Annotated in this window: 154 protein-coding genes, 4 tRNA genes and 2 pseudogenes (1 of these 160 cut by a window edge); 86 read left to right on the top strand and 74 right to left on the bottom strand. The window is 63.4% G+C overall.

Annotated elements, in window-relative coordinates; all coding sequences use genetic code 11:
- Positions 1–109: 109 nt before the first annotated feature.
- The 3 genes from GRI47_RS10710 to GRI47_RS10700 all read right to left on the bottom strand — a co-directional run bounded on the left by GRI47_RS10710 (position 110) and on the right by GRI47_RS10700 (position 2067).
- Complete coding sequence (locus GRI47_RS10710) at positions 110–577, bottom strand: hotdog fold thioesterase (protein WP_237452676.1); 468 nt, start codon at positions 575–577, stop codon at positions 110–112.
- Positions 578–600: 23 nt separating this feature from the next.
- Positions 601–1506 (bottom strand): alpha/beta fold hydrolase, encoded by a 906-nt coding sequence (locus GRI47_RS10705; protein WP_160661209.1) that lies wholly within the window; start codon positions 1504–1506, stop codon positions 601–603.
- Positions 1507–1992: 486 nt separating this feature from the next.
- Positions 1993–2067: transfer RNA gene (locus tag GRI47_RS10700), tRNA-Gly, on the bottom strand.
- 225 nt (positions 2068–2292) lie between these two features.
- Between GRI47_RS10700 and GRI47_RS10695 the strand changes: the two genes are divergently transcribed.
- Positions 2293–3207 (top strand): tetratricopeptide repeat protein, encoded by a 915-nt coding sequence (locus GRI47_RS10695; protein ID WP_160661425.1) that lies wholly within the window; start codon positions 2293–2295, stop codon positions 3205–3207.
- Between the two features lie 10 nt (positions 3208–3217).
- A complete protein-coding gene (locus GRI47_RS10690; RefSeq protein ID WP_160661208.1) occupies positions 3218–3823 on the top strand; it encodes an LON peptidase substrate-binding domain-containing protein in 606 nt (201 codons plus the stop codon).
- A gap of 200 nt (positions 3824–4023) precedes the next feature.
- Here GRI47_RS10690 and GRI47_RS10685 read toward each other — a convergent pair whose 3' ends face one another.
- The 6 genes from GRI47_RS10685 to GRI47_RS10660 form a co-directional block, all read right to left on the bottom strand.
- Entirely contained in the window at positions 4024–4659 is a 636-nt protein-coding gene (locus GRI47_RS10685; protein ID WP_160661207.1) for a MarC family protein, read from the bottom strand.
- A gap of 1 nt (position 4660) precedes the next feature.
- Positions 4661–5455, bottom strand: coding sequence for a hypothetical protein (locus GRI47_RS10680; RefSeq protein ID WP_160661206.1), 795 nt, complete (start codon positions 5453–5455; stop codon positions 4661–4663).
- Between the two features lie 4 nt (positions 5456–5459).
- Entirely contained in the window at positions 5460–6353 is an 894-nt protein-coding gene (gene folD, locus GRI47_RS10675) for a bifunctional methylenetetrahydrofolate dehydrogenase/methenyltetrahydrofolate cyclohydrolase FolD (protein WP_160661205.1), read from the bottom strand.
- Complete coding sequence (locus GRI47_RS10670; RefSeq protein WP_160661204.1) at positions 6353–6646, bottom strand: YggT family protein; 294 nt, start codon at positions 6644–6646, stop codon at positions 6353–6355. Before GRI47_RS10670 ends, folD begins: the two co-directional genes overlap by 1 nt.
- 85 nt (positions 6647–6731) lie before the next feature.
- Positions 6732–7676, bottom strand: coding sequence for an acetylglutamate kinase (argB, locus tag GRI47_RS10665; RefSeq protein WP_160661203.1), 945 nt, complete (start codon positions 7674–7676; stop codon positions 6732–6734).
- 73 nt (positions 7677–7749) lie between these two features.
- The gene (locus tag GRI47_RS10660; RefSeq protein ID WP_160661202.1) at positions 7750–8052 is read right to left on the bottom strand and encodes a hypothetical protein; all 303 of its coding nucleotides are present in this window, start codon (positions 8050–8052) and stop codon (positions 7750–7752) included.
- Between the two features lie 125 nt (positions 8053–8177).
- On the opposite strand from GRI47_RS10660, the gene GRI47_RS10655 reads away from it, so the two are divergent.
- Positions 8178–8816, top strand: a complete 639-nt coding sequence (locus GRI47_RS10655; protein WP_160661201.1) for a hypothetical protein — start codon at positions 8178–8180, stop codon at positions 8814–8816.
- Positions 8817–8879: 63 nt separating this feature from the next.
- On the opposite strand, the gene GRI47_RS10650 is transcribed toward GRI47_RS10655, so the two are convergent.
- The 4 genes from GRI47_RS10650 to GRI47_RS10635 all read right to left on the bottom strand — a co-directional run bounded on the left by GRI47_RS10650 (position 8880) and on the right by GRI47_RS10635 (position 12328).
- Positions 8880–9179, bottom strand: a complete 300-nt coding sequence (locus GRI47_RS10650) for a DUF1294 domain-containing protein (protein ID WP_160661200.1) — start codon at positions 9177–9179, stop codon at positions 8880–8882.
- Between the two features lie 174 nt (positions 9180–9353).
- Entirely contained in the window at positions 9354–10241 is an 888-nt protein-coding gene (locus GRI47_RS10645) for a NaeI family type II restriction endonuclease (protein WP_160661199.1), read from the bottom strand.
- A 2-nt stretch (positions 10242–10243) separates the two neighbouring features.
- The gene (locus GRI47_RS10640; protein ID WP_160661198.1) at positions 10244–11197 is read right to left on the bottom strand and encodes a DNA cytosine methyltransferase; all 954 of its coding nucleotides are present in this window, start codon (positions 11195–11197) and stop codon (positions 10244–10246) included.
- A gap of 75 nt (positions 11198–11272) precedes the next feature.
- Positions 11273–12328, bottom strand: a complete 1056-nt coding sequence (locus tag GRI47_RS10635) for a ribonucleotide-diphosphate reductase subunit beta (protein ID WP_160661197.1) — start codon at positions 12326–12328, stop codon at positions 11273–11275.
- Positions 12329–12506: 178 nt separating this feature from the next.
- Here GRI47_RS10635 and GRI47_RS10630 point away from each other — a divergent pair, with 178 nt between their 5' ends.
- Both GRI47_RS10630 and GRI47_RS10625 read left to right on the top strand, forming a co-directional pair.
- Positions 12507–12830 (top strand): hypothetical protein, encoded by a 324-nt coding sequence (locus GRI47_RS10630; protein WP_160661196.1) that lies wholly within the window; start codon positions 12507–12509, stop codon positions 12828–12830.
- A 241-nt stretch (positions 12831–13071) separates the two neighbouring features.
- Positions 13072–13308 carry a DUF2171 domain-containing protein gene (locus tag GRI47_RS10625; RefSeq protein WP_160661195.1) on the top strand — a complete coding sequence of 79 codons (237 nt, stop codon included), beginning with the start codon at positions 13072–13074 and terminating at the stop codon, positions 13306–13308.
- A 560-nt stretch (positions 13309–13868) separates the two neighbouring features.
- Here the strand turns inward: GRI47_RS10625 and GRI47_RS10620 are convergent.
- Positions 13869–14207 carry a hypothetical protein gene (locus GRI47_RS10620; RefSeq protein WP_160661194.1) on the bottom strand — a complete coding sequence of 113 codons (339 nt, stop codon included), beginning with the start codon at positions 14205–14207 and terminating at the stop codon, positions 13869–13871.
- 205 nt (positions 14208–14412) lie between these two features.
- On the opposite strand from GRI47_RS10620, the gene GRI47_RS10615 reads away from it, so the two are divergent.
- From GRI47_RS10615 to GRI47_RS10600, 4 genes are read left to right on the top strand one after another with little or no spacing between them, the layout of a single operon-like run.
- Positions 14413–17748 carry a response regulator gene (locus tag GRI47_RS10615; RefSeq protein WP_160661424.1) on the top strand — a complete coding sequence of 1112 codons (3336 nt, stop codon included), beginning with the start codon at positions 14413–14415 and terminating at the stop codon, positions 17746–17748.
- Complete coding sequence (locus GRI47_RS10610) at positions 17748–18602, top strand: CheR family methyltransferase (protein WP_237452675.1); 855 nt, start codon at positions 17748–17750, stop codon at positions 18600–18602. Before GRI47_RS10615 ends, GRI47_RS10610 begins: the two co-directional genes overlap by 1 nt.
- Positions 18599–19162, top strand: a complete 564-nt coding sequence (locus GRI47_RS10605) for a chemotaxis protein CheB (RefSeq protein WP_419956989.1) — start codon at positions 18599–18601, stop codon at positions 19160–19162. The genes GRI47_RS10610 and GRI47_RS10605 overlap by 4 nt, the downstream gene beginning before the upstream one ends.
- The gene (locus GRI47_RS10600) at positions 19159–20292 is read left to right on the top strand and encodes a hybrid sensor histidine kinase/response regulator (RefSeq protein ID WP_160661192.1); all 1134 of its coding nucleotides are present in this window, start codon (positions 19159–19161) and stop codon (positions 20290–20292) included. Before GRI47_RS10605 ends, GRI47_RS10600 begins: the two co-directional genes overlap by 4 nt.
- Positions 20293–20342: 50 nt before the next feature.
- Here the strand turns inward: GRI47_RS10600 and GRI47_RS10595 are convergent, their stop codons facing one another.
- The 3 genes from GRI47_RS10595 to GRI47_RS10585 are packed head-to-tail and all read right to left on the bottom strand — an operon-like array spanning position 20343 to position 23697.
- The gene (locus GRI47_RS10595; RefSeq protein WP_237452674.1) at positions 20343–22163 is read right to left on the bottom strand and encodes an IlvD/Edd family dehydratase; all 1821 of its coding nucleotides are present in this window, start codon (positions 22161–22163) and stop codon (positions 20343–20345) included.
- Entirely contained in the window at positions 22160–22807 is a 648-nt protein-coding gene (locus GRI47_RS10590; protein ID WP_160661191.1) for a 2-dehydro-3-deoxy-6-phosphogalactonate aldolase, read from the bottom strand. The genes GRI47_RS10595 and GRI47_RS10590 overlap by 4 nt, the downstream gene beginning before the upstream one ends.
- Positions 22804–23697 (bottom strand): 2-dehydro-3-deoxygalactonokinase, encoded by an 894-nt coding sequence (locus GRI47_RS10585; protein WP_160661190.1) that lies wholly within the window; start codon positions 23695–23697, stop codon positions 22804–22806. The genes GRI47_RS10590 and GRI47_RS10585 overlap by 4 nt, the downstream gene beginning before the upstream one ends.
- A 126-nt stretch (positions 23698–23823) precedes the next feature.
- Between GRI47_RS10585 and GRI47_RS10580 the strand changes: the two genes are divergently transcribed.
- The 5 genes from GRI47_RS10580 (at position 23824) to GRI47_RS10560 (ending at position 29812) form a co-directional block, all read left to right on the top strand.
- Complete coding sequence (locus GRI47_RS10580; protein WP_160661189.1) at positions 23824–25437, top strand: sodium/sugar symporter; 1614 nt, start codon at positions 23824–23826, stop codon at positions 25435–25437.
- Positions 25438–25445: 8 nt separating this feature from the next.
- The gene (locus tag GRI47_RS10575; RefSeq protein ID WP_337190676.1) at positions 25446–26375 is read left to right on the top strand and encodes a Gfo/Idh/MocA family protein; all 930 of its coding nucleotides are present in this window, start codon (positions 25446–25448) and stop codon (positions 26373–26375) included.
- 70 nt (positions 26376–26445) lie between these two features.
- On the top strand, positions 26446–27333 hold the full coding sequence (locus tag GRI47_RS10570; RefSeq protein ID WP_160661187.1) for an SMP-30/gluconolactonase/LRE family protein: 888 nt from the start codon (positions 26446–26448) through the stop codon (positions 27331–27333).
- A complete protein-coding gene (locus tag GRI47_RS10565) occupies positions 27330–28301 on the top strand; it encodes a formylglycine-generating enzyme family protein (RefSeq protein ID WP_419956988.1) in 972 nt (323 codons plus the stop codon). The genes GRI47_RS10570 and GRI47_RS10565 overlap by 4 nt, the downstream gene beginning before the upstream one ends.
- A gap of 38 nt (positions 28302–28339) precedes the next feature.
- Positions 28340–29812 carry a sialate O-acetylesterase gene (locus tag GRI47_RS10560; protein WP_237452776.1) on the top strand — a complete coding sequence of 491 codons (1473 nt, stop codon included), beginning with the start codon at positions 28340–28342 and terminating at the stop codon, positions 29810–29812.
- Between the two features lie 239 nt (positions 29813–30051).
- Here GRI47_RS10560 and GRI47_RS10555 read toward each other — a convergent pair whose 3' ends face one another.
- Positions 30052–32751, bottom strand: coding sequence for a TonB-dependent receptor (locus GRI47_RS10555; protein ID WP_160661185.1), 2700 nt, complete (start codon positions 32749–32751; stop codon positions 30052–30054).
- A 308-nt stretch (positions 32752–33059) separates the two neighbouring features.
- On the opposite strand from GRI47_RS10555, the gene GRI47_RS10550 reads away from it, so the two are divergent.
- Genes GRI47_RS10550 through GRI47_RS10535 form a run of 4 tightly spaced genes read left to right on the top strand, consistent with a single transcriptional unit; the run spans position 33060 to position 39862 of the window.
- On the top strand, positions 33060–35138 hold the full coding sequence (locus tag GRI47_RS10550; protein ID WP_160661184.1) for a glycoside hydrolase family 97 protein: 2079 nt from the start codon (positions 33060–33062) through the stop codon (positions 35136–35138).
- A 35-nt stretch (positions 35139–35173) separates the two neighbouring features.
- Complete coding sequence (locus tag GRI47_RS10545; RefSeq protein ID WP_160661183.1) at positions 35174–37183, top strand: glycoside hydrolase family 97 protein; 2010 nt, start codon at positions 35174–35176, stop codon at positions 37181–37183.
- A 27-nt stretch (positions 37184–37210) separates the two neighbouring features.
- On the top strand, positions 37211–38716 hold the full coding sequence (locus tag GRI47_RS10540) for a sulfatase family protein (protein WP_160661182.1): 1506 nt from the start codon (positions 37211–37213) through the stop codon (positions 38714–38716).
- Between the two features lie 42 nt (positions 38717–38758).
- Positions 38759–39862 (top strand): aldose epimerase family protein, encoded by a 1104-nt coding sequence (locus GRI47_RS10535; protein ID WP_160661181.1) that lies wholly within the window; start codon positions 38759–38761, stop codon positions 39860–39862.
- A gap of 22 nt (positions 39863–39884) precedes the next feature.
- On the opposite strand, the gene GRI47_RS10530 is transcribed toward GRI47_RS10535, so the two are convergent.
- Positions 39885–40604, bottom strand: a complete 720-nt coding sequence (locus GRI47_RS10530) for a FadR/GntR family transcriptional regulator (RefSeq protein ID WP_160661180.1) — start codon at positions 40602–40604, stop codon at positions 39885–39887.
- 567 nt (positions 40605–41171) lie between these two features.
- Between GRI47_RS10530 and GRI47_RS10525 the strand changes: the two genes are divergently transcribed.
- Complete coding sequence (locus GRI47_RS10525) at positions 41172–43364, top strand: glycosyl hydrolase family 28-related protein (RefSeq protein WP_160661179.1); 2193 nt, start codon at positions 41172–41174, stop codon at positions 43362–43364.
- A gap of 454 nt (positions 43365–43818) precedes the next feature.
- On the opposite strand, the gene GRI47_RS10520 is transcribed toward GRI47_RS10525, so the two are convergent.
- Together GRI47_RS10520 and GRI47_RS10515 are read right to left on the bottom strand one after the other, a co-directional pair.
- A tRNA-Leu gene (locus GRI47_RS10520) sits at positions 43819–43905 on the bottom strand.
- 150 nt (positions 43906–44055) lie between these two features.
- The gene (locus GRI47_RS10515; RefSeq protein ID WP_160661178.1) at positions 44056–45009 is read right to left on the bottom strand and encodes a zinc-ribbon domain-containing protein; all 954 of its coding nucleotides are present in this window, start codon (positions 45007–45009) and stop codon (positions 44056–44058) included.
- Positions 45010–45196: 187 nt separating this feature from the next.
- On the opposite strand from GRI47_RS10515, the gene ftsE reads away from it, so the two are divergent.
- The 4 genes from ftsE to GRI47_RS10495 all read left to right on the top strand — a co-directional run bounded on the left by ftsE (position 45197) and on the right by GRI47_RS10495 (position 48148).
- Positions 45197–45952 carry a cell division ATP-binding protein FtsE gene (ftsE, locus tag GRI47_RS10510; protein ID WP_160661420.1) on the top strand — a complete coding sequence of 252 codons (756 nt, stop codon included), beginning with the start codon at positions 45197–45199 and terminating at the stop codon, positions 45950–45952.
- 152 nt (positions 45953–46104) lie between these two features.
- Positions 46105–46932, top strand: a complete 828-nt coding sequence (locus GRI47_RS10505; RefSeq protein ID WP_237452673.1) for a cell division protein FtsX — start codon at positions 46105–46107, stop codon at positions 46930–46932.
- Positions 46929–47459: an ElyC/SanA/YdcF family protein gene (locus GRI47_RS10500; RefSeq protein WP_160661177.1), complete on the top strand. Its 531-nt coding sequence runs from the start codon at positions 46929–46931 to the stop codon at positions 47457–47459. The genes GRI47_RS10505 and GRI47_RS10500 overlap by 4 nt, the downstream gene beginning before the upstream one ends.
- Positions 47456–48148, top strand: a complete 693-nt coding sequence (locus GRI47_RS10495) for a lysophospholipid acyltransferase family protein (protein WP_160661176.1) — start codon at positions 47456–47458, stop codon at positions 48146–48148. The genes GRI47_RS10500 and GRI47_RS10495 overlap by 4 nt, the downstream gene beginning before the upstream one ends.
- Here the strand turns inward: GRI47_RS10495 and GRI47_RS10490 are convergent.
- Positions 48145–49260 (bottom strand): pyridoxal phosphate-dependent aminotransferase, encoded by a 1116-nt coding sequence (locus tag GRI47_RS10490; RefSeq protein ID WP_237452672.1) that lies wholly within the window; start codon positions 49258–49260, stop codon positions 48145–48147. The genes GRI47_RS10495 and GRI47_RS10490 overlap by 4 nt on opposite strands.
- A 78-nt stretch (positions 49261–49338) precedes the next feature.
- Here GRI47_RS10490 and metX point away from each other — a divergent pair, with 78 nt between their 5' ends.
- Positions 49339–50427: a homoserine O-acetyltransferase MetX gene (gene metX, locus GRI47_RS10485; protein ID WP_160661175.1), complete on the top strand. Its 1089-nt coding sequence runs from the start codon at positions 49339–49341 to the stop codon at positions 50425–50427.
- Positions 50424–51005: a methionine biosynthesis protein MetW gene (gene metW / locus GRI47_RS10480; protein WP_160661174.1), complete on the top strand. Its 582-nt coding sequence runs from the start codon at positions 50424–50426 to the stop codon at positions 51003–51005. Before metX ends, metW begins: the two co-directional genes overlap by 4 nt.
- Positions 51006–51011: 6 nt before the next feature.
- Here metW and GRI47_RS10475 read toward each other — a convergent pair whose 3' ends face one another.
- The 5 genes from GRI47_RS10475 to GRI47_RS10455 are packed head-to-tail and all read right to left on the bottom strand — an operon-like array spanning position 51012 to position 54373.
- A complete protein-coding gene (locus tag GRI47_RS10475; RefSeq protein WP_202387235.1) occupies positions 51012–51629 on the bottom strand; it encodes a hypothetical protein in 618 nt (205 codons plus the stop codon).
- A 17-nt stretch (positions 51630–51646) separates the two neighbouring features.
- A complete protein-coding gene (gene fghA, locus GRI47_RS10470; RefSeq protein WP_160661173.1) occupies positions 51647–52483 on the bottom strand; it encodes an S-formylglutathione hydrolase in 837 nt (278 codons plus the stop codon).
- Positions 52484–52488: 5 nt separating this feature from the next.
- Positions 52489–52884, bottom strand: coding sequence for a VOC family protein (locus GRI47_RS10465; protein ID WP_160661172.1), 396 nt, complete (start codon positions 52882–52884; stop codon positions 52489–52491).
- A 26-nt stretch (positions 52885–52910) separates the two neighbouring features.
- Positions 52911–53264: a cupin domain-containing protein gene (locus GRI47_RS10460; protein WP_160661171.1), complete on the bottom strand. Its 354-nt coding sequence runs from the start codon at positions 53262–53264 to the stop codon at positions 52911–52913.
- Positions 53264–54373, bottom strand: a complete 1110-nt coding sequence (locus GRI47_RS10455; RefSeq protein WP_160661170.1) for an S-(hydroxymethyl)glutathione dehydrogenase/class III alcohol dehydrogenase — start codon at positions 54371–54373, stop codon at positions 53264–53266. The genes GRI47_RS10460 and GRI47_RS10455 overlap by 1 nt, the downstream gene beginning before the upstream one ends.
- 121 nt (positions 54374–54494) lie before the next feature.
- Here GRI47_RS10455 and GRI47_RS10450 point away from each other — a divergent pair, with 121 nt between their 5' ends.
- From GRI47_RS10450 to GRI47_RS10430, 5 genes are all read left to right on the top strand, one after another.
- Complete coding sequence (locus GRI47_RS10450) at positions 54495–54884, top strand: hypothetical protein (RefSeq protein ID WP_160661169.1); 390 nt, start codon at positions 54495–54497, stop codon at positions 54882–54884.
- Positions 54885–54956: 72 nt separating this feature from the next.
- On the top strand, positions 54957–55445 hold the full coding sequence (locus GRI47_RS10445; protein ID WP_160661168.1) for a hypothetical protein: 489 nt from the start codon (positions 54957–54959) through the stop codon (positions 55443–55445).
- Between the two features lie 71 nt (positions 55446–55516).
- The gene (locus GRI47_RS10440; protein ID WP_160661167.1) at positions 55517–56188 is read left to right on the top strand and encodes a glutathione S-transferase family protein; all 672 of its coding nucleotides are present in this window, start codon (positions 55517–55519) and stop codon (positions 56186–56188) included.
- 180 nt (positions 56189–56368) lie between these two features.
- Positions 56369–56767 carry a peptide-methionine (R)-S-oxide reductase MsrB gene (gene msrB, locus GRI47_RS10435; RefSeq protein WP_160661166.1) on the top strand — a complete coding sequence of 133 codons (399 nt, stop codon included), beginning with the start codon at positions 56369–56371 and terminating at the stop codon, positions 56765–56767.
- Positions 56768–56862: 95 nt separating this feature from the next.
- Positions 56863–59064 carry a PBP1A family penicillin-binding protein gene (locus GRI47_RS10430; protein ID WP_419956987.1) on the top strand — a complete coding sequence of 734 codons (2202 nt, stop codon included), beginning with the start codon at positions 56863–56865 and terminating at the stop codon, positions 59062–59064.
- 94 nt (positions 59065–59158) lie between these two features.
- On the opposite strand, the gene GRI47_RS10425 is transcribed toward GRI47_RS10430, so the two are convergent.
- The 3 genes from GRI47_RS10425 to hflK all read right to left on the bottom strand — a co-directional run bounded on the left by GRI47_RS10425 (position 59159) and on the right by hflK (position 62987).
- Positions 59159–60682 carry a Do family serine endopeptidase gene (locus tag GRI47_RS10425; RefSeq protein WP_160661415.1) on the bottom strand — a complete coding sequence of 508 codons (1524 nt, stop codon included), beginning with the start codon at positions 60680–60682 and terminating at the stop codon, positions 59159–59161.
- A 237-nt stretch (positions 60683–60919) separates the two neighbouring features.
- Positions 60920–61771: a protease modulator HflC gene (hflC, locus tag GRI47_RS10420; RefSeq protein WP_160661165.1), complete on the bottom strand. Its 852-nt coding sequence runs from the start codon at positions 61769–61771 to the stop codon at positions 60920–60922.
- Position 61772: 1 nt separating this feature from the next.
- Positions 61773–62987 (bottom strand): protease modulator HflK, encoded by a 1215-nt coding sequence (gene hflK, locus GRI47_RS10415; protein ID WP_237452671.1) that lies wholly within the window; start codon positions 62985–62987, stop codon positions 61773–61775.
- A gap of 156 nt (positions 62988–63143) precedes the next feature.
- Between hflK and GRI47_RS10410 the strand changes: the two genes are divergently transcribed.
- Genes GRI47_RS10410 through GRI47_RS10395 form a run of 4 tightly spaced genes read left to right on the top strand, consistent with a single transcriptional unit; the run spans position 63144 to position 68871 of the window.
- Positions 63144–64118: an Mrp/NBP35 family ATP-binding protein gene (locus tag GRI47_RS10410; protein WP_160661163.1), complete on the top strand. Its 975-nt coding sequence runs from the start codon at positions 63144–63146 to the stop codon at positions 64116–64118.
- On the top strand, positions 64097–66400 hold the full coding sequence (locus GRI47_RS10405; protein WP_160661162.1) for a molybdopterin cofactor-binding domain-containing protein: 2304 nt from the start codon (positions 64097–64099) through the stop codon (positions 66398–66400). Before GRI47_RS10410 ends, GRI47_RS10405 begins: the two co-directional genes overlap by 22 nt.
- A 9-nt stretch (positions 66401–66409) precedes the next feature.
- Complete coding sequence (gene hemH, locus GRI47_RS10400; RefSeq protein ID WP_160661161.1) at positions 66410–67438, top strand: ferrochelatase; 1029 nt, start codon at positions 66410–66412, stop codon at positions 67436–67438.
- A 38-nt stretch (positions 67439–67476) separates the two neighbouring features.
- A complete protein-coding gene (locus GRI47_RS10395) occupies positions 67477–68871 on the top strand; it encodes a cytochrome P450 (RefSeq protein WP_160661160.1) in 1395 nt (464 codons plus the stop codon).
- A 254-nt stretch (positions 68872–69125) separates the two neighbouring features.
- Here the strand turns inward: GRI47_RS10395 and GRI47_RS10390 are convergent, their stop codons facing one another.
- On the bottom strand, positions 69126–69284 hold the full coding sequence (locus tag GRI47_RS10390; protein ID WP_202387233.1) for a DUF1674 domain-containing protein: 159 nt from the start codon (positions 69282–69284) through the stop codon (positions 69126–69128).
- Between the two features lie 114 nt (positions 69285–69398).
- On the opposite strand from GRI47_RS10390, the gene GRI47_RS10385 reads away from it, so the two are divergent.
- Positions 69399–70640: an RsmB/NOP family class I SAM-dependent RNA methyltransferase gene (locus tag GRI47_RS10385; protein WP_160661158.1), complete on the top strand. Its 1242-nt coding sequence runs from the start codon at positions 69399–69401 to the stop codon at positions 70638–70640.
- Between the two features lie 2 nt (positions 70641–70642).
- Here GRI47_RS10385 and msrA read toward each other — a convergent pair whose 3' ends face one another.
- The gene (msrA, locus tag GRI47_RS10380; RefSeq protein WP_160661157.1) at positions 70643–71182 is read right to left on the bottom strand and encodes a peptide-methionine (S)-S-oxide reductase MsrA; all 540 of its coding nucleotides are present in this window, start codon (positions 71180–71182) and stop codon (positions 70643–70645) included.
- A 101-nt stretch (positions 71183–71283) separates the two neighbouring features.
- Between msrA and GRI47_RS10375 the strand changes: the two genes are divergently transcribed.
- The 5 genes from GRI47_RS10375 (at position 71284) to GRI47_RS10355 (ending at position 74464) form a co-directional block, all read left to right on the top strand.
- The gene (locus GRI47_RS10375; RefSeq protein ID WP_160661156.1) at positions 71284–72141 is read left to right on the top strand and encodes a class I SAM-dependent methyltransferase; all 858 of its coding nucleotides are present in this window, start codon (positions 71284–71286) and stop codon (positions 72139–72141) included.
- A 72-nt stretch (positions 72142–72213) separates the two neighbouring features.
- Positions 72214–72978 (top strand): SIMPL domain-containing protein, encoded by a 765-nt coding sequence (locus tag GRI47_RS10370; protein ID WP_160661155.1) that lies wholly within the window; start codon positions 72214–72216, stop codon positions 72976–72978.
- 10 nt (positions 72979–72988) lie between these two features.
- On the top strand, positions 72989–73864 hold the full coding sequence (aguB, locus tag GRI47_RS10365; protein ID WP_160661154.1) for an N-carbamoylputrescine amidase: 876 nt from the start codon (positions 72989–72991) through the stop codon (positions 73862–73864).
- A gap of 35 nt (positions 73865–73899) precedes the next feature.
- Positions 73900–74433 carry a 2-amino-4-hydroxy-6-hydroxymethyldihydropteridine diphosphokinase gene (gene folK, locus GRI47_RS10360; protein ID WP_337190687.1) on the top strand — a complete coding sequence of 178 codons (534 nt, stop codon included), beginning with the start codon at positions 73900–73902 and terminating at the stop codon, positions 74431–74433.
- Positions 74389–74464 (top strand) — tRNA-Lys (locus GRI47_RS10355). Before folK ends, GRI47_RS10355 begins: the two co-directional genes overlap by 45 nt.
- 326 nt (positions 74465–74790) lie before the next feature.
- Here the strand turns inward: GRI47_RS10355 and GRI47_RS10350 are convergent.
- The 5 genes from GRI47_RS10350 to GRI47_RS10330 all read right to left on the bottom strand — a co-directional run bounded on the left by GRI47_RS10350 (position 74791) and on the right by GRI47_RS10330 (position 78641).
- Positions 74791–75789, bottom strand: a complete 999-nt coding sequence (locus tag GRI47_RS10350; protein WP_160661153.1) for an AAA family ATPase — start codon at positions 75787–75789, stop codon at positions 74791–74793.
- Entirely contained in the window at positions 75789–76475 is a 687-nt protein-coding gene (locus GRI47_RS10345) for a hypothetical protein (RefSeq protein ID WP_160661152.1), read from the bottom strand. The genes GRI47_RS10350 and GRI47_RS10345 overlap by 1 nt, the downstream gene beginning before the upstream one ends.
- A gap of 152 nt (positions 76476–76627) precedes the next feature.
- Positions 76628–77362 (bottom strand): hypothetical protein, encoded by a 735-nt coding sequence (locus GRI47_RS10340; RefSeq protein WP_160661151.1) that lies wholly within the window; start codon positions 77360–77362, stop codon positions 76628–76630.
- A 36-nt stretch (positions 77363–77398) separates the two neighbouring features.
- Positions 77399–78271: a 3'-5' exonuclease gene (locus GRI47_RS10335; RefSeq protein ID WP_160661150.1), complete on the bottom strand. Its 873-nt coding sequence runs from the start codon at positions 78269–78271 to the stop codon at positions 77399–77401.
- A complete protein-coding gene (locus tag GRI47_RS10330; RefSeq protein ID WP_160661149.1) occupies positions 78264–78641 on the bottom strand; it encodes a hypothetical protein in 378 nt (125 codons plus the stop codon). Before GRI47_RS10330 ends, GRI47_RS10335 begins: the two co-directional genes overlap by 8 nt.
- A 138-nt stretch (positions 78642–78779) precedes the next feature.
- Here GRI47_RS10330 and GRI47_RS10325 point away from each other — a divergent pair, with 138 nt between their 5' ends.
- Positions 78780–79055 (top strand): ArsR/SmtB family transcription factor, encoded by a 276-nt coding sequence (locus GRI47_RS10325; protein WP_160661148.1) that lies wholly within the window; start codon positions 78780–78782, stop codon positions 79053–79055.
- 345 nt (positions 79056–79400) lie between these two features.
- Here GRI47_RS10325 and GRI47_RS10320 read toward each other — a convergent pair whose 3' ends face one another.
- Both GRI47_RS10320 and GRI47_RS10315 read right to left on the bottom strand, forming a co-directional pair.
- The gene (locus GRI47_RS10320) at positions 79401–79961 is read right to left on the bottom strand and encodes a hypothetical protein (RefSeq protein WP_160661147.1); all 561 of its coding nucleotides are present in this window, start codon (positions 79959–79961) and stop codon (positions 79401–79403) included.
- A gap of 189 nt (positions 79962–80150) precedes the next feature.
- Entirely contained in the window at positions 80151–82631 is a 2481-nt protein-coding gene (locus GRI47_RS10315; protein WP_160661146.1) for an N-6 DNA methylase, read from the bottom strand.
- 434 nt (positions 82632–83065) lie between these two features.
- On the opposite strand from GRI47_RS10315, the gene GRI47_RS10310 reads away from it, so the two are divergent.
- Genes GRI47_RS10310 through GRI47_RS10300 form a run of 3 tightly spaced genes read left to right on the top strand, consistent with a single transcriptional unit; the run spans position 83066 to position 85619 of the window.
- A complete protein-coding gene (locus GRI47_RS10310; RefSeq protein ID WP_160661145.1) occupies positions 83066–83812 on the top strand; it encodes a hypothetical protein in 747 nt (248 codons plus the stop codon).
- Between the two features lie 2 nt (positions 83813–83814).
- Positions 83815–85014, top strand: coding sequence for a M48 family metallopeptidase (locus GRI47_RS10305; protein ID WP_298840351.1), 1200 nt, complete (start codon positions 83815–83817; stop codon positions 85012–85014).
- Positions 85011–85619: a hypothetical protein gene (locus GRI47_RS10300; RefSeq protein ID WP_160661143.1), complete on the top strand. Its 609-nt coding sequence runs from the start codon at positions 85011–85013 to the stop codon at positions 85617–85619. Before GRI47_RS10305 ends, GRI47_RS10300 begins: the two co-directional genes overlap by 4 nt.
- Before the next feature lie 184 nt (positions 85620–85803).
- Here GRI47_RS10300 and GRI47_RS10295 read toward each other — a convergent pair whose 3' ends face one another.
- From GRI47_RS10295 to GRI47_RS10285, 3 genes are all read right to left on the bottom strand, one after another.
- Positions 85804–86532, bottom strand: a complete 729-nt coding sequence (locus GRI47_RS10295) for a hypothetical protein (RefSeq protein ID WP_160661142.1) — start codon at positions 86530–86532, stop codon at positions 85804–85806.
- Positions 86529–86819, bottom strand: a complete 291-nt coding sequence (locus GRI47_RS15015) for an excalibur calcium-binding domain-containing protein (protein WP_237452774.1) — start codon at positions 86817–86819, stop codon at positions 86529–86531. The genes GRI47_RS10295 and GRI47_RS15015 overlap by 4 nt, the downstream gene beginning before the upstream one ends.
- Positions 86820–86893: 74 nt before the next feature.
- Positions 86894–87307, bottom strand: a complete 414-nt coding sequence (locus tag GRI47_RS10285; protein ID WP_202387444.1) for a hypothetical protein — start codon at positions 87305–87307, stop codon at positions 86894–86896.
- A gap of 139 nt (positions 87308–87446) precedes the next feature.
- Between GRI47_RS10285 and GRI47_RS10280 the strand changes: the two genes are divergently transcribed.
- Positions 87447–88013: a hypothetical protein gene (locus GRI47_RS10280; RefSeq protein WP_160661140.1), complete on the top strand. Its 567-nt coding sequence runs from the start codon at positions 87447–87449 to the stop codon at positions 88011–88013.
- Here GRI47_RS10280 and GRI47_RS10275 read toward each other — a convergent pair.
- Complete coding sequence (locus tag GRI47_RS10275; protein ID WP_160661139.1) at positions 87989–88471, bottom strand: ribonuclease H family protein; 483 nt, start codon at positions 88469–88471, stop codon at positions 87989–87991. The genes GRI47_RS10280 and GRI47_RS10275 overlap by 25 nt on opposite strands.
- A 376-nt stretch (positions 88472–88847) precedes the next feature.
- Here GRI47_RS10275 and GRI47_RS10270 point away from each other — a divergent pair, with 376 nt between their 5' ends.
- On the top strand, positions 88848–89546 hold the full coding sequence (locus tag GRI47_RS10270) for an alpha/beta fold hydrolase (protein ID WP_160661138.1): 699 nt from the start codon (positions 88848–88850) through the stop codon (positions 89544–89546).
- 161 nt (positions 89547–89707) lie between these two features.
- Here the strand turns inward: GRI47_RS10270 and GRI47_RS10265 are convergent, their stop codons facing one another.
- Complete coding sequence (locus GRI47_RS10265; protein ID WP_160661137.1) at positions 89708–90769, bottom strand: SDR family oxidoreductase; 1062 nt, start codon at positions 90767–90769, stop codon at positions 89708–89710.
- Positions 90770–90866: 97 nt separating this feature from the next.
- Here GRI47_RS10265 and GRI47_RS10260 point away from each other — a divergent pair, with 97 nt between their 5' ends.
- The gene (locus tag GRI47_RS10260; protein WP_160661136.1) at positions 90867–91247 is read left to right on the top strand and encodes a winged helix-turn-helix transcriptional regulator; all 381 of its coding nucleotides are present in this window, start codon (positions 90867–90869) and stop codon (positions 91245–91247) included.
- A 535-nt stretch (positions 91248–91782) separates the two neighbouring features.
- A complete protein-coding gene (locus GRI47_RS10255; protein WP_160661135.1) occupies positions 91783–94380 on the top strand; it encodes a TonB-dependent receptor in 2598 nt (865 codons plus the stop codon).
- Positions 94381–94511: 131 nt separating this feature from the next.
- Here the strand turns inward: GRI47_RS10255 and GRI47_RS10250 are convergent, their stop codons facing one another.
- On the bottom strand, positions 94512–95450 hold the full coding sequence (locus GRI47_RS10250) for a LysR family transcriptional regulator (protein ID WP_160661412.1): 939 nt from the start codon (positions 95448–95450) through the stop codon (positions 94512–94514).
- 100 nt (positions 95451–95550) lie between these two features.
- Between GRI47_RS10250 and GRI47_RS10245 the strand changes: the two genes are divergently transcribed.
- From GRI47_RS10245 to pcaF, 11 genes are read left to right on the top strand one after another with little or no spacing between them, the layout of a single operon-like run.
- Positions 95551–96717: a muconate/chloromuconate family cycloisomerase gene (locus GRI47_RS10245; RefSeq protein ID WP_160661134.1), complete on the top strand. Its 1167-nt coding sequence runs from the start codon at positions 95551–95553 to the stop codon at positions 96715–96717.
- A complete protein-coding gene (gene catC / locus GRI47_RS10240) occupies positions 96717–97007 on the top strand; it encodes a muconolactone Delta-isomerase (RefSeq protein WP_160661133.1) in 291 nt (96 codons plus the stop codon). The genes GRI47_RS10245 and catC overlap by 1 nt, the downstream gene beginning before the upstream one ends.
- A 20-nt stretch (positions 97008–97027) precedes the next feature.
- On the top strand, positions 97028–97921 hold the full coding sequence (locus tag GRI47_RS10235) for a dioxygenase family protein (RefSeq protein ID WP_160661132.1): 894 nt from the start codon (positions 97028–97030) through the stop codon (positions 97919–97921).
- A 19-nt stretch (positions 97922–97940) separates the two neighbouring features.
- Positions 97941–99329, top strand: coding sequence for a Rieske 2Fe-2S domain-containing protein (locus GRI47_RS10230; RefSeq protein WP_160661131.1), 1389 nt, complete (start codon positions 97941–97943; stop codon positions 99327–99329).
- On the top strand, positions 99326–99847 hold the full coding sequence (gene benB, locus GRI47_RS10225) for a benzoate 1,2-dioxygenase small subunit (protein WP_160661130.1): 522 nt from the start codon (positions 99326–99328) through the stop codon (positions 99845–99847). Before GRI47_RS10230 ends, benB begins: the two co-directional genes overlap by 4 nt.
- A 31-nt stretch (positions 99848–99878) precedes the next feature.
- A complete protein-coding gene (gene benC / locus GRI47_RS10220; RefSeq protein ID WP_160661129.1) occupies positions 99879–100901 on the top strand; it encodes a benzoate 1,2-dioxygenase electron transfer component BenC in 1023 nt (340 codons plus the stop codon).
- The gene (gene benD, locus GRI47_RS10215) at positions 100898–101668 is read left to right on the top strand and encodes a benzoate diol dehydrogenase BenD (protein WP_160661128.1); all 771 of its coding nucleotides are present in this window, start codon (positions 100898–100900) and stop codon (positions 101666–101668) included. The genes benC and benD overlap by 4 nt, the downstream gene beginning before the upstream one ends.
- 12 nt (positions 101669–101680) lie before the next feature.
- On the top strand, positions 101681–102394 hold the full coding sequence (locus tag GRI47_RS10210) for a CoA transferase subunit A (protein WP_160661127.1): 714 nt from the start codon (positions 101681–101683) through the stop codon (positions 102392–102394).
- Positions 102391–103044 (top strand): 3-oxoacid CoA-transferase subunit B, encoded by a 654-nt coding sequence (locus tag GRI47_RS10205; protein WP_160661126.1) that lies wholly within the window; start codon positions 102391–102393, stop codon positions 103042–103044. The genes GRI47_RS10210 and GRI47_RS10205 overlap by 4 nt, the downstream gene beginning before the upstream one ends.
- Positions 103044–103835, top strand: a complete 792-nt coding sequence (pcaD, locus tag GRI47_RS10200; RefSeq protein WP_160661125.1) for a 3-oxoadipate enol-lactonase — start codon at positions 103044–103046, stop codon at positions 103833–103835. The genes GRI47_RS10205 and pcaD overlap by 1 nt, the downstream gene beginning before the upstream one ends.
- Positions 103828–105030, top strand: a complete 1203-nt coding sequence (gene pcaF / locus GRI47_RS10195) for a 3-oxoadipyl-CoA thiolase (protein ID WP_160661124.1) — start codon at positions 103828–103830, stop codon at positions 105028–105030. The genes pcaD and pcaF overlap by 8 nt, the downstream gene beginning before the upstream one ends.
- A 53-nt stretch (positions 105031–105083) precedes the next feature.
- On the opposite strand, the gene GRI47_RS10190 is transcribed toward pcaF, so the two are convergent.
- From GRI47_RS10190 to GRI47_RS10180, 3 genes are all read right to left on the bottom strand, one after another.
- Entirely contained in the window at positions 105084–106292 is a 1209-nt protein-coding gene (locus GRI47_RS10190; protein ID WP_160661123.1) for a benzoate/H(+) symporter BenE family transporter, read from the bottom strand.
- 3 nt (positions 106293–106295) lie between these two features.
- A complete protein-coding gene (locus tag GRI47_RS10185) occupies positions 106296–107633 on the bottom strand; it encodes an MFS transporter (protein ID WP_237452669.1) in 1338 nt (445 codons plus the stop codon).
- A gap of 627 nt (positions 107634–108260) precedes the next feature.
- On the bottom strand, positions 108261–108689 hold the full coding sequence (locus GRI47_RS10180; protein WP_160661121.1) for a hypothetical protein: 429 nt from the start codon (positions 108687–108689) through the stop codon (positions 108261–108263).
- Between the two features lie 29 nt (positions 108690–108718).
- Here GRI47_RS10180 and GRI47_RS10175 point away from each other — a divergent pair, with 29 nt between their 5' ends.
- Positions 108719–109390 (top strand): ATP-binding protein, encoded by a 672-nt coding sequence (locus GRI47_RS10175; protein ID WP_337190686.1) that lies wholly within the window; start codon positions 108719–108721, stop codon positions 109388–109390.
- A 1-nt stretch (position 109391) separates the two neighbouring features.
- A complete protein-coding gene (locus GRI47_RS10170) occupies positions 109392–111275 on the top strand; it encodes a hypothetical protein (protein WP_160661119.1) in 1884 nt (627 codons plus the stop codon).
- 476 nt (positions 111276–111751) lie between these two features.
- Here the strand turns inward: GRI47_RS10170 and GRI47_RS10165 are convergent, their stop codons facing one another.
- The 3 genes from GRI47_RS10165 to GRI47_RS10155 form a co-directional block, all read right to left on the bottom strand.
- Positions 111752–112849 (bottom strand): ComEC/Rec2 family competence protein, encoded by a 1098-nt coding sequence (locus GRI47_RS10165; RefSeq protein ID WP_160661118.1) that lies wholly within the window; start codon positions 112847–112849, stop codon positions 111752–111754.
- A gap of 32 nt (positions 112850–112881) precedes the next feature.
- Positions 112882–113994 carry a S8 family serine peptidase gene (locus GRI47_RS10160; protein WP_160661117.1) on the bottom strand — a complete coding sequence of 371 codons (1113 nt, stop codon included), beginning with the start codon at positions 113992–113994 and terminating at the stop codon, positions 112882–112884.
- Positions 113995–114397: 403 nt separating this feature from the next.
- Positions 114398–114562: a hypothetical protein gene (locus GRI47_RS10155; protein WP_160661116.1), complete on the bottom strand. Its 165-nt coding sequence runs from the start codon at positions 114560–114562 to the stop codon at positions 114398–114400.
- A gap of 153 nt (positions 114563–114715) precedes the next feature.
- Here GRI47_RS10155 and GRI47_RS10150 point away from each other — a divergent pair, with 153 nt between their 5' ends.
- Positions 114716–114898, top strand: coding sequence for a hypothetical protein (locus GRI47_RS10150; protein WP_160661115.1), 183 nt, complete (start codon positions 114716–114718; stop codon positions 114896–114898).
- A 226-nt stretch (positions 114899–115124) separates the two neighbouring features.
- On the opposite strand, the gene GRI47_RS10145 is transcribed toward GRI47_RS10150, so the two are convergent.
- Together GRI47_RS10145 and GRI47_RS10140 are read right to left on the bottom strand one after the other, a co-directional pair.
- A protein-coding gene (locus tag GRI47_RS10145) for an IS3 family transposase (RefSeq protein WP_151884740.1) occupies positions 115125–116476 on the bottom strand; the annotation gives its coding sequence in 2 pieces (ribosomal slippage) (positions 115125–116138 and positions 116141–116476; 1350 coding nt in all).
- Between the two features lie 52 nt (positions 116477–116528).
- The gene (locus tag GRI47_RS10140; protein ID WP_160661114.1) at positions 116529–117395 is read right to left on the bottom strand and encodes a radical SAM protein; all 867 of its coding nucleotides are present in this window, start codon (positions 117393–117395) and stop codon (positions 116529–116531) included.
- Between the two features lie 195 nt (positions 117396–117590).
- Here GRI47_RS10140 and GRI47_RS15275 point away from each other — a divergent pair, with 195 nt between their 5' ends.
- Together GRI47_RS15275 and GRI47_RS10130 are read left to right on the top strand one after the other, a co-directional pair.
- Positions 117591–119705 carry an outer membrane beta-barrel protein gene (locus GRI47_RS15275; protein ID WP_160661113.1) on the top strand — a complete coding sequence of 705 codons (2115 nt, stop codon included), beginning with the start codon at positions 117591–117593 and terminating at the stop codon, positions 119703–119705.
- 121 nt (positions 119706–119826) lie between these two features.
- Positions 119827–120172 (top strand): annotated as a pseudogene (locus GRI47_RS10130) (transposase); the annotation flags it as partial.
- Positions 120173–120212: 40 nt separating this feature from the next.
- On the opposite strand, the pseudogene GRI47_RS10125 reads toward GRI47_RS10130, so the two are convergent.
- From GRI47_RS10125 to GRI47_RS10105, 5 genes and pseudogenes are all read right to left on the bottom strand, one after another.
- Positions 120213–120649, bottom strand: a pseudogene (locus GRI47_RS10125) (DDE-type integrase/transposase/recombinase); the annotation flags it as partial.
- 79 nt (positions 120650–120728) lie between these two features.
- Positions 120729–120938 (bottom strand): helix-turn-helix transcriptional regulator, encoded by a 210-nt coding sequence (locus tag GRI47_RS10120; protein ID WP_160661112.1) that lies wholly within the window; start codon positions 120936–120938, stop codon positions 120729–120731.
- Positions 120939–121046: 108 nt separating this feature from the next.
- Positions 121047–121694 carry a hypothetical protein gene (locus GRI47_RS10115; RefSeq protein ID WP_160661111.1) on the bottom strand — a complete coding sequence of 216 codons (648 nt, stop codon included), beginning with the start codon at positions 121692–121694 and terminating at the stop codon, positions 121047–121049.
- A 54-nt stretch (positions 121695–121748) separates the two neighbouring features.
- Complete coding sequence (locus tag GRI47_RS10110) at positions 121749–122912, bottom strand: tyrosine-type recombinase/integrase (RefSeq protein WP_160661110.1); 1164 nt, start codon at positions 122910–122912, stop codon at positions 121749–121751.
- Between the two features lie 221 nt (positions 122913–123133).
- Positions 123134–124246 (bottom strand): Fic family protein, encoded by a 1113-nt coding sequence (locus GRI47_RS10105; RefSeq protein ID WP_160661109.1) that lies wholly within the window; start codon positions 124244–124246, stop codon positions 123134–123136.
- 487 nt (positions 124247–124733) lie between these two features.
- Here GRI47_RS10105 and GRI47_RS10100 point away from each other — a divergent pair, with 487 nt between their 5' ends.
- Positions 124734–125324: a TIGR04282 family arsenosugar biosynthesis glycosyltransferase gene (locus GRI47_RS10100; protein ID WP_160661108.1), complete on the top strand. Its 591-nt coding sequence runs from the start codon at positions 124734–124736 to the stop codon at positions 125322–125324.
- Positions 125321–126043 carry a glycosyltransferase gene (locus tag GRI47_RS10095; protein ID WP_160661107.1) on the top strand — a complete coding sequence of 241 codons (723 nt, stop codon included), beginning with the start codon at positions 125321–125323 and terminating at the stop codon, positions 126041–126043. The genes GRI47_RS10100 and GRI47_RS10095 overlap by 4 nt, the downstream gene beginning before the upstream one ends.
- 3 nt (positions 126044–126046) lie before the next feature.
- Here the strand turns inward: GRI47_RS10095 and GRI47_RS10090 are convergent, their stop codons facing one another.
- Entirely contained in the window at positions 126047–127063 is a 1017-nt protein-coding gene (locus GRI47_RS10090) for an SDR family oxidoreductase (RefSeq protein WP_160661106.1), read from the bottom strand.
- The gene (locus GRI47_RS10085) at positions 127057–128115 is read right to left on the bottom strand and encodes a methyltransferase domain-containing protein (protein WP_160661105.1); all 1059 of its coding nucleotides are present in this window, start codon (positions 128113–128115) and stop codon (positions 127057–127059) included. The genes GRI47_RS10090 and GRI47_RS10085 overlap by 7 nt, the downstream gene beginning before the upstream one ends.
- 70 nt (positions 128116–128185) lie before the next feature.
- Here GRI47_RS10085 and GRI47_RS10080 point away from each other — a divergent pair, with 70 nt between their 5' ends.
- From GRI47_RS10080 to GRI47_RS10070, 3 genes are read left to right on the top strand one after another with little or no spacing between them, the layout of a single operon-like run.
- A complete protein-coding gene (locus tag GRI47_RS10080) occupies positions 128186–129604 on the top strand; it encodes a dihydrolipoyl dehydrogenase family protein (protein ID WP_160661104.1) in 1419 nt (472 codons plus the stop codon).
- Complete coding sequence (locus GRI47_RS10075; protein ID WP_160661103.1) at positions 129601–130593, top strand: radical SAM protein; 993 nt, start codon at positions 129601–129603, stop codon at positions 130591–130593. The genes GRI47_RS10080 and GRI47_RS10075 overlap by 4 nt, the downstream gene beginning before the upstream one ends.
- 55 nt (positions 130594–130648) lie before the next feature.
- Complete coding sequence (locus GRI47_RS10070) at positions 130649–131164, top strand: DUF421 domain-containing protein (RefSeq protein WP_160661102.1); 516 nt, start codon at positions 130649–130651, stop codon at positions 131162–131164.
- A 9-nt stretch (positions 131165–131173) separates the two neighbouring features.
- Here the strand turns inward: GRI47_RS10070 and GRI47_RS10065 are convergent, their stop codons facing one another.
- Positions 131174–131872, bottom strand: a complete 699-nt coding sequence (locus GRI47_RS10065) for a queuosine precursor transporter (protein ID WP_160661101.1) — start codon at positions 131870–131872, stop codon at positions 131174–131176.
- Between the two features lie 140 nt (positions 131873–132012).
- Here GRI47_RS10065 and GRI47_RS10060 point away from each other — a divergent pair, with 140 nt between their 5' ends.
- The 4 genes from GRI47_RS10060 to GRI47_RS10045 all read left to right on the top strand — a co-directional run bounded on the left by GRI47_RS10060 (position 132013) and on the right by GRI47_RS10045 (position 138875).
- Complete coding sequence (locus GRI47_RS10060; protein WP_160661100.1) at positions 132013–133335, top strand: NupC/NupG family nucleoside CNT transporter; 1323 nt, start codon at positions 132013–132015, stop codon at positions 133333–133335.
- 10 nt (positions 133336–133345) lie between these two features.
- Positions 133346–134275 carry an isopenicillin N synthase family dioxygenase gene (locus tag GRI47_RS10055; protein ID WP_160661099.1) on the top strand — a complete coding sequence of 310 codons (930 nt, stop codon included), beginning with the start codon at positions 133346–133348 and terminating at the stop codon, positions 134273–134275.
- Positions 134276–134549: 274 nt separating this feature from the next.
- Entirely contained in the window at positions 134550–137990 is a 3441-nt protein-coding gene (locus tag GRI47_RS10050) for a TonB-dependent receptor (protein WP_160661098.1), read from the top strand.
- Positions 137991–138107: 117 nt separating this feature from the next.
- Positions 138108–138875, top strand: a complete 768-nt coding sequence (locus GRI47_RS10045; RefSeq protein ID WP_160661097.1) for a hypothetical protein — start codon at positions 138108–138110, stop codon at positions 138873–138875.
- Here the strand turns inward: GRI47_RS10045 and GRI47_RS10040 are convergent.
- The 5 genes from GRI47_RS10040 to GRI47_RS10020 form a co-directional block, all read right to left on the bottom strand.
- On the bottom strand, positions 138872–141457 hold the full coding sequence (locus tag GRI47_RS10040; protein WP_160661096.1) for an HWE histidine kinase domain-containing protein: 2586 nt from the start codon (positions 141455–141457) through the stop codon (positions 138872–138874). The genes GRI47_RS10045 and GRI47_RS10040 overlap by 4 nt on opposite strands.
- The gene (locus tag GRI47_RS10035; RefSeq protein WP_160661095.1) at positions 141454–141969 is read right to left on the bottom strand and encodes a biliverdin-producing heme oxygenase; all 516 of its coding nucleotides are present in this window, start codon (positions 141967–141969) and stop codon (positions 141454–141456) included. Before GRI47_RS10035 ends, GRI47_RS10040 begins: the two co-directional genes overlap by 4 nt.
- A gap of 225 nt (positions 141970–142194) precedes the next feature.
- Positions 142195–142494, bottom strand: coding sequence for a polyhydroxyalkanoic acid system family protein (locus tag GRI47_RS10030; RefSeq protein WP_160661094.1), 300 nt, complete (start codon positions 142492–142494; stop codon positions 142195–142197).
- Entirely contained in the window at positions 142494–143252 is a 759-nt protein-coding gene (locus GRI47_RS10025; RefSeq protein WP_160661093.1) for an MFS transporter, read from the bottom strand. Before GRI47_RS10025 ends, GRI47_RS10030 begins: the two co-directional genes overlap by 1 nt.
- 10 nt (positions 143253–143262) lie before the next feature.
- Positions 143263–144498: a toxic anion resistance protein gene (locus GRI47_RS10020; RefSeq protein WP_419956997.1), complete on the bottom strand. Its 1236-nt coding sequence runs from the start codon at positions 144496–144498 to the stop codon at positions 143263–143265.
- Positions 144499–144669: 171 nt separating this feature from the next.
- On the opposite strand from GRI47_RS10020, the gene GRI47_RS10015 reads away from it, so the two are divergent.
- Entirely contained in the window at positions 144670–146247 is a 1578-nt protein-coding gene (locus tag GRI47_RS10015) for a DUF389 domain-containing protein (RefSeq protein WP_160661092.1), read from the top strand.
- Positions 146248–146256: 9 nt separating this feature from the next.
- On the opposite strand, the gene GRI47_RS10010 is transcribed toward GRI47_RS10015, so the two are convergent.
- The gene (locus GRI47_RS10010; RefSeq protein WP_160661091.1) at positions 146257–148017 is read right to left on the bottom strand and encodes a fatty acyl-AMP ligase; all 1761 of its coding nucleotides are present in this window, start codon (positions 148015–148017) and stop codon (positions 146257–146259) included.
- 129 nt (positions 148018–148146) lie between these two features.
- On the opposite strand from GRI47_RS10010, the gene GRI47_RS10005 reads away from it, so the two are divergent.
- From GRI47_RS10005 to GRI47_RS09990, 4 genes are all read left to right on the top strand, one after another.
- Entirely contained in the window at positions 148147–148776 is a 630-nt protein-coding gene (locus tag GRI47_RS10005; protein ID WP_160661090.1) for a regulatory protein RecX, read from the top strand.
- Complete coding sequence (locus tag GRI47_RS10000) at positions 148773–149285, top strand: DUF192 domain-containing protein (protein WP_160661089.1); 513 nt, start codon at positions 148773–148775, stop codon at positions 149283–149285. The genes GRI47_RS10005 and GRI47_RS10000 overlap by 4 nt, the downstream gene beginning before the upstream one ends.
- A 143-nt stretch (positions 149286–149428) precedes the next feature.
- Complete coding sequence (locus tag GRI47_RS09995; protein ID WP_160661088.1) at positions 149429–149824, top strand: NADH:ubiquinone oxidoreductase subunit NDUFA12; 396 nt, start codon at positions 149429–149431, stop codon at positions 149822–149824.
- 3 nt (positions 149825–149827) lie between these two features.
- Positions 149828–150403, top strand: coding sequence for a DUF2155 domain-containing protein (locus GRI47_RS09990; RefSeq protein WP_202387231.1), 576 nt, complete (start codon positions 149828–149830; stop codon positions 150401–150403).
- Here GRI47_RS09990 and aat read toward each other — a convergent pair.
- Positions 150286–151047: a leucyl/phenylalanyl-tRNA--protein transferase gene (gene aat / locus GRI47_RS09985; RefSeq protein WP_202387230.1), complete on the bottom strand. Its 762-nt coding sequence runs from the start codon at positions 151045–151047 to the stop codon at positions 150286–150288. The genes GRI47_RS09990 and aat overlap by 118 nt on opposite strands.
- Before the next feature lie 107 nt (positions 151048–151154).
- Between aat and GRI47_RS09980 the strand changes: the two genes are divergently transcribed.
- Positions 151155–151230, top strand: a tRNA-Trp gene (locus tag GRI47_RS09980).
- A gap of 292 nt (positions 151231–151522) precedes the next feature.
- On the top strand, positions 151523–153643 hold the full coding sequence (locus tag GRI47_RS09975) for an alpha/beta hydrolase family protein (protein ID WP_160661087.1): 2121 nt from the start codon (positions 151523–151525) through the stop codon (positions 153641–153643).
- Between the two features lie 18 nt (positions 153644–153661).
- Here GRI47_RS09975 and GRI47_RS15270 read toward each other — a convergent pair whose 3' ends face one another.
- The 6 genes from GRI47_RS15270 to GRI47_RS09945 all read right to left on the bottom strand — a co-directional run bounded on the left by GRI47_RS15270 (position 153662) and on the right by GRI47_RS09945 (position 160606).
- Positions 153662–154903: an O-antigen ligase family protein gene (locus tag GRI47_RS15270; RefSeq protein ID WP_160661086.1), complete on the bottom strand. Its 1242-nt coding sequence runs from the start codon at positions 154901–154903 to the stop codon at positions 153662–153664.
- Positions 154904–154909: 6 nt separating this feature from the next.
- On the bottom strand, positions 154910–155725 hold the full coding sequence (locus GRI47_RS09965; protein ID WP_160661085.1) for a family 16 glycosylhydrolase: 816 nt from the start codon (positions 155723–155725) through the stop codon (positions 154910–154912).
- A 59-nt stretch (positions 155726–155784) separates the two neighbouring features.
- On the bottom strand, positions 155785–156807 hold the full coding sequence (locus GRI47_RS09960) for a glycosyltransferase family 4 protein (RefSeq protein WP_160661084.1): 1023 nt from the start codon (positions 156805–156807) through the stop codon (positions 155785–155787).
- Between the two features lie 185 nt (positions 156808–156992).
- The gene (gene galU / locus GRI47_RS09955; RefSeq protein ID WP_160661083.1) at positions 156993–157874 is read right to left on the bottom strand and encodes a UTP--glucose-1-phosphate uridylyltransferase GalU; all 882 of its coding nucleotides are present in this window, start codon (positions 157872–157874) and stop codon (positions 156993–156995) included.
- Between the two features lie 31 nt (positions 157875–157905).
- The gene (locus GRI47_RS09950; RefSeq protein WP_160661082.1) at positions 157906–159534 is read right to left on the bottom strand and encodes an alpha-D-glucose phosphate-specific phosphoglucomutase; all 1629 of its coding nucleotides are present in this window, start codon (positions 159532–159534) and stop codon (positions 157906–157908) included.
- Positions 159535–159589: 55 nt separating this feature from the next.
- A complete protein-coding gene (locus GRI47_RS09945; protein ID WP_160661081.1) occupies positions 159590–160606 on the bottom strand; it encodes a nucleotidyltransferase family protein in 1017 nt (338 codons plus the stop codon).
- A gap of 417 nt (positions 160607–161023) precedes the next feature.
- Here GRI47_RS09945 and GRI47_RS09940 point away from each other — a divergent pair, with 417 nt between their 5' ends.
- The 6 genes from GRI47_RS09940 to GRI47_RS09915 all read left to right on the top strand — a co-directional run.
- Positions 161024–161167 carry a hypothetical protein gene (locus GRI47_RS09940; RefSeq protein WP_160661080.1) on the top strand — a complete coding sequence of 48 codons (144 nt, stop codon included), beginning with the start codon at positions 161024–161026 and terminating at the stop codon, positions 161165–161167.
- A gap of 100 nt (positions 161168–161267) precedes the next feature.
- Positions 161268–161552 carry a PqqD family protein gene (locus GRI47_RS09935; protein ID WP_160661079.1) on the top strand — a complete coding sequence of 95 codons (285 nt, stop codon included), beginning with the start codon at positions 161268–161270 and terminating at the stop codon, positions 161550–161552.
- On the top strand, positions 161536–161964 hold the full coding sequence (locus GRI47_RS09930; RefSeq protein ID WP_160661078.1) for a lasso peptide biosynthesis B2 protein: 429 nt from the start codon (positions 161536–161538) through the stop codon (positions 161962–161964). The genes GRI47_RS09935 and GRI47_RS09930 overlap by 17 nt, the downstream gene beginning before the upstream one ends.
- 17 nt (positions 161965–161981) lie before the next feature.
- Complete coding sequence (locus GRI47_RS09925) at positions 161982–163763, top strand: asparagine synthase-related protein (RefSeq protein ID WP_160661077.1); 1782 nt, start codon at positions 161982–161984, stop codon at positions 163761–163763.
- Between the two features lie 29 nt (positions 163764–163792).
- On the top strand, positions 163793–164683 hold the full coding sequence (locus GRI47_RS09920; protein WP_160661076.1) for a serine kinase: 891 nt from the start codon (positions 163793–163795) through the stop codon (positions 164681–164683).
- Positions 164680–165824: the 5' portion of an ABC transporter ATP-binding protein gene (locus GRI47_RS09915; protein WP_160661075.1), read on the top strand. Its footprint extends 625 nt past the window's final position; 1145 of the gene's 1770 nt are visible here — the first part of the coding sequence; it begins with the start codon at positions 164680–164682; the stop codon falls past the right edge of the window. The genes GRI47_RS09920 and GRI47_RS09915 overlap by 4 nt, the downstream gene beginning before the upstream one ends.

The raw sequence follows: 165824 nt of genomic DNA, 5'->3' as shown, positions 1-165824 counted from the left end.
CTGAACCGCCAACGTTTTGCCGCAGGAGCGATCTCGAAGGCTGACCTCAACCGGGCCCTGCGAGAACAGCAGCAGGCCTCAGCAGACCTCGTCCGGGCAAAAGGCGCCCTTACGCTGGCGTGGATCGCGCTGCAGAAGTCGCTGGGCCTTGGGTGGCAAGAGCCTGTTCGAGATCAATAGTCCCGCCGCGATGATCAAGTGATCCGGTTGACGAGAAGTAGGCGCCCCTGCCGCTGGCGACCAACTTGCCGTCGGGCTCGATAACCCGGGTTTCCGCCACCGAAATCTGTCGCCCGATCTTCACGATCTGTCCGTGAGCAGTGAGAGGTCCTGAGGTTGCAGGACGGTGGTAATCGACATGCAGATCGGCCGTCGCTCTCGCCGCGACGCCCCCGGCAAGCAGAGTATAAAGCCCGGTGAGGTCGACCAGTGAAGCCAGGATCCCTCCATGCGCCGACCCAATCATAGGGTTCGACACGATCTCTTCGCGCCATGGCATGGTGATCGCGATTCCCTGGTCGGAGCATGTTGCAATCTCCAGCCCAAGCCATCGATGAAACGGCGCGATATTCAGCATTTCCTGCAAGCGCTCTCGATCGATCATAGCTCCCTCGTCCCCTGTGGCTGAGCCGTATCGGATGAGTGATGGCGCCGTAGGAAATCGACGATAGCGGCGGAAAAGGCATCGTTCGCATCGCCCACGACCATGTGCGTGGCATCGGCAATATCGGTGTATTCTGCATGGGGGGCGAGTTGTCGCAGATGCAATACGGCCTCTTCGGAAACAAGATCGCTAGAGGCGCCTCGGATGAGGTGAAGCGGAAGCGTGAGATTCGCCGCAGCTTGGCTGAGCATTGCCGATTGACGTTCTTGGCTGTCTGGGTCGCCTTGTCTGGCTGACATTATATTACGGATAAACGCAGGGTCCCAGTGCCAATAGAAGCGCCCATCCGGCTTCTGCCGCAGATAGCTTTTCAGACCATCGCTCGCGCCCCGCCTGGGACGATGCGGCATGTAGCGAGCGATCACGTCGGCCGCCTCCTCTGGTGAGGCGAAGCCGCTATCGACATGCTCTTCCATGAAACCAACCACGCGCATTACACCGCTGGGCGCCATGCGCGGGGCAATGTCGACCAATGTGAGTGAAGCAAAGCTACCTGGAGCAAGCTCCCCTGCGGCAATCAGTCCAGCGAGCCCGCCCAGTGAAGCGCCGACCAGCGCTGGCTTCTGGTCCAGGCGCGACGCTGCAGCGACCAGATCCGCCGCGAAGTCGCGCATTTCATAAGCTCCGCATGGCGACCAATCGCTGTCTCCGTGACCGCGCATGTCGAAGGCGATTGCGCGAAAGCCGGCTTGAGCCAGCTCGCTGACCACCCTTCTCCACGCGCGCCGTGTCTGCCCGCCGCCGTGCGCAAGAAGGACGGGTATGGCGTAGGCATCCCCCTCAGCCTCGGCTGTAAGAGAAATCGCGCCTGCGCCCTCAATCGTAAAGGTTTCTCTCGCCATCTCTGGATGGTAGGAAAGGCGCGCTAAATAGTAAACCGATTTAGTTTGTGGCTCTCGGCTCCGTGTTGGCTGTCCTGCAGGGGCGTTTCAACGACGGCAAAAGTCTATGCCAAGAGGGGTTTCTCCAGACCATTCTCTAATGCACCGGCTTGCGATTCGGTCAGCAGTCGCTGTCCGCATAATCCGCTCAAAGATATAAAAGCTGCCTTTCCGCTTCCGGCCCAAATTCCGCCGCTTCAAATTACAAGCGAATTGGGCAATCAGATTGGACACCTTCACTGATCGCACTCCAAGCTGGACACACGCCAAACCAATCCTTGCACCTTGGAATCGGGAGGTTCAGTGTGTCGCAATGCAAACGCCAGAGTGCGCCACGAAACTCCGATTTGTGCTTCCCCCGCGCTTCCCCGGAGCAACCGACAGAGCGGGGAAGCAGAATTCGCCAACTTGCGATCCGCTTAAGCGGTTCAATTTTCTAAAGAAAAATGGAGCGGGCGAGGCGATTCGAACGCCCGACCCCAACCTTGGCAAGGTTGTGCTCTACCCCTGAGCTACGCCCGCTCACTGACGTTCCCGGTGTAGGCCAGCTGGCCATGGCACCGTGGGGAGGCGCGCGATTAGCAGCGGGTTTCGCACCGTGCAAGGCAAAAATGCGGGATCGCGCCCGCGAAGCGACCCAGCCCTTGTCCTGCCCCGCCTCGCCCTTCAAAAGGGGTGCGCCGCGCCCCACATAAGGGCCCGATATAGCGAAGAAACGCACAGGAAAGGAAGATCGCAGTGGCGAGCATGGGTCTCAATCTCGACGAACAGAAGGCGGTGGATCGCTTCCGCAGCGATGTCGTCGAACCGTCGATGACGAAGCTCGTCGTGCTCGATTTCTGGGCCGAATGGTGCGGGCCGTGCAAGGCGCTGACGCCGGTCCTCGAAAAGGTCGCGGCCGATTATGCCGACAAGGGCGTGGTCCTCGCCAAGGTCAATGTCGACGAGGAACAGTTCATCGCGAGCCAGTTCCAGGTCCGGTCGATCCCCACCGTTTATGCGATGTTCCAGGGCCAGCCGGTCGCCGATCTGACCAATGCGCGCAGCGAATCGCAATTGAAGCAGATGCTCGACCAGCTTTTGAGCCAGCTTCCCGTCGAACCGGGCGCGGCTGGCGAGCAATCCGACCGGCAGGCCGATATCGCGCAATTCGTCGCGATGGGCGAACAGGTGCTGGCCGATGGCGATGCCGAGCGGGCGGCGGGCATCTTCATGCAGGTGGTCGATATAGCGCCCGACGAGGGCGCGGCGCAGGCCGGGCTGGTGCGCGCGCTGGTCGAAGCGGGGCGGGTCGAGGAGGCACAGGCCGCGCTCGCCGCCGCGCGCAGCAATCCCGCGCTGGCCGACGATCCGCAACTGGATGCGGCGCAAAGCGCGCTCGATCTCGCCGCCAATGCGCCGGACGAGGGCGAGCTGGCGGCGCTGAAGTCAAAGGCCGAGGGCGGTGCGATGGAAGACCGGCTAGCCTATGCCGAAGCGGCCTTCGCGGGCGGCAAGCGGGGCGAGGCGGCGGACGAACTGCTCGCCATGATCGAGGCCGACAACCAGTGGAACGAGGGCGCCGCGCGCGCCAAGCTCCTGCAGATCTTCGAAGCGGTCGGGCTCGAGGACCCTTGGGTCGTCACCACGCGGCGGCGCCTGTCGCGCATCCTGTTCGGATAGGCGGCACGGCTTGAGGCTTTCCATCTTCCCCCTGCCGGGCGCGATCCTGTTTCCCGGCCTGCAATTGCCGCTCCACATCTTCGAGCCGCGCTATCGCGCGATGGCGAGCGATGCGCTGGCGCGCGACCGGCGGATCGCGATGATCCAGCCGAGGCGGGGCGGGGATGATTCGCCGCTTTACGACGTCGGTTGCATCGGCCGGATCGGCGAGGTCGAGGCGATGGATGACGGGCGCTATAACATCGTCCTCGAAGGCGAATCGCGCTTCCGGGTTCTCCGCGAACTGGATGTCACCACCGCCTTCCGCCAGGTCGAAGCCGAGGCGATTGCGGATGACGAGGAGGAGGTCCTCTCCAGCGTCGAGCGCGCCGGGTTCGAGTTCGAGGCGCGCCGCTTCGCCGATATGCAGGGCTACAGCGTGGACTGGGATTCGGTCGATCGGCTGGACGACCAGTCGCTGATCAACGGCGTATCCCAGATCGCCCCCTTCGATGTCGCGGCCAAACAGGCCCTGCTCGAAGCCGACAGCCTGGGCGAACGGTGCGAATTGCTGATCCAGCTGATGCAGTTCTTCGCCCTGCGCGATGGCGGGGACGATCGCGTGACCCTGCAATAGGTTTTCGGGCGGTCGTGAAGGCGCGAGCGTGGGATTGATGAGCGCTCACAGAGGCGCAGAGGCACGGAGAGAGTGGGAGTAAGCTCCTGCGGCGCGGCCGCATTCCCACGGAAGCGTCGGCACCCGAACAGAGCGAGAAATTGAAGAGCGGCCTCGCCGCCATCGCAACAGTTCTGCGCCTCTGTGCCTCTGTGAGCGCCTTATATCCCGAAAGACCCCCTGAGACCGTCGATCACATATTGCGCCGCCAGCGCCGCCAGCAGCACGCCCAAGAGCCGCGTCACCACCGCTTCCACCCGGTCGCCGAACAGCCGCATCAGCGGGCCAGCCGCGACGAGCGCCAGCGCGGTCAGCACCAGCACGCTCGCCAGCGCGCCGAGCACGACAAGCGATGCTTCCCACCCGTCCGCTTCCTGCATCAGCAGCATGATCGCCGCGATCGCGCCCGGCCCGGCCAGCATCGGCATGGCCATGGGGAAGACCGACACGTCCTCGACCTCGGGCGTGTTGGCGTGCTGGGCGGCGATCTTCTCGGCCCGCTCCTCGCGCCGCTGGGTGCGTTTTTCGAACACCATTTCCCACGCGATCCAGAACAGCATTAGCCCGCCCGCGATGCGGAAGCTGTCGAGCTCGATATGGAGCGCCGCCAAGAGATCGACGCCGAACAGCGCGAAGACCAGCAGGATAGCCGCCGCGATGGCACAGGCGCGCAGGGCCATGTTGCGGCGCTGCGCCGCGTTCGCGCCCTTGGTCAGTCCGGCATAGATCGGTGCGCAGCCGGGCGGATCGATGACCACAAACAGGGTCACGAAGGCGGAGAGGAAGAGTTCGGCCATGTCAGCTCTCACGCTCGAAGCGGCCATCGGCGGTGACGGCGAACCGTACGGCCTCCTGCCATGTCCCGTTCTGCCAGTAATGCGCCACGAACAGGCGGCGTCCGTCGGTGAAATGCACCCAGCGCCACACCAAAGTTCCGTCCTGCGAAGCGCCGCCATCGGTCCGCGTGCCCTCCTCATAGATCGGCAGGGGGAGTGGCGGGGGCGGGGCGGACGCTGCCGGGCAATCCGCAACCTCGCCAGAAATCATCGGGATCGCGCGCACGACGATGAGATTGTCGCCCGTGCCGGTTGCGGGCGCTTCCGTCCGACTCTCGTTCTCGCGCGCAGTCAGCACGGCATCCGGCGCGCCGAGATCGTAGACATATTTGTAATCGTAATCGCGCTGGCGTTCCCACGCGGTGACGTAATAGCCCCATTGCCCGTCAGGATCGGCGTATTTGCCCTGCGAGATCGCGATCTGCCCGTCACAGCTCGACCAGACGGCGAGCGGCGTCCATTGCTTCGGCACGGCGGGATCGGCACGGCGCGCGAGCCAGGCGGCGGCATCGACCGGGCCGTTCGCGCCGTGGATCACCGCCCCATCGGCGGCATAGTCGCGGAAGGCGGTCCACTGGCCGTCCTCGCGGGCGGCGCGGGAAAAACCAATGTCGGTCGCCACCACGCTGCCCGGATTGGCGGTGGTCCTAACTTCGCGCTCGAACCGTTCGGTATAGCGGGGCACGCGCGGGCCTGCCGCACAGGCACCCAGCGCGAGGCATCCGGCGATCAGAGCGAGCTTGGCCGCGGCACGCACCGGGTCAGAGACCTTCGGGCGCGTCGAGCCCGGCATGGGCGTAGGCCGCGACGAGCGTGTTGCGAAGCAGGACGGCGATCGTCATCGGGCCGACGCCGCCGGGGACGGGCGTGATGGCGGAGGCGATCTCGCTCGCCGGGCCGTAATCGACATCGCCGACCAGGCGCCCTCGCTCTTCGCCATCTGCTGGCGGCAAGCGGTTGATGCCGACATCGATCACGGTCGCACCGGGCTTCAGCCAGTCGGCCTTGATCATTTCGGCGCGGCCCACGGCGGCGACGACGATATCCGCGCGGCGCACCACGCTCGGCAGGTCCTTCGTCCGGCTATGCGCGATGGTGACGGTGGCGTTCGCGTCCAGGAGCAATTGCGCCATCGGCTTGCCCACGATGTTGGAGCGCCCGATGACGACCGCCTCCAGCCCCGAAAGGTCGCCCAGACGGTCCGCCAGCAGCATCATGCAGCCAAGCGGCGTGCAGGGGACGAAGCCGGTCTGCCCCACCGCCAGCCGTCCGGCATTGGCGACGTGGAAGCCGTCCACGTCCTTGTCCGGGTCGATTGCGGCGATCACCGCCTGATCGTCCAGATGGTCGGGCAGGGGAAGCTGGACGAGGATGCCGTCGACCGCATCGTCCGCATTCAGCCGCTCGACCAGCGCCAAAAGATCCTCTTGCGAAGTGTCCGCCGGCAGGTGGTGTTCGAACCCGTTCATATTGGCGGCCGCCACGGCCTTGCCCTTGCTGCGGACGTAGACCTGGCTCGCGGGATCCTCGCCCACCAGCACCACGGCGAGCCCGGCCTTGCGACCCGCCGCCCCCTCGAAGTCGGACGCCCATCCGCCGACCCGCGTGCGCAAGCCTTCGGCAAACGCCTTCCCGTCGATCCGGTCCGCCGCCATCAGACGCTCTTGATCACGCCGTCCAGCACCAGCAGGACGATGTTGAGCGCGATGATGAGGACCAGCGGCGAGAAGTCGATCGCCCCCGTGCTCGGCAGGATGTTGCGGATCGGGCGCAGCAACGGGTCGAGCAGGCGATTGATCGCCATGTAGAAGCTCGACAGGAACTCGTTGGAGCTGTTGACCACGTTGAAGGCGAACAGCAGCCCGATGATGAACTGGATGATGATCAGCATCACCAGCACATTGGTGAGCATCGCGACGATTTCGTAGATGGTGTAGAGCGCTTGCATACCGGTCCCGTCCGTTGGGTTTCGTGCGGTGTCCTGGGCCCCGCTTACAGGCCCGCTTACAGGCGACGGGCCATGGAGGGAAGGCCTAGCGGGCCGCTTCGGGCGCTGTGGTCCGGTCCGCCCGGCCCCCTGTGCGTATCAACGTTCCCGCACCCTGTTCGGTGAAGAATTCGAGCAGCATGGCATGGGCCACCCGCCCATCCAGCACCACCGCCGCATCGCATCCCCCTTCGACCGCGTGGACGCAGGTTTCGAGCTTGGGGATCATGCCCCCGCCGATCGTCCCGTCTTCGCGCAGGCGCGCAATGTCGGTGGGATCGAGATCGGTCAGCAATTCGCCCTGCTTGTCCAGCACGCCGGCGACATCGGTGAGCAGGAACAGCCGCGCCGCGCCCAGCGCCGCCGCCAATGCGCCCGCCATCGTATCGGCGTTGATGTTGTAGGTGTGCCCGTCCACCCCGCTTCCGATCGGGGCGACGATCGGGATCATGCCCGCCGCGATCGCGGTGTCGATGACGGCGGTATCGACATGGGTCGGCTCGCCCACGAAGCCCAGATCGAGCGCCTGTTCGATATTGCTGTCCGGGTCCTTGGCAGTGCGCTCCAGCTTGGTCGCGGTGACGAGATTGCCGTCCTTGCCCGACAGGCCGATCGCCTTGCCGCCGGCCTGCGCGATCCAGCCGACCAATTGCTTGTTGATCGCGCCCGACAGGACCATCTCGGCGATCTCGGCCGTGGCCTTGTCGGTCACGCGCAAACCATCGACGAAGGTGCTTTCGACGCCCAGTTTCTTCAGCATCGCGCCGATCTGCGGGCCGCCGCCATGGACCACCACCGGATTGATGCCGACCGCCTTTAGCAGCACCACGTCGCTGGCGAATTCGCGCGCCGCCTGTTCGTCGCCCATGGCGTGGCCGCCATATTTCACCACGAAGGTGCGCCCGGCATAGCGCTGGAAATAGGGCAGCGCCTCGATCAGCGTGGCCGCTTTCGTGTGCAGGGTGGTGGGATCGGGACTTGAACCGCTCATGGCAAAACGCCTGCCTTCGGGTGGGAGGAAGGCAGGCGCTTAGCGTGCGATCGCGCGTGCGGAAAGAGCGCGTTTATTGCGCGGGCGCTTCGGTCAGGTCGTCCGAACCCGTCTGCGTCTCGGTCTGGTTCTCGAGCGCCCGGACATCCTCGGCAGTTGCGCCGCGCACCTGCTCCAGCCCTTCTGCGGTGTCCGAGGTCAGGTCCGTGTTCAGCCGCTCTTCCTGCGTGGTGATCGCGTTGTCGGGGATCGTCTCGATCTCCTCGTCGCCATCGGCATTCAGGAAGAAGATGATCGACGCGACTGCCAGAAGGACGATCATGCCGACCCAGAACCAGCGGCTGGACGGTTTGGTATCGGGAACGGGATCGGACATGATGAAAAGCTCTCCTGTGTAGTCGTTTGCAGGAATAATGGTCGGGCGGGGCGGGCGTTCCGAATTGCGGGTTTCGCTCTCGTTCCGCTGGCCCTCGCGCTCGGGCGGCTCTAGGCTTCGAGCGTATGAACCGAGCCGCCCTTATCCTCGCCCTGATCCCCCTGTCGGCCTGTGCCGCTATCCCGGACGCGTCGACCCTGCCGCCCCTCCCGGCGGAGCAGCAGGCGTTCTGGGACGCGCTGGAGAGCCATTGCGGGAAGGCCTATGCCGGATCGCTCGCCAGCGAGGACGCGCGCGATGCGGCGTTTCGCGGCAAGGCGATGCGCGCCCATTGGGCCGACTGTTCGCCCAGCCGCATCGCCATCGCCTTCCATGTCGAGGATGCGGAGGAGGCAGGGGGATGGGACCGCAGCCGCACCTGGCTGGTCAGCCGCACCGCCGAGGGCTTGCGGCTGAAGCACGATCACCGCCATCGTGACGGGAGCATTGACGCGGTCACCCAGTATGGCGGCGACACATTGGGCGCGGGAACGGCGCGCGCGCAGGATTTTCCGGTCGATGCCTATTCGATCGCAATGTTCGAGCGCGAGGGGCTCGACCAGTCGCTCACCAATGTCTGGCGCGTCGAGGTCGATCCGGCGCGCAAGCCCGATGCGCGCTTCGCCTACCAGCTCACCCGCCGCAACGATCCGACCCGGCTGTTCCGCGTGGCGTTCGATCTGACCCGCCCCGTCCCCGCGCCGCCGCCCGCCTGGGGCTGGTGAGGCCGCGCGGTCGCGCGATAATATCGTAATTTCCGCGCGCCGCGCATCTGCCTTCAAGGGCACTCAAGGCAAGAAAAAGACCGCCAGCCCCGCCAGCATTGCAATGTGGAGGATCGCGATCGTGTGTAGGCGGCTGGAAAAAGGCTCCTTGCGGGTCTTGTGGCGGAACATTTGCCGGGCGAGGTAAGCACCCGGCGTCCCTCCCAGTAAGGCGATCTGGAGGAGGTGGAATTCCGAAATTCGACGGTGGCCTGTCCGCGCCGCGCTCTTGTCGATGGCGAAAGCCAGGACGGCGGCGGCGTTTGCGCCGATCAGCCATACTGCCAGCACCGCAAATGGGGAGAGATCGGCGAAGAGACTCATGCGGTTTCGTCTAAAGTCCATGAGGTGGGACCAGTAAGGCCGCAAGCTGCGCGTGCTGACACGGGGCGGAGAATGCCTCGGCGACACGCTGGTCGCAGTAGGCCTAGCGGAGGAATGGCAGGGCTATCGGCGGGAGTGGTGTTGAACTTGGTTTCGACAAAATTCTTCTACCGTCTAATCTATATGATTAGCAGATCGAAGGAGTGCAGCCTCCTCAGCGTTTTTCGGAGAAACGGATACGAACTCGCGAGATCCAAATTTCAGCCCTAATCTGCGCATCAAACTGCGATCGTTCTCGGAATAAAGAATTGCGATCCCCTTTGGCGCTAAGATATCTCGCGCGCCACTGTTGCGTCGGATGCGCTTCATGAAATCATCCTGAGCTGCGATAGCCTGAATTTGAACTCGAGATATTGGAATTCCCTGAAAGCGCTCGAATAGGGTGGCGATCCGTTGCGTCCCTCCGCCCTGCATGATCGCTGCACGGTCAGCATCATCGGTAAGAGCCCAGAAATTAGCCGTGTATTCGAAATCCTTGGCCATCCACCAGATGTTTCGGCGCCCAGCTGCGGAAAGTCCTGTTTTCGCGTCTCGATTCGAACCGGCTCGCAAATATTGCGATCGAGCTCTTACCAATCCAAAATCGCATCGGGCGGCGGCTTCATCTACTTTGATCAAAACGCACAATTGGTTGAAAGCCTCTGGCGGGATCATCCAACCACCACCTTTGGCTGAAGTGGTCGTTTTCACATCTACCTCTTCGCCACCGATCAGCAGATCGAGACGGACACCCTTCGGAACTCCAAGCCAATCACGAAGGATGATTTCGAATTTCGTCCCGAGATATGTCTTTTCCGTTTTCTCTAAATCGGAGAAAAAGAACCTCCCCGTACGAGCGGTGTCGATTACTTCATCTATCGCGGCACGGAAAAAACCACGCAGTTTTTCGGAAAAGGCCTCCCAGCCGCCGACAGCGTCAATGAGATCGGTTTCGAGTTTTTTCAGGTCGGCATGATCGAGATGCGCCAATGCTAGCGGAATACGATCGGTTTCGCCGGACAACCTCACGCGGCAGCCAAGGAAATTGCTTTTTTGGCTTGCAGCGCAACGGCAAGGTTCCGGGCAACGGCTTTCGCAACCGGGGGCGGGAACGCATTGCCGATCTGGCGATAGCGGGTGGTCTTTGTCCCATGAAATTGCCAAGTATCGGGAAAGCCCTGCAAACGGGCAGTCATTCTAAGCGTCAATCTAGGCATGCCGACGAAGTCAGGTGGAGGCGCCTCGTTCGCAAGGCTTTTACCCTCCACGCCCAAGGTCGCCCAAGCGCGTCTGGCGCGAGTGGGGCCGAGATCGGGCCCGCCATGCTTTTTAGACCCTCCGACAAGCGTCGGAGCGATGTCGTCAGCGCGCGCCGCCCACTTCTTTGCACCGCGCCATCCATTCTCCTCCATAAGATCGCGAAGACATTGCCCAACTGTAGGAGGATTGTGCGGATCGACTTCTGGCCAGTCGAAGTTTCCGACCAATTCCTTCTTTAAAGCCACAATTACGACGCGAGGTCGTAATTGCGGTACACCAAAGTCGGAAGCATTGAGCAGGCGCCAATCCGCATGATACCCAAGCTTAGATAGTTGCCGCCTCAAATGGCCTCGATAATCATCGAACACTGCCGAGAGAAAGCCTCGAACGTTCTCGATCATCACCGCTTTTGGACGAATTTCATCAATCAACCTCAAGGCAGCAGGAAAGAGATTCCGTTCGTCCAGCTCCCCTAATTGCTTGCCAGCCACGGAGAATGGGGGGCACGGCAAGCCAGCGGTAAGAAGATCGACACCAGCGAATGGTCGCCCGTCGAATTCGCCCATATCGGCCGAGCGCACATCCCACTGCGGACGGTTCAACCTCAAGGTTTCAGCAAAATCAGGCTCGATCTCAACAAGCGCCGCGTGCTTGAATCCGGCTTGCTCGAGACCGAGCGCTTGACCCCCGGCACCGGCGCAAAACTCTATCGAATGCATTGCGAAAACTCCTTCGCAGCATCGCTATGTTCTCAATCCGTTCCGGTCAAGCAGACCGATCCGATAAGGATCATTTCACTCCGCCGCCTCGACAGCATCCCCGAACAGCCCCGGACCCTGATCGTCCGCGTCCGCTTCCTCGTTGGCCGGTTTCGCCTTGTTGCGCTTGTCGAAGCTCGACCAGACGTCCTGCCAGTTCCCCTTGGTCGCGCCCTTGGAATATTCGGTCGCACGGGTTTCGAAGAAATTGGCGTGCTCCACGCCGTTCAGCAGCGGGGCGAGCCAGGGGAGGGGGTGGTCTTCAACCATGTAGATCGGTTGCAGGCCCAGCTGGCCCAGGCGCCAGTCCGCGATGTAGCGGATATATTTCTTGATCTCCTTGGCCGTCATCCCCGTCACCGGGCCTTGTTCGAAGGCGAGGTCGATGAAGGCGTCCTCGAGGCGGACCGTCTTCTGGCACATGTCCATGATGTCTTCCTTCACCGCCTTGGTCAGGCAGTCCCGCTCGGCGCAGAAGGCGTGGAACAGGCGGATGATCCCTTCGCAGTGCAGCGATTCGTCGCGCACGGACCAGCTGACGATCTGGCCCATGCCCTTCATCTTGTTGAAGCGCGGGAAGTTCATCAGCATGGCGAAGCTGGCGAACAATTGCAGCCCTTCGGTGAATCCGCCGAACATCGCCAGCGTGCGGGCGATATCCTCGTCATTGTCGACGCCGAATTCCTGAAGATAGTCGTGCTTGTCCTTCATCTCCTCGTATTCGAGGAACATGCCGTATTCGCTTTCCGGCATCCCGATCGTGTCGAGGAGGTGCGAATAGGCGGCGATATGCACCGTCTCCATGTTGGAGAAGGCGGCGAGCATCATCTTGACCTCGGTCGGCTTGAACACGCGGCCGTATTTCTCGTGGTAGCAATCCTGCACCTCGACATCGGCCTGGGTGAAGAAGCGGAAGATCTGCGTGAGCAGATTGCGCTCGTGATCGGTGAGGTTCTGCGCCCAGTCGCGGCAATCCTCGCCCAGCGGCACTTCCTCCGGCATCCAGTGGATCTGCTGCTGGCGCTTCCAGAAATCGTAAGCCCAGGGATATTCGAACGGCTTGTAGGTCTTGCGGGCTTCGAGCAACGACATCTTGTGTCTCCGGGCTTTCGTGTGAACCGGAACATATAGAGCATCCGGCCGCATTTTCGAACCCGCTATCTGGCGATTCGGCGGGGATAAAGCGGGGAGAATTCACGACGAAAGGGGTTGCATCGCGCGGAACGCTGTGGGTGGCGCAGGCGTTGGGAGGGCGAAAGGAATTTTTCCGATGAGCACCTATGATGGACAATACGAACCCAGGGACAGCCGCGACGTGACCCTGTCGAGCGATAGCGCGCCAGGCGAGCCCGACCGCACCGGCCACCGCGAAGGCGCAACGCGCCAGCAGGAGCAGCAGGCCGATTCGAATGATGGTGAGGCGCAGGTCGCCTACGGCAACAGCAAGGATCGCGAAGGCCAGATGGAACAGGACATCGCGACCGACGGGGCCAAAAACGGCACCAAGGGCGACGACAGTGTCGTGGGTGAAACCTCCGCCGACCCGGCAGCGCGTGCGAAGGCCGACGGCAATCGTCCGCTCTCCGGCGACTGAGCGCCGAACCAGTTTGGGGTAGGACGGGTTCGGCCCGTTCCCCTTTGCGGGCCAGCCCGCACCCCGACGCCCCGCCGACCCCGGCGGGGCGTTTTTCGTGGCCGGACGGTGCTGGCGAGGGCTCATGCTCCACGATTGGCTGCGCCTTCACCGACCCGTTGCTGAGCGGCGACGAACCGAGGAACAAGCCGCGCGAGCACCCGTTGGTCAGATATAAGCAACTTATACCAAAGGGTAATTTATGTTCGAGAAGATCCGCATCAAGGAACACATGGAAATCGCCGATTCGAACGGCCAGCATGTCGGAACGGTCGACGATGTCGAAGGCGACAATATCAAGCTGACCAAGTCGGACAGTGCCGACAGCATCCACCATCTGATCCCTGTCGACGCCGTCGAAAAGATCGACGACAATCGGATTTATCTCAAGGAAGGTGCACGCATTCCGGCCGGGCTTGGGAATAAGGCCAACGCCTGAACGTCCATACGATCGAATTAGCAAAAGCCCCACCGGTCTCGGGATTGGTGGGGCTTTTGCGTTCGGGTGGTAGCCGGTCGAGAATTTCAATTGATACGATCGGTTGGCCTCGACCGGAGAAATGGACGTGCTCACCAGCCGTTATGGCAATTTCCCCATATGCCATGGCGTAAGTCCGATCCCTTCGACAGGAAGCCATCTGCCCACATGCTCCGCGACCGGGGGTGACTGTGGGACTGAACCCAACACAGTGTTAATTGAAGTTGGCGCTGTAACGATTTGTGGGCCGTAAGCCATCTGAGAAGTGATGCCTTTCTCCCCAGATTCACTTTTTATCCTTCTTGACGCCTGAAAGTATTACGAGGGCACAACCCAAAAAGACGACGGCAAGGGATATGCTGATTATTATCCAGGGAGCCATTGGTATCCTTCATCGAAGTTTGACGCATCATTGCGGCGTTTTTCGTGCCAGTTTCATAGCTACCCCCTAGCGTCAACCTATTGGCCATTCTCTGCCTCAATCATAGATCGATGGGTGATGCTCTAAGCAACTCTCAGCTTCATAAGCCAACCGTCGCAAAACCACCTTTGAAACGGTCATGCAGGGCCCACCCGAGCAGCACCGGAAGCGGATATTGCCGGAGGCTTGCGGCGGCGACCGGTTTCAGGTTCGCCTGGAGAAAGTCGGAACGACCCAAGTTGGGGCGCGAAGCTGACGTTCGACAGGTAACTCGTTGCGTCATGACCGTCTCCACCTCCACCGGCATTTTTGAAAACGCTTCAATTCCCTCCCAAATCGGCGGGAAGCCTTTGCCTATCTCCAAATGCGGTTTGCGGCGCGTTCTCGCCGCCTTTGATGAATTTTTGTAATTGTCCCCGAATGTTGCGGCTGCTTTCAAGCCGATACGAAGCGAAAATGTTTGCCTGCGGTTTGCGCGCTTCTTTAAGAGGCGCGCACGATCATAAGGTTTGGAACTCTTGCAAGATTCTCACCCCAACGGGAAACTCCGCGACAAAACGGTCTGGTGGTCCATCCTCGGCCTGTTTGCGGGTATCGGCTTCTTCCTGATCAGCGCGATCGTTTCGTATTCGAACGTTCTCGGAATGCGCGAGAACGAAGACCGGATCCGCAATACGCATGAGGTGCTGACCGCGCTCGACGAGCTTATGATAGCCGCGCTCGATGTCGAGACCGGAACGAGGGGCTATGTCCTGACCGGAGACGTCCAGTATCTCGAGCCCTACCGGACCGGAAGCGCGGATACGCGTGACGTTCTGGCGAAGCTGGAACCCCTCACGCACGGCAACGCAGTGCAGGCCGCGAACCTCGACCGGCTCCGGACTTTGATCGAGGAGAAAATCCGCTTCTCCCGGCTGGCCGTCGAGACCCGCCGGGACCGGGGTATCGAACCGGCGATCGCGCTGACCGACAGCGATCGGGGCAAGATGGCGATGGACGCGATCCGCCAGCAAATGGCGCAGATGAACCGCGAGGAGACGGTCGAGCGCGAGCAGCGCATCGCCGAGCTGGCCGCATCGTCCAATGCGGCGATCCTCAGCGCGTTGATTACCAGCCTCATCGGGATCGCGCTGACCATTGCCATTTTCATCCTGCTCGCGCGCAGCAACCGTCTGCGCGAACGTCAGCGATGGCTGCAGACCGCGCAGGTGGACCTCGGCAAAGCCATGCGCGGCGAATTGACAGTGCCGCAGATCGGAGCCGCTGTTCTCGCGTTCTTCTCCGAGAGGATCGGCGCGACGGCGGGGGCGATCTTCAAGGGCGAAAGCGGCACGTTCAATCGTGTGGCCGTTCTTGGCGTGCCCGATATCTCCTCGGTGCCCGAGGCGTTCGGCATCGGCGAAGGTTTACTCGGCCGGGTGGCGGCGGAGGGGCAGCAGATCGTGCTGTCCGACATTCCCCATGGCTATCTCAAGATCGGTTCGGCCTTCGGCAGCGATATGCCGCGCCATCTCGTGGTCTCCCCGGCCTTCAACGAGGGGGCGGTCAATGCGGTCATCGAACTCGGATTCTTCGATGCCGTCGACGATCGCGTGCACGATCTTTTCGGCGCCGTTGCCGATTCGATCGGGGTCGCTCTGCGCTCGGCCCGTTTCCGCGAGCGGCTTCAGGAAGCGCTGGAAGAAACGCAGCGGCAGGCGGGTGAACTCCAGGCGCAGAGCGAGGAACTGCGCGTCTCCAACGAGGAGCTGGAAGAGCAGGGCAATGCGCTGAAGGAATCGCAGGCACGGCTGGAACTGCAACAGGTCGAACTGGAGCAGACCAACACGCAGCTGGAAGAGCAGGCGCAGACGTTGGAGGGTCAGCGCGACGAGCTTTCCCGCGCCGCTGCCGCCCTGCAATTGAAGGCCCGCGAGCTGGAACAGGCCAGCCAGTACAAGTCCGATTTCCTCGCCAATATGAGCCATGAATTGCGCACGCCGCTCAATTCGCTGCTGATCCTTTCCAAGCTTCTGGGCGACAATGCCGACGGCAATCTGTCTGCCGACCAGATCAAGTTCGCCCGCACGATCGAATCCTCCGGCAACGATCTCCTGACCCTCATCAACGACATACTCGACCTGTCGAAGATCGAGGCGGGCCATGTCGAGATCGAGGCCGCCCCGGTGCCGACCGAGCGGCTCGCTTCGGACCTGCGCAAGACGTTCGAGCCGCTGGCGCAGCAGCGCGGGCTGGATCTGGAGATCGCGCTGGCCGCCGGTGCGCCGCGTTCGATCGAGACCGATCGCCAGCGGCTGGAACAGGTGCTCAAGAACCTGTTGTCCAACGCCATCAAGTTCACCGAAAAAGGCGGGGTCACGCTGTCGATCTCCGGCAAGGGAGATGACACGGTCGCGTTCGCGGTTGCGGATACCGGCATCGGTATTGCCGCGGAACAGCGCGACGCGATCTTCGACGCCTTCCGCCAGGCCGACGGCACCATCAGCCGCAAGTTCGGCGGCACCGGCCTCGGCCTCTCGATCTCGCGCGAGCTCGTCCGTCTGCTTGGGGGCACGATCCGGCTCGAGAGCGAGGAAGGCAAGGGCAGCACATTCGTGGTGGAGGTGCCGGCGACCTACGATCCCGCCATGGTTGCTCCGCGCAAATCGGCATCGACGGACGAGAGCTCTGAGGCGGGTGCCCCACAAATTTTGGCGGCCGCGTCCCGGACAACACGCCCGGTCACAGGCGCTGCGAATACCGCGCCCAAGCAGACGGCTGTCGACGATGACCGGGAGGCGTTGTCCGGCGACAAGCGCGTCCTGCTCGTGATCGAGGACGACAGCAGCTTTGCCGGCATCGTCTGCGATCTGTCACGCGAAATGGGCTTCGAATGCCTCGTCGCCGGCACCGCGCAGGAAGCGATCGATCTGGCCCGCGAATACCGGCCCAGCGCGATCGTGCTCGACATCGGCCTGCCCGATCAGTCGGGCCTGACCGTGCTCGACCGGCTCAAGCACGAGGACGGCACGCGGCACATTCCTATCCACGTCATTTCCGGATCGGACCAGGCCCAGACCGCGCTGGCCTTGGGGGCGATCGGCTTCCTCGAAAAACCTGCCCCGCGCGAACAGCTGGCCGAGGTGCTGGCCTCGCTGCAGGAGAAGCTGGCATCGCGCGTCCGGCGCGTGCTGATCGTCGAGGACGACGCGGTTCAGCGCGAGGCGGTCAGCCAGTTGCTCGGTTCGCAGGACGTGGAGACGGTCGGGGTCGGCACGGCTGCGGAATGCCTCGAGGAACTGCGCGGCGGCCGGTACGATTGCATGGTCCTCGACCTGGCATTGCCGGATGCGACGGGCTTCGCCCTGCTCGAAACGCTGAGCGAGGACGGCGATGGCCCGCTGCCCCCGGTCATCGTCTACACTGGCCGCGACCTGTCGGCTGACGAGGAACAGCGCCTGCGCCGCTATTCCAGCTCGATCATCATCAAAGGTGCAAAGTCGCCCGAGCGCCTGCTGGACGAGGTCTCGCTGTTCCTGCACCAGGTGGTCTCCGATCTGCCTGCCGAACAGCGCGAGATGATCGAGAAGGCACGCCACCGCGATGCGGCGCTCGAAGGCCGCCGTATTCTCATCGTCGAGGATGACGTGCGCAACGTCTATTCGCTGACCAGCGTGCTCGAACCCCGCGGCGCACTGACGCGGATCGCGCGCAACGGGCAGGAGGCGATCGATGCGCTCGACGAGGCGGCGGGCGATCCGGGCAAGACCATCGACCTAGTGCTGATGGATGTGATGATGCCGGTGATGGACGGCCTGACCGCGGCCCGTGCGATCCGCGCCGACGAGCGCTGGAAGAAACTGCCCATCGTCATGCTCACCGCAAAGGCCATGCCCGACGACCAGCAGAAATGCATCGACGCAGGGGCCAATGATTACATGTCCAAGCCGATCGACGTGGACAAGCTCCTGTCGCTGGTCCGGGTATGGATGCCCCGCTGATGAGCGCCGAAGCGATGAGCGCCAAAACCGCGAGCGAGAGCATCGAGGATATCGAGATCGAACTGCTGCTGGACGCAGTCTATCGGTACTACCACTACGATTTCCGCCATTATGCCCGCGCGTCGATCAAGCGGCGGCTTTTGCAGGCGCGAAAGCAGTGGGGATATGCCAGCGTGTCCGACATTCAGTCCGCCGTGCTGCGTGACGAAACCATCCTGCCGCGGCTGCTGAACTTCCTCACCGTGCAGGTGAGCGAGATGTTCCGCGATCCTTCCTATTTCCGGGCCCTGCGCGAAAAGGTCGTGCCGCACCTCAGGACGTATCCCTCGCTAAAGGTCTGGGTCGCGGGATGCAGTAACGGCGAAGAGCTCTATTCGCTGTCGATCCTCTTCGCCGAGGAGGGATTGTCAGACCGCACCATGTTCTATGCGACCGATATCAACCCGGCGGCGCTTCGCGCGGCGCAGTCGGGGATATACCCGCTGGACCGGGTGCGCCTGTTCACCGAGAACCACCGCTTGTCCGGTGGACATGGCTCGTTGTCTGAGCATTATACCGCCGACTACGACAGGGCCGTGTTCGACAGAACCCTGCGCGAGCGGACCGTCTTTTCCGACCACAGCCTGGTGACCGACGCCGCGTTCGGTGAGATGCACCTTATTTCGTGCCGCAACGTGCTCATCTATTTCGACCGCGACCTGCAGGATCGGGTCGTCGGACTGTTCGGCGAATCGCTCGCGCGGGGCGGGTTCCTCGGCATCGGGTCGAAGGAAAGCCTGCGCTTCTCGGCCCATGCCGACATGTTCTCGGAATTCGTCCGCGAAGAGAAGATCTATCGGAGGAATGCGCGATGATGCGGGCGGTCGTCATCGGGGCCTCGGCAGGCGGCGTGCAGGCCCTGTCGCAAGTCCTGCCGTCTCTGCCGGTGGACTTCCCGCTCCCCGTTCTGGTGGTCGTCCACATCCCGCCCCGGCGCGACAACGCGCTGGTCGATCTGTTCGCCGGGAAATGCCGCATCCCGGTCAAGGAGGCGGAGGACAAGGAGCCGCTGGAGCCCGGCACGATCTATTTCGCACCGCCCGATTATCACCTGCTCGTCGAGGCGGGCGGCACGCTTGCCCTGTCTTCGGACGAGCCGGTCAATCACTCGCGCCCGGCGATCGACGTGCTGTTCGAAAGCGCGGCGGATGCCTTCGGCACCGGGTTGGCCGGGATCGTGCTGACCGGCGCGAACAGCGATGGTGCCGAGGGCCTGCGCGCCATATGCGCGGCGGGCGGGCAAGCTATCGTCCAGGACCCGGCATCCGCGGAAGTCGCGACGATGCCCCGAGCCGCGCTGGCCGCGTGCCCGAACTCGCAAACGGTGCGAGTTGAGAATATCCGACAGGCGCTGGAGGCCATGATCGCAAGATGACCGACACCGCCAAATTCCTGCTGGTCGACGATCTCGAGGAAAATCTCCTCGCTCTCGAAGCCCTGCTCGCGCGCGACGGCCTCGAACTTCACATGGCGCGCAGCGGCGAGGATGCGCTCGAGCTGATGCTGTCCAACGAGTATGCACTGGCGCTGCTCGACGTGCAGATGCCCGGCATGGACGGCTTCGAACTGGCCGAGTTCATGCGCGCGAACGAGCGATCGCGGCATATTCCGATCATCTTCCTGACGGCGGGCAGCGGCAATGCCGTCCGCCGCTTCCGTGGCTACGAAGCGGGCGCGGTCGACTTCATCCAGAAGCCGATCGAGGCCGACGTCCTGCGTTCCAAGGCGAACGTGTTCCTGGATCTGTACCTCCAGCGGCAGCAGATCATCGCCCAGCGGGACGAGCTCGCATCTCTGACAGTCGCGTTGCAGGCCGCGGATCAGCAGAAGAACCGGTTCCTGGCAGTGCTTGCCCACGAGCTGCGCAATCCGCTGGCGGTTCTTGCGGCCGGGCTCAACATCCTGGAACGCCGGACCGATCAGAAAGCGATCGACACCAGCCGCAAGTCGATGCGGCAGCACCTCAGTTACATGACACGGCTCGTCGACGATCTACTCGACATAAACCGTATCGAACGGGGCAAGATTTCGCTGCGCCGCGAGAACGTGCTTCTGTCCGATATCCTTCCCTCCGCCCTGGAGATCGCCGCACCGGCGATAGAAGGAGCAGGGCACACGCTCGCGGTCGATTTGCCTGAGCAGGCTATCGTGCTGGACGTTGATCCGGCGCGGTTCGTTCAGATGGTTGGCAATATCGTGGGCAATGCGGCGCGATACACGCCCCATGGTGGGCAAATCAGGGTTTCGGCGAGCCGTAGCGCCGATAAGGCCAGCATCGTCGTATCGGACAATGGGGTCGGTATCCCAGCCGATCAGCAGGCGCGCGTCTTCGAAATGTTCGAGCAGTCGGACGCAGGATTGGGCGTGGTCGGAGACGGGCTGGGGATCGGGCTGGCTCTGGTCAAGCAACTCGTCGAACTGCATGGCGGGACGATCCAACTGGTGAGCAGCACGCCGGGCGAAGGCAGCACTTTCGAAATCCAGCTCCCGGCCCGGGACGGTTAGCGCGCTATCGGGAACGTCCTTTGTAAAGCGTTCTCGCGGCCTGCCTATCGCTAATGGCTATCGCGGGGCAGGCCTCGATCGGTATCGATGCGCTGGAATGTCTCACTGCCTTCGAGGATGGCGCCGCTCGCCAAGCCGCCGATCGAATGGCGCTGGATTTCCTGCCACGGCGTCTGGGACCTGGGCACATGCGCATCGATGCTCCGCCGCATTTCGGTGCGGCGGCTCTCGATTTCGGCTTCGTCCAGCAGAAGGTCGACACGTCGATTGCGCAGGTCCACGCGCAGGCGATCATATGTGCGGATTATCGCGAGGTTGCCTCCAGCCGCTGCCTCGGGCGTCACATTCAGGATAGAGGGCGAACCGCTGGTGCCCGATTGCCGTCCATCGCCGAGGCAGGGCAATTCGCGGATGCCCGCCTTCAGCAGATATTCGGGCGGACGCATGTTGACCACTTCGGCGGCGCCCGGATACCCGATCGGCCCGCACCAGCGCATGACCAGAATATCGGACTCCGTCACCTCCAGTCCGGGGTCGTCGATCCGAGCATGGTAGTCCTCCGGGCCCTCGAACACGATCGCGCGACCCTCGAAAGCATCGGGATCGTCGGGGTCCGACAGAAAGCGCTTTCTGAACGTCTGGGAAATGACGCTGGTCTTGAGGATTCCGGAGTCGAACAGATTGCCTGAGAGAACGACGAATCCCGATTTTTCCATCAAAGGGTCGTCGATCGCTCGGATCACGTCAGGAAGCAGGGTGGTCTTCCCGCGATAATTCGTATCGATCGTTTTACCGGTAACGGTGATAGGGCTTCCGTCGATCAGGCCTGCATCGAGCAATTGCCCCAAAACGGCCGGAACGCCCCCGGCCTCGTAGAAATCTTCGCCCAGATAGCGACCGGCGGGTTGCATGTTGACCAGCAGGGGCACGTCCAGCCCGGCCGTGTGCCAGTCGTCTATGCTGAGATCGACACCCATATGTCGCGCGATCGCGGCGATGTGGATCGGCGCATTGGTCGATCCCCCGATCGCCGAGTTGACGACGATGGCGTTGAGAAAAGCCGCGCGAGTCAGGATCTTCGACGGCCTGAGATCCTCGCGGACCAGGTCCACCGCCCGCTTTCCGGTCCGGTATGCCATCTCCTGGCGCTGGCGATACGGAGCCGGGATGGCTGCCGATCCGGGAAGCTGCATGCCGAGAGCTTCGGCCAGCGAGTTCATGGTGGTGGCGGTGCCCATGGTGTTGCAATAGCCGGTGGAAGGAGCCGATGCCGCGACGAGGTCGAAGAACTGCGCATCGTCAATCTCACCGGCGGCCAGCTTCTGGCGTGCTTCCCAGATGATCGTGCCAGAGCCGATCAAGCGGTTGCCGCTCCGCCCGTTGAGCATGGGCCCCACCGACAGGGCTATCGCCGGTATGTCGACCGTCGCCGCCGCCATCAACAGGGCAGGGGTGGTCTTGTCGCAACCTATCGTCAGCACGACCCCATCGAGAGGATAGCCGTACAGCAATTCCACCAGTCCCAGATAAGCGAGGTTGCGATCGAGGCCCGCCGTGGGCCGCTTGCCCGTCTCCTGGATCGGATGAACCGGAAATTCGATCGCAATCCCACCGGCGTCGCGGATGCCTTCGCGGATGCGATCGGCCAGAACCAGGTGGTGACGATTGCACGGGCTCAGGTCCGATCCGGTCTGAGCGATACCGATGATCGGGCGACCGGACTGAAGTTCCTCGCGGGACAGGCCGAAATTGAGATATCGCTCCAGGTAAAGCGCCGTCATTCCGGGATCGTCCGAATTGTCGAACCACGCGCGTGATCGCAACGGTCGATCCCGATCGTCCTGCATTCCGGCCGTATCTCTCCCGCTCATTCTGTTCCCTCTCCGGCCTTCAGCTCTTTCCATGCGGCGACGAGATCGGCGGCGCGGGGCCCGACGTCTTGCCGGCCGTCGCCCTTCCGATACAGGGCGCTGCCGACCCCGATCCCCTCGGCTCCGCTGGACAGCCAATCGCGCAGGGAGTTCCGGTCGGTTCCGCCCACCGCCCAGATCCCCGTCCCATCCGGCAATACGTCGCGAAGGGCGCGGAGATGGTTCGGGCCAAGCGTTCCGGCCGGAAACAATTTGATCCGCCTCGCCCCGGCAGCGATCGCGGTGAAAGCTTCGGTCGGCGTCTGGCACCCCGGAATCACCTCGAGCCCCAGCGACAGCGCTTCCGAGATCACCCGCTGATCGGTGTTCGGGGTCACGATCAGCCGCCCTCCCGCCGAAGCGACTTCACGCACATCGGCAACGGATGTGACCGTGCCGGCGCCGCAAAGCGCGCTTTCGCCGAACCGGTCCACGAGGCGCCGGATCGAGGCGAGCGGCCGGGGCGAGTTCAGCGGCACTTCGATAATGGAGATACCGGCCTCGACCAGCGCCGCGGCGACATCTTCGATTTCGTCTTCGCGGATACCCCGGAGGATGGCGACGATCGGTGCGGCGCCATCGGCAATCAGATCGTCCAGCGTCATGCCGGAATCCGTTCGATGAAGCCTGCAAGCCTGTCGAGGCCCGCCATGACGCAGGCCTGTCCGTCCATTGCGCGCGAGCGGATCCCGGCCTGAGCCGCCGCCGCTTGATAGAGCGTCACCAGGTCCTCGTCGCCGATCAGTGTTATCTCGTCGACCAACCCGGTCAACCGCACGGCTTCGGCCATTTCCGCGGCCAGCAGAATCCCGGACAGATAACCTCGCGCCCACTCCCGGCTGCGATCGCCGACGAGCTGCGCGGTGCGGACGGAAAAAAGGCTGGCCAGCGGATTCGTGCCGCCTTCGCCGAGGCCGCAGGTGAACCCGTCCTGCCCGTCGCCCGCATTCTCCTCGCGATCGATCAGAAGGCTCGACCGGGTGGTCAGGTTGGCGAAGAGTTCGCCGGTCAGGAAGGTCTGGAAGCGTATGATCTCAGCATCGCGGACGATGGCCCATTTTGAGTGCGTTCCGGGGAGGACAAGGCAGTGCGTGCCGGAGGCCAGCGACGGATCCAGTTCCAGCGCGCCGAATATCTGCGCTTCTTCGCCGCGCATCACGTCCGGCTGATCGGCAAAGTTCTGGCAGGAAAGGCCGGCGGCGATCCATGTCGGATATTCGCTCGACGGCACAGAACTTAGCCCGCGTGACCATGCGCCGACATCCGCCGGGCAGGCGATGTAAGGGGTCGGGTGCAGACTGGATTGGGACCCCGCCATTCCGCAGAGCAAGACGCCCTCGGAAAGGCTTTCCGCCCATGGGGAGAGCACTTGGGCCAATGTTTCGGCCGGTGACGACGTCAGGCGAGCGATGCCGGGGCCGGTCAGGCGGTCCTGCTCGCCACGACGAATCCGGAGCAGGCGCAGGTGCGTGCTGCCCCAGTCACCCTTGATCATCTCACCACTCCCATTGCCAGCCACCGAGCTTGGCATATCGAGTCTTTTATTAATATGATAAATATGCTTCAAGCGATTTCTGGCTGATCACAACGATCGAATGATTGTGTATGGCAGGGAGGAAAAATGAACCTGGCAACGCTCGATATTGCTGTTATCGGGGCCTACGGGATCTTCATCTTCGGCTTGGCCCAATGGGTCAGCAGCCGGAAGACCGAAGCCGGCCCCCGCAATTCGTCCGATTATTTCCTGGCCTCGAGAAGTCTGCCCTGGTGGGCGATCGGCGCTTCGCTGATCGCCGCGAATATCTCGGCAGAGCAGATCGTCGGGATGTCAGGGTCCGGTTATGCCATGGGCCTCGCGATCGCATCGTACGAATGGATGGCGGCGGCGACGCTGCTGATCGTCGGCAAGTGGTTCCTGCCTATCTTCCTTCGCAACGACATCGTCACGATGCCGCAGTTTCTCGACCGGCGGTATGGCCCGAGTCTGCGCACCCTGATGGCGGTGTTCTGGCTGGCCCTGTACGTATTCGTGAATCTCACATCGATCATCTGGCTCGGATCGATCGTCATCAACAAGGTGGCGGGGCTGCCCCAGGATGCCGCATTGGCTCTCCTTGGCGCCTTTGCGCTCCTCTACCAGTTGCGCGGGGGTCTGAAGGCCGTCGCGCTCACCGATATCGTACAGGTGACGCTGTTGATTATGGGCGGGCTGGTTATTTCCTATCTGACCCTCGGAGAGATCGGCCAAGGCCAGGGCGTCGTCGCGGGCTGGAACCGGTTGATGGGCGAGGCGCCAGGCCATTTTCACATGATCCTGTCCCCCGACAATCCTTTCTATGCCGACCTGCCGGGATTGTCGGTACTGGTCGGCGGAATGTGGATCGCCAACCTCTCCTACTGGGGTTTCAACCAGTACATCATCCAGCGCGCACTGGCCGCGAAATCGCTCGATGAGGCGCAAAAGGGCATCCTCTTCGCTGCGTTTCTGAAACTGTTGATGCCCTTGATCATCGTCGTGCCGGGCATCGCGGCGGTCATCCTCGCGCCCGATCTGGCGAAGCCGGACGAGGCCTATCCGTCCATGATGCGCCTTCTCCCCACCGGTCTGCTCGGCCTGGTGTTTGCCGCCCTGATCGCGGCGATCATTGCCAGCACCGCCTCGAAGATCAATTCGGTGGCGACGATCTTCACGCTCGACATCTATGCGAAATTCCGCGGTATCGCTCCCGCCGGACTGGAGCAGGCCGACGCTGCGTCGGCGTCGTCTGCGGTCCAGGAAAAGCAGCTGGTGCTGGTGGGCCGTCTCGCAGCGACGGCGGCAATCCTGCTCGCTGTCCTGACGGCGCGACCGCTGCTCGGCTCCAGCGATCAGGCGTTCCAGTTCATCCAGGAGTTCACCGGGTTCTTCACCCCGGGGATTACCGTGATCTTCCTCCTCGGCCTGTTCTGGAAGCGCGCCAACGAGGCGGGGGCGATCGGCGCCGCGATCATCTCGGTGGTCGGATCGTACCTCTTCAAGGTGCTCACCCCTGCATTGCCGTTCATGGATAGGATGGCGATCGTGTTCGGTCTCGCTTTGGCAGGGGCGGTCGTCATCTCCCTCGCGATGCAGGGCAGGGGCGCGCGCGACACGATACGGACCGACGATGTCGGCTATCGGACCGGCGCGATCTTCAATACGGGTGCGACGGCGGTCATCCTGATCCTGATCGCCCTTTATGCGACATTCTGGTGACCGCTGACGTGTCCAAGCCCATCCGCCTCGCTCTCGTCGGCATCGGCAAGATTGCCCGATCCCAGCACCTGCCGGCGATCGACCGGGTGGGGCGGCTCGACCTGACGGCGATGGTCAGCACCGGTGCGGTAGACGACGATGTCCGCTTCGAAACTCTGTCCGATCTCGTTGCCAGCGGGCTTGCGATCGATGCGGTGTCGTTCGCGACCCCGCCTGTGGGCCGCTTCGAACTGGCGGTCGAGGCGCTTGCGGCAGGCTGGCACGTCATGCTCGAAAAACCCCCGACGGCGACGGTCAGCGAGCTGGAGGAGCTGCGCCGCGTCGCGGGCGAGAAAGGGCGGACGGTTTTCGCTGCGTGGCACTCCCACGAAGCGGCGGGCGTCGGTGCCGCACGACAATGGCTCGCGGATCGCCGCATTCTGGGAGGAGAAGTTTTCTGGCACGAGAATGTCCGGGATTTCCACCCCGGCCAGGAATGGATTTTCGCTCCGGGCGGCCTCGGTGTGTTCGATCCGGCCATCAATGCCCTGTCGATCCTGACCGAAATACTTCCATGCTCGCTCTTCGTCGAGGAAGCCTCGCTCGTCTTTCCCGCCAATCGCCATGCGCCGATCCGGTCGCGGGGCGCTTTCGCGACATCGCAGGCAGAGGCACGGATCGCGTTCGACCTGGATTTCGAATCCGCCGGCGAGGCACAATGGGACATAGCGATCCGGACAGACCGCGGCGTGCTCGAATTGCGGAACGGCGGAGCCGATCTCTACATCGAGGGCGTGAAGCAAGCCGTTGCGCGGACCTCCGAGTACGAAGCACTGTACGAACGATTCGTCGGATTGGTGGAAAGAGGTGAAAGCGACGTCGACGGCCGCCCCCTGCAACTCGTGGCTGACATCTTTCTCACGGGTGGGCGAGAGACGTGCGAGCCCTTCGCATTCTAGCCGGACGATGGGCAAATGAGTGATCGAATGCGCCCGGCTCGGAATATCTTGGCTGAAAGGTTATTCTGACATGTCACCGTCCAGCCGAATCGGTTTCGCGCCGCTCGCCACGATCGATGTCGGGAACACCCTGGGCGAGGGCGTTGTGTGGCAGGCGCAGGGCAGTGCCTTTCTATGGACCGACATCGAGGGCCGGTCGCTTCACCGGCTCGAATGGCCGGGATTGCGCCACAGCCGGTTCGACTTGCCCTATCGCCTCTGCTCGTTCGCCATCACGCGCGACGAAACCGAGATCGTGGCCGCTTTCGAGATGGGGATCGCCTATTACGATTTCGCCGATGGTTCGATCGATTGGCTGGCTCGCCCCGAGCTGCCCGTCGGTGTGCGGTTCAACGACGGTCGCTGCGACCGAACTGGATGCTTCGTCGTGGGAACCATGGTGGAGGAGCCAGATGCGATCGCGCCGTCGGCGAGCGGCACGCTGGCGCGGCTCGAACCGTCCGGCACGCTGACCACCCTGCTCAGCGGTATTTCGATTTCGAACGCGCTGTGCTGGTCGCCGGACGGTACGAAGATGTATCATGCGGACAGCCCGACCGGGCAGCTCCGAGCGTATGACTATCCTTCGGTGAAGCCGACCGGTGTGGGGTTGTCGCGATACGATGGAGGCATGGTTCCGGATGGCGCGTGCGTGGATGCGGAAGGGCGGATCTGGGTGGCGGCCTGGGGTGGCAGTGCCGTAATCGTCCATTCCCCTGACGGAGCCATTCTGGACCGGATACCGGTTCCTGCTCGCCAGCCCACCTGCGTCGCGTTCGGGGGGTGGGATCTGGACATTCTTGCCGTCACCTCCGCGACACAGGGCATCGCCCCGCAGGACCGGCAAAAGGACGGGGCGCTGCACCTGTTCAGAGTCGAGGCACGGGGCATCCTCGAGGTTACGGCGGACTATCGATGAAATCAGTCATGCGAAGATCGCGACTGGACGGTATGGTGGAAATTCCGGGCGGGGAGTTTCTGATGGGCTCGGACCGCTTCTATCCGGAAGAAGCCCCCGCCCGGACGGTCAGGGTACGACCTTTTCTGCTCGACCCCGAGCCGGTCACCAACGCCCGGTTCGCCCGGTTCGTGGAAGCCACCGGCCATGTAACCGAAGCAGAACGGTCACCGGATCCCCGGCGCTATCCCGATATGGATCCCGCCATGGCCTATCCGGGCTCGCTGGTGTTCTTCCCGACCGCTGGACCGGTCCCGACCAATCGGGTGGATCTCTGGTGGCATTTCCAGGCGGGCGCGCAGTGGCGCCATCCTCTGGGGCCCGGAAGCGACCTGTCCGGGCTGGACGGCCATCCGGTCGTCCATGTCTCTTTCGGCGATGCGGCCGCTTATGCCCGCTGGGCCGGGAAACGCCTGCCGACCGAGGCCGAGTGGGAGTGCGCCGCGCGCGGGGGGCTGAGCGATCAGGACTATGCCTGGGGGAGCGACCTCGCGCCCGGCGGCAGGATGCTGGCGAATTTCTGGCAGGGCAGCTTTCCATTCCGCAACGACCTGCTCGACGGATGGGAAAGGACGTCGCCCGTCGGCACGTTTCCCGCCAACCCCTTCGGCGCCTTCGACATGATAGGCAATGTGTGGGAATGGACGGCCGACTGGTGGGCGGTGGCATCCGGCGATCGGCCTACCGCCCCTGCCTGCTGCATTCCCGAAAATCCCCGGGGGGGAACTTTGCGTGGCAGTTTCGACGCTGCGATGCCCGGCGTGAAGATCGGGCGCAGGGTTCTCAAGGGCGGCTCGCATCTGTGTGCCGAGAACTATTGCCGCCGCTACCGTCCCGCCGCGCGCCATCCGGAGATGGTGGACACATCGACCAGCCATATCGGCTTCCGCTGCGCGGCCGATCTGCCGAACGAAAGATCGAAAAGATGAGATATTGGGATGCGCTTCTCGGATCGGCAGCCTTGGCGATGATCGCCGCGCCCGCCGCAGCCGACCAGCCGATGGTGCTCTTGCGCGGCCTGTCGGACGACGCCGTCTTCCAGCGCGGGAAAGCGATCGAGATCGGCGGGCAGACGGTTGCCGGCTCGGAGGTAACGGTCGATCTGGCCGGTGTCGCGAGGCGCACACGTACCAATGCGGATGGCACCTGGAACGTCACCTTACCCGCCCGGGAAGCTGCGACCGGCCTCGATCTCACGGTGTCCTCGAACGGCACGAGCACGGTGCTTCGGAGCATTTCGGTAGGAGACGTCATCCTGTGTTCGGGCCAGTCGAACATGGAATTCCCAATGGCCAAGACGGCGTTGATCGACCGGGAGCGCGATCTCGAGATCGATCATTCGCTGCGGCTGCTCAATGTGCCGAGGGCAAGTGCTCGAGTGCCTCTAAGCCAGTTCGAGAAACCGCCGGTCTGGAAGAAGACGCACGGCAACTCGGCTGATTTTTCGGCTGTCTGCATGCTTGCGGGTCGCGAGATTGCCCGGACCCGCAAGGTGACCGTGGGCCTGATCGCCGCGTCCTATGGCGGCACTCCGATCGAGGCGTGGATGTCGCGCGACGAACTCGATCGGGCGGGGGGCATGGACGAGGAAGTGGCCGTATTGGACCTCTACCGGCGTGACCCCGCCGCGGCCGGTACTGCCCACAACGCGCGACTGGACGAATTGTGGCAGAATGTTCCGGCCATTAACGGAAAGCCCGGCAGAAGCCGTGTCGGATACGCAAATCTCTACAACGCCATGCTGGCTCCCTTGGCGACGATGCCCTTGGCGGGGGCGATCTGGTATCAGGGGGAAGCCAATGCGGGCGCGCGTGACGGCCGGGAAGACTATGCCGGGAAACTGGCGACGCTGATCGCCGGGTTGCGAACGCGTCACGGTGCCGGGCTCCCGGTGGTCGTCGTGCAGATTGCCCCTTTCGGAGCGCTGTCTCCCGCCCCGCGCGAAGATGCCTCGGCCGAGATCCGCGAGGCTCAGCGACTGGTTTCCGAAGCCGACCCGTTGGCCGAGCTAGTCGTGACCACCGACGTCGGGGAACGGTTCGACATCCACCCGCCCTTGAAGAAGCCGGTCGGAGAGCGGGCGGCTGCGGCGCTCGACCGTATCGCTGGGATTGCGGGAGCGCCCGCCGGTTCGCCTCGGGCCGTCGGCGCGCGCCGGGTCGGGAAAACCGTCCAGGTGACGGTGGCCGGAGGGACCGGCGATCTTTTCACCGCAGGCGGCACGCGTCCCGCCCCCATCGCCCTCTGCAGGACGGATCGGGACATCGCTTGTATTTCCGCAGATGCGAGTTTGCAGGACGGTGTGATATCCGTCGCGGTACCCGACGATTTCCAGCCGGATAAAGTGCGCTATTGCTGGGCGTCCGCTCCGATATGCAACGTCTTCGACCGGGCGCAGCTTCCATTGGGACCGTTCGAGCTGCCCGTGGCTCGGGAGTGATCGAAAGCCTCGGCAGGGAATCGACTGGCCTGCCTCACTGAAAATCTCCGATCGGTGTTCGGCATGGCGCACGACTTGCGCGCGCAGTTGCCGCGCTTGGCGCGGAGCGAGCGGGCCTGATACGGGTTCGAGCCTTGCTCAGCCGCCGTTCGTAAAGGCGCGCTCTACCGTCCGGTTGGAAACGGAAAAACCGGCGGCGCGCCAATGCGGCGCGCCACCGGCCCTGTATCTCCTGTCGCTCAGAACCGGAGGTCGACACCGGCGAAATACGAGCGTCCGGACTGCTGGCTCCAGGCAGTGTAATTGCGATAGACGTAATATGCGGTGTCTGCGGTGTTGGTCAGGTTGGTGGCCTGAAACTGCAGCGTGAAATGCTTGTTGAGGCGGTAGGAGGCGGAGGCGTCCAGATAGGTCCGCCCGAAACTCACGATCGGCGCATTCAGCGAACTGACCGAGCGGACGCGATCGCTCGCGTATCTGCCCGCAAAGCGAACCGCCAGGCCGCCCTTCTCGTAGAACAGGATCGCGGACCCGGTCCACGGAGTGAAGCCCTGCACGCCCGGATTGCGATTATAGGCATCGTAGACGAACTGGCCCGTCGCATCGACGTCGTTGAGGATGCCGTAACCCGGATCGATCGTCGTCCAGTTACGCGATCCGTTGGCGATCAGGCCGAACCCATCGAGGGGCGAGGGAAGGAAGTCGAAGTCGAACCGGACCTGCGCTTCGAGCCCGTAGAAGGAACCCTTGCGCGTGTTGACCGGCTTGGAGATCTGGTAATCGATACCGGCGATCACCTCGTCCACCACCTGGTCGGTCACGAAGCCGTCGACGCTCTTGTAATAGCCGCTGAGGCTGACGGACGTTCCTTTGTGAGGATACCATTCCAGCGCGACATCGACCTGATCGGAGACGATCGGATTCAGGCCGGGATTGCCGGCATTGCCCCGCAAGGGAAACTGGTTCTCGTCCCCTCCGAGCAGGTTGCGCGAGAGGCGCAGATCGAGGAATTCCGGGCGCGAGATCGCTCGGCCGATACCCAGGCGCCCGAGCAGGGACGGGCTGAAATCGTATCGGACATTCAGGCTGGGGAGGAGGTAAGTGTAGCTGTTGGTCTCGGTCGCCGGGATCAGTCCGTTGACCGTGATCGTGCGCACTCCGTCCACAATGGTCGAGCCGATATTGCCGGTAAAGCCGCTCGCCGTCAGCTTCGTGTTAACGAGACGCGCTCCGACCGAACCCTCTACCCGACCCGTCTCGAAATCCGCTTTGACGAAGCCGGCCCAGGTGTCCTCCCGATTGTCGATCGAGGAGGCCAGCAGGATCGCGTCTGTGACCGGCAGGGTATCGACCACCGGCATGAGGCCGTTGAGGGCATTGCGATCCGCCACCGCGAAGGGTGAGATATAGGTCCCGGTCGAATTGGGGACATCGAACCTCAAATAGGGTTGATCGAGGAACAGGGTCGCAGGCAGGCGCCCGATGGCCAGGTTGGGGAACAGAGAGGCGTTGCGGATGCTGTTGTCGAAATAGGGGGTCGTCAGCGCCTCGATGCTACGCCTGGTGAAGGCGCCGCCGAGCGAAAGCTTGGTCAATGCGCCGCTGAATTCCCTGTCGATCCAAAGCCGCGTGCCATAGACCTTGTCGTCGACGTCGCGCTGTTGCCGGAAATACTGGAACGCGCCGTAATTGCTTGGCTGGGTCAGATCCTTGTTGAAGTTGTCGAAAGCGATCGACTCCTCGCCGAGGGTCAGGAAAGTGTTGTTCCCCGTAACCTGCAGGACAGGGCGAACGATCTGCTGATCGTTCGTGGTTCGCGAATAATAGGTGTCGCTGCCGATCGTCCAGGCGCCGAGTTCCTGCGTGGCTTTCAGACCCACCAGCTTGGCGCGGCTCGTCACGTAGATGTCGTCGTAACGGGACAGGATCTGGAGATTGGTCAGCTGGGCCGACTGGAGATTGTCGCCCGAAAACGTGGCGTTGGAATAGCGTGCGGGAATATTGAGGTTGTTGACCTGCAGGATATCCTTGAAATTCTTGTTTCGAAATTCGCTCGCAAGGCCGTCGAGCTTGATGTGAAGGCCAGACGCGTTTTCGTATTCCAGCACGCCCATGACCGCCGAGCGTTTGTTCGTTTCGCCTTCGTTGGACGACCAGATCCCATTGGGGAGAACGGTCTGCGTTCCTGCGACGGTCGCCTGCGTGAAGCCGACCATGAAGGTGCCGGCGGTCACCGTGGGGTCCGACAGCTGATTGTAGCCCAGCGCGATGCCCAGTTGCCCCGCGCCGACGTCGAATTTCTGCTGGCCCTGGATGCTGATCTTGCCGCCGACCTCGTCCACGCCCAATGTGTAGTTCTTGCGAAACGGAGTGAAGAGGGCGCGCGTGCTGACGAGCATGCCCGGCTTGGCCGAGAGCGGCGAAGGCGTCTCGAGAACGACGCTGCCCGCGATCCCACCTTCGGTCAGGTCCGCGGAGGTCGACTTGTAGACGCCGGCGGTCTTGAACAATTCGGAAGGGTACATCACGAAGAAGACGCTGCGGTCGCCGTTGCGTCCGCTCAGAACCCTGCCGTCCACCGTCGAAACGGTCAGGAGTTGGGGAAGCCCGCGCAGCGAGATGTTTTCGACCGTGCCGCGAAATCGGGTGCCCACGATACCGGGCGTGAACTCGAGAGCCTCGGCAATGTCGGTGGTGACCAGCGAGCCGACATCGGCGACCGGCAGGAAGTCCGCGACCGCTCCCGTCTCCCGCTTCTGTTCGAGCGCGCTATCGAGGTCGGCACGAAGACCCGACACGATGATGACATTCTCTTCCTCTTCGGGCTGCTGGGCAGGACGAACGGTGGGATCCGGCGTCGCGCTGGCATTCTGCGTCGTGCTTGGCGCCGGGCTTGGCGTCGCGGCCTGTGCGAAGACAGGTGTCGCGGCGAAAGCCATCGGTAGCGCAAGTGCCGATCCAGCGAGCAGGCGCCCCAGGCACGCAGGCCGCCCCCGCATAAACGCGCGTTCCTTCATCATTCCCTCCCATTGCGGCCGGCCAGTGACGTTACCAGGCATGGTTCGCCTGATGGGGCCCGCTCGATTGTGACAAATCCCGCATAGCGGGCTTCGCTTGGGCTTATATATCTTACAAATAAAACTTCACAAGTGCATTTTTCAGGGGTATCGCCATCAGTAGAAGGGCTCGATTAAGGAGTCCCCGCATATATTATATTATAGAATGGCCGGTTGAGAGGGTTGTTGAAATGCTCCAGTTTTGCGCGGGAACACGCTCGGGCACGCCGTCGAAGCTGCGACTACGGGGGCGCGGAATCGGACTGGCGGCAATCGGCGTTCTGGCCTTCGGCGCGAACTCGGCGGCAGCGCAGGACAGCGCATGTGCGAAATCGCCCGATTCCCGGATCCAGGTTTGCGTCAGCGTCGCTGGCGGGCGGGCGCAATATACGGTGGAGCGCGACGGGAAGACGGTCGTCGCGCCATCGAATCTGGGAATGAGCTTCGAAGGCGAGGCAATTCCGCGGTTCGAGGCCATGTCCGACATCGCCCGCAAAGAGGAGCGTACTTCGTGGGAGCAGCCATGGGGCGAAGCGCGGGTCGTCGCGAACGACTACTCCCAATTGGCCGTGGTCTTGCGCGGCGATACGCCGCTCACGCGCGAAACCGGGCTCACCATCCGGGTCTTCGACGACGGACTGGGGCTGCGCTACGAATTTGCGGATATCCCTGCCGGTCGCGAAGTCTCGGTGGTCGGAGATCTGACCGAATTCCGCCTGGGCAGCGGCAAATGGGAGGCATGGTGGTATCCCGCGCTGCAACCCGATCGCGACGAGTACCTCTATTCGCGCACGGACGCGCGCCGGATCACCCTGGCGGAGACCCCGCTGACCATGCGGCGCGAAGACGGTTTGCACGCGTCGATCCATGAAGCGGCGCTCATCGACTTTCCCAGCATGCTGCTGAGCGGTGACGGGAGCGGATCCTTGCGATCGTGGCTGACCCCTCTGCCGGACGGTATTTCCGCAAGGATATCGGGCCCGTTCGAGACTCCATGGCGGACGATCCTGCTCGGCGACAGCGCGGGCGCGCTCGCCGACAGTCGCCTGACCCTGAACCTCAACGAGCCCAACAGGCTTGGGGACGTGTCCTGGGTGGAGCCGGGCAAATATGTCGGGATCTGGTGGGAGATGCATCTGGACAAGTCGACCTGGGCGAGTGGGCCCAGGCATGGCGCCACATCGGCAAACGCGAAACGCTACATCGACTTCGCGCACGCCAATGGCTTCGATGGCGTCCTCGTCGAAGGATGGAACGAAGGCTGGGACGGCGACTGGATCCAGAACGGCAACAAGTTCAGCTTCACGCAGCCCTATCCCGATTTCGATATCGGCGAGGTTACCCGGTACGGCCTCGGCAAGGGAGTTCGCCTGATCGGCCATAACGAGACCGGCGGGGGCATTACCAATTACGAGCGCCAGCTCGATGATGCGCTGGACTTCTACGCCCGCCTCGGGGTCAGGCAGATCAAGACGGGCTATGTCCGGCGCAGCGGCGATGTCGACGATTTCGAGGGCCCTGGGCATTGGTTTGCCGACCAGTTCATGGTTCGGCACCATCAGCGCGTGGCCGAAGCCGCGGCGAAACGTCAGATCGCCATCAATGCGCATGAACCGGTCAAGGATACGGGATTGCGGAGGACCTGGCCCAATCTCATTTCGCGGGAAGGCGCGCGCGGACAGGAATTCAACGCCTGGGGCCGGCCGACGAACCCTCCCGAACATCGTTCCATCCTGCCCTTCACGCGTCTGCTGGCCGGTCCGATGGACTTCACTCCGGGCATCTTCGATATCGAGCGTGGCGGAGTGCCTCTGGATCACCGCGTGCAGTCGACCCTGGCGGCGCAGCTTGCCTTGTATGTCGTCTTCTACAGCCCGATCCAGATGGCGGCGGATCTTCCGGAAAACTATGCACGCCGCCCCGATGCCTTTCAGTTCATCCGCGACGTTCCCACGGATTGGGAGCGGTCGCGAACCCTTCAGGGCGAGATCGGCGATTTCGCCGTCGTCGCGAGGCAGGAGAGGGGTTCTGCCGACTGGTTCCTTGGCGGCGTGACCGACGAGAACGCCCGATCCCTGATCCAGCCGCTCGATTTCCTCGAGGCGGGGCGCCAATACGAAGCGCAGATCTATCGGGATGGAGACGATGCGGACTATCGAACCATGCCCCTCGCTTTGGAAATCTCGAACATGACCGTCACGAAGGACACCGTCCTCGGCTTGCGACTGGCTCCGGGCGGCGGAGTGGCAATCAGGTTCCGCGCTCTGTGAGCCCCCGTTTTGCAGATTGTCTTGAAAGGCCTCAAATGATCCTTCCCATTGCCCGTCGGGGCGCCTCCGGCCGCACGACACGATCCAGCCGCTTTCCGGTCCGCACGATCGGCCTCTTCCTGGCCGCGTTAACGGGACTGACCACGGCTGCGGAGGCGCATGAAACGCAGGAGATTTCCTCGCCTGACGGGCGCATCGTCGTCTCGGTCGCATTGCAGGACGGCGACCTCCTGCCACGCTATTCGATCCGCCAGGACGGTCACGAAATCATGCGACCGTCGGCAGCCGGTTTCCCGCTGGCGGGATCGCCGCAGGGCTGGAGCGAGGCATCCGCAAACCTCACGAAAGGGCGGGATCGCTACGACCTCCCCGCTGCCAAGGTGAGGAGCGTGGACGAGGCGTACAATCAGCTGGAACTCGCGGCCGGTCGGGACGGTGCGGGCAATCGGGTGAAGCTGTACGTCAGAGTCTATGACACCGGAGTGGCCATCCGCGGCATCGTCGAGGCAGAAAGCGGCAATCTGGCGCAGTCGCTGCAGGAGGTGACCGAATTCATGCTCCCGCGCGAGGCCGAATGTCATGGGTCGAACCTGGGCCGTTTCCACACCGCGCACGAGGCCGAGTTCGACCCGGTCCGACCCGACCAGATCCGCCAGCTCAATCTCTTCGATGCCCCCTTCGTGTGCGCGGCTCCCGACGGAACGGGCGCTTTCGCGATCGCGGAGGCCGATGTGCATGATTATCCGCTGATGATGCTCGGCGGGGTCCGAACCGGGGATTCCGGGCTTGCGGTCATGCTCGCCGATCCGCCTGGGGGGCTTCCCAAACCCGTTCGGGGCAATCGGATGGAGACGCCGTGGCGTGTCGTCATGATCGCAGACAATCGCGGCAAGCTGATCGAGAACACGCTCATTACCAGCCTCAACCGTCCGGCGGAGGGCGATTTCGCCTGGGTCAAGCCCGGCAAGTATGCGTGGGACTGGTGGAACGGCCAGACGGTGAGGTCGGTCGAGAATCCCGGCATGAACATGGCCACGATCAAGGCCTTCATCGATTTTGCCGGTGCCAACGGCTTCGAATATATGATGATAGACGATGGCTGGTACCTCAACAGCGGGGCCGGCGGCCGGGTTCTTCCGGGAGCCGACAACCTCACTCCGATCGCCGCCATCGAGATACCAGAGCTGGTCGCATACGCGCGCCAGCAGAATGTCGATCTGATCCTGTGGGTCCATTCCGACATGATCAGGACCAATATGGAGCAGGCGCTGGCACTGTACGCATCGTGGGGGATCAAGGGCATCAAGGTCGATTTCATGGATCGCGACGATGCGGAGATGGTGGAATTCTACAACCGGATCGCCGAAGCCACCGCGCGGCACCGCATCCTGCTCAACATGCACGGCGCCTACCACCCGACCGGACTGATCCGCACATATCCCAACTACATCACGCAAGAGGGCGTCCTAGGTGCGGAGTACAACCGCTGGTCGGTGCGCATCAATGCCCGGCACAATGTGTCGCTGGCATACACCCGGATGCTCACGGGCCCGATGGACTATACTCCGGGGGCATTTCGCAACGTCCCGGACAGCGAATTCAGGATGACCTCGAAGGGGCCGATGGTGCGCTTCACCCGAGGGCAGACTTTGGCCATGTACGTGGTCTACGACAGCCCGTTGCAATCGGTTGCGGACAGCCCCGAAGCCTATGCCGACAAGCCATCGGGTCTCGATTTCATCCGGCTCGTACCGACAGCCTGGGACGAGACCCGCTTTCTGGCGGGCGAGATCGACGAATACGTCGTGATCGCACGGCGCAAGGGACGGGACTGGTATGTCGGAGCGATGACCGATGGCAAGCAACGGACCCTGACCATCCCGCTGACCTTCCTGGACAAGGGCCGGTACGCATCGACCATATGGCAGGACGGCTCGGACATGACTTCGGTTGATACCAAAACCGGCACCGCCGACCGGCAGCAATCCCTGCAGCTGGAGCTGGCACCCTCCGGCGGTGCGGTGGCCGTCCTGCGCGCGCAATGAGCGATTTCAAGTGAACTGGAGTTTGTGATGGACCGACGAACAGCGCGACGCGCGTTTCTGAAGGGATGCACCGCATCGCTTGCATTGGCCGCGGTGGCCGCGTGCAGTCCGGTCGTCGGTGTTGCCGGGGCAGGGACGGGCGGCCTTTCTCCTCTCTCACGCGAGCGGCCGAACATCGTGGTCATCGTCAGCGACGATCACGGTACCGATGCTCTGGGTGCTTACGGCAACACATACGTCCAGACCCCTAATCTCGACGCACTCGCGCGGGACGGGACGAGGTTCACCAGCGCATTTTCGACGGTTTCGAGTTGCAGTCCCAGTCGGGCGGCGATCCTGTCCGGCAAGTTCGTACACGCCAACGGAATGTACGGGCTGAGCCACCTGCCCTACAATTTCTCGTCCTTCCCCGAGATCACCTCGTTTCCGAAGATCCTGTCGGAGTCCGGATATCGTACGGCGCTGATGGGTAAATTCCATGTCGCTCCGCGAACGGTCTATCATTTCGACCGGGAACTGGCGACCGAAGACGAAGTCGAGGCCGGCCTGGGTCGCAGCCCGGTGGAAATGGCCGAGGGTACGCGGGCCTTCATCAACGAGAAGGACGAGCGGCCCTTCCTGCTCTACTTCGCCCCCACGGATCCGCACCGCCTCGGACCGTATACCCTCGGCGAATCCAACCACTTCGGTGCCAAACCCGGCGGCTATCCGGGCGTGACACCGATCGAATACGATCCGCAGAAGGTGACGGTGCCGAGCTTCCTGCCGGATCTGCCGGAAACGCGGCAGGAACTGGCCTGGTATTATCAGGCGGTGAGCCGGATGGACCAGGGCATCGGGCGCCTGATCGCCGAGCTCAAGGCTGCCGGCAAATACGACAATACGCTGATCCTGTATCTGTCGGACAACGGCGTCGCGATGCCGGGGGCGAAGACCAATCTGTATGATCCGGGCATCCGTTTGCCGTTCATCGTCAAGGCTCCCGGCGCGCGACCGGGCGAACCTGCCCGGTCCGATGCACTGGTGAGCTGGGTGGACATTGCTCCGACCGTGATCGACTATGCCGGAATGGATGCGACGCCTTACGGTTTCCAGGGGGCGTCCATTCGTCCCGTCATGGAAGGCGCGGTGGAGCTGCCAGGCCGCGATGCCGTGTTCGGCAGCCATGTCCTGCACGAAATCCATATGTTCTATCCGATGCGGATGATCCGGACGCATCGCTACAAGCTGATCCAGAACTTCGCCTGGCGTCAGCCCTACCCGACCGCGCTCGATCTTGTGCAGTCGAGTACGTGGCAGGCGGCTCTGCGCGACGGGGTGCCGCTGGGGAAAAGGACGATCGCACAATACACGAACCGGCCGGAGTTCGAGCTCTATGACCTTCAGGCCGACCCGGACGAAGTCCGCAATTTGGCCGACGATCCCGCCTATTCCGGTATCCGCCGCGATCTCGTCTCGCGCCTCCATGACTTCATGCGCGAGACCAAGGACCCGTTCGTCATCGAGCTGGGGCCGATCCAATCCGGTTCCTGATCGTCCGTGGTTTCGAGCGATGGTCCGGCGGTCGGCGACGCCATGAGAGGTGACGTCGAGCGGACGGTTTTCGGCCGGTTTGAAAACGGCACGGAGATAGAAAAGTTCGTCCTTTCGGACGGAACCGGGCGGTCGGCGAGCGTGCTGACCTATGGTGCCCGGTTGCATTCGCTCGTGGTCCCAGACCGGGCCGGAGCGCTGGCGAATGTGGTCGGGGGTTACGCCTCGCTCGCCGAATACGAATGCGATCCTCATTACATGGGGGCGACGATCGGCCGGTTCGCCAACCGCCTGCGCGATGGCCGGTTCGAGATCGACGGTGCCGTGCATCGCGCTGCCCCGAACGAAGGGTCCAAGACACTGCATGGCGGCCCGCACGGCTTCGATCGCGCGGTCTGGCGGTTCGTCAGGGCATCGGCTTCACCACATCCGACAGTCGTGCTCGCCCATACGAGCCCGGACGGCGACCAGGGTTTTCCGGGCGAAGTCTGCGTCGAAGTCGCATTCGCGCTTCGGCAAGGGGGCAGGCTCTCGATCGAATATGCCGCGACGACGAACGCTTCGACAATCGTCAACCTGACCCATCACGCCTACTGGAACCTGCACGACGCGGACACGTCCAGCGACGCGTCCGACCACCGGATCATGATTCCCTCCGACCGGTATGTCCCGGTGGACGAAGATATGCTCCCGACAGGTGAGCGGCTCAGCGTCGAGGGCAGCCCGTTCGACTTCCGAACGAAGCGGTGCATCGGTGACGATATCGACGATCCGAACGACAGACAGATCGCGATCGCTCATGGGTATGATCATTCCTGGCTGATCGGGGAGGGCGCGAGAGGTCTCCGCAACGTCGCTCTTCTCGAAAGTTCGCGGACCGGGCGCCGGCTGGAGGTCTGGTCCGACCAGTCGGCCATTCACCTGTATTCGGGCAATTTCCTGGGGGAGGCCGGGGCCGGCAGAAAACCGATGGCGAGCCGCTCGCTGATCGCGCTCGAGGCGCAGAACGTGCCGGATGCGCCGAACCTGCCATGGGCCGAGGATTGCATCCTGCGTCCGGGTGAAACCTATCGCAGCACCATCATCTACCAGCTCGGCGTCGCCCCGGATAATGCCGATTGCGCGGATGCTTCATCCGCGCGATAGCTGACGCGTCGCCGCGACGTGCTCAGGCCGAGTCCGCTTCGAGCCGATCGATAAGCGACAACACGTCGTCGAGAAGGTTGCGCATCATCGTCACTGCCCGATCCGGATCGCCCGCGGCGATAGCCGACAATACGCGCTCGTGATCTTCGATACTGGCCGTACGGCCCGCAACGCGATTGGTGAAGCGGATCGATGTCCGTAGCGCTGTTTCCACGACGTCGCGGAACTGAACGAAGAAGGGATTCCCGCTCGCATTGAGGATGGCGACATGGAATTCGATATCCGATTCCAATGCATCGTCTTCATTCTGCTCGGCTGCTCGCATCCGTTCGAGACCGTTTGCGATCGCGGCGACCTGAACGGGCCGCGCGCGCTGCGCGGCGAGCTTGGCGGCCTGCGGCTCGACCGCGACGCGCAGTTCGTTGAATTGTCGGAGCAGCTGCACGGAGAACTTGCGTTCCAGAAGCCAGCGCAGAACATCCGGATCGAACAGGTTCCAGTCGTCCGGGGGTCGGACGAACGTACCGCGCTTGGGTCGGGCGCTGACCAGACCCTTTGCCGCAAGCATCTTCAGCGCTTCACGCGTGACCGATCGGCTGACGCCATATTTGACGGCGAGATCCGCCTCGGTCGGGAACGGCTGTTCTTCGAACTCCCCCACCACGACCTGTCTGCCAACTTCGTTGAGGAGGCCCAGGGTGAGATTCCCCTCGCGGGCGAAATCGTCGATTTTCTTCACCATAGCCCGGCTCCCGCAGCGCGGGCGAGATGCGGCTCGGGCCCGGAGCACGATAGCCACGCCGCTTCGCCGTTCGGGACAAGGCGAAGGATACGCACAGCCATCGTCGTTAATTGTCGTAGCAATTTCATCTCCCAGCCACCGGATAGCGATCTGTACGTCGGCGACCGCCTTGCGACAGGAGATAGGACGAGTTGCAAAAATTCTGAACCACTAAACTTGACCATGCGCCGAATAATATGAGTTATACGATCAAAATGGTAAGTGGCTCGGGTTACGAAGGCCGCTGCCGAAGCGAGGATTTTTGACCGGGCCGTGCTGGGTCCGGGGTTCTGGGAGAGCGTCGTAGTGACATCCATCCGTACTATCGCCCACGCGCGACTTGACGGCGCAATGCGCCACAATGGCCGTCGCGCGAATATCGACGCGGTTTCTGGAACCGACGCACGACGAGGCTTGAGGTTGTCGGAGGCAGATCCTCGACAGGCCCGACCGTTGAAACCGGTTCACTGGATGCGTTCGTTCGCACTCCTGACACTGGCTGTCCTGTCGGCAGGTGCTGCGCCGTCCTTGGCCGAGTCGCCTCATGCCGACACTGCGCAAACGCCCGGGGACAGCAATCCCGGCGACGTGTTCCGACTGCCGCCCCTGGCGTTTCACGCCAATGGAGGGAAGGTGTACGATCTCGTGCGCGATTTCGGCGCCGTTCCCGATGACGGAAAGGACGATACGGCGGCTTTCCGGGCCGCCTATGATCTGGTGGTGCAGGAAATGGAGGATGGCCCATTCCTTCCGCCGTTCCCGAACGACGGAAACAAGGCGAGCCCTTCGCTGGAACGCGAAAGCGTGATCGTCTACATTCCGAACGGCACCTACGATATCCGGGATACCGCGATCTATTCCGCCAAGGGGGCCCGCGTCTGGGACTACGGCGAGGGCGGCCAGCGCATCGTCAACGAACTCCCGCTCGACCAGGTGCCACCCGGCGCTCAGGAAACGATCGCTCGCCTTCGCCTGATCGGCGAAAGCCGCGACAAGACGATCATCCGCCTCGCCGACAAGGCGAAGGGTTTCGGCGATGCCGCGTCGCCCAAGCCGGTCGTCTCCTTCGGCAAGCACACGATCAACAACAGCGTGGCCTACAACGAAATTCGCAACCTCACCATCGACAGCGGACGAGGCAATCCGGGAGCGATCGGGCTGCGCTTCGGCGGCGCGAACAGCGCTGGCGTCCACAATGTCCGCGTCCGCTCCACCGACGGTGCGGGCGCCATCGGCATCGCCTTCGACATCAATCCGGCCATCCCGCTTGTGACCGACGTCACCGTCGACGGGTTCGATATCGGGGTATGGGCCAAGCAGCGGCTCAACCTCCCTCATCAGGTCGTGCTCGACAGGGTGACGCTCACCAACCAGAAAAAGGCGGGAATGGTCGTGGACGGGCCTGTCGCAACCATCAACCGTCTGCTTGTCCAGAACGCTCCGCTTCCCTTGCGGATCAGGGACGGGAGTTCGCACGTCGTTCTGCTGAACTCGCTCCTGCAAGGGGTGCCGAGCCGATCGATTCCTGCCGTCGACCTGGTCGATGGCTTCATCCTGGCGCGAAATGTCCGCTCTACCGGGATGGGCGCGCTTGTCGCATCCGCTGGGCGGATCCTGGCGGCAGGCGATCATGCGGACGAGTTCGTATCCTCGGGCGATGCGTCGATCCGGGGCCAATCGGGACCTGCGCACACGCTGAATCTTGCAGCGCCAGACCCATCGGCCCGTCCCGGCGATCTTTCCGCCTTTCCGGATCTCGTGAAAGACTGGGCGGCACCTGAAGACTACGATCCGCTTGCCGGCACGCCGGGGCATGATTCCACCGAAGCGGTGCGAAGCGCCTTCGCATCGGGAAAGCCGGTCGTCTATTTTCCGAAGACGTCGTATTATGTCACGTCCACGATCGACGTGCCGGCGTCTGTCCGGAACATCCAGTTCCTCTATTCGCGGTTCGTCAGCGACAGCAACGATCGCAAACGCTCATACCTCCGCATCGCCGAGCGTAGCGATAATCCGCTGGTGATCGAGGACTATCAGGGAGCTTACAATGCGTGGCGTCTGGTCGAACAGGCCGCCTGGCGACCGGTCGTCTTGCAGCACGTCACCGGGCCGATAAATTCCTACGCCAATCTCCTGACGACCGGTCCGTCGGTGCCGCTTTTCTTCAACAGTGTGACCGGCCTCGGGAAAGAGGCCGACCTGCTGGACAATGTCACGCTTTATGGCCGCGCCTTGAACACGGAGTCGAAGGAAGCCATCAACTGGACGGTTCCTCCAGGCTCGCAAGTGTGGGTACTGGGTTTCAAGACCGAAGGGACCGTGCCCGGGTTTCGGATTGAGGAGGGCGGCACGCTCGAAGTGCTGGGGGGAGTAGCCAATCAGTTTGGCCATCATTCCTCGCCGCCGCGTCTGACTTACGGCGATTGTCCTCAGGGTGATCGGAACATCGCCTGTTTCGGCCTCGTCCAGAACATGGGCGGCCGGGTCTCCATGTCGTTCGCCTCGACCCGAACCGGATTGGCCGCGACTGGCGAGCCCGAACTGATCCCGATCATCATCGAGGATGCCGCGAACGATGTCGCCATCGGGCGCGAAGATCTGCCTGTCAGACCGGCCCCGCGCGTGGGAGCGATGGACATCTTCCGCGATTTTCGGGTGCCTCTGTGGTCCAGCGAACCGCCGGGACCCTCGAGCCCGGACCAGCCTGCCGATGGCGACTGACGGGGAATGACGCGGTCCTTGGATCAAGGCGCGTGAACACCCGGTAAGAGCAACCGGCGATCCGCCTCGCCGCGATGACGTCGCCGCATCGAAGATCATCCTGTCGGGCATCTCGACATCGCGGCTGCGCGATGCCCAGCCGTGGAACTCGCCCGTGCCCTTCTGCACACCTTGCAGGAGGCTACGCGGATCGTCGATCCACAGACAGTCCTCGCTGCAACTCGATCGCGGGCCCTCGCGCAATACCCCGAACGCAGTTAAGAAGTTCGGACAGATCGTCCGTGAGCGCATCGTATCGGGCGATAGCCATGCGCGCCAGCGGATCGCGCGTGCGTTCATCAAGCAGGTCCTTGTCGGACCAAGCATCATCATCGAAGGCGAAACCGAAGCACTGGCCCATGGCGCTGCCATGGTTGCACGATCGAATGGGACGGTGCCCATCTTTGACCAAGAGTGGTGCGGTCGAGAAGACTCGAACTTCCACGGGCTTTCGCCCACAACGACCTCAACGTTGCGCGTCTACCAATTCCGCCACGACCGCACATGACCGTGGGGGCGATCCAGGAGGCCCCCGCGTCGGTAGGAGCGCGCCACTAGCAGCGGTACAAGGGGGCCGCAAGCGTTTTGGCGTGCCGATCGCGATCGGCGTCAGCGAAAGCTTCGAGACCATCGCCAGGACGGTCCGAGCCGCTCAGCGCGGGGCCCAGCCCACTTCGGCGATGACGGCGGATTTCGGCACGTCCGTGGTCGCTTCGTTGATCGTCATCGATTCGCCGGGCGCCAGCGAGGCTTTCGGCGGAGTGACTTCCCAACTGAACACCACCCGTTCGCGCCCGTCGCGCAGCACGATCAGGATCGGCGGCACGTTGCGCGTCTCGCGGGCGGTGTTGGTGACGATGATGCGCGCGCCGAAATATTCGGTCCCGTCGGGCAGGGTGCGCCGCTCCTGTTCCTCGACCGGGAATTCCAGCTCCAGATCGGGCTCCGCTACCGCGAAGAGCGGACGGTCCACCGGCATCCAGGACGGAAGGCCGAACGTGTTCGCCGCCACCACCGTGCCCAGCGCCAGCACCGCGAAGATACCCGCCGCCCAGGTCCACAATTTCACGTAATTGCGGCGCGGGCGGAAGGGCGGACTGTAATCGAACTGGCTGACCGTGTCGTCGTAAACGGCGGGGCGCGGCGGCGCGTTCGGCAATTCGCCATAGGGCGGATCGCCTTCGTCGAAACTGGGGCCCGTGGCATAGCGATCTGAGGACAGATCGCGATCGGCATTATCTACGCGGACGTCTTCTTGGACGTCTTCGCGAACGCTATCGCCCTCACGAACGCTATCGTCGGGCTGCGCTTCAGACCCCGCCGCAGGGTGATCGCCCGATGTCGAAGAGCGTGCGGCTGGCGTCGGAGCCGCAGGTCTGGGCGACGGCGTTGGAGATGGCGCGCGAGGCGATGCGGGAGGCGGGGCATCGCCGATGTAAGGCCGCGCTTCCGCCTGGGTCGCGCCTGTTTCGGGCGGGGCTAGGTCCGGACCGTCCTGAAACCAGCTATGCTTGCATTTCGCGCATCGGACCGTGCGTCCCTCCACGCCAATCGCGCTGTCGGGTACGACATAGCGCGTGGCGCAGGCGGGGCATGCAATAATCATGATCGAACAGTCCTAGACCCGTGCGCAAACCGCAACAAGTGTGCCACCGTGAACAGTGGGCCGATGCGGCCTTTTTTCCACACCGATGCGCCGCTATAGCGCGAGGCGGGATGATACGGACGGGCGACTTGGGCGGCACGGGCGGTGTGACGGTGCGATCGATCGGCAGGGGCCGGTCGATGGCCCGATGGTCGATATCGTGACCAGCCCCCTTCCCAAGGGCGAGAACGAGGTCGCGCGCTTCGACAATGTCGGCCTGCGCTACGGCACCGATCGCGAGGTGCTGAGCGATCTGTCCTTCACGCTGTTTCCCGGTCGCTTCTATTTCCTCACCGGGGCGAGCGGGGCGGGCAAGACCTCGCTGCTGAAACTGCTCTACCTCGCCCAGCGCCCCTCGCGCGGGGCGATCCGCATGTTCGGGCGCGACGTCATCACGCAGCCGCGCGCGCAATTGCCTTCGTTCCGGCGGCGTCTGGGTGTGGTGTTCCAGGATTTCCGTCTGATCGAGCACCTCTCCGCTTACGACAATATCGCGATGCCTTTGCGCGTGTCGGGCGTGCGCGAGGAGGATCTGGCGCAGCCTGTCGCGGATATGCTCGACTGGGTCGGCCTCGGCCATCGTGCCGATGCGCGGCCCGCGACGCTGTCGGGCGGCGAGCAGCAGCGCGTCGCGATCGCGCGGGCCGTGATCGGGCGGCCCGACCTGCTGGTGGCGGACGAGCCGACCGGGAACGTAGACCCGGAAATGGCGCTTAAGCTGATCCGCCTGTTCGAAGCACTGAATCGCCTCGGGACGACGGTGGTGGTCGCGACCCACGATGTGCAGCTGCTGAAGAAGGTCCCCGATTCGCTGATCATGCGGCTCGACAAGGGGCATCTGTCCGATCCGACCGGCGCGCTGCGCTTTCCGCCCCGGCGCGAATTATCGGGGGAGGGCGGATGAAGCGGCCGTCCTTCCTGCCCGATGGCCCACCTCCATTCAGGCCCCCTTCCACCATCCCCGTCGCTGCCGCGCGCGCGTTAGAGCGGGGACGGGCGGCGTTTCGCGGACGGGCTGCGTCGCATATCCTTCCTCGTGCTAGGCTCGGCGGGCCGATGCCCTGGGTGATCGCGATCATGGTCGCGCTGACCGTGCTGGCGGCGGGCGGGGCGATCGCCATGGCCAATCTCGCCGCGCAGGCGCGCAGCGACCTGTCGGGCGGCGTCACCATCCAGATCGTCGAAGCCGATCCGGTTCTGCGCGATGCACAGGCGCGCCGCACGCTGGCCGCACTCGACACCCTCGACATCGTCCAGGCCCGGCGGCTCGTGCCCGAGGCGGAGCTCGAAGCGCTGATCGAACCCTGGCTGGGCGGCGGCGTGCGCAGCGAAGCGGTGCCCCTGCCCGCACTGATCGACGTCAATCTGGCAGGCACCGCCGATGCGCGTGCGCTTGCCGAGCTGCGCGCCGCGCTGGGCCCCGTGGCACCCGATGCGCGGGTCGATGCGCAGGCCCAGTGGCTCGGCCCGGTATTCGACGCGATTTCGGCGCTGCGCTGGCTGGCGCTCGGCCTGATCGCGCTGCTCGCCTTCACCAGCGCGGCGGCGGTGTGGCTTGCGGCCAGAAACGCGCTCAACGCCAATCGCGGGACGATCGAGGTGGTGCATCTCTTGGGCGGGACCGACGGCCAGATCGCGCGGATCTTCCAGCGGTCTGCAGTGATCGACGCGGGCCTTGGCGGCGCGGTCGGCCTGGTTCTGGGCGCGGTCGGGCTGAGCGTGCTCGGCGCGCAATTCGCCGCGCTCGAATCCGGCATGGTGGCAGGCGGAGGCCTCGATTTCGGCGATTGGCTGCTGCTCGCGCTGGTCCCGGTGGCGGGGGCGGCGATTGCCTTGCTCACCGCGCGAATGACGGTAATGGCATCGCTGGGAAAAATGCCGTGATCCTTCGCTTCGCCGCCTTCGTCGTTCTCGTCTACGCTCTCGGCTTCATCGGTTTCGCGGTGACGCTGCCGCAGCCGCTCACGCATATGAGAACCGATGCGGTCATCGTGCCGACAGGCGCCAGCGGGCGCATTCCGCGCGGGCTCGAGGTGCTGCGCGATGGCGATGCGGAGCGGATGCTGGTGTCCGGCGTCGATCCCGAGGTCAAACCGGGCGAATTCGCCGCCCAGTTCGACGTGACGGATCGCGAGATGGAATGCTGCGTGACACTGGGCTTCCTCGCGGTGGACACGCGCAGCAATGCGGGCGAAGCGGCCCAGTGGATGCGCGACAACGATGTCGAGACCGTGCGCCTCGTCACCACCGACTGGCATATGCGCCGCGCCGCGTCCGAAATGCGCGGCGCGCTGCCCGAAGGCGTGACGATACTGGAGGATGCGGTGCCGTCCGATCCCGATTTCCGCCAGCTCTTCCTCGAATACAACAAATTGCTGCTGGCGACGGTTTCGCAAGGGTTTTCCCTTTGAAACTGCTGCGCAATTTCGCCTTCTACCTGGTCTTCTACCTCGGCTCGATCGTGGTGACGTCGGCGGCCCTGCTGGCGATCCCATTCGGGCGCGAGGTGTTCCGCCGAAGGGTCAGCGACTGGAGCGGGTTGCAGCGCTGGTGCGTGGTCAACCTCCTGGGCGTCGACCTCAGGATCGAAGGCGCGCCTTTGTCCGAACCCGTCCTTTACGCGGTCAAGCACGAGAGCTTCTTCGAAGCGATCGACGCGCCGACCCTGTTCGACACGCCCGCCGTCTTCGCCAAGCAGGAGCTGTTCGCCATTCCCGGCTGGGGTAAGGCCGCGCTCGCCTATGGCCTCGTGCCCGTCGCGCGCGAGGCGGGGGCATCGACGCTGCGGGCGATGATCCGCGCGGCCAAGGGCGCGGTGGCGGATGGGCGCCCGCTGGTGATCTTCCCCGAAGGCACGCGCGTCCCCCATGGCGAGGTGCGCGCTTTGCAGGCGGGCTTTGCCGGGCTTTACAAGATGATGGGCCTGCCGGTGGTGCCCGTCGCGGTGGATAGCGGCCCGGTCTATCATCACGGCCTCAAGCGGCGCGGCACGATCACCTATCGCTTCGGCGAACCGATCCCGCCCGGCCTGCCGCGCGCCGAGATCGAGGCGCGGGTTCTGGCCGCGATCAACGCGCTGAACCACTCCGCAAGCACTTAACCCGCGGCTTCGGCCTCGCGCCGGAGCACGGCCGCGACCTCGTCCATCTGCGCCTCGGTCCCGATCGTGATGCGCAGCGCATGGGGCAGGTCCTGCCCCGGCAAATGGCGCACCGCATACCCCGCTTCGGCAAGCGCGCCCATCGCGGCTTCGGCGGTGAGCGCGCCTTCGAACAGGACCAGCAGGAAATTCGCCTCGCTCGGCACGATGCTGAGGCCGTGATTGCCGAGCATCGCGATCCGGTCGGCGAAGCGCGCACGCACGGCGCTGTTCGCTTGCCTACTCCTGCGGACGAAAGCTTGATCCTCCAGAGCGGCGAGGGCGGCGCGCTGGCCCCCGCTCGTCACGTTGAAGGCGCCGCGCAGGCGGTTGAGCATGTCGACCAGCGCCGGCGCTCCCGTCGCCCAGCCGACTCGCTCGCCCGCGATCCCATAGGCTTTCGAAAATGTCCGCGTGACCAGCACGTTATTGTGCGCGGCCGCCAGCGCGAGCCCGCCATCGTCGAGGTCCGGCGCGAGATATTCGGCATAGGCCTGATCGACCACCAGCAGGATGTCCGGGCTGAGACCCGCATGGAGCCGCGCGACTTCGCCCGCATCGAGCCAGCTGCCGACCGGATTGTTGGGATTGTCGAGCAGGACCACCCGCGTCCGCTCGGTCACGGCGGCGAGCAGCGCATCGACATCGGCGCCGTACTCCCTCGCCTCCGCCAACACCGGCTCGGCCCCGACCTTGTGGGCGAGCAGGGGATAGAGCGAGAAGGAATAGCGCGAGAACGCAACCTCGTCGCCCGTTCCCGCGAAAGCCTGCACCGCGCCATGCAACAGCTCGCCCGACCCGGTTCCGCACACGATCCGCGCCGGATCGATCCCGTGAAGCGCCCCGATCGCCGCGCGCAGTTCCTTCGCATCGGGATCGGGATAGAGGGCGGGCGAATGGGCCGCGGCCAGCGCGTCGATCACCGTGGGGCTGCACCCCAGCGGGTTCTCGTTGGCGGACAGTTTGACGAGTTCGCGCCCGTCGGCGGATTTCGCCTTGCCGGGGACATAGGGATGGATCGCGTCGATCCAGGCTTTGGGTGTGGGGCGATCGGCCATGATGCGCTTCGCCATAAAGGAAAGCAGGCCTTCGACAAGCTCGGGCGGAACGGTTAGAGGCGGTGCGCGCCAACCCGCCAAGAAAAGACCCGCGTGACCTTCGAACCCCAAAGCCTGACTCTGCCGGACCCCCTGCCGCTCGACGGCGGCGGGATGCTGGCCGATGCGCGGATCGCTTATGAGACCTATGGCGAGCTGGCGCCCGACCGCTCCAACGCGATCCTTTTGTGCCATGCGCTGACCGGGGACCAGTATGTCGCCAGCACCCACCCGCTGACGGGCAAGCCCGGCTGGTGGGAACGGATGGTGGGGCCGGGCCTGCCGATCGATACCGACCGCTATCACGTGATCTGCGCGAACGTCATCGGCAGCTGCCTCGGCTCGAGCGGACCGGCCAGCATCGCGCCCGACGGGGCGCCTTATGCGATGCGCTTTCCCGTCATCACCATACGCGACATGGTGCGTGGCCTCGTCGGCCTGCTCGATGCGCTGGGCATCGAACGGTTGCACGCAGTGGTCGGCGGATCGATGGGTGGGATGCAGGCGCTGAGCCTTGCCGCCAACTGGCCCGAGCGGGCCCAGCGCGTGCTCGTGATCGCATCGACCAGCCGCCATTCGGCGCAGAACATCGCGTTCCACGAGCTGGGCCGTCAGGCGATCATGGCCGATCCCAACTGGCGCCAGGGCGAGTATTACGGGTCCGACACGCCCGACAATGGGCTGGCCGTGGCGCGCATGGCGGCGCATATCACCTATCTGTCGGAAGACGGGCTGACCGCGAAATTCGGGCGCAATCTTCAGGACCGGCCCGAAAAGAGCTTCGGCTTCGATGCCGATTTCCAGGTCGAAAGCTATCTGCGCTATCAGGGCAGCGGCTTCACGCGGCGGTTCGATGCGAACAGCTATCTCTATATCACCCGCGCGATGGATTATTTCGATCTGGCGGAGGAACATGGCGGGTCGCTGGCGCAGGCGTTTGCGGGCAACCCGGCGCGGTTCTGCCTCGTCAGCTTCGATAGCGACTGGCTCTATCCGACGGCGGAAAGCCGCCATATCGTCCACGCGCTGAACGCGGCGGGTGCGCCGGTCAGCTTCGTCGAACTGTCCGCCCCGTTCGGGCATGACAGCTTCCTTCTGGACGTGCCGGCGCTGGATCGGGTGGTGAAGGGCTTCGTCGAATGAAATTGCGTCCCGATCTTGCGGCCATTGCCAGGCAGGTCGCGCCGGGAAGCCGTGTGCTCGACATCGGCTGCGGAGACGGCGCGCTGATGCTGGCGCTGCGCGACAAGGGGTGCGACGTGCGCGGGATCGAGATCGACGGGGCCTGTGTCGAACGTTGCGTGGCGCACGGGCTCAGTGTGGTGCAGGGCGATGCCGACCGCGACCTCGCCGATTATCCCGATGCGAGCTTCGATTATGCGGTCCTCAGCCAGACATTGCAGACCGCGGCGCGGCCCGACCGGATGCTGGAACAATTATTGCGCGTCGGCACGCGGGCCTTCGTCAGCTTCCCCAATTTCGCCCATTGGCGCACCCGCGCCGCGCTGATGTTCGGCGGGCGGATGCCGGTGACGCGGGCGCTGCCGGTGACGTGGTACGAGACGGCGAACATCCACCACGTGACGGTGGCCGATTTCCGCGATCTGGCGCGCGCGAAGGGTGCCCGGATCGAGGGCGAATGGTTCTTTTCGGGCGAGCGACCGATCGGCGGCGTGGGCGCCAATCTGCGCGCGGAATTTGCGGTGTTCGAACTCGCCTGAGGGCGCCTACATATGCCGTTCGACCGCCTGGAACAGGCGCTTGCGCTGGCGGCGGCCGCGGATCTGTTCGGTCCTGAGGCTGGTCGGCTGGACGCGCGTGCCGCTGGGCGATTCCCACCGGAACTGGAAGCTGCGCCGCGCCCCCACGGGCAGGGATTCGGGTGCGTAGAAGGCGACCACGATCAGATCGAGCTGGGCCACGTCTTCACGCGCCAGCCCGGCAGCCTCGTCATCGCGCAGCATGACCTCGAGAATATCGTCGAAATGGCCGATATCGAGATATTGCCCGGTCGAGAGGCTGCCCTGCCGCATGGTCGAGCGCGGATCGGCGCCGAGATCCTCGGGCAGTTCGCGAAGATCGGTCAGCGCGATCTCGATCTGCTTCCCGCCCGCATGGAGGATACCGATCAGGCTGGTGACGTAGAGCGACTGGCTGCTCATATTCGTGACCAGGCACCGGCTGCGCATCCCTCGTCCGGCGGCGCGGGTTATCAGGATGGAGGAGCGACGCGAGGCGCGAACCTGCACCAGCAGGACCTGGAGATAGACCACCCAGACGACCAGCATCGCCATGCTGAGGAGGACGCTGATGATCCCCTGATTGGTGCGGAGAAATTCGAACATCGTATCGATCGGGCGGCCTAGCCGCGTAGGCGCTCGCCATGCCAGGCGACATGCTCGCCAAGGAAGGTGGAGATGAAATAATAGGAGTGGTCGTATCCCTCCTGCATTCGGATCACCGGCTCCATCCCGGCCTTCGCGCAGGCCATCGCCAGCGCGCCCGTCTTGAGCTGGTCTTCGAGGAAATCGTCCGCCGTGCCCTGATCGACCAGAATGTGGTCGTGCCGCGCGCCGTCCTCGATCAGGGCGACCGCGTCGTATTCGCGCCACGAATCCCGATTGTCGCCGAGATAGCGGCCCAGCGCCTTTTCCCCCCACGCCACGCGGCTCGGCGCGACGATGGGAGAGAATGCGCTGATCGAGCGGAAGCGGTTCGGATTGCGCAATCCGATCGTCAGCGCGCCGTGGCCGCCCATGGAATGGCCGGTGATCGCCTGGCGCTGCATATCGACCGGAAATTCCGCCGCGATCAGATCGGGCAGTTCCCGCTCGATATAGCTGCGCATCCGGTAAGTCTTCGCCCAAGGCTCTTCGGTCGCATCGACATAGAAGCCCGCACCCTTGCCGAAATCGTATTCGCCCTCCGCATCGGGCACGTCGTCCCCGCGCGGGCTCGTATCCGGCGCGACGAAGACGATGCCGTGCCCCGCGCAGGCCGCGCGATATTCGCCCTTCTCGGTGACGTTGGCGTGGGTGCAGGTCAGGCCCGAAAGATACCACAGCACCGGCAGCTTCGCGCCAGTCTCGTGAGGGGGCACAAAGACCGAGAATGTCATCTCGGTCCCCGTTTCCTGCGAAGCGTGCGAATAGACGCCCTGCACGCCCCCGTGCGAGCGATTTTGGCTCAGAATTTCCATCAAGCTCAGGCCTCGCGGTGGATGCCGCAAATCTTGTGCCCGTCGAGATCGCGGAAATAGGACAGGTGCATAATGCCCAGCTGTCCGGCATCGCGCGGTCCGGGAGGGCCTTCGATGCTGGTCGCGCCGTTTGCGACCGCCACATCGTGCAATTCCTTCACCTGCTCGGGCGAATTGCACTTGAAGCCGATGGTCATCCCGTTGGCACAGGTCGCCGCCTCGCCGTCGATCGGCTGGGTTAGCATGAAGGTGTTGCCGTCATGAATGAAGATCGCGCGCTGGTGGCCGCTGGCGCTGGTGTTGTCGATCGCACCCCGCCCACCGAGCACGGCGAGGACCTTTTCGTAGAACGCCTTCGACTTCTCGATGTCGTTGGTGCCGATCATGATGTGATTGAACATAAAGTCTCTCCTCTTGAGCTTGTGAATCAGGCATCGACCGCGACGGTGGCGGTTTCGTGATCGCCGGTATTGGGCGATCCGGCGGGGTCCAGCATAAGCAGCTTGACCTCGCCGCGCGCGGCGACCGGGCGGTGTTCCGCGCCCTTTTCGATCAGCAGTAACTCGCCCGGCTCCAGCGTCTCCGTCCGGTCACGGAATTCGACGTCGAGCGTGCCTTCGAGGCACAGGAACACTTCGTCGTGATCGTGCGCATGCCAGTGAAATTCTCCGTCGAGCCGCGCGATGCGGACCTCGTGCCCTTCATAGCGAGCGACGATGCGCGGCGCCCAGGTCTCGCTGAAACCCGCGAACTTGTCCGCCAGCGAAACCTTGGCTCCCATCAGTCGAACACCACGACGCTGCGGATGCTTTCGCCCGCATGCATCAGATCGAAGCCCTTGTTGATCTCTTCCAGTTTCAGGACATGGGTAATCATCGGATCGATCTGGATCTTGCCGTCCATATACCAGTCCACGATCTTGGGCACGTCGGTCCGGCCCTTGGCGCCGCCGAACGCGGTGCCGCGCCAGTTGCGGCCCGTTACCAGCTGGAAGGGCCGGGTCTCGATCGTCTTGCCCGCTTCGGCCACGCCGATCACGATGCTGGTACCCCAGCCTTTGTGGCAGCATTCGAGCGCCTGTCGCATGACATTGGTGTTCCCGGTGCAGTCGAAGCTGTAATCCGCCCCGCCGTCGAGCATGGCGACGAGCGTGCCGACCACGTCGTCGACCTCCTTGGGATTGACGAAATCGGTCATCCCGAAATGTTCGCCCCAGGTCTTCTTGTCGTTGTTGATGTCGACGCCCACGATCCGGTCGGCGCCCGCCATCTTGGCGCCCTGGATCACGTTCAGCCCGATGCCGCCCAGTCCGAACACGACGACATTGTCGCCCGGCTTGACCTGCGCCGTGTTGACCACCGCACCGACGCCCGTCGTCACCCCGCAGCCGACATAGCAGGCGGTGTGGAAGGGCGCGTCCTCGCGAATCTTGGCGACCGCGATTTCAGGGAGGACGGTGAAGTTCGAAAAGGTCGAACAGCCCATATAGTGATAGATCGGCTTGCCGTTATAGCTGAAGCGCGTCGTCCCGTCGGGCATCAGGCCCTTGCCCTGCGTTTCGCGGATGGCGCTGCAAAGATTGGTCTTGCCGCTGAGGCACATTTTGCACTGGCGGCATTCGGGCGTGTAGAGCGGGATGACGTGATCGCCCGGCACCACGCTGGTGACGCCCGCACCCACTTCGCGCACGATGCCTGCGCCCTCATGGCCAAGCACGCTGGGGAACAGCCCTTCGCTGTCCAACCCGTCCAGCGTATAGGCGTCGGTGTGGCAGATGCCGGTCGCCATGATCTCGATCAGGACCTCGCCGGCCTTCGGCCCTTCGAGATCGAGTTCGACGATTTCGAGCGGTTGCTTGGCTTCGAAGGCGACGGCGGCGCGGGTTTTCATGAGCGTGGGATCTCCTGTTTCGCCCCGGACCTAGGCGGGATGGCGGCCGGGGGCAATGGAGGCCCGCATCGCCGCGCCGCTTGTCGTTGGCGGTTCATCGTGCGGCGGGTAGGGGAGAGGCATGACATCGCTTCTCGCTTCCGCCGCCGCCGCATCGCTCCTCTTCGCCGCGCAGAGTTCGCCCCAGCCATCTCCGCAGCAGGCCCCGCCAATGCCGCAGATCTCGCTTCAGCAGAAGACCGGGCTGCGCTGCGGCGTCGCCTTTGCGATCACCGCACAGGGGCAGCAGGCGGGCGATCCGGCCGCGCTCGCTTTTCCGGCGATGGACCCGCGCGGGAAGGAATTCTTCGTGCGCTTCATGGCCGGGTTGATGGAAGACCCGCGTTTCTCGCGCGATTACGTGACCGGCCTCGCGATGCGCGAAACGCAGGAGCTGGTGCGCGGCGGCCCGGATGCGCTGGCCGCGGTGATGCCGGCCTGCCTCCAATTGCTGGACCTGTCCGGCGTCTGACGGGCGCGTCAGCATGGGTTCACCCCTTCGCGCGTAGCAGGGGCGATCCACCAAACCATCGAGATCATCGTCATGCGCAAGATTCTGTTCTCCCTGCCGTTTTTCGTTCTCGCCGCGCCGTTGGCCGCGCAGACCGATGGCCAGACAAACGGTGCGATAGTCCTGCCGGATTTCGATGCGCCTACCCCGCCTGCCGAAGCCGCGTTGGGCGGCCTGGCCGAGCGATTGTCCGATCCCGCCACGCAGGACGAGATCGCGGCGACGGTGTCCGTCCTGTCGGAAATCCTCCTCGACCTTCCGCTCGCCCCGCTGATCGAGCCGCTGGCCGAAGCCACCGCCGATGTCGCGGACCTGCCGCGCCGTCCGGTCGACCCCGATCTGACGCTGCGCAGGATGAGCCCGCGCGCGGGCGAGGTGGCGCAGCGCATGGCGCGCGATCTGCCGCGCACGATGGACCGGATGGCCGATGCCAGCGATGGGATCGCCGCGCTGATCCCGGCCCTTCGCGATGCCTTTCTCCAGATCGAGGAACGGGTCGAAGGCAGCCTGCCGCGCGAATAGCCCAAAGAATTTTCGGCTGCCCCCGCTCTGCTGTGGATTAACGCGCGCGGTTGCGGCAAGGCGGGTGCGCCATGTGGACGCTCCACCAATTCCCCCTCTGCCCGTTCAGCCGCAAGGTTCGCATCCTGCTCGGCGAGAAATCCATCGCCTACGATCTGGTGCAACGCCGCCCGTGGGACGAGGGCGACGATCTGTGGCGCCTGAACGATGCGGGCCGCGTGCCCGTGCTGGAGGACAAGGCGCGCAACATCGCCCTGTGCGATAGCCGGGCGATCTGCGAATATCTCGAAGAGACGGTGGAGCGATCGCCCATGCTGGCGGGCAGCGCGCTGGCGCGGGCCGAGACGCGGCGGCTGGTCGCCCTGTTCGAGGAGAATTTCCACGCCGACGTGGTCGCGCCGCTGCTGCATGAGAAGATGACCAAGCGCCTCGTGCTGCGCCAGCCGCCCGACGGACGCGTGCTGCGCGAAGCGATGAAGCGCGCGCACGGCCATCTCGATTATATCGACTGGCTGGTGGACAATCGCAGCTGGCTGGCCGGCTCGACGATGAGCCTGGCGGACCTCGCCGCCGCCGCGCAGGTCTCGGTCGCGGATTATCTCGGCGGGATCGACTGGCGCGGCCACGATCAGGCGCGCGGCTGGTACGCCGTGTTCAAGAGCCGCCCGAGCTTCCGGCCCCTGCTCGCCGAGAAAATGGAGGGGATACATCCACCCTCGCATTATGCGATGGTGGATGGGTGAATTTGTGAGCGAACCGGCCTCCGCCGGTTCCTCCTCGGCGCTGTTCCTCCCTTCGGTCGGGCGCCTGCGGGCGCGCGGTCGCGCTTGCGGTCCGCTGGTCGCGGACCGTTTTGGGGATTGTCGGTGCTGCGGAAACCGAGGGCTTTCTCGTCGGTTATAGGGGCAAGGAGCACCTTCTTCATGACCGACAAACTCACCCTCACCGACGCCGAATGGCGCGAGAAGCTTTCGCCCGAGCAGTATCACATCTTGCGCGAGGCGGGGACGGAGCGGGCCTTCACCGGCAAATACGAGAAGAACAAGCAGGCAGGCGAATATCACTGCGCCGCCTGTGGCCAGCTCGTCTTCGAAAGCGAGGACAAATACGACAGCGGCTCGGGCTGGCCCAGCTTCACCGCGCCCGCCGATGGCGATGCGGTCGAGGAGCATACCGACACCAGTCTGGGAATGCGCCGCACCGAAGTGATCTGCGCCAAGTGCGAGAGCCATCTCGGCCATGTCTTCCCTGACGGACCGGGACCGGATGGCCTGCGTTATTGCATCAACAGCGCCTCGCTGGAATTCGAGCCCGAGGACTGATCTTTCCGCACATATGTGCGCCGAAAGATAGGCGTTCACGGAAAGTTACAACTCGCCTATGCATGCCGATCGCAGGCAAGGACGGGTGACGGAATTTGGCGAAACGCAGCGATAGCCGACGCGGAAGAAGCGGTGCGAGCAATCGCGCGGCGGCGGCCAAGAAGGCGCAGGAAGAGCGCGGCGGCTTTGCCAAATGGGTGCGGCGCCTGGCGATCGGCGGGGCGATGGCCGCCCTGCTCGTGGTGCTTTTCGCCGGGCTTGCCGTTGCCTTCGCCGCGCGGTCGCTTCCCAGCTACTATCAATTGCAGGCCACGCAGGTCGGCCAGACCATCGTGGTGCGCGCACGCGACGGGAGTGAGATCGTCGAATTGGGACCGAGCTTTGGCGAATGGCTCGATTCCGGCGAAATCCCGCAGGTGATGAAGGATGCGATGATCTCGGTCGAGGATCGCCGCTTCCATTCGCATTGGGGGATTGATCCGGTGCGCCTGACGGGGGCGATCATCGAAGGCGTGACCGGGGACGACCGGATCGGCGGCACATCCACCATCACGCAGCAATTGGCGCGCAACGTCTTCCTCAATTCAAACCGCACGCTCGACCGCAAACTGCGCGAGGCGGTGCTGGCGATGGCGCTGGAATGGAAGTTCTCGAAGGAACAGATCCTCGAGCTTTATCTGAACAAGGTCTATTTCGGCGGCGGCGCTTACGGGATCGACAGCGCCAGCCGCAAATTCTTCAGCCATCCCGCGACCGACCTCAGCGTGGCGGAAGCCGCGATCATCGCCGGTCTGGTCAAGGCGCCGAGCCGCTATTCCCCCACCGCCGATGTCGATGCCGCCGTCAACCGCGCGGGCGTGGTGCTGCGCCTGATGAAGGAGCAGGGCCGCATCGCCGACAGCGTCACCATCGATCCTTCCGCGGTTAAGCTGAAGGAAGAGACCGGGCAGAATTCGGTGCGCTATTTCACCGACTGGGCATTGCCGCAGCTCGACCTGCTTTTGCCCGAAACGTTCGAGCCGATCGAGGTGTGGACCACGCTCGACACCGGAATGCAGCGTGCCGCCACCGCGTCGATCAAGGCCAACACGCCCGAAGGCGCGCAGGGCGCCCTCGTCAGCCTGGACCGCGACGGGGCGGTGCTCGCGCTGGTGGGCGGGACCGATTACGTCGAGACGAATTACAACCGCGCGACCGATGCGGTGCGCCAGCCGGGATCGTCCTGGAAGCTGTTCGTCTATCTCGCCGCGCTCGAAGCCGGATACACGCCCGACGATCGCGTGGTCGATACGCCGGTCACGATCGACGGGTGGAGCCCGCGCAATTCGGGCGGCGGCTATGCGGGCGAAATGGATCTGAGATCCGCCTTCGCCTATTCCAAGAACACGGTCGCGGCGCAGCTCGGCAATGAGGTCGGCTTCGGCACGGTGTCGAGCATGGCGCGCCGATTCGGGATCACCACCCCGATCTCGACCTATCCCTCGATGGTGCTGGGCACGTCCGAAGTGCGCCTGATCGACATGACGCGCGCCTTCGCGGCAGTGTCGGAGGGAGGGCAGTCGGTCGAACCCTACGGGATTTTGAAAGTCACCACTTCGGACGGCGAGCTTCTCTATCAGCACGAAAGGAAGGAGCCCGTCCAGCTGGTGCCCGACTACGTCGCGGCGGGGATCACCGACCTGTTGCAGACGGCGGTCAACACCGGCACCGGCCGCGCGGCCCAGATCGGGCGTCCGGTGGCGGGCAAGACGGGCACGACCAATTCGAACAAGGACGGCTATTTCGTCGGCTTTTCGAGCGGGGTGACGACGGGCGTGTGGATGGGGCGCGACGACAATGCGCGGGTCGCCAGCCTTCAGGGTGGCCGCGCCCCGGCACAGGCTTTCGCCGCCTTCATGCGCTATGCGGTGAAGGACCGCCCGGTCGAGGAATTCGAGACCGAGCTGCAATTGCCCGAATGGCAGATGGAGCCCGATGACGAGCAGTTCTTCGGCGATCCCGACGATTATTATTTCATCGACGAGCAGGGCAATCTGATCGAGCCGGGGCGGGGTGCGCCACAACCAGGGCAGGGCAGTCCTTTCCCGGTCGAGGGGGAGCCGGGCGTGAGCGAGGCGGACCGCCGCCGCGCCGTTCCCGCGACCGACCCGCAGCGCCAGCCCGCGCGCCCGCCGCAACAGCCGAACGAGGGTGCACCGCCCGCCGCCAGCGACGATTTCCTGAGGCGCGCGACCGGTGGTGGTGGCACGGCGCAGCCGCCGCGTCCGGCGCCGTCACCGCCAGCGACGGAATATTAGCGGCGCGCTCCTGTCGGCTTGCGTTCGGCTTCGACCACAAAAAAGCCCCGCCATTGCTGGCGGGGCTTTTCGTTTCTGGTGATCGGAGAAAGCTTCAGCGCAGGCGGACCGCCACGTAACCCGCAGGCCGTCCGCGCCGCTGGATGCGCAGCAGCACGGCATCGCGGTTCTCGCCGCGCGCCTGGGCGATGATGCCTTCGAGCTGCGCGACTGTCGAAATCTCGCGATAATTGGCGCTGATGATGACATCGCCCCGCGCCAGGCCCTTGCGCGCCGCGTCGGAGTTCTGGTCGACCCCGGCGATGGCAAGGCCCTGCACGTCCGCGCCGAGGCCAAGCTGGCGCGCGATGGCGGGAGTCATCGGCACGACCTGGAGGCCGAGCCGCTCTTCCACGACCGTCCCGTCGCCTTCGTCGGGCAGCATTTCTTCGGAATCGTCGCCTTCGAACATCTGCTGCTGGCGCAGCTCCTCGGCGCTGGGGCGGCGGCCGATCGTGGCGTTGACCGTGCGGCGCTGCCCGTCGCGGATCAGCTCGATCGGGACCGTGGTGCCCGGTTCGAGATTGGCGACGAGGAAGGACAGCGTCTGGTCGGGCGTCACTTCGCGGCGATTGACGCTGAGGACGATGTCGCCCGCGCGGATGCCCGCCCGCTCGGCCGCTTCGCCGGACTGGACGCCCTGGATGATCTCGCCGCGATTGCGCGCGATGCCCACCGCGCTCGCCGTGTCGTTGTCGACCGGCTGGATGCTGACGCCGAGATAGCCGCGCTCGATCTCCTCGCCCGCACGCAATTGCGCGACGATGGGCGCGGCGGTTTCCGCCGGGATCGCGAACCCGATGCCCACGCTGCCGCCCGAAGGCGACAGGATGGCGTTGTTGATGCCGATGACATTGCCCTGCATGTCGAACAGCGGACCGCCCGAATTGCCCTGGTTGATGCTGGCATCGGTCTGGAGATAGCGGTCATAGGCACCCGTCCCGGCGGTGCGCAGCACGCTCGAGATGATGCCGCTCGTCACGGTGCCACCCAAGCCGAAGGGATTGCCGATCGCGACCACCCAGTCACCGACTCGGGCTTGGGTCGAATCGCCGAAGCGCACGAAGGGGAAAGCTTCGCTGCGCTGGATCTTCAGCACGGCGAGGTCGGATTCGGCGTCGGTCCCGATCAGTTCGGCTTCGTATTCCGTGCCATCGGGCATGGTCACCGTGATCTCTTCCACCGTGCCGCGCCCGCGCGGGCTGACGACGTGGTTGTTGGTCACGACATAGCCGTCCGCCGAGACGATGAAGCCCGAGCCCAGCGACTGGCCTTCGCGATATTGCGGCTGGTTCTGATTGCCGCGCCGCTGATTGAACATGTTTTCGAACGGCGTGCCCGCGAAGGGATTGGCGTTCGCCACTTCGACCCGCTGGCGGGTGGAGATGTTGACCACGGCGGGCTGCAACTGGGCGGTCAGATCGGCGAAGCTGGCAGGGGCACCGGCGCGCGGCACCATGGTCGCCATCCGGCTGTCGTCGTTCTGCGCCACCTGCGCGCCGGCAGGATAGCCGGTCGCCAGAGAGATCGCGGCTCCGCCCACAAGCAGGGCACTGGTCAATCCATAGGCATATCGCACTGGCTTCACGTCCTCTTCTTCCTTCAACTGGCTGTGACCGAACGGAGCGACAACGCGCCGCGTGGCCCAGATGTCCTTCCCCCGTCCCTATTTCCCCGCGCTCCCTCCGATTGCCGGGACCGGCGCCGAGTTGGCCCGTTTACAGGCCCGGGGCGCTTAACCGCGATTGAATACCGACTGCCTCGCGGGCCCCCGTTCGACCAACGCAAAACGCGGGCCGTCCAGCGTCGACTCCCCTCAACGCTGGCCCCGGAACTGGCGCAGATATTCGTTGTCCGGTGACAGGATGATGCTGCTGTCGCCCTTCGGCCCCTCGCCCTCGCGAGCCGCGCTGAAGGTCGAATCGTAGCTCTGCATGGCGCGGTAGAAATCGTAGAAGCTCGCATCCTTGCCGAAGGCTTCGGCATAGATGCGGGCCGATTCCGCATCGGCTTCGGCGCGGATGATCCGCGCGTCGCGGCCGCCCTGGGCGCGGATGGTGCGCGCCTCGCGCTCGCGGTCCGATTCCATGCGGCGGAAGGCGGATTGCAGCGGCGCGCCATCGGGCAGGTCGGTACGCTTGATCTGCACGTCGACGACCTGAGCCCCGTATTGCCGCGCCTGCCGATCGAGATTGGCGCGCACATTGGCGAGCGCCGATCCGCGTTCGGCGGTCAGCATGGCTTGGAAGGTGCGGCGGCCCAATTCCTGGCGCAGGACCGAATTGAGGATCGGCTCGAGCGCGACGCGCACGCCATCGGTGGTCCCGGCGCGTTCCACCATGCGGACCGGATCGACGATGCGGAAGCGCGCATAGGCGTTGACCAAGAGGCGCTGCTGATCGTTCGACAGCACTTCCTCGTCGGTCATTTCGAGGTCGAGCAGGCGCTTGTCGACCATGCGCACGCTTTCGATGAAGGGCACCTTGAACCGCAGTCCGGCGCCGACATCGCCGCCGGGCGTGTTGACCGTGCCAACCGGATTACCCGTGCGGATGACGACGGCCTGTTCTTCCTCGCCGACCACGAAGGCGCTTGCGAAGAAGAGGATCAGCAGGACGGCGAGACCGATCAGGACGCCGGTGCGATGATTGTTCCACAGACGGGTCATGTCACTGCCCTCCCGTATTGGCTTGCGGCCCACTGGATTGCGATGGGGCGGATGGCGGTGCCACCGGACCCACGCCGTTTCCGCTGCGGCGCCGATTGACTTCGGGCAGCGGGAGATAGGTCTGCACCCCGTCGGTCTCGACGATGGTCTTGTCGGTTTGGCTCAGCACGCGTTCCATGGTTTCGTAATAGAGGCGCTGGCGCGTCACTTCGGGGGCGAGGCGATATTGCTCGTACACCTTGTCAAACGCTTCGGCTTCACCTTCTGCCTGTGCCAGCACCTGCTGGGCATAGCCGCGCGCCTGGTTGCGGGCCGCATCGGCGTTCTGTTCGGCGACCGACACATCGCGGAAAGCGTCCACGACGTCGGCGGGCGGATCGGCCTTGTCGATTTCGACGCCGATCACGGTGATCCCGGCATTATAGGCATCGAGCGTGCGCTGCATCCGCTCGCGCACATCCTGTTCGATTTCGGCGCGGCCCTGGCCCGAGAACGTCTCGTCCAGCGTCTTTTCCGCGACCGAGGCGCGCATGGCGGCTTCGGCCACTTCGCGCACGGTCTCGATCGGATCGGCGAGGCTGAATTTGAAGCCCGCCAGATCCTTGATGTTCCAGCGCACGATATAGGACAGGTCGACGAGGTTCTGGTCGCCCGTCAGGATCAATTTCGCCTGCGCCCGGTTTTCAGGCACTTGGACGGCGCGCACACCCTCCACGTCCTCGATCTCGACCGTTTCGATTGGCCAGGGCGCAGTGACCTTGAGGCCGGAATCGAGCATTCTTGTGTAAGCGCCGAGCGTCTTGACGACCGCCTTTTCCTGCGGACCGACGAGATGAAAGCTGGTCGCGGCGAGATAGAGCGCGACGAAGCCGCCGATGATCAGCGGCAGCCAGCTTTTCCCGTTCGGCCGCTGGGGGATGCGGAAATTGGGGCCGCCGGGGCCACCCGGCCCGCCGCTGCGCCGACGCGGGCCTTCGGGGCCGCGGTTCTTGAAGATGTCCTCGATATTGGCGGGACGGCGCGATCCGGGGCGCTGGCCGGTCTCGCCGGTGCCATTACCCGATCCTGACGGCAACCAGGGATTGCGGGGGCCGCGCGACTTGTCGCCGGACGGCGCGTCCGAAGCCGGCTCGTCTCCGCCGCCATCCGATCCATCGCCGGAGCCACCTCCACCCTTGCCCGGGGGCTTGCCCCAAGGGTTGTTCTTGCCAGCCATCGCCAGCCTGATCCTGTCGCCGAACCCGTCCAAAAGTCGCATCCTCGTGTTATAGGTATCGCGCGGCGGAAAAACAGGGCTTCGGCGCGAAATTCAAGGGTTGCTTCGAATTTCAAGGCTTGTGCCGCGGTTTTCGATGCTACACGGCGCTGCGCCATGGCCGAACCCGATATCGTCGCATCGCTTCCCGAAGCTCTGGCCGCCTCGCTCGAAGGCCGCATCCAGTCGGCCCGCATCGTCAAGGGGCGCGCGATGATCGTGCTGGACGTCGCCGGCCTCGACACGGACGAGCGCGCGCGGATCGAAGCCGACCTCAAGGCTGCGCTGTCGCCCCGCGCCGATGTCGACGAGGTGCGGGTGATTCAGACCGCCCAGCGCACCGCGCGCCGCATCATCGCGGTGGGATCGGGCAAGGGCGGGGTCGGCAAATCGACGCTCGCCGCCAATCTGGCGATCGCCCTGAAGCGCGCAGGGCACAAGGTCGGGCTGGTCGATGCCGACATCTACGGTCCCTCGCAGCCGCTGATCCTCGACACGCGGGATGCGAAGCCCGAGGCGAGGGACAGCAAGCTGATCCCCGTCGAAAGCCGCTTCGGCGTGCCCGTCCTTTCGATGGGCCACCTCGCCAAGCCGGGGCAGGCGATCGCCTGGCGCGGGCCGATGGCGGGCAATGCCCTGTCGCAGCTGATCGACGCCCACTGGGGCGAGACCGATATCCTGATCGTCGATCTCCCGCCGGGCACGGGCGACGTGCAGCTGACGATGTTACAGAAATTCAAGCCTGCGGGCGCGGTGCTGGTCTCGACCCCGCAGGATCTCGCCCTGATCGACGCGGTGCGCGCGGGCCATCTGTTCGACCAGGCGAGCGTGCCGGTGATCGGTCTGGTCGAGAACATGGCGGGCTATGTCTGCCCGCATTGCGGCGAAGTGTCCGATCCGTTCGGTGCGGGCGGCGTGGAAGCGGCGGCGACCAAGCTGGACCTGCCCTTCCTTGGCCGCATTCCGCTGGCGCTCGAAATCCGCGAGGGCGGGGATGCGGGCGATCCCCCGGCGGCGGGTGACGGCATTCACGCCAAATCCTTTGCCGCCATCGCCGAAAAGCTGTCCCGATGGCTGGCCGCGAACGGTTGAGCGGCCTCCCCGTCACGCGCCGCGGCCTCATGGCAGGGGCGGCGGCGGGTGGGGGTTTGCTGCTGGCCTGGTCGCTCTGGCCACGCCGCTATCCCGGCGCGCTTGAGCCCAATTCGACCGAATACGCGTTCGGCGCCTGGCTCACCGTGGGCGAGGACGGGGTGGTCACGGTCGCCGTCCCGCAGCTCGAAATGGGGCAGGGTGTCACCACGCTGCTGCCGCAGATCGTGGCGATGGAGATGGGCGCAGCCTGGGGCCAGATCGCGGTCGCTCCGGTGCCGCCGAATGGCGCGCAGGCGAACATCCCACTGGCGGCGAAGTGGGCGCCGCTGTGGTCCGCCCTTCCCGCTCTGGCCGACGATCCCGAGAGTATCCTCACCGAACGCTTCGCCCGTTCCGAACCCTTTGCCGCGACGGCGGACGGCACCACTTTGGCCGCATTCGAGAACGACTGCCGCGCGGCGGGCGCCGCGGCGCGGGCGATGCTGGCGATGGCGGCGGCGGAGAGGTGGGCCGTCGCCTGGGAGGAATGCGAGGTCGCGAACGGGATCGTGACGCATGGCGAGCGGCGCGCCCGTTTCGGCGAGCTGGCGGCGGACGCTGCGCGGATGACCCCGCCCGATCCCCCGCCGCTAAGGCCGCAGGCGCCGATGGAGGAGGTGCTACCGGGCGACGTGCCGGCAAACAGTGCCTATCCCCGACTGGACCTTCCCGCCAAGGTCGATGGCAGCTACCCATTTGCGGGCGATATCCGCCTGTCGGGCATGGTGCACGCCTCGATCCGGCATGGCGCCTGGGGCTTGCGCGAACTGGTCGGCTTCGAGGAGGATGCTGCGCGTGATCTCGGGCTGGTGGCGCTGGTGCGCTCCAGATACTGGCTCGCGGCGGTGGCGGACAGCTGGTGGAAGGCGGACCGTGCGCTCGATGTCCTTCGGCCGCGTTTCGCCGGTCCCGGCGGGATCGAAAGCGAGGCGGTGGAGGCCGCGCTGGACGAGGGCATCGCGCGCGGCGAGGCGCAGCGCATCCTATCGCTGGGCGATCCCGAGGCGATGGCCACCCCGACCCTGACGCGCCGGTACGACATCGCGCCCGCGCTCCATGGGGGACTTGAGACCGCATCCACCACCGCGCTCTATCGCGACGGGCGGTTGCAATTATGGATCGCCAGCCAGGCCCCCTCCGCCGCGCGCCGCGCTGCCGCCAAGGCGCTCGGCCTGTCGGAGCGGGACGTGACGCTCTATCCCATGGCGGCGGGCGGCAGCTTCGATGCGCGGTTGGAAACCACTCATGCGATCGAGGCGGCGCTGATCGCGCGCGATCTGGGCCGCCCGGTCCAGCTGACCTGGCCGCGCGGCGAGGAGTTCAAGGCCGTGCCGCCGCGCACGCCCGTTTCGATCGCACTCAGCGCCCGGCTCGATCCGAATGCGGACCGCCAGCCCATCGCCTGGCGGGCAAAGCTGGCCATGCCCGCCACCGCGCGCGAATTCGGAGCGCGCCTGTTCGAGGATCGCACCATCGAAGCCGCGATCGAGGGCGCGGCGGGCGAGGCCGATCCGCTCGCCTGCGAAGGGGCCGTCCCGCCCTATGCGATCCCCAATGTCGTGGTCGATCATGTGCCGGTGACGATCGGCCTTCCCACCGCCCGGATGCGTGGGAATGCCGCCGTCTATACCGGCTTCGCGACCGAATGCTTCATCGACGAACTGGCCGAGATCGCCCAGCGCGATCCGCTGCTTTATCGCCTGTCGCTGCTGGGGCAGGACGCGCGGGCCGCCGTGGTCCTGCGCGCGGCGGCGCGGCTGGGCGAGTGGGACGGGGGCGTGGAAGGCACTGCGCAGGGACTGGCGTTGATCCGCATGGCGTTCGGCCAAGGCGATAGACTCGCGCACGGCCTCATCGCGTGCGTCGCGCAGGCGCGGCTGGGCGAGGGCGGGGTGCGCGTCGATCGCTTGTCGGCGGTCGCGGATATCGGGCGCATTCCCAATCTCGACCTCGCTCGCCAGCAGATCGAGGGCGGGCTGGTCTTCGGCCTGTCGCTCGCCACCGGATCGAGCGCGACCTATCGCGACGGGATGCCCGAACCACGGCGCATGGCCGGTCTGATGTTGCCGATGCTGGCAGACACGCCGGATGTTCGCGTCGATTTCATCGCCAGCGAGGAGACTCCCTTCGATCCGGGCGAATTGAGCGTCGCGGTCGCCCCACCGGCCATCGCCAATGCGCTGCACGCGGCGACCCGGCTGCGCTTCCGGCGGCTTCCGCTGCTGTCCGAAGGGCTCTAGAGCGACGCCATGACCTGGCAGATCCAAACCATCCCCGCCGACCATCCTTCCGTCAGATCGGGCGGGGTCGGCGTGCTGATCGTCAATCTCGGCACGCCCGATGGGGCCGACGCGAAATCGGTGAAGCGCTATCTCGGCGAGTTCCTGTCGGACCGGCGCGTGGTCGAAATCCCTGCCATCGCCTGGCAGCCGATCCTGCGCGGCATCATCCTCAACACCCGCCCGAAGAAAAGCGCCCACGCCTACCAACAGGTATGGACCGAGGACGGCTCGCCGCTCGCCGCGATCACCAAGGCGCAGGCCGAGAAGATGCAGGCGCGATTGGGTGAAGACGTCATGGTCGACTGGGCCATGCGGTATGGCAATCCGTCTATCCCGGAGCGCTTGACCGCCATGAAGGATGCGGGGTGCGAGCGCATTCTCCTGGCCCCGCTCTACCCGCAATATTGCGCGGCGACGACCGCGACGGTTGTGGACAAGGCGGGGGAAACCCTGTCGAAAATGCGCTGGCAGCCGAGCCTTCGCACGCTGCCGCCCTATCACGACGACCCGCTCTATATCGACGCGCTTGCACAAGACCTCACGCGCCAGCTCGATGCGCTCGATTTCAAACCCGAGCTTTTGATGCTCAGCTTTCACGGGATGCCGGAGCGGACATTGCATCTGGGAGATCCCTATCACTGCCACTGCCAGAAGACCGCGCGGCTGCTGGAAGCGCGGATGAACCGGCCGAATTTGCGGTTTCGCACCACCTTCCAGTCGCGCTTCGGGCGGGCGAAATGGCTCGAACCGGCGACCGATACGGTGCTGGCCGAAGAGGGCGCGAGGGGGACCAAACGTATCGCCATCGCCGCGCCGGGCTTCTCCGCCGATTGCCTCGAAACGCTCGAGGAGCTGGCGATGCAGGGGCGCGATCAGTTCAGGGAGGCGGGCGGAGAGCATTTCGCCGCTTTGTCCTGCCTCAACACTTCGGATGCCGGGATGACCATGCTCGAAGGGCTGCTGCGGCGGGAACTGGCGGGGTGGATTCCCGGCTGAGAGGTGCTTACACCGGTGTAAGTAGTTCGGAGAGAGCCATGGCCAGTCTTGCACCACACGAACCGGTCAACTTCACGCCGCAGAGCTGGCGCGATCCGACGCCGGACGGCGCGCTCGACCATATTCCGGGCGAAAAGGGCTGGCCGCTGGTCGGGCACACCTTCAACCAGCTCGCCGATCCGCACGCTTTCGCGCGGCGGATGTATGAGACCTATGGCCCGGTCTACAAGGTCCACACCATGGGCGGCTGGCACGTCGCGCTGATCGGGGCGGAGGCGAACGAGCTGATGCTGTTCGACCGCGCGAAGATCTTTTCCAGCGATCAGGGGTGGAGCCCGGTGCTGCATCGCCTGTTCCCCGGCGGGCTGATGCTGCTCGATTTCGACCATCACCGCGCCGATCGCCGCGCCCTGTCGATCGCGTTCAAGCCCGGCCCGATGCGCCATTACGCGGACAGCCTCAATCGCGGGATTTCCGCGCGGATGGAGGAATGGGGTGCCTCTAGTTCGGGGCGGGAGATGCGCTTCTATCCCGCGATCAAGCAGTTGACGCTCGATCTGGCGGCGGACAGCTTCATCGGCCTGCCGTTCGGGCCGGAAGCGGACCGGATCAACCAGGCCTTTGTTGACATGGTGCAGGCCTCGATCGCGCCGGTGCGCCGCCCGCTGCCCTTCACGAAGATGAAGAAGGGTGTCGATGGCCGCGCCTTCCTCGTCGATTATTTCACCCGCGAGACCAAGCGGCGGCGGGCCGAAGGAGGCGGGCAGGACATGTTCAGCCAGTTCGCCACCGCCGAATTCGAAGACGGCAGCCTGATGAGCGTCGAAGCGGTGGTCGACCACATGAACTTCCTGATGATGGCGGCGCACGACACCATCACGTCGAGCGCGACGTCGCTGGTGCATCTGCTGGCGAAGAACCCCGACTGGCAGGAGAGATTGCGCGAGGAATTGCGCGCGATCACCAATGATGGCGGCGATCTGGCCTACGAGAACCTCGCCAAGCCCGAACTGACCGAGATGGCATTCAAGGAAGCGCTGCGGATGATCCCGCCAGTGCCGAGCATTCCGCGCCGCGCGTTGAGGAGATTCGATTACGGAGGCTACACGATCCCGGCGGGCGCACGGGTGGGGATCAATCCGCACCTCGTCCACCATATGGAGGACCACTGGCCCGAGCCGGACCGGTTCGATCCCATGCGCTTCACGCCCGAGGCGGCTAAGGCGCGGCACAAATACGCCTGGGTGCCCTTCGGCGGCGGCGCGCATATGTGCCTCGGTCTCCACTTCGCCTATATGCAGATCAAGATCCTGATGGCGCAGATGCTGACCCGCTATCGGATCGAGGTCGCCTCCGGTTACGAGCCCGAATGGCAGGCCTGGCCGATCCCGCAGCCCAAGGACGGATTGAAGATCACCCTGCGACCGCTTTGACTTGGGCTGGAAGAGAGGTTCGAGCGCCTTCCGCCATGGCGCGCGGACGATAGATCAGGAGTTTTGGTTTCGCGCAGAGATCGCAGCGTAAAAGAGAGACGCAGAGATCTAGCTCTCTTCGCGAAGCGAATTTCCTCAACTTGTAAGAGTAATGCAGAAGGCCTGCGGCGCGAACCCAACCTCTCCGCGTCTCTGCGCATTTCTCCCTCTGCGATCTCTGCGAGAAACAAAACCGGCGCAGATTCAAAAAGCCGTCAGAAATCGATCGCGATGCCGTCCTTGACCCAATCGCCGTAACGGGTCGGGCTCAGTTCTTCGTCCATCTCCGGCTTTTCCGGCTTGGGCGGCGGTTCGCTCGTCCAGTGGGCGGGTTTCTCGAAAGTCTCGGGACGTTTGGTGGCGCGTTTTTCCATGATGAGGAAATGCGCGGGCTGGCGCGAAGTTTCAAGCAACGCCCCTGGTGCCGCATCGCCGATGCGAAAAACCGGTTCCCACTTTTTCGCGCGATGCTCTAGAGGCGATCGCCCATGGCCCAGCCCCCCGGAATCCACGCGCGCCGCGCCGCGCTTCGCCTGCTCGATGCCGTCCTGCGGCGGGGCGAGACGCTGGACGTCGCCTTCGGCGCGGCCACCTCCGACGTCCGCAAGTTCGAGGACAAGGCGCTCGCCCGCGCGATCGCGAGCGAAACCCTGCGCTGGCTCGTCGACCTCGATACGCTGATCGACAGCGCCACGCGCCAGACCCTGCCCGACGATGCCAAGGCGCGTCAGGTCCTGCGGTTGATGCTGGCGCAATGGCTCAGGCTTGGCACCCCACCCCATGCCGTGATCGCGACCGGGCTGCCGCTGCTGTCGGGCGGGCCGAGGCGGCTGGCGCATGGCGTCTTCTCGACTCTTACCAAGCGCGAGGCCGGACTGCCCGAGGCACCGACCCTGCCCGATGCTGTCGCCGCGCGCTGGGGCGAGCGGGCGCAGGCCATAGCCGCCGGTCTGGCCGAGCCGCCCCCGCTCGACCTGACCCTGCGCGAGCCCGCCGAGACCGAGCCGTTCAAGGTCCAGCTTGCCGCCGACAGCCTGATACCCGGCCATCTGCGCCTGCCGCGTGGTGCTGCGGTCGAGAAGCTGTCCGGCTTCGAGGATGGTGCCTGGTGGGTGCAGGATCTTGCGGCCTCTATCCCTGCGCGCCTGCTCGGGAAAGGCGAAGGTCGCACTGCGCTCGACCTGTGCGCGGCGCCGGGCGGCAAGACGCTGCAATTGGCGGCGCAGGGCTGGAAGGTGACCGCGCTCGATATCTCGAAGCGGCGGCTCGACCTGCTCAAGGACAATCTCAAGCGCACCGGGCTATCCGCCGGGACGATCCGCGCCGATGCGTTGAAATGGGAGCCGAAGCATCGATACGACGCGATCCTGATCGACGCGCCCTGTACCGCGACCGGCACTGCGCGCCGCCATCCCGACGTGCTCCATCGCATCGGCCCGCGCCAGATCGCGGAGCTGACCGAATTGCAGACCGCGCTGCTGGAGCGGGCGCAGGGTTGGCTGAAGCCGGGCGGGACGCTGGTCTACGCCGTCTGCTCGCTGGAGCGCGAGGAGGGCGAGGATCAGGCCGCGCGCGTTGCGCTCGACCCGATTCCGATTACTGCGGACGAATTGCCGGGCGGCGTACAGCCGACCTCGGAAGGCTGGCTGCGCACCGATCCCGGCATGATGTCGGATCAGGGCGGCATGGACGGATTCTTCATCGCCCGCTGGCGCGCCCCGCCCCAATAATCTCAGGCGTCTTCCTTCAGATATTTCTGGAAGCTCTTGCGCAATTTCATCAGCTTGGGCGGGATCACCGCCTGGCAATAGGGGTTCCGCTGGCCTTCGCCCGTCCAGTATTCCTGGTGATAGTCCTCCGCCGGATACCACTCTGCCGGGCCTTCGATCGTGGTCACCGCGTCCTGATCGTGCTCGGCATTCCAGCGTTCGATCGCGGCCTCGGCTTCGCTGCGCTGTGCGTCGTCCAGCGGGAAGATCGCGCTGCGATACTGGGTGCCGACATCGTTGCCCTGGCGGTTGAGCTGGCTCGGATCGTGCGTGCCCATGAAGACGTCGTAGAGGTCGGCGAGCGCGATCCGGTCGGGATCGAAGGTCACCCGCACCGCCTCGGCATGGCCGGTATCGCCGCTGCACACCTGCTTGTAGGTCGGGTCGGCCACGTCGCCGCCGATATAGCCGCTCTCGACCTCTTCAACGCCGATCACGTCGTTCATCACCGCTTCGGTGCACCAGAAGCACCCGCCCGCCATGATCGCCTGTTGCTTAGCCATTCGTAATCTCCTTTGCGAAGGGAGATAGGTATGGTGCGCCCGCTTGTCAGGGGGAGGCTGACCGGGCAGAAGCTGGCGCGACAAATCAGGGAGAGATTTCGATGCGTATCCTGTTCGCCGCCGCCTGCGCGCTCGCGGCTTTCGCCGCGCCTGCCATGGCTCAGGACCATTCCGGTCACGATATGGCCTCGCATGGGGCCTCCATGGGCGAAGACCACGCCCATCACGCGGCGCTCAACCGCGCGCTCGCGATGGAGAACCGGGCCGAGGATCGCGCCCGCGACCAGTATCGCCATCCGTTCGAAACGCTCGATTTCTTCGAGGTGAAGCCGGGCATGACGGTGGTCGATTACATGCCCGCGAGCGGCTGGTACACGCGCGTGCTGGTGCCCTATCTGGGCGCGGAGGGTCGCTATGTCGGGTTGACCCCCGATCCCGCTGCGGCGGATGGCGAGCGGTTCGCGAATTATTTCGCGAAGCTGCCGGGCGATTTCGAAACGGCGCGGGGTGGCTGGAACCTGTCGGGCGCACCGATCTCGGTCTATGCGTCGCAGGACCTTCCCGAAGAAATAAAGGGCCAGGTCGACCGCGTGCTCGTGTTCCGCGAGATGCACAATCTTCTGCGGTCGGGCGTGCTCTATACCGAGCTGATGCGGATGCGCGGCCTCCTCAAGGATGACGGGATGCTTGGCATCGTCCAGCACCGCGCCAAGTCCGACGCGCCGGGCGACTACACCACCGGTGCGAATGGCTATCTGCGGCAGGAAGATGTGATCGCGCTGGTCGAGGCGCACGGCTTCGAACTGGTCGGCATGAGCGATATCAACGCCAATCCGCTCGATACGGCCGACCACGAAGGCGGTGTGTGGCAGATGCCGCCGAGCTGGGGTGGAAAGAAGCCGGAGCTGGAAAATATCGGCGAAAGCGACCGGATGACGCTCCTGTTCAGGAAGCGCTGACCTGTCAGCCAAGGTTCAGTAAACGAAGCGCAAATCCCCCGGTGTGACACTATCACATCGGGGGATTTGCTTATGAGACATCTGCTTTTCTGCGTCGCCGCGCCTTTGGCCCTCGCGGCGTGCGGCGATCGGGCGGACGAGGCGCGCGGCGTCGATCATGGCGAGACGCTGCTGTCCGTCAGCGCTAGCGGCCAAGCCGAATCGCGGCCCGACCAGGCGCAGTTCCAGGCCGGTATCGAAACCTTTGCCGCCAATGCCCGTGCCGCGAGCGAGGCCAATCAGAAAAAGATCGCCGAGATCGTTGCGACCCTGCGTGATTTGGGCGTCGCCGAAAAGGACATCCAGACCCGTGCCGTCACGGTCCGGCGGATCGAATATGGCGATCGCAAGGGGCAGTATCAGGCCGCGAATGTGGTCGAGGTGACGATGCGCAATCCCGATCGCGCGGGCGATGCGGTGACGGCCGTCACCGAAGCGGGCGCGAACATCGTCTCCGGCCCATCCCTGTCGATGACCGATCCCGAGGCGACCGCGAATCTCGCCTATGCCGACGCCTACAAGGCCGCGCGCAAAAGGGCCGAAGCCTATGCCAAGGCTGCGGGGATGGAGGTCAGCCGCGTGCTCTATATCCGCGATGCGGGCGGCACGCAGGGGCAGACCTATTTGCGCGGGGCGGAAGCGATGGCGGACAGCATGATGGTCCAGACGCAGAGCGCCGCGCCGCCTCCGCCGCCGGTGGCCATGCCACGCCCGGAAGAGCGCTCGCCTTCGATGATGGTCGGCACCACGCGGTCGGACGTCTATATCCAGGTGGACTTCGCGCTGCGCGAAACCTAATTCGGCGCGCATGAGAGCGCTGACCCTGTCCGTCCTGCAATTGCCTCTGGCCCGGCCCGAGCCTGCCGACAACATCGCCGCCGTCGCCGAACTGGTAGACCAGGCGGCGGGCGAGGGCGCGCAGCTGATCCTGCCGCCCGAACTGTTCGCAGGCGACTATTTCTGTCGCGAGGAGGACGAGGCGCTGTTCGCCCGCGCGCGTCCGACCGATCAGGACGAAAGCGTCGCCGCAATGCGCGAGCTCTCCGCACGCCACAAGGTCGCGATCCCCACCAGCTTCTTCGAGCGCGACGGGCACCATTATTACAACACGCTCGCCATGATCGGTCCCGATGGGGCGATCATGGGCACATACCGCAAGAGCCACATTCCCGATGGACCGGGATACGAGGAAAAATACTATTTCCGCCCCGGTAACGACGGGTTCAAGGTGTGGGATATCGCTTGCGAGGGCGGCACGGCGCGCATCGGCGTCGGCGTGTGCTGGGACCAGTGGTATCCCGAATGCGCCCGCGCGATGGCCCTGATGGGCGCGGAGGTCCTGCTCTATCCCACCGCGATCGGCTCCGAACCCTATGACGCCGATCTAGACACCAGCCGGATGTGGCGCCGTGCCATGATTGGCCATGCGGTGTCGAACTGTATGCCCGTCGCCGCCGCCAACCGGATCGGGCACGAAGGCCCGGCGGACCGCAGCCAGAGCTTTTACGGCCACAGCTTCATCACCGACGAATGGGGCGATTACCTCGCCGAATACGGATCGCAGGAGAGTGGCGTCCTCACCGCGACGCTCGACCTCGACCGCGCGGCGACGCATCGCGCGGGGATGGGATTCTTCCGCGATCGAAGGCCGCAGCTCTATGGGCGGCTCTGCGAGGATATCTGAGCGCGCATCGCTACCTGATCGCGCTCGGCTCGAATATGCGCGTGCCGCGCATTGGCGGCCCGCGCGCAGTCTTGCGGGCGGCGATCGACCACATCGCAGCGAAGGGAATCGCAGTGGACGAGGTCGCGCGCATCGTCACCAGCGCGCCGGTCGGCCCCTCGCAGCGCCGCTACGCCAATTCGGCGGCGCTTGTTACCAGCGATTTGCGGCCCGAGGCCATGCTTCGTGAGATGCAGGCAATCGAGCGCGCCTTCGGCCGCCGCAGAAGAGGCCAGCGCTGGCGCGCCCGCCCGCTCGATATCGATCTGATCCTGTGGAGCGGCGTTGATTTCGTTTCTGACCGCCTCGCGATCCCCCACCCGGCCTTTCGCATCCGCCCCTTCGTGCTCGGACCGGCAGCCGAAATCGCGCCTCTCTGGCGCGATCCCTCGACCGGGCTGACCCTGCGCCAGCTATCGACCCGCTTGACCGCCCCGCGCCCGCTCCCTAGGGCGCGCAACACCAATCGCGTGAACAGCGCGCGTGGGCCCTTAGCTCAGTCGGTAGAGCAACTGACTTTTAATCAGTAGGTCGCTGGTTCGAACCCAGCAGGGCTCACCACCTTTTCAATGACGCTGTTGTCTCCGATTGGCACTGGCATTTTGCTGCTATTGCGACCGAAGAAGTCATCTTTTTCCGGTCTGATGCCGGCGACGCCCTTGATCAGTCACTGGCACATCTTGTCATTGTGTGAAAAATCGGGCCAATTCTGTAATAGATGGCTTACTGGCGTTCTGATCTACAAATTTCTGACAGTCTTCGGGATGCGAAGGTCGTTCTCAGACGGTCCGCCCATCACGCTGGGATTGCCCTACACCACTGAGACGCGCGCACCGTCACGCGCTTCTACCAGCGATCGAAGGAAAGGTTAGTTCGCAGCCATGAGCCTAGTGGACCACACGGGGCAAAGCTCTAATCGCTTCGCCCATCGCGATCTCGACTCCGCGCCGAAGCAACCTGATCGATCCCGATCGGTGGAAATGCCGGCGTAGGAGCCTCACAACACTGTCATCGAGCCGCGGCTGCAGACCCGCAAGCAAACCGAGCCGCTGACAGAAATCGCGGCGAAGACTTTCAATTAATGCATCCGCGTCCCGCGGGCCGGGGACTGGCACATTAACGACGTCGAAGCGGGACAGCAGCGGGGGCGGGATGCCGTGCAGCGAGTTGGCGGTCGCCACCCACACCACGTGCCGCAGGTCCACCGCCGCCATCAGGCACCGATCATACCAGCACCCGGCTGTGCGCGGCTCAAGCATGCTCAAGAGCGCTTCGTGCGCGTTACCGTTGCGCCGCTCTCCCGAGACCTTCTCGATCTCGTCCAGAATGATCAGTGGGTTGGCGGTTCCGTGCTGAACCATCGCGACGACGGGAAGAGCCGGCTGCGCCCCGGTCCATCCCCGGGCGGTGCCGGCCAGTGAACGGTTGTCACTGTCGCCTCCCATCGGAACCTGCACGAAAGTGACTCCCGCTGCTTCGGCCATCTGCATGGCAAAGTGAGACTTGCCCGAGCCTGGAGCGCCGACCAGCAACAGCGGACGGAACGCGAGCCAGGGATGCCCCACGTGGAGGGCGACCTCGAGCTGGCGTTCGACGATGTTGGTCGCCGCATACAGCCAGGGTGCCGTATTCCGCAGCGAAGCAATAAGGCGGAGGCGGCCGTGAGCGTTGCGTCTCAGCCCGTTCCAGCCGCCCAGCGGCAATTCGCCGGTGATCGCACCGTACTGCTCCTCCAATGCGTTCAACCCGATGGCGGCCTGCGTGGCGTCGGGTTGTATCCGATCGCAAACGCGAACGGTGGGCAGCGCGACGTCCTGCACGCTGCGCTGGCGATCCGGCACATTCAGAAGGCTGCTATAGTCCAGCGGGGCGGAGGCACCGGTCATCAGGCGCCCGCCGGAGCCGCGGCGAAGCGGTCGCAGAAAGCAAGCCTCATCAAGTGCTCGGTCAGGGCGCGGGCGCCGTTCCGCGTGACCATCATACTCCAGTCATCCCAGCGATCGATGCGTTCGAGAAGCCAGAGGTAGAAACGGTCGCGCGCATAGTGTTCCCCGCCTGACCAGCACATGGTCCACAAGGTGCTGCGCACAGGAATCTCGCGGGTGATCCGCAATCCGATCAGCTTTACAGCAGGCTCACCGCCGATCGTAGCCGTAGCGAAGCGATGTGCCATGCGAGCAGCAACGCGCTCCCGCCTTTCCACCTTCTCAGCAGCGTCTAAGCGCTCGGAATGACTTGCGACCGTCCGGTTTGCAATAATCCAGTCGAGACCGACATCTTCCGCAGCATCAGCGTGTGCACGGGTGGAAATCAACATTGTAAGCACCGCGCGACCCTCTGCCGTTATTCGTCTATTCCCTCCATCTACAAGGCCGGCTGTTATTAGGTATGTCCCAAAAAAATGCTCGAAATGACCATCCCCCAAAAAAACGTCCTGAACCCGCTCTTCCCGAGCGACGAAGCGACCGTCGATAATCGCGAGATAGCTCGCCATAAATTCCATGATTTCGTTGGCCCAGGCTGCGTGGATTGAGGGCATACCAAGACGTCCAACCCAGAAGGCTTCACGCACGGAACGCCATTCCCGACCGTTCTCGTCTATCAGCGGCGGTTCACCGGGAACAGCTCCGCTCGAAACCATCCAATACCCCCAGGGTAGATCGGGGTGTCGATCATCTCCGTAGCGTTCCTTACCGGCATCGAAAGGGTGAAACGAGCTGACCATTAATCACCCGGGCGTTCGGTGGGAGCGGGAAGGCCGAGCGGGTCGCATGGCGGGGCATCCCCGTTCGAGCCCTTTTCGATCAGCGATTTCAACTTGCGCGCCAGCTCGATGCAGTTCGAATAGACGAACGACTGATCGCGATAGGCGTCACCCTTGCGACCTTCACCATATCGACCGCCCGGAACGAGGTCGCCCGGATGGTCGGTGTCGAAACCCAGCCACCATAAATCCTCATGAAACTCGTCCTCGGTGGTCTGCACCGTGCGATAGTCCTGGACAGTCCTGACGTAGGTGGTGTGGCACACCGTATAACGCTCCCGACGCGGCTTGCCGTGAGCTTGCCGTTCGAACCGATTGACCTCGCACGCCTTGCCGTAGGTCACGCCGCCATGGACGGTATTGGATACGCTCACTGGCACGGCATCCGCTTCGAAGCCGAAGAGCGGATGCTCGGGGCTCACCCCCACATAGCCAGAGATCGTCCCGTTCTTCTGGCGAAGCATGATGCAGCCGAGGCCGGTCTCGTTGTCGATCCAGGAGACCTTGTCGGCCTCGTTGTTCCAAGGCCCATCGCCCGACGGTCGGCGATCGGGATTGTGATACACCTGCAGTGCGGTGATACTAGTATCCGCCACCGGGTAGGGAACCGGTGCGGCGTTCATCAGGCCGTCCGGCAGCGTCGCTTTCGCGACCTGCTTGCTGGCGGCATTTCTCCGGGCCGGCTTCCTCGCCATGTTCGGTTCTCCTAAGCTGGTTTTTCCGGGCATCGATCAATCCCGACTATCGAGGCGATAGCGGCTGTATGCATCTCGTCTTGTGAGCCGTGGGCCCAGAGCTCGTGCTCCCCTTCCGCTCGCGTAGACCTCGCTGGCCAACCACGCCTGCTCCTCGAGAAGACGGAATTGCATGACCTCACGCCACCAGACCTGTGCCTTCGAATCCCAACGGTAGCCACGCATCCGCAAAGCATCCTTGGTCGAGAACGCCGAGCCGACGGCTTCAACGAGGAAACTTTCGCATGAAGAGCTGCCATCGAGCTCGTAAAGCAGCGGGCGACCATCGGTCCGCTCGTGGCGCAGAAGCTGGATGAGTGCGTCGACATCCCCCTGCGCTCGATGGGCATCATAAAACCATCCTGCCTGCGCGCACAGCCAGCCGAGCGACCGACCTTCGAAGCCAGCCGCCGCCCAGTCGATCTCCACGCATGAGCAAGCCCACTGCTTGGTCGGCAAGTCGGTGAGGCGCTTCTCCACCATGGGGCGGTCGAACGCGGCGTTGTGGGCTATGACAAGATCGGCGGATGAGATGATATCGGTCGCCACCCTGTCGTCGATCCGACGCCCGACGAGATCTTGGTCCGTTATGCCGGTGATCCGAATCACATCTTCGGGCAGCGGAACGCCAGGATCCTCGCGCCAGCACCACGCCCGACCAATCTCAGTGATGTGCCCACCGGGATCATACCTGAAACGTCGCACCGCTAGTTCGATGACCCTATCGTTCTCGAGATCCAGCCCGGTCGTCTCCACGTCGAGGACGGCAGCCACGCGCTGAGGGTCGTCCGGATCGCCGAAGCCGGTCTCGCCGACACGAAGGTCGACACGGCGCAATTGGCGTATATTGGACTGCGCCGGTTCAACCATGTCCGCTCTCCAAGGATGCCGAATGGTCGAAGAGCAGTCGATCCATCACGGCCGGATCGGCGTCGAGGCCAAGACCCAGGCCGTGAAGGAGGATCGCCTTCGAGCAGGCGCTGCGCTCCATGCAGGCTTCGATCGGCGCGCGGCCTTCGAAAAGCTCGAGCGGCGAGACCATCCAGCCTACCGGATCCTCCGCCAAGCCGTCCCGCTGCATTCGGGCGCCGGTCTCTGCAGCCACGCATGCGATCCGGACGAGCGCGACGCGGTGAACAGCCAATATGCCGCCACTTTCGTCCTCAAGCGGATCGAGCGCCCAGTTCACCGGGTCCTGCTCGAAATGAGGGTCGAAGTCGTAATCCGCGGTATCGCTCATGGCACCGCTCCTCACGTTCCGCGCCGGACCTACCGGCGCCTCGCACGAGCAACATAGCACATCGATTCAATACTTCAATAGCTATTGAAGCATCGAATTAACTTGTCGGTCGGGATGGCTGACGCTATCTGCAGGAGAATGGAAAAGATGGATGTCGTCGCGAAGCTCAGTGCCCTTGCCCAGCCGACCAGGCTGGAGATATTCCTCGCGATAGCCAGCGCTCCGAATGGCATAACCTCGACCGACGTGGCCGAGCAGACGGACACGCTGCCGAACAATGCATCGGTCCACCTGTCGATCCTGCGCAATGCCGGCCTCGTCCGTTCCAGCAAAAGCGGTCGAAGTGTAACCTACCGAGCCGAACTGGACGCATTGCGGTCCTTATCTGATTTCCTGCGCTCGGCACCCGACTGAGGCGATTTTCCCTCTACTGCGACTAAAGAAAAACGGAGGAGCATTGCGAAAGAAAGGGCCCTCTGCAGATGCTGGGTTCGGTCGTAGACCTGACAATGGTGTGTGAGCTCCTGCACCCTACTCGTGATTTTAGGAGCAGATCGATTGGGAAGACCACACCGGGACGCATGGTGAATTCAGGCGGCGACTTGAAGGGTGAGCATAGGTCCGATTCAGTCAAATCGGACAGGAACATTTACGATGCATTCGGATGGAATGGAAGCGGACTGGACAGGAGTGACCAGTCACGCAATCCTAGGTGGCCGACGGTGAAAGACCAGATGTCCTGGACACTTCGCCCAGGAGCTAGACGCGGGCCAGTTGATCGTCGATGTAAGACAGCGTGCGCGACAGCCACCTGCTGATCTGTTGGACGTTCTCAGGATGGTGAGCATGGGCATCACCGGGGCTGGTCCGCCACCAGGGGGCGGCGCTAGCGAAATGCACCGCCGCAATCGCTCGTGAGGACACTACGGTCGTCACTTCAGGTATGTTCGATACCGCCGAACCGAATTCCCGCACCGTTGGCTCGGTCTGTTCCGCACGTATCAGATTGGCCATCAGCGCTGCCTCGTCGGCTGCGCCCTCCGCTGCAAGGCTCTCCAGCGCGTCAAACTGCCAGTGCGGATGGCCGGCGTCTCCCGCCTGATAATCCCAGCCCTTATCCGCCTTGACGAGACCGGCCCACTCGGCGCGAAACATCTGCGGCTTGGGTTCTACCCCCTCATATCCGAAGTGGATGGTCGCGCCTGAGGACCGAAATAAGAATACCTTGGTCTTGCCGGCTTTTTCCAACAACCATTCCTCGCGATAGCCCAGCCAGGCAAACAGACTACCACCGAGATCCTTGATCGGCACGACGAACACGTCAGCGCCCCTATTTCTAGATGTCCGTTCGGCGCCAGCGCTTCGGGCGACACCGAAAGCAACAATTCCTCCCTGGTCTTCGCGCTCTAGGGTGACACCCTTCGAAAGGCTCGCCTTGGAAAGCGCTGTCTGAGTCGCGAGGCGATGAGCCTCCAGATCATCGACCTTGATCCTGAACGGCCTCACCGGTCAGAGATCCTCGAAGAGCGCCTCGCCGTAGAGGCTTCGGACAACGGAACTGACCTGTGCCCGCCATTCCGAATCCTGGGGCGCCATGTGCGTTCCGAGGCGAGTAAGCTGATTCAACCTCGCCCCGACCCGTTCATCGCGCGCTGCCGAAACGAGATCAGGGACCGGGACCTGGTTCACGAAACGCGGGCTGAGGTCATATTGCCCTCCTCCGACATACGACGAAAACAAGCGCAGAACAGTGTGGAAGGGCTCGGAATTGAACAGTGCTGCAAACGCGGGAAGCAACTCTGGCAGGATCGTGGTCGCGGACGTCGCATCCAGATCGTACGCTCCTTCATCGTCAATGCTCACGCTGTCGGCATCGGTCGCTTCGGTTCGCGGGAACCACGCATAGCCTTGAACGACCGCGTAGAAGCCCTTGGGATCCAGAGCGAAGCTTCCGGGCGCCCCGAAATATTTCGAGACGATGCGCGGAGCGTCGCTCGCGCTCCAGCTCCGTCGCTCGGAAAGCCCCCACCAGTCCTCCCGGCCGGCCCGCACGATACTCGATCTGGCCGCTAGTTCCGCCCGATAGGGTGCGAGGTACGTGGCGTGGAACTCCGGCACCTTGCTCCTGAGATCCTCTTCATCAACAATCCGCTTACGATCCCCGTCATTCGGGTAGAAGAGCCACTTATCCGGCGTCAACTTTCCGTCGATGAGATTGTCGCTCGTCATCGCAGGCCTGAACCAAGTCCGCTCGGCGGGCGGCAGCTTCGAGTGTTCGACCGCAGATACGAGGAACACGCCGTTCCGACCTGTCCTGATCCCCTGCCGGACGTCAAACAACTCCCCTATCCGGCGCGTCGCGCCAAGCTTCTGCAAGCGGTGCAGCGCCTCTGCGGCCGCCGGCGGCACGAGGCGCCAGGTCGTTCCTAAGAAAGCATTGGAAGGGATGGGATACACGTGCCAGCGACCTCGCCGGTCGTCGACCGGAGCGACGCCGCGGCGCACCGCCCGGAACGCGTCTCCTGTTGACTGTGCTGTGTCTCCCGCGATCATGGCGAGTGCTGGCGTCTCGGAATCGGCCTTCCCGCTCCGCAGCACGAGGCCCGCGACCTGCACCGTTGCATGGCGGAACAATCCGTAGTCACCGAGAAAGGCCAGCATGCGCACATCCGTTCGCTCGATCAGACTTGCGCGCCACTTCTCCGCCGCCAGAAGTGTCAGCAAGCTTGCGGGCAGTAGAGCACCAAGCACACCTCCGGGCATGAGTGCTGAAAGTGCCCGAAGCACGAACACCATACTGAGGTCCGCACGGCCCTGCAAAAGCCCTCCCATCAACTCGCGAGTGAGTTCTCGCTCTGCAGCCGGCATGGCGTTCCAGGAAAGGAACGGCGGGTTCATGAGCAGGACGTCGCATCGGGGCAAGTCAGCCCGAAGGGAGTCAGCCACGGCCAGATCGATACGAAGCCCGCCGTCTGGTGACCAATCGGAAGCAGCGAGTGCTAGAACGAAGCGAGCCATCGACACGGCGGGTTCCGAGATGTCGCGCCCGATCACACTGAGCTTGCCCTGGAAACCCATCCTGCGGATGGTGCGGATGGCCTCGTAGAGGAACGAGCCCGAACCGCAGGCTGGATCCATCACGGTCAGCTCCCGCCGCGAACGAATATCGCCGAGTTCGGACAGAGCACGCTCTGCGATCGTGCGGGCCAATGGCGGGGGAGTGAAGTGGGCAGTTCCGCGAGTCTCCCGTTTCGCCGTAGCGGGGCCGATCCAGCCAAGCAGGTCAGGCATCGACGTTTGGCCCAAGGCGAAATGGGCTTCCTGGAATATCTCGCTGCCAGCATGGCGGATCGCGAGATCCGGTTGAAGGCCCAACAAGTCGCTCCTGCGCGCCTGTCCGGCCGCCTCCGCGACCAGCATCTCGCGGCTGGTGCCAGGCAGCGCGTCCAGAAGTTCGCGGCCAATCCCCGGTAAGTGCTTGCGCCCGCCGATCTCCATGCCTTCAGCGAGCAGGGCCAGGAAGACATTGACGCTTTCTGCATCGGGCATCTCTGCAGCGGCTACCGCTGAACGTGTCTTCCTGAAAAGCTCGACCAGTTCCTCGGTGACGCGCTTGTTAGATCGAACCCGATCGGCGACGAGATACTTGTAGAACGCGTCAAGTCGGTCATGCACGCTGGACAAGGAGAACAGCTCGGGTGTCTTGGCGTCCCAGCGCGTGACCGCAACACGATCGGGGGTAACCGTGACATGGTGAGGCACACCGCTCGACCAAGCCCATTCGGCGGCGCGACGGTCCCGCCACAGTTCCTCGCGCGTGAGGGAGATCGCGAAGCTGCCAAGCCCCCCATCAAGCAGGACTTGGTGGCTTCCATCCCCTTCGATCTCGTCGCTGAATAGCGGCACGGGAGCCAGCCCGAGATCACAGGCCCACCGATCGGCGACCTTGACGTCGTCGATCGCTCCGGTGCTGTGAATTCCCGTTGCCATACAACGCCGATATCAGCGGAACGAATCGACTACAAGCAGTAACTCGCAAGCACGATGCCCCACGAGTCAAGTCTGTCGCGTCATGCCGGCATCCTGTCCGGTGACCGGTCGGGAACATCTGAGTGCGCGGCGAAGCGCGGAGGGCAAATTGCGAGACTCACGCGATACCTTCGCACGCACCACTAAGGGGTCCTGCGGCTCCGGGGAGCGTTGGTTCTCTGTGACCACCGTCAACTGGCAGATCGAGCTTCAGCGGATCTGCGGCGAAGCCTACACATTACGATGCCTCAAGGATGAGCGACGGCGTATGCTCGCGTTGGTCTGCGCCACAGCGGAGACAACCTTTCCCAACTTTGAGCTATGAAATCGAATTCGGTCAATATATTGGTATCCGCTAGGGGCGGGCTACGGGAGTGGTCTGCAAGGGGGCCAAGATGAAAATCATATTCTGGTCGATCGCCGCCGCGATTGCGATCCTGATGTCCTTCGCTTCGCCGGCACACGCTCAAGAGCGATCCGCGGTGAAACAGGGTTTCGAACTCGAAGCTAACAGCGGGAAACGGATCCTCGTCTTCCGGCCCGCTGTGAGCGTTGGCTCCCAATCCACGGGCGGGATGTTCGAGCCGAACGCGGACTGGACCGAGCAGGCCAAGAGCAACATCCAGGTGGCGCTCGAAGAACTCCAGGCGCGGCTAGGCAACGAGGTCGTCGAAGCGCCGGAAGCCTTCGGGGAAGACGCCCGAGCCGTTGAGGAGCACATGGCCCTGTTCGCCGCCGTGTCGCAAGCGGTCATCGAGTACCAATTCTTCGTCGGCAACCGACTGCCGACCAAGAAGAAGGACAACAAGGCGGACGTCTTCGACTGGTCGCTCGGCGACGGAGTGGCCGACCTACCAGGAGCAGAAAGTGCCGACTACGGCCTCTTCATCTTCAACAAGGATGCCTACGGTTCGACGGGCCGCAAGATCCTCCAGGCAGTCGCCCTGCTAGGGCCAGGGATCGCGGTGAAATCCGGCGAACACCTTGGCTATGCCGGTCTCGTCGATCTGAGGACGGGGGACCTCCTTTGGCTCAACGCCGATGGCGCGATGGGCGGAGACGTGCGCGAAGCGGAAGGATCCCAGAAGCGGGTCAGGCAGCTTCTGGAGGAATTCCCCGGCAGCGACATCGGGAAGGAATGAGCGTGATCCGCTCATCCATACTCGCGGCGGGATTGCTCGCAGGCGCATCGACCGCATCAGTCGCCGCCGAACCTGCCCCGCTCCCTCCGCCCTTCGAAGGCTACTACCAGCCGCAAGGTGTCGACGAGATCGGCCTGTGGCGCGAGGACGACGAGAGCGAGCGTCGGCTCGCCGCCTCCCCACTCGTCATCCAGGACGAGAAGCTGAGCGGCTATCTCAAGGAGGTCCTCTGCCGCGCAGTCGGAGACGATCGCTGCGGCACCGCGCGGATCTATGTGATGCGGGAACCGACCTTCAACGCGACCATGTCGCACAACGGCACCATGCGCGTCTTCAGCGGCCTCCTCCTGCGGATGCGCAACGAGGCGGAACTGGCAGCGGTGCTCGGTCACGAGTTCGGCCATTTCGAGAGCCGTCACGGTCTCAACCGCTTCAAGGCGGCTCGGAACGGAACCGACCTGCTCGCCTGGGGCGTGCTGCTGGCGAGCATGTCGCCGAGCTACGACGCTCGCCGCACATATGAGTCACTCGAGATCTCGGTATACGGAAACCTGTACCGCTACGGCCGCGACCACGAGCGCGAAGCGGACCTGCTCGGTCTGGGCTACCTCAACCGGAGCACGCTCGCTCCTCAGGCCGCATCGAACGTCTGGCAGAACCTCATGGGCGAGATGGAGGCGTCGGCGGTCGCGCGAGGCCTGAAGAAGCCGAAGTTCAACGCGATCGCCTTCACCGCGTCGCATCCGCCAACGAGCGAGCGCGCTACCTACCTCGCCGCTCTCGCAGCTCCTGAAGGGGCTGGTCGAGATTATGGTGCCGAGCGCTATCAGGAAGCGCTGTCGGCGTGGCTCCCGGTCTTCCTGGAGGACCAGATCAAGCTGAACGATTTCGGCGGTAGCGAATACATCATCGACAATCTCGCCAAGGACGGTTGGACCGCCCAGCTGTGGCACGCGCGAGGCGAGCTCTATCGCACCCGAGGCAATCAGCGTGACCTCGTCAACGCGGTCGAGTTCTATTCGAACGCCATCGCTCTCGATGACAGTCTCGCGGCCGCACATCGCGGTCTCGGTCTCTCGCTGTTCAAGACCGGAGAGCGGACGCGGGCCCAGCGGGAACTCGCCCGCTATCTCGAACTCGCACCAAATGCCGACGATGCGAAGATGATCGGCATGATGCTGCCCAAGGAGCCTTTTCAATGAGTTCTCGTTTCTTACGTTCCTGGGCGATCGCGGGCCTAGCTGCACCCGTTCTCGCGCTGGCCGCCGCGCCTGCCGACGCCCACAAGCTCCGGGAGAAGGGTAATACGGTCGACGTCGCGGATTCCGACGTGGTGGTCACTCCCTCGCGGGACTGGAACCGCCTGAACGGAAAGATCGGCAAGCGGACCGAAACCTGGACGCTAGATGGCGAACAGCTCAACGACGTCACCTTCTTCGGAGGCATCGAGGCCGGCGATCCGCTAGTGAAGGAGCGGAACAAGAAGCACGATCCACTGCCCAAGTTCACCTCGTCCACGCTGCTGATCGAAGTGCCGGAACTCCTTGAAGGGACCTATCGCACCTACAAGGATCTCGCTGCTTTCCAGATCTTCTCGGTCGAGCCCGGCCAGTTCCTCGGATCGGAAGGCGTGCACTTCACCTACGAATACACCGATCTCGACCAGCTGACGAGAAAGGGCGAGGCCAGGGCCGCGATCATCGAGGGACGGCTCTTCATGCTGACCTTCGATGCACCCCGCCTCCACTATTTCGATCGCACGGTCGGGGATTTCCGGGCGCTGGCCGACACCGCTACCCTGCGTTGAGCAATGCCGCCAGGCGACGCGGACCGGGAGCGGAAGGAGATTGCGCCAGTGGACGCTGACGCTCGCGCACCGGGAAGGTCAGCGCGTCGGAGCTGAACCGGTCGCAGACGTAGCGTCCGATCGCGAATGGGGCATCGTTCGTAAGGGGCGGATCATGCCGGCGTGAGGCAAGTGAGGATGACGATCATTGATCTCGGGCATCTACAGGCGAAGCCATGTCGAGGTGGCGCAGGAGCAGCCGCCCAAGATAGGAAATCTCGACAGAATGCTCGTAATCGCCCTTCCGGGTATCGAAGGTCGGCGCCTGCCCCCGAGGCGGTGTCCGGTAGTTCTTGCATAGCAGGCCCAGACGCAGGAGATGTTCGCGGCCCGCCTCATAGAGCTTCTCCGCGTCGATCTCGCTCCGGCTCGACTGTAGATCCGCCGGGTCCGGCCGATTGACCATCTGCCAGATCCCGAGATCTCCGCCGTAGGACTGACCGTAGGCGTTGAGCAGCACGAGCTCATCGTCATCCAACTGTCCGAGCAGTCTCGTGAGTCTCTTGCGGCGAACGAGATCGGCATCTTTCGATCGAAGACCATTGGCCACCATCGTGGCTATCTTGTCGACCCTTTCCCAACTCATCGCCCGTGCGGCCTGGAAACCGCCCTCTTCGATCAGATCGATGTTCTCCGGCTCTGCGAGAATTGCATCAAGATCCGCCTCGAAAGCTTCAAGACGCGTATTGAGATCGCGGACATAGCGGACGATCCGCTCCGTTCGTTGATCTGGAATGATCTTCGTGATGAGTTCGCCGATGACCCCGCCGAACATCGGGACGAGACCGGAGATGGCACGGCCGGTGGCTGCCAAGGCATCATGCTCGTCTTCGCCAAGATCGTCTTCGGGCGGGTCCCGTCCGTCATTCATCATTCGCAACCGATCCCATCCCCATCGCGGTCGAGGTGTCGGGCGTATCCCGGGTCGCCGCTCCTGACGGGAGCTTTACCCGCTGCCCGAGCTGCCGCGCAATTCGCATAATAGACATCAGTTCGAGCCGACTGTCGGTCGCGGCTCTGAGTCGGCGGTGTCCGATGACAATGGCGCCCCCCGTTCTTGCGATCGTTATGACAACCGTCCGCTGCGAGCCCCCCAGGATGTGCGATGGCGGCCGAGGGCCAGATGAACGAAACCACCACCGACAGGAGTGATCCGACCATCATCAGGACGATGACCACGAACTCCAGTCTCATGAAGAGGTCATCGCGGTCTTCCGAACGGCCCTCTCGTTCCTTCAACGGCATCGGTGCTCCTTCCAATATCGATCCCATCGCGACGCCCAGCCGCCTCTGACCATCGCGCAGGAGACGTCCCCGGCCCTGGGCGATACGCACCATGCGCCCGTCCGGTCACGTCCCGCCGATCCTGTGGACACGCAGCGCATGGTCGGGCCTTCCACCAGCACGTGGCCGTGGCGGCCCCAACCAAGGGTGCGACCGAGCAATCCGGCCAAGGCATCGCGTGCGGCGATCGGATCCGCGTCGGGGCAGGGATGACCGGTCGAACAGCTCCCATCCAGTTCGCGCGCGGCGATGCCGGCCAACCGGATGCGTGGGCCTTCGGCACACCATACCGGTCCGTCGCCGTCCCAGACCGCCTCGGGCGTACACGCGAATTCCTCGCCGGCGGGAACGATGAGGAGGGCCATGGAAACGAGCAGCGTCACCGGCTCCTTCTACGAGAAGCACCGGACCGATCAACTTCCGTGGCACCGGTGGTCGGGTCCTTCCTCACGGAGGCGATCGAAACGACGATGGGTCGCGAATAACCGCAGAGAAGGGAAAAGCATGAAGAGCATAGGAGAAAATCTGGCGTCGGTGATGGACGAGCTCGTCCAGCAAGCTAGGCACACCGCCATCGAACACGACGACAGGACATTGCAGGAATTCGCGTGGAAACTGAAAGGTCTGGGAGACGCGGAGAACGATGATGAAACCATGGGTCTGTTACGAGGGGTGAGCGTCCCCGAAGGCTTCCGTCACGCACGCTATACGATCTACGAAGTTATCGGGTCGGGCCCGAACGGCGAGCTCCTGCTCGGCGATCCGAAGCCAGGCGGGCGGCTCATCGACGGCAGAATGGGGTGCCTGGATCTCAAAAGGCTGGTCCGCACGGCGCTCGTGTTCACCAGCGATCCGGATACGACGAGCATGGGCCCGGGGCGCTGGCTGGAAAGCTTCACCCTGCCGATCCGAGATCCGGGAACCTTGGAACTCGGACTGGTCGTTGAGCCACGAGAGATCAACGACGGATCCTTTCCCGCGCGCGTCCAGGCGACGATACGCATGGTCGAGGAGCGGCGCACGTCCGTGCGGAAGTCACGATCAGCCTATATTGGAATGGCCTCGACGTGATCACGCAACTCTCTTCGGGACGGGAACACCCGGCTGCCCAGCAGGAAAGGCTCCGTCACCAAAACGATTCGTATCGGACTGACCCGATCTGCCAAGGTGAAGATCAAGTCGCGCAGGTTCTTCAGGTCGATGTCCCGGCAATATCCTCCCGTGCTCAGCTGAAGAAAGACCAGACGTGAAGTCAGCTGGACTTCGACGTGCGTCGCACCGTGACGTGCCGCATCGTCGAGTGCGACCTTGACGGAGTGGTAGGAGGCTCGGTGGTTGGTCCCTTCGACACGTGGTGCATCCAGGAAGACCTGTCCGTCCCATACGACCGGAAGATGCGGTCCGGGGTTGGGGCGACAGCCGGCGTCGCAGAAATAGACCAGGCGGGCTGCACCCGAGAAGGTCGGTCGCCCCGCGATCGCGGTCGGACGGTTCGCGAGCTCTTCCGGAGAATCGGTGTCTTTCGTCATGGCCGTCTCCTAGCCTACGACGGGTTCACGAAACGTTGAGCGCCTGCCCGCGAGCCCAAATCATCCATTCGGCCCCCTGGTCGGGTTTCGTCGATCATAAAAGGGATGCAGGAGATCGCTCTCGCGCCTGGCGGTTCGCGCAATGGCTATAATATGCGCGTATGCCGCAGACGGGACCGTCCTGCGCATCTCGTGGGCATCATGCGTCGCAACCCTAGTGTGCGAAGAACCGGTACGTCCTCGGAAAATGAGAATGATGAACGCCTCGAAGAAAAGTCACGCTTGGCGAAAGGGAAGCCTGCATGAACCAGTCCGTTGCGAAAATCGCCCTATCGTCCACCCGACCGGACGAAGGTTCTCGGGTCCATCCCGGGAGATGACGCGCCTGACCAGCGTCCTCTTCCTGCCGGCGCTCCTGTGCGATGCGAGCCTGTGGCGCGCGCAGATCGAGGACTTGCGGGATATCGCAGCGCCCGCGATCGCCGATCTGACGCTGGACGACACCGTCGCCGCGATGGCGGACCGCGCTCTCGCAGCCGCGCCAGAGACCTTCGCGCTGGTCGCGCTTTCGATGGGGGGCTACGTCGCCTTCGAGATGCTACGCCAGGCGCCCGAACGCGTCACCCGGCTCGCCCTGCTCGATACGAGCGCCCGGGAGGACAGCGCTGCGCGCAGGAGAGAGCGTGCCGATGCCATCGTCGCGCTGGAAGCCGGGCGGTTCCTGGGTGTCACGGACCGGTTGCTTCCGCAGCTGATCCACCAGACCCATGTCCACGGCCCGGTCGGGGATCAGGTGAAGGCAATGGCCGCACGAGTGGGTCGTGACGCCTTCATTCGTCAGCAGCGCGCCATACTCGGAAGAGGGGACAGTCGGGATCTGCTCGCGCGGATCACGATCCCCACGGCTATCGGCGTGGGCGACACCGATGTCCTCACACCGCCGGCGGAAGCCGAAGCGTTGAACACCGCGATCGCAGGATCCACCCTCCATACCTTCGCGGGGTGCGGGCACCTGCCGCCGTTGGAGAAGCCCGGGGAGACGAGCGCCTTCCTGCGCGATTGGCTCGTGCGATGACACACGGACCTCCCCGACCATCGGGCGGAACTGTCGGGCAGATCCCGGGCGAACATGTCGATGAAGTTCCGTACGTGGGCGAAGGGTCGGCGGATCAACCCGTCGAGCACCAGGAGTGAGCTAGCCCGACCGTAATTACTCCCCCGGTCTCGCTCGCGCTTTCAGGGGATCAGTCGCTGAGCGCGCAGGCGCTCGAACAGATCGAAGAAGGAGGCATCGGTCTGCCTGTATCCCGTAAAGCCGAGGATGCGTCTCTTGCTCATGTCGGTCAGCACCTCGATGGGACGCCCGAGGTCGGCATCGGTGTGCCAAGGTGAAGCGAGGCGCGATAGATCAGGTTCGACCAACCCTTCCCGCTCGGCGATCCCACGCCAGACGTCCGCGTCTCCGGACAATTGTCCTTCCAACGGACGCGGCGTCCCGTCGAAAGGCGCCGGTTCCAGCCCGAACCAGTGCGCGATGCGCCCCCACATCCAGCGCCATCGGAAGACGTCCTCATTGACGACGTTGAATGCTTCGTCATGCGCGGACTTCGTATCGGCTGCCCATAGCAGGTGCTCGGCCAGCAGGTCGGCATCGGTCATGTCGGTGAGGCCGTTCCATTGCACAGCCGAGCCTGGAAAGACGAAGGGGCGTCCGGTCTCGCGGCACAGCGTGGCGTAGACCGCCAGCGTGGTGCCCATGTTCATCGCGTTTCCCACCGCCATGCCGATCACAGTATGGGGGCGATGCACGCTCCAGCTGAAGCCATCGCGCGCTGCCGCCTCGAAGAGCTCGTCCTCCTGCGCGTAGTAGAAATTCGCCACATCGAGACGACCCTGATTCTCTCGGAACGGGGTATGGGGGAGACGGCCCCTTCCGTAGGCTTCGAAAGGTCCGAGATAGTGCTTGAGCCCAGTAACGAGTGCCACGTGTCGTGGGCGGCCGAATTTGGACAGCCCCCCCAAGAGATTGCGCATCATCGAGCCGTTCACGCGGATATTCTCCGCCTCGGTGTCCCGGCGCAGCCAGGTGGTGACGAATACCGCATCCGGATCGATATCCTTCAGCGCCTCCGCGGTCGCGGCGGCATCCTGAAGGTCCGCCGGGACCGGTTGGACCCCGTCCATGCGCGCGGGACTGCGCGACAATCCGTGCACCTGCCAGCCGCGTTCGATGAGCAGCCGGGCAATCGCGTTGCCGTTGATGCCGGTCACTCCGGCGACCAGAGCGGTCTTCGCCATATGAAACTCCTTTAACGTCCGTCCGAAGTTAGGCAGGGTCCGCGCAAGGTTCCAGACGGCACCTAGAAGTAACGTAGGCACCATGAGGTAACCAGCTGTGCGATCAGGAACTCCCGAAGAGGAATGGCGCGAGGACTGCGCACCGCGTCGCGTCCTTTCCCTGTTCGCCACCAAATGGACCAGCATGGTGCTGCACACACTCGACGCGCTCCATGACGGCGCGGCGCGCACGGGTGTGCTCCAACGCAGCATTCCCGGTATCTCCAAGAAGATGCTGGTACAGACCCTGCGCGAGATGGAACGGCTCGGCCTGATCAGCCGCCATGTCGAAAGGGTGGTACCCCCTGCGGTCGAGTACCGGCTGACTTCCTTGGGCCGGCGCTTCGTAGAGCCCGTCCAGCTACTGTACGACTGGGGCCGCGACAATGCCGATGCGCTGGATCGTCTACACGAGGACGCAGCGGAAAGCCGTAACTGATCACGGGCAGATCCGACTGGATCGACTGGACCGGTGAAGAAGTCCGTTCCATCACGCTCCGAATACATTCCCCAGCATATCGCATCGGTGTGGTCTGTCTGCGACCGAGCCCGATCCCCCTGTCTCTCCACCGCTCGGTTGAGCGGAGATGCTGCCGATCGTATCGTCCAGGGCGAAAATCGAGTGCCGCCGACCGTGCTTTCTCCAGCCCCGGCGGCACTCGTCCAAAGGGGGGAGTGTTCCGCGGCCTTGAAGCGATCCGCGGTCGTCGAGCGATCCTCATTCGTGCAGCCCGTTCGCGGGAATGGGCTTCTCCCGAGAGGCTTGGATATGCCTCGTAATACAAGGGAAAGCGTCCTGCATCTGCACGGAGAACGTGTAGGCCCAGTGTCGGAATGGGGCTTTCATGATCGAAAAGGTATGGAAAAAATACACCATCCGTATTGGACCGGTGCCGATTTTCCCATCACTCTCGAACCATAAACAAGGTCGGTCGGTCAGTCATGGACCGTGGAACCGATACAGGGAGATGGGAATGAAGAACGCTACAAGCCTCGCCATGCGCTGCTCGGTTTCGGCAACGGCGCTCTGCCTGGCGCTTGGCATCGCTGCACCTGCAGCAGCCCAGAGCTCCGCAGAACCCGCCGGTCAGACAGAGGATCAGATCGGCGATGCCGATCAGCCTGCGATCGAGGCAGGCACCTCGGCGGCCCAGGCGTCCCCTCCAAGTTACGGCGACGAGCCGGCCGGACAAGAAGCAGCATCGACACGTGATGCCGGCGGCATCGGGGTCATCACCGTGACCGCACGCCGGCGCGAGGAGGGCATCCAGAACGTCCCGATCTCCGTCGCGGCGTTCGGCGGCGAGGCGCTTGCCGACCGGCAGATCGATTCCTCCGACAAGCTGACCCAGCTCGCTCCCAACGTCCAGTTCAGTGCGGTCGCCCCGGCGTCCGGAAACAGCTCCTCCTCCGCGATCTTCATTCGCGGCGTCGGCCAGACCGACTTCCTCACGTCGACCGACCCGGGCGTCGGTTTCTACGTCGATGGCGTGTATTTCGCCCGCGCGAGCGGAACGGCCATCTCCCTGCTCGACGTCGAACGTGTCGAGGTCCTCCGCGGGCCGCAGGGCACACTGTTCGGTCGCAACACGGTAGGGGGCGCGATCCAGGTGTTCTCCGCACGCCCGCAGTTCAGCGGGATCTCCGGCAATGCCGGCGCGGTCGTCGGCGACTACGACCGGATGGAAGTCCGGGGTGTGGTCAACGTACCCATCAGCGATACGCTGGCCTTCCGCGGCGCGGCCATCAAGCGCAAGCGCGACGGTTACGTGACCAATATCCTCAACGGTCGCGATTACGGCGACGTCAATACCTTCGCAGTGCGGGCAAGTCTCCTGTGGCAACCCAATGACAGGTTCGAGGCCCTGCTCATCGGGGATTACACCAAGGACGATCTGAACGGTTCGCCCACGGTTTTCGGTGGCATCAATACCAGCGCCGCCTTCGTGCGGTTCGCTTCCGCGATCGCCGGATGTCCCGGCTTCGCCCTGACGTCACCCCCGACGCCCGTCCCCGAAAACAACGATCGCCGCTGCGCGAACAACCAATATCTCGCGCTCGGACCCTACCAGGTCGCTTCGAACGCTCCCAGCCGCTCGGAACTCGAGATGTACGGTGCGGGTCTGACCCTGCAGTACGACGTCGCGGACTGGCTGACCGTCAAATCGATCACCGCCTACAGGGAGACGAAGCCCTTCTCGATCCGTGACGCGGACAACACGCCTCTCCTGATCCTCGAGACGGTCAACAGCGACGACATCAAGCAGTTCACGCAGGAACTCCAGTTCCTCGGCGAGACCGCCAACGGGCGCCTGAACTATCAGCTCGGTGCGTATTACTTCCGCGAGACGGACTTCCAGTTCTACCCGGTCTACCTGCCCTCGCAGATCAGTCAGACCAGCGGGGAGGAACTGCGCGTCGGCGGGCTGAACAACAACGCGGACATCAAGAACGAGTCCATCGCGTTCTTCGCGCAGGCGACCTATGCCTTCACCGAAAAGCTCGATCTGACGGTCGGCCTGCGGTACACGCGCGACGAGAAGGAAGCGACGCCGTTCGAGACCGCAGCGGGTTCGGGGTTCGGGTATACGAATGTCGGCTACAACGTCGCCTATCCCGCACCCCTCAACGGACAGACGGTCTGTCTCGGGCCGCCCCGGACGGGCCCTGCCGCTGCGACCTGCAGGGGCTCGACGGTCTACCTGTTCGATCCGGTCCTGAACTCGCGGACCGACAGCCGTTTCACCCCTGCGGCCACGCTACAGTATCAATGGACCCCCGAGTTCATGACCTACGCCAGCTACTCGCAGGGCTTCAAGAGCGGCGGTTTCAACACGCGTATCGTGCAGCCGGTGATCTCCCCCAACTCGCCAACGGGGCGTGAATTCCTGCCGGCCTTCGACCCCGAGACTGTGAGTTCCTACGAACTCGGCGGCAAGCTGCTCATCGGGCGAACCCTGCGACTGTCAGCCGCGGTCTTCCGGTCCAAGTACGACGACATCCAGATCGTCGTTCGTGAGGGGGTCGCGCCGGTGGTGCGAAATGCAGGCCAAGCCACGATCGACGGCTTCGAGGTGGAAGGATCGGTAAGCCCGATCGGCCCCCTGATCATCAATTTCGGGGCAGGGTACACCGATTTCCAGTATGACAGCTTTACGCCCGCTCTCGAAACCGGTCAGGCCAATCTGGCACCCGGGGCCCTGGGTCGGGTCGATCTCGACGACATGCAGGCCTACACGCCGAAATGGAGCCTCAATGGCGGTTTCGCCTACGAGATCCCGGTCGGCGCCGGATCGATCACACCACGGGTCGATGTCGCCTATCGCAGCAAGACCTATTTCGATGCGCCCAATACCGAGCAGATCGCACAGGACGGATATGCCCTTGTCAATGCGCTGATCCGTTACGAAGCGCCGGACAACCGCTTCACGCTGACCGCAGGTGTGACGAACCTCACGGACAAGGCCTATCGCGGCAGCGGCAATTCATCCCTGACCGCAGCGTCCGGATACGCCGAGGTCACGTACGGTCCGCCGCGCATGTTCACATTCGAGGGTGTCATCAACTTCTAACGGGCAGTCGGGAATCTCTCCTCCTGAACCTGTTCGGCCTGCTCGCCCAGACGTTCGACGGACGTCTGGGCGAGTATTCTTTCACGTCGGAAAAGATTTACGACCGGCACGCGGGACGTGACATGCCGAACTCAGTCGACACCGTTGGCGAGACTGTGCAGAGCTTCTGGAATGGGATAGCCCCATACCTCGTAAGTGCGCACGATGACGTCAGCCAGGAGTCTCAACTCTGGCGAGCGATCCTCATGACGATGGTTCATGATGATCGGTGATGCCGCTTCAGGCGGAAGGGACCGATAGCACACGCCGTCCATATGGGCCTTCGCGACCGACTCCGGCACGATGCAAACCCCCTCTCCGGCCGCTACCAGGCCGACCGCGATCTGCAGTTCCCTCACCTCGTAGGCGACCCTCGGTCTGACCCCGGCATCGTTCATCAGGCGAAGAACCTGATCGGCATAGCTGGGCCTGGGCTCTCGGGGATAAAGGACCAGATCCACCTCATCCAGGTCCTGCAACGCCAGAAGCTCCCGATCGGAAGAAGCGAGCCTGTGCGCCGTCGGTATCGCGGCGACCAGAGGTTCCCTGCGCAGAACTATCCTGCGGACGGACTCGTCCTCGAACCTTATCCGACCGAACCCGACATCGATCCGTCCGTCCTTCAGAGCAACGACCTGATCGAGACTGACGAGCTCGAGCAGGCCGAGATCCAGCTGAGGATCGCTGGCACGCAATTCGCGAATGATGGGAGGCAGGCGGGCATAGATGGTCGAGGCCACGAACCCTATGGAAAGCCTGCGCCGATCGGCGGCGATCGCCCGGTCTACCATGGACCGCATCTCGGACATGCGACCCAGGACCTGAAGCGCCTGCTCGAGCACCAGTCGCCCGACCTTCGTAAGTTCCAGGGGCCGCGCGCTGCGATCGAAGAGATCGGTCCCGATCTCTTCCTCGAACTGCTTGATCTGCCGGCTCAGGGGCGGCTGGGCCATGTTCAGCCGCTCCGCGGCTCTCGTGATGTTCCGTTCTTCCGCGACCGCCACGAAATACCGGAGTTGGCGCAAATCCATCGACATACCCTCCTGGTATGACCCTAAGACGATATCAGTCTTTGGCAACCATCGATCGGAAGAGCATACCCCACCGGAGAGGAACACCGAGAAAGTCTGAATGGCAAACCGCGTCAAATTGGGTTCGATCGAGACCCTGATCGTCGACCTTCCGACCATCAGACCCCATGCCTTGGCCATGGTGACGATGAACGCCCAGTCGATCGTCATCGTCCGTATCCGTGACACGGACGGCGCAACCGGCATCGGCGAAGGGACGACCATAGGGGGGTTGAGCTACGGGGAAGAAAGTCCCGAAGGGATAAAGCTCGCCATCGACACCTACATCGCCCCCCTGCTGGCGAACCACGATCTCGCGAAGGTCGGTGCGACGATGGCCGATATCGACAGGCATGTCTCGGGCAACAGGATCGCGAAATGTGCGGTCGAGACAGCCTTGCTAGACCTCATGGGACAGCGGCTCGGACTGCCGATCTCCGATCTCATCGGGGGCGGACGGCGCCGTGAAACCCTGCCCGTGGCCTGGACCCTCGCAAGCGGGAACACCGAACGGGACATCGCCGAAGCCGAGGCCATGCTGTCACAGTGTCGGCACAGGATATTCAAGCTCAAGATCGGAAAACGGCCGGTCGACGAGGACGTCGCACATGTGGCGGCGATCAAGCGTGCTATTGGCGACCGCGGCAGCGTCCGCGTGGACGTCAATCAGGCCTGGGACGAAGCAGCGGCGGAACGCGGTATCGCGGCACTGGCGGATGCGGGTTGCGAGCTGGTCGAGCAGCCGCTCCCACGCGATCTGCGGAACGCCACCGTAAGGCTCACGGCCAGGGCTGCGATCCCGATCATGGCAGACGAATCGCTGCATGGTCCTGCGGAAGCCTTCGATCTGGCAGCTTCGGGCGGAGCCCGGGCCTTCGCGATCAAGATCGCGCAGTCCGGCGGACTTCACGCCGCTCACGATGTGGCGATGATCGGTGCCGCTGCCGGCATGGGCCTCTACGGCGGGACCATGCTGGAGGCGGGTGTCGGAACGGCCGCATCCGCGCACCTGTTCTCGACCCTCCCTTCCCTTTCCTGGGGAACGGAACTCTTCGGTCCCCTGCTCCTGACGGAGGAACTACTGACCACATCCCTAGCCTATGCGGACTTCGAACTGGCAGTTCCCAATGGCCCCGGTCTCGGTGTCGAGATCGACGAGGACAAGCTGCAGCATTTCAGGCGCGATCGGGCAACACCCAAACTTCACGCGATCGGAGGCGCGAGCTGATGCTTTTCATGGTCGAGATGGCTGTCGACATCCCCCTTTCCTTCGACCGCTCCGAGGCGGAGCGCCTGAAGGCTGCCGAGAAGGAGCAGTTTCAGGAGCTGCAGCGAGCGGGCACGTGGCGACACATCTGGCGGGTCGCTGGCCAATACGCGAACGTCAGCATCTTCGATGTCGAAGACAACGCCCAGCTCCACGAATTGCTCACGGGCCTGCCGCTCTACCCGTTCATGACGATGAAGATCACCGCGCTATGCCGGCACCCTTCCTCGACCTACGACGATGACAGATAATACAAGTTACGGAGATGGAAATGCAGGAAGGTTTCGTCGACAGCCCGGCTGTCCAGCAACTCCTCGACAAGGTCGCGGGGACCGGTTCGAGCGAAGGTGATGACCGAATAAAAGCGGTCGTGCGCGATCTCGTCGAACAGGTGATGCGCGTGATCGTCAGGCACGACCTGAGCGAGGGCGAAGTCTGGCAAGGCGTCAATTTCCTCCAGGAAGGTGCCGACGAGTTCGGCCTCATCATGCCGGGCCTCGGCATCGAGCATTTCCTCGACCTCTACATGGATGAAAAGGACAAGGAGGCCGGGCGCGACGGGGGCACTCCCCGCACGATCGAAGGACCCCTCTACGTCCAGGGCGCGCCCCTGGTCGAGAACGGAGCCGATCTGACGGACGATCCGGACGATACCGGAACCCTCTACATGAGCGGACGGATATACGGTCCCGACGGCGAGCAGGTGGAGAACGCCATCGTCCATGTCTGGCATGCCAACTCGAAGGGGTTCTATTCCCACTTCGACCCGACCGGCGAACAGACGCCCTTCAACAATCGGCGCCGCATCCAGGCGGAAGACGGAGGTTACGCCTTCCGATCGAAGATGCCGAGTGGATACAGCGTTCCGCCCGGCGGTGCTTCCGATCAGCTCATGAAGGTCCTGGGCCGCCACGGCAACCGTCCCGCGCATGTGCATTTCTTCATCGAAGCACCCGGTTACCGGCAACTCACGACCCAGATCAACTTCGGCGACGACCCCTTCGCCGCGGACGATTTCGCCTTCGGTACACGGGATGGGCTGCTTCCCGTCCCTAACCGCCAGGGCGATACCGCCAACATCCAATTCGACTTCCATCTGCAGCGTGCCGACAGCGACGCCGACGAGGTATTCTCGTCCCGCAAGCGCCTGTCCGTGGACGCTTGAACCGACCAGGAGCTTCATCATGCAGGACATCGCGACCCGTATCGAAACAGCCGTCATCGACGACAAGGAAACCGGTCAGTTCCGCTGTCGCCGGGACATCTTCACCGACGAGACGCTCTTCGAACTCGAGATGAAACACATCTTCGAAGGCAACTGGGTGTACCTCGCGCACGAGAGCCAGGTTCCCGGTCCGAACGACTACTTCACGACGTGGATCGGCCGTACGCCGGTGATCGTGACCAGATCGAAGGACGGAAACCTCAACGCGGTCGTGAACGCATGCGCTCACAGAGGGGCGATGCTCTGCAAGAAGAAGGCCGGCAACAAGAGTACCTTCACCTGCCCCTTCCACGGGTGGACCTTCAAGAACGATGGAAAGCTGCTCAAGGTCAAGGATGGCAAGACCGGTAGCTATCCCGAGGGTTTCAACACCGAAGGCTCGCACGACCTTACCCGGATCGCTCGTTTCGAGTCGTACAGGGGCTTCCTGTTCGGCAGTCTCCAGGACGACGTGAAACCGCTCGAAGAGCACCTGGGGAGCACGACGAAGATCCTCGACCAGATCGTCGATCAGGCGCCCGATGGGCTCGAGGTTCTGCGTGGAAGCTCGAGCTACGTCTTCGATGGCAACTGGAAGCTGCAGATCGAGAACGGCGCGGACGGCTATCACGTGAGCTCGGTGCACTGGAACTATTCGGCGACCATGGGGCGGCGGAACTACGAGGCGGAAGGCACCAAGACCGTCGATGCGAACGGCTGGTCGAAGAGCGTCGGAGGTGTCTACGCCTTCGAGCATGGGCACATCCTTCTGTGGACCAACACGCTCAATCCGGAAGTGCGTCCGATATACGCGCACCGAGACGAACTCGTCGAACGCCTCGGTGCCGAAAGGGCCGATCACATCGTCAACCAGACCCGTAACCTGTGTCTCTACCCGAACGTCTACGTGATGGACCAGTTCTCCACGCAGATCCGGGTCGTTCGTCCGCTGAACGCCAATCAGACGGAGGTCACGATCTACTGCTTCGCTCCCAGGAACGAGGGGGCGACCGAGCGTGCCCTGCGCATCCGACAGTATGAGGACTTCTTCAACGTGAGCGGAATGGGGACGCCCGACGACCTCGAGGAATTCCGGTCCTGCCAGGCTTCCTACGAAGGTGCGGGAGAGCTCTGGAACGACCTTTCCCGCGGCGCGGACCGCTGGATCGACGGACCCGACGAGAACGCGAAGGCACTCGGCATAGAGCCCGTCCTGAGCGGCGAGCGCAGCGAGGATGAAGGTCTCTTCGTGAGGCAGCACGCCTACTGGGCCGAGGCACTCCTCGCCGGAATAGGAAAGCCGGATAGTGACGGCGACGGCGACGGTGACCGTGAGACAAAAGGATCGGCCATGAGGGCGGCCGCATGAACGCCGGGACGACGAACACGCTCAGCATAGAACCGACCACGCGGCAGGACATCGTCGACTTCCTGCACCGCGAAGCCAGGCTGCTCGATGACCGCGAGTGGGACGAGTGGTTAGCTTGCTACGCCCCGGAGGTCCGCTACTGGATGCCTTCGTGGGACGACGATGACCAGCCCACCGAAGATCCTCAGAGCGAGATCTCGCTTATCTACTATCCGACACGTGACGGCCTGGAAGACCGAATCTTCCGCATCAAGACCGAGCGTTCGGGAGCGACGAGCCCGGAACCGCGGACCTGCCACATGCTTTCTGGGATCGAGATCCTGAATGACGAAGGCGGCGCCTTCAAGGTCCGCTACAACTGGCACACCCTCGCGTACCGCTTCAAGGCCATCAACCAGTTCTTCGGTACGACCTGGGTGACCCTTGCGCACCGTAACGGCAGTTTCGCGATCACCGACAAGAAGATCTTGCTGAAGAACGATTACATCCACCAAGTGATCGACATCTACCACGTCTGAGTGACGATCAGGTCGTACCAAGAGGACCACCATGCCGTATCAGATCGCGCTGACCTTCGAGGACGGCGCTACCCGCATCATCGATTGCTCGGACGGCGAGACGGTTCTCGATGCCGCCTTCCGTAACAAGATCAATCTTCCCATGGACTGCTCGGACGGAGTCTGCGGCACATGCAAATGCAGGATCGAAGCCGGCGAATTCGATCTTGGCGACGAATACCTCGAGGAGGCCCTGACCGAAGACGAAGCTGCCGAAGGAATGGTGCTCACCTGTCAGATGACGGTATCTTCGGACTGCATCATCTCGGTCCCGGTCCCTTCCGTCGCCTGCAAGGTCGAGCCCAAGTCCCACTCGGCGGTCGTCACGAAGGTCGACCGGGCATCCGACAGTACGTTCATACTCACGGTTGCACCAGATGCGCCCGATGAACTCGCGTTCCTTCCGGGACAGTACGTCAACATCAAGGTTCCCGGCACCGACGAGCGCCGTTCCTATTCGATGAGCACCGCGCCCGGCGCCGAGGAGGCGAGTTTCCTCATCCGGAACATTCCGGGTGGGGTCATGAGTTCCTGGCTGACCGAAAGGGCGGCGACCGACGATCGGATCGAAATGATAGGACCGCGAGGGAGCTTCTTCCTGCGCTCGATCGAGCGACCGGTCATCATGCTCGCGGGAGGCACCGGCCTTGCTCCCATCCTGTCGATGCTGGAGGTCCTCACCGAAAGTCCCCCCGCTCAGCCGATCCACCTCATCTACGGGGTGACGACGGACGGCGACCTCGTCGAAGTCGATCGCCTGGACGGTATCGCAGACCGCCTCGAGACATTCACGTGGTCGGCCTGTGTCGCCGATCCCGAAAGCGGTCATCCGCTCAAGGGATACGTCACCGACCATCTCAGCGACGCCCATCTGAACGCAGGAGATTGCGACATCTACCTGTGCGGACCGCCACCCATGGTCGAAGCCGTTCGCGAGTTCCTGTCCGAGAAGGACATCGCGCCCGCAAACTTCCATTACGAGAAGTTCCTGCCGAACGAGGCCGAAGTCGCATGACCTTCGCCGGGCGGTTCGAGAGAAAGAGGCTGGTGGTCACCGGCGCGGCGCAGGGCATCGGTCTCGCGGTCGCCAAGCGTGCCGTCGCGGAAGGCGGATCCGTCGTGATGGTGGACCGTTCGAACATCGTCGAAGAGGAAGCCCGGGCGCATGGGGGAACCGCAGTCGAGGCGGATCTTGAATCGGCCGAAGGAGCGCAAGCGGCCATAACAACGGCCCTCCGCATCCTGGGCAGGATCGATATCCTGATCAACTGCGTGGGTGGTGCGATCAGAATGCGTCCGTTCGCCGAGTTCTCTCCCGAACAGATCGAAGCCGAGATACGGCGTTCGCTGATGCCGACGCTGTGGTGCTGCCATGCCGTCCTGCCCTTTATGCTGGATCGACGATGTGGCACCATCGTCAACGTCTCCTCCAATGCGACGCGCGGCATCAGGCGCGTGCCCTATTCCGCGGCGAAGGGCGGGATCAACGCGTTCACACAGAGCCTGGCGATGGAATACGCGGAAGCCGGTATCAGGGTCTGCGCTACCGCGCCGGGCGGAACACAGGCGCCGGAGCGCCGCATCCCCCGCAATCCCGATGGCGACGACGCGAACGAGCAGGCGTGGATGGCGGAGGCGGTCACCCAGGTGACAGAGTCATCCTTCATGCGACGCTACGGCACGATCGACGAACAGACGGCACCCATTCTCTTCCTCGCCTCGGACGAGGCCAGCTACATCACCGGAACGGTCCTGCCGGTCGCCGGTGGCGACCAGGGCTGAAGGAGTTCCAACATGTCCGACAAGACCTACGACAGCCCGGCAAGCTCTCTCGACGGGCTGCTTTTCGACCGCATGACAATAATGTCCGGCGGCTTCGGTCTCTCGGGTAACCCGGAGAGCCTGATCCCTGAGATCCGCAACAGCGGAGTGAAGGATCTCACGGTCATTTCGAACAATGCCGGCGCTGACGGGTTCGGTCTGTGGATGCTGCTAGAGAGCCGGCAGATCGCCAGGATGGTCGCTTCCTACGTCGGCGACAACAAGCTCTTCGAGCAGCAATATCTCTCGGGCGAGCTCGAACTCGAACTCAATCCGCAAGGGACGCTCGCCGAACGCATTCGCGCAGGAGGCGCCGGGATTCCAGCCTTCTACACGAAGACCGGCGTCGGTACGGTCGTCGCAGAAGGCAAGCCGACCGAAATCTTCGAAGGGGAGGAATACGTACGCGAAACATGGCTCCGCGCGGACCTCGCCATCGTCAAGGCCTGGCGCGCCGATCCGGCCGGCAATCTCATGTTCCGCAAGACCGCGCGCAATTTCAATCCCAACATGGCCACGGCGGCCAGGATCACCGTAGCGGAGGTGGAGGAGATCGTAGCGCCCGGTACCTTCGACCCCGACTGCATCCATACGCCCGGCATCTTCGTCGATCGCGTGGTCGTCTCGACCATCAACGAGAAACGCATCGAGAAGCTCACGGTCAGGGAAACGGAGACCGCAGCATGAGCTGGACCCGCGACGATATGGCAGCCCGCGCGGCGCGCGAACTGGAGGACGGGTTCTACGTCAACCTCGGCATAGGCATTCCGACGCTCGTCGCCAATCACGTCCCGCCGGACCTCGATGTCACCCTGCAGTCGGAGAACGGCATGCTGGGCATCGGACCCTTCCCACTTGCAGCCGATGTCGACCCGGACCTCATCAACGCAGGCAAGCAGACGATCACGGCCCTTCCCACATCGAGCTTCTTCTCGTCAGCGGAGAGTTTCGGGATGATCCGGGGAGGGCATATCGACATGGCCGTCCTCGGAGCGATGGAAGTGAGCGAAGGTGGCGACATCGCCAACTGGACCATCCCGGGCAAGATGGTGAAGGGCATGGGCGGAGCGATGGATCTCGTCGCGGGCGTCAAGCGCGTCGTGGTGGTGATGGACCATACGAACAAGGCCGGCGCATCGAAGATCCTACCCCAGTGCTCGCTGCCGCTAACCGGACGCGGGTGCGTCGACCTTATCATCTCGGACCTCTGCGTGCTCGCCTGCGACAAACCGGGTCTGCGCCTCATCGAACTCGCGCCGGGCATCTCGCTGGAAGAGGTGCGCGCGAAGACCGATGCGGCCTTCACACTCGATGCCGATTTCGCTCAGGCCGACTGATGCCATTCACCTCCGCATCGCCCGCCACGATCTACTGGAAACTCGAAGGATCCGATTCGGGATCACCCCTGGTGCTCCTGAATTCCATCGGAACCGACATGGATCTGTGGGACGGCGCGCTCCATGATCTGAGGCGGAACCATCTGCTCCTGAGAATAGATACGAGAGGGCACGGCGCTTCGTCAGCACCGCCCGGCGACTACTCGCTCGAAGGACTCGCGCAAGACATCCTGGCTGTGATGGATGATGCGGGGATGAACCGCGCCGATATCGCAGGCGTCTCCCTGGGCGGCATGATCGCGATGCAGATGGCGCTGCAGGCCCCAGAACGCGTGCGTCGCATCGCCCTCATCTGCACGTCGGCGACAATGGACCGCGCTGCATGGCAGGCACGGATCGATACGATCTCCGAGCAGGGGATGGAGGGTATCGCCGATCTCGCGATCGCGCGATTCTTGTCGGACGAGACGGTCCGAAACCAACCCGCCATGACGGCCACCTTGCGAAAAGCTCTCCTTCGCATGACCGTCGATGGCTATCGCGGCTGCGCCGCGGCGATCAGGGACATGGCCATCGACGGGCGCCTCAACCAGATCGCAGCCCCGACCCTCGTCATAACGGGGTCGAAGGATGCCTCGACGCCATTCGAGGGGCATGGCGAGCATCTTCTCTCCAGCATCCCCGATGCCCAGCACGCAAGTCTCGCAGCCGCCCACCTGGCCCCCATCGAGGCTCCCACGGACCTCGCATCCACTCTCGAGCACTTCTTCCTGAACGGTGATCATGCCTGAAGCCTTCATCTGCGATGCCATCCGAACCCCGATCGGCAAACTGAACGGCTCGCTTTCGAGCGTCCGCGCCGATGATCTAGCCGCGATCCCCATCCGAGCCCTGAAGGAGAGAAACCCCGGGCTCGACCCCGCAGCCATAGACGATGTCATCCTGGGGTGCGCGAACCAGGCCGGCGAGGACAATCGCAACGTGGCCCGGATGGCGACACTGCTGGCGGGCCTGCCAGACAGCGTCCCTGGCATTACGGTGAACCGGCTCTGCGCCTCCGGGCTCAGCGCGGTCGGCATGGCGGCACAGGCCATCCGCAGCGGAGACGCGGATCTGATCGTCGCCGGGGGCGTCGAAAGCATGACGCGCGCACCCTACGTGGTGGGCAAGGCGCAGTCAGCCTTCGGCCGTGACCAGGTCCTGGAGGACACGACCCTGGGTTGGCGGTTCGTGAACCCCAGGATGGTCGCCGAATACGGCACGGACAGTATGCCGAGAACCGGGGAGAACGTCGCCGCGGACTGGGATGTCTCGCGCGAAGACCAGGATCGCTTCGCGCTCGCCAGTCAGGAGAAGACCGCACGAGCCCAGACGAACGGGCGTCTCGCATCCGAGATCGTTCCGGTTGCGATTCCTCAGCGCAAGGGCGAGGCAGTCACATTCGCTTCCGACGAGCATCCACGACCTTCGAATCTGGAAGGACTCGCCCGTCTCAGCCCCGTCGTGACCGCAGAGGGGACGGTAACCGCAGGCAATGCCTCGGGTCTCAACGACGGCGCCGCCGCGATGCTCGTCTCCTCCGAATCCACTGCTGCCTCGCATGGTCTCGAGCCCCGAGCCCGCATCATCGGGATCGCCGCGGCGGGTGTGCCACCAAGAGTGATGGGCATCGGTCCCGTCCTGGCAGCCCGGCGCCTTTTCGCCCGAACGGGGCTCGGCATAGCGGATTTCGATGTCCTCGAACTCAACGAGGCATTCGCCTCCCAAGCGATCGCGACCCTTCGGGAACTCGACGTCGCTCCGGATGATCCGAGGGTCAATCCGAATGGGGGTGCGATATCGTTGGGCCATCCTCTCGGAATGACCGGGGCGAGATTGGCCATGACGGCGACCGAAGAGCTCCACCAAGGGGGCGGACGACGGGCACTCGTGTTCCTGTGCGTCGGCGTCGGGCAGGGAGTGGCCCTGGCTATCGAAAGGGTCTGATAGACGTTTCAGGGGTGTTGGGCGGAAAGCGGACTCCGGTCGTTGTCGGTCCGTCACTTAGCTGGCAAGGACCGCCCGAGCCCGAGTACTACCGTCCGAAGACCGTGGACCGCGATACCGGCAGCCAGGCCCAGGAAGGCCGAACCCAGACCGAAAACCGTGATGCCGGACACGCTGATCCCGAAGGTCAACAAAGCGGCGTCCTGCGAACCGTCCGGACGCAGGGCATTGGCGAGCGATGCCGCCGTTATCGGAAAGAGCGCCAATCCCGCCAGGGCAGCGACTAGAGCCGGAGGCAGCAACGCGAACAATGCCACTACCGTGCCGGCGAAGCTGCCGAGGAGCAGGTAGGCTACTCCTCCCGATACTCCTGCAATCCAACGTCGGGACGGATCGGCATGGGCTTCCGGACCCGTACAGATTGCCGCGGTCAGCGCCGCAAGGTTCAGACCATGACATCCGAACGGGGCCAGCGCGATCGAGCCAGCAGCGCACCATGACAGGATGGACCGGGGGGCGGGTTCTCGATAGCCAGCGGCTTCCAGCACGGCGAACCCAGGGAGGAACTGTCCGGTGAGCGCGACGACAGCGAGCGGGATCGATATGCTCGCAACAGCCTGCAGTTCGAATTCCGGGACCGTGAGTACCGGTGCCACGAGTTCGATGCTGGGCATCGATCCTTCGAACATTCCGCCGAATGCGGCCAGAATACAGCCGACGAAGAGGACCGCCACGACCGCGTAACGCGGATCACGAGCTCTCACGGCGACGAACACTGCGATCATCGAGAGTACGAGGAGAGGCTCCTGAGGCAGCGTACCTGCGAGATCCAGAACGAAGCGGAAAAGGATCCCTGCCAGCATCGCAGCAGTGACCGAGCCCGGAAGGTAGCGCAGGACACGATCGAACATGCCCGTCAGCCCGATCGCAAGGATCAGGGCATTCGCGACGATGTACGCTCCGACAGCCACCGCGAAATCGGTAACTCCCAGGATGGGTATCAGGAGCGCGGAACCGGGAGCGGACCAGGCGATCACGACCGGCACGCGTGAGCGTAGACTGAGGAGAATTCCGAGCACTCCGCTGCCGATGGAGATCGCCCATATCCACGAAGCCACCAAAGCAGACGATAGGCCCTCGGACGCCTGGAAGATTATGACCAGGGGGCCGGCATAGGAAATTAGGGTCGCGATCAGACCTGCCATCACCGCTGGCAGGTCGGACGCGGGCGCTACTCCGCTATCGGCCTTGTCCGCCGGCATGCGTCAGACCGCGACCAGCGTGTTCTCATCCTGCCGTCGCTGTTTCGTGTTCAGGGAATAGATCGCCGTCGCAAGAACGGAGACGACGCCCGGAATCGCGAACACCACGAAGTTCCAGGTCATGGGCAGTTCAGCCGCCAGGAGCACACCCCCGAGCATCGGTCCGACTATCGCTCCAATCCGACCTATTCCGGAGGCCCAGCCCAACCCGGTCGACCTCACCGAAAGCCCATAGAACTCGGCCACACTGGCATAGAGAAGGATCTGCGTTCCGATGGTTCCAGCGCCGGCAACGAAGATCAACGCGTAGAGGATCGACATCGCGGAGTTGAATCCGAGCAGGACGATGCAGATCGAACCGAGGAGAAAATACGAGATCACGACACGAGGCAGACCGAAACGGTCTGCAAGGCTCCCACCGGCGATCGCTCCGATCATTCCACCAAGATTGAGAGCGACCAGGAAGGAAAGGCTCGAGCCCAGGGAATAACCGGCCGTCCGCATGAGCTGCGGAAGCCAGGAGCCCAGGGCGTAAACCATGAGCAGGCAGCAGAAGAAGCTGATCCAGAGCGAAAGCGTCCCTACGGCCTTATGGTCCTGGAACAGGGCAGCGACGGAGGCCGTGCCTGCCTTCGGTTCCTCGTATGTCAAGGTGCCGCCATTCAGCGCGGGATTGTCAGGGTCGATCCCCCTCAGAACCCTTCGTGCCGCACTCTGCTTGCCGTTCCTTATCAAGATGCCCGGCGATTCAGGCAGCTTCCAGGCAATGACCGGGAGAAAGAGCAACGGCACGATCGCGGCGAAGAACATCGACTGCCATCCGAAAGTCGGCAGCATCCAGATACCGAGGCCCGCGGCCGCGATACCTCCCACCGCATAACCGCTGAACATCAGGGCGACCAACGTGCTGCGGATGCGCGCGGGGGCGTACTCCCGCGTCAGGGCAACCGCGTTCGGCATCAGGCCCCCACAGCCGAGGCCTGCGATGAAACGCAGGACGCCGAACGAGAACGGGGTGGTGGCGAATCCATTGAAGAAGGACGCTGAGCTGAAAAGCGTGAAGCAGATGATGATGCACTTCTTGCGTCCGATCCGATCTCCGAGCGGTCCGAAGATCATGGCGCCGAACATCATGCCGAACAGGGCCCAGCTCGCGAGGGTCCCGGCTTGCGTCGGCGTCAGACTCCAGTCCTCCATCAGCGCTGGCAGGATCGCGCCGTAGACGAACACGTCGTACCCATCCACTATCAGCAAGAGCCCCGTGAGAGCGATTATCAGCCAATGGGTTCGTCCGAACCGAGCCCGATCGATTATCTCGTTGACGGAAACCGTACTGGCCAACTGCTTATCTCCCAAATCAACCCCCTGCGACGTCACGCGGGGATTTCTTTCCATCTCCGTAGCGGTCACCCAGCCTTCGCTCCAATACCGTCCTGATAACGCTGTAATGCTTTCTGGGTATATCCAAGCCCTCGATCATACTTCGACGCACCTAGAACCATACATTCGCCCCCATGCGAATGGTGACGCGACAGACGTAGCGATCTTTGCGGAAATGAATTCGCTCAAATCGTAAAATTTGATGTGGGCGACCAACGGGAACAGTTGACGTCCGCCCCGACCAATAAACATTACGTCCGGCCCTGATCGCCAACCCTTCGATAATTCGACATGCCTGGGTCGTGACGGAACCGGAAGCTTCTGCCCTTTCTAGGTCGTGATCCTTTGACGAGGCGTTGCATTCGTCGAAGCGAGGGGGAGGAAAACGCGTCGGTCTGAGCCCCACGCCGATGTCCTGGACGATGCGAAAGACGCAGCCTGCGCGCTCCCTTCGCGATGCTGCCCGGCACGATCTTCGCTTCGCATGATCGAAACGACCTGAGCGCAAGGATCTAGCCCTCGCTGGTCCATCCGTGGGGCGCTGAATCCAACGATACGCGCGTCCGATCGCCGTATCCACCCCCATTCCTACCGCCCACATCGTACGTCCATGTCGAAGCTGAGCATGCCGAAGATCGGCCGGCTTCGCCGGTCCTGATTCCACGCGTCCTTCCCAACCCACCCATCTGATCGGAGAAATCCATGTCCCCCTTCGAAGAAGGCGTCGATCCCGTGCGCCTGGCATCCATCCTGGAACGCGGTGAGATACTGCAGAGATTCTGCGCGATCGAGCAACCGAGCGCAGCGGAAGTGGCCAGCCATGCCGATGAGCTCGGGGTGAGCGTGGGACGCCTCCAAATCATGGCCAAGGCCTGGCGCCTCCTTCCCGAGCTCAAGAAGATCGGAGGCGCGCGCGTCAAGCAGGAGAGAAAACCCAAGCTTGCCGAGCAGGTCGTCTCCGTGATCGAGAAAGCGATCGCCAACATGGGCGCTGGCGCTTCCGCGACACAGATCCACGCGGAAGTCCTTACTACCGCACCAGTAGGATCGACGAGCACGCACAGCGCACCGGTGTCTACAATCCCCATCTCATCCTCTATGTGTCGCTCCTCAGCTGCACGAGCCCCAAGGCATTGTGCCAGGAGATCTGTCGTCAGCTGGGCGACGACAACTGGCAGATCGGTACCGCATCCGATCTCATCCAGCGCATGCGCGCATTCGTTCCCAGAGCGGGTGTGGAGATGATCATCATCGACGAGATCCAGGAACTCAAGGGCAGGAGGACGGATCGCAAGGATGTGACGAACCTCCTCAAGAGCCTGCTCAATTCCGGTATCACCCCGCTCGTGCTCGTCGGGGACGAGACCTCTAGCGACATGTTCGAAGACAACATCCACCTCGCGAACAGGGCGGGTTCCGCCCTCGAACTCAAACCCCTGACCGCCGCAAGCGATCTCGGCGAATTCAAGGGCTTCTGTCTGGGTCTCGAAGCCGAGATGCTGCGACTGAGCCTCGTGCGGCACACTGGCTTACTCTCGACCGGGAAAGGACAGCGTACGCTCCTGGAATGGTCGGGAGGATATATCGGACGCGTGTGCCGGATCGTCGCGCAGGCTCTCGAACATGCGACCCTGCGTTGCGCCACGGCAGTGGAAAAACAGGACCTCGATTACGCCATCCAAAACTTCGCCATCCCGAACAACTATCACTCGGTTTGAGATGGTGCTGCGCGCAACCCTTTCGCCCGGTGTCGAGCTCCAACCACTCCATTGGCCGGGCAAAGCGTATTCGAACGAATCCCTCATCGGCCTGATCTCGAGACGAGGCGCGGAGCATTATCTCGGATCGAACCGGCTCATCCTCATGGCGTGCGGCATTGACGTTCTCCACCAAGGGGAAGCGATCTTCCAGGCTACGCCACACAGCCTGGAAGAACTTTCCCGAATCCTGGGCATCGATGAGATGGAGATCAGGAAAAAGGCGTGCGCCCCGATCGGCGAGGACCATTCGGGAAAGCTCGTCCAGTGGGGGAAACGCTCGATGCGACTGCGAGACATCGAGATGCGCTACCGTCGCATCTCGCCAAGGTCACTCCAGCACTCTGATCATCATCGTCAGTCTTGGCTCTTGAGACTGCTTCCCTACTGCCCCGAAAGCTTTGACGAACTCGTCGACTGCTGCTCCGAATGCCAAGGCAAGTTGCGCTGGTCGGCAGCACGGCCCGTGGGACAATGCGACCGCGAAGACTGCGTGCACGACAAGGACCCAATTCCGGCCGAAGGCAATGAGCTGCCTGACCGAATGCGGGAGTCATACGGACTCTTCTCAATGTTACTCTCCGCGGACGAGGAAGAGGTGGCGGCCGCGCGTGCGATGCTCCACCCCGACCTTCGCGACATCGACAATCCAACACTCATCGATCTGGTCTTCTTGCTTGCCGATATCGATCGACCTCAGGGGAGAAGGGCGAACATGTCGAAGTTCCGCGACAGTCGTGCTGTTGATATCGCAGCGCGAGCGACAAAGGGCACGGAAGCCCTCCTCGAATGGCCGTCGTGCCTCGAAAAGCTTGCAGCTCGTGCCATCAACAACCGCAAGTCCGAACGTCATCTATGGTCGAGGCTCAAGTCAGCGGCGAACAATCACCCCAACCTCGAAGTCAGAGATTTAGTAATCTCGGGGGCACCCGTGATCGCCGAAGGTCTCAGAGAAGCGGTAGCACCCGACAGCCCTCCGGTCATGCTACAGACCGAACTGGTCCGCCTCACTGGCATCTCGGCTGAGCAGGGAGCCTTCCTGAGCAAGGGCGACTTCCTGCGTTCACCGGACATGGTAGGCGACGCGGGATCATCCAAGCTCGACAGGGCGCTCTGCGAGGATTTCATCCAGCAACGCGAAGCATCGGAGAGAAACGAGACGGTCGCTACGCGACTCCTGCTGCCGACCTACGCGATAATGCAGATGGGCCGTTCGGCCCGGTTAGACCGGCCCAGCAATCCCGGGCTGAACGCGCTCGAACCCCAGACAAGGATCATGACCGCCTCAGTCGAGAGGCTCGTCGCAGAACTCGCATCCCTGGACGTGTCGGACGGGACGGAGGAGCTGCTGTCGATCGGAGCGGCCTCTCGCATCATCGGCGGCGGATTGAAGCCGTGGGACGAGATCATGGACGCGATTCTCAACGGGCACCTTCCGTGCCTCCGCGCGAAGGGCGATCCCGCACCCACGACCCGTTCCCTGCTGATCCGTCGGAAGGACCTCGGCATGCTCGCGAAGATGATGAGAGAGCCGAGAAGCGATTTCAATGTGCCGCTCATTGCATCTCAGCAGGCCGCGATGGAGATCCTGAACGCCACCTTCAGTCAGATGACCAGGCTGCGATCGAACAGAATGCTAAATTTTGAGCAGGCCTACAAGAAACTCGCCTGCCCTATGACCGAGGTTCTCGCACTCGCCGAAACGCGCGTCTTCAGCGCGGAACTGTCGCTGAGGACCGGTATCGCACCGAACGCGCTGAAGGCTTGGTGCGACGCCAGGGGCGTCGTGGAAAGGCCTGAAGGCGGATTCTGCCGCGTTCAAATCGACAGACTTCAACCGGTCTGATCGGACTGAGCCCCGACTGACCCGCGAATAGCGGAAGGAGCCGAGGCTGCGCACCCGCATGCTTGGAACCAGGAGCATCCGAGCGAGTGCACATGCGAAGGCGTTGCGGTTCCGCTCCGTCCTCTCGATGCGCCGGTGAATTTAGTTCTCCGAATGACCGGGGCCAATCGCGCTAACTGCCGGGTTCAATGATCTCCTACGGAAGAAATCACTTGCGACTTATCGTTCTGTCGCCGAGTGACAGGGTCAGCCGGACCTAGGTCAACCGGACTCGCGCTCGATTGCGTAGGCTTTTATGACAATGCCAACGGGTCCTCACAGACGCTAGCACACCCTTACATTTGCATATTTTAACGCTTATTCCTTCACCCGCTCTTTCCACGAGCGCGAAGGCAAGCGCCCATATGCAGGAATTGGGCTCTGAGCCGCATTGGACATCCATATAACGCGTCGAACGACCTATCCGCCTCGTCAGGTCAGATGGAAACCACGAGTGGCTCCTCATCGTTCTCCGGATACCGGCAGTCGAAGTTCCATCTCTGGCGAAGACCTTCGTCGTTCCACGGACGAGTTCTCGCTGACGCGTAGTTGAAGTAGAGCGTCTTCCCGCCATCCCGCTCTCCGCCGAATTTCAAGATGCGCGCAATGGCCTCGGGATCAGGATGACCGAATCGCGAGCCATTCGTGGAAATCGCAAACCGCGAGCAGTCCAGACTCTCTAGGATTGCGCGAGTCAGGTTGGCGCGGCTGCCATGATGAGCGAGCTTGAAGAGATCGAGCTTCACCTTCCCTTCATCGCCGGCGACGGCAGCTAGGGCCTTCTCCAAGAGGTCAGGATGCGCATCCGCGCCAAAGAGGACGCGCCGGCCGCCGAACTCCGCGATCATCGCGATGCTCGAGCCATTGGGCGCCGACTCGTCGACCGGGCTTGGCCCGCACAGTCGATCGACGTCGAGGACCTCGGGCATTGGCCGTATTCCTGCAGGCGCGAAGCCACCAGGCTCTTGACCACTGGGCGCCAGACCGGTCCCGGCGTCATCCTGCCCATTACGCCACTTGTCCCACCCGGCTTTGAGCGCTGCCAGCTTCCGCCTGTCGGGGGACAACAACTTCAGCGACAGTCCTTCGATCTCGAACCGCTCGGGAAAGGTCTCGAGCATGACCGGGAGGCCTCGGAAGTCGGCATTGATGGGCCACCCGGCATCCGCAAGACTCATGGAATACCGGTCGGCGCCAGCGAACCCCGAAGGAGAGAAGCCCGTCGGAGGGTCGAGCCTGCGAAGCTGGTCGAAACCGTTGAACCAGACGCGCTTCGGGGCGATCGGAGATCCGTCGTCCAGCATCCGGTTCAGTCCGTCGATATGGTCGGCGTCGATATGCGAGAGGACAAGAAGCTCGAGCGGTCTTCCATTCGACGCGATCAGGCCGAGCGCGGGCTTTAGGTGCTTCCAAGTTCCTGTGCGTCCTCCGTCGATCAACGCATAATGCAGGGTGTCCCGGTCCCCGCCCCAGCTGAGCAGGAGGCAGTCCCCTTCCGCGGCGGGGAAAATCGTCAGGTCAAAGACCGGGTTCACGGCTCCCTCCATTCGGTAACCATCAAGTGCGGTCAACGCGCCCGAGCGGCCGCCTCACCATCGACCGGTGCCATGATCCGGCCACGACCGTAATCCGCACCGTTTCGGCGTTCGACTAGTCCATCCTGGGTCATTGCGCCGAAGAGAGCATCCCTGACGCGGGCAGGATCCGCATCGCCGTCCTTCTGCTGGAGTCGCTGCCACCAAAGCGCCGCCACGCCCGCAGCGTGGGGGCAGGCCATGCTCGTCCCGTCCAGCGCCAATAGCCCCGTGCCGCCAGCCTCTGCCGACAGGATGCCGACGCCAGGAGCTACACACGCCGGATCGGTATTCGAGAAGTCCGCCACGCAGTAACCCCGATCAAGAGGTCCGAACGCACCGACCGGGATGACGCCCTTCGCGGAAGCTGGAAGCGATGCCGACACGACATGCCGGGGATCCACATCGCGCTCGCTCTCGTTGCCCGAGGCGGCGAACACGAGCGCGCCGCCGCCAAACGCCGCTTGGGCCTCCATCGCTGCGATCTGCGTGTCGAAGGCGCGCAGGTTCTTCGCGAAGGAAACGAGAGCCTGCGATGCCGCGACCTTCTGCGGCAGGTCATACCAGTCCATGAGCCGTTCGATCATCCCGGGCACATCGAAGCCGAGAGACATGGAGATCACGTTCGCGCCCGATCTCTGCGCCCAGATCATCGCGTCCCACAGAGAAGCGGTGTCGCTCGCACCGTCGTCCCCGAAGACCTTCGCGACGAAGGCGCGCTCGAATTCGCGAGCGATGCCGATCCGACGACCGTCCACGTCCTGTCCGAACATGGTCCCCGCGCAGTGCGTGCCGTGGCCCATCACGTCGTGGCCTTCAGAGGCACTGCCGGTGAAGTCCCGAACCTCGATCCGATCCGTCACGCTGGCGAATGCCGGGTGCGCCAAGTCGATCCCCGAGTCGATCACGGCGAGCTTCACGCCCGTTCCGTCCGTCCCGGTCGCGGACGCTCCGCAGGCGTCGATGCCCCAGGAACCGCCGCCATTCTCCGGGGTGCTTCCCTCCGTCGAACTCGGGCGTCCGTCGATCAGCGCCATAGGCATGGGTTCGCCCACGACCCTGACACGCCCATCGCGACCGACGTCTGCGGCCTGCGCCTCCGTCATGGTCTCGACGCGGGTAGTAAGGCGCCCAGAGTCACGTGGGAAGGCGGCCCGTCCGCTACCAAGGCTCTTGGTCCTCGGAGCCCCGCCGGCTCGAATCTCAAACCAGTCGTGCGGTCCCGCAGCATAGCGGCCGGGAGCCGGGTCGAACTCGCTTTCGATTACGAAGTATCGCCGTTCCCTTGCCACCACCGACCTCCGATCGCGCGAGCCTTTGCTCGGCCTGCCCTAATCGCTTGCGGGCGTTTAGGAAACGGGAACGCCGTGGAAGTCGAGAGACAGCTGCTTGGCTGAATCGACCGGGAGCCGCGGGCATTGGGACTGTCCCTGCGAACGCTGTCCCGACCAGGATGTTCGACGGCGAACTTCAAGGGCGGCATTCGGGTTGCCCGGTTACGATGCCCTCTCAGTCCACCCGAGCGCGTGCGCTGAAAAAGTCGACGACCGTCACCACTCGTCGGGGAAGCGCGGCAGTGCGACCCACCATCACGACGTGGAACTCCTCGGTGTATTGGCCCTGATCGCGGTCGATGGCTTCAAGGTCTCCGACGGTCTCCCCGTCACCGATCATGAACGCGGGTAGCCGGTCACCCCAACCCTCCTTAAATCACAACCTCAAATCTGTGCCATTGGTGCTGAGGGGACAGGACCGCCTAGCAAACAGCTATCGATGGCAAAACGTTGCGAAACTTAGTATGTCCGACCGACAAGAAGGAGGTCTATCGTGAATGACGCTATCAAGAAAGAGCGGATCGCAGAGATGCTTAAAAAACTGGATGAATTCGCGGATGAGCTCCGTTCGCTGAAAGAGCAGAATGAAGCCGACTTGGACCGAGAAATCGACCGGGCCGAAGCCGAACTCTCTGACGCACGGATCGCGCTTCGACGTATGCTGAAAGAGTTCTAAAGAGATAAGTCAGGTTTTCATCTGCTCTAGATGCCCGCAGGCGAAGTTCCGTCAATTAACCGTAGTAGCTCCGCACGTGGTCCAGTCATGTCGTCCAAGTCGAGAATGACATCCGACAATGACCACACCTCCGGCCGGTGAGTAATCGCTACTGTCCGTCGTCAAAACATTTGGCACAACTCGCGGCGTAGGATTGCGGAGTGCGGGCCTCGTCTGGGTTTGATGTTTAGGCGGCGAGCTTGCGGTGTTGCAAGCGCCGATGTTCGAGTGTCTTTCGCTTGATCCTTTCTCGTCGTTTGATGATGGCGGCAGCCCTGCCGAAGTAGGCATCGGCAGGCGTCACGTTGTCGAGGCTTTCGTGATAGCGCTGGTGGTTGTAATGCTCGACGAACGCCTCGATCTGCTGTTCGAGGTCGCCAGGCAGGAAGTAGTTTTCGAGCAGCACGCGGTTCTTTAGCGTTTGATGCCATCTCTCGATCTTGCCCTGGGTCTGCGGATGGAAGGGTGCACCGCGCACATGGCTCATCCGGTTCGCTTCGATGTATTCGGCCAGTTCCCCGGCGATGTAGCTGGGACCGTTGTCGCTCAGCAGACGTGGTCTGTGCAGCACATTGGCATGGTCGCAGCCTGAGGCTGCCAGAGCCATGTCGAGCGTGTCGGTGACGTCCTCGGCTCGCATGGTGGTGCAGAGCTTCCAGGCGATGATGTAGCGCGAGTAATCGTCGAGCACGGTCGAGAGGTAGACCCAGCCCCACCCGATGATCTTGAAGTAGGTAAAGTCGGTCTGCCACATCTCGTTGGGGCGCGTGGTCTGGGTGTGGAACGCCTCTGCCGCCTTGATCACAGTATAGGCCGGACTGGTGATCAGATCGTGGGCCTTGAGCAGCCGGTAGACGGTGGCTTCCGACACGAAGTAGCGCTTCTCGTCAGTGAAGCGCACCGCCAGTTCCCTTGGGCTGAGGTCAGTCTGCTCCAGCGCCATCTCGACGATCTGATCCTGAACCTCGGGTGCGATCCTGTTCCACACGCGGATCGGCGTCGATGACCTGTCTGCCAGCGCCTCCGGCCCGCCTTCAAGGTAACGGTCATACCAGCGGTAGAAGGTGCGCCGTGCGACGCCGAGCTGGTCCAACGTGCGCTTGGCCGGGAGATGCGATTGCTCAACGATCCTGATGATCTCCAGCTTCTCGGATGCGGGGTATCTCATGCGTCGTCTCCCCCATCCGCGATCATGCTTTTTTTGAGCAAGCGGTTCTCCAGGATGAGGTCGGCCACGCATTCCTTCAGATCGCGGGCCTCACGGCGCAGATCCCTGACTTCGTCCGTAGTCGCTGCACGGGCGGTGTCGCCAGCCAGGCGGCGTTTGCCGGCCTCCATGAACTCCTTGGACCAGGTGTAGTACAGGCTCTGGGCAATGCCTTCCTTGCGGCACAACTCAGCTATCGAGTCATCGCCGCGCAGGCCTTCCAGCACGATCCTGATCTTGTCTTCCGATGAAAAATGCCGACGGGTCTTGCGGCGGATGTCCTTGACCACCTGCTCGGCAGGCAATTTGGACCTTGAGGATTTGGGCTTCATCTTCGTTCCTTCGTCACTACGACGAAGCCCAAATCCTCCTTGAATCACAACCTCAAATCTGTGCCATAGGTGCTGACGGGGGACAAACGGTATCTACAGACGGATCTGGAATGCCGCCGGCACACCTAGCCATGCTTGGATGGTAGGAAGCGATCTGTCGCTCATAGAATGCGCGCAAGTCTCGCTCGATTGCTTTGAGTTCATCAAGCGACAGGGGGTTGGCGACGGTTTTTCCGCCTTCGCCACCCAGGTTGCGGATATGCTCGAAATCGATGGAGTACCGGGGGTCGTTGCCAAATTCGGCGGCAATGTGCTGAAGAAGCTCTTCGATACTTCCTTGATCGCCGCGCCGGATATGCACACGAAGCTGAATCTCAAACTGATCATCGCTCTCGCGGGTCGCTAACAAGTTCTCCCATATCCTGTCGAAAGTACCTCGGCCATTGGCACGGCGACGAAAGGTGTCATGCACGTCTTTCCAACCATCCAGGGTAATCTGGAAAAATCTCTGGTCGTAGCTGACCAGCTCGCTGAAGGTCGCATAGTCGAGCAACCACGCATTGGTCGTAAGGCCGCCGCTCAGACCCACACCATGTTGGTCGCAAAGTGACTTGGCGTGCGCTGAAAGACGCAGCACAACAGCCTTCGCAACCAAAGGCTCCCCGCCAAACCATTTGATCGACAGCTGGGCCAGATCGGGTATCCGGTTCGACATAAACTGCTCGACCGCCCGCTGCACAGCTTCACTCATCTTGCCGACGGCAAAGTCTTCATAGCAATACGTGCATCTGAAGTTACACTTCTCAGTCGGAAGGATGATCAGATCTTGGACTTGAGGGTTGCATGCTTCGGCAACAACCCGCGGTATTGCGGATACACTGTCGACTTCTTTCGAATCACGAACAAGCGCACCAACCATAGCGTCGACTCCGAATTGCCGTGCTACGGTTATACACTTTTTCAGTACATACAAATTTTTTTTGAGCGCAGGGAGAATCGCGCCTAACCTGTTGGCAAGCAGATCTGGTCATTCAGGGTCCTAATTGTAGAATCGCGGAATCGTGGAGTTTCGGTCATTTTCTCTCTGCAAGACAATTTGGGCATAGCGAAAAAAGTGCCTGGGCGGCTGGATCGTGCGCCAGATCTGGTGGCGGCGCACCTTTATCGAAGACCCTATGCTCTCTGGCCCACCCTGTTCGGGGTGCTTGTACTCGCGTTTGCCGAGCAAGCTTCCGCGCAGAGCGCTCAAGATCAATCCGCGCCGCCCATCGCATCAGTGGGCCCAAAGGATGGCGAGGTCGAACAGGCTGGCGAGACCGACCCTCCCCTTATCGTGGTCGAAGGTCATCGAGAGCGCGATTTGGCTACAGTTACCTACACAGTGCCCGGTGATCTGCGTTCTCAAGCCTCCTCGGCGCGAGAAGTCCTATCGCGAGTACCATTTGTTGAGGTTTCTGATGACGGAAGAGTCACTCTGCTCGGGCGCGGAGGAGTGGTTCTTCGCGTAAATGGCAAGGACGTGTCGGACCCATCCGCAATCCTCGAAGCTCTCCGTGGAGGGGCGATCGCCAAAGTGGAAGTTACGGCAAACCCGTCGGCTCGAGAATCGGCGGGCAACAACGCCGGTATCATCAACATAATACTTAAGGACAGGGGCGCCGGTTCATACACGATAAGTGCGGGGATTGATTCTACCGGAACCATGCGGGCGAGCGGCAATGCAGCCTTCGGAGCAGCTCGCCTCCCGATAACGATCCTGCCGTCCGTAACCCGGATGCGGGATAAGTCTGTCGTCCAAAACAGAGTGTTCCTGCCAGAACTGGGTGAAGTCAGATCGGAGCGTAGTGAGTCCCGGGTCTCCGGTACATCCGCTTCGCTAACGATGGACGTGAATGCGAAGTTTTCGGACAGCGTCGACCTCAGCACCTTGGCAAGTCTCGGACATACCGTTAACCAGAAGAGTGCGGTGATAGTGGCTCCGGTTGAAGCCGAGTCAAGGCGCGAACAGGGTGATTCTCAATATACGTTCGCATCACTTAATAGCAACCTTCGGATAAATGTCGGCGATATTAGCGAGTTCACTATCTCCGGACTATTGTCGGTCAACGACACTGCTTCTCATCTGATATCGTTTGGCACCGGAAACTCGATGCTGGCAGTCGAAAATTCCACCAAAATCTCATCGGTCTCGATCGATAACCAGACATCAATTGGCGGCGGCAAACGCCTCGACTTCGGCCTCAAGCGCGAGACTACGCGTGTGCGTGAAAGGCAGCTACAAGATTTCCTTGCCGATGATTGGTTCGAAGAATCAGCCTTATTCGGCGGAAATTGGGTGAGTAACGCAGCCTACACCCAGTTCCAGGCAAAAATCGAGAAATTCAACCTTCAGCTTGGAATGCGCTGGGAAGAGAGGCGGTTCGAAAGGCAGGATGCACAATCGGATCGCAGCGTTTTCGATGGCCTCTTCCCAAGCCTGCATCTCACCTACCGGCCGTCGAAGTTAGAAGTCATGCGGCTCAGCTTAACACGAAAGGCCTTCTGGCCGTCGGCAAATGACTTGTTCCCAGCGCAGCGATATTCCGACTTTTTTACGTCATCTGTCGGGAACCCGAATCTCTTGTTGCAGACCGAATGGTCGGCCCAGTTCGAAGTGGAAACCCAAATTGCCAAACAGAAAGTCAATCTTTTGATTTTTCAGAGATACAGAAAGAATCCCTACGTTCTCGTGCCTTCATTCGAGGACAACTTTGTGGCATTCCGCATTGCCAATTCTGATAACTACGCAACTACAGGCATCAGCGTATCAATGTCGGGATCGTTGAATCGGGCGTTTTCCTACGATTTCAACAGCATATTTTCCAGATCGGGTGACTTTATCGGCGGCTTCAACGAAGCGGCTCGGCGATCAGGTTCGTCAAGGTTTTCGTTTTCAGGCTCGTTACTCTACAAGCGATCGAACTTGGACGGCATCGATATCGAAAACTTCTCCATGTCTGGCAAGTTCTCCGCTGGGCAGGACAACGGCTTGCTCCAAATCTCTCCATCATTCTCTGTCGGATTTGATTGGAAGCGAAAGATCACGGAGACCTTAACGTTAGGTTTTGGGGTATCTGGATTGCGCCTAATCGGACGTCCAACAAGTACATTCTCAAGTGGAAACATACGATATACGCAGATTAATGATCGCCCCCCAACACTCAGCCTTAGTCTGGATAAGGCGTTTTAGGCGATCAGTCCCATCATGTGATGGTGTAAGATTTTCATCGTCGCGGCGGAGATGTTGGTCTGAGCCCCTAGATTTCCTCCATTGATAAGTAGAGTCCGGCCCTAACAAGGAGACGGACGAGATGAAGCGGAGCAGGTTCAGCGAGGAGCAGATCATTGCTGTTTTGAAGGAGCAGGAGGCGGGCATGGCGACGGCGGATGTGTGCCGCCGTCACGGGATAAGCTCTGCAACCTTCTACAAGTGGAAGTCCAAGTACGGCGGTCTGGAGGTGTCCGATGCCCGGCGGCTGCGCCAGCTGGAGCAGGAGAACGCGCGGCTAAAGAAGCTGCTGGCGGATTCGATGCTGGACAACGCCATGCTCAAGAGATCAGCGCAAAAAAATTCTAGCGCCCGGTGCCAGACGGCAGGCGGTGGCTCATCTCCAGGAGGTCTTCGAGGTGAGCCAGCGCCGTGCCTGCACGGTGCTGGTGAAGCGTCCCGGGTTTTCCGGAGGCGGTTTCATTTGAGTCATGCGACCATATCGAGGTTCTCTTTGGCTGCATAGTAATTGGCTTCGGCCTCGGCGGGCGGGATATGCCCGATGGGGCCGAACAGGCGCTGGTTGTTGAACCAATCGACCCAGCGCAGGGTTGCCATTTCGACAGCCGATACGCTCGGCCAGGATCGCTGCCGCCAGATGACTTCTGCTTTGTAGAGACCGTTGATCGTCTCGGCCAAGGCATTGTCATAGCTGTCGCCGACGCTGCCGACTGACGGGACGAGGTTGGCCTCTGCCAGGCGCTGGGTGTAGTTCATGGCGAGGTATTGGGTTCCCCTGTCACTGTGATGGATCAGCCCGTCCTCGGCACTTGGTCTGCGTGCTGGATCGCCTGCTCCAGGGCATCCAGCACGAAGCCCGCCGTCGCCGAGGTGCTGACCTTCCAGCCCACGATCCGCCGAGCGTAAGGAAGCCGACCGTGGCCCTTCCGCGCGCCCGATGCTCAGGCGTCATAGTGAGCGGCGCCAAACTTGGTGGTACGTGCATCACGCCGCCTCCCGTTTGGCGGCAAGCGCTTCGATATGTGCATGGATTTCAGACGCCAGCCAGGCAACCGAGCGTTCGCCGATGCGGACACGCTTCGGGAATTTCCCGTCTGCTTCCAGCCGCAGCAACGTTGATGGTGACAGGTTTATGCCAAGGCGCGGCAGGTCTTCCCGCACCAGCAAAAGCTTGTTTGTATTCAATGCCGTCATGATTTGATCCTTTCTTCGCGCTCAATGACGGCGAATTATTAGGACCATGCGGCGAAGAGATTCTACAGAGGCGAATGAACACTACGCCTGCAAAATTCAGTGGAATGTTCAAAGATCCCAGTTCGGGTCTTTGACCACCATGCGGATCAAGCGGACAAGCTGTTCGTCTCGGCCTGTTATATGCTGATAGATGTGGCGGATCGCGTCGGGGAAAGGGCCAACGAAGCGCTTGGTTTTTTCATTTTCGACCAGATCGTAAGAGCCCTGCTTTGGGACGAACTTCGGCAAATGCTTGCGCACAGCCGCAAAGATATCCTTGAAAATATAGAAACGCAGTTCCTGATTTGTGGCGGCATCGCCAACCTGTTCGCTGCGGACCATGCTCAGTAGCTCAGTCGACGATTCGAGAAGCACCCGAAGCTGATCAGCGAGGCGATCGTAATCCGGCATATCGTCGAAACGTTCCTCATAGGGCCATGTCGAGAAATGAGCGCGATTTTCGGAGGCAAGCGCCGCCAGTAATTTTTCGGTCGGACGGATCACCTCCCTCTGCAGCCAGTCGCCACGTTGGGTGAGAGTCTTGTTGAAAGGGCTGCCCTTAAGATCGCAAGGGGTCGTTTCGATAATGCGGCGATAATGCCGACCGATTTTGCGCAGTTCGTTCTGAAGGTCGATCAACGCCACATCGTTTGGAAGCTTCGATTTGTTGCGAAATTCTTCGAGCCATACATCGTCGAAATGCGCGAGTTGCTCCATTCGATCCCCCATTACGCGTATGGACGCCCAATGGACTTTTAATCGAATTGCGTGTCAATCCGCGACGGCATCCGCTGTCAGTTCGGTGAGCCGTTGGCCCCACTTCTCCAACGCATCACGCGTCTCATCTGCGAAGTCGTAGCGGTTATAAACCAACGCAATTCCAGACACGACGCCACTAATGTGATTCAATATCTTTTCCGTCACTGGCTGGGATACCTTCAGCTTCGCTAAGTTGGTTGCAGCAGTGCGGCGGAGGTCATGATAGCGCCAGCCCGAGGTTTCTGATTCTGCCGAGAGCCGCCGTAGCCACTTCGAATAGCCGCTGACAGGTGAACGGCGCGTGGTTGTAAAAACATAATCGCAGTCGAGGAAGCGCGGCACCTCATTGAGCAGACCGATCGCAAATTCACTAAGCGGCACATAATGCTCCTTGCCGTTCTTGGCGCGCTCCGCAGGTATCACCCAGACCTTTTCTTCCAGATCGACCTCGCTCCAGCGCATTTCGGTCAGTTCGCCCCGGCGCTGTGCTGTCGCCAGCAGCATCGGCACGATCTGACGAAAGGGATAGACCTCGTTGCGGCACGCCCGAAGTACCCGCTTGATCTCATCATCGGTAAGGAACCGTTCGCGCGATTTCTCGGGAGTTGGTGGCTTCAACCCAACGATTGGGCTGGCTTCGAGAATTCCTCGTTCGACACACCAATTGAACAGCTTGCGGACGTGAGACAGGATGCGGTTTGCTTGATAGTAGGCTCTCCTTGCCTGGGCCGCATCCATGATCTCCAGCACGTGCCAACGCTTGATCTCGCGGATGTCGCACTGCGCGTATTGCGAGATGAATTCGCGTTCCAGGATGCGCTCGGCCTCGCGCCAACTTTTGTTGCGTGGCTGGGCATGCAGGCGGATGAATTCGCGGCAGACATTCTCGACCCGCATGTCGGTCGTGCGCCGCCGCTTCGTCGGGTCAACGCCCTCATCGACCTGCTGCAACAGCGCATTGGCCTTCTCGCGCGCCGTGGCCAGCGACAGGCGCGGATAGACGCCCAGCTTCATGCGCTTCTGCGTCACGCCATAGCGGAACTTGATATTGAACGTCTTGCGACCGCTCGGCATGACCCGCAGTGACAATCCCGGACAACGCAGGTCATGAACCTCGTAGCGTTTCGGCTCCGGCTTCAGTGCCTCGATTGTCTTGTCGGTGAGTGCCTTTTGCATGTGTCATCCTTTCGAATGACACTTCAATAATCACGGTTTTCGGCCAATCTCAAAGGAAATCCCGGCTCATGGAGAACCTGCATCGGGAAAGTGCAACCTGAAGCGATCTGACGATGCCCCCTGCACCCGGGGGTCGTTTGGATAGAGGGCTGGCGTCAATATTCGGACCAGGTGCCGCGACACTGATTCTAGGTTTTCGGTCTCACGTAATTACGTGTCGCCTAGTCGCCGTATTCGACGGCTAGATAATATCGTGCGTATCGGCGTTCGCCCTGACGCGAGAGCGCGCCCAGCTCCACCAACTCGGCCAGGTCGCGTGTCGCAGTGGCGGAAGCCGCCCCTGTGATGGTCTGGTAATTGCCTGCACTCAGCCCCCCTTGAAAACCGTCCGGGCCTTCGGCGAACATTCGCAACAGCGCCTTCTCTTGCCGTGGATTGATCTGCTCTTTCATCCTTTCGAGCAGCTTGGCCTTCTCGATGAGAAAGCGGATTTTCCGGATGGTCCGCTTCTGTGCTTCCAACACGATATCCGCGAACCACGTCAGCCAGTCATCGATATGATTGGTCTGGCTCGCCCGATGGAGTTCGGCGTAATAGGCCTTGCGATGCCGTTTGATCGTTTCGGCAAGTGCGGTGAGCGTAGGGGCCTCAAGGCTCTGCGCTAAAGCTTTCTCAGCGATCGCACGGCCGATACGGCCATTGCCGTCCTCGAATGGATGGATGGTTTCAAACCATAGATGCGCGATGGCGGCCCTAAGGATAGCGGACATCGGCACAGCAGCGCTGGGAGCACTGTCGTTGAACCAATCCAGAAAGCGGCGCATCTCGGCAGGCACAGTTGCTGACGGCGGCGCTTCGAAATGAACGCGCGGGGCATGGAGAGCGCCCGACACGATTTGCATCTCGTCGGCATGTGTGCGGTAGGCACCGATTTCCTGAATATTGCGGTCGCCCTTCATCAACATGCGATGCCAATCAAAGAGCTTTTGATCGTTTAGGGGTTCGGCGTAGCTGCGATAGAGGTCCGCCATCAACTCTGCCGCGCCGGCTTCCGCAGCCTTTGCCTTTCGAGGATCGGCGGCAAAGCCCAATTGCTTGGCCAGCGAAGATTGCACACTGGCGCGGTCCAGCACCTCGCCTTCGATTGCGGAGCTGTCGACCATCTCCTGTGAGATCAGGTCGAGCGTGAAGCCCTGCCGGGCGTCACCGTCCAGATGATGCAATGCGCCGACGACCACGCCAGCGCCCTTGAGGAACTGCGCTTCCGCAGATTGGATGGGAGCGGCGTCATATTGGAAATTCGGCCAATCCGGCAGTTGCCAGTTCCAACGCATGATCGATAGGATTCCTTTCTATCGATCAAAAATACACCATTTCGTGATTTATAAAACCGGCTTTTATCGATCATGCATCTCCGGTCGGTTTACCGCTTTTCTCATCATTATCGTCGTCCGGCGATTGTTCCTGACATGCGGGCGGTGCTGCACTATCAATTGAACATGAGGGCCGCTCGATATCTGCCGCTCGCTCCCCAACAATCTGATACCCGGAAAATCGACGATCTTCCGTCGGGGTCCCATAGGGGTATCGGGCGCCTGATTTTGCACGATGGGACGCGAAGCAATACGCCTCGGAGTGGCTAGGTCGGAGACACGCATTCTTGACATCCATGACGCGAAATGACATAGCGTGAAGTTATATAACCTATTGAAAAGAAATACTTTTAATCAGTAGGTCGCTGGTTCGAACCCAGCAGGGCTCACCATTTTCCCCATCGCTTGTCCTTTGCGCCGCACGGCTGGCGCGGCTATCGCTGCGGCCATGGCGTCTCCCACGATATCGATCTTTGCCCGGCTGCCGGTTCCGGGGCAGGCGAAGACGCGGTTGATCCCGGCTGTGGGTGAGGAAGGCGCGGCGCGGGTCTATGCGCGGCTGCTCAATCATACGGTGGCGCAGGTGCGGGCGAGCGGCGTGCCGTTCGCACTGCGTGTCACCGGGGGCGAGATGGCCGCGTTCGGCCAGCTTTTCGGCGGCGATGTCGCGGTCGCCGAACAGGGCGGGGGCGATCTCGGTGTGCGGATGGCTCGCGTGCCTGCGCCCGCGATCATCATCGGGAGCGATTGTCCGGGTGTGACGCCCGAACTGTTCCGCGTCGCTGCGCGCGAGCTTACGGAGCGCGAGGTCGTGATCGGCCCGGCGAGCGACGGAGGCTATTATCTGATCGGCCTCGCGCGCCCGATGCCGTTCCTGTTCGCGGATATGGCATGGAGCACCGACACGGTCTTCGCCGAGACGCTGGCCCGGCTGGCCGCGCGCGGGATCGGTCCGGCGATCCTCCCCGAACTCGACGATATCGACACGCCTGAAGACCTCGCGCGCTGGCCGGATTTCGCCCCGGACATGGAAGGATGAGCGTCGCGCTGGTGATCCCGGTGCTGGACGAGGCGAAGGCCTTGCCCGTGCTGGTCGAAAGGCTGGCCATGCTCGATCCAGCACCCGCCGACATCCTGATGGTCGATGGCGGGAGCGGGGACAATTCGGTCGCGATCGCGGGGGCGGCGGGCTGGCGCGTGATGACGGCGGAGCGGGGGCGGGCGCGGCAGATCAACGCGGGCGTATCGGAAGCGCGCGGCGATCTGGTCTGCGTGCTGCACGCCGACACGCTGCCGCCTGAGGATATGGTCGCGGTCATCGAAGGAACGCTCGCGGACGAGCGGGTCGCGCTGGCGGGCTTTACCCCGCGCATCTGCGGGCCGGACACGACCCGCTGGGTCACCACGGCGCACAACATCGTGAAGACATGGTACGCGCCGCTCCTCACCCGCCCGCATCTGTTCGTGCGTGGGGTGCGCCTCCTGTTCGGCGATCATGCGATGTTCTTCCGCCGCGCTGATTTCCTGACACTCGGCGGGTGCACGCCGGGCGATACGGTGATGGAGGAAGCCGATCTGTGCGTCCGTTTCGCGAAACTGGGTCGCGTGAAGCTGGTGCCTCGCTGGGTCGAGACATCCGACCGGCGCATCGCCGAATGGGGCGCGTGGAAGGCGAACTGGATCTATTTCAAGGTCGGGATGCTGTGGGCCTTCGGCCTGCGCGACCGGATGGCGAAGCATTACCCCGATGTACGCTGAAGCTTATCGCTCGGCCAGGAAGCCTGCCGCGATGCAATAGTCGATCAGGCGCCCGACATAGGCAGTGCCGGTTTCGGGGCAGGGAAGGCCGGTCATGGCGCGGAAGTCGGTGTCGTCGAAATGCGGATCGCGCTGGAAATAGCTGGCATAGAGCCCCGCCACCCGGCGGAACAGGCGCCGTTCGAGCGCGGGCAGCATGGCGGGCTCGAAACGCTCTGGCGGGACAAGCTCGGGCTCGTGGAAATGCGGATAGGCGCCGATGCAGCCGGTGAATTTCTCGACCGGAAGAGGCTGGCCGGAAACGAGGTGATAGGTCCCGCCCCTTGCCGCGTCCATCCGCCCGGCCAAGGCGACGATCCCGCGCGCGACATGGTCGATCGGCACGAAATCGAGGGTCGCGCCCTGACGCGCAGGCATGTGCCGTACGCGCCCTTCGGCGATCAGCTTGAAGGCGGCGTAGGTGGTGTCGAACTGGCGGATCGTGCCGGTGTCGGAGGCGCCGACCACGATCGAAGGGCGGGCGATCGCCCAGTCGAGGCCGGATGCGCGCACCAGCCGCTCGCCCGCCGCCTTGCTCGCTTCATAGCCATTGGCAAAGCCCGTTTCGGGTAGCGGGTCGCTCTCCCGGATCGGTCCGTCGCGCGTGCCGCAGACATAGGCGGTGGAGACGTGCAGCAGCTGCATCCCGCCCGCTTGCGCCAGCGCAATCGCATGGCGCGTGCCGGCGACGTTGACGGCTTCGTACTCTTCCTCCGTCAGGTCGAAACGGACGGTCGCGGCGCAGTGGATCAGGAGCTCGTGCGCCTCGGCGATCCTTGCGTAGTCCGCCTCGCTCCAGCCGAAGCGCTCTTGCGACACGTCGCCGGGAATCGTCTCGATCGCGACCGGAGACCCGTCATTCGCGCGGATGTCGTGGTTGCGGTGGACGAGCCCGGTCACCCGGTGCCCCACCGCCGTAAGGCGCGCGCAGACCTCGCCGCCCAAAAGGCCGGCGGCACCGGTGACGAGGATGGTCAGCAACAGGCTGCGGGTGCGGACGTGTCGGAGGCGAACCCGGTCGCGCCGAACGGCACGGCGACGCCGCAATCGGGGAAGACGCCGTAATGGGTCGCGAAATCGCCGAAGAAATCGAAATGCTCGGCAAAGCGCGTGTCGGCGAGCATCTTCCAGCTATTGCCGCAGATCGGGAACATCCGGCCCGCCTCGATATGATGATGGCCGTCGAGTTCGAAAACGCGCTCCTGCCCCGGAACCGTCCCGCGATAGCGCACGGCCTGTCCGTAATCCTCGCACTGGCTTTCCAGCCCCTCGAGCTTGAACAGGCGGTAGGTCGCCGAGTGGAAGGCGATCCCGTCGAGCTTGGCCTGCACCGCCTTATCGTCGATGCCGAGCGGGCGGCTGGTGACGAGGCGCGGGTCGAGGAATCCTGAGGATTTGGCGAGCGCCAGGAAATCGCCCCAATAGAGCGCGCCCGACAGGCATTCGCCGTGCAGGACCGGATCGTCACGCAAATTTTCGGGCACGCGCCGTTCGCTGTAGACGTCGCTGAAATAGAGTTCGCCGCCCGGCTTCAGCAGGCGATGCGCCGCTTCGAACACCGCGCGCTTGTCCGCGACGAGGTTGATGACGCAGTTCGAGACGATGACGTCGAACTGCCCTTCCGCGAGGTCGAGATCGCCCAGTTTCTCGATATCGCCTTCGAGGAAGCGTACGTTCGATTTTTCGTAACCGAAACGCTGGCGGTGCCAGTCCTCGTGCCCGCGCGCGACGGCGAGCTGTTCGGGCGTGGCATCGACGCCGGTGACCGAGCCTTCGGAACCGACCAGCTGCGCGAGGATATAAGCGTCCTGCCCGCTGCCCGAGCCCAGATCCAGCACGTGGCACCCCGCGATGGCCTGCGGCGCGACGAGGCCGCAGCCGTAATAGCGTGCCTTCACCTCCTCGTGCACATTGCGCAAAGCGGAGAGGATTTCGGCGGGCGGCGCCTCCATCGTGCAGCAGGCATCGGTCTTCAGATCGGAGGATCCGGCGAGGACCTTGCCGTAATAATCCTGCGAGTTTTCGAGATTCATCGGGTGCGGCCCTTATTGCGTATGCGGGTTCCGGTTCGCTTTGGCAGCTTTATCGGGTAGGCGACAAGCGATGAAATTCACCCATGACGTAATCGTGATCGGCGGCGGGGCCGGTGGGCTGACCGCGGCGGGCGGCTGCGCGCTGTTCGGATTGAAGGTGGCCCTGATCGAAGGGCACAAGATGGGCGGCGAATGCCTCAACAATGGCTGCGTCCCGTCGAAGGCCCTGCTCGCCGCCGCCAAGCGCGCCGCCGTGGCGCGCACGGGCGAGAGCATGGGCGTCAGGATCGCGCCGCCCGAAATCGACTGGAATGGCGTGATGGGCCAGGTCCGCCGCGCGATCGCGGATATCGAGCATCACGATTCGGTCGAGACGTTCGAGGCAATGGGCTGCGAGGTCATTTTGGGCCATGCGCGGCTGATGGGCAGGCACTCGGTCGAGGTCGCGAGACGGACGCTGAAAGCGCCGCGCATCGTCCTCGCGACCGGCTCGCACCCTTTCGTACCGCCGATCGCGGGGATCGACGGGGTGCCCTACCTCACCAACGAGACGATTTTCGAGATCGACGCGCGTCCCGATCACCTCCTTGTCGTCGGGGGCGGCAATATCGGGATGGAGATGGCCCAGGCCTTTCGCCGCCTCGGCAGCGAAGTGACGGTGATCGAGCCCGACGCGATCATGGGCCGCGACGATCCCGACAGCGTCGCAGTGGCGGTGGAGGCGCTGCGCGAAGAGGGCGTTCGCTTCGTCCATGGTGAGGCGAAAGCCGTGTCGGGCACGACCGGATCGATCCGTCTGGAGGTCGAGGGCGCGGAGGCGGTCGAGGGCACACACCTCCTGATCGCGACCGGGCGCACCGCACGGGTCGAGGGTTTCGGAGCGGAAGAGCTTGGTCTCGAACTCGGCAGGAACGGTTTCGCGGTCGACAAGCGGCGACGCACCAGCGTTCGCTCGATCTACGCCATCGGCGATTGCCGCGACGGGATCAGGCTCACCCATGTCGCGGGCTATGAAGGCTCCAACGTGGCTCTAGAGATCGTGACCGGCCTCCCGACCAAGGTGGATTATACCGCGCTGCCCTGGTGCACGTATACCGATCCCGAAATCGCGCAGATCGGCATGACCGAAAGCGACGCGCGCGAAAAGCACGGCGATGCGATCACGGTGGTGCGCGAGGAATTTTCCGAGAACGAACGCGCCGTCGCAGAAGGCGCGTCGCGGGGCCATCTCAAGCTCGTGATGAAGGGCAAGAAAGTGCTCGGCGCCAGCGCGGTGGGCGTGAATGCGGGCGAATTGCTGCTTCCGCTCGCCCAGACGATCACCGGCAAGACCAGCACGTTCGCGCTGGGGAGTGCCATCATCGCCTATCCGACCCGCAGCGAGATCCTGAAAGCCGCCGCCTTCAGCGCGTGGGAACCGACCGTGTTCGGTTCGCTGCCGAAGAAATATGCGGCCCTTGTCGCCAGAGTGAGACGGATATTCGCATGAACACCCGCACCAAATCCCGCGCCGCGCCCACCGGCCCGTCGCCCTTCGCGATCGAGGCGGCGGCGCTGCCGGTCGAGAAGTTTTCCGATCCCGAAATCACGGCCAAAGGCGAGCCGCGCGCCCATGTTCCGCTGACCCGGCTCGACACGCTGTGGTTCAACACCGGAACCCTGTGCAATCTCGCCTGCGCCAGCTGCTATATCGAAAGCAGCCCGACCAACGACGCGCTGGTCTATATCGCGGCGAAACATGTCGCGCGTTTCCTCGACGAGATCGAAAGCGAGGGGATGAAGACGCGCGAGATCGGCTTCACCGGGGGCGAGCCGTTCATGAACCCGGATATGCTCGCCATGCTGGAGGACACGCTCGATCGGGGGTTCGACGCGCTCGTTCTGACGAATGCGATGAAGCCGATGCGGCGGCGCGAGGCGGCGCTGGTCGCGCTGCGCAAAAGGCATGGGGACCGCCTGACGCTGCGCGTCAGCCTCGATCATCATACGCAGACCGTCCACGAGGCCGAACGCGGACCGCGCAGCTGGGACGCGGCGATGGAGGGGCTACGCTGGCTGTCGCGCGAGGGCTTTTCGCTCGCGGTAGCCGGACGCCTGCTGCCGGGCGAGGGCGAGGCGGAAGCGCGCCAGCATTACGCCGCCCTGTTCGACCGCGAAGGAATCGATGTCGCCGCGCAGGACCCGATGCGCCTCGTGCTGTTCCCCGAAATGGACGAGAGCAAGGACATCGCCGAGATCACCACCGCCTGCTGGTCGATCCTCGACAAGTCGCCCAGCGACGTGATGTGCGCGACCAGCCGCATGGTCGTCCACCGCAAGGGCGAAGCCGCGCCGCGCGTCGCAGCCTGTACGCTGATTCCCTACGATTCGGGTTTCGACATGGGCGGGGATCTGAAGGAAGCCTCGCGCGAGGTTTCGCTCAACCACCCCCATTGCGCCCGCTTCTGCGTGCTGGGCGGGGCGAGCTGTTCGGCCTGATATAGCCACAAATGATAATTCGGGGACATTCCCGGCCCCCGAACGTTGAGCGGGCATGTTCTTCGAAAACACGCTTCTCGATCTGGTCGCGCGCGGCTTCATCCTCGCTGCCATCGGCATATTCTGGGTGGTGGTCCTCATCCGCCTGAACGGGCTGCGATCGCTGTCCAAGATGACGAATTTCGACTTCATCATGACGATCGCCTTGGGATCGCTGCTGGCAACGGCCGCAGGGGCGGACACCTGGGAGGTGTTCGGTCAGTCGCTCGCCGCGCAGGCCGCCCTGTTCTTCGTCCAATGGAGCACTGCGCAATTGCGGCAGAGTTCGGACACGGTGGAAACGGCGATGCAGAACGCGCCCATCTTCCTGATGCGGGACGGCGAGTTCTGCGAAGACGCGCTGGAGGAAACTCGGGTCGCGAAAAGCGACGTGATCGCCAAGCTGCGAGAAGCCAATGCGCTCGAACTAAGCAAGGTCAGGGCCGTCGTGCTGGAGACCACCGGCGACGTCTCCGTCCTTCACGGAGACAGGATCGACGAACGCCTGATCGAGAATATTCGCACGGCCTGAGCCGCCGCGTCAGGCTTTGCGCGCATCCAGCCACCGCGCGAGCGCCACGCCGCCGGTGATGAGGAACGGCACCAGCACCACGCTGAGCGTGACCTTCGCGATCACCTGTCCGATCAGCAGCGGCGTGATGTCGAACTGGCCATAAAAGGCGAGCGTCACGAAGATCACCGAATCGATCGTCTGGCTGAGCGCCGACGCGATCGCGCCACGGATCATCAGGGCCACGGTCCCGCCTTCGCCTTCTCCGCGCAGGCGCGAGAAGATCCACACATTGAGCAGCAGCGAGACGATGTAGGCCGCCGGACCCGCCGCCATGATGCGCGGGGTTTGCGTCAGCACGCGTTCGAACGCGGCGAGGTCCTCGCCGCGATACTGGACCATGTCGGGCGCGGCAGGCAGTTGCAGCACCAGCAGGATCAGCCCCGCCGATATCGCGAGCGGCAGAAAGCCGAACCAGACCAGCCGCTTGGCGAGTTTCTCACCATAGAGCTGGGCGATCGTGCTCGATATCGCGACGAGCAGGAGAAAGGCGAAAATGCCTGCCTCGACCGCCAGATCGGTCGGCCACAGCCGGACCTGCTTGAACGCCAGCACGCCTGCCAGCACCGTCATCCCGCCATAGAGCAGAGTATAGACGAACAGACCCAATGGCATGGAGGCGGGCATGGTCGCGGCATTGGCGCGGGCGATGTTGTGCGGCTCGCTCATGGCAGGGCGGACTCCGGTTCGTGGCTTACGTTTATGTGTGCTTCTCTGGTCGCGAAATTGACTAACGCGGCGCCGCGCGCAAGAGAGCGGACGGTTTCGTCCGCAATTACCCGATTCCAGTATTGGCGCGAAAGGCCCACATGCCGCCCATCATCTACAGCCTGCTCGGTATCGTCGCGATCCTCGCCATCGCGTTTCTGCTTTCGACCGGCAAGCGCCGGATCAAACTGCGCGTGGTGGCGGCCGCCTTCGCCCTGCAGGCGCTGATGGCGTTCCTCGTGCTCGCCACGAGCGGCGGGCGCGCGGTGATCCGCGCCATGTCGGACGGGGTGGCGGCGCTGCTGTCCTATGCCGATCAGGGCACCGCCTTCCTGTTCGGCGCGGCGGAGAACAATCCGCTGTCGAACACCTTCGCGCTGGCCGCACTGCCGGTCATCATCTTCTTCGCGGCGTTGGTTTCGATCCTCTATCACCTCGGTATCATGCAGCGGGTCGTGCGCTGGGTGGGCGGGGCGATCGGCTGGGTGACGGGTATCTCCAAGGTCGAATCGCTGGGCGCGGCGGCGAACATCTTCGTCGGCCAGTCGGAAAGCCCGCTGGTGGTCCGCCCCTATCTCGCCGCGCTGGCGCCCAGCCGGTTGTTCACGCTGATGACGGTGGGGATGGCAGGCGTCGCGGGCACGATCCTGGCCGCCTATGCCGGGTTGCTCGGTCCCGAATATCTGCCCTTCCTGCTCGCCGCCGCCTTCATGTCCGCACCCGGCGGCATCCTTATGGCGAAGATCATCATGCCCGACGATGGCGACCCGTCGCCCGAAGCCGAAGGCGAGCTGGTCCTTCCCGCCACGCGTATCAGCGGTGACGGCCCTGCCGCCATCACCGAGGGCGACAAGGCGCACGAAGTGGAGGTCGCCGAAACCTTCGAGGAAGGGCATCGCCCCGCGAATGTGATCGAGGCGGCGGCGCAAGGCGCGCAGACCGGCGTCAAGCTGGCCGTGGCCGTCGGCGCGATGGTGCTGGCCTTCGTGGCGCTCGTGGCGCTCGCCAATGGACTGCTCGGCGTGGTCGGCGGCTGGTTCGGCTATGAAGCGCTCTCGTTCCAGATGGTGCTCGGCTGGGTGTTCGCCCCCGTCATGTTCCTGATCGGAATCCCCGAATGGAGCCAGGCGCAGGTCGCGGGCGGATTGTTCGGGACCAAGATCGTCCTCAACGAATTCGTCGCCTTCATCGAACTGGGCGCGATCGATGCGGGCACGCTGACCGAACGCAGCCGCGCCATCGTCACCTTCGCGCTGTGCGGCTTTGCCAATTTCAGCTCGATAGCGATCCAGATGGCGGTGACCGGCGGGCTGGCCCCGAACCAGCGCCCGGTGATCGCCCGCCTGGGCCTGCGCGCGCTGGCCGCCGGGTCGCTCGCCAATCTGATGAGCGCCGCGCTCGCCGGCCTGTTCCTCCCTTATTAGAGTCGCCGTCATGTCCGAGATCGCTTCCGTATCGCTTGCTCGCCCGCTCGACGAAATCGCCGACGAGCTGGGCCGCTCCTTCGCCGAATACGGTTTCGGCGTGGTGCGCGATCACGGCATCCCGCAGGACCTGATCGAGCGGGCGGAGGCGCTGTCGAAGCAATTCTTCGCGCTGCCCGATGCGACCAAGCGCCAGTACAAGATCGAAGGCGGCGGCGGCGCGCGCGGCTATACGCCTTTCGGGACGGAAAAGGCGAAGGACGCCGAGGTCCACGACCTCAAGGAATTCTGGCATGTCGGGCGCGAATTGCCCGAAGGCCACGCCCTGTCGCAATTCATGGCGCCGAATGTCTGGCCGGACGAGGTCGAGGGCTTTCGCGAGACCTTTTCAGACCTCTATGCCGCGTTCGAGGCGGCAGGTGCGCGCATCCTGGAGGCGATCGCGCTGCACCTCGACCTGCCGCGCGATTTCTTCGCCGCGACGGTGGAGGACGGCAATTCGGTGATGCGCCTGCTGCGCTATCCCCCGCTGGAGGGCAAGGAAGCGGAAGGCGCAATCCGGGCCGCCGCGCATGGCGACATCAACACCATCACGCTGCTGCTCGGCGCGGAGGAAGCGGGTCTCGAACTGCTGACCACAGAGGGCGAATGGCTGGCGGTCGCTCCGCCGGAAGGCGCGCTGGTCGTCAATATCGGCGACATGCTCGACCGGCTCACCAATGGGCGCCTGCGTTCGACCACCCACCGCGTTGTCAATCCGAGCGGGGAGGCGGCCTATCGGGCGCGCTATTCCATGCCCTTCTTCCTGCATTTCCGGCCCGACTATGTGATCGAGACCTTGCCGTCCTGCGTCGATGAAAACGCCAGGGAGTCCGTTCCCGAACCGATTTCGAGCCATGATTTCCTGATGCAGCGCCTGCGCGAGATCAATCTGGCCTGATTTATTGCATCGCAGCATGTCCGAGGGGCAATTGCGCCCGCGCTTGTAAAAATCTTATCCTGTTGCGATTTTGGCACACATAATAAGCGCTGATATTCAGGCGCTTAGCATGAATGCTGCGATGGGGTCACGGTGCGCCCTATCTTGTAATCACGCTGTCATAAAACGATAGCTTGAGCGTCACGAACCCCGCCTAGCGGGGGATTCGCAACAACGCACTCGACCCGTTTCCGATCCGAATTTTCTTCGCTTTCAAGCTGAGGGGCTTTCTCACATGAAGATGAAATACCTGCTGGCCGCATCCGTCGTCAGCCTCACCGCCGGCGCCGCCCTGGTCGCCACGCCCGCCGCCGCGCAGCAGATCACGTCCGGTGTGCAGGGCTTCGTCACCGACGAGGCCGGAACCCCGCTCTCGGCCGCGCAGGTCGTCGTTACCGACACCCGCACCGGCACCAGCCGCACGCTGACCGCTGGCGAAGACGGCTCTTTCCGCGTCGACAGCCTCGTCACCGGCGGCCCCTACACCGTCACGGCGACCGCGCCCGGCTATGAAGGCCAGTCGGTCGAAGACGTCTTCATCAACCTGCAGGGCAACGCCCAGCTGACCTTCTCGTTGTCCAGCGCCGCCACCGCGGATGCGGAAAACGTGATCGTCGTCACCGGCGCGCGCGTCCAGCTCAGCCAGCGCGCCATCGGTCCGGGCCAGTCCTTCGGCGAAGAGACGCTCGAAGCCTTCCCGTCGATCAGCCGCGACATCCGCGACATCATCCGCATCGACCCGCGCGTCAGCCTCGACCGTTCGAACGAAGTCGATCGCGTGTCCTGCCTCGGCGGCAACGACCGCACCAACGCCTTCACCGTCGACGGTATCGCGCAGTCGGACCTTTTCGGCCTGAACGGCACGCCCTTCGCCAGCCGCAACTCCCTGCCGCTCCCCTATGACGCGATCCGCGAAACCTCGGTCGAATTCGCGCCGTTCGACGTGCAGTACGGCCAGTTCACGGGCTGTGCGATCAACGTCGTCACCAAGTCGGGCCAGAACGATTTCCACGGCTCGGCCTTCTTCACCTATGCCGATGACAGCCTCCAGGGCGACAGCATCGAAGGCACCAATTTCGCCGGTGCGCCCTATGAAGAGAAGCGCTGGGGCGCCACGCTCGGCGGTCCGATCGTTCCCGATCGTCTGTTCTTCTTCCTGGGCTACGAAGAAACCGATCTCGGCGACAGCCAGCTGACCGGCCTTCCGGGCCAGGGCTATGCCAACGAAGTCGACTTCGTTACCCAGGCGCAGTTCGACCGCTTCTCGAACATCCTGAGCAGCGTCTACGGTTTCGACAGCGGCGGTCAGGCGACCTCGCTCGCCGAGAACAGCAAGCGCTATTTCGGCCGCATCGACGCCTACATCACCGAGAACCAGCGTCTCGAAGCCACCTATCAGCGGCTTGAGGAAATTAACGTCGAGGAAGACGATTTCTCGCTCAACAATCGCATCTTCACCGGCCTCAACAGCTTCGAGGAAGAAGGCACGACGAGCGACTATTACTCGCTGCGCCTCTATTCCGACTGGTCGGACACCTTCACCACGGAAATCCGCGCCAGCCGCGCCGAAGTGCAGGACGTCCAGGGCCCCGTCGGTGGCGGCGAGGCACAGAGCGATGCGCCGATGCCGCGCTTCGTGGTCGGCGTGAACAATAACGGCAATAACGGCTCGATCGTAGCCGGGCCGGGTTTCTCGCGCACCTCGAACGACCTCAAGACCACCGTCACCCAGCTGAAGGCGCTCGCCCGCATCAACGCCGATGCGCACACGATCACGATCGGTGGCGAGTTCAACGAACTCGACGTGTTCAACCTGTTCGCGCAGAACTCGACCGGGACGCTGACCTTCAACAATCTCGACGATTTCGCGAACGGCATCCTGTCGGGCGGCACCAACACCTTCCCCGATGGCGACGCCATCAATGCGGGTCAGGCGGCTGGCGCCTATGGCAACTTCACCGCGACCGGCGACATCAACGATGCCGCCGCGAACTGGAAGCGCCGCACTTGGACGATGTATGCGCAGGACGAATGGCAGGCGACCGAACAGCTTGGCATCGTCGCCGGCGTGCGCGTCGAATGGCTGTCGGGCGATGCTCCGGATGCGAACCCTGCCTTCTTCAACCGCTATGGGTTCACGAACGCCAACGGCTTCGGCAAGATCGACCCGGTCGTCCTGCCGCGCCTCGGCCTGACCTATGACGTCTATAATGACGGGTTCATCCGCAACACCCAGATCAAGGGCGGCGTCGGCCGGTTCACCGGTGGCGATCCGGCGGTGTATTTCTCGAACGCGTTCTCGAACAACGGCTTCGCGGTCGGCTTCGGCCAGACCGGACGGGACGGCTGCTTCGTCGGCACCCGTGCCGACGTGACCAACGGCAACACCTTCACCGGCGTCCCCGGCTGCGTCGTCAGCAATGCGGCGGCCCAGTCCGCTCGCGGCCTCGCCGATACGCAGTCGACCGATCCGAACTTCAAGCAGCCGACCGTATGGCGCGCCAATCTCGGTCTCTCGACCGAGTTCGGCACCCAGGGCGGTTTCTTCGCCGACTGGCGCCTGAACCTCGACTTCATCTACAGCCGGTTCCAAAACCCGGTCGATTTCGTCGATCTGTCGCAGGTCGTCGACACGCGTTTCGGCGTGAACGGCTTCAGTGTGGACGGGCGTCCGATCTACCGTGCGATCGATCCCACCGCGAACGGGTGTAACGCCACTCTCCTCAATCAGGGTGGCCGTCCGCCGCAATATGCCAACGTCACTGCCGCCTGCTTCAACACCAGCCGCGACGATGAAATCCAGCTGACCAATGGCGAGGATTTCGAAAGCAAGATCGCGTCGGTCGTGCTGAGCAAGCGTTGGAACCGCGGCCTGTTCACCGATGGTGGCGGCGTCAACTTCAACATCGGCTATGCCTACACCGATGCGCAGAACAACCGCTATTCGAACAGCTCCACCGCGACGTCGAGCTTCGACATCGTGGCCGCTGCCGACCGGCAGCGTGTCGACGTGGCGACGGGCGAATTCGAGAACCGTCACAACATCACGGCGGCGCTCAACTTCCGTGAAGCGTTCTTCGGCGATTACGACACCAGCTTCGGCTTCGTCTTCCGTGCCAGCTCGGGCCGTCCGTATTCGATCGTGTTCCAGAACGCGTCGAGCGCGGTGTTCAACGACAGTGCCAGCGGCAATTTCAACTCGCTGCTCTATGTCCCGACCGGCCCGAACGATCCGAATGTGGTGTTCTCGAACGCGAACTTCGCCAATGCGGTCGACCAGTTCGTTTCGGCGAACGACTGCCTGAACGATTTCCGCGGCCAGACGGTCGAGCGTAACAGCTGCCGGAACGACTGGTTCTACGACCTCGATCTGCGTTTCGGCCAGGAAATCCCCGGTCCGATGAGCGCGTTCGGCCTGCGTAAGGACAGCCTGCGCCTGACCGTCGATTTCGACAACTTCCTGAACCTGCTCGACAGCGGTGCGAACGTACGGCGTTCGTACGGCTATTCCGAAGCGCTGGTTCGCGGCAATATCGACTCGCAGGGTCGCTACGTCTACTCGCCCGGTGGCGGCGTGTACGATGCGGCCAGCAATACGGTCGGCCTGCGTGACCAGTTCATCGGCGTCTCGTCCTCGCTGTGGAAGATCCAGCTCGGCATCAGCTACGAGTTCTAAGCGACGAACCTATTGCGTCTCTGGCATGACACGAGCGGCGGCCCTCCTTCCAAAGGGGGGCCGCCGTTTGCGTTGCGATGGAGGAACATCGTCAGCGCGCTGCGCGTTCGCTTTAGCGTGACGGATACCACGCCCTTCAGCGCCACGCGCCGCAAGCCCAATCCCTGGGTTATTGCCGGTGTTGTGGTTATCCATGTCGCGCTGTTCTACGGCCTGATCCGTGCGCTGGCGCCGAGCGCGGTGCAGTCGGTGGAGCGGTCGGTCGTCTCGGCATTCACGGTGACGGTGACGACCCCTGAAGAGCCGCCTCCGCCGCCGCCCCTGGAGGAAGCGGAGGAAGAACCGGCCGCCGAAGGCGCGCAGGGCGATCCGGGGAGGGAGGCGGTTCCTCAGCCGGTCACCGCGCCGTCACCCCCGCAACCCCTTCGCCGCGATCCGCCCGCGCCGCGCGCGTCCTCGACCGGGAGCGAAACCCGGTCCGGCGCGACTGCTGAGGGCGACGGTACGGGTGCGGCCGGAAGCGGTGACGGCACGGGCAGCGGCCGTTCGGGCAGCGGGCAGGGCAGTGGCGGGGATGGCGGCGGTGCCGTCACCCGGCCCAGCGTAAGGTCAGGCTCGATCGACGCGGTGAGGGATTTCCCGCCTCCTCCGGGCGGACGGGACGTGCGGGCCGGCACCTCGGTCACGGTGCTGTTCACGGTCGGTCCCGATGGGCGCGCCTATGATTGCAGCGTGGCGCAACCGGGCCCCGATCCGCAGACCAATGCGCTGGTCTGCCCGTTGGTGGTTGAGCGGATCCGCTTCAATCCGGCCCGCAACGCCCAGGGCGAGCCCGTCGCGGCGCGCTATGGCTGGCGTCAGGAATTCTTCCGCGCGCGGCGTTAGCTGCGGTCGAGTTCGCCGAACTTGCCCAGCATCCGGCGCAATTCGTCCTTGCCATACGGCTTGGTCAGGACGCCTTGTGCGCCGATTTCCTCGAGCTTGTCCGCCATTTCGCCATAGCCGGTCGCCAGCCAGAACGGGACGCCCAGCTCGACGAGCTTCCTCGCCACCGGCTCGCTCGATTCGGTGCCGAGATTGTAGTCGAGCACGGCAAGATCGAATTGGGTCCCTTCGAGCGCTTTCAGCGCAGTGGAAACCTTGGCGGCGATGGTGACCTCCGCGACGCCGAGATCGCGCAGCGTCTCTTCGGTATCCATCGCGATGATCATGCCGTCTTCGACGATCAGCACTTGGCCCGGAAGGACACTGACGGTTTCGTTTTCGCCGGACCCTTCCTTGCGGTTCGGGCGATCGCGCATGGCCGCTTCCTTTTCGTCGATCCGGCCCTTGTGGGTGATGAAGCGACCGGGAATCCAGAATTCGGCCTCGACGCCGGATAGTTTGAAATCGAGATCCGCCCGTCCGTTCAATTCGAAGGGGATGGATTTCTCGATGATCGTGCTGCCGAAACCGCGCCGCTCGGGCGCGCGCACCGGGGGGCCCCCGGTCTCTTTCCAGCAGATCGTCATGCCGCTCTCGTCGCAGGCGATCTCGACCGACAGCCTGCCGCTTTGATCGCACAACGACCCGTATTTGGCGGAATTGGTCATCATCTCGTGGATGACGAGCGCGAGCACGGTATAGGCTTCGGGCGAGATCAACGCCTCGTCCCCGACGATCGCAATACGATCGAGCTTGCCCGAGACATAGGCCTCGGCCTCCGTCTCGATCAGTTCCGTGACCGAGGCTGCCGACCAGTTCTCGCGCGTGATATTGTCGTGCGCGCTGGCGAGCGCGTTGATGCGCCCCCCGATCAGGCGGGCGAATTCGTCGACATTCACCGCTTCATGGCGGGACTGGTTGATGAGGCCGCGGATGAGGTTGAGAATGTTGCGGACACGGTGGTTCAGTTCCGCGATCAGCAATTCCTGCTGGCGCTGGGCCTTGGCCCGCTCGTTCGCCAGCTCGTCCGTCACACGCAGGATAACTTCGAGCAGGGTCACGCGCAGGCTTTCGACCAGGCTCAGTTCGACCTCGGTCCAATCCGCGCTCTTGCCGGTTACCGATTCCTGCCACGCCTCGAAGCTCTTTCGAGGCGTGAGGCGCGTACCGTTGGGGCCGACCTCGACCGGTTTTTCGGGATTGCCGGCCCAGGTGACGGTCTGCTTCAATTCGCGGCGCCACAGGATGACGTAGTCCCGCGGACTGCGCGAAACCGGAATGATCAGAGCACCTACCGCCCGGTCGGCAAATTTCGCGGCGGCAGGAATACGCTTGGCCAGACTGTCCGAAGCGATCGTGCGGCTGGTGGCGGAGGAATTGAGCGCAGGCATAAGCGCCATGAATCCGGCCTCGTCGGGCGCCGAGCCGACCGCGCGGTATTCGCCGTCGACATAGGCGCTGATCCCGTCATGCGGGATGGCGCGCCGGATGATCGGGCGCAATGTGGGGAGCGCTTCGACCAGCGATTCCCCGCCCGCGATGGCGCGCATCAGCTGGTCGTGCAGCGAGCGGCCCGCTTCCTGGACCGACGAGCGCTCTTTCCCGATCATCCGCTCCGCCGACAGGGAGAATAGTTCGGAGAATAGTTCCGCTGCGGTGCGCAGCGAGTAGGGCAGCACACGCGGCGCGTAATGGTGGCACGCGAACAGCCCCCACAATTTCCCTTCGATCACGATCGAGATCGAAAGCGAGGCGCGCACGCCCATATTGACCAGATATTCGATATGGATCGGCGAAACCGCACGCAGCGTGCTCATCGAAAGATCGAGCGGCGTGCCTTCAGCGCCAATCTGCGGTTCGATCGGCACCGGCTTGGCGAGCGTATCGCTGATGATGCGGAAGCGATTGCGCAGATAGAGGCGCCGCGCCTGCTGGGGAATGTCGGTGCGCGGATAGCGCAGGCCGTGGAAGCTTTCGTACCCGTCCTCGACCGATTCCGCGATGACGGCGCCGCTTTCGTCGGGCTGGAAGCGATAGACCATCACCCGGTCGAACCCGAGCAGATCGCGGAGGCGATCGGCGGCTTGCTGGCACAGGTCCAGCAGGTCGTCCGACAGTTCGAGCTGCCGCAGGATCGGCTGGAGCATCCGCAATTGCCGATCCATCTCCTCCGATGCGCTCGGCTCGATCTCGATTATGGTCAGGCTTTCAGAGCAATGGATGGCGCAGTCGAACGGACCCTTGCCGCCGACGAGATGGACGGCGAACAGCCGTTCGACGCTCGTCGGATCGCGCAGCAAGCCGCTGGCGCGCCCGATCGCGGCCATGGCCTCGGACGTGAACAGGGCGTTGAGCTGGGTTCCGATCTCGGGCGATTTCCCGATCCCCAAAATCTCCGCGAAATTGACGGAATAATGCGCGATCATTCCATCGGTCGTCACCGCGATTAGCGCGCCGAAATCCTGGATGGCACCGATCTGGTGGATCGGCTCACGATCGCAATTCGTCAGATCGACGGATTCGATATCGACATGGTCGTTCATGCCGCGTGCTCCAGCGGTTCGAGCGCGTGGAGGAAGCAGGCGAACACCGCATGGGCGGCGAGTACTGCGCGCTGCGCGCTCGCGGAATCCACCTCGGCTTCAAGGCGAGGACGAAGGTCCTTGAAAAAGGAGGGCATGGCAGCGTCGGAGAGGAATTTATCCGGTCCGTCCAGCCCCGCTTTGCGCCGCTGTGCGAGCATGGCGCGATTGCCTAGCGACGATCCGGCCAGCGCCCATTGCAGGCCGACCGGATCGGCCTTTGCGGGCATGGAGAAGGACGGGCCGACAGGAGGCGTCTCTGCGCCGAGAGCGGCCAGATCGGATGCTATCAGGGGCGTTTGGGCAGGGGGCGAGTCTTCGTCCACCAAACTTGCTGCGATCCAGTCCTCGATCGGCTTGCGGGCCCGATATTGCGTCGCCAGGAAACGTGCGTAATCGCGCGGAGAAGCCAGAGCCTCGCCCCCCAGTGCGCGATCGAGCCTGTCATGCACCGATGCGGTTTCGCGCCTCAACACGCTTCTCAAATTCGAACGTTCAGTGCGACCCATGAAAACCCGTTTTGCCCCTCCAGTGTCGCGAGCGTCTCCGTCCCAGGACACGCGTGACAGCCATGCAAATATCTGACGAGCACCTGCTTACCGGTAACGCAGCCCACCCGCGCACAATAAGCAAGAGCGCGAAAGCAGCCAATTAGTTCCGAGAAAACGGAAATTTAGCGGGGAAAGCCTGACTTGCTGTTACGGTGTCAGCAGTTTCTGTCCCTTGTCGCGGATCGCGCCCGCAATCATCGGCTCGACGAAAGACAGGGCCGGGGGCAGATCGACCTCGAAAACGACCTGCGCGTCCTCGATCAGGACCCGCCCGTCGATCCCCTGACCCATGGCGCGGACGGAAAGGTCCATCCGGTCCTCATTGGGCCAGCCGGTGGTGACATCGGCCATGCCGCCGGGAATGAAATTCGCGATTTCGTGGCTGCGTTCGCGCAGGCGGCGGCGCACTTCTTCCTTGGGGAGGGTGTGGGCGATGGGCACGCGCATCAGCTCTTGTTCTCCAACTGCGGACTGGTCTCGGCCCCTTCGCCGAATTTGTAGTCGAGATAGCGGTGTTTGATCGCCAGATCGTCAAGCGAACCCTCGGCGAGCTGGCGGGTGATCGAATCGATCTCGCCGCTGATCTTCGCAAGGCTGTCGGTCAACTGCTCGTCGGGCGTGGCGCCCGCGCGCTTCTCGGTGCGCAGATTGGCGGGAATCCTGCGATAGCTGTCGATCATCTCGGGCAATTGCTCGCCCACCAGGCTGCGCACTTCGCGCGCCTTGGGGTGGTTCTGGTCGAGACCGTCCAGTTGCAGGCCGAGTGCATCGAGCTGCACACCCATATCGCTGACGATCTTGGCCGCCGGCGGGGGCAGCGCGGGCCGCTGCGCTTCGAGCCACAACTCGGTGCGGCTGACCATCTGCTGGACATTGCCTTTGTTGATGTCGGCGCGCTTGGGCGTCTTGATCTTCGGATAACTGGAGAAGATGGCGGTTGCGATGGCCGTCGCGACGACGACAGCCATTACACCCCAAAAGCCGATGCCGCTGAAGATCGCTCCGGCAATTCCTGCACCCACCCAGATGGTGGCCACCGCGATCACGAGATTGCGCACCTTCTTCATCAGGTGATCGCGTTTCACCTTGGCTGAGCCCTGCCCGATGGAGGGCGCGCGGCGGTGGCGACCGCCTTCGCGGTTGTCGCGCACCAGCGCCTTGCCTTCGGACAGGATGCGCTCGCTATCGCGGGTGAGGTCGTTCACGTTCGCGCCCTCAGCCTTCGATGCTCAACAGGCCGCTCTCGGCGACCTGGCGCTGAGCCTGGTTCTGGCCTTCGGCGCGGGCGATATAGCCCTTCGACTTTTCCACCTCGCTCGAAAGCACGGTAACGGTCTGCTTCATCGAATCGAGCGCGCGCAGCTTGAACTGGTCGACCTCGTCCATAGTGTCGTAGATGTTCTGGAAGGCGCGCTGGAGCGTTTCCAGGGGGATCGTGCTGGCGGCAGCCTGTTCGTGGATCTTGCCCGTCTGCTCGCGCAGCATGGTCGAGGTGCTGTCGATGATCCCCGCCGTCGTTTCGTTGAGCGCGGTGATCTGACCGAGGACGAGGCGCTGATTGGTCATCGCCTCGGCCACGGTCACCGCCGTGCGCAGCGCGCCGACTGTGGTGGTGCTGGCGCGATCGACGCCCTTTACCAGCTCGACATTGTTCTTCTTGACGAGGTCGAGCGCGAGATAGCCCTGCACGCTCACCGCCATCTGCGTCAGCAGGTCCTGCGTGCGCTGGCGGACGTAGAACAGCGCGGTCTCGCGCACCGCCTTGGCCTTGGCCGGATCGGTCGCGTCGAGTTCGGCGGCCTTCTCCTCCAGCTTTTCGTCCAGCGTCTTGGAGATGTGGATCATCTGTTCGAGATTGCCCATCGCCTCCCACAATTTCTGCCGCTCCACGTCGATCGCGGCATTGTCCATGATCAGCTCGTCCTTGCCGCTGGCGAGGTTGGAGAGGATCGACTGGATGTGGGTCTGCGCGCTCTGATAGCTGCGGAAATAATTGGTCAGTTTGTTGCCGAACGGGATGATGCCGAGGATCTTGCGCGTGCCCGACAATTTGCCACGTTTGCCGGGATCGAGGTCCTCGACCACGCGGCGCAGTTCGGCGAGGTTGGCGCCGACGCCCTCGTCCTTGTCCATCGCGCGCACGGGCCGGTCGAGGAAGCGGTTGGACATGCCCGCCGCCGCCATGATTTCTTTGCGGCCCATATTGGTGAGCTGGTCCACCTTCTTGCCGAATTCGGGCGAATTGGCATCCGAGGCGATCAGGTCACTGACGAAGCCGTCAACCTTGGTTTCCAGCTTCGATTTCACTTCGTCGCTGACGGGAACGAGCCCGGCGGCCTTTTCCGGCGCGACCTGGGGGACCGGATCGGGCGGGGTCAGATCGAAAGCGGGTTCCGTTTTCGTCGCGACCGGGCTGGCGGCGCTTCCGGTCGCGGTTTCTGTCTTGAGCATATCAGCCATGAATTCGTCCTTTACCCCATTATGGCGGCTGCAAGTGTGTTATGCAAATAAAACGGCCCATCGAAGCCGATCGGCTGCGGTCTCCCCGCCGCCTATCACCTTGCAGCTAATCTCTTTTGCAATCTATGGGATCGTTCCGGTCCAAGGCAAGATGGAGCATCGATGGCCAGCGCGCCGAACTCGACGAACGCAAGCGATGCCAAACCGTCCGACAGCGATCCGACGCCGTCGGGCTGGATGGATCGGGTCGTCAACACGCGGCTGGAGACCTGGCGCCGGTGGTGGCGGGTCGCGGTGCTGGAGACGGTCGATCAGGAAGCGGTGATCGAGAAGCGACGCGAAGAGGCCTACACCTCGCCGCGTTACCTGTTCATGCTGGCGATGTCGGCGGGGATCGCGATCCTGGGCCTACTGCTGTCCTCGCCTGCCGTGGTGATCGGCGCCATGCTGATCGCGCCGCTGATGGGCCCGATCATCGGCGCGGGCTTTGCGCTGGCGATCGGTGACTATAGCTGGCTGCGCGGATCGGCGGTGGCGCTGGCGGCGGGCACGGTGCTTGGCGTGGCGCTGACCGCACTGATCGTGTTCGTCTCGCCCCTGCAGACCGTGACGCCCGAAATCGCCGCGCGGACCCAGCCGAACCTGTTCGACCTCGCCGTGGCGGTCTTTTCGGCTCTCGCGGGTGCCTATTCCATGATCCGGGGGCGCGAGGGCACCATCGTCGGCGTCGCCATCGCCACCGCATTGATGCCGCCTCTGGGCGTGGTCGGGTTCGGCCTGGCGACTGCCAATTGGACGGTCTTTTCGGGCGCGCTGCTGCTTTACGTCACCAATCTGATGACGATCGCCCTCGTCGCCACGATCATGGCGCGGATCTACGGGTTCAGCGCCCGCCTGTCGGAAAAGCAGACGCGGTGGCAGACGGCGCTGATCATTGCGGTTTTCGTGGGGCTCGCGGTCCCGCTGTTCTTCTCGCTCAGGCAGATCGTGTGGGAGACGAATGCCGCGCGCATCATCCGCACCACGGTGCTCGACGAGGCGGGCAGCGACGCGCGGTTGAGCCATATCGAGTTCGACCTCGATGCCGACCCGGTGACGGTCTCCGCCACGGTGCTGACGCCCAATCCACGATCCTCCGCCGAGCAGGACAGCGAGGCGGCGCTGGCCTCGCGATTGCATCGTCCGATCGATCTGACGCTCACCCAGTTCCGGGTGGGCACGGGGGCCGAGGCGGAAGCGATCGAGCTGTTGCGCGCGCGCGAGGACAGCCAGCGCGCGCTGAGCGAGGAAAGTCGCTCGCTTGCCGAGCGCATGGCACTGATCGCCGGGGTCGATCCGGGCGAGGTCACGGTGGATGCGGAGGCGCGCCGCGCCGTCGTTCGCGCGGCCCGCATTCCCGGCGCGGGAATGGCGACCTATCGCGCGCTCGAGACGCGTATCCAGGACGCATCGCCGGACTGGACGGTCAGGATCGAGCCGCCTCTGCTCGCGCTTCCGACGATCCCCTTCGACGGGCAGGACCTGACCGCCGCCGGACGCGATGCGCTCAATCTCGTGGCCTGGGCCGCTTCGCGCAGGGGGCAGCCGGTCAGCCTGACCGGGGGATCGAGCGAGACCCGCGCCATCGCGGCGCAATTGCTCGAAGAGGCGGGAATTGCCTCGGTCCCGGTGGTCGGCGGGCCGGTCATGCAGGCCGGTTGGGCAGACGAGCTTGAGGACGACGCGGCGCCGCCCTCCTGACCCAGGAGATCAGGCGGCGAGGTCCAGCGGCTGGATCTCGCCCGACAGATACAGCTTCTTCGCCTTGGCGCGGCTCAACTTGCCCGAACTGGTGCGCGGCAGGCTGCGCGGCGGGACCAGTTCGACGACGCAGTTCATTCCCGTGACGCCGCGAACCTTGTCCGCGATCTGATTGCGCAGCTTGATCCGCTCTTCAGGCTCCGACACGCGGCAATGGACCAGCACGGCGGGCGCTTCCTCGCCATTGTCGGTCTCGACCGAGAAGGCGGCGATATCGCCGTGATTGAAGCCCGGCAGCTGTTCCACCGCCCATTCGATATCCTGCGGCCAGTGGTTCTTGCCGTTGATGATGATCATGTCCTTCGCGCGTCCGACGATGAACAGATACCCATCGGCCATGTAGCCCATGTCGCCGGTGTCGAGCCAGACTTCGCCGTCCGCATTGGCGACGAGGCAATCATCGGTCGCTTCCTCGTTGCGGAAATAGGAATGCATCACGCTCTTGCCCCGGCACCAGACCTTGCCGATCTGGTGATCGCCGCGCGGGTTATCGTCCTCCCCGCGAATTTCGACTTCCATCCCTGGCAGCGGGCGCCCGCAATTGACGATGGCGCGATAGCGGGCGGGGCGCGAAAGATCGCGCGGACGGCCCGACAGGCGCTCTTCCTCGACCAGCTCGACGCGGATCCCCTCGCCCGGCGGCATCACCGTGACGGCCAAGGTCGCTTCGGCGAGGCCGTAGCTCGGCGTGAAGGCACTCGCCCGGAAACCCGCCCCGGCAAAGGCGTTGACGAAATTCTGCATCACGTCGGGCCGGATCATGTCCGCGCCATTGCCCGCCGTGCGCCAGCGCGACAGGTCCAGCCGCTCGGCGACATTGGACTGGCTCGAGATGCGGCGCGCGCAGATGTCGTAACCGAAGGTCGGCGAATAGCTGAGCGTGTTGCCTTGGTTGCGGCTGATCAGGTCGAGCCAGGCGAGGGGACGCCGCGCGAAATGTTCGGTCCTGATGTAATCGACCGACGCCTGGTTGGCGATCGGCGACAGGAAACAGCCGACGAGGCCCATGTCGTGATACCAGGGCAGCCAGCTGACCACCCGGTCGTTCTCGCCCAGATTCACGCCGCTCGCATGGCCATAGAGATTGTGCAGCAGCGCTTCGTGGGTGACCGCGACCCCGGTGGGGAAGCGCGTCGAGCCCGAGGAATATTGGAGGTAGCAGATATCCTGCGGGTCCGCTTCGGGCAGGTCGGTTTCGGGATCGGGGCGCTCACTGAAATCTTCCCAGCTTTGCCCTTCGCATCCCTGCCGCTCCGCCGCCGCGCCCGCCATTTCGGCGATTTCCGCCGGATAGATCAGGATCTTTGGGTCGCTGCTGTCGAGCTGCACCGACAATTGCTCGATATACCCCTCCTTGCCGCCGAAGCCGGTCGGCAGGGGTAGGGGAACCGGCCAGGCACCCGCATAGATACAGCCGCAGAACAGGGCGGCGAATTCCGCGCCGGTTTCCGCGACGAGGGCCACGCGGTCGCCCTTCGCGATCCCCATCGCCGCGAATTGGCGCGCGGCCTTCATCGCGTCCGCGCGCATTTCGCTATAGGGATAGACCCGTTCCAGCGTGCCGCGCATATCGTGGAAATTGAGTCCCTTTTCGCTCCTCGCGGCATAGTCGATCGCCTCGGCAAAGGTCGCGAAATCGGATCGGCGGCGGGGCAGATCGCAATCGTTCGGCGTCGGCATAGGCGTCGGCGTCTGGGCGTCGTCACTCATAGGCTTGCAGATATCCGTGAAAATACAGGGCCTTGCGGCATCCCTTGAGAAAGCAGGCCCGCATGTCTCCCGAATGCGTCCTGCGATAAACTTTCCCCTTTGATAAGGACTGTGGCATCAATATGGCAAATGCGACCGGATAGCGACTCCCAGAGACGAGAGGCCGGCCATCGCGGCAGGCGGCGTGAACGCAAGGTTCGCCCGCTCGACGAGACGCGTCTTCAGGAAATGGCGCTCGCCTATGTCGCCCGTTTCGCGACCAGCGCGGGAAAATTGCGGGCCTATCTGCGCCGCAAGCTGCGCGAGCGCGGCTGGGTCGAGGATGCGCCCGAGCCCGATATCGACGCACTCGTGACGAGCTATGTCGAGAAGGGCTATGTCGACGACGAGGGCTATGCGCGGGCCAAGAGCGCGGGGCTTCTGAACCGGGGATATGGCGCCCGCCGGGTCGAACAGCAATTGCATGCGGCAGGCATCGGCGAAGGCCTGCGCGCGCGCTTCGCGCCCGATGAATTCGCGCGGCGCGAGGCCGTGGTCGCGCTCGCCCGCAAGCGACGGTTCGGCCCGTTCTCGAGGGAGGGCGCCCGATCGGAAACCCGTGCGAGCGAGGATTGGGCGAAACAGCGCGAAAAGCAGCTTGCGGCGTTGATCCGCGCGGGCCATGATTTCGACCATGCCCGCAAGGTTATCGACGCGAGCGATCCCGCATCTCTGGACGAATGGGTCGACGAGGCCCGGGAAGAGGAATTTCCGACATGATCCGCGCTCCGCTGTGTTTTGCCCTATCCTGTTTCGCCGCGCTGCCTCTCGTCGCCTGCTCGCCCCAGGCGCAGCCGCAGGCCGAAGCGAGCGCGAAGACGATGCAGGCGGCGATGCAATCATCGACACATCCGGTCTCCGGGCTCGAAGTGATCCCGGTGACGGTGCGCTCGGATGACGGGGTCCACCGCTTCCGGGCCGAGGTCGCCGCCTCGCCCGAAGCGCAGAATCGCGGGCTGATGTTCCGCACCGAGCTGGGGCCGGATGAAGGCATGATCTTCCCCAGCGATCCGCCCCAGGCGCGCAGCTTCTGGATGAAGAACACGCCGCTGCCGCTCGACATCATCTTCATCGGCACTGACGGTCGCATTCTCAACATCGCCGCGATGACGACTCCCTATTCGCTCGATTCGGTCGTCTCTGCGGGCGTGGCGAGCGCCGTGCTGGAATTGAACGGCGGGCGGGCCGAGGAGCTGGGGATCGAAGCGGGCGATCAGGTCGAATGGTAGGACGCGTCGCATTGCCCTCGACCCAATCGGCGCCGACGGTGCCGCAAGCGCGACCGCGCGCCGCGGCCAATGCCGCGTAGCCAAGCGCGCGAAGGCGCGCGCCGACGCTTGAGGCCCATAACAAAAACGGCTAACCGCGCGCCATGAACTTCCTCGGCAAGATCTTCACCTGGTGGAACGGCGCCACGCTCGGCACGCTGTTCTGGAGCTGGCGCAACGGCGAACAGGTGGGCAGTGATGCGCAGGGCAATCGCTATTTCCGTTCCAAGCCCAAGAAGGGTCAGCGCGAACGCCGTTGGGTGATTTACGAAGGCGCCAACGACGCCAGCCGCGTCCCTGCCGAATGGCATGGCTGGCTGCACGGCGCGTTCGACGACGTGCCCGAAAGCAATCTGCCGCCGTCGCGCATCTGGGAAGCCGATTATACCCCCAACGCCACCGGCACTGTGACGGCCTATCGCCCGGCTGGCGCCCTGGAGCGGGGCGGCCAGCGGGCGCGTGCGGCGGGCGATTACGAAGCCTGGACGCCGGACGCCTGAGCCATGGGCGGGTCGCGCGTCCTGCACTCCGCCCTGCTGGCGCTGACGATGGGGCTTGGCCTCACTGCGTGCGGCGAAGACCCGCCCGAGCCTGCCGCGGTCCGCACCGAAATTCCCGAAAGCGTCGCCGATACGGCGCCGCCGCCGCCGCAAGTGGCCAGCGACGCGGCGCAGATCGGAACGCCCCTTGCTGAACGGGTGGCGACGATCGGGCTGCTCAACAAGCGCAACAACGTGTCGCAGGAGCTGGAAATGGCGCCGGGCGATTCGCGCCGGGTTGGCGATGTCATCGTGCGGCTGCGCTCGTGCGAAAAGACCGCGCCGTGGGAATTGCCGCAGGAAACCGGCGCTTTCGTTCAGGTTCTGGTCGCCGATCGCAGCGGCGAGAACCAGTTCCGCCGCATCTTTTCAGGCTGGCTGTTCAAGAATTCGCCCAGCCTCAACGTGGTCGAACACCCGGTCTACGACGTCTTCGTGAAGGACTGCGCGATGAGCTTCCCCGAAGGCGGCGGCGGGTCCGACGCGGCGGATGCGCCTGACGCGCTCGAAGAGGCTGCGGAGCCCGCCCCCACCGCATAGCGCGCCCAGGCTTCCGGCAGGCTCGCTTCGGGCTGCCCGGCGGCACCCTGCACCAGGTCGAGATAGCGCGCCTGCGGGATGGCCCTTGCCCCCATGGAGGCGAGATGGTCGGTCATGAACTGGCAATCGAGCACGCGGAACCCGGCGCTTTTCATGCAGGCGACCAGCCAGGCGAGCGCCACCTTGCTCGCATCCTGCACGCGGCTGAACATGCTCTCCCCGCAAAAAACCCGGTCGAAGGCGACTCCGTAGAGCCCGCCGACGAGGCGCTCGTTTCCGGACTCGTCGGCCTGCCAGCATTCGAAACTGTGCGCGTGGCCCGCACGGTGGAGCGCGCGATAGCTCGCTTCGATGCGGTGGCTGATCCAGCTTTCGGCGAAGGCTTCGCGCGGTTCGGCGCAGGCGGCGATCGTGGCGGCGAAATCCCTGTCGCAGGTGACCCGGAATCGATCCTGGCGGATGGTCTTGCGCAAGCTCTTGGAAACGTGGAATTCATTGAGCGGGAAAATCGCCCGTTCGCGCGGCTCCACCCAGAACACCTCGGGATCGTCCCGGTGATCGGCCATCGGAAACAGGCCGGCGCGGTAGGCGGTCAGCAGAAGTTCGGCCGGGATCACGGAAGGGGAGGGCGGCGATCCTGGCATCTACGCTGCCCTAGCACTGCAACGGCATGGGAACCCAGACAAAAGCATATCGCGAAGGACGCGCTTGCCAAGCTGACCCGCGCCGGGTAGGTGGCGCGACCGGCTGCAGGGGTGTAGCTCAGCTGGTAGAGCATCGGTCTCCAAAACCGAGGGCCACGGGTTCGAATCCTGTCACCCCTGCCATTTTCTCGGCGTTTGCCAGCAAGCGCAGACGCCGAAACGATTAGCCGCCGTCAGTGATACGCTCTCGGTAAGCCAGCCCGTTCTAAACCGTGCTCGGTTGATCTCGTCCTCACAATGAACCGGTGATCGGGCAATCTCCTGGAGCAATCCCCCGCAGGCAAAGCCCGGTATGGTGTGCAGGGGGTAAATGGTTCCTCGCGGCGCCTTATGCGCCGGGATGGGAGCGATTGACACGAGCCGCGCCGATGCCGCACCGTGCGACGATGACGGGGCTTGCGAAAGGGACCATGACATGAAGCTGCTGGCTATTCTCGCGGGATCGACTGCGCTTGCCTTCCTGCCGACAGGCCTCGCCGCCCAGGATGCCGTGCCGCCGGAGTCGCAGACCGAGGCACCGCAAGCCGCATCCGCCACCGGCACCGTGCGCGAGGGCCCCGAACGGCGCTTCACCGGTGCGGATCTGTTCGATCTCGCGATAGCCTCCGATCCGCAGATCAGCCCGGATGGTTCGCGGATCGCCTATGTGCGCCGCTCCAATGACGTGATGAGCGACAGCACCCGCAGCGCGATCTGGCTGGTCGATACGCGAACCGGCGAGGAAACGCCGCTCGCCGGACAGGACGGGAATGCGTTTTCGCCCAGCTGGTCGCCGAAGGGGGATCGCCTGGCCTATGTCTCTACCAGCGGAGGCAGTGCGCAATTATGGGTGCGCTTCATGGACGCGGGCGAGGCGGTGCGGCTGACCGGCCTGCCGACAGCCCCGTCGAGCATGGCGTGGTCCCCGGACGGACGCTCGATCGCCTATACGATGCTGGTCGAGGACGATGCGCCCAAGCTCGGCTCCGCGCCCATGAACCGGCCCGAAGGCGCCGAATGGGCCGAGCCGCTCGAAATCTACGACCTTCTCACCTACCGCGCGGACGGGGCAGGCTATCTCAAGCCGGGCTTCGAGAAGATCTTCGTCATACCCGCGACCGGCGGCGCGCCGCGCCAGCTCACTTTCGGGCCGAATCACGATGGGGGACCCCTGTCATGGTCGCCCGATGGCCGCACGATCTATTTCGGCGCGAACCGCAACGATGATTGGCAGACCGATCCCCTAGAGGGCGAAATTCACGCCCTCGACGTCATGAGCGGGCGCGTCACGCAGTTGACCAGCCGCGACGGCCCCGATCACAGCCCCCGCGTTTCGCCCGATGGGCGCAGAATCGCCTATCTCGGCTTCGACGATGCACTGCGCGCTTACGAGAACGACGATCTCTACGTGATGGATCGCGATGGATCGAACCGGCGCCTGCTGACCGGGGATTGGGACTTCAGCCCCACGGGCATCGAATGGGCTTCCGATGGCCGCGCCATCTATGCCCAATACGATATCGCGGGGGAGACCCGCGTGGCGCGCATCGCGCTCGACGGATCGGTCCGCGATGTCGTTGAGGGGCTTTCCGGCGGCGGGCTCGACCGGCCCTATACCGGGGGGAGCTTCTCGGTTTCGGACAATGACGCGATCGCGTCGACCGGCGGGCCGCCGACGCGCCCCGCCGAACTGCGCTTCACGCGCGGCGGCGACACGCGTATCCTGACCGATCTCAACCGCTCCCTGCGTGAGGCGAAGGTGATGGGCGAGGTGCGCAAGATCACGACCGCGTCCAGCCATGACGGGATGACGATCGAAGGTTGGCTGACTCTCCCACCCGGCTATGTCGAGGGGCAGCGCGTGCCCTTGATACTGGAAATCCACGGCGGGCCCTTTGCCGCCTACGGCCCGCATTTCGCGACCGACAACCAGCTGTATGCCGCAGCGGGCTATGCCGTGCTCTCGCCCAATCCGCGCGGCTCGACGAGCTATGGCGAGGCTTTTGCGAACGCCATCGACAAGACCTATCCGGGCAACGACTATTTTGACCTCATCAGCATCGTCGACGCGGCGATCGCCGAGGGTATCGCGGACCCCGACGCCCTGTTCGTGACTGGCGGATCGGGTGGCGGCGTGCTGACCAGCTGGATCGTCGGCAAGACTGACCGGTTCAAGGCTGCGGCGACTCAGAAGCCGGTCATCAATTGGGCGACCCAGGTGCTCACCGCCGATGGCGCGGCCTTCTTCGGCACTTATTGGCTGGGCGCGCAGCCGTGGGAAGATCCCGATCTCTACTGGTCGCGCTCGCCGCTCTCGCTGGTCGGCAATGTGGAAACGCCCACGCTGGTCGTGGTGGGAAGCGAGGATTATCGCACCCCGGTCAGCGAATCCGAGCAGTATTACACCGCGCTGCGCCTGCGCGGCGTGCCGACCGCCCTGGTCAAGGTGCCCGGCGCGAGCCATGGGAGCATCGCGGCGCGTCCATCGCACAGTGCCGCCAAGGCGGCGGCGATCCTCGCCTGGTTCGAGCGGTACAAGCAGGGCTGGCAACGCTAGGCCATCGCGCCCGACCGCTCAGCTACTGCGCAGTTTGAAGGTCGTGTAGCCTGCCGAGATCGCTGCGAAGGTCAGGATGCCGAACAGCTGCATGGCCCCGAAGCCGAAGCTTTCGAAGGGCAGTTTGATCGCCGAACTTATCATGAGCGCGCTCAGGAAAACGAGCGGGATGCTGGGCTTGCGCATCGTTCCCAGAAACAGGCCGAGCGTGCCGATGACGGATACGGCCAGGAACAGCGCGAAGCCCACATAGCCCAGATGGACCGTGATCTCGCGATAGGTGTTGTGGAAATTGAACCCGCTGCGGTTTCCGATTCCGAACTGCCTCCACAAGGCCTCGGCTTCGAGATTGCCGGGATGCCAGAACGTGTTGTAGCCGATGCCGAGCCATGGTCGCTCCGCTATCAGGCCATCGGCGACGCGCCAGATATCCGTTCGGCCGGTAAGCGTGGTATCCTTTCCGCTGGCGCCCAGGACGTAATCGAAAATGACGTCCTGGAAAGAGTAGAATATGCCGAACACGATGGCGCTGAAGATGATCGCGAACAGGAACAGGAAGGTTCGCGACTGGGCGTCGAGCCGCAGGGTCGTGAGCCAGACGATCGCGCAAAGGGACGCGGTTCCGGTGGCGATCGTCGCCGTCGTCGCTTCCGCCAGCCACAGGCTCACGGCGCCGAGCGCGAGGCCCAGGAGGCATGTGATCCCAAGCAGCCATTTTCGGCGCGAGACCGCGTCGGAAAAGAGGCAGATCGCCGCCAGGACGAGGCCCCCGCTCAGCTCGCCCATCGCGTTCTTCGACGCGAGGAGCCCCTGGAAGGCGCGCTGGCCGATCTGGGAATAGCCGTAGATCCACGACAGGATGGTGAAGATCAGAAACGAGAAGAACACCGCTTTTAGAAGATCGATGCGCCGGACCCCCGACCCCAGGATCAGGGCGACGAGGACCGTCAGCAGATAGAGGAGACCTGCCTTCATCGACTCTCCCCCGTTGATCGACCACAGGACCGAGGCGATCGCGAGAGCAGGGAGGAGCAGCAGCGGCCACGTGTCGAGCAGGAGGGCTGGCAATCGCTCACGCCGGATCACGCAGTAGACAGCCGTGACGCCGGTCAGGATCAAAGGCGTCAGCGGTCCGATCCAGATATTGAAGAGGATAGCGAACAGAACCGCGCACACCATGGCGATGTCGATCGCGCTCTCGATCCGCAGATCGCGCCCGGCGGGTCGGGCCCTTCCATATCTTGCTGCAACCTGGTTCACGCCAACCTATCGGTCATCCGTCGCGGGTGAGAAACGATAGCCGTGAACCCGCATGGTCAAGGTCTTTCCCGGCGGCAGATCCCGCCACTTGCCGAGCCACTGGACGAACCCCTCATGGTCGTCGCGCCCCGCCCACATCTCGATGATCGGACGCGTCTTGCCAGTGACGAAATATCCGAGGTCTTTCCTTTCGAAGCGATGAACCAACTCGTCCTCGACATAGAGCGACGCCCAGCCTGCAGGTATGTCGGCGACGATCTTGAAGCGGACCGTGCAATTCGAAAAGTCCATGCCCTTGAAAACCGACACCGTCGTCTTGCGATGCTCGCCTCTGGGATAGGCGTGGAGGCTCAAGTCGAGGCTCTTCCTGCCCGCGAATTCGAAATCGATCTCCTCGCGCCGGTCCTGATTGAATAGCCATAGCGGGGCGACGACCATGCCCTCGCGCATTTCGGGCAGGGTGACTTCGGTTTCCCATGTGCCCTTGTCGGCCATCGCGATCCGGCTTCCGGACTTGATCTGCGGAGCGCCCGAACCGTCGAGCCGCAGAACCACATCACCATTCGCCGCGAGCGACACATGGTCGGATCGCCAGGGGATGCGGCTGAAAGCATTGTCCCATTGCGAGGCGTGCCAGGCGGCGTCGTAATTCCACAGGCGCATGTCGGACACGTCGAGCGGAGGAAGATCGCCGCTCGGTTGCGACCGGCAATAGGGATTCGGAACCGAGCCGGGCGCAGGCTCGGGCGTCAGGGCCGTCAGCAGCGATCCGCCGGTCGCATTTTGCGCGAGGACCGCGATCCCAAGGGCACAGAGTACCAATGCGGCAAGGGCACCCAGGAGCGATAGGCGCTTCGGGACCTTGCGACGGCGAGGCGGAATCACCCGACTGCTTCCTCGTAGCGTCGGTCCCAGAATTCGTTCGCATCGGTCGCGGCGAACGTCGTCTCGACAGTGCGGCGCGCTTCTATGCGCAGAGCACGATAGCGGGCTGGATTGTTGAGATAGTCGACCACGCGTGTCAGCGCGGTTTCGGCCAAACGCTCGATCTCGTCCGTAAACATACGCTCGAAACCCGGCGTATCCCTGTCCGGCGAGGAGCTGTGGATCCAATCGCCGTCGCCATCGACGGGAAGATCGAGCAGGATGCCATTGCTGTCGTCTTCGATGAACTCCGGCAGCGCGCCCTGCCGGGTGGCGATCATCGGGCAATGATTGGCCATCGCTTCGATGGCGCTGTATCCGAACGTGTCGCCGAAGGTCGGCAAAAGACAGAAATGCGCGCCCCGCAACAGCGTCTGAACCTGATCGTTGGGAAGCGATGGGTGATGGGTTATGTTGCTTCCCTCCAGGCGGTCTGCCCAGGTTTCATAATATTCCTCGCGCGCGGGATCGGTCCAGATAGCGCCGCCCATCGCCAGCCCGGAAACGATGGTGATGCGCATATCGACCCCCGCCTCCTGCGCGAGTTCGGCCAGGCGAACCGCGACGCAGCCGCCCTTGCGGGCGAAATGATGCCCCACGAAGACCAGTTGCAGCGGGCCGTTCAAATCGGGCGCCTGATCCTCGACGGCGGGGATCTCGATATTGGGATACCGCATCTCCAGCTTTTCATAAAGCTCCTCCGCCATGGCGCTATCGGCGTGCGTTTTGCGGAAGATCCGTTCGGAGTACCGGGAGATAGCGACGACCCCCCTGCAACGCTTGCCAGCGAGCGATTTGGTCAGAGCTTTGAAATAGGCGGTGGATTCCAGCGAAAACGCACGCGGCAGGTGGGATTCGAACCCGATGAGATAGGGCGCCCGGCCCACCGGAATCCGATTGAACGCGTGGACCAGATCGTATCTCCGCATGGTCGGCGGAAAGATGGTGAAGCCCTCGATCCGCTCGTCGATCTTGTTCATCGGCAGGAACGGTTGGTTGGTGATCGCATGGCGCGAATGCCGGGGACTGTTGAAGCGCCACGGATATCGTGTCGGTGCGAGGATCCGCAGTGGTCGCGTGCTAGCCTTGCGCATCGGTTCTCAAACCCCCAGCCATCGTTCGATCAGCGCGGCGCCGCCTCATGGGCTGATGGCGGCGCCGCCAGTCATTCAGACAGGAGACGCTGCGCGATTTCGCGCACGCTGCTGCCCATGTCCTCGCGTTGCAGGGCAAGGGCCAGAGTCGCTTCCACGAAACCGAGCTTGCTGCCGCAATCGTACCGTTTTCCATCGAAGGTGACGGCGTGGAACGGCTGGTCGCCGATCATCTTGGCCATCGCATCGGTCAGCTGGATTTCGCCGCCGGCACCCTTTTCCTGGTCTTCGAGGATCCGCATCACCTCGGGCTGGAGAATGTAGCGGCCCGATACGATCTTGTTCGAAGGGGCATCGGCCACGGCGGGCTTTTCCACCAACCCCTTCACTTCCGTCAGATTGCCGCTGGCTGCGCCGGGATCGATCACGCCGTAGCTCGACACCTCTTCATGCGGCACTTCGAGGACGCTGACGAGATTGCCTCCGGTCCTGGCATAAGCATCGACCATCTGCTTCATGCAGCCCGCGCCGCCGCGTTCGCCGATCATGAGTTCGTCGGGCAGGAAGATCGCGAAGGGCTCGTCACCCACCACTGCGCGCGCGCACCAGATCGCGTGGCCGAGGCCCATCGGCACTTGCTGGCGTACCGTGATGATGTCGCCCGGCGTCGCGCGGGTCGGATCGAGGACGCCCAGGTCCTTGCTCCGCTCGCTCATCGTCGTCTCGAGTTCGAAGGCGATGTCGAAATGTTCAACGATGGCGGTCTTTCCGCGGCCGGTCACGAAGATCATCTGTTCGATGCCCGCCTCGCGCGCCTCGTCCACCGCATATTGGATCAGCGGCCGATCGACGATCGGCAGCAGTTCCTTCGGCACGGCTTTCGTCGCGGGCAGAAACCGCGTGCCCATGCCGGCTACCGGAAAAACAGCTTTCCTGATCTGTTTGTAGCTCATTGAAATTTCTCCGTGCGTGTCGAATTTCGGTTCATGTGATGACGTCCGGCCGGGTGCGCCCCGTTCGGGTTTCGAGATCGGTCAAAGTCCCAGCCACCTTGGCGAGTTCCGCCAGCATGGGGGAAACCTCGGCATCAAGGTCCCCCGCCGGAGGCTCGTAGCGTTCGAGATAGATGCGCAAGGTCGCACCGTCGGTTCCGGTGCCGGACAGGCGAAACACGATCCGGGCACCGTCTTCGAAGAAGATGCGGATGCCCTGGTTGCGGCTGACCGAATTGTCCACCGGATCAGTGTAATCGAACTGGTCGGCCCCGCTGATCGCGAGCGTGCCGAAGCGGCGGGCTGGAAGGTCGGGCAAAGATCGTTCGAGATCGCGCATCATGCCGTGCGCGATCTCGGTGTCGAGGCCTTCGTAATCGTGGCGCGCATAGTAATTGCGTCCGTATTTCGCCCAATGCACCTGCGCGATCTCGGCGACGCTCTTGCCGGTCGCGGCGAGGATGTTGAGCCACAGGAGGACGGCCCACAGACCGTCTTTCTCGCGGACATGGTCGCTACCCGTCCCGGCGCTTTCCTCGCCGCAGATCGTGGCCTTGCCGGCGTCGAGCAGCGAGCCGAAGAATTTCCACCCCGTCGGGGTCTCGAAGGCGGGGATGCCCAGGCTTTCGGCGACTCGGTCGGCAGCGGCGCTCGTCGGCATCGAACGGGCGATCCCCGCCAATCCGCGCGCATAGCCCGGCGCGAGATGGGCGTTGGCGGCCAGCATGGCGAGCGAATCGGATGGCGTGACGAAGATGCCGCGCCCGATGATCAGGTTCCGGTCACCGTCTCCATCGCTGGCCGCACCGAAATCGGGCGCATCGTCGGCCATCATCGTCCGATAGAGGTCGTGGGCGTGGACGAGATTGGGATCAGGGTGGTGACCGCCGAAATCGTCCAGCGGAGTGCCGTTGCGCACCGTCCCTTTCGCGAGACCGAGGCGGTTTTCGAGGATTTCGGTGGCGTAGGGCCCGGTCACCGCGTGCATCGCGTCGAACGCCATCGTCAACCCGTTCGAGACCGCCTCGCGAATGGCGGCGAAGTCGAACAGGCTTTCCATCAGGCTTGCATAATCGGCGACCGGATCGATGATCTCGACGGCCATGTCCCCGATCGCGGTCGAGCCGATCGTGTCGAGATCGATGTCGTCGGCATCAACTGCCATCCAGCGGTCGATCGTCTTCGTGCGGGCGTAAATCGCGTCGGTCACAGCTTCGGGGGCAGGGCCGCCATTGGCGATATTGTACTTGATCCCGAAATCGCCGTCGGGACCGCCGGGATTGTGGCTCGCGGACAGGATCAGACCGCCGCTCGCCCCGTATTTGCGGATGATGTGGCTCGCGGCGGGAGTGGACAGGATTCCGCCCTTGCCGACCAGCGCTCGGCGATAACCATTGGCCGCGGCGATCCGCAAGGCGGCCTGGATCACCGTGCGGTTGTGGAACCGCCCGTCGCCCCCGATCACGATGGTACTGGCATCGGGACGCTCCACCGTGTCGAAGATCGCCTGGATGAAATTCTCGGCATAACCGGGCTGCGCGAATTCGGGCACTTTCTTCCTGAGCCCGGACGTTCCGGGCTTCTGGCCGTCAAAGGGTCGGGAAGGGTGGCTCGTGATCATGCGGTTCCTGTCTTTTCATCGTGGAGCGCCGCGACGCGATCGGCAGCGCCCAGTCTCAATCGAACCTCGTGCTCGTGCGGTAGGCCATGCGCCCCTGGGCCTCGCGCAGGATCGCACGGGAAAATCTAGCCGACCGCGCCAAAACGGCACCTTCTGTCCACCGCCAGCTGGCTCGCGACCGGGCGAGCAGGGCATGGGGTGCGAACCCGCATGAAGACATTGCGAGGCGCTTTCGCGACTCCGGGGTGTTGTCCGTGATCGGGGCGCCGAACAGCGCCTTCGAGGATCGGAGGAACTCGTCGAACAAGCGCCCGATGCCGATTGCGCGCGCGCGGCGCGTCAGGGTTTCTTCCGCCGACGATGGCATCTGATGGAGCGCGTAGGTCAGCTCGTGGGCATAGGCGATCCACGGCTCGGCATTGCGCACCGCCTTGCCGAAGCTGATCGCGGTCAGCATGAGCGCATTGTCCGGCGACAGGATACGCGCCGAAGCGCGCCCGATCGCGCGCGTCTCCGCATTCTCGACGAAGCTCTTCACGTCACGCGGATACGGCCCGCCGGGCTGTTGCAGCTGGTTGTGCAGATCGATGAGCACCGCGCTCGGATCCGGTGCGGCGAAAGGCGCCTCGCCCAGATAATCGTGCCACCATGTGTCGTCCTCCGGCACCAGGCACTTATAGCCCAGCCGTCTTTCGAGCACCTGCTCGGCAGCGCGGTAATGCTCCCGGTCCGTATAGACGTCGACATCGCTGCCGAAGCGCACGTCCATCGATCCGTAGACCTGTTCGGCGCGCAAGGGACCCTTGATGACGACATAGGGAAGCCTCTCTTCCGCGAATGCCTGCGCGACCTTCGCGATCGTGGTGAGGGCGCGCAGGTTGATCGCGAGGATTTCCTCGTGACGACGCGCGAGTTCATCGGAGAGGCGGGTGGGGATCGCGGTCTCCGACCGATCGAAGCCGCCGCTCAACAATCCCAGCGTCTTGGTGCGAATGGCCAAGGCGAGGACGGCGTCAAGGTCGTCGCCCTCTCGGGTTTTTTCGCGAAGCAGCTCGCCCGGACCGCTCCCCATCCAACCGCGCAGGATGGCAATCAGCGCGAACACTTCTCGAGAGGACGCGGCACGTCCACGATCAGAAGGTCCGGAACCTGAAGGCTTCGAAGACGCGATGGCGTGTTCCCCTGGACAGAATAATAGCGATCGATCGTACGAAATTCCTGCGAAGTATGTCACCCCCAGCGACTCGTTGGCAAGCCGGAATGCCGCATCGCAGCAAAGCCTTATGACGTTACGGAATGCGGGCATTACGTAGTGTTACGCTGTCCCATATTGGCACAAAAATGTGAAATTGGCTTTGTCATGGTGCAATGCAGCAGAATCATGGTTGTCAGAAAGTTAATTCATTGCGATTGTGACAACAGGTCGATTCCGATGGGTTGCACTCGGCCTCGCAAGAATACCCGTGCACTCCGAAAGAAGGGGAAAACTATGTCCACCAAGGCCACCTACGAGCGTCCCACCTTCAAGAAGGTCGGTTCGATCGAAGCCATCACCAAGAGCACGAGCAGCGGCAACCGCACCGACGCGGCCTATGCCAATCAAGCTCCGCTGATCACCGGCGCGCTTTCCTAAGCACACCGTTGAATGGTTAAGGAGAAAGGCAGCCGATTTTTCGGTTGCCTTTTCTCGTCCCTGACCGTTTGGTGACACGAACGGATTGGGGGCGGATAAAATGACAGGTTCAGACGACAGTGTCCGCTTGCGGCAAGCTCCCGATGTGGTTGCCTGTACGCTTGAAGGCGGTAACGCGCTTCTCGATCTTGCCTCCAGCAATTATTATACGCTGAACGGCTCTGCCGCGATGATCTGGGAATGGCTCGGTTCGGGCGCGACTGTCGCGGAACTCATCGATCGGATGCTGGAAACCTTCGATGTCGAGCGTGAGGTTTGCGCTGACGACGTACAAGCGGTCGTCGCGTCTTTCGAGGATGCAGGACTCGTTGTCCGGGGCGATTGACCGGATCGCGCGCTGGGGCAGGTTGATCCGGCGGCATCATCTTCTGCTGCTCAAGGCACTGGTTCTCCTCGTTGCGATCCGCCTGACCCTGACATTGCGCAGCTATCGCCCTGTCCTCGCCCGCATCAAGGGCATTCCTCCTCGCCAGGACCTCGGCATCCCCCTCCCACTGCTGGCCTGGGCCGTCGAAAGGACGGCTCCGCTGGTGCCGAATGCCAGTTGCCTGACGCAGGCCTTGACCCTGCGATATCTCGCCGCGCGCGAAGGGCAGGAATGCACGATCCGCATCGGTGTCAGGCAGGAACGGGGCAAGGCCTTCGAAGCCCATGCCTGGGTGATCGCCGGTGATGCCGTGATGATCGGGGGGCAGGAGGAACGGATCGAAGACTTCACACCGATTGTCGATCTGTGAATCCCACCCCGATCCCTATGTCCGGGCCGGCGTCCGGCACGGCCTGCCGGATCGAAAAGCCTTTTCACGCCCGAGATCGCGAGGGGCAGGCCAATGGCGCGGAATTGCTTCTCGCGGCGGTGAACATCCGCATCGACAATCGCGCTACCATCGCCGAGTCCTGCGATATCTCACCCGAGGCTGGCCTCGAAGATATGCTGGCGGCGGGCTGGCGGCGATGGGGAACGGGCCTTGCGGCGCAGCTTAGGGGCGCTTTCGCATTCGTCCTGCGCGATCCTACGGACGGCATGATCTATGTTGCGCGCGATCATTTCGGGCTGGCGCCACTCTTCGTCAGCGAAACCGAAAATGACCTCTTTTTCGGTCAGACCTCGCAAAGCCTGCGTGCGGCGCTTGGGTTCTCGCCATCCGACGATCGCACCATGCTCGCCGATTTCATCGCCGGGGCCTATCTCGAGCGCGAGCGGACCTTTTTCGATGGAATCGCACGGTTTCCAGCCGCCCATTGGGCGCTGTATCGCCACGACGATCGCCAGCGCCAGCGATATTGGTCCCTGTCAGACGTGGCGGCGGACCCGCATCCCGATGCGCCGGTCGAACGGTTCCGGGACTTGCTCGACCAGTCCGTGGCGCGGTGCATCCGGCCGGGGCAGACCGCCCTGATGCTGAGCGGGGGGCTCGATTCCTCGGCGATCGCGGCGTCGGCCTCGCTATCGGGCCCGCTATCGGGTTCACGCCCGCTCGATGCGTTGTCGCTCACCTATCGCGAGACGCCGAGCTGGTGCGACGACCGGCATCTCGCCGCCGTCGCTGCTATGACCGGGCTCGACCCCGTCGAGGTCGCGGGTGACGTCCACGATCCACTTCAGGACATGGCGTTCTGGCTTCGCGCGGTCGACGGCCCGCATCTGCCGCGAGGGCATTCGGTGTCGTTCCAGCTGCTCCATCTGGCAAGGCAGATGGGCGATGGCGTGGTCCTGTCGGGCCATGGCGGGGACGAGGTGGTGTCCTACGGGTTCGGGCGCCTCAACGAATTGGCGAAACGCGGCAAATGGTGGCAGCTCTGGCGCGAGACGCGTGCCGCTTCGCAACTCTATGGCGACGATCGGATCGCCCTGTTCCGGCGGTATCTCTCCCACAAACCCTATCTGCGCCGCCTGATCCGACGACTGGGGCGTAACGCCGTCGCCGCATCGCCCATTCAGCGGCGCTATCTGAGCGACGATGCGGTTCGCGCGATCGAACCCGATCGCTACGAGATCCGTCCCGCGGCCGGTCGGCTCGACCATGACGAACGGATGCTCCAGCTCGAGGTGCTCGACCACGCCCTGCAACCCGGCTCGCTCGAGGTTTTCGCCCTGTGCAGCCATGCCGCGGGCGTCGATACCCGCCTGCCGTTCTACGACGTCGACCTGGTCGAACAGTCTTTCTCGCTGCCCTCGGAATGGAAGCTGCGCGATGGGCTGTCGCGCTATATCCTGCGGGCCGCCTATCGGGGTGATCTGCCGGAAGAGACGCTGAACCGGCAGGACAAGTTCGATTTCACCTCCGCCTTCGTCGCTGGGCTGGTGAGCCAGACCGACAAGGTGCTCGACCTCACCGATCCGGCGGTCGCCGATCCCTGGGGGCTGGTCGATCGTCAGTCGCTGACCGAGGCGCGCGAAAGCCTGTACCGGAATGGGGCTGGAATCGCCCTGGGGGATGCCTTTTTCCTCTGGCGTGTGGCAATACTGGCCATGTGGGCGGACATCGCGCACGCGCCCCTTACCGCCGCCCCCCTGGCCAATTCGGATAATTGAGCGCCATGTACCGATATCGAGCTTTCGGATTGACCATTGGCAGCGATGTTCGCCTCGACGAGCTGGCGCCGCAGCCCGACGAGAGCGCAAAGGTCGATCTGCGCATCGTGCGGTCCGACCTTGGCGAGACCATCCCGCCGCTCGGCCATTATGCGCGCTTCGATTTCGAAGGGCCGAAGGGTGTCGAAATGATGTGGCCGGGTGCGGCATCGATCAGGATCGAGAACCCTTCGCTGGTCCACATCCAGCCGTTCGAAGGCGTCCCGGAAAACTATCTCGCTTTTCCCCTGCTCGGGCCCGTCATGGGCTGGATGCTGCATATGCGCGGCCTGTTCGTGCTGCACGCCAGTGCGGCGCGGCGCGACGGGCGCTCGGTCGCTTTCCTGGGCGACAAGACGGCTGGCAAATCCACCACGGCGTCGGCCTTCCTGAAAGCGGGCTGGGCGCTGATGACGGACGACCTTCTCGCGATCGATTGCGAGGGGGAGGGGCAGCCGCAGATCCAGCCCGCCTTTGCCCAGATGAAGCTGAATGCCGATGCGCCCAATGCCGATATCCCGCAGGCGACCGTGTTGCCGCTGGTGATGGAAGGGTTCGAGAAGCGGCAATACAGGCTGCCCGCAATGGCGCAGGACCCTGCCGACACGGACTGCATCTTCATCCTGCAACGCGGCGGCGACACCCCGAGGATCGAATGGCTGAGCGCGGCGGACGCGATCGAGCCGCTGTTCCGCTATAGCTACAACGTCCGTTTCACGCTCGCGCCCCTCGCCATGCAGGACCGCGCGCGCCAGTTCCGGCAGGCGGCGCGGATCGCGGACACGACGCGCGTGGGGCGGCTGCATATTCCCCACGATCGCGACCGGCTGGGCGAAACCGTCGCCATGGTGGAGGCCATGCTTTCCGGCGCGGGGAAATGACTCTCGCCGGGCTGAGGGACTATCTCGCGACGATCTGGGCCGTCGCCGGCGGTCGCCTCCTCGCGGGCGTGGGGCTGACGGCGCTCGCCGGACTGACCGAAGGGCTTTCGCTCGTCATCCTGATCCCCCTGGTCGCGATCGCCATGCCCGGCGGTGGCTCGGTCCTGAGTGATCTACCGCTCGTCGGAGAGACGCTGGCGCGCTGGTCGCCCGATCTGGTGACGCTGCTGATGATCTTCATCGCGCTGGTCGTGGCGCAGGCGCTTCTGAGCCGGGCCAAGGCCTTGTTCAACCAGCGCACGATCCAGGATGTGAGCGCGCAATTGCGAACGCGGCTGTTCGAAAGCATCAGCTATGCGCGCTGGGAGGCGCTGCACAATCGCCGCAGCAGCGATCTCAACCACGCGCTGACCCACGATATCGACAATGTCATGGGATCGATCGGCAGCGTTCTGGCGATCGTCCAGGCCTGCCTGATGCTGGCGATCTATCTCGTGCTGGCGCTGTTGATCTCCTGGCCCATGGCGCTGTTCGCCTTCGTGATCGGCGGGGCGCTGTTCCTTGCCCTCTATCCCCTGCGCCGCCGGGCCAACCGCCACGGCAAGCGGCTGATCGCGATGTATCAGGACCAGAACGCCACCGTGCTGGAGTTCATCGGCAGCATCAGGCTGGCCAAGCTGTTCGCCGCCGAGGACCGGCAGGTGCGCGAATATTCGGGCAATGTCGGGCGCATCAGGGGCGCGGTGCTGGATTTCGCGGCGCTGAGCACCTGGGGCGGGGTGTTCTTCCAGATCGGCGCGGCGCTTGTGGCGGCGCTGTTCGTCTATCTGGCGATCGAGGTGTTCGCGCTCGATTTCGCCCGCCTCGCGACGCTGCTGGTCGTCTTCGCGCGCATCGCGCCGCGCTTTTCCGCGATTCAGGAAAACGTCCAGACCTTCCTGACCGAAGCCCCGGCCTTCGCCAATTATCGCCGCAATGCCGACCATTTCGATGCCCATCGCGAGGAACCGGCGCTCTCGGGCGCGACGGCGCCGTCCTTGCGGGAAAGCATTGGTCTGACCGGCGTGGGGATGACCTATGCCGGGGCCGAGACGCCTTCGCTGCGGGATGTAACCTTGGAAATCCCGAAGGGTCAGATCGT

It is taken from the genome of Qipengyuania pelagi (assembly GCF_009827295.1).
Classification (GTDB): domain Bacteria; phylum Pseudomonadota; class Alphaproteobacteria; order Sphingomonadales; family Sphingomonadaceae; genus Qipengyuania; species Qipengyuania pelagi.
Note: the sequence above shows the minus strand (reverse complement) of the source record. Positions and strands in the feature narration are given on the sequence as shown.

Coding starts and splice junctions, on each gene's coding strand:
- GRI47_RS10710 (WP_237452676.1), bottom strand. CDS start 577: ATGCTGAATATCGCGCCGTTTCATCGATGGCTTGGGCTGGAGATTGCA.
- GRI47_RS10705 (WP_160661209.1), bottom strand. CDS start 1,506: ATGGCGAGAGAAACCTTTACGATTGAGGGCGCAGGCGCGATTTCTCTT.
- GRI47_RS10695 (WP_160661425.1), top strand. CDS start 2,293: ATGGGTCTCAATCTCGACGAACAGAAGGCGGTGGATCGCTTCCGCAGC.
- GRI47_RS10685 (WP_160661207.1), bottom strand. CDS start 4,659: ATGGCCGAACTCTTCCTCTCCGCCTTCGTGACCCTGTTTGTGGTCATC.
- folD (WP_160661205.1), bottom strand. CDS start 6,353: ATGGCGGCGGACCGGATCGACGGGAAGGCGTTTGCCGAAGGCTTGCGC.
- GRI47_RS10670 (WP_160661204.1), bottom strand. CDS start 6,646: ATGCAAGCGCTCTACACCATCTACGAAATCGTCGCGATGCTCACCAAT.
- argB (WP_160661203.1), bottom strand. CDS start 7,676: ATGAGCGGTTCAAGTCCCGATCCCACCACCCTGCACACGAAAGCGGCC.
- GRI47_RS10660 (WP_160661202.1), bottom strand. CDS start 8,052: ATGTCCGATCCCGTTCCCGATACCAAACCGTCCAGCCGCTGGTTCTGG.
- GRI47_RS10655 (WP_160661201.1), top strand. CDS start 8,178: ATGAACCGAGCCGCCCTTATCCTCGCCCTGATCCCCCTGTCGGCCTGT.
- GRI47_RS10650 (WP_160661200.1), bottom strand. CDS start 9,179: ATGAGTCTCTTCGCCGATCTCTCCCCATTTGCGGTGCTGGCAGTATGG.
- GRI47_RS10640 (WP_160661198.1), bottom strand. CDS start 11,197: ATGCATTCGATAGAGTTTTGCGCCGGTGCCGGGGGTCAAGCGCTCGGT.
- GRI47_RS10635 (WP_160661197.1), bottom strand. CDS start 12,328: ATGTCGTTGCTCGAAGCCCGCAAGACCTACAAGCCGTTCGAATATCCC.
- GRI47_RS10630 (WP_160661196.1), top strand. CDS start 12,507: ATGAGCACCTATGATGGACAATACGAACCCAGGGACAGCCGCGACGTG.
- GRI47_RS10625 (WP_160661195.1), top strand. CDS start 13,072: ATGTTCGAGAAGATCCGCATCAAGGAACACATGGAAATCGCCGATTCG.
- GRI47_RS10615 (WP_160661424.1), top strand. CDS start 14,413: ATGCGCGAGAACGAAGACCGGATCCGCAATACGCATGAGGTGCTGACC.
- GRI47_RS10610 (WP_237452675.1), top strand. CDS start 17,748: ATGAGCGCCGAAGCGATGAGCGCCAAAACCGCGAGCGAGAGCATCGAG.
- GRI47_RS10605 (WP_419956989.1), top strand. CDS start 18,599: ATGATGCGGGCGGTCGTCATCGGGGCCTCGGCAGGCGGCGTGCAGGCC.
- GRI47_RS10600 (WP_160661192.1), top strand. CDS start 19,159: ATGACCGACACCGCCAAATTCCTGCTGGTCGACGATCTCGAGGAAAAT.
- GRI47_RS10595 (WP_237452674.1), bottom strand. CDS start 22,163: ATGAGCGGGAGAGATACGGCCGGAATGCAGGACGATCGGGATCGACCG.
- GRI47_RS10590 (WP_160661191.1), bottom strand. CDS start 22,807: ATGACGCTGGACGATCTGATTGCCGATGGCGCCGCACCGATCGTCGCC.
- GRI47_RS10585 (WP_160661190.1), bottom strand. CDS start 23,697: ATGATCAAGGGTGACTGGGGCAGCACGCACCTGCGCCTGCTCCGGATT.
- GRI47_RS10580 (WP_160661189.1), top strand. CDS start 23,824: ATGAACCTGGCAACGCTCGATATTGCTGTTATCGGGGCCTACGGGATC.
- GRI47_RS10570 (WP_160661187.1), top strand. CDS start 26,446: ATGTCACCGTCCAGCCGAATCGGTTTCGCGCCGCTCGCCACGATCGAT.
- GRI47_RS10565 (WP_419956988.1), top strand. CDS start 27,330: ATGAAATCAGTCATGCGAAGATCGCGACTGGACGGTATGGTGGAAATT.
- GRI47_RS10560 (WP_237452776.1), top strand. CDS start 28,340: ATGATCGCCGCGCCCGCCGCAGCCGACCAGCCGATGGTGCTCTTGCGC.
- GRI47_RS10555 (WP_160661185.1), bottom strand. CDS start 32,751: ATGGCTTTCGCCGCGACACCTGTCTTCGCACAGGCCGCGACGCCAAGC.
- GRI47_RS10550 (WP_160661184.1), top strand. CDS start 33,060: ATGCTCCAGTTTTGCGCGGGAACACGCTCGGGCACGCCGTCGAAGCTG.
- GRI47_RS10545 (WP_160661183.1), top strand. CDS start 35,174: ATGATCCTTCCCATTGCCCGTCGGGGCGCCTCCGGCCGCACGACACGA.
- GRI47_RS10540 (WP_160661182.1), top strand. CDS start 37,211: ATGGACCGACGAACAGCGCGACGCGCGTTTCTGAAGGGATGCACCGCA.
- GRI47_RS10535 (WP_160661181.1), top strand. CDS start 38,759: ATGAGAGGTGACGTCGAGCGGACGGTTTTCGGCCGGTTTGAAAACGGC.
- GRI47_RS10530 (WP_160661180.1), bottom strand. CDS start 40,604: ATGGTGAAGAAAATCGACGATTTCGCCCGCGAGGGGAATCTCACCCTG.
- GRI47_RS10515 (WP_160661178.1), bottom strand. CDS start 45,009: ATGATTATTGCATGCCCCGCCTGCGCCACGCGCTATGTCGTACCCGAC.
- ftsE (WP_160661420.1), top strand. CDS start 45,197: ATGGTCGATATCGTGACCAGCCCCCTTCCCAAGGGCGAGAACGAGGTC.
- GRI47_RS10505 (WP_237452673.1), top strand. CDS start 46,105: ATGCCCTGGGTGATCGCGATCATGGTCGCGCTGACCGTGCTGGCGGCG.
- GRI47_RS10490 (WP_237452672.1), bottom strand. CDS start 49,260: ATGGCGAAGCGCATCATGGCCGATCGCCCCACACCCAAAGCCTGGATC.
- metW (WP_160661174.1), top strand. CDS start 50,424: ATGAAATTGCGTCCCGATCTTGCGGCCATTGCCAGGCAGGTCGCGCCG.
- GRI47_RS10475 (WP_202387235.1), bottom strand. CDS start 51,629: ATGTTCGAATTTCTCCGCACCAATCAGGGGATCATCAGCGTCCTCCTC.
- fghA (WP_160661173.1), bottom strand. CDS start 52,483: ATGGAAATTCTGAGCCAAAATCGCTCGCACGGGGGCGTGCAGGGCGTC.
- GRI47_RS10465 (WP_160661172.1), bottom strand. CDS start 52,884: ATGTTCAATCACATCATGATCGGCACCAACGACATCGAGAAGTCGAAG.
- GRI47_RS10460 (WP_160661171.1), bottom strand. CDS start 53,264: ATGGGAGCCAAGGTTTCGCTGGCGGACAAGTTCGCGGGTTTCAGCGAG.
- GRI47_RS10455 (WP_160661170.1), bottom strand. CDS start 54,373: ATGAAAACCCGCGCCGCCGTCGCCTTCGAAGCCAAGCAACCGCTCGAA.
- GRI47_RS10450 (WP_160661169.1), top strand. CDS start 54,495: ATGACATCGCTTCTCGCTTCCGCCGCCGCCGCATCGCTCCTCTTCGCC.
- GRI47_RS10445 (WP_160661168.1), top strand. CDS start 54,957: ATGCGCAAGATTCTGTTCTCCCTGCCGTTTTTCGTTCTCGCCGCGCCG.
- GRI47_RS10440 (WP_160661167.1), top strand. CDS start 55,517: ATGTGGACGCTCCACCAATTCCCCCTCTGCCCGTTCAGCCGCAAGGTT.
- msrB (WP_160661166.1), top strand. CDS start 56,369: ATGACCGACAAACTCACCCTCACCGACGCCGAATGGCGCGAGAAGCTT.
- hflC (WP_160661165.1), bottom strand. CDS start 61,771: ATGACCCGTCTGTGGAACAATCATCGCACCGGCGTCCTGATCGGTCTC.
- hflK (WP_237452671.1), bottom strand. CDS start 62,987: ATGGCTGGCAAGAACAACCCTTGGGGCAAGCCCCCGGGCAAGGGTGGA.
- GRI47_RS10410 (WP_160661163.1), top strand. CDS start 63,144: ATGGCCGAACCCGATATCGTCGCATCGCTTCCCGAAGCTCTGGCCGCC.
- GRI47_RS10405 (WP_160661162.1), top strand. CDS start 64,097: ATGGCTGGCCGCGAACGGTTGAGCGGCCTCCCCGTCACGCGCCGCGGC.
- hemH (WP_160661161.1), top strand. CDS start 66,410: ATGACCTGGCAGATCCAAACCATCCCCGCCGACCATCCTTCCGTCAGA.
- GRI47_RS10395 (WP_160661160.1), top strand. CDS start 67,477: ATGGCCAGTCTTGCACCACACGAACCGGTCAACTTCACGCCGCAGAGC.
- GRI47_RS10390 (WP_202387233.1), bottom strand. CDS start 69,284: ATGGAAAAACGCGCCACCAAACGTCCCGAGACTTTCGAGAAACCCGCC.
- GRI47_RS10385 (WP_160661158.1), top strand. CDS start 69,399: ATGGCCCAGCCCCCCGGAATCCACGCGCGCCGCGCCGCGCTTCGCCTG.
- msrA (WP_160661157.1), bottom strand. CDS start 71,182: ATGGCTAAGCAACAGGCGATCATGGCGGGCGGGTGCTTCTGGTGCACC.
- GRI47_RS10375 (WP_160661156.1), top strand. CDS start 71,284: ATGCGTATCCTGTTCGCCGCCGCCTGCGCGCTCGCGGCTTTCGCCGCG.
- GRI47_RS10370 (WP_160661155.1), top strand. CDS start 72,214: ATGAGACATCTGCTTTTCTGCGTCGCCGCGCCTTTGGCCCTCGCGGCG.
- aguB (WP_160661154.1), top strand. CDS start 72,989: ATGAGAGCGCTGACCCTGTCCGTCCTGCAATTGCCTCTGGCCCGGCCC.
- folK (WP_337190687.1), top strand. CDS start 73,900: ATGCGCGTGCCGCGCATTGGCGGCCCGCGCGCAGTCTTGCGGGCGGCG.
- GRI47_RS10350 (WP_160661153.1), bottom strand. CDS start 75,789: ATGACCGGTGCCTCCGCCCCGCTGGACTATAGCAGCCTTCTGAATGTG.
- GRI47_RS10340 (WP_160661151.1), bottom strand. CDS start 77,362: ATGGCGAGGAAGCCGGCCCGGAGAAATGCCGCCAGCAAGCAGGTCGCG.
- GRI47_RS10335 (WP_160661150.1), bottom strand. CDS start 78,271: ATGGTTGAACCGGCGCAGTCCAATATACGCCAATTGCGCCGTGTCGAC.
- GRI47_RS10330 (WP_160661149.1), bottom strand. CDS start 78,641: ATGAGCGATACCGCGGATTACGACTTCGACCCTCATTTCGAGCAGGAC.
- GRI47_RS10325 (WP_160661148.1), top strand. CDS start 78,780: ATGGAAAAGATGGATGTCGTCGCGAAGCTCAGTGCCCTTGCCCAGCCG.
- GRI47_RS10315 (WP_160661146.1), bottom strand. CDS start 82,631: ATGGCAACGGGAATTCACAGCACCGGAGCGATCGACGACGTCAAGGTC.
- GRI47_RS10310 (WP_160661145.1), top strand. CDS start 83,066: ATGAAAATCATATTCTGGTCGATCGCCGCCGCGATTGCGATCCTGATG.
- GRI47_RS10300 (WP_160661143.1), top strand. CDS start 85,011: ATGAGTTCTCGTTTCTTACGTTCCTGGGCGATCGCGGGCCTAGCTGCA.
- GRI47_RS10295 (WP_160661142.1), bottom strand. CDS start 86,532: ATGATGAATGACGGACGGGACCCGCCCGAAGACGATCTTGGCGAAGAC.
- GRI47_RS15015 (WP_237452774.1), bottom strand. CDS start 86,819: ATGGTCGGATCACTCCTGTCGGTGGTGGTTTCGTTCATCTGGCCCTCG.
- GRI47_RS10285 (WP_202387444.1), bottom strand. CDS start 87,307: ATGGCCCTCCTCATCGTTCCCGCCGGCGAGGAATTCGCGTGTACGCCC.
- GRI47_RS10280 (WP_160661140.1), top strand. CDS start 87,447: ATGAAGAGCATAGGAGAAAATCTGGCGTCGGTGATGGACGAGCTCGTC.
- GRI47_RS10275 (WP_160661139.1), bottom strand. CDS start 88,471: ATGACGAAAGACACCGATTCTCCGGAAGAGCTCGCGAACCGTCCGACC.
- GRI47_RS10270 (WP_160661138.1), top strand. CDS start 88,848: ATGACGCGCCTGACCAGCGTCCTCTTCCTGCCGGCGCTCCTGTGCGAT.
- GRI47_RS10265 (WP_160661137.1), bottom strand. CDS start 90,769: ATGGCGAAGACCGCTCTGGTCGCCGGAGTGACCGGCATCAACGGCAAC.
- GRI47_RS10255 (WP_160661135.1), top strand. CDS start 91,783: ATGAAGAACGCTACAAGCCTCGCCATGCGCTGCTCGGTTTCGGCAACG.
- GRI47_RS10250 (WP_160661412.1), bottom strand. CDS start 95,450: ATGGATTTGCGCCAACTCCGGTATTTCGTGGCGGTCGCGGAAGAACGG.
- GRI47_RS10245 (WP_160661134.1), top strand. CDS start 95,551: ATGGCAAACCGCGTCAAATTGGGTTCGATCGAGACCCTGATCGTCGAC.
- catC (WP_160661133.1), top strand. CDS start 96,717: ATGCTTTTCATGGTCGAGATGGCTGTCGACATCCCCCTTTCCTTCGAC.
- GRI47_RS10235 (WP_160661132.1), top strand. CDS start 97,028: ATGCAGGAAGGTTTCGTCGACAGCCCGGCTGTCCAGCAACTCCTCGAC.
- GRI47_RS10230 (WP_160661131.1), top strand. CDS start 97,941: ATGCAGGACATCGCGACCCGTATCGAAACAGCCGTCATCGACGACAAG.
- benB (WP_160661130.1), top strand. CDS start 99,326: ATGAACGCCGGGACGACGAACACGCTCAGCATAGAACCGACCACGCGG.
- benC (WP_160661129.1), top strand. CDS start 99,879: ATGCCGTATCAGATCGCGCTGACCTTCGAGGACGGCGCTACCCGCATC.
- benD (WP_160661128.1), top strand. CDS start 100,898: ATGACCTTCGCCGGGCGGTTCGAGAGAAAGAGGCTGGTGGTCACCGGC.
- GRI47_RS10210 (WP_160661127.1), top strand. CDS start 101,681: ATGTCCGACAAGACCTACGACAGCCCGGCAAGCTCTCTCGACGGGCTG.
- GRI47_RS10205 (WP_160661126.1), top strand. CDS start 102,391: ATGAGCTGGACCCGCGACGATATGGCAGCCCGCGCGGCGCGCGAACTG.
- pcaD (WP_160661125.1), top strand. CDS start 103,044: ATGCCATTCACCTCCGCATCGCCCGCCACGATCTACTGGAAACTCGAA.
- pcaF (WP_160661124.1), top strand. CDS start 103,828: ATGCCTGAAGCCTTCATCTGCGATGCCATCCGAACCCCGATCGGCAAA.
- GRI47_RS10190 (WP_160661123.1), bottom strand. CDS start 106,292: ATGCCGGCGGACAAGGCCGATAGCGGAGTAGCGCCCGCGTCCGACCTG.
- GRI47_RS10170 (WP_160661119.1), top strand. CDS start 109,392: ATGGTGCTGCGCGCAACCCTTTCGCCCGGTGTCGAGCTCCAACCACTC.
- GRI47_RS10160 (WP_160661117.1), bottom strand. CDS start 113,994: ATGACGGAGGCGCAGGCCGCAGACGTCGGTCGCGATGGGCGTGTCAGG.
- GRI47_RS10155 (WP_160661116.1), bottom strand. CDS start 114,562: ATGATCGGTGACGGGGAGACCGTCGGAGACCTTGAAGCCATCGACCGC.
- GRI47_RS10140 (WP_160661114.1), bottom strand. CDS start 117,395: ATGGTTGGTGCGCTTGTTCGTGATTCGAAAGAAGTCGACAGTGTATCC.
- GRI47_RS10120 (WP_160661112.1), bottom strand. CDS start 120,938: ATGACGGCATTGAATACAAACAAGCTTTTGCTGGTGCGGGAAGACCTG.
- GRI47_RS10115 (WP_160661111.1), bottom strand. CDS start 121,694: ATGGAGCAACTCGCGCATTTCGACGATGTATGGCTCGAAGAATTTCGC.
- GRI47_RS10110 (WP_160661110.1), bottom strand. CDS start 122,912: ATGCAAAAGGCACTCACCGACAAGACAATCGAGGCACTGAAGCCGGAG.
- GRI47_RS10105 (WP_160661109.1), bottom strand. CDS start 124,246: ATGCGTTGGAACTGGCAACTGCCGGATTGGCCGAATTTCCAATATGAC.
- GRI47_RS10100 (WP_160661108.1), top strand. CDS start 124,734: ATGGCGTCTCCCACGATATCGATCTTTGCCCGGCTGCCGGTTCCGGGG.
- GRI47_RS10095 (WP_160661107.1), top strand. CDS start 125,321: ATGAGCGTCGCGCTGGTGATCCCGGTGCTGGACGAGGCGAAGGCCTTG.
- GRI47_RS10085 (WP_160661105.1), bottom strand. CDS start 128,115: ATGAATCTCGAAAACTCGCAGGATTATTACGGCAAGGTCCTCGCCGGA.
- GRI47_RS10080 (WP_160661104.1), top strand. CDS start 128,186: ATGAAATTCACCCATGACGTAATCGTGATCGGCGGCGGGGCCGGTGGG.
- GRI47_RS10075 (WP_160661103.1), top strand. CDS start 129,601: ATGAACACCCGCACCAAATCCCGCGCCGCGCCCACCGGCCCGTCGCCC.
- GRI47_RS10070 (WP_160661102.1), top strand. CDS start 130,649: ATGTTCTTCGAAAACACGCTTCTCGATCTGGTCGCGCGCGGCTTCATC.
- GRI47_RS10065 (WP_160661101.1), bottom strand. CDS start 131,872: ATGAGCGAGCCGCACAACATCGCCCGCGCCAATGCCGCGACCATGCCC.
- GRI47_RS10060 (WP_160661100.1), top strand. CDS start 132,013: ATGCCGCCCATCATCTACAGCCTGCTCGGTATCGTCGCGATCCTCGCC.
- GRI47_RS10055 (WP_160661099.1), top strand. CDS start 133,346: ATGTCCGAGATCGCTTCCGTATCGCTTGCTCGCCCGCTCGACGAAATC.
- GRI47_RS10050 (WP_160661098.1), top strand. CDS start 134,550: ATGAAGATGAAATACCTGCTGGCCGCATCCGTCGTCAGCCTCACCGCC.
- GRI47_RS10040 (WP_160661096.1), bottom strand. CDS start 141,457: ATGAACGACCATGTCGATATCGAATCCGTCGATCTGACGAATTGCGAT.
- GRI47_RS10030 (WP_160661094.1), bottom strand. CDS start 142,494: ATGCGCGTGCCCATCGCCCACACCCTCCCCAAGGAAGAAGTGCGCCGC.
- GRI47_RS10020 (WP_419956997.1), bottom strand. CDS start 144,498: ATGCTCAAGACAGAAACCGCGACCGGAAGCGCCGCCAGCCCGGTCGCG.
- GRI47_RS10015 (WP_160661092.1), top strand. CDS start 144,670: ATGGCCAGCGCGCCGAACTCGACGAACGCAAGCGATGCCAAACCGTCC.
- GRI47_RS10010 (WP_160661091.1), bottom strand. CDS start 148,017: ATGAGTGACGACGCCCAGACGCCGACGCCTATGCCGACGCCGAACGAT.
- GRI47_RS10005 (WP_160661090.1), top strand. CDS start 148,147: ATGCGACCGGATAGCGACTCCCAGAGACGAGAGGCCGGCCATCGCGGC.
- GRI47_RS10000 (WP_160661089.1), top strand. CDS start 148,773: ATGATCCGCGCTCCGCTGTGTTTTGCCCTATCCTGTTTCGCCGCGCTG.
- GRI47_RS09995 (WP_160661088.1), top strand. CDS start 149,429: ATGAACTTCCTCGGCAAGATCTTCACCTGGTGGAACGGCGCCACGCTC.
- GRI47_RS09990 (WP_202387231.1), top strand. CDS start 149,828: ATGGGCGGGTCGCGCGTCCTGCACTCCGCCCTGCTGGCGCTGACGATG.
- aat (WP_202387230.1), bottom strand. CDS start 151,047: ATGCCAGGATCGCCGCCCTCCCCTTCCGTGATCCCGGCCGAACTTCTG.
- GRI47_RS09975 (WP_160661087.1), top strand. CDS start 151,523: ATGAAGCTGCTGGCTATTCTCGCGGGATCGACTGCGCTTGCCTTCCTG.
- GRI47_RS09960 (WP_160661084.1), bottom strand. CDS start 156,807: ATGAACAAGATCGACGAGCGGATCGAGGGCTTCACCATCTTTCCGCCG.
- galU (WP_160661083.1), bottom strand. CDS start 157,874: ATGAGCTACAAACAGATCAGGAAAGCTGTTTTTCCGGTAGCCGGCATG.
- GRI47_RS09950 (WP_160661082.1), bottom strand. CDS start 159,534: ATGATCACGAGCCACCCTTCCCGACCCTTTGACGGCCAGAAGCCCGGA.
- GRI47_RS09945 (WP_160661081.1), bottom strand. CDS start 160,606: ATGGGGAGCGGTCCGGGCGAGCTGCTTCGCGAAAAAACCCGAGAGGGC.
- GRI47_RS09940 (WP_160661080.1), top strand. CDS start 161,024: ATGTCCACCAAGGCCACCTACGAGCGTCCCACCTTCAAGAAGGTCGGT.
- GRI47_RS09935 (WP_160661079.1), top strand. CDS start 161,268: ATGACAGGTTCAGACGACAGTGTCCGCTTGCGGCAAGCTCCCGATGTG.
- GRI47_RS09925 (WP_160661077.1), top strand. CDS start 161,982: ATGTCCGGGCCGGCGTCCGGCACGGCCTGCCGGATCGAAAAGCCTTTT.